Source organism: Qipengyuania proteolytica, assembly GCF_019711565.1.
In the GTDB taxonomy this organism is placed as follows: domain Bacteria; phylum Pseudomonadota; class Alphaproteobacteria; order Sphingomonadales; family Sphingomonadaceae; genus Qipengyuania; species Qipengyuania proteolytica.
Genome location: NZ_JAIGNN010000001.1, coordinates 57672 through 284475 on the forward strand (window position 1 = coordinate 57672; position 226804 = coordinate 284475).

229 protein-coding genes, 1 tRNA gene and 1 pseudogene (2 of these 231 only partly in view) are annotated in these 226804 nt (G+C 64.6%); 106 read left to right on the plus strand and 125 right to left on the minus strand.

The window, feature by feature from the left end; all coding sequences use genetic code 11:
• The 18 genes in view from K3172_RS00190 to K3172_RS00275 are tightly spaced (at most 34 nt apart) and all read right to left on the minus strand, a layout consistent with a single transcriptional unit that may run on beyond the window.
• Window positions 1-1998, minus strand: partial view of a conjugal transfer protein TraG N-terminal domain-containing protein gene (locus K3172_RS00190; RefSeq protein WP_221586481.1) — the 5' portion only. The gene continues 714 nt to the left of window position 1, outside the view; 1998 of the gene's 2712 nt are visible here — the first part of the coding sequence; the start codon lies at window positions 1996-1998; its stop codon lies beyond the left edge, outside the window.
• A gap of 12 nt (window positions 1999-2010) precedes the next feature.
• A complete protein-coding gene (locus tag K3172_RS00195; protein ID WP_221586482.1) occupies window positions 2011-3447 on the minus strand; it encodes a conjugal transfer protein TraH in 1437 nt (478 codons plus the stop codon).
• Window positions 3437-4267, minus strand: coding sequence for a conjugal transfer protein TraF (locus K3172_RS00200; protein ID WP_247717877.1), 831 nt, complete (start codon window positions 4265-4267; stop codon window positions 3437-3439). The genes K3172_RS00195 and K3172_RS00200 overlap by 11 nt, the downstream gene beginning before the upstream one ends.
• Window positions 4264-5994, minus strand: coding sequence for a conjugal transfer protein TraN (locus tag K3172_RS00205; RefSeq protein WP_221586483.1), 1731 nt, complete (start codon window positions 5992-5994; stop codon window positions 4264-4266). Before K3172_RS00205 ends, K3172_RS00200 begins: the two co-directional genes overlap by 4 nt.
• Window positions 5991-6743 (minus strand): type-F conjugative transfer system pilin assembly protein TrbC, encoded by a 753-nt coding sequence (trbC, locus tag K3172_RS00210; RefSeq protein WP_221586484.1) that lies wholly within the window; start codon window positions 6741-6743, stop codon window positions 5991-5993. The genes K3172_RS00205 and trbC overlap by 4 nt, the downstream gene beginning before the upstream one ends.
• Window positions 6740-7753, minus strand: coding sequence for a conjugal transfer pilus assembly protein TraU (traU, locus tag K3172_RS00215; RefSeq protein WP_034921364.1), 1014 nt, complete (start codon window positions 7751-7753; stop codon window positions 6740-6742). The genes trbC and traU overlap by 4 nt, the downstream gene beginning before the upstream one ends.
• Window positions 7750-8388 (minus strand): type-F conjugative transfer system protein TraW, encoded by a 639-nt coding sequence (traW, locus tag K3172_RS00220; RefSeq protein WP_221586485.1) that lies wholly within the window; start codon window positions 8386-8388, stop codon window positions 7750-7752. Before traW ends, traU begins: the two co-directional genes overlap by 4 nt.
• Window positions 8385-8906, minus strand: a complete 522-nt coding sequence (locus K3172_RS00225; RefSeq protein WP_221586486.1) for a S26 family signal peptidase — start codon at window positions 8904-8906, stop codon at window positions 8385-8387. The genes traW and K3172_RS00225 overlap by 4 nt, the downstream gene beginning before the upstream one ends.
• Window positions 8903-9247, minus strand: a complete 345-nt coding sequence (locus K3172_RS00230) for a TrbI F-type domain-containing protein (RefSeq protein WP_345725557.1) — start codon at window positions 9245-9247, stop codon at window positions 8903-8905. Before K3172_RS00230 ends, K3172_RS00225 begins: the two co-directional genes overlap by 4 nt.
• Window positions 9248-9281: 34 nt before the next feature.
• Complete coding sequence (locus K3172_RS00235; protein ID WP_221586487.1) at window positions 9282-9662, minus strand: hypothetical protein; 381 nt, start codon at window positions 9660-9662, stop codon at window positions 9282-9284.
• Window positions 9659-12202, minus strand: a complete 2544-nt coding sequence (traC, locus tag K3172_RS00240; protein ID WP_221586488.1) for a type IV secretion system protein TraC — start codon at window positions 12200-12202, stop codon at window positions 9659-9661. Before traC ends, K3172_RS00235 begins: the two co-directional genes overlap by 4 nt.
• Window positions 12199-12771, minus strand: coding sequence for a hypothetical protein (locus K3172_RS00245; RefSeq protein ID WP_221586489.1), 573 nt, complete (start codon window positions 12769-12771; stop codon window positions 12199-12201). The genes traC and K3172_RS00245 overlap by 4 nt, the downstream gene beginning before the upstream one ends.
• A complete protein-coding gene (locus K3172_RS00250; protein ID WP_221586490.1) occupies window positions 12768-13640 on the minus strand; it encodes a DsbC family protein in 873 nt (290 codons plus the stop codon). Before K3172_RS00250 ends, K3172_RS00245 begins: the two co-directional genes overlap by 4 nt.
• The gene (locus K3172_RS00255) at window positions 13637-14953 is read right to left on the minus strand and encodes a TraB/VirB10 family protein (protein ID WP_221586491.1); all 1317 of its coding nucleotides are present in this window, start codon (window positions 14951-14953) and stop codon (window positions 13637-13639) included. Before K3172_RS00255 ends, K3172_RS00250 begins: the two co-directional genes overlap by 4 nt.
• Complete coding sequence (locus K3172_RS00260; RefSeq protein WP_221586492.1) at window positions 14953-15768, minus strand: type-F conjugative transfer system secretin TraK; 816 nt, start codon at window positions 15766-15768, stop codon at window positions 14953-14955. Before K3172_RS00260 ends, K3172_RS00255 begins: the two co-directional genes overlap by 1 nt.
• The gene (locus K3172_RS00265; RefSeq protein ID WP_221586493.1) at window positions 15765-16334 is read right to left on the minus strand and encodes a type IV conjugative transfer system protein TraE; all 570 of its coding nucleotides are present in this window, start codon (window positions 16332-16334) and stop codon (window positions 15765-15767) included. Before K3172_RS00265 ends, K3172_RS00260 begins: the two co-directional genes overlap by 4 nt.
• 12 nt (window positions 16335-16346) lie before the next feature.
• Entirely contained in the window at window positions 16347-16634 is a 288-nt protein-coding gene (gene traL, locus K3172_RS00270) for a type IV conjugative transfer system protein TraL (protein WP_006834208.1), read from the minus strand.
• Between the two features lie 31 nt (window positions 16635-16665).
• Window positions 16666-16998, minus strand: coding sequence for a hypothetical protein (locus tag K3172_RS00275; RefSeq protein WP_039280257.1), 333 nt, complete (start codon window positions 16996-16998; stop codon window positions 16666-16668).
• A gap of 367 nt (window positions 16999-17365) precedes the next feature.
• Here K3172_RS00275 and K3172_RS00280 point away from each other — a divergent pair, with 367 nt between their 5' ends.
• From K3172_RS00280 to K3172_RS00295, 4 genes are all read left to right on the plus strand, one after another.
• A complete protein-coding gene (locus tag K3172_RS00280; RefSeq protein WP_221586494.1) occupies window positions 17366-17857 on the plus strand; it encodes a hypothetical protein in 492 nt (163 codons plus the stop codon).
• Window positions 17850-18089, plus strand: a complete 240-nt coding sequence (locus K3172_RS00285; protein ID WP_221586495.1) for a helix-turn-helix transcriptional regulator — start codon at window positions 17850-17852, stop codon at window positions 18087-18089. The genes K3172_RS00280 and K3172_RS00285 overlap by 8 nt, the downstream gene beginning before the upstream one ends.
• Window positions 18090-18299: 210 nt before the next feature.
• A complete protein-coding gene (locus K3172_RS15790; protein WP_221586496.1) occupies window positions 18300-18890 on the plus strand; it encodes a helix-turn-helix domain-containing protein in 591 nt (196 codons plus the stop codon).
• Window positions 18891-18955: 65 nt separating this feature from the next.
• Complete coding sequence (locus K3172_RS00295; protein ID WP_247717982.1) at window positions 18956-19807, plus strand: GNAT family N-acetyltransferase; 852 nt, start codon at window positions 18956-18958, stop codon at window positions 19805-19807.
• Between the two features lie 258 nt (window positions 19808-20065).
• Here K3172_RS00295 and K3172_RS00300 read toward each other — a convergent pair whose 3' ends face one another.
• The gene (locus tag K3172_RS00300; RefSeq protein WP_221586498.1) at window positions 20066-20524 is read right to left on the minus strand and encodes an SRPBCC family protein; all 459 of its coding nucleotides are present in this window, start codon (window positions 20522-20524) and stop codon (window positions 20066-20068) included.
• Between the two features lie 135 nt (window positions 20525-20659).
• Here K3172_RS00300 and K3172_RS15795 point away from each other — a divergent pair, with 135 nt between their 5' ends.
• Both K3172_RS15795 and K3172_RS15800 read left to right on the plus strand, forming a co-directional pair.
• Window positions 20660-21364 carry a winged helix-turn-helix transcriptional regulator gene (locus K3172_RS15795; RefSeq protein WP_221586499.1) on the plus strand — a complete coding sequence of 235 codons (705 nt, stop codon included), beginning with the start codon at window positions 20660-20662 and terminating at the stop codon, window positions 21362-21364.
• Window positions 21365-21569: 205 nt separating this feature from the next.
• Window positions 21570-22316, plus strand: a complete 747-nt coding sequence (locus K3172_RS15800; RefSeq protein ID WP_221586500.1) for an ArsR/SmtB family transcription factor — start codon at window positions 21570-21572, stop codon at window positions 22314-22316.
• Window positions 22317-22347: 31 nt separating this feature from the next.
• On the opposite strand, the gene K3172_RS00315 is transcribed toward K3172_RS15800, so the two are convergent.
• From K3172_RS00315 to K3172_RS00325, 3 genes are all read right to left on the minus strand, one after another.
• Window positions 22348-23331 (minus strand): MFS transporter, encoded by a 984-nt coding sequence (locus K3172_RS00315; RefSeq protein WP_221586501.1) that lies wholly within the window; start codon window positions 23329-23331, stop codon window positions 22348-22350.
• A 178-nt stretch (window positions 23332-23509) separates the two neighbouring features.
• Window positions 23510-24616, minus strand: coding sequence for a PLP-dependent cysteine synthase family protein (locus K3172_RS00320; RefSeq protein WP_221586502.1), 1107 nt, complete (start codon window positions 24614-24616; stop codon window positions 23510-23512).
• Window positions 24606-24983 (minus strand): OsmC family protein, encoded by a 378-nt coding sequence (locus K3172_RS00325; RefSeq protein ID WP_221586503.1) that lies wholly within the window; start codon window positions 24981-24983, stop codon window positions 24606-24608. Before K3172_RS00325 ends, K3172_RS00320 begins: the two co-directional genes overlap by 11 nt.
• A gap of 233 nt (window positions 24984-25216) precedes the next feature.
• Here K3172_RS00325 and K3172_RS00330 point away from each other — a divergent pair, with 233 nt between their 5' ends.
• The 7 genes from K3172_RS00330 to K3172_RS15810 all read left to right on the plus strand — a co-directional run bounded on the left by K3172_RS00330 (window position 25217) and on the right by K3172_RS15810 (window position 29022).
• A complete protein-coding gene (locus K3172_RS00330; protein ID WP_221588880.1) occupies window positions 25217-25447 on the plus strand; it encodes a DUF1272 domain-containing protein in 231 nt (76 codons plus the stop codon).
• A 38-nt stretch (window positions 25448-25485) separates the two neighbouring features.
• The gene (locus K3172_RS00335) at window positions 25486-26139 is read left to right on the plus strand and encodes a glutathione S-transferase family protein (protein WP_221586504.1); all 654 of its coding nucleotides are present in this window, start codon (window positions 25486-25488) and stop codon (window positions 26137-26139) included.
• A complete protein-coding gene (locus K3172_RS00340) occupies window positions 26132-26755 on the plus strand; it encodes a glycoside hydrolase family 3 protein (protein ID WP_282098582.1) in 624 nt (207 codons plus the stop codon). Before K3172_RS00335 ends, K3172_RS00340 begins: the two co-directional genes overlap by 8 nt.
• Window positions 26752-27390 (plus strand): TetR/AcrR family transcriptional regulator, encoded by a 639-nt coding sequence (locus K3172_RS00345; RefSeq protein ID WP_221586506.1) that lies wholly within the window; start codon window positions 26752-26754, stop codon window positions 27388-27390. Before K3172_RS00340 ends, K3172_RS00345 begins: the two co-directional genes overlap by 4 nt.
• Before the next feature lie 155 nt (window positions 27391-27545).
• The gene (locus K3172_RS15805) at window positions 27546-27935 is read left to right on the plus strand and encodes a VOC family protein (protein ID WP_425594696.1); all 390 of its coding nucleotides are present in this window, start codon (window positions 27546-27548) and stop codon (window positions 27933-27935) included.
• An 81-nt stretch (window positions 27936-28016) separates the two neighbouring features.
• Window positions 28017-28547: a GyrI-like domain-containing protein gene (locus tag K3172_RS00355; protein ID WP_221586508.1), complete on the plus strand. Its 531-nt coding sequence runs from the start codon at window positions 28017-28019 to the stop codon at window positions 28545-28547.
• A 247-nt stretch (window positions 28548-28794) separates the two neighbouring features.
• A complete protein-coding gene (locus K3172_RS15810; protein WP_221586509.1) occupies window positions 28795-29022 on the plus strand; it encodes a winged helix-turn-helix transcriptional regulator in 228 nt (75 codons plus the stop codon).
• Window positions 29023-29048: 26 nt separating this feature from the next.
• On the opposite strand, the gene K3172_RS00365 is transcribed toward K3172_RS15810, so the two are convergent.
• From K3172_RS00365 to K3172_RS00375, 3 genes are all read right to left on the minus strand, one after another.
• A complete protein-coding gene (locus tag K3172_RS00365; protein WP_221586510.1) occupies window positions 29049-29513 on the minus strand; it encodes a hypothetical protein in 465 nt (154 codons plus the stop codon).
• A gap of 2 nt (window positions 29514-29515) precedes the next feature.
• Complete coding sequence (locus K3172_RS00370; protein WP_221586511.1) at window positions 29516-29785, minus strand: PadR family transcriptional regulator; 270 nt, start codon at window positions 29783-29785, stop codon at window positions 29516-29518.
• A 65-nt stretch (window positions 29786-29850) separates the two neighbouring features.
• Window positions 29851-30885 carry an alpha/beta fold hydrolase gene (locus tag K3172_RS00375; RefSeq protein WP_221586512.1) on the minus strand — a complete coding sequence of 345 codons (1035 nt, stop codon included), beginning with the start codon at window positions 30883-30885 and terminating at the stop codon, window positions 29851-29853.
• Window positions 30886-31190: 305 nt separating this feature from the next.
• Between K3172_RS00375 and K3172_RS00380 the strand changes: the two genes are divergently transcribed.
• Entirely contained in the window at window positions 31191-32213 is a 1023-nt protein-coding gene (locus tag K3172_RS00380) for a LacI family DNA-binding transcriptional regulator (RefSeq protein ID WP_221586513.1), read from the plus strand.
• Between the two features lie 16 nt (window positions 32214-32229).
• Here K3172_RS00380 and K3172_RS00385 read toward each other — a convergent pair whose 3' ends face one another.
• Window positions 32230-33807, minus strand: a complete 1578-nt coding sequence (locus tag K3172_RS00385; RefSeq protein ID WP_221586514.1) for a tryptophan halogenase family protein — start codon at window positions 33805-33807, stop codon at window positions 32230-32232.
• 88 nt (window positions 33808-33895) lie between these two features.
• The gene (locus K3172_RS00390; protein ID WP_221586515.1) at window positions 33896-36823 is read right to left on the minus strand and encodes a TonB-dependent receptor; all 2928 of its coding nucleotides are present in this window, start codon (window positions 36821-36823) and stop codon (window positions 33896-33898) included.
• A 365-nt stretch (window positions 36824-37188) separates the two neighbouring features.
• Between K3172_RS00390 and K3172_RS00395 the strand changes: the two genes are divergently transcribed.
• The 5 genes from K3172_RS00395 to K3172_RS00415 all read left to right on the plus strand — a co-directional run bounded on the left by K3172_RS00395 (window position 37189) and on the right by K3172_RS00415 (window position 42948).
• Window positions 37189-39702, plus strand: coding sequence for a glycoside hydrolase family 3 protein (locus tag K3172_RS00395; protein ID WP_247717880.1), 2514 nt, complete (start codon window positions 37189-37191; stop codon window positions 39700-39702).
• Between the two features lie 95 nt (window positions 39703-39797).
• On the plus strand, window positions 39798-40235 hold the full coding sequence (locus K3172_RS00400; protein ID WP_221586517.1) for a hypothetical protein: 438 nt from the start codon (window positions 39798-39800) through the stop codon (window positions 40233-40235).
• 714 nt (window positions 40236-40949) lie between these two features.
• Window positions 40950-41495 carry a DUF421 domain-containing protein gene (locus tag K3172_RS00405; protein WP_221586518.1) on the plus strand — a complete coding sequence of 182 codons (546 nt, stop codon included), beginning with the start codon at window positions 40950-40952 and terminating at the stop codon, window positions 41493-41495.
• Window positions 41496-41668: 173 nt separating this feature from the next.
• On the plus strand, window positions 41669-42358 hold the full coding sequence (gntA, locus tag K3172_RS00410; RefSeq protein ID WP_221586519.1) for a guanitoxin biosynthesis heme-dependent pre-guanitoxin N-hydroxylase GntA: 690 nt from the start codon (window positions 41669-41671) through the stop codon (window positions 42356-42358).
• Window positions 42319-42948 carry a DUF1989 domain-containing protein gene (locus K3172_RS00415; protein ID WP_221586520.1) on the plus strand — a complete coding sequence of 210 codons (630 nt, stop codon included), beginning with the start codon at window positions 42319-42321 and terminating at the stop codon, window positions 42946-42948. The genes gntA and K3172_RS00415 overlap by 40 nt, the downstream gene beginning before the upstream one ends.
• Window positions 42949-43828: 880 nt before the next feature.
• Here K3172_RS00415 and K3172_RS15705 read toward each other — a convergent pair.
• A pseudogene (locus K3172_RS15705) lies at window positions 43829-43924 on the minus strand (type 1 glutamine amidotransferase domain-containing protein); the annotation flags it as partial.
• A gap of 248 nt (window positions 43925-44172) precedes the next feature.
• Between K3172_RS15705 and K3172_RS00425 the strand changes: the two are divergent.
• The 4 genes from K3172_RS00425 to K3172_RS00440 are packed head-to-tail and all read left to right on the plus strand — an operon-like array spanning window position 44173 to window position 48966.
• Window positions 44173-44802 (plus strand): TetR/AcrR family transcriptional regulator, encoded by a 630-nt coding sequence (locus tag K3172_RS00425; protein WP_221586521.1) that lies wholly within the window; start codon window positions 44173-44175, stop codon window positions 44800-44802.
• Window positions 44799-46484 carry an MFS transporter gene (locus K3172_RS00430; protein WP_345725558.1) on the plus strand — a complete coding sequence of 562 codons (1686 nt, stop codon included), beginning with the start codon at window positions 44799-44801 and terminating at the stop codon, window positions 46482-46484. Before K3172_RS00425 ends, K3172_RS00430 begins: the two co-directional genes overlap by 4 nt.
• Window positions 46481-47596 carry an HlyD family secretion protein gene (locus tag K3172_RS00435; RefSeq protein ID WP_221586522.1) on the plus strand — a complete coding sequence of 372 codons (1116 nt, stop codon included), beginning with the start codon at window positions 46481-46483 and terminating at the stop codon, window positions 47594-47596. Before K3172_RS00430 ends, K3172_RS00435 begins: the two co-directional genes overlap by 4 nt.
• Window positions 47597-47598: 2 nt before the next feature.
• Window positions 47599-48966 carry an efflux transporter outer membrane subunit gene (locus K3172_RS00440; protein ID WP_345725559.1) on the plus strand — a complete coding sequence of 456 codons (1368 nt, stop codon included), beginning with the start codon at window positions 47599-47601 and terminating at the stop codon, window positions 48964-48966.
• Window positions 48967-49252: 286 nt separating this feature from the next.
• Here the strand turns inward: K3172_RS00440 and K3172_RS00445 are convergent, their stop codons facing one another.
• The 6 genes from K3172_RS00445 to K3172_RS00470 all read right to left on the minus strand — a co-directional run bounded on the left by K3172_RS00445 (window position 49253) and on the right by K3172_RS00470 (window position 56623).
• Window positions 49253-52162: a porin family protein gene (locus K3172_RS00445; protein WP_221586523.1), complete on the minus strand. Its 2910-nt coding sequence runs from the start codon at window positions 52160-52162 to the stop codon at window positions 49253-49255.
• A gap of 40 nt (window positions 52163-52202) precedes the next feature.
• Entirely contained in the window at window positions 52203-53207 is a 1005-nt protein-coding gene (locus K3172_RS00450) for an alpha/beta hydrolase family protein (protein ID WP_221586524.1), read from the minus strand.
• Between the two features lie 51 nt (window positions 53208-53258).
• On the minus strand, window positions 53259-53600 hold the full coding sequence (locus tag K3172_RS00455) for a hypothetical protein (RefSeq protein ID WP_221586525.1): 342 nt from the start codon (window positions 53598-53600) through the stop codon (window positions 53259-53261).
• Between the two features lie 779 nt (window positions 53601-54379).
• Window positions 54380-54904, minus strand: coding sequence for a GIY-YIG nuclease family protein (locus K3172_RS00460; protein WP_221586526.1), 525 nt, complete (start codon window positions 54902-54904; stop codon window positions 54380-54382).
• Window positions 54905-54971: 67 nt separating this feature from the next.
• Window positions 54972-56525, minus strand: coding sequence for a DUF6538 domain-containing protein (locus K3172_RS00465; protein WP_345725560.1), 1554 nt, complete (start codon window positions 56523-56525; stop codon window positions 54972-54974).
• Window positions 56526-56536: 11 nt separating this feature from the next.
• A tRNA-Leu gene (locus K3172_RS00470) sits at window positions 56537-56623 on the minus strand.
• 184 nt (window positions 56624-56807) lie between these two features.
• Here K3172_RS00470 and K3172_RS00475 point away from each other — a divergent pair.
• A complete protein-coding gene (locus tag K3172_RS00475; RefSeq protein WP_221586528.1) occupies window positions 56808-57758 on the plus strand; it encodes a complex I NDUFA9 subunit family protein in 951 nt (316 codons plus the stop codon).
• A gap of 3 nt (window positions 57759-57761) precedes the next feature.
• On the opposite strand, the gene K3172_RS00480 is transcribed toward K3172_RS00475, so the two are convergent.
• Window positions 57762-59021 carry a serine hydrolase domain-containing protein gene (locus K3172_RS00480; RefSeq protein WP_345725561.1) on the minus strand — a complete coding sequence of 420 codons (1260 nt, stop codon included), beginning with the start codon at window positions 59019-59021 and terminating at the stop codon, window positions 57762-57764.
• Window positions 59018-59884 carry a dienelactone hydrolase family protein gene (locus K3172_RS00485; protein ID WP_221586529.1) on the minus strand — a complete coding sequence of 289 codons (867 nt, stop codon included), beginning with the start codon at window positions 59882-59884 and terminating at the stop codon, window positions 59018-59020. The genes K3172_RS00480 and K3172_RS00485 overlap by 4 nt, the downstream gene beginning before the upstream one ends.
• Before the next feature lie 125 nt (window positions 59885-60009).
• Here K3172_RS00485 and K3172_RS00490 point away from each other — a divergent pair, with 125 nt between their 5' ends.
• Together K3172_RS00490 and K3172_RS00495 are read left to right on the plus strand one after the other, a co-directional pair.
• Complete coding sequence (locus tag K3172_RS00490) at window positions 60010-62133, plus strand: PQQ-dependent dehydrogenase, methanol/ethanol family (protein ID WP_221586530.1); 2124 nt, start codon at window positions 60010-60012, stop codon at window positions 62131-62133.
• 2 nt (window positions 62134-62135) lie between these two features.
• Complete coding sequence (locus K3172_RS00495) at window positions 62136-62609, plus strand: protein tyrosine phosphatase family protein (RefSeq protein WP_221586531.1); 474 nt, start codon at window positions 62136-62138, stop codon at window positions 62607-62609.
• Here the strand turns inward: K3172_RS00495 and K3172_RS00500 are convergent.
• The 6 genes from K3172_RS00500 to K3172_RS00525 all read right to left on the minus strand — a co-directional run bounded on the left by K3172_RS00500 (window position 62575) and on the right by K3172_RS00525 (window position 68782).
• On the minus strand, window positions 62575-63972 hold the full coding sequence (locus K3172_RS00500) for an alkaline phosphatase PhoX (protein ID WP_221586532.1): 1398 nt from the start codon (window positions 63970-63972) through the stop codon (window positions 62575-62577). The two genes, K3172_RS00495 and K3172_RS00500, sit on opposite strands and share 35 nt — an antisense overlap.
• Before the next feature lie 81 nt (window positions 63973-64053).
• Window positions 64054-64908 (minus strand): formyltetrahydrofolate deformylase, encoded by an 855-nt coding sequence (gene purU / locus K3172_RS00505; RefSeq protein WP_221586533.1) that lies wholly within the window; start codon window positions 64906-64908, stop codon window positions 64054-64056.
• A 58-nt stretch (window positions 64909-64966) separates the two neighbouring features.
• Window positions 64967-65284 carry a hypothetical protein gene (locus K3172_RS00510; RefSeq protein ID WP_221586534.1) on the minus strand — a complete coding sequence of 106 codons (318 nt, stop codon included), beginning with the start codon at window positions 65282-65284 and terminating at the stop codon, window positions 64967-64969.
• Between the two features lies 1 nt (window position 65285).
• Entirely contained in the window at window positions 65286-66296 is a 1011-nt protein-coding gene (locus K3172_RS00515; RefSeq protein ID WP_221586535.1) for an NAD(P)H-dependent flavin oxidoreductase, read from the minus strand.
• Between the two features lie 48 nt (window positions 66297-66344).
• Entirely contained in the window at window positions 66345-67505 is a 1161-nt protein-coding gene (gene purT / locus K3172_RS00520; protein ID WP_221586536.1) for a formate-dependent phosphoribosylglycinamide formyltransferase, read from the minus strand.
• Window positions 67502-68782, minus strand: a complete 1281-nt coding sequence (locus K3172_RS00525) for an aspartate kinase (RefSeq protein WP_425594688.1) — start codon at window positions 68780-68782, stop codon at window positions 67502-67504. Before K3172_RS00525 ends, purT begins: the two co-directional genes overlap by 4 nt.
• A gap of 53 nt (window positions 68783-68835) precedes the next feature.
• Here K3172_RS00525 and ubiG point away from each other — a divergent pair, with 53 nt between their 5' ends.
• The gene (gene ubiG / locus K3172_RS00530) at window positions 68836-69597 is read left to right on the plus strand and encodes a bifunctional 2-polyprenyl-6-hydroxyphenol methylase/3-demethylubiquinol 3-O-methyltransferase UbiG (protein ID WP_221586537.1); all 762 of its coding nucleotides are present in this window, start codon (window positions 68836-68838) and stop codon (window positions 69595-69597) included.
• Here ubiG and K3172_RS00535 read toward each other — a convergent pair.
• The gene (locus K3172_RS00535; RefSeq protein WP_221586538.1) at window positions 69594-70088 is read right to left on the minus strand and encodes a nucleoside deaminase; all 495 of its coding nucleotides are present in this window, start codon (window positions 70086-70088) and stop codon (window positions 69594-69596) included. The two genes, ubiG and K3172_RS00535, sit on opposite strands and share 4 nt — an antisense overlap.
• Window positions 70089-70221: 133 nt before the next feature.
• On the opposite strand from K3172_RS00535, the gene K3172_RS00540 reads away from it, so the two are divergent.
• Entirely contained in the window at window positions 70222-70389 is a 168-nt protein-coding gene (locus tag K3172_RS00540) for a hypothetical protein (RefSeq protein ID WP_221586539.1), read from the plus strand.
• Here the strand turns inward: K3172_RS00540 and K3172_RS00545 are convergent.
• From K3172_RS00545 to K3172_RS00560, 4 genes are read right to left on the minus strand one after another with little or no spacing between them, the layout of a single operon-like run.
• A complete protein-coding gene (locus K3172_RS00545) occupies window positions 70383-70730 on the minus strand; it encodes an arsenate reductase (protein WP_221586540.1) in 348 nt (115 codons plus the stop codon). The two genes, K3172_RS00540 and K3172_RS00545, sit on opposite strands and share 7 nt — an antisense overlap.
• 9 nt (window positions 70731-70739) lie before the next feature.
• Entirely contained in the window at window positions 70740-71213 is a 474-nt protein-coding gene (gene ruvC / locus K3172_RS00550; RefSeq protein ID WP_221586541.1) for a crossover junction endodeoxyribonuclease RuvC, read from the minus strand.
• The gene (locus tag K3172_RS00555; RefSeq protein WP_221586542.1) at window positions 71210-71560 is read right to left on the minus strand and encodes a DUF3147 family protein; all 351 of its coding nucleotides are present in this window, start codon (window positions 71558-71560) and stop codon (window positions 71210-71212) included. The genes ruvC and K3172_RS00555 overlap by 4 nt, the downstream gene beginning before the upstream one ends.
• Window positions 71561-71591: 31 nt before the next feature.
• Window positions 71592-72335, minus strand: a complete 744-nt coding sequence (locus K3172_RS00560; protein WP_221586543.1) for a YebC/PmpR family DNA-binding transcriptional regulator — start codon at window positions 72333-72335, stop codon at window positions 71592-71594.
• 68 nt (window positions 72336-72403) lie between these two features.
• On the opposite strand from K3172_RS00560, the gene K3172_RS00565 reads away from it, so the two are divergent.
• Window positions 72404-73192, plus strand: a complete 789-nt coding sequence (locus K3172_RS00565) for a CPBP family glutamic-type intramembrane protease (RefSeq protein WP_221586544.1) — start codon at window positions 72404-72406, stop codon at window positions 73190-73192.
• Window position 73193: 1 nt separating this feature from the next.
• Here the strand turns inward: K3172_RS00565 and K3172_RS00570 are convergent, their stop codons facing one another.
• Entirely contained in the window at window positions 73194-73541 is a 348-nt protein-coding gene (locus tag K3172_RS00570; RefSeq protein WP_247717882.1) for a heavy metal-binding domain-containing protein, read from the minus strand.
• 289 nt (window positions 73542-73830) lie between these two features.
• Between K3172_RS00570 and K3172_RS00575 the strand changes: the two genes are divergently transcribed.
• From K3172_RS00575 to K3172_RS00585, 3 genes are read left to right on the plus strand one after another with little or no spacing between them, the layout of a single operon-like run.
• Window positions 73831-75315: a TadE/TadG family type IV pilus assembly protein gene (locus K3172_RS00575; RefSeq protein WP_221586545.1), complete on the plus strand. Its 1485-nt coding sequence runs from the start codon at window positions 73831-73833 to the stop codon at window positions 75313-75315.
• Window positions 75312-75935, plus strand: a complete 624-nt coding sequence (locus tag K3172_RS00580) for a TadE/TadG family type IV pilus assembly protein (RefSeq protein ID WP_221586546.1) — start codon at window positions 75312-75314, stop codon at window positions 75933-75935. Before K3172_RS00575 ends, K3172_RS00580 begins: the two co-directional genes overlap by 4 nt.
• Window positions 75932-76567, plus strand: a complete 636-nt coding sequence (locus K3172_RS00585; protein WP_221586547.1) for a TadE/TadG family type IV pilus assembly protein — start codon at window positions 75932-75934, stop codon at window positions 76565-76567. The genes K3172_RS00580 and K3172_RS00585 overlap by 4 nt, the downstream gene beginning before the upstream one ends.
• Before the next feature lie 19 nt (window positions 76568-76586).
• Here the strand turns inward: K3172_RS00585 and K3172_RS00590 are convergent, their stop codons facing one another.
• Entirely contained in the window at window positions 76587-76823 is a 237-nt protein-coding gene (locus K3172_RS00590) for a DUF2312 domain-containing protein (protein WP_221586548.1), read from the minus strand.
• A gap of 91 nt (window positions 76824-76914) precedes the next feature.
• On the minus strand, window positions 76915-77238 hold the full coding sequence (locus K3172_RS00595) for a DUF1244 domain-containing protein (RefSeq protein WP_221586549.1): 324 nt from the start codon (window positions 77236-77238) through the stop codon (window positions 76915-76917).
• Window positions 77239-77287: 49 nt separating this feature from the next.
• Between K3172_RS00595 and pyk the strand changes: the two genes are divergently transcribed.
• Window positions 77288-78757 carry a pyruvate kinase gene (gene pyk / locus K3172_RS00600; RefSeq protein ID WP_221586550.1) on the plus strand — a complete coding sequence of 490 codons (1470 nt, stop codon included), beginning with the start codon at window positions 77288-77290 and terminating at the stop codon, window positions 78755-78757.
• Here the strand turns inward: pyk and K3172_RS00605 are convergent.
• The 5 genes from K3172_RS00605 to rpoB form a co-directional block, all read right to left on the minus strand.
• Complete coding sequence (locus tag K3172_RS00605; protein WP_221586551.1) at window positions 78754-79575, minus strand: hypothetical protein; 822 nt, start codon at window positions 79573-79575, stop codon at window positions 78754-78756. The two genes, pyk and K3172_RS00605, sit on opposite strands and share 4 nt — an antisense overlap.
• Window positions 79576-79659: 84 nt before the next feature.
• Window positions 79660-81006 carry a glutamate--tRNA ligase gene (gene gltX / locus K3172_RS00610; RefSeq protein WP_221586552.1) on the minus strand — a complete coding sequence of 449 codons (1347 nt, stop codon included), beginning with the start codon at window positions 81004-81006 and terminating at the stop codon, window positions 79660-79662.
• A 40-nt stretch (window positions 81007-81046) separates the two neighbouring features.
• On the minus strand, window positions 81047-83383 hold the full coding sequence (locus K3172_RS00615) for a putative bifunctional diguanylate cyclase/phosphodiesterase (RefSeq protein WP_221586553.1): 2337 nt from the start codon (window positions 83381-83383) through the stop codon (window positions 81047-81049).
• A gap of 167 nt (window positions 83384-83550) precedes the next feature.
• Window positions 83551-87879, minus strand: coding sequence for a DNA-directed RNA polymerase subunit beta' (gene rpoC, locus K3172_RS00620; RefSeq protein WP_221586554.1), 4329 nt, complete (start codon window positions 87877-87879; stop codon window positions 83551-83553).
• A gap of 232 nt (window positions 87880-88111) precedes the next feature.
• Window positions 88112-92296 carry a DNA-directed RNA polymerase subunit beta gene (rpoB, locus tag K3172_RS00625; protein WP_221586555.1) on the minus strand — a complete coding sequence of 1395 codons (4185 nt, stop codon included), beginning with the start codon at window positions 92294-92296 and terminating at the stop codon, window positions 88112-88114.
• A 348-nt stretch (window positions 92297-92644) separates the two neighbouring features.
• On the opposite strand from rpoB, the gene K3172_RS00630 reads away from it, so the two are divergent.
• Complete coding sequence (locus tag K3172_RS00630; protein WP_221586556.1) at window positions 92645-93682, plus strand: hypothetical protein; 1038 nt, start codon at window positions 92645-92647, stop codon at window positions 93680-93682.
• Here the strand turns inward: K3172_RS00630 and K3172_RS00635 are convergent.
• Entirely contained in the window at window positions 93679-94347 is a 669-nt protein-coding gene (locus K3172_RS00635) for a DUF4956 domain-containing protein (RefSeq protein WP_221586557.1), read from the minus strand. The two genes, K3172_RS00630 and K3172_RS00635, sit on opposite strands and share 4 nt — an antisense overlap.
• 167 nt (window positions 94348-94514) lie before the next feature.
• Between K3172_RS00635 and K3172_RS15610 the strand changes: the two genes are divergently transcribed.
• From K3172_RS15610 to groL, 10 genes are all read left to right on the plus strand, one after another.
• Window positions 94515-94643, plus strand: a complete 129-nt coding sequence (locus K3172_RS15610) for a hypothetical protein (RefSeq protein ID WP_282098583.1) — start codon at window positions 94515-94517, stop codon at window positions 94641-94643.
• Window positions 94644-94665: 22 nt separating this feature from the next.
• On the plus strand, window positions 94666-95217 hold the full coding sequence (locus tag K3172_RS00640; protein WP_221586558.1) for a DUF2975 domain-containing protein: 552 nt from the start codon (window positions 94666-94668) through the stop codon (window positions 95215-95217).
• Entirely contained in the window at window positions 95217-95441 is a 225-nt protein-coding gene (locus K3172_RS00645; RefSeq protein WP_221586559.1) for a helix-turn-helix domain-containing protein, read from the plus strand. The genes K3172_RS00640 and K3172_RS00645 overlap by 1 nt, the downstream gene beginning before the upstream one ends.
• A gap of 92 nt (window positions 95442-95533) precedes the next feature.
• Window positions 95534-96619 (plus strand): type 1 glutamine amidotransferase domain-containing protein, encoded by a 1086-nt coding sequence (locus K3172_RS00650; RefSeq protein ID WP_221586560.1) that lies wholly within the window; start codon window positions 95534-95536, stop codon window positions 96617-96619.
• A gap of 177 nt (window positions 96620-96796) precedes the next feature.
• Entirely contained in the window at window positions 96797-97036 is a 240-nt protein-coding gene (locus K3172_RS00655) for a hypothetical protein (RefSeq protein WP_221586561.1), read from the plus strand.
• Window positions 97037-97423: 387 nt separating this feature from the next.
• Entirely contained in the window at window positions 97424-97939 is a 516-nt protein-coding gene (rplJ, locus tag K3172_RS00660; RefSeq protein WP_221586562.1) for a 50S ribosomal protein L10, read from the plus strand.
• Between the two features lie 81 nt (window positions 97940-98020).
• A complete protein-coding gene (rplL, locus tag K3172_RS00665) occupies window positions 98021-98398 on the plus strand; it encodes a 50S ribosomal protein L7/L12 (protein ID WP_160608832.1) in 378 nt (125 codons plus the stop codon).
• A gap of 211 nt (window positions 98399-98609) precedes the next feature.
• A complete protein-coding gene (locus tag K3172_RS00670; protein WP_221586563.1) occupies window positions 98610-100025 on the plus strand; it encodes an MATE family efflux transporter in 1416 nt (471 codons plus the stop codon).
• A 148-nt stretch (window positions 100026-100173) separates the two neighbouring features.
• Window positions 100174-100461 carry a co-chaperone GroES gene (groES, locus tag K3172_RS00675; RefSeq protein ID WP_221586564.1) on the plus strand — a complete coding sequence of 96 codons (288 nt, stop codon included), beginning with the start codon at window positions 100174-100176 and terminating at the stop codon, window positions 100459-100461.
• A gap of 53 nt (window positions 100462-100514) precedes the next feature.
• A complete protein-coding gene (gene groL / locus K3172_RS00680) occupies window positions 100515-102161 on the plus strand; it encodes a chaperonin GroEL (RefSeq protein ID WP_221586565.1) in 1647 nt (548 codons plus the stop codon).
• 139 nt (window positions 102162-102300) lie between these two features.
• Here groL and K3172_RS00685 read toward each other — a convergent pair whose 3' ends face one another.
• On the minus strand, window positions 102301-102990 hold the full coding sequence (locus K3172_RS00685) for a helix-turn-helix transcriptional regulator (RefSeq protein ID WP_221586566.1): 690 nt from the start codon (window positions 102988-102990) through the stop codon (window positions 102301-102303).
• 61 nt (window positions 102991-103051) lie between these two features.
• On the opposite strand from K3172_RS00685, the gene K3172_RS00690 reads away from it, so the two are divergent.
• On the plus strand, window positions 103052-103477 hold the full coding sequence (locus K3172_RS00690; RefSeq protein ID WP_221586567.1) for a PaaI family thioesterase: 426 nt from the start codon (window positions 103052-103054) through the stop codon (window positions 103475-103477).
• A 9-nt stretch (window positions 103478-103486) separates the two neighbouring features.
• Here the strand turns inward: K3172_RS00690 and K3172_RS00695 are convergent, their stop codons facing one another.
• A complete protein-coding gene (locus tag K3172_RS00695) occupies window positions 103487-103798 on the minus strand; it encodes a putative quinol monooxygenase (RefSeq protein ID WP_221586568.1) in 312 nt (103 codons plus the stop codon).
• Between the two features lie 167 nt (window positions 103799-103965).
• Between K3172_RS00695 and K3172_RS00700 the strand changes: the two genes are divergently transcribed.
• The gene (locus K3172_RS00700) at window positions 103966-104535 is read left to right on the plus strand and encodes a hypothetical protein (RefSeq protein WP_221586569.1); all 570 of its coding nucleotides are present in this window, start codon (window positions 103966-103968) and stop codon (window positions 104533-104535) included.
• 171 nt (window positions 104536-104706) lie between these two features.
• On the opposite strand, the gene K3172_RS00705 is transcribed toward K3172_RS00700, so the two are convergent.
• The 3 genes from K3172_RS00705 to K3172_RS00715 form a co-directional block, all read right to left on the minus strand.
• Entirely contained in the window at window positions 104707-106914 is a 2208-nt protein-coding gene (locus K3172_RS00705) for a DUF305 domain-containing protein (RefSeq protein WP_221586570.1), read from the minus strand.
• Window positions 106915-107007: 93 nt separating this feature from the next.
• Window positions 107008-108300 (minus strand): acyl-CoA dehydrogenase family protein, encoded by a 1293-nt coding sequence (locus K3172_RS00710; RefSeq protein ID WP_221586571.1) that lies wholly within the window; start codon window positions 108298-108300, stop codon window positions 107008-107010.
• Window positions 108300-109658 carry a phosphotransferase family protein gene (locus K3172_RS00715; protein WP_247717883.1) on the minus strand — a complete coding sequence of 453 codons (1359 nt, stop codon included), beginning with the start codon at window positions 109656-109658 and terminating at the stop codon, window positions 108300-108302. The genes K3172_RS00710 and K3172_RS00715 overlap by 1 nt, the downstream gene beginning before the upstream one ends.
• Before the next feature lie 262 nt (window positions 109659-109920).
• On the opposite strand from K3172_RS00715, the gene K3172_RS00720 reads away from it, so the two are divergent.
• Entirely contained in the window at window positions 109921-110937 is a 1017-nt protein-coding gene (locus K3172_RS00720) for a serine hydrolase (RefSeq protein WP_221586572.1), read from the plus strand.
• A 108-nt stretch (window positions 110938-111045) separates the two neighbouring features.
• Here K3172_RS00720 and K3172_RS00725 read toward each other — a convergent pair whose 3' ends face one another.
• A complete protein-coding gene (locus tag K3172_RS00725; RefSeq protein WP_221586573.1) occupies window positions 111046-111318 on the minus strand; it encodes a hypothetical protein in 273 nt (90 codons plus the stop codon).
• 245 nt (window positions 111319-111563) lie between these two features.
• On the opposite strand from K3172_RS00725, the gene polA reads away from it, so the two are divergent.
• From polA to K3172_RS00740, 3 genes are read left to right on the plus strand one after another with little or no spacing between them, the layout of a single operon-like run.
• A complete protein-coding gene (gene polA, locus K3172_RS00730; protein ID WP_221586574.1) occupies window positions 111564-114398 on the plus strand; it encodes a DNA polymerase I in 2835 nt (944 codons plus the stop codon).
• 20 nt (window positions 114399-114418) lie between these two features.
• Window positions 114419-115675 (plus strand): sensor histidine kinase, encoded by a 1257-nt coding sequence (locus K3172_RS00735; protein WP_221586575.1) that lies wholly within the window; start codon window positions 114419-114421, stop codon window positions 115673-115675.
• Between the two features lie 46 nt (window positions 115676-115721).
• Window positions 115722-116801 (plus strand): mechanosensitive ion channel family protein, encoded by a 1080-nt coding sequence (locus K3172_RS00740; RefSeq protein WP_221586576.1) that lies wholly within the window; start codon window positions 115722-115724, stop codon window positions 116799-116801.
• A 4-nt stretch (window positions 116802-116805) separates the two neighbouring features.
• Here the strand turns inward: K3172_RS00740 and K3172_RS00745 are convergent, their stop codons facing one another.
• A complete protein-coding gene (locus K3172_RS00745; RefSeq protein WP_221586577.1) occupies window positions 116806-119127 on the minus strand; it encodes a CDC48 family AAA ATPase in 2322 nt (773 codons plus the stop codon).
• A gap of 396 nt (window positions 119128-119523) precedes the next feature.
• On the opposite strand from K3172_RS00745, the gene K3172_RS00750 reads away from it, so the two are divergent.
• The 10 genes from K3172_RS00750 to K3172_RS00795 all read left to right on the plus strand — a co-directional run bounded on the left by K3172_RS00750 (window position 119524) and on the right by K3172_RS00795 (window position 126963).
• Window positions 119524-120231, plus strand: coding sequence for a CoA transferase subunit A (locus tag K3172_RS00750; protein ID WP_221586578.1), 708 nt, complete (start codon window positions 119524-119526; stop codon window positions 120229-120231).
• A 1-nt stretch (window position 120232) separates the two neighbouring features.
• Window positions 120233-120685, plus strand: coding sequence for a YybH family protein (locus K3172_RS00755; protein WP_221586579.1), 453 nt, complete (start codon window positions 120233-120235; stop codon window positions 120683-120685).
• A complete protein-coding gene (locus K3172_RS00760; RefSeq protein WP_221586580.1) occupies window positions 120682-121614 on the plus strand; it encodes a 5'-nucleotidase, lipoprotein e(P4) family in 933 nt (310 codons plus the stop codon). The genes K3172_RS00755 and K3172_RS00760 overlap by 4 nt, the downstream gene beginning before the upstream one ends.
• Before the next feature lie 2 nt (window positions 121615-121616).
• Complete coding sequence (locus K3172_RS00765) at window positions 121617-122273, plus strand: CoA transferase subunit B (RefSeq protein ID WP_221586581.1); 657 nt, start codon at window positions 121617-121619, stop codon at window positions 122271-122273.
• Window positions 122274-122338: 65 nt separating this feature from the next.
• The gene (locus K3172_RS00770; protein ID WP_221586582.1) at window positions 122339-123475 is read left to right on the plus strand and encodes a nitronate monooxygenase; all 1137 of its coding nucleotides are present in this window, start codon (window positions 122339-122341) and stop codon (window positions 123473-123475) included.
• A 136-nt stretch (window positions 123476-123611) separates the two neighbouring features.
• Window positions 123612-124184: a ferritin-like domain-containing protein gene (locus K3172_RS00775; RefSeq protein ID WP_247717884.1), complete on the plus strand. Its 573-nt coding sequence runs from the start codon at window positions 123612-123614 to the stop codon at window positions 124182-124184.
• Between the two features lie 39 nt (window positions 124185-124223).
• On the plus strand, window positions 124224-125399 hold the full coding sequence (locus K3172_RS00780) for a CaiB/BaiF CoA transferase family protein (protein ID WP_221586583.1): 1176 nt from the start codon (window positions 124224-124226) through the stop codon (window positions 125397-125399).
• 63 nt (window positions 125400-125462) lie between these two features.
• Window positions 125463-126002, plus strand: coding sequence for a GbsR/MarR family transcriptional regulator (locus K3172_RS00785; RefSeq protein ID WP_221588894.1), 540 nt, complete (start codon window positions 125463-125465; stop codon window positions 126000-126002).
• Window positions 126003-126027: 25 nt separating this feature from the next.
• The gene (locus K3172_RS00790) at window positions 126028-126546 is read left to right on the plus strand and encodes a hypothetical protein (RefSeq protein WP_221586584.1); all 519 of its coding nucleotides are present in this window, start codon (window positions 126028-126030) and stop codon (window positions 126544-126546) included.
• 12 nt (window positions 126547-126558) lie between these two features.
• The gene (locus K3172_RS00795; RefSeq protein WP_221586585.1) at window positions 126559-126963 is read left to right on the plus strand and encodes a hypothetical protein; all 405 of its coding nucleotides are present in this window, start codon (window positions 126559-126561) and stop codon (window positions 126961-126963) included.
• A gap of 51 nt (window positions 126964-127014) precedes the next feature.
• Here the strand turns inward: K3172_RS00795 and metK are convergent, their stop codons facing one another.
• The 6 genes from metK to hisS all read right to left on the minus strand — a co-directional run bounded on the left by metK (window position 127015) and on the right by hisS (window position 134177).
• Window positions 127015-128253: a methionine adenosyltransferase gene (metK, locus tag K3172_RS00800; protein WP_221586586.1), complete on the minus strand. Its 1239-nt coding sequence runs from the start codon at window positions 128251-128253 to the stop codon at window positions 127015-127017.
• A 30-nt stretch (window positions 128254-128283) separates the two neighbouring features.
• Window positions 128284-129879, minus strand: a complete 1596-nt coding sequence (lnt, locus tag K3172_RS00805) for an apolipoprotein N-acyltransferase (protein ID WP_221586587.1) — start codon at window positions 129877-129879, stop codon at window positions 128284-128286.
• Between the two features lie 42 nt (window positions 129880-129921).
• Complete coding sequence (locus K3172_RS00810) at window positions 129922-130590, minus strand: DUF4167 domain-containing protein (RefSeq protein ID WP_247717885.1); 669 nt, start codon at window positions 130588-130590, stop codon at window positions 129922-129924.
• Between the two features lie 234 nt (window positions 130591-130824).
• A complete protein-coding gene (gene prmC / locus K3172_RS00815) occupies window positions 130825-131652 on the minus strand; it encodes a peptide chain release factor N(5)-glutamine methyltransferase (RefSeq protein ID WP_221586589.1) in 828 nt (275 codons plus the stop codon).
• Window positions 131649-132716 (minus strand): peptide chain release factor 1, encoded by a 1068-nt coding sequence (prfA, locus tag K3172_RS00820; protein ID WP_221586590.1) that lies wholly within the window; start codon window positions 132714-132716, stop codon window positions 131649-131651. Before prfA ends, prmC begins: the two co-directional genes overlap by 4 nt.
• Before the next feature lie 213 nt (window positions 132717-132929).
• Window positions 132930-134177 carry a histidine--tRNA ligase gene (hisS, locus tag K3172_RS00825; RefSeq protein WP_221586591.1) on the minus strand — a complete coding sequence of 416 codons (1248 nt, stop codon included), beginning with the start codon at window positions 134175-134177 and terminating at the stop codon, window positions 132930-132932.
• A 134-nt stretch (window positions 134178-134311) separates the two neighbouring features.
• Between hisS and ppa the strand changes: the two genes are divergently transcribed.
• The gene (ppa, locus tag K3172_RS00830) at window positions 134312-134842 is read left to right on the plus strand and encodes an inorganic diphosphatase (protein WP_221586592.1); all 531 of its coding nucleotides are present in this window, start codon (window positions 134312-134314) and stop codon (window positions 134840-134842) included.
• 251 nt (window positions 134843-135093) lie between these two features.
• Here ppa and K3172_RS00835 read toward each other — a convergent pair whose 3' ends face one another.
• The 3 genes from K3172_RS00835 to K3172_RS00845 all read right to left on the minus strand — a co-directional run bounded on the left by K3172_RS00835 (window position 135094) and on the right by K3172_RS00845 (window position 138254).
• Entirely contained in the window at window positions 135094-136467 is a 1374-nt protein-coding gene (locus K3172_RS00835) for a mechanosensitive ion channel family protein (RefSeq protein ID WP_221586593.1), read from the minus strand.
• A complete protein-coding gene (locus K3172_RS00840) occupies window positions 136464-137810 on the minus strand; it encodes a TldD/PmbA family protein (RefSeq protein WP_221586594.1) in 1347 nt (448 codons plus the stop codon). The genes K3172_RS00835 and K3172_RS00840 overlap by 4 nt, the downstream gene beginning before the upstream one ends.
• 75 nt (window positions 137811-137885) lie before the next feature.
• Entirely contained in the window at window positions 137886-138254 is a 369-nt protein-coding gene (locus tag K3172_RS00845) for a hypothetical protein (protein WP_221586595.1), read from the minus strand.
• Window positions 138255-138449: 195 nt separating this feature from the next.
• On the opposite strand from K3172_RS00845, the gene lptB reads away from it, so the two are divergent.
• The 5 genes from lptB to trmB all read left to right on the plus strand — a co-directional run bounded on the left by lptB (window position 138450) and on the right by trmB (window position 144325).
• Window positions 138450-139235: an LPS export ABC transporter ATP-binding protein gene (lptB, locus tag K3172_RS00850; protein WP_221586596.1), complete on the plus strand. Its 786-nt coding sequence runs from the start codon at window positions 138450-138452 to the stop codon at window positions 139233-139235.
• A 125-nt stretch (window positions 139236-139360) separates the two neighbouring features.
• Entirely contained in the window at window positions 139361-140809 is a 1449-nt protein-coding gene (gene rpoN, locus K3172_RS00855) for an RNA polymerase factor sigma-54 (RefSeq protein ID WP_221586597.1), read from the plus strand.
• Between the two features lie 143 nt (window positions 140810-140952).
• Window positions 140953-141648 (plus strand): response regulator transcription factor CtrA, encoded by a 696-nt coding sequence (ctrA, locus tag K3172_RS00860; RefSeq protein ID WP_142787809.1) that lies wholly within the window; start codon window positions 140953-140955, stop codon window positions 141646-141648.
• 160 nt (window positions 141649-141808) lie between these two features.
• Window positions 141809-143605: an SLC13 family permease gene (locus tag K3172_RS00865; RefSeq protein WP_221586598.1), complete on the plus strand. Its 1797-nt coding sequence runs from the start codon at window positions 141809-141811 to the stop codon at window positions 143603-143605.
• An 18-nt stretch (window positions 143606-143623) separates the two neighbouring features.
• Window positions 143624-144325 (plus strand): tRNA (guanine(46)-N(7))-methyltransferase TrmB, encoded by a 702-nt coding sequence (gene trmB / locus K3172_RS00870; protein ID WP_221586599.1) that lies wholly within the window; start codon window positions 143624-143626, stop codon window positions 144323-144325.
• A gap of 48 nt (window positions 144326-144373) precedes the next feature.
• Here trmB and K3172_RS00875 read toward each other — a convergent pair whose 3' ends face one another.
• Window positions 144374-144982, minus strand: a complete 609-nt coding sequence (locus K3172_RS00875) for an outer membrane protein (RefSeq protein ID WP_221586600.1) — start codon at window positions 144980-144982, stop codon at window positions 144374-144376.
• 195 nt (window positions 144983-145177) lie between these two features.
• Here K3172_RS00875 and K3172_RS00880 point away from each other — a divergent pair, with 195 nt between their 5' ends.
• Complete coding sequence (locus K3172_RS00880) at window positions 145178-145852, plus strand: SDR family NAD(P)-dependent oxidoreductase (protein ID WP_221586601.1); 675 nt, start codon at window positions 145178-145180, stop codon at window positions 145850-145852.
• 13 nt (window positions 145853-145865) lie between these two features.
• On the opposite strand, the gene K3172_RS00885 is transcribed toward K3172_RS00880, so the two are convergent.
• Both K3172_RS00885 and K3172_RS00890 read right to left on the minus strand, forming a co-directional pair.
• Window positions 145866-147017, minus strand: coding sequence for a DUF1501 domain-containing protein (locus K3172_RS00885; RefSeq protein WP_221586602.1), 1152 nt, complete (start codon window positions 147015-147017; stop codon window positions 145866-145868).
• A 5-nt stretch (window positions 147018-147022) separates the two neighbouring features.
• Complete coding sequence (locus K3172_RS00890) at window positions 147023-148435, minus strand: DUF1800 domain-containing protein (RefSeq protein WP_221586603.1); 1413 nt, start codon at window positions 148433-148435, stop codon at window positions 147023-147025.
• Between the two features lie 193 nt (window positions 148436-148628).
• Here K3172_RS00890 and K3172_RS00895 point away from each other — a divergent pair, with 193 nt between their 5' ends.
• Complete coding sequence (locus tag K3172_RS00895; RefSeq protein ID WP_221586604.1) at window positions 148629-149333, plus strand: DUF3592 domain-containing protein; 705 nt, start codon at window positions 148629-148631, stop codon at window positions 149331-149333.
• Here the strand turns inward: K3172_RS00895 and K3172_RS00900 are convergent.
• Window positions 149330-150466 carry an aminotransferase class V-fold PLP-dependent enzyme gene (locus K3172_RS00900; protein ID WP_345725563.1) on the minus strand — a complete coding sequence of 379 codons (1137 nt, stop codon included), beginning with the start codon at window positions 150464-150466 and terminating at the stop codon, window positions 149330-149332. The two genes, K3172_RS00895 and K3172_RS00900, sit on opposite strands and share 4 nt — an antisense overlap.
• Before the next feature lie 4 nt (window positions 150467-150470).
• Window positions 150471-152732 (minus strand): NADP-dependent malic enzyme, encoded by a 2262-nt coding sequence (locus K3172_RS00905; RefSeq protein ID WP_221586605.1) that lies wholly within the window; start codon window positions 152730-152732, stop codon window positions 150471-150473.
• A gap of 113 nt (window positions 152733-152845) precedes the next feature.
• On the opposite strand from K3172_RS00905, the gene mutS reads away from it, so the two are divergent.
• Genes mutS through K3172_RS00920 form a run of 3 tightly spaced genes read left to right on the plus strand, consistent with a single transcriptional unit; the run spans window position 152846 to window position 156292 of the window.
• Window positions 152846-155470: a DNA mismatch repair protein MutS gene (mutS, locus tag K3172_RS00910; protein WP_221586606.1), complete on the plus strand. Its 2625-nt coding sequence runs from the start codon at window positions 152846-152848 to the stop codon at window positions 155468-155470.
• 25 nt (window positions 155471-155495) lie between these two features.
• Window positions 155496-155858, plus strand: a complete 363-nt coding sequence (locus K3172_RS00915) for a hypothetical protein (protein ID WP_221586607.1) — start codon at window positions 155496-155498, stop codon at window positions 155856-155858.
• A 35-nt stretch (window positions 155859-155893) separates the two neighbouring features.
• A complete protein-coding gene (locus K3172_RS00920; RefSeq protein ID WP_221586608.1) occupies window positions 155894-156292 on the plus strand; it encodes a YidH family protein in 399 nt (132 codons plus the stop codon).
• Here the strand turns inward: K3172_RS00920 and K3172_RS00925 are convergent.
• Genes K3172_RS00925 through gluQRS form a run of 5 tightly spaced genes read right to left on the minus strand, consistent with a single transcriptional unit; the run spans window position 156289 to window position 159280 of the window.
• On the minus strand, window positions 156289-156630 hold the full coding sequence (locus tag K3172_RS00925; protein ID WP_221586609.1) for a hypothetical protein: 342 nt from the start codon (window positions 156628-156630) through the stop codon (window positions 156289-156291). The genes K3172_RS00920 and K3172_RS00925 overlap by 4 nt on opposite strands.
• Before the next feature lie 48 nt (window positions 156631-156678).
• The gene (locus K3172_RS00930) at window positions 156679-157551 is read right to left on the minus strand and encodes a 3-hydroxyacyl-CoA dehydrogenase NAD-binding domain-containing protein (RefSeq protein ID WP_221586610.1); all 873 of its coding nucleotides are present in this window, start codon (window positions 157549-157551) and stop codon (window positions 156679-156681) included.
• Window positions 157552-157611: 60 nt separating this feature from the next.
• A complete protein-coding gene (locus K3172_RS00935; RefSeq protein WP_221586611.1) occupies window positions 157612-158190 on the minus strand; it encodes a cob(I)yrinic acid a,c-diamide adenosyltransferase in 579 nt (192 codons plus the stop codon).
• Between the two features lie 16 nt (window positions 158191-158206).
• Window positions 158207-158437, minus strand: a complete 231-nt coding sequence (locus K3172_RS00940) for a hypothetical protein (protein ID WP_221586612.1) — start codon at window positions 158435-158437, stop codon at window positions 158207-158209.
• 12 nt (window positions 158438-158449) lie between these two features.
• Entirely contained in the window at window positions 158450-159280 is an 831-nt protein-coding gene (gluQRS, locus tag K3172_RS00945; protein ID WP_221586613.1) for a tRNA glutamyl-Q(34) synthetase GluQRS, read from the minus strand.
• Between the two features lie 101 nt (window positions 159281-159381).
• Between gluQRS and K3172_RS00950 the strand changes: the two genes are divergently transcribed.
• Window positions 159382-159990 carry an HNH endonuclease gene (locus K3172_RS00950; protein WP_221586614.1) on the plus strand — a complete coding sequence of 203 codons (609 nt, stop codon included), beginning with the start codon at window positions 159382-159384 and terminating at the stop codon, window positions 159988-159990.
• Window position 159991: 1 nt separating this feature from the next.
• Here the strand turns inward: K3172_RS00950 and kynU are convergent, their stop codons facing one another.
• The 7 genes from kynU to dksA all read right to left on the minus strand — a co-directional run bounded on the left by kynU (window position 159992) and on the right by dksA (window position 165556).
• Window positions 159992-161209: a kynureninase gene (gene kynU / locus K3172_RS00955; RefSeq protein ID WP_221586615.1), complete on the minus strand. Its 1218-nt coding sequence runs from the start codon at window positions 161207-161209 to the stop codon at window positions 159992-159994.
• The gene (kynB, locus tag K3172_RS00960) at window positions 161202-161852 is read right to left on the minus strand and encodes an arylformamidase (RefSeq protein WP_221586616.1); all 651 of its coding nucleotides are present in this window, start codon (window positions 161850-161852) and stop codon (window positions 161202-161204) included. Before kynB ends, kynU begins: the two co-directional genes overlap by 8 nt.
• The gene (locus K3172_RS00965) at window positions 161849-162640 is read right to left on the minus strand and encodes a tryptophan 2,3-dioxygenase (RefSeq protein WP_221586617.1); all 792 of its coding nucleotides are present in this window, start codon (window positions 162638-162640) and stop codon (window positions 161849-161851) included. The genes kynB and K3172_RS00965 overlap by 4 nt, the downstream gene beginning before the upstream one ends.
• A 36-nt stretch (window positions 162641-162676) precedes the next feature.
• The gene (locus tag K3172_RS00970; RefSeq protein WP_221586618.1) at window positions 162677-163096 is read right to left on the minus strand and encodes a DUF4112 domain-containing protein; all 420 of its coding nucleotides are present in this window, start codon (window positions 163094-163096) and stop codon (window positions 162677-162679) included.
• Window positions 163097-163101: 5 nt separating this feature from the next.
• Entirely contained in the window at window positions 163102-164571 is a 1470-nt protein-coding gene (locus tag K3172_RS00975) for an ABC transporter substrate-binding protein (protein ID WP_247717887.1), read from the minus strand.
• A gap of 46 nt (window positions 164572-164617) precedes the next feature.
• On the minus strand, window positions 164618-164962 hold the full coding sequence (locus tag K3172_RS00980) for a PilZ domain-containing protein (RefSeq protein ID WP_345725564.1): 345 nt from the start codon (window positions 164960-164962) through the stop codon (window positions 164618-164620).
• Window positions 164963-165094: 132 nt separating this feature from the next.
• On the minus strand, window positions 165095-165556 hold the full coding sequence (gene dksA / locus K3172_RS00985; protein ID WP_221586620.1) for an RNA polymerase-binding protein DksA: 462 nt from the start codon (window positions 165554-165556) through the stop codon (window positions 165095-165097).
• Window positions 165557-165840: 284 nt separating this feature from the next.
• Between dksA and K3172_RS00990 the strand changes: the two genes are divergently transcribed.
• Window positions 165841-166170: a hypothetical protein gene (locus K3172_RS00990; protein ID WP_221586621.1), complete on the plus strand. Its 330-nt coding sequence runs from the start codon at window positions 165841-165843 to the stop codon at window positions 166168-166170.
• Between the two features lie 6 nt (window positions 166171-166176).
• Here the strand turns inward: K3172_RS00990 and K3172_RS00995 are convergent, their stop codons facing one another.
• Genes K3172_RS00995 through K3172_RS01010 form a run of 5 tightly spaced genes read right to left on the minus strand, consistent with a single transcriptional unit; the run spans window position 166177 to window position 169423 of the window.
• Window positions 166177-167313 (minus strand): GNAT family N-acetyltransferase, encoded by a 1137-nt coding sequence (locus K3172_RS00995; RefSeq protein WP_345725565.1) that lies wholly within the window; start codon window positions 167311-167313, stop codon window positions 166177-166179.
• Complete coding sequence (locus K3172_RS15420) at window positions 167310-168080, minus strand: glycerophosphodiester phosphodiesterase family protein (RefSeq protein ID WP_247717889.1); 771 nt, start codon at window positions 168078-168080, stop codon at window positions 167310-167312. The genes K3172_RS00995 and K3172_RS15420 overlap by 4 nt, the downstream gene beginning before the upstream one ends.
• Entirely contained in the window at window positions 168055-168510 is a 456-nt protein-coding gene (locus K3172_RS01000; protein ID WP_221586623.1) for a RidA family protein, read from the minus strand. The genes K3172_RS15420 and K3172_RS01000 overlap by 26 nt, the downstream gene beginning before the upstream one ends.
• A complete protein-coding gene (locus K3172_RS01005) occupies window positions 168507-169136 on the minus strand; it encodes an HAD family hydrolase (RefSeq protein WP_221586624.1) in 630 nt (209 codons plus the stop codon). The genes K3172_RS01000 and K3172_RS01005 overlap by 4 nt, the downstream gene beginning before the upstream one ends.
• Window positions 169133-169423 carry a DUF3572 family protein gene (locus K3172_RS01010; protein ID WP_345725566.1) on the minus strand — a complete coding sequence of 97 codons (291 nt, stop codon included), beginning with the start codon at window positions 169421-169423 and terminating at the stop codon, window positions 169133-169135. Before K3172_RS01010 ends, K3172_RS01005 begins: the two co-directional genes overlap by 4 nt.
• A gap of 49 nt (window positions 169424-169472) precedes the next feature.
• Between K3172_RS01010 and K3172_RS01015 the strand changes: the two genes are divergently transcribed.
• The 4 genes from K3172_RS01015 (at window position 169473) to K3172_RS01030 (ending at window position 171945) form a co-directional block, all read left to right on the plus strand.
• Window positions 169473-169841, plus strand: a complete 369-nt coding sequence (locus K3172_RS01015) for a response regulator (protein WP_221586625.1) — start codon at window positions 169473-169475, stop codon at window positions 169839-169841.
• A gap of 121 nt (window positions 169842-169962) precedes the next feature.
• Window positions 169963-170205 carry an acyl carrier protein gene (locus K3172_RS01020; protein WP_221586626.1) on the plus strand — a complete coding sequence of 81 codons (243 nt, stop codon included), beginning with the start codon at window positions 169963-169965 and terminating at the stop codon, window positions 170203-170205.
• Window positions 170205-171455: a serine palmitoyltransferase gene (gene spt, locus K3172_RS01025; RefSeq protein WP_221586627.1), complete on the plus strand. Its 1251-nt coding sequence runs from the start codon at window positions 170205-170207 to the stop codon at window positions 171453-171455. Before K3172_RS01020 ends, spt begins: the two co-directional genes overlap by 1 nt.
• A gap of 58 nt (window positions 171456-171513) precedes the next feature.
• Window positions 171514-171945, plus strand: a complete 432-nt coding sequence (locus K3172_RS01030; RefSeq protein WP_221586628.1) for an OsmC family protein — start codon at window positions 171514-171516, stop codon at window positions 171943-171945.
• 49 nt (window positions 171946-171994) lie between these two features.
• On the opposite strand, the gene K3172_RS01035 is transcribed toward K3172_RS01030, so the two are convergent.
• Window positions 171995-172840 (minus strand): sterol desaturase family protein, encoded by an 846-nt coding sequence (locus K3172_RS01035; protein WP_221586629.1) that lies wholly within the window; start codon window positions 172838-172840, stop codon window positions 171995-171997.
• 59 nt (window positions 172841-172899) lie between these two features.
• Between K3172_RS01035 and K3172_RS01040 the strand changes: the two genes are divergently transcribed.
• Window positions 172900-173586 (plus strand): Crp/Fnr family transcriptional regulator, encoded by a 687-nt coding sequence (locus K3172_RS01040; RefSeq protein ID WP_221586630.1) that lies wholly within the window; start codon window positions 172900-172902, stop codon window positions 173584-173586.
• 1 nt (window position 173587) lies between these two features.
• Here K3172_RS01040 and K3172_RS01045 read toward each other — a convergent pair whose 3' ends face one another.
• Window positions 173588-174244 carry a YqaA family protein gene (locus K3172_RS01045; RefSeq protein ID WP_221586631.1) on the minus strand — a complete coding sequence of 219 codons (657 nt, stop codon included), beginning with the start codon at window positions 174242-174244 and terminating at the stop codon, window positions 173588-173590.
• 225 nt (window positions 174245-174469) lie between these two features.
• On the opposite strand from K3172_RS01045, the gene K3172_RS01050 reads away from it, so the two are divergent.
• Both K3172_RS01050 and K3172_RS01055 read left to right on the plus strand, forming a co-directional pair.
• Entirely contained in the window at window positions 174470-175087 is a 618-nt protein-coding gene (locus K3172_RS01050; protein ID WP_247717890.1) for a hypothetical protein, read from the plus strand.
• On the plus strand, window positions 175084-176418 hold the full coding sequence (locus K3172_RS01055) for a DNA-packaging protein (RefSeq protein ID WP_247717891.1): 1335 nt from the start codon (window positions 175084-175086) through the stop codon (window positions 176416-176418). The genes K3172_RS01050 and K3172_RS01055 overlap by 4 nt, the downstream gene beginning before the upstream one ends.
• A gap of 3 nt (window positions 176419-176421) precedes the next feature.
• On the opposite strand, the gene K3172_RS01060 is transcribed toward K3172_RS01055, so the two are convergent.
• A complete protein-coding gene (locus tag K3172_RS01060; RefSeq protein WP_221586632.1) occupies window positions 176422-176679 on the minus strand; it encodes a hypothetical protein in 258 nt (85 codons plus the stop codon).
• A gap of 110 nt (window positions 176680-176789) precedes the next feature.
• Here K3172_RS01060 and K3172_RS01065 point away from each other — a divergent pair, with 110 nt between their 5' ends.
• The 18 genes from K3172_RS01065 (at window position 176790) to K3172_RS01150 (ending at window position 190873) form a co-directional block, all read left to right on the plus strand.
• Window positions 176790-177944: a phage portal protein gene (locus tag K3172_RS01065; protein ID WP_221586633.1), complete on the plus strand. Its 1155-nt coding sequence runs from the start codon at window positions 176790-176792 to the stop codon at window positions 177942-177944.
• The gene (locus K3172_RS01070) at window positions 177941-178249 is read left to right on the plus strand and encodes a DUF6127 family protein (protein ID WP_221586634.1); all 309 of its coding nucleotides are present in this window, start codon (window positions 177941-177943) and stop codon (window positions 178247-178249) included. Before K3172_RS01065 ends, K3172_RS01070 begins: the two co-directional genes overlap by 4 nt.
• A 5-nt stretch (window positions 178250-178254) precedes the next feature.
• Window positions 178255-178644, plus strand: coding sequence for an HK97 family phage prohead protease (locus K3172_RS01075; protein WP_221588906.1), 390 nt, complete (start codon window positions 178255-178257; stop codon window positions 178642-178644).
• A 72-nt stretch (window positions 178645-178716) separates the two neighbouring features.
• The gene (locus K3172_RS01080; RefSeq protein ID WP_221586635.1) at window positions 178717-179865 is read left to right on the plus strand and encodes a phage major capsid protein; all 1149 of its coding nucleotides are present in this window, start codon (window positions 178717-178719) and stop codon (window positions 179863-179865) included.
• A 79-nt stretch (window positions 179866-179944) separates the two neighbouring features.
• Window positions 179945-180481 carry a head-tail connector protein gene (locus K3172_RS01085; protein ID WP_221586636.1) on the plus strand — a complete coding sequence of 179 codons (537 nt, stop codon included), beginning with the start codon at window positions 179945-179947 and terminating at the stop codon, window positions 180479-180481.
• A complete protein-coding gene (locus K3172_RS01090; protein ID WP_221586637.1) occupies window positions 180478-180624 on the plus strand; it encodes a hypothetical protein in 147 nt (48 codons plus the stop codon). Before K3172_RS01085 ends, K3172_RS01090 begins: the two co-directional genes overlap by 4 nt.
• Window positions 180625-181017, plus strand: a complete 393-nt coding sequence (gene gp17, locus K3172_RS01095) for a tail completion protein gp17 (protein ID WP_221586638.1) — start codon at window positions 180625-180627, stop codon at window positions 181015-181017.
• 6 nt (window positions 181018-181023) lie between these two features.
• Entirely contained in the window at window positions 181024-181431 is a 408-nt protein-coding gene (locus K3172_RS01100) for a phage major tail protein, TP901-1 family (protein WP_221586639.1), read from the plus strand.
• The gene (locus tag K3172_RS01105) at window positions 181428-181736 is read left to right on the plus strand and encodes a gene transfer agent family protein (protein WP_221586640.1); all 309 of its coding nucleotides are present in this window, start codon (window positions 181428-181430) and stop codon (window positions 181734-181736) included. The genes K3172_RS01100 and K3172_RS01105 overlap by 4 nt, the downstream gene beginning before the upstream one ends.
• A complete protein-coding gene (locus tag K3172_RS01110) occupies window positions 181733-181927 on the plus strand; it encodes a phage tail assembly chaperone (RefSeq protein WP_221586641.1) in 195 nt (64 codons plus the stop codon). The genes K3172_RS01105 and K3172_RS01110 overlap by 4 nt, the downstream gene beginning before the upstream one ends.
• The gene (locus K3172_RS01115) at window positions 181920-182495 is read left to right on the plus strand and encodes a tail tape measure protein (RefSeq protein ID WP_221586642.1); all 576 of its coding nucleotides are present in this window, start codon (window positions 181920-181922) and stop codon (window positions 182493-182495) included. The genes K3172_RS01110 and K3172_RS01115 overlap by 8 nt, the downstream gene beginning before the upstream one ends.
• 276 nt (window positions 182496-182771) lie before the next feature.
• Window positions 182772-185081: a DUF2460 domain-containing protein gene (locus tag K3172_RS01120; protein ID WP_221586643.1), complete on the plus strand. Its 2310-nt coding sequence runs from the start codon at window positions 182772-182774 to the stop codon at window positions 185079-185081.
• Window positions 185078-185893, plus strand: a complete 816-nt coding sequence (locus K3172_RS01125; RefSeq protein WP_221586644.1) for a DUF2163 domain-containing protein — start codon at window positions 185078-185080, stop codon at window positions 185891-185893. Before K3172_RS01120 ends, K3172_RS01125 begins: the two co-directional genes overlap by 4 nt.
• Complete coding sequence (locus K3172_RS01130) at window positions 185890-186285, plus strand: NlpC/P60 family protein (RefSeq protein WP_221586645.1); 396 nt, start codon at window positions 185890-185892, stop codon at window positions 186283-186285. Before K3172_RS01125 ends, K3172_RS01130 begins: the two co-directional genes overlap by 4 nt.
• Before the next feature lie 13 nt (window positions 186286-186298).
• Entirely contained in the window at window positions 186299-188473 is a 2175-nt protein-coding gene (locus tag K3172_RS01135; RefSeq protein ID WP_221586646.1) for a phage tail protein, read from the plus strand.
• 12 nt (window positions 188474-188485) lie between these two features.
• Window positions 188486-188938, plus strand: coding sequence for a DUF2793 domain-containing protein (locus K3172_RS01140; RefSeq protein WP_247717892.1), 453 nt, complete (start codon window positions 188486-188488; stop codon window positions 188936-188938).
• Window positions 188939-189135: 197 nt separating this feature from the next.
• Window positions 189136-190248, plus strand: coding sequence for an OmpA family protein (locus tag K3172_RS01145; protein WP_221586647.1), 1113 nt, complete (start codon window positions 189136-189138; stop codon window positions 190246-190248).
• 94 nt (window positions 190249-190342) lie between these two features.
• On the plus strand, window positions 190343-190873 hold the full coding sequence (locus tag K3172_RS01150) for a superoxide dismutase family protein (RefSeq protein ID WP_221586648.1): 531 nt from the start codon (window positions 190343-190345) through the stop codon (window positions 190871-190873).
• A 13-nt stretch (window positions 190874-190886) separates the two neighbouring features.
• Here the strand turns inward: K3172_RS01150 and K3172_RS01155 are convergent, their stop codons facing one another.
• From K3172_RS01155 to K3172_RS15615, 7 genes are all read right to left on the minus strand, one after another.
• Window positions 190887-192497, minus strand: a complete 1611-nt coding sequence (locus K3172_RS01155) for an MFS transporter (protein WP_247717893.1) — start codon at window positions 192495-192497, stop codon at window positions 190887-190889.
• A 4-nt stretch (window positions 192498-192501) separates the two neighbouring features.
• Window positions 192502-193218: a 7-cyano-7-deazaguanine synthase QueC gene (gene queC, locus K3172_RS01160; protein ID WP_221586649.1), complete on the minus strand. Its 717-nt coding sequence runs from the start codon at window positions 193216-193218 to the stop codon at window positions 192502-192504.
• Between the two features lie 39 nt (window positions 193219-193257).
• On the minus strand, window positions 193258-193638 hold the full coding sequence (locus tag K3172_RS01165) for a DUF3617 domain-containing protein (protein ID WP_221586650.1): 381 nt from the start codon (window positions 193636-193638) through the stop codon (window positions 193258-193260).
• Window positions 193639-193753: 115 nt separating this feature from the next.
• Window positions 193754-194659, minus strand: coding sequence for an Hsp33 family molecular chaperone HslO (gene hslO, locus K3172_RS01170; protein WP_221586651.1), 906 nt, complete (start codon window positions 194657-194659; stop codon window positions 193754-193756).
• A gap of 40 nt (window positions 194660-194699) precedes the next feature.
• Entirely contained in the window at window positions 194700-195629 is a 930-nt protein-coding gene (gene argF, locus K3172_RS01175; RefSeq protein ID WP_221586652.1) for an ornithine carbamoyltransferase, read from the minus strand.
• 5 nt (window positions 195630-195634) lie between these two features.
• Window positions 195635-196822: an aspartate aminotransferase family protein gene (locus K3172_RS01180; RefSeq protein WP_221586653.1), complete on the minus strand. Its 1188-nt coding sequence runs from the start codon at window positions 196820-196822 to the stop codon at window positions 195635-195637.
• Between the two features lie 128 nt (window positions 196823-196950).
• On the minus strand, window positions 196951-197742 hold the full coding sequence (locus K3172_RS15615; RefSeq protein ID WP_221586654.1) for a cold-shock protein: 792 nt from the start codon (window positions 197740-197742) through the stop codon (window positions 196951-196953).
• Window positions 197743-197987: 245 nt separating this feature from the next.
• Here K3172_RS15615 and K3172_RS01190 point away from each other — a divergent pair, with 245 nt between their 5' ends.
• Together K3172_RS01190 and K3172_RS01195 are read left to right on the plus strand one after the other, a co-directional pair.
• Entirely contained in the window at window positions 197988-198803 is an 816-nt protein-coding gene (locus K3172_RS01190; RefSeq protein ID WP_221586655.1) for a TerC family protein, read from the plus strand.
• Window positions 198800-199240, plus strand: a complete 441-nt coding sequence (locus K3172_RS01195) for a protein tyrosine phosphatase family protein (RefSeq protein ID WP_221586656.1) — start codon at window positions 198800-198802, stop codon at window positions 199238-199240. Before K3172_RS01190 ends, K3172_RS01195 begins: the two co-directional genes overlap by 4 nt.
• Here K3172_RS01195 and K3172_RS01200 read toward each other — a convergent pair whose 3' ends face one another.
• Window positions 199241-200665 carry an amidohydrolase gene (locus K3172_RS01200; RefSeq protein ID WP_221586657.1) on the minus strand — a complete coding sequence of 475 codons (1425 nt, stop codon included), beginning with the start codon at window positions 200663-200665 and terminating at the stop codon, window positions 199241-199243.
• Window positions 200666-200728: 63 nt separating this feature from the next.
• Here K3172_RS01200 and K3172_RS01205 point away from each other — a divergent pair, with 63 nt between their 5' ends.
• The 4 genes from K3172_RS01205 to K3172_RS01220 are packed head-to-tail and all read left to right on the plus strand — an operon-like array spanning window position 200729 to window position 204046.
• On the plus strand, window positions 200729-201136 hold the full coding sequence (locus K3172_RS01205) for a hypothetical protein (protein ID WP_247717894.1): 408 nt from the start codon (window positions 200729-200731) through the stop codon (window positions 201134-201136).
• 2 nt (window positions 201137-201138) lie between these two features.
• On the plus strand, window positions 201139-202077 hold the full coding sequence (locus tag K3172_RS01210; protein WP_221586658.1) for a sterol desaturase family protein: 939 nt from the start codon (window positions 201139-201141) through the stop codon (window positions 202075-202077).
• 24 nt (window positions 202078-202101) lie between these two features.
• Entirely contained in the window at window positions 202102-203688 is a 1587-nt protein-coding gene (locus K3172_RS01215) for a GMC family oxidoreductase (RefSeq protein ID WP_221586659.1), read from the plus strand.
• Window positions 203678-204046, plus strand: coding sequence for a YkvA family protein (locus tag K3172_RS01220; protein WP_221586660.1), 369 nt, complete (start codon window positions 203678-203680; stop codon window positions 204044-204046). Before K3172_RS01215 ends, K3172_RS01220 begins: the two co-directional genes overlap by 11 nt.
• Before the next feature lie 56 nt (window positions 204047-204102).
• Here K3172_RS01220 and K3172_RS01225 read toward each other — a convergent pair whose 3' ends face one another.
• The 18 genes from K3172_RS01225 to K3172_RS01310 form a co-directional block, all read right to left on the minus strand.
• Complete coding sequence (locus K3172_RS01225; protein ID WP_221588915.1) at window positions 204103-206481, minus strand: TonB-dependent receptor; 2379 nt, start codon at window positions 206479-206481, stop codon at window positions 204103-204105.
• Window positions 206482-206761: 280 nt separating this feature from the next.
• Window positions 206762-208096, minus strand: a complete 1335-nt coding sequence (locus K3172_RS01230; RefSeq protein WP_221586661.1) for an ammonium transporter — start codon at window positions 208094-208096, stop codon at window positions 206762-206764.
• Window positions 208097-208116: 20 nt separating this feature from the next.
• Window positions 208117-208455: a P-II family nitrogen regulator gene (locus K3172_RS01235; RefSeq protein ID WP_221586662.1), complete on the minus strand. Its 339-nt coding sequence runs from the start codon at window positions 208453-208455 to the stop codon at window positions 208117-208119.
• A gap of 143 nt (window positions 208456-208598) precedes the next feature.
• Window positions 208599-209300: an endonuclease/exonuclease/phosphatase family protein gene (locus K3172_RS01240; protein WP_221586663.1), complete on the minus strand. Its 702-nt coding sequence runs from the start codon at window positions 209298-209300 to the stop codon at window positions 208599-208601.
• A 38-nt stretch (window positions 209301-209338) separates the two neighbouring features.
• Window positions 209339-210208, minus strand: coding sequence for an alpha/beta fold hydrolase (locus tag K3172_RS01245; protein ID WP_221586664.1), 870 nt, complete (start codon window positions 210206-210208; stop codon window positions 209339-209341).
• 36 nt (window positions 210209-210244) lie between these two features.
• Window positions 210245-211768, minus strand: coding sequence for a peptide chain release factor 3 (locus tag K3172_RS01250; RefSeq protein WP_221586665.1), 1524 nt, complete (start codon window positions 211766-211768; stop codon window positions 210245-210247).
• Window positions 211769-211775: 7 nt separating this feature from the next.
• Window positions 211776-212519: an SDR family NAD(P)-dependent oxidoreductase gene (locus K3172_RS01255; protein ID WP_221586666.1), complete on the minus strand. Its 744-nt coding sequence runs from the start codon at window positions 212517-212519 to the stop codon at window positions 211776-211778.
• Window positions 212516-212941, minus strand: a complete 426-nt coding sequence (locus K3172_RS01260; protein WP_221586667.1) for a hypothetical protein — start codon at window positions 212939-212941, stop codon at window positions 212516-212518. The genes K3172_RS01255 and K3172_RS01260 overlap by 4 nt, the downstream gene beginning before the upstream one ends.
• The gene (gene pheT, locus K3172_RS01265; RefSeq protein WP_221586668.1) at window positions 212938-215340 is read right to left on the minus strand and encodes a phenylalanine--tRNA ligase subunit beta; all 2403 of its coding nucleotides are present in this window, start codon (window positions 215338-215340) and stop codon (window positions 212938-212940) included. The genes K3172_RS01260 and pheT overlap by 4 nt, the downstream gene beginning before the upstream one ends.
• On the minus strand, window positions 215337-216437 hold the full coding sequence (gene pheS / locus K3172_RS01270; protein WP_221586669.1) for a phenylalanine--tRNA ligase subunit alpha: 1101 nt from the start codon (window positions 216435-216437) through the stop codon (window positions 215337-215339). Before pheS ends, pheT begins: the two co-directional genes overlap by 4 nt.
• Before the next feature lie 79 nt (window positions 216438-216516).
• A complete protein-coding gene (locus K3172_RS01275; protein ID WP_221586670.1) occupies window positions 216517-217428 on the minus strand; it encodes a helix-turn-helix domain-containing protein in 912 nt (303 codons plus the stop codon).
• Between the two features lie 84 nt (window positions 217429-217512).
• Window positions 217513-218412 (minus strand): helix-turn-helix domain-containing protein, encoded by a 900-nt coding sequence (locus tag K3172_RS01280; RefSeq protein WP_221586671.1) that lies wholly within the window; start codon window positions 218410-218412, stop codon window positions 217513-217515.
• A gap of 84 nt (window positions 218413-218496) precedes the next feature.
• Window positions 218497-219342: a helix-turn-helix domain-containing protein gene (locus tag K3172_RS15710; protein WP_345725567.1), complete on the minus strand. Its 846-nt coding sequence runs from the start codon at window positions 219340-219342 to the stop codon at window positions 218497-218499.
• 140 nt (window positions 219343-219482) lie between these two features.
• On the minus strand, window positions 219483-219842 hold the full coding sequence (rplT, locus tag K3172_RS01290) for a 50S ribosomal protein L20 (protein WP_221586672.1): 360 nt from the start codon (window positions 219840-219842) through the stop codon (window positions 219483-219485).
• 29 nt (window positions 219843-219871) lie between these two features.
• Window positions 219872-220075, minus strand: a complete 204-nt coding sequence (rpmI, locus tag K3172_RS01295) for a 50S ribosomal protein L35 (RefSeq protein WP_221586673.1) — start codon at window positions 220073-220075, stop codon at window positions 219872-219874.
• 129 nt (window positions 220076-220204) lie between these two features.
• Window positions 220205-220957, minus strand: coding sequence for an SDR family oxidoreductase (locus K3172_RS01300; RefSeq protein WP_221586674.1), 753 nt, complete (start codon window positions 220955-220957; stop codon window positions 220205-220207).
• 1 nt (window position 220958) lies between these two features.
• Window positions 220959-221717, minus strand: coding sequence for an SDR family NAD(P)-dependent oxidoreductase (locus K3172_RS01305; protein WP_221586675.1), 759 nt, complete (start codon window positions 221715-221717; stop codon window positions 220959-220961).
• Between the two features lie 25 nt (window positions 221718-221742).
• Window positions 221743-222558 carry an inositol monophosphatase family protein gene (locus K3172_RS01310; RefSeq protein ID WP_221586676.1) on the minus strand — a complete coding sequence of 272 codons (816 nt, stop codon included), beginning with the start codon at window positions 222556-222558 and terminating at the stop codon, window positions 221743-221745.
• 261 nt (window positions 222559-222819) lie between these two features.
• Here K3172_RS01310 and K3172_RS01315 point away from each other — a divergent pair, with 261 nt between their 5' ends.
• Window positions 222820-223656: a helix-turn-helix transcriptional regulator gene (locus tag K3172_RS01315; protein ID WP_221586677.1), complete on the plus strand. Its 837-nt coding sequence runs from the start codon at window positions 222820-222822 to the stop codon at window positions 223654-223656.
• Window positions 223653-224636 (plus strand): helix-turn-helix domain-containing protein, encoded by a 984-nt coding sequence (locus tag K3172_RS01320; RefSeq protein ID WP_221586678.1) that lies wholly within the window; start codon window positions 223653-223655, stop codon window positions 224634-224636. The genes K3172_RS01315 and K3172_RS01320 overlap by 4 nt, the downstream gene beginning before the upstream one ends.
• 9 nt (window positions 224637-224645) lie before the next feature.
• On the opposite strand, the gene K3172_RS01325 is transcribed toward K3172_RS01320, so the two are convergent.
• Together K3172_RS01325 and glpX are read right to left on the minus strand one after the other, a co-directional pair.
• The gene (locus tag K3172_RS01325) at window positions 224646-225581 is read right to left on the minus strand and encodes a ribose-phosphate pyrophosphokinase (RefSeq protein WP_221586679.1); all 936 of its coding nucleotides are present in this window, start codon (window positions 225579-225581) and stop codon (window positions 224646-224648) included.
• Window positions 225582-225831: 250 nt separating this feature from the next.
• A protein-coding gene (gene glpX, locus K3172_RS01330) for a class II fructose-bisphosphatase (RefSeq protein ID WP_221586680.1) crosses the window boundary here: on the minus strand, window positions 225832-226804 show its 3' portion. It continues 2 nt past the right edge of the window; the window shows 973 of its 975 coding nt (coding positions 3-975); the start codon is cut by the window's right edge — 1 of its three bases falls inside, at window position 226804; the stop codon is at window positions 225832-225834.

Here is a 226804-nt window from a genome sequence, read left to right on the forward strand (position 1 = left end):
GATATCGCTGTCCGTCCAGCTCTGATTTCGGCCTCCCCTGACGCCAAGTTGAGCAGTGCCAGGGCCTCTTTCTCCCTTGAGACCCAAAGATGCATCGCCGTTGAGAAACCATGAAACCGTGATGTCGTCAGACGCGCGCCGGGACAGGCCGAACTGCTGCTGCAGCGTCCTCGAGGCATTGTCGACTTCGCTGAATGCCGTGCCGATGCTGTCGTTCGTGCCGACGCCGCTGACCGTGTCGGAGCTTTGACCCTGGCTGTAGGCGTTGCGGATCTCGCTGAACCGGGTGAGCGCAGAGCTCGTCGATTGCTGGGCGAGGTTGGCATAGGTCTCGCTCTGCGTCCGGCTCTGGCTCGCCATCGTTCCGAGGCGTCCGGTGAAGTCCTGCCCCAGTGTCGGCGTGAACGGATAGCTTGAATTCGGGACTGCAGCGAACTCGCCATCGGGGAAGCTTGTGGTCTGTGTACCGCTGTCGCTGAAACCACGCGTCTGGGCCGCGCCATAGGCGATGTTGGGGGCAAGATTGCCTTGGGCAAACTGGCGGGAAAACACCGTCGAATTGTCGATGTTCGAATTGCCGAGCGAGACATTGCCGGTGCTCGCTTCGCGCGAGGCTTCCTCCGCCGCGTTCTGGCTCGGGTTCAAGTAGCTCGTCGCCTGCCCCGAAATCGCGAGCGCACCGCGCGCCACCCCGCCGGCAAGGAACGGGATCGAGGCGACGAGATAGCCCGCCAAGATGCCGATATCGCTGTTGACTTCGCTCATGCCGGCAAAGGTCGTGAGGCTGAGGCCTGTGCTGCCGCCAGCGGCGGCGACATCGCCCGCGCCTTTGAACATCAGGATCATGTGCAGGATGACGAAGAGCGGTCCCCACGCCGCAAGGTAGAAGAAGCCGGTGACGTAACCTCTCAATGCAATGGGTCCGGTCCGCGGCATCAGGAACAGTGGAAACAGGACAGGGAACAGCGCGTAGAACACTACCGTCAGCACGACATTGAGGATCGGGACCCATTTCATCGCGTTGTGCGCGATCGAGGAATAGGTCCGCTCGGTCTGAATATCTGCCCGGGTCTGCGCGAAGACGTCGATACTGCCCGTGCCGCTCGCCCCTGCAAAGCCGTGCATGGCCTGGTTCATGGCATTGATCGTCAGCACCTGGCGGAAGATGTCGCTCGCGCTGCGCGAGATGCCGGTGAGATACTGGTAAGCAATCGGGAGATCGGCCATGAGCTTGGCCTTGGCGAGCGCTTCGGTCTGGCGCGGATAGAGCTGGCGTCCAGCGACAAGCGTCATCTCGTCGATAAGGCCCGCCCATTGGCCCGAAAGCGCGGTGTAGGCCTCGCGGCAAGTGATGATCGAGGCCGTCACGCTGTCGTCGGCCTGCCGGGTCAGGAATTTCTGCGCGCGCGCCGCACTACCCGGTGCGATCGTAGCCCAGATGTCATCGCTCTCGGACAGCTCCTTCATCGAGTAGCGGCCGAGCAGCAGATCGTAGAACACGCACTGCCGGACATGCTCGTCGAAGTTCGCAGCAAACTCCGGATCGGAAATGCGCAACGACCGCGTCGATTCAAGCAGCCGTGCGCCATAGATCATGCCGTTTTTCGAGTAGTTGAGGTCGTCCGGCAGGCCGAATACGAGCTCGGCCGAGCGGGTTAGATAGTCCCCCGCCTGGCTGGTGAAACTTGCCATCAGGGCAAGCCCGAGCGGGACATTGGCCACCGTTGCCGGTGCAAGACTGGGATTGACCCGGTCGGTCACATGGACGTCAATGCGCGGCACCATCAGGCACATGTAGATGAGCGTCGCGCCGAGGAACCAGTTGAGCCAAGCGCGCCAGTCCTGGTTGAACGCGACCACGATGACCGCGAGCACCATGCCCATTACCAGCGCGACCTGGATCAGGCTCTTGTAGCCGCCCGCACCGGTCCAGGCGGCAACGGCGTTGAGGACATTGACGATATATTCGCCGCCGCCGACCGTGAAAATCTCGACCATGCTGCCTGACCCTTATGGAACGATGGAGCGGGACTGCATCCCGCGCGACCAGTCGAGCGCGGCGGCCATCGACGGCGACATCGAGGCAGCGAGCATATTCTCGATCATCGCCGTCTTCTCGATGATCTGCATGATCGCAGAGACCCGGGCTTGCCCGGTCGCTTGCCGCTGGGCGAGGCTTGACCGGACCTCGGCGACCTGCGCGCGCCAGATCGCGAGTTTCGCTTCATCGGCCGCAATGAAGCTCGCCATCGAGCGTCCGGCCTCGGCGGTGATGCGTTCGAGGATGGCATAGAGAAGATCGATGCTGGCGATCTCGGCCAGTGTGTCGCGGTCGTCTGTTGCCATCCCGCGTCCATAGGCCGCCTGCACGGTGAGGATCTTGTAGAGCGGCACCGATGCCACCTGGAGCAGCTCCTTCTCCTCGTCGCCAATCGCGGTATCGCTGCGAATGGCCTCCACCATGCTGCCGATGAGCCGGCCAACGCGCGGCCGGATGGCCTTCGCGCTCGTGAGACTCATTTGCTGGAAAGTCGGGTTGAGGCACTGGTCGGGCTCGTCGCACTGGAACACCCGCACCGATTGGCCCTGTGTCCCGTCGAGCAGCGCGGTGACGAGCGTCGAGGAGGCGTCGCCCGCGAAAGGCACGAACTTGCCCGGCTCGTCGTCGCGGGGCGGCACGTAGATCACCGTGCCGATGAGCGTCATCGCATACTCGGCAAGATCGCGGTCGAAGGTGCCACCCGGGTTGAAGAAGGCGCTCTGCTTGAGGACATGCCAGGTGTAGTTGCGCGGCACACCGGGATTGATGTCGGCATAGTCGGCGCCGGCACCCTCGTTGGTCGACGCACGCTGACCGCGCGTTCCGCAACCATGCTTGGCAGCGGCATAGTCGGTGAAGATGCCTTCGGAGTTGCCGATCGCTTCGCAGATCGCCTTGTCGGCGAGATCGCCCTTGGGCCAGACGCCGCCGACCAGCCCCTGCGCCATCTCGCAGGAGTTGATCGAGAGGTTGTTCATGAGCTGCGCCTTCTGGCTGAACTCCTGCATGATCTTCGAGCACTCGGGGCAAACGGTATCGATCGCGAGGCTGAAGGCGAACCCCACCGCATTGTTCGCGACGGCCTTCAAGAGCGCGACCATCTCGCTTGCGTTGATGAAAGAGAAGGATCCGGCGAAGATATCGATACCGCCGCAACCAGCGCGGGCACGCGGAAGCTGGAGATTGGCGATGTTGGTCGTCTTCTGCGGGAAGCGCGTCCAGACATTGCCGAGGCTGTAATAGCCCGCCGACTGTCCTTCGAACGCGCTCGGCCCGGTGACATTGGCCGCCGCGCCCATGTCGTCCATGAAGCGGTCCATGCTGTCGCCGACATTTGCGACGACAGGCGACGCGACCATGCTGGCGGCAGCTATGGTGAGCGCCGCATTGCGGATGCTAGTAATCATGTCCGGCTTCCTTCGAGGTGAGGAGGTAAATGCGGTCCTGCAGCTCGTCGGCCGAGAGCACGCCGTATCCAATCGGGATCGGGCGCCTGGCCACGCTGTCCCACAGCACGAGCGCCGGGGTGATGCCGGGTTCGAGCCCCATGCGCGGCCGCTGACCGCTTTCGACCTTGTAGTCGGGGAAGTGACGGGACGGACCGCCATCGGTCGAGATCGCCCGGACCGTGATATGCCAGCGGTCCGCTACCGAGCGCACGATCGGGCTCATCACTTCGCAGGCGCCGCAGGTCTGGGCGAAGAAGTAGAACAGGCCATAGCGCTCGGAGAGCCTGGCCATCACCGCATCGCGGTCGGCAGCGCGCGCGTCCTGCCATTGCTTCTTGGCGAGCGCGCCGACGGGTCGCTCGAGCGTGTAGTCGAGCTCAGGATCCTGCCAGATCGCGCGCTGCCAGACATCGGAGAACAACGAAGCCCGGTCGAGCTGGACACGCTGGAAGCGGATATAGGCGGTGACGTTTTCCGGCGTCGGATAGAGGATCGCGCGCGCCTTGAGTTCGCGCAGCTCTCCCGTGACCGCGTCGAGTTCTTGCGCGGCGGTAACCTGGACCGGTGGCTGCGCCATCTGCGGCTCGTCTGCGGGCACCGGCTTTACGCAATAGAACCAGTAGCCGAGCCTGCGCTGCTCGCAGTAGAGGCTGTCTGCCGAGGCAGCTGGCTCTGCCTGGCGCGCTTCCTGGGCAACTGCCCGAACGGGAAGCAGTGCAGCGAGACACATGGCCAATACTGGGAGGGCCAGCATCGGCAGTGATTGGCGGCGCGTCATTGGCCACTCCTTGCGTAATAGTCTTCGATTTTCTGCTGGATGAGGATGCTGGTTTCGAGCTCGTCGGGGAGCCGTGCAGCCTCGGTGAACTCGGCATAGACTTCGCTGAAATCCATCTGGCTGAGGTCGAGCCGGGCGAATTCGTCGAGAGTGAACCCCTCGCACTGCTCTTCCTTGGGCTTGTCCCAGGGCTTGGGCAGCTGGCGGCGGCCCTGTTCCTGAAGGACCCGCGAGAGCTTGCTCTCAAAGCAGCAGTAGACCTTCTTCTTCGTCAGGCAGACGCCAAGGAACTTGTCCGAACAATAGGTCCCCACATAAGCGCACAGCCCTTGCGCATCGCGTTCGTGGAGCAGCACCTCCTCGCGGCTGCAGCCAAGCGCGACCAGCAGGCTGATGCCGGGAATGAGCGGGAAGCCCTTGCCTTTACAGCAGTTGAGCACGCCGAAGACCTTCGAGGAGCAGGTGTTACGCGTGCCGCGGAACAGCGTCAGCGTCTCGGGATCAAACTGGCCGCGGACCTCGTCCATCGCATGGAGCGCGGTGACAGCATCCTTGAACTCGTCGTTCGCAGTGCGCTCGATCGTCTCGCAGCTGCCGTCGATGCAATAGACATCGCCGTCGCAGACATACTGGGTGGAGCTGTCGGTACCGGGAAGCGGGCACTCGTAGATGCGCTCCCAAGTCTCGCAGGGGTCTTCGTCGGTAAGGCATTCCTCACGGACAAAGCGGCAGGTTCCCTGGCTTTCGATGTCGGAGCAGTCGGTCGCCGCTTCGCGCGCAATGCAGGTGTAGCTGCGTTGCCATTCCCAGCAGGGGCGTGTGACAGCAACGCCATCGACCACACGGGTCTGCGGATCGCTATCGGTACAGATCTCTGCGTCCAGCGTGCAATCGCTATTGTCCGCAATACCTGTGCACTGGCTTTCGTTGGGTGCGGTCGTGACCGTGACCGCTGTCGTGATCATGTAGGGTGTTTGCCCCGGCACCTGATCATCGCAGGTCAGTTCGGAGATGGGATCTCCCGGTTCGGAACACCAGGGCCGTCCGCCCGACGAACTCCATTGCAGGCAAGTGTCGCGCCGTCCTGTCACGCGGCAGGAATAGCCGTCGAAGCCGGCGCATTCGGGCTCGCCCGAGCCGTTGAAATCGCCGAAGCGGTTGCAAAGGTAATGATACTGCGGTCGCTGGCTGACGGCGGCGACAAGCGGCACCGTGCATTGGCCCACCGACTGATCGATCCGTGTGCCCGTATTGCAGGTCGCGGTATAGGTGCCCGCCGACCCCGAACCAGGCGGCAGCGGAACGCACGATCCCTGGCTGCCCGAAATTGCCATGCCGCTGGTGTAGTCGAGCGGCGTCTCGTTGATCGCGAGGCTGCGGGCAATCACGTCCTCGATCTCGTTCGGCTCGAACCTTGCGCGATTGGCCATGCTGTCGCGGATGGTGCGCATCGGCGTGCTGGTCGTCGCCGCGCTGCGGGCGCGGGCCTCGATCTGGTCGGGATCGCGCGCAAGGTCCTGCAGGTCGCGCGTCGCCTGCGGATCGAAATTGGGAATGCGCGCCGCGTCGGGATTGGTCGTTGCTGCCTCGCGCGCCTCGCCCAGCAGATCGGTGGCAAAGTCCTTGCCGTCGGCCCTGGCTTCGTCGCGGGTCTGAGCGTGAATGGAAGCCGCGCTTGTGAGTGCGACGAGTGCGGCAAGGAGAATGGCGAGGGTTCTGCCGGTCATGGTCGTTCCTCCCTGGAGAGCTGGCGCAGATGGAGGCGAGCAAGCTCGGCGCCCGGACCCTTGCCCGAGGCGAAGGTCTCGAGGACTTCGCCCACGCTGATGTTACCGGCGACGCGGTCGTGCGGCGGCACCTCGCTGGTGCAATCGAACCCGTCGCATGGGCTGAACTCGGTGCTGAGCATGACGAAGCTCGGCGCGGCCTCGATGTTGAATGCGCGAAACAGCCGCGGATCGATGCCGAGCGAACCGGCCGCGTCGCGGCTGTTCCAGATGGCGGCGAGCCGCTTCTTGAACGCCTCGCTGTTTCCTTGCGGGAAACCGCGCAGCACGGTGACGCCTCCCGCCCTGGTCATGTCTTGGACCAGCGCCTTGAGCGCCTCGGGCGGCATCGACAGGCTGGCAAAGGCAATGAAGCGTGGGGTTCCCCCCAGCGATGCCTTCTCTGCGGCGGCTTGCCCCGCGATCATCGCGTCGAAGTCGAGGACGGCGTCGGTCTCGATTGCCTTGATGCTGTCCGCATAGTCCGCGCGATTGGCCCGCGCTTGCGCCTGGATAGCCTGTGCATCCTCGGTCAGTGCCTCGGCGCGTTGGCGGACATTGGTGCTGAGCGCCTGCGCATCCTCGGCGTGTTCGACCGCACGCTCGCGGATCGCTTCGAGGTCGATGCCTTCGGGCGCACTCTGGGCGAGAGCGAGGCCACCGAGGGTGACCGCAAGGCCGACGGGCAAAAGGAGGAGGTGCTTGTTCATAGCGCGCAGCAGTTCCGCTTGCGCCAGACCAAGTATCCCATGTCTTCGCCGATGGCGGGGATGACCTGTCCGGCCGATTGAAAGGTGGTGGAGGCGCCGATGGGCGGGCAGGCGTAACGGCCCGAGGTCGCCGGGTTGGGGTTGGTGGCCTGGAAGCGGTATTGCTGCTTGCGCATCACCGGCATCAGGTACTTGCCGCACAGGCCCTTGGACCCCATCGTCCCCCACGAGACGAGTTCGCGGTGGAGCTTGTAGGCAAAGCGCGAGAGCACGAGCCGCGAGGCCTGGACGTGCCCGATGGAGGCCGAAACGTTGCCGTTCATCGGATACATCGACCCCTGGCAGCCCGCGCACCAGAACATCTCGTCGATCGGCAGCTTTGCGGTCGAGGCGACGCAGTCGGCCGCACAGGCAGCGAGCGCCAGCGGGTTGGCAAACAGCACGGCTTCGGGGTTGATGATGGCGGTGAGCTCGGAATCCTGCCACAGCGGATCGATCTCGGAGATGTAGAGAATGTCGATCGAGCCCGATTCCAGGCACAGGAAATCGGCGACGATCTCCATCCAGTAGATCAGCGGATAGGCATACCAGTGGACATGCCAGCTCGAATAATACTGGCTCGCGCCGCCCACCGCCGATGGACCTGAGATCGAGCGAAAGCCGATATCGAAGCCCGGATCGAGTTTCATGCCGCCAAGGTTCACGAAGCACCACGGCTTCATGCTGACATCGGCAAGCCGCACCGGCTCCCAGAAGCCCATCGCGATCCCTGGCCTCAGACCACACAGGCACACCGGCAGATCGGGGTTATCGGGATCGGGCCGGCTCGACGGCCAGATGTCAAGCCCGCCGATGGAGATCGGGAACAGGCAAGACCAGCAGATGTCGGTGATCGGGTTGACGAAGCTGCCGGTGCAGCGTCCCGGACCGGCATCGGCCATGGCGGGCGTTGCGGTGGCGAGACCAAGTATGGCGGCCAGCACGAGCGCCAGCTTTCTTAAGCGCGTCATTGAGCTGTCCTCCTTTTCGGTGGCAGCGCGATTTCGCTGACCTCGAGCAGGCGGCCCTGCTGGCGCACGCGTGCGGGCACCGACCTGATCCCGAACCTCTCCGTTAGCTTGCCACCCTGGTCGAAATAGAAGCGGCGCTGGCGGGCCTTCATCAGCTCGAGCGGCGCGCCCTTCACCAGGATCAGCTTGGCATTGGCGTCCTGCTTGAGCGCCCAGGTGAGCTGGTCTGAATCGTCGCCGTCGAGGAACAGGAGATCGGCGCGAAGGCCGACGCTGTCGAGCGGATTGACCCTCGTGCCAGCGGCATGGATCAGCTCGCCCTTTGCCCCGCGGATATCGGCAGCGAGCGTAATCGTCGGATTGAATTGCCAGCGCCGCGCTTCGCTGGCCCGGACGATCCCGGCGACGGGGTCGGGCCGGTTCACCCGCGCGATCGTGCGGCGCTTCAGGTCTTCATTGAGCCGCGCGGTCTCGCCCGATCGTTCCATCTGCGTCAGGCGCGAATGGATCTGTTCGAGGAGGTCGCGCTCGATCACGGGAAACACCGTGCCGCGCTGGCCATAGTCGCGCGCCAGCACCTCGGCAGGGCAGAGCAGGACTGCAAGTAGCGCTGCAGGGAGGATGAGCTTGCTCACAGGATCGCCCTCCCGCTGCCGAGGATCTGCCCGCGGCAGACGAAGCCGATCTCGGCGTAGCGGCTGTCGAGGCCGCGGGGATGGCTGGTCCCGGTGTAGAAGCAGCCATCGGGGATCGTGCCTTCGGGGCCTTTGTGAAGCGCAATGCCGAGATGGGTCGCATCGAGCCGCGCGGCGATCTTGCGACCGTTGATGAAGACCTCGTGATCGCGGTGGCTCACGACATCGCCCGGCACGCCCAGCACCCGCTTGCCGAAGAGCTGCGCGCCTTTCCCGAAATGCACTTCGACGAGTCTGCTTGCTGGCGGCTCGAAGAAGATCAGGCTGCCGCGCTCGATCCGCGCATGCTTGTCGAGCCAGAATGCCCAGTTGGGCAGGCTCGGGCTGGCATTGATGAGGAAGGCATGGTCTTTCGCGAAGGCGTCGACCGCGCCCCATCCGAGCGGCACCAACACCAGCGCGGTCAGAACGAGCGGCCGTTTAATCGTGCGCGCAATGCGAGCGGCAAAGTGCGTCACTGACGGCCTCCCTGCCCAAGCTGGCGGGCGATCCGCATGCGCAGTTCGTCGGTGGCATCGGGGGCATCTCCTGCGAGCACCGCTTCGCCGACCAGCACCACGCGGCCATCGGTCCCCATTTCTGCAACGGCACGCTCGGACGCTTGGAGGAAGGCGAGCACGCGCGCCTGACTTGCTTCGGGATCCTGCTGCCCGCGCGCTTCGGCATCGACGAAACCCGCGATGGTCTCGGCAAGCCGGACCGTGACGATCTGCTGGCGCGGCTCGGACAGCTCGCGGCTGACCCAGGCCGCCCAGAGCAGTCCGACCACGAGCGCGAGCACGCCAAGAATTCTGAGCACCAGCGGGCGATTAAAAGATTGTAATCTGCGCGTGTCAGTCACGGTTTGCCTCCCGGGCCGGATGGTTGTCGAGATCGGCCGCGAGCCGCTTCAGGAAGCGGGGCATGCGAAACAGCGTCACAGCGCCCGCGAGGACAAGGAAGCAGCCCTTGAGGTCCTGGCTGAACAGGCTGCGGCGCAGGCCGTCGGCTTCGAGGTAGCGGTCCGACAGATTGGCGAGCTGGGTGAAGAGGCCACCGAGGTCCCAGCCCGCCACGAACAGGAAGAGCGCAAGCGGCAATCCCAGCACGATCAGGAGCGAGGTCGCGGCAAAGCGCGCGGTCTCGATGAGGACGAAGCAGCTCCCTTGCAGGAATGGCAGCAGGCTGCGGAGATTGGCCGGAGGGGTCCGGTCGGCGAGATGCGAGACCATCATTGTCCGCCTCCCGCCACGATGCGGATGGCATCGGCGAGGCTGTGTCCGCGCCGCTCGCAGTCCTGGATCGCGGCATAGGTGTCGGGATCGGAGGAGTAGATCGTCGCCGAGAAGGGATCGAGCACGAGCCGGCCGACCGCTTCGGTCTCGGGGCCCTTGATGAAGACCTCGCTGTACTCGGTCCCCGATCGCTTGAGGCTGCGGATCAGCGTCTCGGTGCGGTCGTCCATGTCGAGCCGCGCATTCGCCCTGAAATCGGCGATCGTCTCGGCCTTCTGCTGAAGCACCAGCATCCAGTCGCTGTTTTCCAGGGCAGCGCGCGCGCCATCGGACTTGTAATAGTCATTGAGGGACTGGGTCGCGGTGGCGAGCGCGCCGCCATATTTGCGCGCAGTGCGGGCATAGGTCTCGACGAACTCGCCCATCGACCCGCCCTTGAGCATGGCCCAGGCCTCGTCGATCAGCAGCAGCTTCTTGGTCGCTCGCGAAGAGCGCGTCATCGCCTGGCTGGTCATGAACATGATCGCCGAAAGGACGACGCTGCGAAGTTCCTCGCGGGACGCGAGATCGCTCATCTCGAAGACGGTAAAATCATCGTCGAGCGCGAAGCTCGCCTTGCCTGCAAAGAACCCGCCGTAGCTGCCGCCGCGGCAGAAGGGCGCGATTGCGGTGGCAAGATCGCGGCCCGCCTCGCTTTCCGATCCATGAAGCACTTGGGCGACATCGTCGATCGACGCGCCGCTGCCGAGTGCCTCCCAGGTCGCAGTCACGGCCCGGTCGATGAGCCCGCGCTCGGTGTCGCTTGGCGCGGTGCCGGGACGGGCCATCTGGCCGACAATCGCCTTGATCATGGCAAAGCAGTCGAGGCGGTAATCCTCGTCTTCGTGCGCACGGGCATCGTCGACCATCGAGAAGGGGTTCAGGGAAAAGCCCGAGGCGAGCTTGAACTCGACGAAGCGTCCGCCCTGCAGTTTGACCGAATGCTCGAAGCTGCGCCCGTCGTCGATCACCACGACCTTGGCGCCTGCGCCGCGCAGGGCGGCGCAGAGTTCCTGCAGCAGCACCGACTTGCCCGAGCCCGACTTGCCGCAGATCGCGATATTGTGATTGCCGGCAGTGTTTTCGAACGGCGACCACCAGAAGGGCTGGCCGCGCCGACCGACGAGCAGGAGGTGCGGGATTACGCCGCCGAGATATTCTCCCTGCATCGGCGCGATATGCGCCGCCGTCGTCGAGAGCATGGTCTTGAGGCGCTTTAGCCGCGCCATGTCGTCGGCGAGGCCGTCGGCGAGGCTCAAGGGAAAGGCAGCGACGAGGCCCTGCAGCTGGAGGAAGCGCTCGTCGGCAAGATCCCAGCCCGCTGCCTTGTAGATCGCCTTGATGATGCGTTCGTGCGCGTCGCCCTGGCCGAGCGGCGAGATGCTGGTCAGCCCGTAGAACAGCTTCACGAGCTTCTTGCCGGCCTGGAGTTCGGCCTGGACGTGGCGCCATTCGGCCGACTGTTCGGCGAGCTTGGGAAGAAAGCGCGCGCTCTTGGTCTGGCTGAGGCTGGTCGTACGCATGAACTTGAAGCCAGCGCGCGCCGAAGCGGCTTCCTGGTCGGGGTAGACCAGGCACAGCATGGTCGCCGTTGGACAGGGGAAGCGCAGTTTGTCGGTAAACATGTCGCCGATGAGCCGCGCGCATTCCCAGGGCGCCCAGCGCTCAGGGGTAGAGCGCACGGCATAGTGGCGCACGTCGAAATGGTCGGGATAGCATTCGCCGACTTCGGGATTGCCTTCCTCGTCGCGGCCGGTCTCGCGAAAGCGCTCGGTCCTGAGGACCAAGCGATCGTCTTCGACTTCGAGCTCGATGTCGCGGCGGATGGCCTGGACATCGAGCGTATCGTGCGGGTTCCACGCATGGATGTCGGTCTCGTGCGCGGTAGTCGGCGAGGTGAGCTCGTCGATCAGCGCCAGAAGCCCGCCCGGACGCAGCTCTTGCGCGAAGAGGCCGAGCGAATGGAGCAAGCCCATCAGCCCTTCGCGGCATTCGGAGAGTTCTGCGTCGGTTACGCTGCCGGGCACCGGCACGCCGAGCGAGACAATCAGTCGGACGTTGCGGGCATGGAAGGGCGCATACGCTGAGCCCGAATTCCAGACGAGATCGTAAAGGCGCCTGGTGCGCGCCCTGGCGATGGCCTCGTAGATTCCGCCCTGCTCGTAGCGCGGAGCGAACCAGGGGCCGACCACGCTGCCGATCCGCGGAGATGCGAAGTTCAGGACCTGGAGGCAGGCGCCCTGCGGCAGGCCTTCGGAGAAGAACTGACCGAGGATCTCGCCGGTCCGTTCGTCGGCCCCGATCAGCGGGGTGACTTCGAGCACGAAGCCTTTGGAGCGGGCGTTGCGGTAGAGCTTCGCCCCCTCGTCATAGACCCGGTAGGGCAGCCAGTCCGAGAGCATATCGAGCCCGAAATGCGCCTGGGGCTTCTCAGGCCGAGCCGTGTCGGCAAACAGGCCCCGCGAGAGTGCGTCGCGCGCGGCAGCAAGGGATAGCGTCACCGGCTCTCTCCTTCGGTCATGTCAGGGTGGGGGACCGGCTCGCGGGGAGGGGAAAACGAGCCAGGTCCCCCGGGTTCCGGCGCGTCAGCGCCGGGCATCGCCGGAACGGGCTGCGAGGGGATGAACAGCTGTTCCGGCAATGTGTCTGTCGGTTGGAATTCAGGTGCGGTGTTGCCTTCGCGCGTCGCGGCAATGGTCGATGCCAGCGAGTGCAGGACTTCGCGGCGGCCCTGTGGGGCGCGCCAGCCTGTCCCTGCCTGTTCGGGCAGCGTCAGGTGAACGACGCGCGCCTCATGGTCGCGGCCCGCCGCGTCACGGTAGGGCGTCAGCACCACCTGCAGGCGGCGAACCGCTTCGCCGGTCGGGGTCACCGTCCGATGCGCGTCAGACGTGTCAGCCTTTTCAATGCCGGTCGCCCCGGCATCGATCGCGGAAGTCGGCGCGCAGGTTCCTTCGGGAGCGCGGCAGGCAAAGCTGCCTTTGACGTTGCCGCCAAGGCTGGCGCAGCCGCTGGCCAGGATGAGCGGCGCAGCGAGCACCGCGGCGCGAAGGATCGGAAGCTGGCTCATTGCGCCTCTCCCCTGCCTTCGGCCACGAAGCGGCGGATCGCTGCGGCGTCGCGGTAGCCATGAAGCACCGCCCCATCACGGGCACGCACGATGACCGGGGTTCCGGCAAACCCGTTGGCCTTCGCGAAGGCTTCGTTGGCATCGAGCGCCTTGGCGTCCTTGCAGGTCTTGCCGGTCGCCGGAGCCTGCCCGTCGTAGGCTGCATGGAGTGCCTTTGCCGGATCCTTGGCGCACAGTACCGCCTCGGAAATCTTGCGGCTTGCCGCGCCGAAGATCGAGATCGGTCGCTCTTCAACATGAACCTTGGCCTTGGCGAGTTCGCCCGCCAGGCGCTGGCAGTACCCGCACTGGAAGTCCGAGAAGACGATCAGGCGTTCGCCCTTGGGGCTGCCCCAGTGGATCGCGCCCGCATCCGGAAGCGACGAGAGGTCGACATGGCTGGCGGCCGCCTGGATCGGCGCTTCGTCGCGACCTGCGGGAGCATCGCTGGCCACACGCGCCGCCCCGGCCGCGAGCAGGTCGGGATTGAGTTCGAGCAGGCGGGCGGCGGTCACGTCGCGCCGCTCTTCCATGTCGTAGAGACGGCCCACGAACAGGTAGCGGGCGGTCTCGTCGATGTAGAACAGCGTGTCGCCCGAGACGACTTCGCACCAGGGGCCCAGCGTGTCGCAGCTGATCGCATCGATCGGGGTCTTGGGCAGCCGCAGTTTCAGTGCCTGCGCGACATCACTCGCCATGCCCGCGGCTCTCGCAGGCATAGCGGTGACGGCAGAGACGCCGAGCGTCAGCACGGCGGCGGCGCTCGAGAGGGCAAGGGCAAGGTGGGCGGCGCGGGCCTTCAGGCCCGGCCGGCGGTCATTGTAGTTCATTTGGAGGGGCTCCTGACGTGGACGCCGTCGAGAAAGACGATCTCGACCTCGATGCCGGTCGGCATCTCGACGACGGGTTGGTATTGTTCGGCGCGTTCGATGAGGTATCGGCTGACGGTGTCGGCGGCTTCGCCGGCACCCTGGCCAAAGCCACCGGCGAGGATGTCGGTCGGCGACAGCGCCTCGCGCTGACCGTTGGCGCCGACAGGCTGCGTGAAGATACCGTTGGCGTTGGCTGAGAATCCGCGGCCGAATCCGCCGACAATCCCGGCGAGCAGTGCCTGGCTGACAAGGCTGCCTTCGCGGCTGACCACGCGGCCACGCACACCCGACTTTCCGGCAAAGGAAATGAACCCCTTGACCTCGCTCACCGCGAAGCGGCCGCCGGGCTGCGCGCAGGTCATGCGCACCAGCTTGACGTAGACCTTCTCGGCCGAGAGATCGCCGCGCGCCGCGCCATTGACGAGGCAGCCGGTGATATCGGTGGTGAGCAGTTTGTTGCCGCGCATGACCGAGCGGGCCGGACCGGTGATCCGGAGCACCACGGGAAGCGGATCGCTCTGGCTGGCAACGCCGGTCGAGGCGTCGACACCCACGATGACCGTTGCCGGTGCGTAGCTGTTAGGCGGCAGGTAATCGCGGCTCGCTTCGAGCAGCAGGGCGGGCGCAGTCTCTGCCACGCGCGGCTTGCCGTCCTTGCCCGGCTCAGCGCTGAAACTCATCAGGCTGAGCTGTCCGCCCTGCGTTTCCGGTGCTCCTTGCGGTGGCTGGACAGCCCCGCCGGTGCCGACGCCGGGACCATAGGCCGGTGGCGGCGGCAGGGGCGGTGCGGTTGCAGGCGCTTTCGCAGCGTCGCTAAGCTGTGACCGTAGATTGGCGTTCTCGGCTGAGATCGCGTCGATCGCCGCCTGGCCGTCGGAGCGCATCTGCGCGTTCTCGCTGCGCAGGGCTTCGAGCTCCTGCTCGATTTCGGGGCGCGGCAGCTGGGCCTGCTGCAGATCCTTGATCGCGCGGCCCTGTGCATCGAGCCGGTTACCGTAGCTCGCGACGAACTCGCGCTGCGAGAGGTTGCGATTGACGAGGCCGCCGGTGTCGATTGTCGTCGCACCATTGGCATCGGCGCCGCCCTCGTCGCCATCGCCGCCGAAGATGAACATCCCGCCGCCGATGAGGGCGATGGCCCCGATCCCGGCGAGCAGCATCTTCTGGCGCTGCGCGATCTGCGAGTTGAGGTTGCGCCGTCCGCTTTCGCGCGCTTCGGGCGAGCCCGGCAGAGGCCTCTTTTCGGCGTCCTTCTGTGTTGCCTCGGCCATCAGTCGAGCCCTCCCTTGGCAAAGACAAGGAAGGCACTGGTCGCTTCACCGGGAGCGAGTGCATCGCGGCCATAGGCGAAGGCGAGCGCGCCTGCGGGACCCTCTCGCTCGGAGCCAAGTGCAAGGCTCTCCTGGCCGAGATTGCGTACAAGAAAGCGCTGTCCGGTAAGTTCATCGCCCTGGTATTCGGCGACCAGCTGGACCTCGATCCCGCCGGTACGGCGCGGAGCGGAGAGTTCAGCGCGGGCAGTGAACCCGGGCAGGACGGCATCGCTCGCCATCGCCTCGATCAGGCGGATCGCAGCGTCCTCCGGCCCGGTCTCGGTCTCCCATTCGGTAGCCGCGGCTTTAGCGAGCGCGGGATTGGTGATGAAGAGCTGGGCCGCTTCCTCGCCGCCGAGGCGGCAGGCGAACTTGTAGACGTAGCCCGCCTTGCTGGTCGCAAAGAAGCTGACCCGGGCAGCGGCAAATTGCGGGGGCACGGAGATATAGATGTCTCCGCGCACTGGCTCGTGCGTCACCTGGAAGTCGTTGTAGGGAAAGCCGCTCGCGATCTTCGAGACATTGGCAAAGCCGTCATCGATTAGCGCAATCCGGGTGAGTTCGCCGCGCGCGAGTTCGCAGTCGATGGTCGCATTGTCGGCCGCTTCGACGAACTGGTCGGCATGCGCCGGGACCGGCGCGAGCGCGAAGGCGAGTACGGCGAGGCCGGTCAGCCTGAGCCCGGGATCGGGGCGCCGTGCCGCGCCGATCGCGAAACAGGCAAGGCCGGTTCCGGCAAGCGCAGCAGCGAAGGGAGATGGGAGAAGGCTCATTGGCCGGGTTCCTCCTTGTCGGTGGGAAGTTGTTCGAAGCCGGCGAGCGCGAGGCTGAGGCCACGCTTCGACCAGCGGAAACGGAAGGAGCGGCGCTGGCTCGCGATCACCTGCGCGCCGACAAAGGTCTTGAGCGTGCCGGTGACGGTCGAGGTCAGGGCCTTGGGGTCGACATGCATTTCCGCGATCACGAAGGCCTGGCTGATGTCCGAGCCGCGCTGTTCCTCGACGATTCTGACGAGCTCGGCCTTGAGGCGGCCGTGCGCGGTGGGATCGGCGAGCTTCAGGATGTTCGCCATCCAGTAGTCGAGGCTTTCGGGTGCCCGGTTGAGGAGCATCAGTGCCGTGTCGCGGGTAACGAGCTCGAGATAGGGCGCGTCGATCCCGCCGCTCGAGACGGTGATCCGCTCGGCGGTGATCGGCACCAGCACCACCTGCTCGTCGCGGGTGACCGCGGCGCCGAGGCTGACCAGCGTGGTTAGTCCCAAAGCACCTGCCAGCACCGCAAAGCGGTTGCGTTGCCGCAGGTAGGTCTGCGCCTGTTCGTGCGCGAATTCTGCTCGCATGGGTCGCCTCCCTCAGCCCGCCAACAGGCGGCAGTGGGAGGGCGGCGTGGCCTTCAACCCGAGAAAGCTCCCGGGCAGGTACCAGTACGCAGCATGCACCAGTGCCGAACCGGCGCCGCGTGCCTTCGCCTTCCGCAAGGCAAGCCAGGCCCCGGCGGCCAGGCCGATACCGATGAAGATATGCTGCGAGAGGATGCCCCAGGCGAAGGGAATGAGAATCCCTGCAAACTCGTCGATGGTCCAGAAGCCGATGAGCTCCGGATCGTCGAGCCGCCGTGGAACAAGGTACCTGTCGGCCATGCCGCCCTCCTGTCGTGACCCGATCCGCTGATCAGATGACCGCGGTCACGACCGAGGTGACGATCGGCACGCCGGTGCCGACACCGATCCCGACGCCGACCGGGACTGCGACCTGGCCGAGTGAAAAGCGCCCTGATGCGAGACCGATCAGACCGCCCGCGAGGCTGAGCACGGTGATGATCTTGCCGCCCGAGCCTTCGAGAAAGTCGGTGAACTTGGTCAGCGCGGGATCGAAGGTGGTGTCGGCGCCGGCAAAGGCGGCACCGGCGCAGGCCAGCGCCACGCAGGCGGGAAGAATGTAGTCGCGGCCACGAACGCGGTTGAGCGTGCGCTGCTGGACCGGAAGGGCAGTCTTGGTGGTCATGGATGGAAACTCCGAGGGATTGAACATCAGCCAGCGATGCGTTCGCTGTATGTTCTTTCCTCTCCCCGGAGCCGGGCTGTAGGAAATCGGGAACTGGATTTTGGGACTGCCGACCAAGCAAAAAGCGACATCGGGAGGTGCGCTGGCCGGGATTCGCGCAGGCTGATCGCGGAGCAGCGCCGACTGTGCCGGCTTCTGAGCGATGCGAGCCGCGATCTGCGCTGGTGCGGACGGAATTCGCGCGAATCATCGAAGGAAGCTGATTCGTCCCTTCCTCTATGTTCTCTAGATGTTCTTTTCGTTTTCCTACAGGCTTCCTTCGCGGTTAGCCGGTGAGTCGATCACATCTTGGGAAAAGGATTCGTCGATGACCAACATGGCGCTCTTTGCCGAACAACAGGTTCGCGCCGACCTCGCCCGGCTGCTTTTGGCAGCTGTCGAAACCAGCGGCCGTGCCCGCTGCGACATCGCGCGCGACGCGCAGATCCATAAGGACGCTTTGCGCCGCGTCCTTGCCGGCGAGCGCTCGGCCAGCCTTGGAGAAGCCTTGCGCATTCTTTCCGCGAGCGGCGTCGCGCCACACGCACATTTGCTCCTCTTCCTCGTCAGCAGCGGCGATCACGCGATTGCGTGGCTGCAATCGGACCTCGCGCAATTCTTCGAGGACTTTTCCGGCGAGCTGCCTTCAGCACTAGAGCGTGTCCTGGGCAACCAGGTTCACGATGTGAAGCCGCGTTGGGCCAAAGGCACCGCGCACCGGGTTGCGCGCCTGCTCTCCGACCACATCGATGAGCTTGAACGAAAGGATGCGCTGCTCGGCGATGCCTTTGCCGGCCTCGAAGGAGGCCATCGTGGGTGAGGAGATCGACAAGGGAACGACCGAAGCCCGTCGGGTCACTCGTCTTATTCGCTTGCCCGAAGTGCAGCACCGCGTCGCGCTTGGCCGTTCGACGATCTATCGCTGGATGAGCGAAGGCAAATTCCCGAAGCCCGTACAATTGGGCGGATACGCGGTTGCATGGTCTGAGGACGAAGTTGAGGACTGGATATCAGCCCGCCTCAGCGAGCCTCGTCGGATCAACTTGAGTTAAATTATGAGCAGAGCTTTTCCTCCCCCGCTGAGGTATAGAAGGTAGCGGAATCGCAAGCAATTTCACGTAGTTTGCTTACTGCCGCTCCATTCCGTTTTCAGAGCTATTATTGTTGATTCCAGGCAACCTCCTCGGTTCTCAACAGCCCGTCTAGCGGGGGGTAATTTGGAATTGATTGACACGCGTGCAGAAATCGAGCATTTCTCGAATATGGGAAATTTGATCGGAAGTGAGAGAGGTGTTTGTTGGGAGAACCTCGAATTAGCGCGCCACTTGGAAACCTTGCGGCATGATCACAACCTATCGCTTGAAGAGGTGGCGAAGAGGTCTGGTGTGAGCCGAGCCACCCTGTCTCGGATCGAGCGCGGAACAACGAGTCCGACTGCGCAGGTTCTGGGTAGGCTGTGCGCAGCCTATGGTTTAACGACCTCGCAATTGTTACTCAATGTCGAGAAAATCGGTCCGTCGATCGTCAAGTGGGCCGAGGCCTTTTGTTGGGAGGATCCCGCTACAAGGTACCGGAGAACTTCCGTATCTCCCCCGCAGCCTGGGTTCCAGATTGAGCTAGTTTACGGCGAATTGCCGGCAGCACAGAGGATAGAGTATCCGCATCCTTCCAGGCATGGCCTGGAGCAGCATATCTTGGTCCTTAAGGGGAAGCTCAGGATCGAATGCCAGGGCGAGACATACGCGGTAGGGGAGCGGGATTGTCTCCGCTTCTTTTTGAACGGCCCTACGGTGTTTGAAACAAATGCAGAGCAGGCCGCGCAATACCTCGTTGCGCTACGGGTGCCCACGTGAGGATTTCTGCCGGGGACCTACGCGATCCGCAGGTACAGAGGCTCTTACTCCTGCATCTGAACGGTATGCGGCAAAACTCGCCGGAAGGCAGCGTTTACGCACTCGATTTAGCAGGCCTCGAGCAGCCGGAGATCAGCTTTTGGGCGGCTTGGGATGAAGGAGATCTTCTCGGGATTGCAGCGTTGAAAGTCCTTCCTGGGGCCGAGGGCGAGATTAAATCTATGCGTACCAGTCCTGAGCATTTGCGGAAAGGCGTAGCCCGCGCGCTGTTAAAGCACATTATCGAAGTGGCGAAGGAGCAAGGTATTTGGCGGCTGAGCTTGGAAACCGGGTCCGGGGCTTCCTTTGAGCCGGCCCTCGCGCTATACCGTTCGTTCGGGTTCAGCAACGGCGCGCCATTCGGCGGCTATCGGGCGTCGGATTTTAATCAGTTCTTGCACTTGGACATGTCTGACGGGCCGACTTCGTTGGACCAAAACAAAGGGCTGTCTACCGAAAGCCCCCATTCTGCCCAAATCGTAGATGACCGTCTTACAGGGAGATGCTTGTGCGGGGCCGTACGATACGAGGTAGCTGACGCCTTTGAGTATAGCCTGAATTGCCACTGCTCGGACTGCCGTCGGGCTACAGGAGCAGCGTTTAAGTCGCTTGCTGGAATTGCGTCATACAAACTTCGTGTACGCTCGGGGGAGGAGTCGATTTTCCGCTATGGAGATAAGGCCGCTCAGGATCTGCACTGTCGAAACTGTGGATCGTTAATCTATTCTCTCGTTCACGACGGCCGAATTGCCCACGTGGCCATGGGTACCTTAGACCAAGCGCCGTCGATTCGACCGTCGAAACATATTTTCGTTGCCTCGAAGGCACCATGGCACGAAATCACCGACGATTTGCCCCAGTTCGATGAGTTCGACTGAGTGCTCTGTCAAAAGCCATTGCGCCAGCTGTGACGCCTTTTGCAGGTCATGGTTCGATAGCCGGGCTTTGACCTTGATTGGTGATTCATGCGGAAGCTCTGCAAGCGGTCGCCACTCGCACGATTCTCATGCGGGCAGGCTCACTTGATCGTCGATCAAGTCGTCAATTTTGGTTTGGCGAAACCGCATCCCGAGGAGGAAGTGAGGCACCGAAGATTTGTCCAACCAGAGCAAGCGATTAAGCTAAATCCGCAACGTTCACATGGATTGGAGGTAAGCTGCCAACTTCTCGAATGAGCCCTCATGTCCCGACTTAATATCCTCAGCCATGTTCTTGCCCGCGAATGACATCACTTGCGCGGTCAGAGCGCACTCTACCTGGCCGCTAGCGCGATCATTGAACACGATCGAATTCTGACTGAGAGCAAGCAGGTTGCCTAGACAACGGATTTCCTCCGTCGCCGCTATAAGCTCATCGCTGACTATGCGGTGATAACGAGTAGCCACCGTGAAGACCGGGTCAGAAACCGGACCACAGCGCACGATGTCGAGCCCCCCCTCACGGAAGTCGGCCGTTTCAATCAAATAGGCTGCCGTGTCACTCGGGGCTGCCCAGCGGGAGCGCTTGGCCGGATCGGCAAACGCGCCGAAGACATCCTGCAGCCGACCGTGCAGTTGAACTGTTACCTCGATCGTATCGTAAATAATTTCCGGCATGCGCGATCCTCACTTCGCATTTTCCAATCCAGTAGGATTGGCTCGAATGCCCAGGTTCCAGCCACCGTAGGACTGGGTCTTTGCATAAGGGCAGGAGTGTGGTTATATTTTGTAACTATGGAGTCAAGTAACATAATGAAGAGCGATGGCGCTCCCGCACTCAGGTCCTATGACGATTCCTGCGGGGCGGCCTACGGACTGTCGCTTGTCGGCGATCGATGGACGCTTCTTGTGGCGCGAGAATTGATGTTGGGCCCCCGGAGATTCAGCGACTTGCGGGCAGGATTGGGGGGCATTAGTGCGAATGTCCTGACCCAGAAGCTGAGGCGAGGGCTCGATGTCGGGATGTTCCAGCGACGCCGGCTCCCCCCGCCCGCGGCAAGCTGGATCTATGAACTCACTGAATGGGGCCTTGCGGCCGAACCCATCCTCCAGGAACTGGGAAGGTGGTCGGTGAGACATCCTGATTACGACCCGTCTGCCCCTTTATCCCCTGTCTCGTTTATGCTCTCTCTTCGCACCCTTTTCGTGAGCGCCAGAGCGCCGGGGCGCGCGATCGCCGTGAATTTCATCTTCGGTGAGGAATGCTATCGTTGCGAACTTTTGCGCAAGGAGATTTCGGTCACGCGGGCCGAAGAACGGGCTGCAGATGTCACGGTGAGAACAGATCCAAACACAGCGGCTTTTCTCGTGCATCACTCGAAGGGACTCCCGAGCGCAGCTGACGTTTCGGATAGTCCAATCGAGGGGAGCATAGCCTGCTTTCGCGAATTTGCTTCCGCATTCGAGATGCCCCAGATTTCCAAGTCATTTAGCGCGTCAGCGAGAATTGCTGAATGACCTGTCGGGGCGGGCGCTCGTCCTCGCCGACGTCAATCCGGCGCGGGGCTATGACTGTGAGCCGCGCATCACATGATACGCACCCGCAGCGAATAAGCTCACCGGGGCAGGCTCGGCCCACTCATGCCGAGGGGTATCGAAATCAGAGTGTATTCAACAGGCATCGGGTTTGCCAGGTGTCCTGCCCGGGAAGGACAAGAATTCCATGGTGACTGTAGCAACGATTGCGCGTATCGGCACGGCCATCGGAGAGCCATCCCGCGCAGCCATGCTTTACGCACTTATGGATGGTCGCGCTCTTACAGCAGGCGAACTGTCCAGGGCTGCGGGCGTCGCACCATCGACAGGCAGTGACCACCTTTCCATCCTCACCGGCCTTGGCCTTGTTGCCTGCGTCCAGCAGGGACGTCATCGATATCACAGGCTTCGCACACCTGAGATAGCGCGCCTGCTCGAGAGCATGATGGTGATCGGCGCCGATGAGATGGCATCTACTTCTTGCCGCCCTGTCCGGACGGGTCCCAGAGACGCAGAAATGCGCTTTTTGCGCACTTGCTATGATCATCTGGCCGGTGGGGTAGCCGTGGCGATGGCCGAGGCGATGGTAAGGCAGAACTTTTTGACACTAACAGAGGAAACCGGCCATCTCTCGTCGGCGGGTATCGAATTTCTGCGCGGCCTTGGCTGGTCGTTTCCTTCTATAGGGCCAAGCGCGCAGCTTAGTTGCGCCGACTATAGCTGCCGCTCTTGTCTCGATTGGAGCGAAAGGCGCCCGCATATCGGAGGGCGCTTCGGAGCGGAGCTTTATAAATTCGCCCTCAAATCGAGGTGGGTTATGAGCGTTCCAGGCTCGCGAGCGCTGCGCCTTACGCCCCGCGGCGCTCGCGTTCTCGAGACGGAATTTGCTATCTCTCCAGCCCGTCTGATGGACGCTGGCAAGGGAGTGCACTAAGCCATCAAAGCCAGGCAAAGAGTCGAAAATCTCAAACTGCGGTGGCACACCTGCTTTTGCTGGATTGTGGGGCGGCTTTCCAACCGGAAACTACGAGGCCGGCGACAACCACACCGATGAATGGTTGTTCCCAGTGTTCGCCGAACGGGGTTCCGCGAAGAAAAAGCACCAGCGCAATGCCCAGAGCAGTTAGCGTGTATCCGAGACCCTGGGCTAATGACGAAGTTATTGCAGGGCAGTGTTCGTCGCGCACGGCAAGAGCAATGAGCAGTAAAGCTAGGCCGATTAGGCCACCTTGGGCCAGGCCCTGCACTATCAGCAGAGATAGCAGCTGCGATTGAGGCACGTAGGGTACCGCAAGCAAAGTTGTGCCGGCAATAACCGCGGTAACTGCAGAAGGCTTTCCGACGTCGGTGGCCCGGACCGCAATTACAGGGATAAGGAGCGCGCCGGGTATCTGGCACAGCATGCTGATCGCGGAGTGGCTGCCAGCCGTCCGCACACCGAGCCCTCGCAATTCCAGGGCGGGGTGAAGGTCCGAAAAAACCAGGTAAGCAAGAATACCCTGAAGACCGGTAAAGCAGGCCAGCGGACCGAAGGTCCTCCAGTGGGGCATGTCGTTCGCTTTGCGGACCGTGAGCATTATCGGTTTGTTCGACCTCGTGGCGAACCACAGGAAAGCGGCAACTCCTGGAAAAACGGCGCTGAAACCCAGCGCAGTGTTCCACGACTCACCCTTTACAAGGATCATGGGCGTCACCTGGGCCCCGATCGCTGCCCCCGCGCAGAGCGCACTCGTATAAACGCCCATGAGCAAGGCTTTCTCGCGAGCTCCGTATGAGCGCACGTAGCTCGGGACGAGTACGTTCGCCATTCCGATGGATAGTCCTGCAATGACACCTGCAGCGCACAGGCCCAATGGTGAGGAGAATCCGCGTGCAAGGGAGGCCAGCGCGAGCACTGCCGTAAGGAAGCCCAAAAGCCGCGCGTTCGATCCGGTTACGAACAGCGCCACAAGGCCGCCCAGACCCATGGCAGCTATTGGTAGTACTATTAGAATTGCGACCTGATGGCCTGACAGGACGTGGGTGTTGGTCAGTGTGGGGGAAACCGCTGCAAAGCTGCTGAAATACGGTCTAAGACACATCCCGCTTACAGCCAGGAGCATCACCTCGGTACGTTTACTTGACCGATTACCCGGCGATTGCATGACGGGATATCCGATCGTAATCGCGAAAGTCGTCCGGAAGTCGCCCCGTCCTAAGAAATTCGACAGTGGCCCGGTTGAATTCCGCGATCTCCAAGCCGTTTGTCTCGCACCATTCGGTCGACAGCGATGTCGTCGTGTAGCGTGCGCCATCATCAGGATTGAGGGTCACGATCGGGCCCGCAACGCAGGGCTCTTCGTGAAAGGAACAGAGAAGAGCGGCTGCCCAAAGGTTCATTCCAGCAGAGCTGCCAAACGGTCGCCCCAGATGCTCGGAGAGCGCCCACGAGGCGCCCACAGCCGCTTCGTCGGAGACCGCTATCGAATGGGACGGCAGCGATGGGCGAAACCCAGGCCTTGGCTCACACGATCCCACCCCATCGATTAGCCATTGGCCCGGCCGATAAGCGCCTTCGTTTCTTCGTGCCAACCAATGGAACAGGGAGCCGTCAGGATCTGCCAGGCAGATCCTGGTGGGGCTATCTGTAAGCACTACTGCGCGCGCGAGCGAGGAGATGGTTCCTCCGGTTCCGCAGCCCGCTATAATCCAGTCTGGTGATCGCTCTAACTGATCATGGATTTCCGAAAAGACAGCGCAAGGCACATCGTGCCCGTATGCATCCGCTGCATTGACGAACTGATCAATGAAGAAGCCGCAATGGCGTTCGGCCAGCCATGAAGCCTTCCTTCGCGCGCCCTCCAGATCGGCCGCGATATGCAGACGGATTCCAGCCCGTTCCAGCAAGCATTTCTTCTCCCGTGAGATTGTCGCGGGCACGACTATCTCAAGCCGCAGGTCCAGCATTCTTGCAAACCATGCTTCGGAAAGAGCCATCGATCCGGAAGAAGCATCGTAAAGGCTCGTGTCGGAACCGATCCGCCCGTCGACGACTGCTCGCCAGAACAATCTCCTAGCCAGCCGATGTTTGATCGATCCCGAGGGAGTGGCACTTTCGTCCTTGAGCCAAATGTGCGCTAAAGTCCCTTCATCAACCAGTTTGATAAGCGGAGTGGGCTTGCAATTGCTTTCATCTGTTAGCTTGCGCAGTGCACTAGCCCTCCAATCGTCCATCGCGGCGGGCTCATTCGGCATCAAATGAAAAATCGGGTTGGCATTGAATGGGGAAACTTACCGAGTTGGCGAGGAAGCACTGATCATGCGCCCTGTGATGAAGGGTTTCGAGAAGATCACGGCTGATCGTGGACGCCCGGGGCACGGTTATTTTAGGAGATAACTGGATCGTCTCAAATGCCATGGACCGTCCGGAGCGCTTCAGGACGCCGGTGGCGTTATCGCAATAAGACGTGACCGCTAAATGCGCCGCGCTTGCAAGCGACAGGAAAAACAGCATGTGGCACGAAGCTATGGCCGCAATGAAGGCCTCTTCTGGGTCCACCGCCTCTTCGTCCGACATGGGGACCGGAACGATCTGGGGGGAAGATGATGCGCGTATGGCCATTCCCCCGTCGAACAACCATTGGTGCGCTCGGCTATATCTCGCCGCCAGAAAGTCAGTTCCACTCTCCAGATGCCATCTTACCGAAGCTGTATGTGTAGCCATTGTCTTCCCTCTAGGACGTAGAGGGCAGATATCCGATGCTCACGTCAGATGTTTCGGTGGAGGCCGAAACGTGGGTTAAAATCAGACTCTATGTTGGCCCGCAACCGAAGCCTAGGATGCGTGAAATCAGTATGCTTTCCCTGAAGCCGGATTGCCAGGTGTGCCAAACCCCCCTCCCGCCAGAATCGAAAGCGGCATGGATATGCTCTTACGAATGCACTTTCTGCGTACAATGCGCCCGCGAACTCGACGGAACCTGCCCGAACTGTCGCGGGGAACTCCAAGTCCGACCATCACGAAAGGTTGCCAAGCCGCCGGTCAGCGTCACGGGACATGACCCGCATCTTTCTATGAACGATTAGCGCAACCCGGCGATCGAAAGAATTTATGGGGAGCTATCATGTCAATTGATAGAAACAGCAGACCAGTCATTACGGGTTTCCGCTGGGTGCCGGACTTTGCCCGCGGTTTCGTCAAGGACCTGCGGGTTCGATGGGCCTGCGAAGAGGTCGGTCGGCCCTATGAGGAGCGTTTAGTAACGGATGATTTCGTTAAGGGAACGGAGTATCGCAAGGAGCAGCCCTTTGGTCAGGTTCCCGTGTATCGAGAGGGGCAGGTTGCCCTGTTCGAAAGCGGCGCTATCGTACTGCATATCGCAAACCAGTCCTCGCAACTGATGCCTTCCAATCCAGTTGATGCGGCTCGCGTGGTCAGCTGGATGTTCGCTGCCATCGCTAGCATCGAACCTTTCGTTTCCAGTCTTGCGGATATCGACCTGTTCCATGCGGACGAAGAGTGGGCGAAATTGCGCCGCACAGCTGCAGTAGAGCAGCTTTCGAAAAGGCTTGACGATCTGTCCGATGCGTTAGGGGGGCGGGACTATCTGGTGGACGAGTTCAGCGGTGCTGATTTGTTAATGGCTTGTGTGCTGAGAGACATCAGCGACCAGTCGACATTCGAGCGCCATCCAAACCTGGTCCACTACCTGGCGCGATGCACAGCAAGGCCTGCGTTCGTAAAAGCTTTGGAGTCGCAGCTCACTTCACTTGAATAGAGGATCTGCCTCCGCCGATCTCTGTACCCTGAATTCTTGGTTCTCCAGCTTTACAACCATGCGCATGGCCACCTCGCTCTGGTCGGGGATCCAACAGGCCGCCAGGGCCACCGGTGGCAGCGCCCAGCTTTCGGAGGACGGGACGTTCATGCAACGGCCCGATGCCGCGATCGTGGTTTTCGGCGAAACGCCCTATGCGGAATTCCAGGGGGACATCACCACGCTTCAATTGCGCCCCGAATTGCGCAGCCCGATCGCCACCATGCGACGGCTTAAGGAGCAGGGCATTCCAGTCATCGCGGTGATGATCACCGGTCGCCCGCTCTATGTGAACGAAGCGCTCAACACTGCCGACGCCTTCGTCACCGCATGGTTGCCCGGTTCGGAAGGTGGCGGCGTCGCCGACATGCTTTTTGCAGGCAGGAATGGTGTGTTCGCGCACGACTTCCAGGGTCTGCTCCCGACCGGATGGCCTGCTACGGCGAAGCACGGCGGCCCCATGCTTTTCCCGTTCGGCTACGGACTGCGCTATGCAGACGGTCCGCACGCTGAAGAACCGGGTGCACCCACGAACAGCTTGACGAGCATACCAACTAGTCGGTACGACGGGTTATGACGAACTTTCATTCTTGTGATCTCTCGCGCAACGACGCGCGTACACGCTTATTGGAAGCCGCGCGGGACCTCATTCGCGCGCAGGGCTTCTGTGCGACGACGGTTGATAATATTTGCAGGAAAGCAGGTGTCACCAAAGGTGCGTTCTTCCATCATTTCGAGAACAAGGAAGCTCTTGGTGTCGCTGCTGTTATTCATTGGTCGGAAACGACATCGGAATTGTTTGCCGATGCATCCTATCATGCTTGTCATGATCCATTAGACCGCTTGCTCGAGTACATTGCGTACAGGAAGAGGATTATAGAGGGCGACCCGGCCGAGTTCAGCTGCCTTGCTGGCGCTCTCGCTCAGGAGGTCTACGGCTCTCACCCCGCCATAAGGGAGTCCTGCGCCGCCAGTATCTTCGCACATGCTGAGACGCTTGAGCCAGATATTGAAGCCGCGATGGCCGCGCACAGGATTTCGTCCAACATGTCACCAGCGGGGGTTGCTGCCCATATTCAAGCGGTGCTGCAGGGCGCCTTCGTCCTCGCCAAGGCTGCCGACGATCCAGAGATCGCGCGCGCCAGCCTCGATCACCTCGCATGCTACATCGAAATGTTGTTCGGTCGCAGTCCTGCGAACGCAATCCAATGACCCAGGAAGAGTGCGCCATCGAGACGGCCGATACTATCGTCAATCCCGAAGCCCGTTGGGGTGCCTCCCACCCGACTTTGGGGGCGCTACGCGACGGACCATCCCGGGCAGTATTCAGGCCAAGCCCCAGCGACGAACAGAAAGGATCACTCAAAATGCCCCGCATCTCTGCGGTCAACCTTAGCATCGATGTGCCCGATCTCGAGGCCGGCATTTTGTTCTACAAGCTGGTCTTCGGTTTTCTCGAAACTTCACGACCATTACCAATTATGGCGGTTCTTGACGCTGGCAACCTTAGCATTTGTCTGCATGAGAAGGCGCAGGGCTCGCACAGCTCAGCGTCCAGCACTGACCTACGGCGATATGACCGGCATTGGACACCCGTTCACTTGGACATTCACCTCGAAGATTTCGAGTCATGCCTCAAGTCGATCAAACGCGCGGGTGGAGCAGTTGAGTCAGTTTATCGAACCCAGGCTCCAAGGTCAGTTGCCTTTTGCAGCGATCCTTTCGGGAACGGTTTTTGTGTATTGGGGCCCGGCTAACCCACCACTTCAACTGGGAAACACTGTTGCTTGGAGAGCGACAGCGATCCGCAGGCAATCGAAACAAGAGGGACTATGCGAATGAAATTCGAGCCAGCTTGGGAGGCGCTCGGCGAAAAGCGCTATATTGGGGTGCGAAGGGTTGTGTCGATGGATCAACTTCCAGCCGTGATCTCCCGCGCTGCCGATGCAGCTGCCGAACTGCTGAGGTCGACAGGAAGAGAATCCCGCGGCGGACTTCTTGTACGCTATCTAACTATCGATATGCCAAGTCGCATTAAGATTGATGTGGGTTTTTGCGTCGAGGAACCTATCAATCTGGACGAGAACGGCATCTTCGGAACCTTGCCTGCGGGTTGCTACGGTACATTGAAATATGTGGACGCGAGCGATGGAGTTGCGGCCAATGCGCGGCTTATCGACTGGATTGGTAGTACCGGAGCAGCGATGCGCGTTAGGCGATCAGAGGATGGAGACGTCTTCGACGGGAGGTTCGAGTTATACAGCGAACCCACCATCGAGGGCAGTGTAACGCTTGTGAAGGCGGGAATTCTCGTGGAGGGAACTTGCTTTAACGACACCAAGCCCTCAGCGCGCGTTGATCCGAAATGATCTCAGATCGGATCAAGCCCACTCAAACAAAGCTAGATTTCAGCTATGAAAGCAGAAGACCATTTCGCGCTGGCGTGAGCTTGTCCCGCTCAGCGTCAGTGCTCGGGGGTTGGCGACACGATAGTCGTCCTGCCACCGATATCGTGCAATGGTACCTTATAGAGCCCAAGTCATATCTTCTTGGCGGCTCACGCGGTCAGATTGACCGGCAAGCCTTGCGACACTGCAGATTGTCCGAGCGCCGATCTTGGAACCGAAGCTGTCCAGAAACCTCAAGGTTGACGTGACTGGCATCATTCTAAAAACAATCGCCGAGCCTCTCAACCAACTGGGAGAGGGAGGTATGCTTGTACGACGTCAATTGCTTCCAGCGGGCGGACCGCATGTTTATCAACTGACTGTCCACGGTCCTGACCTTTTGGGAGTTATCGAAGTCATTGCCTCCTGGGTGATACGCTCACTTCGATTTGCGTGAAGCGAGGCTACCGGTTCCATCCGTAATTATCTGATCTTCCCCCATTGCGAGTAGATCCTCGTCAGCGCAGAAAAAACGAGCGTGACTGATGTGAACGCCAACAAGAAACCCCATGTTGCGCGTCGTCCAGTCTCGACGATCAATCGCCCATGCTTACCTGCTTCCGCATCGATAAAGTCGGGAATGATCAACACAATCTGCGCGAGGATTACGCCAGCCAACGCTATAAACAGAACACGGCGATAGACAGTCATCAAGCCGGAGCTGATCAACGGGAGTTCCATACTGTACCGCGTGGCTACCACAGGTGGTACACCAAATGCGCGGAGAGCCAATTCCTCCTCTTGGGGTGTGAGCTCATGACCTACGCGATCCTCTTCGGCTGCGAGATGCTCATCGATGTCCGCCTCGAGAGCGAGATAAATGTCCTTCTTGCAACGTGAAGGCAGCCAGAACATCACCTTCGCGAGGTATTTCTTGCGATTTTCCATAGTCATCTCATCAGTTGGATAAGGCTGCGGGCGAGCAGGTCCTGTTCGGTTTTCAGCGCACCGAGCACTTCGACACCTCGAGCCGTCGTTGTGTAGAATCGTTTCAAGCGGCCATCATCCAGTCGGCGGTCACTCGACAGCAGACGCTGGCTTTCTAATCGCCTCAGCATCGGATAGAGGGCGCCAGGCTCGATTTCGGTTCCGGCACTCCTGAGCGTCTCGAGACCCTCTGCTCCGAAGCGCTCCGACCTGAATGCGGCGAGCACTGCCATGACCAGTGTGCCTCGGCGAAGCTCGTGGCGCAGAGCCTCGAGAACAGCTGTTTCGTCAGCTATGTTCACTTACGGGCCTCTTGGCCTGCGGCTCTTACGCGCTCCAACGCATCTACTACCTTGCTAGCGAGCATTGGGGGAAATGAATGCCCTAGTCCTGCTATTCCTTCAAAGTGCGCTCCTGGAACTGTCGCTGCGACCGTTTGCCCATGAGCAGGCGAGATGAGAGGATCATCGAGGCCATGAAGAACGACTGTCGGAGCTGACACCTGTTTGAAGAGTCTTCGCAAGTCTCCCGCTGCAAGGATAGCTGCGCCGCTGCGTGCAATTCCGTCCGGATCCCAGTCACGATCGGTAGCGAGAATAGCCTGATGTTGAATTTCCTCTTCGGCGCGTCGAAACTCCGCACCTTCCAGAGCAAGACCGAGAGCAACGCGATAGGCGACTACCTCTTCTGTCGGGGCTTGCGAGGCAGGAGGAGGAGGCACTGTTCCCATCTTTGCCGGGTCTGCTGGGATCGGGATCGTCGGGTCTCCTGACGCTGGCATCAGCAAAACTAACCCAGCTATTCGGTCAGGGCTTTTGGACGAGAGCTCAGCAGCAGTTGCTGTCCCTCCTGACGCCGCCACAATGTAAGCACGGTCGATCGAAAGGGTGTCGAGAATGCGTAGTGCATCAGCGGCCAAATCATTCAGGCTGTAGGGAACCTGCGGTTGTGCACCCGACATAAGGGCCCCGAAAATCTTCCCCCAGTCAGGCGCACCAGCTTTCTCAAGGTGAGTCGAGCAGCCCACATCACGTGGATCATACCGGATCGGCCGGTAGCCCTTCTGCTGCAATTGAAGAATAAGCTGCGCCGGCCATTCAATTATCTGTTGGTCGGTACCGCCGACCAAGAGCACCGGATGGCCGCCAGGTTGCCCGTGGTCAATATAGGCGAGTCGCACTTCACCCTCGACATAGCTGAGTGCCGCAGAGCCACATGAATTGTTGGGTTGCCCAGCCTGAGCGGGCATTGGCAAGCAGGCACTTGCAAGGCAAAGCGCGGCAAAGGCTGGAAACTGCAGACGCATGACGAAAGCCTCCATGATGCGATACACAGTGTGTGACACACAGTCGAAGCTTCGTCAATTGCTTTCCGAGAACGCGCCAGTCGGTAATGAGCGGTGGCGCGGCGCTTGGAATCTTCATGATCATTGCACGGGAAGCACAGACGCTTCCTCGTCGTGTGGGGATGTACGTTAGGTTGATAGAAGAGGAAGATCTAACATTCGAGGCCCGAGAAGAAGGCATTCGTTAAGTGCAATACACGCTATGCGCCGAGGGACTAGTGGCCGCGTTCTGATCCCGCCCAACGTGGCAGTAAGACATTGACAGCGTGGGACAAGGAGGCCACCAAATTGGCATGACACGCGAAGATAGGCCATCGACTATAGTCGATGTTGCAAAGCTGGCTAAAGTCTCGCCCAAGAGTGTTTCGCGTGTATTCAACAATGAGCCGCATATCTCGTCAGCCTTGCGTGCGAAGGTCCTGCGCGCGGCAAAAAACTTGAATTATCAACCTAATGTCATGGCCCAGGGCCTGGTGCGGCGGCAATCTTATCTCATCGGGCTGGTCTACGAGAAACCCAGCCCGAGCTACGTCGTCGAGCTCCAGCGCGGCGCTCTCGAACGGCTGCATGGCGAACGTTATCGCCTGATCGTGCTGCCGGTCGAATCGGTAAATGACAACCCTTCCGAAGTCGTGACGACGATCCGCTCGGCCGCGTTGGACGGGGTGATCCTCGCGCCGCCAGCAGCTGACCACTCCCAGGTCCTCGACGGTCTTATCCAAGCGCACATCCCCTTCGCACGGATAACGCCGCAATCGCGCAAGGACGTAGGTCTGGCGACGACTATGGACGACATCGCCGCGGGGCGGGAGATTGCCCAGCATGTGATTGGATTCGGGCACAAGCGCATTGCGATCATCAAGGGTGACCCCGATCACCCAGTCAGCGAACAGCGGTTGTTTGCCTATCGCGCTGCCTTCGACAATGCCGGGATCGAATTTCTTCCTGAACTGGTCGAGACCGGCGATTTCAGCTTCGAATCCGGATATGAAGCGACCAAGCGGATCCTCTCGCGCAAGCTGCGTCCAACCGCGATACTCGCGCAGAACGACGACATGGCGGTGGGGGCAATGTCCGCCGCGCGCGAACTGGGCTTCGAGGTGCCGGGCGACCTCAGCGTGGTCGGCTTCGACGATTCGGAGATCTCACGCGTGGTCTGGCCACGGCTGACCACGGTCCGCCAGCCCGTGGTCGAGATGGCCCACACTGCTGCCGACATGCTGCTGCGCGAACTCGCAGGGGAAGAACCGGGGCCGACCGTGGTTCATACGCACAGCCTCGTCGAACGGCTGACCGTGGCCCCGCCACCCGCCTGACGATAGGCGAAGTGAGTTAGCGCGTCGCCCAGACGACCCCGGTGCCGAAATGCGGCCGGCGCGTTTCGGACGGGTCGAGCAAGCGCTCGAGGATCGCGTCATGCGTGGGCGCCGCGCTGCGGAAGGCATTCATCGCACCGCTGAGCTGGTCGATCACCTTGCGCACCTCGGCGGAAGGGGCGACGTCGACCAGCGGATCGATCGCCGCGGGCTCCAGCCCCATGCCATGCATGACGTAGAACCAGCTGATGTCGGAGAACAGTTCGCGCTGCTTGGACATGATCCGGCCCGTACGGGTGAACAGCTCGATCTTCTCGGCCAGCGTATCGGGCAGGTCGAGGCCGCGCATGTGGTCCCAGAAAGGTTCGCCCTCGCGCTGGTTGGGCACATAGTGGAGCAGGAGGAAATCGCGGATATGCGCATATTCGCGCCACACGTCGCGATTGTAGGCATCGGCAAGCGCAGGGTCGAAACCGCGATCGGGGAACAGGTCGAGCAACCGGTTCAGCCCCGTGTGGATCAGGTGGATACTGGTTGATTCGAGCGGTTCGAGAAAGCCCGCCGACAGCCCGATCGCAAGGCAGTTGCCGACCCAGGCGCGCTTGCGCAGCCCGGCGGTGAAGCGCAGCACTCGCGCGTCCGCCAGCGGTTCGCCATCGAGCCCGGCCAGCAGTTCCTCATGCGCATCGGCATCGGAGATGAATTCGCTGGCATAGACCAGCCCGTTGCCCGTGCGATGCTGCAGCGGAATGCGCCACTGCCATCCGGCCGAGCGCGCGGTGGCAACGGTATAGGGTGCGCGCTGTTGCTGCGCCGCGGTCGGAGCGGCGATCGCGCTGTCGCAGGGCAGCCAGTGCTTCCAGTCCTCGAAGCCGGCATTCAGCGTTTCTTCCACCAGCAACCCGCGAAAACCCGAGCAGTCGATGTAGAAATCCGCCGCGAGGGTTTCGCCATCGTCGAACTGTACCGCGGCGATCCTTTCGCCTTCGCCGCGCGTCGCGCCGACGATCCGCCGGTCGAGCCGCTCGACACCCGCGGCTTCGGCGTGTTCGCGCAAAAAGGCGGCTACCAGCCCGGCATCGAAATGCAGCGCATAGGCGACCGCGCCGCCCGGCCAGTTGCCATCGGGTGAGGGGAAGGTGAACTTGCCGTCTTCGGCCAGTGCGACCGAGGGACACAGATCGGCCAGGCTCTCGCTGTGTCCCTGCGCGAGGTTGCGGCAGTAATAATGGTGGAAGGGGCGTTGGTTGATCGTTACCCCGAGATTGCCGAAGGGATGCCAATAGGCATGGTCGCGATGCCGCCAGTCGCGAAACTGGATGCCGAGCTTGAAAGTGGCTTGGCAACGGCGGATGAACTCGACCTCGTCGGCACCGATGTTGCGCAGGAAATCGAAAATCGGCGGGATCGTTGCTTCGCCCACACCGACCGTCGGGATGGCGGAGGATTCGACCAGCGTGATGCGGCAGCCGCTGCCGCGCAGCACGCGGGCGAGCAGTGCCGCCGCCGACCACCCTGCGGTGCCCCCGCCGACGATGCAGATCGACCGCAGCGGATTTGCGCCGCTTCCTTCGCCTTGCACTTGCGTCATCATGCCCGTTTCCCCCGCCACCGGACCCTAAAAAAGCGATGGCGGCCTTTGCAAGCAAGGGCCGCCATCCATTTTCGGGAGGGACCGAAAATCAGAAGGTGAACTTGACCCCGCCGTAGATCCGGCGCGAACCGGATTCGAAGCGGAAGGGCAGTTCGGGGAACTGCAGATACACGCTGGTATCTGCTTTGGTGATGTTGATCGCTTCGGCGAAGACTTCGAAATTGTCGGTCAGCTGGTAGCTGATCTGGCCATCGAGCTGGCCGAACGCCTTCTGGTAGATACCCAGCGTGCGCGTGATCGAGCCATCGGCGAAGCCGAAGTTCCCGAGGTACTGCTTCGAGCGCCAGCTGTAGGATGCGCGCGCGGCGAACCCGTAGCGTTCGAAATAGACCTGCCCGTTGGCCGAATGCTTCGACACGCCAGGCAGCGGGAGGTTATCGGTGAAGTCGGTGCTGAAGTCGGTTTCGGTCTCCGAGAAGGTGTAGTTGGCGGTGAAGCCCAGACCGAAGTCGAAGGCATATTGCGCCGCCAGCTCGAAGCCCTTCACGCGGCCGCCCGAACCGTTGGCCGGCTGCGACACGGGGCCAAGCCGTCCGCCCGCCTGGTCGTTGACGAACACCGCCACCGTCTCGTTGACGATGAAGCTGTCGACCTCCTTCCAGAAAAGGCCTGCCGAAAGCAGCCCCTGGTCGCCGAAGTAATGTTCGACACCCAGGTCGAACTGGTAGGCGCGGAAGGGTTCAAGTTCGGCATTGCCGCGTGACCCATTGGTGAATTTGAACAGGTCGTCGGCGGCATCGCGGGTGAAGTTGGTCGCGAAACCCTGTCCCAGCGAAACCAGCGGCTGGCGCGCCACGACCCTTGCGGCCGAGAAACGCACCTTGGTGCCGTCGCTGACGTCGAACACCGCATTCGCGCTGGGCAGGAAGTCGGTGTAGCTGCGCATGATCGTATTGGTGGTGAAATCGCGCAGCACGCCGTTCCAGCTGTCGGTGCCCCAGTAGCTGGGATCGGCATTGGCCGGCTGGTTCTGGTCCACGGTCAGATCGGTGTTGACGATCCGCAGGCCCACATTGACGTGATAGGGATCATCTTCGCCGCCGATGTCGGCCATGATGTAGCCCGACTTGGTTTCTTCCTTCACCCGGTAGGTCTGCAGCGGGTCCTCGAAGAAGGTGAAGGGCGTATCGGGATACAGCGCCTGGATCCACTCGAGCGCATTGGTCATCCGCGAGCGGTCGGCCACCAGCACCGTGTCGCCGATGACCTTGCCGCCACCTGCGAAATTGGCGATCGCCTCGACCCGTTCGGGATTGCTGACGAAGGTTTCGTAGGGCGTGATCAGCGCGGGCGAATTGCCGAAGCGGCTGCAGCCGGCAAAGGCCGCGGGCTTGTTCGCTTCGGGCAGGTCGCAGATCTTGTAGCCGATCGCACCGTCCTGGAAATAGCCATAGGGCGTCCAGTTGTACTGATAGCCGTCGACCCGTTCGGATTCGGGGATCGCGGTGGCATCGAGTTCGCCCTTGCCGCTGAAGTCGGCGAGATAGCGGCCCGAAACGAATTCGACCGTGCGCTGGCCATAGCGGAAGCCCGCGCTCAGCGTGATCGTGTCGGTATAGCTGTCGTCGACGTCATAGGCGAAGTCGGCGCGGATCGAATGGCCGTCGATGTCGGACCGGTCGCCAAACGCCCAGTGCGACTTGAAGAAGCCGTAATCGGGATTGTTGAACAGGTCCTGCGGGCTGGTCGGCGCGAGGCCGAAGCTCGGGAATTCGCCATTGGAATAGATGAAGTCGATCGTCGGCGGGGCCGAAGCGTTCGGAACGAAGCCGGGCTGCGACCCGGAGGTGCCCGGTCCGCGCACGCCATAGGCGGTGTAGCGCACGTCGTTATTGGCGACCTCGCGCTTCATGCTCGAAGTGGCGTAATTCGCCATCACCGAGGCGCGGAAATTGGTGTCGTTGTCCCATTCCAGCCCGAACTGGAGATTGTCCGACTTGATGTTGGACACATCGACGAAGGAAATCGCCTCCGCCGATTGCGCGCGGACCGTCCCGTCGAGCAGCACGCCGTTCTCGTTGATCGTATAGCTGCCGACGAGGCCCTGGGATTCGCCCTGTCCGAAGGGGAATTTGACCGAGGCTTCGCGCGTGTCGATCTTCAGGTCCGAATGGAAATATTGCGCGCTGACCTCGAGATTGTCGGTCGCACGATAGGTGATGCCCAGCGAGGCACCCCAGCGCCGGCGATACTGGTCGCGGTCGGTGACGTAGCGATATTCGGGCGCGTAGTAATTGGTCGGCACGGTCGCGGTGTCGCGGCGCCCTTCGCTGAACGCCCAGTTGCCGCGGTTGTCGCCGCCCAGCACATTGACGTGGTTGTTGGTCTTTTCGTAGCTGAACGAGGCGATCACGCCGAGCCGGTCGTTGAAATTGTAGCCCAGCACGGCCGCGCCGGCAGGCTCCCAGCCCGAAATCTCGCTGCCCTTGCTCATCTTGGCATTGCCCGCGAGCGTCAGGCCTTCATCGAGGTCGAGCGGGTTGCGCGTCTTGAGATTGACGATCCCGCCGAGCCCGCCTTCGAGCAGCGAGGCATTGGGCGATTTGAACACTTCGATGCCGCCGATCAGTTCGGAAGGCACGCCCTCGAGGCTGTCGTTGCGGTTGTAATTTCCTTCGCCGACCTTGTAGACTTCGAGACCGGTGACGAAGAGCTCGCCGTTGAGCAGCGTCACGTTCTGGTCGAGCCCGCGGATGCGGACCTTCGAACCCTGCCCGTTCTCGCGATCGATTTGGATGCCCGGCAGGCGCTGCAGCGATTCCGCCACGTTCTGGTCGGGAAACTTGCCGATGTCTTCGGCGGTGACCGATTCGATAATCAGGTTCGATTCGCGCTTGGCATTGAGCGCATCTTCGAGCGATGCGCGAAAACCGGTGACCACGATGACGTTGTCGTCCTCGACACCCGTCTGCTGGCCTGCCTCGGCTGCGGCCTGCGCCTGTGCAAGGGTGGGCATGCTGCCCGTTCCCACTGCCAATATCGATGCGGCGGCCAGCAACGTCGACCGATTACGCAAAATCCCGCTGTCCATTTCAGTATCCTCCCAAACCGCACCCCCGTGCGGACCTCTCAAGAACGTGAGGCTTGTGCGCGTCCCCGAATCGGAAACGCTATGCCCCTTACGCGACATTACTGGTTGCATATTTCTGTCAACGTTGTCAAACAATGCCGCACATTTGCTGCGAAACAGCCTGTCTCCGCGACATTTATGTCAAGGTTGTCAGGGAAAGGTGGTCGAAACCGAAACACGGGCGACCGAATGGGATGGGGTTTATGCTTTCCAGATTGCTAGTTCTGACCGCCTCGCCGGTCGCCTTGCTCATGGCCACGCAACCGGCGCTTGCTCAAACGGCGCAGACCGATACGGTCGTGGCTGCCGATGCGCCGGGCGATATGCCCGTCGAAGCGAGCGTTCATCCCGAACAATGGCCCGAGATCGCCTTCCCGCGCGTGCTCACCGAAGCAGGCGAGGCGCGCGTCCAGGCGATCCTCGCGCGCATGACGGTAGAACAGAAGGTGGGTCAGATCATCCAGGCCGACATCGCCAGCGTCACGCCCGAGGATGTGCGCCGTTACCGCCTCGGTTCGGTCCTCAACGGGGGCAATTCGGGGCCGGGCGGCGACGATCTGGCTCCGGCGGAGAAATGGCTCGAACTGGCCGACGCTCTTTACGAAGCCTCGATGGATGTCGCGGTGGGCGAGCCCGCGATCCCGATCGTGTGGGGCACCGATGCGGTGCACGGCCACAGCAATATCATCGGCGCCACGATCTTTCCGCATAATGTCGGACTGGGCGCGACGCGCGATCCCGAACTGATCGAGCGCATCGGACAGGTCACCGCGGTCGAGATCCGGGTCACCGGGCAGGAATGGACCTTCGCGCCCACCGTGGCCGTCCCGCAGGATTATCGCTGGGGGCGGGCCTACGAAGGCTATTCCTCCGATCCTTCGCTGGTCGCTGCCTACGTCGGCAGCATGATCCGCGGCCTGCAGGGCCCGCCATCGATCAGTCCGATCCTCGCCGGCCCGCACGTCGCCGCCAGTACCAAGCATTATCTCGCCGACGGCGGGACCACCGATGGCCGGGACCAGGGCGATGCGGCGATTTCCGAACTCGAGCTACGGCTGATCCACGGCGCACCCTATATCCCGGCGATTGAGAACGGTGTCGCCACGATCATGACCAGCTTCTCGAGCTGGAACGGGGTCAAACTTTCCGCGCATCGCGGGCTGATAACCGACGTACTCAAGGGCCGGATGAATTTCGACGGCATGGTGATCACCGACTGGAATGCGCACGGCCAGGTCGCCGGGTGCAGCAACGCCAGCTGCCCCCGGGCGGTCGATGCGGGGATCGACATGTTCATGGCGCCCGACAGCTGGCGCATGTTCTACGACAGCACGCTGGCACAGGTGCGCGACGGCACGATCGCGATGGACCGGCTCGACGACGCGGTTGCGCGCGTCTTGCGGCTGAAGGAACGGCTCGGCCTGTTCGCAATGGGCAAGCCATCGCAGCGCGCGCTGTCGGGCGAGTATGATCTGCTCGGCGCGCCTGACCACCGGGCGGTCGCGCGCGAGGCGGTGCGCAAGTCGATGGTGCTGCTCAAGAACACCGGCGTGCTGCCCTTGCAGCCGGGCGGCCGCATCCTCGTCGCGGGCGACGCGGCGAACGACATCGCGCGCCAGTCGGGTGGCTGGACGCTGAGCTGGCAGGGCACCGGGCTCGAAAACGACCTTTTCCCGGGGGCCACCTCGCTTTGGTCGGGGATCGAACAGGCCGCCAGGGCCACCGGCGGCAGTGCCCAGCTTTCGGAGGACGGGACGTTCATGCAACGGCCCGATGCCGCGATCGTGATCTTCGGCGAAACGCCCTATGCGGAATTCCAGGGGGACATCACCACGCTTCAATTGCGCCCCGAATTGCGCAGCCCGATCGCCACCATGCGACGGCTTAAGGAGCAGGGCATTCCAGTCATCGCGGTGATGATCACCGGTCGCCCGCTCTATGTGAACGAAGCGCTCAACACTGCCGACGCCTTCGTCACCGCATGGTTGCCCGGTTCGGAAGGTGGCGGCGTCGCCGACATGCTTTTTGCAGGCAGGAATGGTGTGTTCGCGCACGACTTCCAGGGCCTGCTGCCGACCGGATGGCCTGCTACGGCGAAGCACGGCGGCCCCATGCTTTTCCCGTTCGGTTACGGACTGCGCTATGCAGACGGTCCGCGCGCCTGGACACCGGTCCCACAGGAAAGCGGCGTCAGCGACGACGGCAGCAATGGGAGTGTCTTCTTCGAGCTTGGCTCCCCCGCCTCATCGTGGTCGCTCATTGTATCTGAGGACGACGGTAGCAATGCGCTTCGCGTGACCACTGTGCCAGTGGATGCGCTACATGGGCGTGTGCGGATTTCGGCTACCGACCACGGCGTGCAGGAAGGCGCACGAAGTTTCACCATCGATTCCCAAGGTGCGGCGATCGAGCTGGCTGCGATGGACCCGATTGACATCTCACGCGAAACGAATGGCGACATGCTGCTGCTCAGCACGGTGCGTCGTGATTCATCCATCACCGACGCACTCTCGATGTCTATGCGTTGCGACGGTAACCCCTGCGATAACTCTGTTCCGATTGCCGAGTTCGGCAGGCTAGCCGAGCGAGAGTGGACCACGCTAGGCATCCCGCTCAAATGCTTTAGGGCCGCCGGTGCCGATATGGGTCGCATCAGCTCGCCCTTTCGGATCACTATCAACCAAGCGGCAGCATTGAGCATTTCCCGCGTCGCCCTCGGAAGTTTGTCGGACGCGGGAGTGATCGCAAATTGCAAGACTGATTAGGCGAACGAGTATCAATTCCGGCTTTAGCTGCCTCCGATGCAGTTCACGTAAAACGTATCCGCTCAGCGCGCGAGTGATGCACGAAAGGCTATCGAATGACCTTTCTTTGGAAAAAGTGGGGCCGCGCAATCCGCCCTTCGGGGATAGCGGATATGAACAAGGGACAGGCAAACGATCCTAGCACGGTGGGCATAGCTAGGGTCTTGGGGCCGACGCTTGTGCTTGTTGCCGCAACGGAGCGAGCCAATTTTGAAATCTGGCAGAGCGCAGATCCAGCGATTGTGTATCTGAACGGATTATTTTTGCTGGTGGGCGGCCTGTTCGTCGTGACCAATCATAACCAATGGCGGCCTAGTCGGAATTTGTCGATTACGTTGGCAGGATGGTTGCTGTGTTTTGGTGGAGCGTTTCGTATGGCGTTTCCGCAAACCCGGCAATTGGGCGAAGGCACTGTGGGAAATGTAGTAATTGGTACGGTTTTTATTCTAGGGGTCGCAATTTGCATGCTCGGGGCAGGGAAGTATAATAAATGATGTGAAACCCCGACCGATACGCGACTCGTTTCGGAAATATTCCTAGCAGACTGAACCGTTTTAAATCTGGCGAGGCAGGGCATGCTGCGGCGCATTTCGGTGCCTGCCGTTCCATTGCGCACCGCAGCTGTCTCAGCGGCGAACAGCTACTAACAAAGCTGCCGACAGGGACGAGCCCGGCAAAATCCGGAAAATAAAAATTAGAGGGCGTCGCTCACCGTGTTCCCGCTGCCAGAAACTATGCTGCTTTGTAATCCGTCGGCGGGGCTGTTTGTGTGAATGGGCCCTAGTGACTTTCAAGTCGGAACACGCAGATGAGTGGCGAATGCCTCTGCAGCAAGATTGAGGCTTTCCGTCCAGCGTTGGCGGCGCACGGTCCGACCTCAGCGCTCACCCAGATCAACCAAGACCTGACTCTCGCGCAGGAGGCGGTGCCAAGAATTTGGACAGCGATAGGAAAACAGTCTTTTGGCTTGCGCCTGTCCAACAACCCAAAGTCGATGATCACCCCCTTCGATTATCCGAGCGCGTTCAAAATCCGACTCTGATTGGTCGATTACAGCATTTCGATAGAAGGCAAGAGCCGATCCCCATCATAAAGCAGCGATTGAAATCAACGGGCCTGCGCCCGCTCCCGTGGCAGCTTATCGGTGAACAAGGAGACTGGATGGAACAAACGCTACCTGTCCTCGTCATACCGGGAGGAGGAGCCTGATGAGTGAGACTGCAGACTGGTTGAAAAATTGGAATGACGTAATCGACACCGCTCTCTCGGCTGTGTTGTTCTACGCCCTGATAGTCGTCCTCGTGCAAGTGTTCGGAAAAAGGTCCACGGCTCAGCTGAACAATTTCGACTGGATCATAAACATCACCGTTGGAAGCTTGGCTGCCTCGGGCATCTTGCTTGATTCAGTTCCAGCCCTCCGTGCCACGGTCGCTATCGTCGTTATCATGATCTTGCAGTTTATTTTGACGTGGGTCGTCCTTCGCTCCAAGTTTGTCGCGCATCTGGTGAAAGCATCCCCCACCCTATTGACCCATAAGGGCCAATATATCGACTCGGCCCTACGCAAGACTCGCATCTCTAGAGAGGAGATCTGCAGCGCATTGCGCGAACATGGCCTAGCCACAAACGATGCGAACTGGGTGGTCCTGGAAACCGATGGTCGCCTTACGGTAATACCGAAACAGGACATTGAATTGGACGAGGCGGATGCCATGGGGAATGTCGAGAGACCGCAGCACCTTCCACCTACCTGATCCCGATCTCAGAACCATTCGACCGTCGTGCCCGGTCTGGGATAGCCCTAGATGAGTGCGGCACTTGTATGAGCTGCCCAATTGGCTCCCAGTGATCCTGAACCCCTTCACCACATTCGGCAACCTGCTGCCCAGCGATGGAACTAGTCATAAGGTGATGAATTTTCATATCCATGCTTATCGATGATGAAACCCGGATCGAGGGGGAAGAAGAGCTTCGCGCCCGAATAGCCGAATCAGACTTTCCCTGCGTGGGAGCAAAATCTGCTCTGGCGAAGGGAACTCTCAAGGTCCTCGTATGCCATAGCCTGGAGAGCGGATGGGACGATGTTCGTATCCATCGCGAACTCATGGAATGGGCTGAGGACTACAAGGCTGATCCCAAAGGTTTGCGGAGCCTCGCGGTTGTATTCTCAGGCCCTGAAAACCTGGATGAAGCCGAGTTCGAAACGCTGATGTGGACGCGCATTCAATCGTTCGCAGATAAGGATCATTGGCTTGGTCAACGCTACGATCATCGCGTCAGCGCCGACCCTTCAGACCCGCACTTTTCTTTGAGCTTCGGCGGCGAAGCGTTCTTTGTGGTAGGACTCCATCCAAGGGCGTCTCGGCCCGCACGTCGTTTTCCAAGGCCCACGCTGGTGTTCAATCTCCACGCTCAATTCGAACAGCTTCGCGAGGAAGGTAGATATGAACGCATGCGCGAACGAATTCTTGAAAGAGACAAGGAGCTAGCCGGCTCTCTCAACCCCATGCTGGCGCGGCACGGCGAAGCGAGCGAAGCCCGCCAATACAGCGGTCGTGTGGTGACCGACGATTGGGAATGCCCCTTTCGCGACAAACGAGCGAGGACCAAAGCTTGACCGAAGTCATTGCCCCCCGCAGCGGGACCGCCTTCGCTCTCGAGTGTGGACAGGTTCTGAAGGTGATCGACCCCGAGGGCACGCAAGTAAGCGACCTGGTCGCGTTTGCTTCACAAGATACGCGCGAAGCTCTCTCCAATGGGCGAACCTTCGACTACGAAGAGACGCTCCAGTTAAGCGAAGGTAATCAGCTGTGGTCCAACCGATCAAAGGCCATGCTGAGTATCATCGAGGATAAGGTCGGCACGCATGATTTTTTGCTGACGCCTTGTAGCGAAGATACCTTCCGGCACTTCTATCCTGACCAGCCCGTTCACCGCGGCTGCTTCGGCAACCTGGCGGAGGCGCTTGCACCCTACGGGATCGAACCCGACCAGATACCATGCGCCTTCAACGTTTTCATGAATGTGCCTGTAGCGCCGGACGGCTCACTGCGTGTCGACCCGCCGATAAGCAAGCCGGGGGACTATATTCGCCTGAGAGCCGAAATGGATCTCGTTATCGGCCTTACAGCTTGTTCCGCATACGCGTCCAACGGCGGCAGCTTTAAACCGATCCACTATGAAATCGAGTGCGAACCAACGCATTGAGATTCAGTACTCGGTTGCTACTGCTAAGCGTCCCCTCCCGTCAATAATAAGAACGTCCCTGTCGTCAAACAAGTAACGGCTTCGCTCGGCGATCCAGCCGTTGAGCATGCTACAACCTGAATTGACCGCAAATCGCAACGGTCTGGTGTTGCTCGGAGGAATGTCTGCATCTGGGAAATCGGCACGGCGGGTCATACGAACGTGATGTGGGCGCGTAGTTGTCCGACCGATCAGGCGCCAAATTGAGCCGATAGCGGGCATCTGGAGGCCCCATGACTGAAATCACGAAGTCTAATTCTTTTCTTCCGACGAGATCCCGAGCTTCGCTCAGTGTGCTGGCATCAGTCACCTGATAACCAAGCACCTCGAGAGAATCGACCAAACTCATCGGGATCAAAGGTTCGTCCTTGACCAGAAGCAATCAGCGCAAGTCTTCCAGCCATATCTAGTCGAAACGCCCTGAGCAGTTCGGCAGGTATTTGGCCGCTAGCTGACCGTACCCTAATGGCCCATTCCGTCGAAAAGCTGCCTGTCCGCTAACGACCCGGAAGCGGACGTTCAACTGGGTCTTGCTTCCGCTCTGGATCTCCAAATACTCGCGTCTCGAGAAGCTGCAGAACGGCACGCTAGCAGTCGACGAGGCTACGAACCTGCGCCGCCCGGGAGGACGGGCAAGGCGCGTTCGAAGCGGGCCGATATGGTGTGGAAAGAGGCCTGCAGGCTCAACTGAAGCGCCTGCCGGCACGGCTCACCCGGCGGCGGCCCGCAATTCGAGGAGCTTTTTGGCGGTCGGCTCGCTCGACGGCGGGTTCTGGCCGGTAATCAGCAGGCCATCCCTGACGACGTGGGGTCCAAATACGCCGCCCTCGGAAAAATCGCCGCCCTGCTGCTTCAGCACGTCCTCGAGCCAGAACCCGGTCTTCTTGCCGGTGTCGCCCAGTTTGTCGTGACTGGTGAGAACCATGAGGATTTTCATGCGCGTAGTCCTTTTTGCCAGCGGGGGGTGTGCGCCGTAACCGGACGGCGCTTCACCATTGAAACACGCCAACCCACATCGGTTTCGAAACGCAATTTTTCGTCGCCCGCGGAACCGTTCGCGAAATCGCGGTTATCCATGGATGACGGGTCGCTCCGCGCAGGGAGCCCCACACCTTGTCGAATTATTCAACAGACGTTGAATATTGAATTGCCGGTCCTTATGTTGCGACGCACAAGGAAGCGCACATGACTGACCGACGCGGGCGCGGACGCCCCAGCGAACCCAATACCGATACCAGCGCGGCGATTGCCAACGCCGCGCTGCAGCGATTTGCCGCGCAGGGTTTCGAAGCGACCTCGCTGCGCGAAATCGCGAAGGATGCGGGTGTCGACGTGGCGCTGATCTCCTACCGTTTCGGCGGCAAGCATGGGCTTTGGAAAGAGATCGTCTCGCAGGCGGCGGTCGACCTTCACGACGCGCTCGATCTTGCCTTGCGCGAGAGGAACGCCGGCACCGCGCAGGACCGCCTGGCCCATTCCTCGCGCGCCTTCCTCGCCTATCTTCTCGATCGCCCCGAGGTCCCGCGCTTGTTGCTGCGCGACATCACCGTCCACAGCGACCGGTCGCAATGGCTGCTCGAAACGCTCTCGCTGCCCCTTCACCAGCATTTCATCGCCTTGGCGCAAGCCGCAACGGAGGAGCGTGACAAGCCGCCGGCGCATCTCGACTTCAGGGTGGCGAATTTCATCTATTCCGCCGCCAGTACCATCGCCCGGCGCGAACGCATCGGCAAGCTTGTCGGCGGCATGGAAGACGATGCCCAATTTGCAGCCGCGCTCGAAGAGGTACTCGTTGAGGGAACGCTGATACAGTGACGGGCCGCAACACCCTCATCGACACGGTGGACGGCTACCGGTTCAAGCCGCACGAGATGCCGATCCTCCCCGGCTCTCCGGCCAATCCCGACCATCCTCCGGCGCGCCGAGCGGCCTATCTCGCCATCGGCATCTTCATGGCCCTGGTGGGCGGCGCGCAAAACGGTTTCCTCCTTGCCAACGCACCGGCACTCCAAGCCGAATTCGCACTGACCCCGGTCGAAACAGGCTGGCTGACCGTGGCCTTCTATTCGACCTACGCGACAATGAGCATGCTATTGTTCCGCGTGCGCCAGGAATTCGGCATCCAGCCCTTCGTGCGCTGGGCCATGGCGGGACTGGTCGCGGCCAATTTCGTACAGATGATCGGGCCCGGCTACTACCCCGAGCTCGCCGCGCGCGCAGTTGCGGGCATTGCCGCCAGCGGCCTCTCCGCACTCGCGATCTATTACCTCATGCAGGGCCTGCCTGCGGCCATGCGTGTTGGCGGACTGGTCATCTCGCTCGGCCTCACGCAGGTCGCCTTCCCGCTGACCCGCGCGCTGTCGCCAGTGCTGCTGGTCGACGGCGAGATCAGCCATATCTTCCAGTTCCAGTTCGCGCTTTCGCTACTGGGCCTGGGAATGGTCTACTGGTTGCGCCTGCCGCCGGGCATCCGCAAGCAGACCTTCGAGAAGCTCGATATCCCGAGCATCGCCCTGTTCGTCGTCGGGGTCGCAGCACTGTGCGCCTTCCTGATCCAGGGCCGCATCCAGTGGTGGGACACGCCATGGCTCGGTTACGCGCTGGCCGCCAGCATCCTCGCGCTTGGCGGCTGCTTCCTGATCGAAGCCAACCGCAAGAGCCCCATGCTCGATCTCAGCTGGCTGTCGAGCCGCGCGATCCTCGCGCTTGCGCTGATCGGGGCGACGGTGCGCATCCTCGTTGCCGAACAGGGGTTCGGGGCGAGCGGGATGCTCGCCGCGCTGGGTTACGGCAACGAGCAGCTGACCGGTTATTTCTGGGTGCTTGCCGGGGCGACGTTTGGCGGCATGGCGCTGTCGGTGGTTCGCCTCGATCCCAAGGACCTCACCCGCCCCGTACTCTTCGCGATCCTCGTCATCTGCATCGCCGCCTTTGCCGATACGCGCACGGGGGTGATGACACGGCCGCAGGACCTATACCTCACGCAGGCCGCGATCGCCTTCGCTGCGGTTTTCGCCATGGGGCCGATCATGATGGAGGGGATGCTGCGCGCGCTTGCGGCGGGCCAGAGCTATGTCATCAGCTTCATCGCGATATTCTCGCTCTCGCAATCGATCGGCGGCCTGGCGGGGATCTCGCTGCTGTCCGCCTTCCACACCGTGCGCCTCAAGACGCATCTCATCGATGCGGGCAGTACGCTCACTCTCGCCAACCAGCAGCTGGGCCAGGCTCTCGGCAATGCCGCTCAGCGCGCAGCGCCGCTCCAGGGCGATCCCGCGCTTCAACAGCAGGCCGCTGCCGCAAGTGTCTCGCAGGAAGTCGGCCGCGAGGCCGCCGTGCTCGCTTTCAACGACGTTTTCTTCCTCATCGGCACGCTGTCGGCAGTGACGTTCGTCGTCGTCTTCGTGCCGTGGCTCCTCAACAAAATTCGCGGGCGTAACCCGCTTGCCAAGGAACTGGCCTTCATGGAGGCCATGCTCGCAAGGACCAGACAATGACCAATTCGCCCCCGGCCGAAACCGAAGCCGAGATCATTCCGGATGAAGCACCCGCTCCCGAACAGGAGATGGGGTGGTCGCCCTATCCCTCGCGCCGCCGCATTGTCGTCGCAGCGATCATAATTGTCCTCGGCATTCTCGGCGCGCTGTTCGCCTGGGGCCTGCCGCCCTTCGCAGGCGGCGATGAAACGACCAACAACGCCTACGTCCGCGGCCGTACCACGGTCGTCAGTCCGCAGGTTGCAGGCTACCTTGTCGAAGTGCCGGTGGCTGACTTCCAGCGCGTCCAAGAGGGCGACCTCCTGGCGCGGATCGACGATGCGCCCTTCCAGCAAAAGCTCCAGCAGGGCGAGGCCAATACGGCAGCACAACAAGCCACGCTCGCCAACAGCGCGCAAAGCCTGCGCTCGGCACAGGCTCAGCTCGAACTGCAGGATGCCGCCGTTGCTGCTGCACGCGCCGGGCTGCAGAAGGCGCAGGCCGACATGAACCGCATTGCCGAGCTGGTCGGCGAAGGCTCGGTTTCGCTACGTGAGCGCGACCAGGCCCGCGCAGCGCTACAGCAGGCGCAGGCAGGCGTCAGGCAGGCGCAGGCGCAGCGCGCGATTGCGGCGGAAAACGTGCGCTCGGTCACTGTCGGGCGCGGCGCGCTCGAAGCGCAGGTGGCGGGCGCCGAGGCGACCGAGGGACTTGCCGAGTTCGAACTGTCGCGCACCGAAATCCGCGCCCCGCGTGCGGGCCGGTTGAGCGAGGTCACCGCGCGTGTCGGCCAGCTGGTCACTGCCGGGACCCAGCTCATGTATATCGTGCCCGACGATCTTTGGGTGGTGGCCAATTTCAAGGAAACGCAGACCGCGAAGATGGCGGTCGGCCAGCGCGCCACGCTCGAAATCGACGCGCTGGGCGGTATCGAACTGACCGGCCGCGTCGAGAGCATTGCGCCTGCGGCCAGCAGCGAATTCAGCCTCGTGAAGCCCGACACCGGCGCAGGCAATTTCGTGAAGGTACCGCAGCGTATCGCCGTGCGCATCGTGCTCGACAAGGGACAGGAGGCGGCAAAGCGGCTCGGTCCGGGCATGTCGGTTGTCGCGACCGTCCATACGGAGGATTGATCGTGAAGCGCAGATCGCTCGCCCTGATGGCCACCACCGCACTCGCCCTCTCTGCCTGCGCACCCGCGCTGCAGCAGGCCCCGATCGGTAGCGCCGTTGCCCCGCCAACCGAATGGCGCACAGACCTCGGTGTGACCGCGCCGGTCGAACAGGCCTGGTGGAACTCGTTCGGCGACCCTCAGCTTTCGTACCTCGTCGAAAAGGCACGGGCCAACAACGCCGACGTGCAGGTCGCCGCTGCCCGTGTCGAGGAGGCGCGCGCGACCGAACTGGGTTCGCGCGGTTACCTCCTGCCTTCTGTCGGCGCTGGCGTGGAGGGCGGCGTCCGGCGCGAGATATCACCCTTCGGTCAGGCGCAGACCTCGGTTGCAGCACAGCCAGCCTTCCGCGCCTCCTACGAAGTCGATCTTTTCGGCAAGAACGCCGCCCGCATTGATGCCGCAGAGGCGGGTGTCGCTGCCAGCGCGGCGGGCGCAGAGGCGGCGCGGCTGTCGGTGAGCGCGGCAACTGCCAGCGGCTATATCACCCTGCTGGCGCTCGACAGCCGGCTTTCCGTGCTCAAGGAAACGCTGGTTGCACGGCAGGAGGCGGTGAAGTTCGCCCGCGACCGGGCCGAGGTCGGCTACACCTCGCAGCTACCTCTCAGGCAGGCCGAAGCCGAATACCAGGCCACCGCGCAACTCGTTCCGCAATTAAAGGCGCAGATCGCGCGTCAGGAAAACGCCCTCTCGGTACTGACCGGCGAATTGCCGGGTGCGATCGAGCGGGGCGGGACGCTGGCCGATCTGCGCCAGCCACCTGCACCTGCTATCCTTCCGTCCGAGCTGCTTCGCCGCCGTCCGGATGTCGCGGCAGCGGAGTACCGCATTGCGGCGGCCGATGCCCAAATGCGCGTGGCCCGCGCCGATTTCATGCCTTCCATCGATCTCGGAGCGGCGGCGGGTGTAGTGCTATCCGACCAGCTTGCCGATCCCGTAAGTGTCTGGTCGCTGGGTGGCAGCATCCTTGCTCCGATCTTCCAGGGCGGGAAGCTCCAGGCACAGCTCGACGGGGCGACAGCGCAACGGGACCAGGCGGCCTGGGCCTACCGCTCGGCCGTCCTCAACGCTTTTCGCGAAGTAGAGGATCGCATGGCGGTTCTGGCCAATCTGGAAGTGCAGAAAGCTGCACTCGAAGCCCAGCAGGTTGCCGTGGCCGATGCACTTCGCCATGCACGCAACCGCTATCGTGCCGGCTACACACCCTACATCGAGCAGGTCGATGCACAGCGTGCCTTGCTAGGCGTTGAGCTGTCGCTGGTGCAAGTAAGGGCCGATGAACTGACCGCGCTGGTCGGGCTCTATCAGGCGGTGGGCGGGGCGCCAGAATGAATAGGCAAGCCCTTCGGGCCTAGGACAGAAGAGCGCTGCTTCCCCCCATAATCGGTCAGAGGGACTCATTGCCGAAGCGCTGGTGACGGTCCGCTTTCACGCGATCTCTATCAAAGCCCGAATGACCGTAATTAGGGCGCTTTGCGGACTGGTAGGAATTGGGCCGCAAGCGGACGGTCCGGACTTCGGGTGTTGCGTGGAAAAGCTGTCACTTCGAAGTTAATCGATTAGCACTGTATTGACCCCCCCCGCGCACGCTTATTTCGCAATACCAACGTTCAGCTCTCTAAAAGAACAGTTTGCGGAAGCTAATCGAAACCGTCCGGCCGGCTGGCTCAAGTAGGGATGGTTGATATGCGAGTGGCGTTATCCCTGCTCCATCGAACACATCTGGCCGGTCGTTGAAGACATTGTCCACGTTCAGCGTTAGCCGCGATCCGCGCAGGAAGGGCACCTCCTCCACCAGGCTACGCTGTTGGTTGAAATCAACATAAAGCCTCAAATCGACTTGCATTTCCGGCTCATAGAAGAGGTCGTCCGGCGATCCAGCCTGGTCGAGCCGGTCTACAAGAACATTCGTCGCAGAGCGCCAAGTGCCCGTCGCGCGCGCCCCAAAACCAGCAAGCGAGAAACCGAGCTGTGCTTCGACTTCGTGACGCGGCGCGCCGCCTCTGCCGCCTGTCGCCGATCCGTCGAGCATGTCGAGTGCGGGTATCTCAGGGCCGATCTCAATCCGGTTTTCCAATGCCCAGGTATGATAAACCGAGAAGCTGAGACGACCGGCACCCCCGCCGCCGCGTCCACTGCCGCCACCACGACCTCCGCTCCCTCCACCGCGCGCCGCACTCTGGCCGCCACCCCGGCGGCGGCTGCTCTGGTTGCTATCCTGTTGTGTTTTGCCGGATTCTGACGCGTCGCTGTTACCAAGCGCGCCGGCAGCTTCGCCGACTGTGCTCTGTGTCCCAGACGAATCTGGTTGAGCGTCGGCGCTGTCAGAGGGCGCTGTGCCGCGACCGGCTCCGCCACCACGTCCTCCGCCTCCGCCACTGTTGCCGCCACGACCTCCGCCACGCGCCACATTCTCAGAGCCAATAGGCACAGACAAGTTTATGCCCCAGCGTAATTGCCGTTCTTCTGACGAAGCGAAATTGATGGGACGCGCGTCAACCGAAATGAGCCTTCCGCCGGCATCGCGGATAAAGCGGTCAGGAAAGGCGCGCTCGATCTCAGCCGTTGCGGTAGGGAAGCTCGCAATTGGGTTGTCGATCCTTGTGTCGGTGTAATTTGCATTTAGCGACAGGTCGAACTCCTCGAACGGGCGGACAGTAGTGCCCAGCTTGAACACGCGCCGTGTATCAGTGCCGAGACCAGTGTTTCCTCCGCTCAGACGGGTAATTTCCACGGTGTCGCTCGTGACGAAATCGATTGTCGCGACATTGGGCGTCTCAATCAGAGGGTCGCCAAGCTGCTGAATCGAGGGCGCGCCTTCTTCCCGCGAAAACGAGGCGATCACTCGGATTTCGGGAATTGGTTCCCAGTTAAGGCCCCCGCCCAAGGTTAAAAGAGTGCCCGCATCTGACAATTCGCTTACTTCACTGTTGAGATTGAGCGACAAGTCGCCCAGCCAGTCTGGGCCTGGTCCGCGATATTCGAGAACTGGCACGTCCAAGCTTGCCTGAGCGCCCAAGGTTGCTCGGTCGAGGACTGCAGCACCCACCGTATTCTGGCGGTAGTATTGACTGTCGATATGCTGATAGCGAGCATTTGTGCGCAAAGAGGCGGTAGCTGATCCTGCAGGAAGCTGGAGCACCGTTCCCCCAAAGGTGGCCTGCGCACTCACATCTTCGGTATTCGAATAGGATCGGTCGCGGCCGGCAGAAACCAGCGCCGATGAAGGGATTTGGGTGAAAGGATTGAGCGCCGGATCGCCTGTCAGGATTTTTTGTTGATAGGCGTCGAGGGCCGGATCCCTATCAGTCAAGGTCTCCCTTTCGCCATGATCGTAACCAAGTCCCGCCGACCAACGCCAACCGCCCAAATCGCCCAAGAAATTTGTCGCCAGCTCGAAATTGCGAGAGCTCGTTTCCCGCTGCAAAGCAGGTGCATCGTCAATCTGGCGCAAGACGCGGACGTCCTGCACAAATGGCGAATTTGGGTTTGTAGCTGGCACAATTACGGCTACTTCAGGTAAACCTAAAAGGCTCGTGCCTTCCTGTGCACTGATGCCAATCGTGCCACTAAAGGTGGTCGTTCCGGCAACAGGGCGCGCCAACGAAACGGAGAGGTCGGCTGTATCGCTCGAACCGCGCAGGCTACGGAACTCCGTATCGTCACTAGGGGCTGGATCATTTGCACCGGCGACGAAATCACGTAGGGATCCAACTTCCGCTGGCAACGCAGCAATCGTGACGGTCTCACCGGCAAGGGCGCTTAATGCAGGATCGATCTCTCCGCCGCTCACCGCAACGACATTGCCAGGAGTACCGAATGCTGCGCCGCGATCGCGGGCCAGAATATCGCGGTCAGCTTCCAACAAGCCGCCATCACGTTTATATTCAAGGTCGACGCTAAGGCGGTTTTCCTGCCTCACCGCAAGATAGTTGACAGATGCGCGCTGGGTACCGCCGCCTCCATCGGTTGTTGTGCCCGCCCTGATTTCGGCGGTGATAGCGTTGAACCGGGGACGCAAAACAAAATTCACGACTTTCTGATTGGCGCTATAGCCATAAGTCAGTGCAACCTCTTCGGGCAGGATGTCGATCCGCACTACCGCTTCAGGCGGATAGCCACGAATTTCGCGGAAACTGCTGATGCGGCGTCCATTAACCAGCACTACCGGGCGCTCACCACCACGGCCTTGCGCGCTTCCGATTTGCGGCGCCAATTCCTCAAGGACTTCTGCGAGGTTTGAAACACCCAGCGCGCGGATCTGGGCTCTGTCGAGTTGAACTTCGGGTTCGATATCACCGTCCACTGCTCCGCGCAGCTTGCGCTCGCCCGATGCGGTAACCACGATGACATTGCCTGAGCCGTCATCAATAAAAGGATCGTCCGCAGAGGCTGCGTCGGTTTGCTCCAAATTCTGGCTCTCGCCAGTTTGCGTTTCTGCAGGAGTGTCGGTCTGCTGCGCCCACGCGGGGTGAGGAATGAGAGCGGCAAGCGAGGCGCTGTAGAACAGGCTATGCCTGGCAATCATGAGTGTATCTTTCAGTTTGGCAAGAAAGGTCGGTGACCAATCAGGGGACAGTTTTATCGATCCAGCCGAGAATCAATTGCGCGATTTCATTGGAGTTGCGGTCCTGCGACATGAGGTGGCTGTTGCCCGCGATGCCCATTGCCGGAAGGTCGATCATTTCCGAGCTGCCGCCGCTATCGTTGATGATGCCGAGCATGGTCTCTACCGCTTCCTTGCGGCCCGACTGCCGGCGCTGGGCGATATAGTCGCCATAAACTCCGAGAGTTGGAATGGTGCGATAAACGCTTTCGACTTTGGCAGCGTCGGTGGGTGCGCCCACAGGTTCCAGTAGAATTAGTCCAGCGACGAGGTCGGGTCTGCGCTCGGCAAGATCAAAACCCGTCGGGCCGGAAGCCGAATGCACGGCCAAGACGCAAGGACATCTATCATCCATCAAGGCTTCGAGATTGGCCGATTTCAAGGCCACCGATGTATCGCCGCCCGATGCACCTCGGCCGCCGTCGCCATAGCTTACGTGGTATGGAAAACTCTCAACCAGCCGGTCAAAATTCTCGACCGGATATTGTGCATCGGGATAGGCCGATCCGTATTCCGGCCCCATTCCCCACGTTGTCCATGCGCGAGACGCGCTCCAGCGCGACGCACCGCTTTCGGGTTCACTCTCGGCATCATAAAGAATGCTTGGATCGTTGTAGACATAGGTGGTGTGACCTGCTGCCGCAAATGCTTGCGCCCAGCTGCTCCTGCCATCAGGTGTCTCGGTAAACATACTAGACGAAAGACCAAGGCCGGGGACGAGCACGATAGGAATACCTTGCTCCGAGCCTTGCGCCTGGAATGCAAACGCAACTCCGCTTCGGCTGCGCGGGTCTGACGCGCCCTCTGGGAGGGCGGACACCGGTGTGATTACATCGATACGTTCGCCGGACTGGTTCACGCGAGGAGTCGCACCGCTCGCAGCAATCCCGGATTGTGGCACACATCCCGAAAGGCCGACGGCTGATATTAAAGCGACGGCGATAGTCTTTGGGGTTTTGCGGAGCATGGACATTTCCTCAGCGGTGGTGGATTGGTCACTTCGAATTCGCGACCAAAGTCATCGGCGCGCGCGATCCCAATCACGTATTTCCAAGCGCAGATTGCGGCGTATAGTATTCACTTCGCGCTGCAATGTTCCCACTTCCTCCCGATCAAGACCCCCGTGTGAATACGAGTTCAGTAATCCGCGCAGACGATCGGCTTGTCGATCAAGCAAAGAAGCGTCCTGAGGCGTAATCGCCCTAGAGCGCGCTGCGCGGGCGATCTGTGACTTGAGTCCGGCGATGTCGCCATGGATCTGGGTTTGAACTGCGCGGCTTGGCTGCCACTGCGAGGCCGCGTAGACGGGCGATGCCGTGGCAAGAACTGCAGCACTGGCGAGAATGATCGAAAACTTCATTATTCTGACCTCCTTGTTGTTGGTTGCAATCCTACCTTTTAATAATGCAATGTCGCAGAAGTTTGCCAGTACGACCGTAATTTGTCGCGCCTTGTAGCAAGGTGCGGATTTGGCTGGGCGTTAGCTCAACATCTCTTGCTTGAGCAGCGAGCACTCTAACACGCAGAGATTGGATCTATTTAGATTCAATAACGATATTTGCGCTTGGATATCGAAAGCCAAGATCACGGTAACTCTTAGCAAGACGTGTCTAACATCCGTATGCCGGATGTTGGGGCGCGTAGTTGCAATCAACCTTAGTCTGAATAAACGGCAGCTTGCGGGTAAAAATCGCGACCACCCGAATGACCGGGATTGGGGCGCAAAGCAGACCAAAATCCACCGCGTCATTCGGAGCCGCAGAATCAATTTCGAGTCCCGAAAAAGGCATCGAACCAATGCATTAGACGGATTTTGCGGGCCTTTTGCGGGCTTTTCGCACAGACCGAGTTTTCTAACTAATTGAAAATACGTGAAAATGAGGGCGAATTTGATGCCTCTTCTGGGACTCGAACTCACCACTACTGAAAACAAACGAGAAAATGACGGCCTGACCGAGGACTCGAACCAACAGGCCATGCTCGCTCCTCTTCTGGGCACCAGCACTTCTCAAATGCTTGAAATATCTCGGGGATCGTCCGAAAAACGGTCCCCAGAGTGCGTTAGCTACGGGAAACTGCTACGGGAAAAAGGCTCATCATCAGGCCGAAAATCCCGGAAAAGCGTGTGCAGTGAATGGCTCATGCTTTTGTTGTTGTAGCTCTCAATCTGCCAAGGTATTTTTCAGTTTCCTCATGTTTGATCTGCGTCCATTCAGCGGCATCTTTGAATTGCATCCACGCGGTATTGTTCTTTGGTCCAATAGCGCGGATCAACAACGCTTCGAGATCACCAATGGTGGTGTGGGTGTTCTCGGTTAGCTCGCCTTGAAAATCGAGTAGGCTCATGGTGCCGTCTGCTTGAGCAGCACCGATATCCTTGAACCCAAACCAAGAAAAGCGATCCCATTTGCCTTCCAGATGATCTGAAAGATGGTCTTTCAGCCGCTTGCCCAGCCCCTGCTGTCGGGTCAGGCCTACATAGCTTGGGCCATAATCGTCATAAAGGATGTAGATGCCTTGTTGGTGCCTAAAATCGGCAATCTGAATCTTTGTTCGGATAGCGCCTATGCGACCTAGGAGTCGAAACGAGTTTTTGATCCCCTGACCGGGAGACCAGTCGATTTCGTCTTCGCGCCAGAATAGACCATAACTGGTGATGCGCATTAAGCCTCTCACTTCCCCTGATATTCAGCATGGTCTTGCTATAGCTGCGCCAGCACACACAAGGGGGCTAAACCAAATGTTGAACATCTACCTGTTCAAACGACAGCCTCCGCACGGCCTCGTCGAGCACATCGACCCGGTAGCCGCTGCCGTAGTTCTCATGGACTGCGCTACGAGATGATCCGGTAGTCCACCCTCCAAGGAGCAGAGCAATATCGTGCTCGATACGCGCGGCGCGTAGCTCATCCCGAAAGTTGTGGCGGAATGAGTGGAACGAGGTGCGGGGGCGCTGCGCTCCGCAAGCGCGGAGGAACTGGGTGAACCACTTGGAAAAGGCGACGGGGCGCGAGCCGGTTGAGCCCGTCTCTATGTCGTCGAATAGCTTCTTTCCCCCCGTATTCCGTTTCGCTTCGGCGAACCTTACAAACCCGCAATCAATGAGCCCCGGGTGGATAGGAATAAGCCTGTCGCTGGCGGTCGTCTTCAACTGCTTGTCGGTGCTTCCGACCAGAGAGCGCTGACTGACGACGAGGCAGTCTACTCCGTCAATCACACGAATATCAGTGGTGTCGAGTTGGCAAATTTCGCCGAGTCGCATCCCCGTGAACAGTGCGATCAGTGGGACCCAGAATCTAGCATTGCGAGGTCGGCAGTCTCCCACCTTGTTGTAGCCCCGCTCTCCATCGACACATCCACGGTAGAGTGGTGCATTGAAGATAGCATGAAGCTGGTCGGGCGCGAACGAAAAGCGTTTGTCGCGCTTACTAACCGGATCAGGCAGTCGAAGTCCACGCGCGGGATTGCGGGTGAGCATTTCCTCATTCACAGCCCAGTTAAGAAAGCTGCTCATGTTCGAAATTAGGTTGTTGGCGTTGGCTGCGCTGATGACCTTGATGCCTTCTCGCCTTCTGGCGTGCTCCGCTGCCTCGCGGGGCGTCAGCTTCGGAAACAACTTCCCCGCGTTGGCTGGCAAAAAGCGGAGAACTTCTAGGAAGTCTCGGCAGTGAGCCCGAGAGATCGAGGCCAGCGGCAAATCTCCACCGATGACTGCGATGGCGAGCTTGCGGCTCGTTTCATACGCCTCCCGCGTGCTGGCGGTCCACGAGCGTGTCGGGTCATCGATGTAGCTGCGATACGCTTCCGCGAGCGTCAGTGGTGGAGCTTCTGCATTCGTCGATGAGCAGCGATCCAAATTGCTCGGAATAGGGGCTTGAAGCTGATCGAGATCGTCGTTTGATGGTCGAAAAAGCGCCGCATCGACGGCCATACCAGCCATCGAACGAGCAAGTTCGATTTGGGATTCGATCTGTGCGACGACACGCGGCAATCGACGCAACGCCACGGAGAGACTGTCCGTCCGCAAGGAGCGCCAGATTTCGATGCGGTTGAGTAGTCGTTGAGCGTCAACCGGCAAGGTGTGCCGATAGTAGAGCTTTCGCCCTCGTTGGAACACGCCTTTAGGCAAATCCCGTAGCAAGTTTCCGTAGCAGCTTCGGGCATCAGGAATGACGCTTTTCCGGGATTTTCGGCCTGATGATGAGCCTTTTTCCCGTAGCAGTTTCCCGTAGCTAACGCACTCTGGGGACCGTTTTTCGGACGATCCCCGAGATATTTCAAGCATTTGAGAAGTGCTGGTGCCCAGAAGAGGACTCGAACCTCCACGCCCTTGCGAGCGCCGCCACCTGAAGACGGTGCGTCTACCAATTCCGCCATCTGGGCACACAATGCTGGTCCGGTCATCCGATGCCGGGCCGCGGGTAGGAGCGCGCCAGTAGCGAAGGGGGGCGATTCTTGTCAACTGCAATCGCGTCGGACGCGCGCACGCCGGAACGCTTGCGGCAGCGCGCGGGTTGGGGCTAGGGGCGCAGCGACGATTCCACAGGCGGAAAGACAGGCGATTTCGATGGCAAAAGGCAGTGCGTTGAACGGCAAGCTCGTGGTGCTGATGGGCGGCAGCGGCTTTATCGGCAACTATGTCGCGCAGGCTCTGCTGGAACGTGGCGCGCGCGTGCGCATCGCCAGCCGCAATCCCGAACGCGCCTTCAAGCTCAAGCCGCTGGCCAATCTCGGCCAGATCCAGTTCGCCCGCTGCGATGCGACGGATCGGCAGAGCGTCGAGCTATGCCTGACCGGTGCCGATGCGGTGGTCAATCTCGTCGGCAGCTTCGAAGGCGACCTCTATCGCCTGATGGGCGAGGCCCCGGGCTGGATGGCGGAGGCCGCCAGGGCGGAAGGGGCGTCGGCCTTCGTCCATGTCAGTGCGATCGCGGCCGAGCCCGACGAGGAGACCGAGATCGCCTACGCCGGCGCCAAGAAGATGGGCGAGGAGCGCGTGCTCGCCGCTTTCCCCGAGGCGACGATCCTGCGCCCCTCGATCCTGTTCGGCAAGGACGACAACTTCCTCAACATGTTCGGCGGGCTGGTCGCGCGCCTGCCGGTGCTCCCGGTGTTCGGTCCCGATGCCCAGCTGCAGCTCGTCTATGTCGACGATGTGGCGGAGGCCTGTGCGCGGGCGCTCGAAAACCCGGACGCGTTCGGGGGCATGATCTTCGAGCTCGGCGGGCCGGAAAGGCTCACCATGATGGAGGTCAACCGGCGGATCGCCGAGGCGCAAGGTCGCAAGCGGACCTTCCTGCCCGTGCCCGACCCGATCTCCGGCGCGTTCGCCGCGCTACCGGGAACGCCGATGTCGCGCGACCAGTGGCTGCTGCTGGCACAGGGCAATGTCGTATCGGGCGAATTACCCGGCTTCGACAAGCTCGGCATGCAGCCCAAGCCGCTCGGCCTGTTCCTCGACAGGTGGATGGTGCGCTACCGCCGCCACGGCCGCTTCACGGACAAGCTGACTGCCTGAGGTTCAGCGCCCGGCGTAGTCCGCGCCGTAGACTGCCGAGCGGATATCGCGGTGGAGCGTGCCGTCGAAGTCGATCTTCTGCGTCGCGAAGATGACGACCATATCCTGCAGCGGATCGACCCAGAACAGCATCGAGGGATAGCCGTCCCAGTAGAATTCGCCAACGCTGCCGCGGAACTCCTCCGGCGTCAGCGGCGGACCGGTGCGGACGAAAAAGTCGAAGCCGAAGCCGCCATTGCCCTTGCCGACCAACCATGAGCGGTCTTCCGGTCCGATCCGCGGATCGAGCTGGTCGGTCGCCATCAGCCGGAGGGTGGCGGGCTTCAGGACCTGCACATCGCCGAGGCTTCCCTCACCCAGCAGCATGCGCGCGAATTTCAGGTAATCGTCGACCGTGGTGACGATGCCCGATCCGCCCATTGTCATCGGCTTGCCTGCGAAATTCGCCTCGAGCCACTGGTCGCGCGACACGGGCGCCAGGGTGCCGTCATCGCTCGCAACATAGATTCGTGCAAGGCGGTCGAGGTCCTCTGCGCTGCGCTTCCAGCCGCTGTCCGCCATGCCCAGCGGAGCGAAGATATGTGCCTGCACATAGTCGGCAAACGCCTCGCCCGAGAGCACTTCGACCAGCCGCGCCTGCACGTCGACGCCGGCGGAATAGTTCCAGTGCGTGCCGGGCTCGTAGAGCAGCGGCACCTGCGCCATCGCCTGCGAGAACTCTGCCAGCGTCTTGTCCGAAGACAGCGGTTGCAACTCCTCCCACACGCGATCGGCCGCGTTCTGCGGATTGCCGCCCGCGCCATAGGTGAAGCCGGCGGTATGGCGCAGCACGTCGCGGACCGTGACCTTGCGCTTTGGCGCCTGCGTGATCGGCGTGCCGTCGGGCTTTTCGCCCACGGCCACCTGCAGGTTGGCGTATTCCGGCAGATGCCATTCGAGCGGATCGTCGAGCCCGAACTTGCCCTGCTCCCACAGTTGCATCAGCGCGACGCCGGTGACGGGCTTGGTCATCGAGAAGACCTGCACCAGGGTGTCGCGTGTGAAAGGTCGCGCTGCTTCGCGATCGGCCTCTCCCGCAGTTTCGAAGCACAGTTCTGCACCATCTTTCCACACCAGCGTCGAAGCGCCGACGGTGCGCCCTTCGGCGACCATGCTTTCGATCATGGCGTCGATCGCGGCGCAATCGGGTGTGAGATTGCTGGCCTCCTGCGCGGCCGCCGGTCCTGCCAGCGCCAACGCCGTCGTCGCGAACAGCGCTCTCACAGGGCTTGGCTATAGAGCGCGAGCAGGCGCGACCACGCGCGCTCGGCCTGCATCTCGTCGTAAGAAGGCGAGTCCGGGACGCACCAGCCGTGATCGGCCGGATAGACTTCGATCTCCGCCGTGGTACCGACGGCGACCGCAGCCTCGCGCAGCGCGGTCTTGTCGCCCGGAGCCTTGGCGTCGTCGTTCTGCGCGATGGCTGCGATGTAATGGGCGTCGGCGCGCAAATTGCGGTGGGGGCTGTCCGGCCCATCGGTCACCAGCCCGCCACCGTGGAAGCTGCCGCCGGCATGGATATGCGTGTCGGCATTCGGCGCCAGAAGGGCGAAGCTGCCGGTCATGCAATAGCCCTGCGCCCCGATGCCACGCTCCTTGTCGACCTCCGCCTGCGCCATCAGCCATACCGCACAGGCACGCGCATCGGTCTGCTTGGTCGCGGTGGTGAATTTCGAGCGCCACGGGGTCACCTTGTCCCAGCCGCCATTGCCCGCAAAATCGGCGAAATCGGCGAACTGCTGGCCCGCGACATCACGGTAATAGGGATTCGCGAGCAGGACGGCGTAGCCCGCCTCTGCGAGACGTTCGGCCATCTGGCGTTTGGCCGGGCGGATCCCGGCGATGTCCGGCCACAAGATCACGCCCGGATGGGTCCCGCCGGCGGCAGAATAGAATTCCCCGTCCATCGTACCGTCGGGGGTGGCAAAGCTGACCTTCCGCATGGTGACACCGCGCGGCTCGGTATCCGCCGGGGTGTTTTCGACCGGCGCGCAGGCCACGGCCGCACCGGCGAGGGCCCCTGCTCCGAACCCGCGTCGGGTGATCGTTGCCCGGGCCCAGCGTTGAAGGTCGTCGCGTTCGCACATGCTTTCAGTCTCCTCTGCCCCGCCCGCCCTGCAACCTAGTCGCGAATGGGCGATGGACAAGCCCGCAATGGCGCGGCAGGATAGGTTGCATAGAGCGACCGAACGTCGCCATTGGGGAGAGGGTGATGCGACATTTCGCGATCGCGGCGCTGGCCGCACTTTCGCTATCCGCGTGCAACATGGGCAGCAGCGAACCGACACTGGCCACCGATGGCGTGACCGATGCAATGCTGGCCGCGGGCAATGGCGAGGAATGGCTCACCTACGGGGGCGATTACGACGAGCGTCGCTTCTCACCGCTGACCCAGATCAACGTCGAGAACGTCGGCGAACTCGGCCTCGCCTGGTCGGCCGATCTCGACACGGCGCGCGGGCAGGAAGCGACCCCGCTGATGCACGACGGCGTCCTCTACATCACCACGGCGTGGAGCAAGGTGAAGGCCTATGACGCGAAGACCGGGGCGCTAAAGTGGGAATACGATCCCGAAGTGCCGCGCTCAAAGCTGGTCGAGGTGTGCTGCGACGCGGTGAACCGCGGCATCGCGCTCTATGGCGACAAGGCCTATGTCGCGACGCTCGACGGCAGGCTCGTCGCGCTGGACCAGAAAACCGGCGCGGTGGTGTGGGACAAGCTTACCATTCCCGAAGGCTCGAAGATGGCGATTACCGGCGCGCCGCGCATCGTCAAAGGTCGCGTGCTGATCGGATCTGCGGGTGCCGAGTATTTCACCCGCGGCTATCTTGCCGCCTTCGACGCACAGACCGGCAACGAATTGTGGCGCTTCCACACCGTGCCCGGGAACCCGGCAGACGGCTTCGAAAACGACGCGATGGAGCAAGCCGCCAAGACCTGGAGCGGCGAATGGTGGAAGCTTGGCGGCGGCGGCACAGTATGGGATTCGATTACCTACGATCCCAGGACCGACCTCGTTTATTTCGGCACCGCCAATGCCGAGCCGTGGAACCCGGCCTATCGCAACACCGACGGTGCGGGCGACAGCCTCTACACCGCCTCGATCGTCGCGGTGAGGCCTGACACGGGCGAATACGTCTGGCACTTCCAGGAAACGCCCGAGGATCGCTGGGACTTCGATTCCAACCAGCAGATCACCGTGACCGACCTGACCATCGACGGCGAGACGCGCCACGTGGTGATGCATGCGCCGAAGAACGGCTTCTTCTACGTGCTCGACGCGGCAACGGGCGAGTTCATATCGGGCAAGCCCTTCGTCGACGGGATAAACTGGGCCAGCGGCCTCGACCCCGTCACCGGCAAACCGAACGTCAATCCGGAAGCGAAATACGAACTCACCGGCCAGCCTTTCGTGGGCGTGCCGGGTGCGGTGGGCGCGCATAGCTGGTCGCCGATGAGCTACAGCCCCGACACGGGCCTCGTCTACATCCCGACCAACAACACGCCGCAATACTACGCCCACGATCCGGACTGGGAGCCGGGCGAAACGGGCTTCCAGCTGGGCATCGACGTCAGCGGCGGGGCGATTCCTGCCGACCAGGCGATCCGCGACGCGACCAAGGCTGCGCTCAATGGCGCGCTGGTCGCCTTCGATCCGGTCGCGGGCGAGGTGCGTTGGAAGGTTCCCCAGAGCAGCCCGACCAATGGCGGGACACTGGCAACGGCCGGCAATCTCGTCTTCCAGGGCACATCGACCGGTCAGTTCAAGGCCTTTACCGCCGATACTGGCCAGGAGCTGTGGTCCTTCGCCACGCAGACCGGCGTGCTCGCCGCGCCGATTACCTATGCCATCGATGGCGAACAGTATGTCGCAGTGCTGGTCGGCTGGGGCGGTGTGTGGGACGTATCTGCCGGTGCTCTCGGGGGTGGCATCACGCCCAACGTCAGCCGGCTGTTGGTGTTCAAGCTGGGGGCGACCGGCGAATTGCCGCCGCTGAAGCCGACGCCGGCGCTGGTACTCGACCCGCCGGCGCCCGAGGGTGCGCCGGAGCAGGTGGCGCTGGGCGCGAAGCTCTATGCCAACAGCTGCAGCGTCTGCCACGGCGTGTCGGCGGTCGCAGGCAGCCTCAACCCCGACCTGAGGCACTCGGCCTCGCTGGGCAAGAAGGACCTGTGGCAGCAGGTCGTCCACGACGGTCTGCTGGCCGAAAACGGCATGGTCGCCTGGAACAAGCAATTCAGCCGCGAGGAAATCGAAGCGATCCGGCTTTATGTCCTCAAGCGCGCCAATGAGGATGTGGCGCTGGAGGCCAAGGCCCGCGTGGCACGACGCTGACGGTGGCGGACCCGGAGGACATCCGCGGCTGGCAGCGGCTGTCCTCCTCGGTCACCACTTCGGGCAAGCTCGATCCGCATGACCCCGCCCGCCTCGCCGCGATCGGCGTACGCCATGTCATCAACCTGGCGCTGGACGACCACCCCGAAGCGCTGGCTGATGAGGAGGCGCTGCTGGCGGCTGAGGGGATTGGCTATACCCATATCCCCATCCCCTTCGACCGGCCCGAAGCGCATCATTACGACAGCTTCCGGCAAGCGCTGGACCAGGCAGACGGCCCGGTCCACGTCCACTGCATCATGAACTATCGGGTGTCAGCGTTCTTCTACCTGCTCCACATCGCTCAGGGCATGGAAACAGGCGAAGCCCGCGCGCTGATGGGCCGCCAGTGGGACCCGCTGGGCGGCACAGACCAACGCTCCGCACCCTGGGCGGCACTGATCAACCAGCTCGCAGGCTCTCCCACGGTCCCGTGATGGCATAGGTGAAACCGGGCACCTGCACATTGACGAACAGCGTTGACCCGTCGGGCGAGAAGCAGGCCCCGCAGAACTCGGACTTGCCCTCATGGGCGTTGCGGGCGAAATCGTAGACCGCCCCGTCGGGCGTGAGGCCGCGCAAGTAATTGTCACCGCGACCGTCTTCGCAGATGATGAGATCGCCCCACGGCGAAACCGCCAGATTGTCGCACAGGTCGAGCGTGTCCGCCCCGCCGCTTTCGTAGATCAGGGTCAGCATATCGCTCGCCCCGCCCTCGCCCGGCTCGAGCTGCCAGACCTGGCCGGTCATGTTCGCCCCGCCTTCGGTGCAGTTGAAGAAGTGTGCCTTCTTGCCATCGCCGCGGCTGCCGTAGGCGAGGCCTTCCCCGCGGCAGAACAGGGCCGCGCCTGCGCGCATCCCGCGAAGGGCAAGATCAACATTGGGAGACTCGACATCGTCTAGGTCGATCCAGCGGACGGCCATGCGCTCCCCGACCGGGATCTTGCGCGCGCCAGCGAGGCTCCAGTCGGTCGCATAATTGCGCGTATCGGCCGTGTTCCACCCATCGATCGCCAGCGCCTGCAGCTTGCCGCCCTCGGCAAGTTGGCCGGGAACCGTCGGGATGAAGCGGTAGAACAGCCCGCTGCGGCTATCCTCGGTCATGTAGACGATGCCGCTTGCGGGATCGACCGAGCAGGCCTCGTGCGCAAAGCGTCCCATGGCCTTGAGCGGCACGGGATCGACAGGACCGGTGGCGCCGGCAGGCACTTCGTAGACATAGCCGTGCTCCCGCGCCGCACCGCTCTCGCCGACCTTGAGCGGTTCCTCCTCGCAAGTCAGCCAGCTGCCCCAGGGGGTCGCACCGCCCGCGCAATTGCCGACCGTGCCGATCAGCGAGAGGTTGTCGCGCACGACTTCGCCGCTCGCCACGTCGATCACCAGGTTCGACGTACCGCCGAAGAACGGGTTGGTCCCTTCGCGGGGGTCATAGATCCGCGAGGTATCGAGCTGTCCGAGCAGCACATCGCTTTCGCCGAACGGCTTGCCATCGGTGACGTTCGAGAAATTCTCGTGATTGCGCACGAGTACGATCCGCCCGGCCTCGGTCGGATGCGGAAAGCAGGCCATGCCATCTGGGCGGCCCGGGGTCATGAAGCCATCGCTCATCGGCTTGCCGGTCTTCGAGAGCATCCGGTAGGAAAAGCCTTCCGGCAGGTCGAGCAGGCCGGCAGGATCTGCCACCAGCGCCTTGCCGGAATTCGCACTATAGGCTCGCGTCAGGCTGCCGCTTGCCAAGGCAGTGAATGCGATGAATGCGGCGCCGCCCGATTTGAGGGCTGTGCGGCGGTCGATGCTCATATGTCTTTCGGCTCCGGAATGATCCTGCACGCCAGAGCATGCCTTTGCGGCAGCCTTGTGACAAGCGCGCCGGGTGCGCGCCTAGCCGCGGAAGACGACCGTGCGCTTCCCGTTGAGCAGAACGCGCTCCTCGAGGTGGAGGCGAACAGCCTCGGCCAGCACGCGGTTCTCGATTTCGCGGCCCTTACGCACCAGTTCCTCTGGCGTGTCGGCATGGCTTATCGGCTCGGCGTCCTGATGGATGATCGGCCCTTCGTCGAGATCGGCGGTGACGTAATGCGCGGTCGCCCCGATCATCTTGACCCCCCGATCATGCGCCTGGTGGTAAGGCTTTGCACCTTTGAAGCCCGGCAGGAAGCTGTGGTGGATGTTGATGCAGCGCCCGGCAAAATGCGCCGCCTGCTCGTCCGATAGGATCTGCATATAGCGTGCGAGCACTACCAGTTCCGCGCCGGTCTCCTCTGCAATGGCCCGCACCTGCGTCTCCTGCCCGGCCTTGCTTTCGCGCGTGAGCGCCAGGTGGTGGAATGGGATATCGCCGATATCGGTATGCTCGATCGCTGCACGCGGATGGTTGGACACGATGGCCACCGGCTCCATCGCCAGTTCGCCGATCCGCCAGCGATAGAGCAGGTCGGCAAGGCAGTGGTCGAACTTGCTGACCATGATAAGCACGCGGCGCGGGCGGTCGCGGGTGACGATCTTCCAGTCCATTCCGAAGTCACCGGCGAGGCCCGCGAAATCCACGCGCAGCGCATCCGCCGTTTGCTCCCCCGGGTCGAAGTCGACGCGCATGAAGAACGCGTCGGAGGTGCGGTCGTTGAACTGCTGTGCTTCGAGGATATTGCCGCCGCGCTCGAACAGGAACGAGGTCACGCGTGCGGTGATGCCGGGGCGGTCGGCGCAGGACAGCGTGAGGACAAGAGGCTCGGACATGGCGCAGCGCTCTGCCGCGCGGCGCGAACGAGGGCAACCGCAATCGGCCTATCGGCGGCTATAGTTCGAACACGATCTCGCGCATGCCCGCCTCGCGCAGCGCATCGGCCACGATCTCGCGCTGGCTGGGGGAGAGCGGCAGCTCGGTCGATACGACATGCGCCACCGGGCTTTTGAGCGAGAACCCGCCCTGAAGGATTTGGCGGATCGCGCGGACGATCGTGTCTTCCAGAAAGCGTGGATGGGCGATGAGGTTTGTCCCTTCCGAAAAGGGATAGTCCGCCCGCTGGTCGGCAAAGGCGCCGGTCGAACGATCGGTGACCTGCACCCGGTCGCGGTAGATCGCGACATCGAGATCCAGCGACCGGATGCTCATGTCAGCGGCGCGTCAGCGCCTCTTCGCTCTGCGCCATCAGCTTGTCGATGATGACAGCAACGGGTTCCTCTTCCTTGAGCATGCCGACCGACTGGCCGGCCATCAGGCTACCGTTCTCGACATCGCCGTCGATCACCGCGCGGCGCAGTGCGCCCGCCCAGTAATGCTCGATCTGCAACTGCGCCTCGTCCATCGCGATTTCCTCGCGATCGAGCACCGCCGCGACCTCGCGCTGCTTGGCGGTGAACTCTTCGGTGCCCTTGTTCTTGAGCGCGCGAACGGGGATCACCGGCAGGCGCGGATCGACCTGCACGCTGGCCACGGCATCTCGGGCGCTGGCGCGGAAGAAAGCCTTCTTGAAGTCGGGATGGGCGATGCTCTCGATCGAGCAGGCGAAACGCGTGCCGAGCTGCACCCCCGCCGCGCCCATCTCGAGATAGCCCGCGATGGCCTGCCCGCGGCCGATCCCGCCGGCGACGAAGATCAGGTGGTCCTCGGCCAGTTCGGGCAGCATCTCCTGCGCGAGCACGCTGGTCGAGACAGGACCGATATGACCGCCCGCTTCCATGCCCTCGATCACCAGCGCGTCGGCGCCGGAGCGCAGCAGCTTCTTCGCCAGTGCGAGTGTCGGGGCGAAGCAGATCACCTTCGCACTATGCGCCTTGATCGCCTCGACGCTGCCCTTGGGCGGGATACCGCCTGCGAGGACGACATGGCCCACGCCATGCTTGCCGCAGACCTCGATCAGTTCGAACAGCTGCGGGTGCATGGTGATGAGGTTCACGCCGAAGGGCTTGTCGGTCAGCGCCTTGGTCGCCGCGATTTCCGTGTCGAGCAGGCCGGGGTCCATCGCCCCGCAGGCGATCACGCCGAAACCGCCCGCGTTGGAGATGGCCGAGACCAGATTGCGTTCGGAAACCCAGCTCATCGCGCCGCACAGGATGGCCGTTTCGCTGCCGAGGAAGTCTGCGCCGCGCTGCATCAGCCGGGCGGTCTTGGGATAGGTAGTCATCCGCAGGGCGATTAGTGCGGCCTCGCCGTTACGGCAAGCGGGGATGCGTCAGTCGCCGTAACGGATGTGGACCTTGTGCGCCGCCTCGCGGGCCTTGCGTCGCGCTTCATCGGTATCGCCCGCAGTCGCCAGTGCGACGCCCATGCGGCGATAGGGGCGGCTCGTCGGCTTGCCGAAGATACGGATGTCGGCGCCGTCGGCCATCGCGTCGGCGAGCCCCTCATAGGACAGGCTGGCGCTGTCGCGATCGGCGAGGATCACTGCGCTGGCTGCCGGACGCGCGCGCATATCTGCGGGGATCGGCAGGCCCATTACCGCGCGGGCATGGAGGTCGAACTCGGTGAGGTTCTGGCTCACGAGCGTCACCATGCCGGTATCGTGCGGGCGTGGCGAGACTTCGGAGAAGATCACCTCCTCGCCCTTCACGAAGAACTCGACCCCGAAGAGGCCGTAGCCGCCGAGGTCGTCGACAACCTTCGTCGCCATCTCCTGTGCCTTGGTGATGGCGGCGTCCGACATGGGTGTCGGCTGCCAGCTTTCCTGGTAGTCGCCGCGCTCCTGCCGGTGGCCGATGGGCGGGCAGAAGGTGACGCCGCCTGCATGGCGCACGGTCAGCAGCGTTATCTCGTAGTCGAAATCGACGAATTGCTCGACGATCACCCGCTGCCGGTCGCCGCGCATATTGGCGACGGCATAGTCCCACGCAGCCTCCAGCCCGTCCGCATCGCGCACGGTCGTCTGCCCCTTGCCGCTCGAGGACATGACCGGCTTGATCACGCAGGGAAAGCCGGAGTGCTCGGCTGCCGCGCGAACTTCGTCGAGGTTCTTGGCGTAGCGATAGCGTGACGTGACGAGACCAAGTTCGTTCGCCGCAAGGTCTCGGATCGCGTCCCGGTTCATCGTCATCTGCGTTGCGCGGGCGGAGGGGGCGACGGTGAAGCCTTCCTCCTCCAGCTCGGCCAGCACCTCGGTGCGGATCGCCTCGATCTCGGGCACGATGTAATCGGGGCGGTGCTGCTCGACGACGGCACGCAGCCGCTCGCCATCGAGCATGGAGAAAACTTCGCGGGCATCGGCCAGCTGCATCGCCGGCGCATGGTCATAGGCGTCGCAGGCGATGACACAGGCGCCGAGCCGCTTGGCGGAGATCACGAATTCCCGCCCGAGCTCGCCCGAGCCCAGCAGCAGGATCTTCGCGGTGTGGCTCACGCAGCCTCGTCCGTCGCATCCAGCCCGTAGGCCGTGTGCAGCACGCGCACCGCGAGTTCGGTTTCGTCCTCGTCGATCATGACGCTGATCTTGATCTCGCTGGTCGAGATCGCCTGGATGTTGATCCCGCGATCGGACAGGGCGCGGAACATGGTGCTGGCGACGCCCGCGTGGCTCTTCATGCCGACGCCCACGACGCTGATCTTGGCGATCTTGCTGTCGGTGATGAGGCGGTTGTAGCCGATCTCGTCGCGCTTGTCCTCGAGCAGCGCCTGCGCGCGGGCAAGGTCGGTCTGCGGCACGGTGAAGGTCACGTCGGTCTCGCCCTTGTCGCGGCCGACGTTCTGGATGATCATGTCGACGTTGATCGAGGCGGCGGCGAGCGGCTCGAAGATATGGGCCACCGCGCCGGGCTTGTCGGGCACGCGGGTGAGGATCACCTTGGCCTCGTTCTTGTCATGCGCGATGCCGGTCACGTGCTGGCGTTCCATGTCGCCCTTCTCCACCAGTTCGTTCATTTCATCTTCCGAGACGATCATCGTGCCCGGAAGCTCGTCGGCGGGGATCGCATCCTCGCCGACGAAGCTGGAGAGGACCTGCACCCGCACGCCCTCCTTCATGGCCAAGCCCACCGAGCGCGTCTGGAGCACCTTGGCCCCCACGCTCGCGAGCTCGAGCATTTCCTCGTAGGTCACCGCCTTCTGCTTCTTCGCCTTGGCGACGATGCGCGGATCGGTGGTGTAGACGCCGTCGACGTCGGTATAGATGTCGCAGCGGTCGGCCTTGACCGCCGCCGCCACGGCGACTGCCGAGGTGTCGGAACCGCCGCGGCCGAGCGTGGTCACGCGATTGTCTTCGGAGAGGCCCTGGAAACCGGGGATCACCGCGATCTCGCCGCGTTCCATGCTGGCGATCAGGGCATCGGCATCGATACTCTCGATCCGCGCCTTGGCATGCGCTTCGATCGTGTTGATCGGCAATTGCCAGCCGAGCCAGCTGCGCGCCTTGCAGCCGAGCGATTGCAGCGTCAGCGCGAGGAGACCGCTGGTCACCTGCTCGCCGCTCGCCACCACCACGTCGTATTCGGCCGGGTCGTAGAGCGCGTTCGCTTCGCGGCAGAAATTCACCAGCCGGTCGGTCTCGCCCGCCATCGCGCTGACCACCACCGCGACCTCGTGCCCGCGCGCCTGTTGTTTGCGCACGATATTGGCGACGCGGCGGATGCGTTCGGTCCCCGCCATGGAGGTGCCGCCGAATTTCATCACGATACGAGCCAAGCGAGGAGGTCTCCGTGCTGGAATAGCTGGGATATGGCTGCTAGCCAGAGCGCATGAGCGATGCAACCATGCAGCAGCGTAGCAATACTTCAGGCGGCCAAACGATCCGACCGGAGGAAGCGGCGCATTTCGGCCGGCTGGCGAAGGACTGGTGGGACCCCAAGGGCTCCTCGGCCATGCTCCACCGCCTCAACCCCGTGCGGCTGAAGTTCCTGCGCGAGGCGATCGACCTGCACTGGGCGGGCGATATCGAGGCGCGCCGTCCGCTGGCAGGCAAGAGCGCGCTCGACGTCGGCTGCGGCGCGGGCCTGCTGTGCGAACCGCTGGCGCGGCTGGGTGCGGATGTCACCGGCGTCGATGCCGCGCCCGAGAATGTCGCCGCCGCCGCTGTCCATGCCGAAGGTGCAGGGCTCGATATCCGCTACATGGCGGGCGAGATCGGATCGCTCGACGTCGGCAAATTCAACCTCGTCACCGCGATGGAAGTGATCGAGCATGTCGCGGACAAGCGCGCTTTCCTCGGCGAGCTGGCAGCGCGGCTTGCACCCGGCGGGCTGATGGTCCTTTCCACCCCCAACCGCACCCCGCAATCGCGGCTGGTGATGATCGGAGCGGCGGAAGGGATCGGGCTGATCCCGAAGGGCACGCACCACTGGGACGACTTCGTCACGCCCGAAGAGCTGGGCGAACTGCTGGCGGAGGCCGGGCTCGAGACAGGCGAGCCGACCGGCATCGCCTATCGCCCCGACAAGGGGCTGCATCTGTCGCACGACCTCTCGCTAAACTATCTCGTCTCGGCGCGCCGCGCGGCCTAGTCGTTGGCCTGCATTTCCTCCGGAACGTCGTCGCCGGGCCGGAAATAAAGGTCGGCGCACGCCTCTGCCAGAACGCCGCCGACAAGCTCGAGATCGTCCTTGTAGGCGTCGGCGATGAAATCGAGCGTCGAGAGGTGGCGGTCCTCGAAATACATCTCGTGCACATCGTCGCGCCCGGCGCCATAGACGATGCGGCTCACGCCCGCCCAGATACTGGCGAAGGTGCACATTCCGCAAGGCTGCAGCGTGGAATAGAGTGTCGCGCCTTCGATGCGCATGTCGCCAAAAGCCGCGCCGCCGGCGCGCAAGGTCACGATCTCCGCATGGGCTGTGGCATCGCAGCATTCTGCGGTGTGATTGACCCCGCGCGCGATCTCCTCGCCGTCGAGCACGAGTATGGCCGCGATCGGCGTATTGGCCGGATCGGTGCCCTTCTCCGCGATCGCATGGTCACGGGCGGTGCTCATCCACTCGATGTCGTCGCGCTGCATGAGAAGCCAACGCCGCAACCCCGCATCTTATCCCGACCCCATCGTGTCCCACTGTTATGATGCTCCGGCTGACAGGCGCGCTGGGAGGCGCGTTAACGCGATCTTGACGATCCCGGCCGTATAATCGCGTACCATGTTCAAGAAGCTCCTCATCGCGACCGCCGTGGTGCTCGGCCTGATCTACGGGTCGGGCCACGATATCGCGTCGGTCAAGCGCATGGTGAAAGGCGCCGCGAACGAGAACGCGCGCAGCTTCACCAACGGCTCGAACGACGGCTGGGGTGCCAATAGCGGCTACTGAAGCGCCGCAGCCCACTCCGTCTCATCGAACCCGACCAGCAGGCCGCCCGCATGTTCCACCACGGGCCGCTTGATCATGCTCGGGTTGTCCTGAAGCAGCGCGATGGCTTTCGCGGCATCGATATCCGCCTTCTGCTCGTCGCTGAGCTTGCGGAAGGTCGTGCCGCGACGGTTGAGCACAGTGTCGACGCTCTCCCCCTCGATCCACGCAGCCAGCTTGGCCGGATCGGCGCCTTCCTTCTTGTAGTCGTGGAACGTGTAGCCGATGCCGTGCCTGTCCAGCCACGTCCGCGCCTTCTTGACCGTATCGCAATTGGGAATGCCGTAAAGGTGGATGGCCATGCCGGTTCCTTAGCTTCTGGGTGAGAGATGTGCGTCGGCAATCGCAACCGCGAGCGCATCGGCCGCGTCCGCCCCGGTGATCGGCGCGCCGGGCAGGAGCACCTTGAGCATCGCCTGCACCTGCGCCTTCTCCGCCCCGCCCGTGCCGACGACCGCCTTCTTGACCAGCCGCGCGGCGTGTTCGTTCACCGTCAGTCCCGCCGCCCCGCAGGCCGCCAGCACCGCGCCGCGCGCCTGCGCCAGCTTGAGCGTCGATTGCGGGTTCTTGTTGACGAAGACCTCTTCCGCCGCGGCGCGATCAGGGCGGTGGGTGGCAATTACCTCCGCAAGGGCCGCCTGCAGAGCTGCCAGCCGCTCGGGCATGGACGCCTTCGCATCGGTGGGCACCTGCCCATTGGCGATGTGGGCAATGCGAGAGCCCTCGGCACGGATCACCCCCCAGCCCGTGCAGCTGAGCGAAGGGTCGAGGCCGAGGATGATCACAGGTCGATGCCGATGCGCGAACCCGCCTTCAGCATGCCGGCATAGAGCACGGCGGTCAGCGCGCAGCCGATCGCCAGCGAGAGCCAGAAACTCATGCCCTGGCGCAGCAGGACGGGGATCAGCAGGAACATCGGCAGGCTCGGCAATACGAACCAGAAAGTCGCCTGCGCGTGCTGCGCCATGTTCTCCGCGTCGGGGCGCGCGAACCAGAGGAAGATCATCCCGAGGATCGAGACAAGCGGCAGCGAGGCGATCAGCGCCGCCGCCGCCGGCAAGCGCCGGCCGACTTCCGCAATCGCCGCGATCATGACGCCGGCCAGCAGCGCCTTCGCGACGAAGGCGAACATCAGCCCACCGTCCCGCTTGCCGGGCCGGCCATCAGCCCAGCTTCTCCATGATCTCGTCCGAAATCTCGTAATTGCCCCAGACGGTCTGGACGTCGTCGTCGTCGTCGAGCGCGTCGACGAGCTTGAGCAGCGTGTTGGCCGCGCCTTCGTCCATCTCGACCGTGAGGTTAGGCTTCCAGGCCAGTTTGACCGTCTCCGCCTCGCCGAGCGATTTCTCCAGATCGCCCGCGACCTGGTGCAGGTCTTCGGGGGCGGTCCAGATCGTGTGCCCGTCGGCGGAGCTTTCGATGTCCTGCGCGCCCGCTTCCATCGCGGCCTCGAGGACCTTTTCCTCGTCGCCCACGCTGGCGGGATATTCGATCAGGCCGAGGCGCTCGAACCCGTGGCTGACCGAACCTTCGCTGCCGAGGTTGCCGCCGTTCTTGCTGAAGGCGGTGCGCACATTGGTGGCGGTCCGGTTGCGGTTATCGGTCAACGCTTCGACGATGATCGCGCTGCCGCCCGGGCCATAGCCTTCGTAGCGGACCTCTTCGTAGTTCTCGCCGTCATTGGCGGACGCCTTGTCGATCGCACGCTGGATGTTGTCCTTGGGCATCGACTGCGCCTTGGCGGCGTTGACCGCGAGGCGCAGGCGCGGGTTCATGTCCGGATCGGGCATGCCCATCTTGGCCGCGACGGTGATTTCGCGGGAAAGCTTGGAAAACATCGCGCTCCGCTTCTTGTCCTGCGCACCCTTGCGATGCATGATGTTCTTGAATTTGGAATGGCCTGCCATGGTTTCGCTTTTCGCGTTGCTGCTGGTGGGTACCCACCTCGGTGGAATCAGGGGGCCGCCTTAGCCGCATGGATGCAGTGACGACAAGTGGCGAGAACGCACTCGCGCCCGCCGATACGCTCCGCGGGGAATGGGCGCGTTTCGGAGCCTTCCTGAAATGGCCGAAGCTGCCCGACCGGGCACCCATGCCGCGCGTGTCGAGCCTGGTGGCGGTGATGCGCATGCTGCTGCTGGATTTCACCTTCATGGCGATCCTGCTGGGCATCGCCGGGATCGCCATGGCTGTCGGGACGGAACTGCCGCAAACGGCGCTTTCCGGGATGGAGATGACGCCGCTGATCATCTTCGCTGCGGTCGTCGCCGCGCCCCTGCTGGAAGAGATCGCGTTCAGAGGCTGGCTTTCGGGCCGGCCCGGTCATGTGCTCGGCTGGCTGCTGCTGGGTGGCGCCGTGGTCGGTGTGGGAGTTGCCGGGCTCGCAGGCGGCGCACCGAGCGGCGCTGCAAAGACGGGGATTGCGTTCGCCGGCCTAGGGGTCCTGGTGGCGATCGTCGCCGCGATCCTCGCCATAGTCCTGCTGCGCAAGCGCGACGCGATGCGCTGGTTCCAGCGTATCTTCCCGCTGTTCTTCTGGCTGAGCACGCTCGCCTTTTCGATCGTCCACATCTTCAATTTCCCGCCCGACCAGATGGTCATGGCGCTGCCGCTGGTCCTGCCGCAGTTCGCTACCGGGATGATCCTCGGTTACCTGCGTGTGAACTACGGCTTGTGGGCGAGCATTCTGCTCCACTTCCTGCACAATGCCGCCTTCATCGGCATGGTCGTGCTGGCGAGTGGGGCCGGCAAGGCGGCAAGTTAGGTCAGATCTTCACCGCCGTGCCGCTGGCGCTGACCATCAGCATCGAGCCCGTGTCGCCGATCACCTCGTAATCGAGATCGATCCCGACAACGGCATTGCCGCCGCGCGCACCGCATTCGGCCTGCAGTTCCTGGATCGCCTGTTCGCGCGCTTCGGCAAGGATCCGTTCGTAGCTGCCGGAGCGCCCGCCCACGATATCGCGGATATTGGCGAAGAGATCGCGGAAGATATTGGCGCCGACGATGACCTCGCCCGTCACGATGCCGAGGTATTCCTGGATCGGACTACCCTCGATCGTGGGCGTGGTGGTCACGGTGATCCCACGGGCGTCTTTCCAGTGCGGCGGCATGGCTCGGGCTCCTTCATGGCAAGGTGTATTAGTCATGTAGGGCGCGCGGGCGGGATTTCAACTCGCCCGGCCAAATGGCGAACGAATTTACAAGGATCGCATAATGACCCGGCGGAAACCAATTGGTAACGTTCACCCTCCTAGGAAATCCATGCCGAACGATCGCTGCGCGCCCAGCGCAGATTTTACGATTGGTTAGCCATGCCTTTTCTGACGGTCTTAACCCTGCTCGTCATCCGTTGATTATGTCTGAGCCCCTAGGTGTTTTTCCGCAACCAGGGGAAACACGATGGGACAGTCCTTCCTAAGCCGCCTGTATCGCGACGAGACGGGCAACGTATTGCCGCTCTTCGCGGCCGGCATCCTGCCGCTGATCGCGCTCGTCGGCGGAGCGATGGACATCAGCGTCGCCTATATGGCGCGCTCGAAGCTCCAGAAGGCCTGCGACTCCGCGGCATTGGCCGGACGGCAGGCCATGGACGGGACGAGCTTCAAGGAAGCGCACAAGAAGGAAGCGGAGAAATTCTTCGACTTCAACTACCCCGCCGGCCTCTATCGTGCGGCCAGCCTAAAGTTCAACATCAAGCAGAACGGTGCCGACAACACCGAATTGCTCGCCGATGCGTCGGCGAAGATCCCGACCAGCCTGATGCGGATCTTCGGGTTCACCGAAATCCCGGTCGCCGTCACGTGCAACGCCAAGAAGGACATCGGGCATAACGACATCGTCATGGTGCTCGACGTTACCGGTTCGATGAACGACAGCCCGTCGACCGGCGGCGGCTCCAAGATCGCCGCGTTGCGGGACGGTGCTTCCGGCCTCTATCGCGCGCTCGAGAATGCGGCAGGCTCGACTACGCGCTACGGCATCGTGCCCTATTCGCACACGGTCAACGTGGGCCGTTCGCTCCAGAACCGCGATATCGTCGTCAACCAGCAATATGTCGACGGCAACTGGTACAAGGCCAACAACGGTTATTGGTATTTCAACCACACCGGCCTGCGGACCGTCCATATCAGCAACTCGACCTGGAACGGCTCGAACACGGCGAACGGCAACCGGCAGGGCTTCCGCACCAGCGGCGACGCCTGCATCGAGGAACGCGCCTCGATCGGCTACAGCTCGAACCCGATCCAGTATGCCAACTCGGTGAGCCTTGCGGACGTCAACACCATGGCGGCCAACGGCAACGACAGCGCCCTGCAGTTCGGACGCTACGATCCGGGCGTCCAGCGCGGCCAGAGCCAGAACGGCTGCCCCTCGGAAGCGACCACATTGCGGGAGTATGCCAGCGAGACGAGCTTCAACAACGCCGTCACCGCGGCGACGGCTCGCGTGACGGGCGGCACCTATCACGACATCGGCATGCTCTGGGGCCTGCGCTACATTTCGCGCAACGGCTTTTTCGCCGCCGACAATCCGGACGACCTTGCCGGCATCCCGGTCAACCAGCACATCGTGTTCATGACCGACGGCAAGCTCGATACCGGCGGCACGCTGTACTCGGCCTTCGGCGTCGATAGCTACACCAACCGGATGCAGGGCACGGGCTCGCGAACCGACAAGCACATCTCGCGCTTCAAATCGATCTGCAACCTCGCCAAGTCGATGAAGGTGACCGTCTGGGTGATTGCGCTCGACGTCACCGATACTAGCGAGATCAAGCAGTGCGCCACCAGCGAAACGCACTTCAAGACCAGCGATGGAAGCGATCTCGAGCAGGTCTTCGCCGATATCGGTCGCGGCATCGGCAATCTGAGGCTGACCCAGTGATCGGGCGCCGGCACAGACGCCTAGCCCGCGACGAGCAGGGCGTTACCGCGGTCGAGTTCGGCCTGCTGCTCACGCCCTTCCTCGTCATGCTGATGGGCGGCATGGACCTCGGCCACCAGTTCTACATGCGCGGCGTTGCGCAGGGTGCGCTCGATGACGTCAGCCGCCGGGCCTCGGTGGAAGAACCGAAGTTCGTCGCGTCGGGCAACACGCTCGAGGAGCGGATCGAGAACACGCTCAAGGCGCAGATCGGCAATATCGCGCCCAATGCTACCTACACGATCACGCAGACCAACTTCTTCGACTTCAAGGGCATCGGCAATCCCGAACGGCTCGTCACCGACGTCAACGGCAACGGCAAGTTCGACAATGTCGACAGCGACTGCTGGGAAGACCTCAACGAGAACGGAGTATACGACCTCGATTCCGGGCGCACCGGGGTGGGCGGCGCCAACGACGTCGTCTTCTATTCGGTCAGGGTGCAGCTGCCGCGCCTGTTCCCGACTGCCGAACTGATCGGCTTTTCGCCCAATATCGATTTCACCGTGGAAACTGCGGTGCGCAACCAGCCCTACGCCAACCAGGCGACGCCGCCGGTGCTGTGTGGAGACGGAACATGATCGCAGCCAGCAAGTCGCTGAAACGCCGCCTTGCCGAGGACACCGCAGGCGTCGCCATGGTCGAATTCGCCATGGTCGCGCCGGTCATGGCCATGCTGATCGTCGGCGGGCTGGAGCTTGCCAATTTCGCAGTAACGCACATGCGCGTGAGCGAGATCGCCAATACCGTGTCGGACAATGCCGGACGCGTAACCAACGGCATGGACGAGGCCAATGTCTACGAGATTTTCGCGGGTGCCGGCGTGCTCGGCAAGCCGATCGATTTCGAGGCGAACGGCCGCGTGGTCCTGTCCTCGCTGCAGGACAACGGTCAGAGCGGCAATGCCAAGGGCCAGAAGATCGAATGGCAGCGCTGCTGGGGAGACCAGGCGATCGCGTCCAGCTATGGCACCGAAGGCAAGGGCAAGAACGACAAGTCGCTCGAAGACGGCATGGGCAAGTCCGGCCGCCGGATCAAATCCGAGTACGGCAATGCGGTCATGTTCGCCGAGGTTTCCTACAACTACTCGCCGCTATTCCTGAACGGGTTCATCCAGCCGCAGACCATCCGTTACGAGACCGCGTTCAACGTCCGCGATTCCGAAAACCGGAAAATCTCAAACGCGCAGGGTCTCGCGAAGATGGCCTGCTGAGGGGCGCGCCGGCGCCCCGTCACGCCATGCCGAGCGCGGCCTTGTAGGTGTCGAGGATCGTTTCCTGTTCGCTGCGCTCGTCGGGCTTCATCTTCCGCAAGCGGATGATCTGGCGCATGATCTTGGTATCGTAACCCACCGCCTTGGCCTCGGCATAAACGTCGCGGATGTCGTCGGCGATGCCCTTCTTCTCTTCCTCGAGGCGTTCGATACGCTCGATCAGGAGGCGCAGGCGGTCGTCGGTGGCTTCGGCCATGGGAAATCAGCTCCAATGCTATGAGAATCGCCGCGAAGGCGTGTGGCGGGTGCGATAGCCAGACTGCCGCGCCGGGTGAAGGGCGCGAATCCTATTCCTGTGCGTGACCCTGTGCATTCTTCGCCACGCTCGCCTCCATCCGGGCGAGTTGTTCGGGCGTGGCGGGAGTCTGGCGCGTCGCCTTCCATTCTTCCTGCGGCATGCCGTGGATCAGTTCGCGCGCCGCGGCCTTGTCGCCTTCGTAGCCGGCATCGCGGATCCAGTCGGCCAGGCAATTGCGGCAAAAGCCGGCCAGCCCCATCAGCTCGATGTTCTGCGCATCGTGGCGATGGCGCAGGTGGCGGACCAGCCGGCGAAAGGCCTGTGCGGCGACTGCATCGTCGAGCTCCTCGAGCGGGTCTGTATTCGTATCCATGGCACACTTGTCCTTGAGTTGCGCCAAGCCTGTGCCATAGCGATCAGCCATGGCAAAGCCCCCTGCTCCCAAGCTCGATCCGCGCGGCCGCAAGGTCAAGATCCTCGCCACCGTCGGTCCCGCCAGCCGCTCGCCCGAAATGCTCGCCCGCCTGTTCAAGGCCGGCGTCGATGCCTTCCGCGTCAACATGAGCCATGGCGAGCATGCCGACCACGCGGAGACGATCAAGTCGATCCGCGATCTCGAGAAGCAGTTCATGCGCCCGATCGCCATCCTCGCGGACCTGCAGGGGCCGAAGCTGCGTGTCGGCAAGTTCAGGGACGGGCAGGCGGTGATCCGCCATTCGGGCCACTTCACGCTCGACCGCGACCCAACGCCTGGCGACGAGACGCGGGTCGAACTGCCCCATCCCGAACTCTTCGGCCTGCTCGAAAAGGGCCAGCGCCTGCTCATCAACGATGGCAAGATCCGCCTCAGGGTGATCAGCGCGGACGCTGACAAGATCCACTGCTCGGCAGAGGTCGGCGGGGTCATTTCGGATCGCAAGGGCGTGAACGTGCCCGATGCCGAAGTGCCGATCCCCGCACTGACCGAAAAGGACCGCCGGGACCTCGCCTTCGCGATCCAGCAAGGCGTCGACTGGATTGGCCTCAGTTTCGTCCAGCGCCCCGAAGACCTTGCCGAAGCGCGCAAGCTCATGGGCGGCTACGGCGCGCTGTGCGCCAAGATCGAAAAGCCCATGGCGGTGCGGCGCTTGAGCGAAATCATCGAGATGAGCGACGGGATCATGGTCGCGCGCGGCGACCTCGGCGTCGAGCTCGAGCCGCAGGAAGTCCCGCCGCTGCAGAAGAAGATCGTCAACGAGACGCGCCTGCGCGGCAAGCCCGTGATCGTGGCGACACAGATGCTCGAGAGCATGATCGAAAGCCCCGCCCCGACCCGCGCCGAAGTCTCCGACGTGGCGAATGCGGTCTATGACGGCGCCGATGCGGTGATGCTGAGCGCGGAAACCGCCGCGGGCGACTGGCCCGAGGAAGCGGTCACCATCATGCACAAGATCGCCCGCCAGGTGGAGCGCGACGAAAGCTATCTCGAGCGTGTGCGGCTGCTCGACACCCCGCCCGACGCCACCACCGCCGACGCGCTGGCGCATGCCTGCATGACCGTGGCGGATACCGTGTCGATCAGCGCAATCACCGTCTTCACCGGTTCGGGCAGCACCGCCCGCCGCGTGGCGCGCGAACGGCCCAGCGTGCCGATGCTGGTGCTCACCCCCAGCATGAAGACCGCGCGCCGCCTGGGCCTGCTATGGGGCGCCCATGCCGTCGCCACCAAGGACATCGGCAGCTTCGAGGAGATGATCGCCAAGGGCAAGCGCATGGCGCTGCGCCACGGCTTCGGCGAAGCGGGGAGCAAGCTGATCGCGCTCGCCGGCGTGCCCTTCGGAACACCGGGTTCGACCAACCTCATGCATGTCGTCACCGTCAGCGGCGACGAGCTGCAAAAGCACGGGGGCTAGCCCGGCACGCCGATAAGCCGGCCACCCATCCTTAGCCACCATTCGCTGTCCCACAGCAAGTGGACCACGATCGCCGAGGGCACCATCACGGCCGCATATATCCAGTAGGCCCGGTGGATGGTCTTCTGGCGATAGAGGTCCCAGACCAGCATCGGTGCGAGCGCGATCAGCGGCCAGAGGTCCATCGTCAGCGGCGAGTCCGGCAAGGAGTGCGGCAGGAAAGTCATCCGGTCGAACGCGGCGGGCAGAGGAGCGATGGTCGCGAGGACGATGAGCCGTTTGTGCAGCTGGGAGTCGGTTTTCCGGCTCCTGAGCGCAATCGCCACGAGCAGCAGGAAGCACACCGCGATGCGCAGCTGCGCCAGCGCGATGTTGGTCATGAAGTGCATGAAGCCGGCCACCTGCTCCTGCACCTCGGGAGGCGCCCCGGCGGAAAACTCGGTCATCACGCGGATGTTGGTTGGCACCAGCACCAGTCCCGCCAGGACCAGCGCCGGGGCCAGCAGCGCCCCCGCAACGCCGAGCTGCATGTGCATGGATTTGCGTCCGGTCGCCATGAGTGTCGTCTGCGCCAGCAGGAGCAGCAGCCAGCATCCCATGAGCACAGCATGCACGTGCATCGCCACCGGAAACGCGGGGCGCTGCCCCTCGCGCACCGCATCGATTTTCGCCAGCGAGTCGGGCACGAACCCGACGAGCACGATGGCGATCAGGAAGACCGCCATGAAAACATAGATCCAACGATCGATGATGGCGGTAATGTTGCTGCCTGCATCGGCTTTGCCGGTCCGCAGCATATGTTCGGCGTGGGTCGCCATGGCCCCCTCCCTTGAGAACCGCGACCCGCCGGTCGATATTACGCGATATTCGACCGGAAAGGTAGCCTATCGGTATCGGCCCGATCAGGCCGATGCCGCCAAAAGCCGCCGCCGCGCCGCCTCTTCCCCGATCAGCGGCAACAGCTCGCCCATATCGGGGCCATGGTCCATGCCCGTCAACGCCTGCCGCAGCGGCAGGAAGAGCGGCTTGCCCTTGCGGCCCGTACTGGTTTTCAGCGCACTGGTCAGCGCATGCCAGGGATCGTTGTCCCATGCGAGCAGGCGCGCCGCTTCGGCGAGATAGGCGCGGTCCTCGTCCGAAAACGCGGGCTGGTCGATCGGACCGGTCACGAGCCGCCACCAGTCACCGGCCTCGCTTATGTGGCCGAGGTTCGGGCGGATCGCGTGCCAGCCGGCCTCGTCCATGCCTTCGGGCAGCCGGTCGGCGACTTCGGCGAACTCCATCTGGTGGACCAGCGCGGCGTTGATCCGTTCGAGCTCGGCATCGTCGAATTTCGCCGGGGCACGCCCGAAGGTCGAGAGGTCGAAGGTCTCGATCAGCACGGCCCGGTCGGCAATGGGTTCGACCGGCTGCGAGGTGCCGAGCCGGGCCAGCAGCGCGATCAGCGCTTGCGGCTCGATGCCCTGTTCGCGGAACGCGTCGCAGCCCAGCGACCCGAGCCGCTTCGACAGCTTGCCCTCGCGCCCTACCAGCAGCGCCTCATGCGCGAAGGACGGCATTCTTGCTGCGGGATATTGCGCAGCAATCAGCGCGGTAAACATCTGGATCTGCACTGCCGTGTTGCTGACGTGGTCCTCGCCGCGCAGCACGTCGGTCACGCCCATGTCGAGATCGTCGACCGCGCTCGGCAGCATGTAGAGCCAGCTGCCGTCGGCGCGGCGGATCACCGGGTCGGAAAGCTGCGAGGGATCGAATTTCTGCGTCCCGCGCACCCCGTCGTTCCATGCGATCGGTTCATCATGGTCGAGCTTGAAACGCCAGTGCGGCGCCACTCCCTCGGCCTCCTTCGCCGCGCGCTCTGCATCGGTCAGCGAAAGCGCCGCGCGGTCGTAGATCGGCGGCAAGCCGCGCCCGAGCCGGATCTTGCGCTTGAGTTCGAGTTCCTGCGCGGTCTCGTAGGCCGGATAAACCCGCCCCGCAGCCTTCAGCGCTGCGAACGCCGCTTCGTAAAGCTCCAGCCGCTGCGATTGCCGTTCCTCGCCATCGGGCTGCAGGCCGAGCCAGGCCAGATCCGCGCGGATCGCCTCGACATATTCTTCGCGGCTGCGCTCGGCATCGGTGTCGTCGATCCGCAGAAGGAAGCGACCGCCCTGCTTCTTCGCCAGCATCCAGTTGTGGAGCGCGGTGCGGATATTGCCGACATGGAGCCGCCCGGTGGGCGAGGGCGCGAAACGGGTGGTGGTGGTCATGCGCGAGCCGATAGCCGAGCGCGCGCCTGAATGCGAGCGGTCAGGCGACCTCGCCGTCGCGGCGCCTGAGCGCGGCCTCGCGGGCCTTGCGATAGTCGAGCACGTCGGGACCGTGATCGATCATCGCGGCCTCCGCTGCTTCGGGTGTGGCGAAGGTTTCGGCCGGGGCAGGCTCGCAGATCAGGAAGCCCTGCGCCTCGTTGCAACCGAGCTTGCGCAGAAGGTCGAGCTGGCGGCGCGTCTCGATGCCCTCGGCCGTGGTCTGCATGCCGAGCGCGTCGGCCAGCCGGGTGATGCTCGACACGATCGCCTGGCTGTCGGTATCCTCGACGATGTGCTCGACGAACTTGCGGTCGATCTTGATGCGATCGAACGGGAAGCGCCGCAGATAGCTGAGCGAGCTGTAACCGGTGCCGAAATCGTCGAGCGCGATCCGGGTGCCGAGTTCGCGCAGTCGGTCGAGGGCCGCCGGGACGACGTCGCCTTCCTGCATCAGCACGTGCTCGGTTATCTCGAACTCGACCCGCTCGGCGGGCATGCCGCTCGCATGGATTGCCTGTGCGACCAGCGACACGAGGTACGGGCTGCGCACCTGCGTCGGCGAGAGGTTGATCGCGATGCGGAAATCGCCCGCCCACCCGGCGGTTTCGGCGAGCGCCTGGCGGATGACCCATTCGCCGATCGGGACGATGAGGCCGGTTTCCTCCGCAATCGGCAGGAAGTCCGCCGGGGGGATGAGGCCGCGCCGCGGATGGTGCCAGCGCAGCAGCGCCTCGTAACCCGTCGTTGCGCCGCTATCGAGGTCGATGACCGGCTGGTAGTGGACGCGCAGTTCGCTGCGGGCGACCGCATCGCGCAAATCGGTCTCGAGATCGCGACGCTCGCGCGCTTCTCGGTCGAGCGCAGGCTCGAAGATCGCAAGCGTATCGCGGCCTTTCCGCTTGGCGGCAAACAACGCGAGATCGGCGCGGCGCATCAGTTCCTGCGCATCGCATTCGCCCTCGCTGCAGCGCGCCACGCCGACGCTGGTGGAGACCCGGTAAAGCTGGCCGTCGATCTCGACCGGTTCGCGCACCGCGGACAGGAAACGGTGCGCGCGCTCGATCAACATGCCGACGCCGGCGCGGGTCTCGATCAGGATCGCGAATTCGTCGCCGCCGAGGCGCGCGACGAGATCTTCGGGGCGCACTTCCTGCTCGAGCCGGTTGGCGACTTCCCGCAGCAGCCGGTCGCCCACCAGGTGCCCGCGGGTATCGTTGACCGCCTTGAAATCGTCGAGATCGAGGTAGAACAGCGCAAGATTGCTGCCCCGTGCGCCGCGCGCGGTGAGCGCGGTCGCGAGGCGGTCGTTGAAGAGGTAGCGGTTGGCGAGCCCGGTCAGGCTGTCGAAATGCGCCATGAAGGCAACCCGCTCTTCGCTCAGGCGGTCATCGGTCACGTCGCGGGCGACGCCGCTGATCCGGCCGTCGCTGCGCGGATGCGCGGTCAGCCGCCAGTAACGCGTCTCGCCTTCGATGCGCAGCCTGACCAGGAGATCGCGGAAAGGGGTGAGTTCGGCGAGATGGCGCTCGAGCGCCGCATAGTCGTCACCCGGCTCGAACAGGGAGAGCAGCGAACGGCCTTCGAGACTATCCACATCGGTGCCCAGCGCCGCCGCGAAGCGCGGCACGACGTCGCGCAAATTGCCCTGCGGTCCGGTGCACCAGAGCCAGTCGGTCGAATGCTCCTCGTAATCGTGGAGCAGCATGGCGACCGTTTCCGCCGCCTCGCGGCTCTCGATCTCGGCGGCGATGCCAGACACGAACTGGCGGTCATTGCGTCCGACCGCAGCCCACAGGGTCACGGCGTAGATGACTATCAGGGCAAGCATCGGCCAGGCCGCCGTTCCGCCGACGAGAATCACGGCAGCGGCGAGCCCCGCGGCCATCGTGGCGATGTGGAAATAGCCCGCAGCCGGGATCGTCCGGTGGATCAGGAGCACGCCTGCAAACATGGCCGCGCCCACTGCCGACAGCGCGGGCAAGGCCCACGCCTCCCCGACCAGGGCGAGGAGGGGGAAGATCGCGCTCCACACGAGGCTGACCGCCATGATCACGCCGGTGACCATGCTCAGCCTTTGCCGCAGGTAGTCTTCCACCGTCACCTCGACATTGGTGATCCGCAACAGGACCAGGCGCGCAACCAGCAGGCAGGCGAGTGCCGCGGCCCAGCCGAACACCAGCGGATGGCCGAGCGCGTGGCGGAAAATCCCAAGCAGGACCATCGCCGAGGCGAAGCTGGACAGCACGGCAAAGGGGGCCCCCGCCGACACGGCCTTGAGCCTGCGGGAGAGTATCTGGAGACGTAACTCGTCGTTCTGCGATACCGTGTCGAACATTGCCCCTCGAGCGGCGAGTATAGCGGCGACGCGTTAAAGAATAAATATGTCTTGCACCGCCGGGTTCGCGCAATGGATTTGCGGCTCGATTTAGGTGGCGCCGGAAACGAAAAGGCCCCGCGGATCGCTCCGCGGGGCCCTTCTTGTCGGGGTGGGAAAAGAGCGGCTTATTCGCCGTCCTTCGCCTCCTCGTTCAGGTAGTCGCCGGCATCGGCATCGGTGCCATGGGTTTCGCCTTCCATGACCGCCAGCGGATCGTCTCCGATCGCCGCTTCGGGGCCTTGGGCGAGTTCCGCCGCGTGCTCTTCCTCGGCCGAGTTGGCAGCGATGATCGCTTCCTGCGCCTTCTTCCACTGCGCGCGCAGCGCAGCGTCGCGGCTGGAGGCGGTGATGCGCATGCGGTTCATGCCCGCGCCGGTACCGGCGGGGATGAGACGGCCGACGATCACGTTTTCCTTCAGGCCGATCAGCGTGTCCTTCTTCCCTTCGACCGCCGCCTGCGTCAGCACGCGGGTGGTTTCCTGGAACGAAGCCGCCGAGATGAACGAGCGGGTCTGCAGCGATGCCTTGGTGATGCCGAGCAGGATCGGCGTGCCGGTCGCGGGCTGCTTGCCCTTGGCCAGCTTGGCGTTCTCTTCCGCGAGCTCCTCGGCATCGACCTGTTCGCCCGGGAGCAGAACGGTGTCGCCGCCATCGGTGATCTCGACCTTCTGCAGCATCTGGCGAACGATCACCTCGATGTGCTTGTCGTTGATCTTCACGCCCTGCAGTCGGTAGACTTCCTGGATCTCGTTGACGAGATATTCGGCCAGCGCCTCGACGCCCAGCACCTCGAGGATGTCGTGCGGGTTGGGCGAACCGGAAATCAGGGTATCACCCTTCTTCACGAAGTCGCCTTCCTGCACGTCGATCACCTTGGTCTTGGGGATCAGGTACTCGACTGCATCACCTTCCTCCGGAACGATCGCGATCTTGCGCTTGGCCTTGTACTCGCGGACGAATTCGATCTTGCCCGAAATCTTGGCGATGATCGCATTGTCCTTGGGCAGGCGGGCTTCGAAGAGCTCGGCAACACGCGGCAGACCGCCGGTGATGTCGCGGGTCTTCGCCGCTTCGCGCGAGGCACGGGCAAGGATGTCGCCCGCTTCGACCTGCTGGTTGTCCTCGACCGACAGCACGGTGCCCGGCGCCAGCATGTAGCGCGCGGCCTCGCTCTCGTCGCCCGCTTCGTTGAACAGGGTCAGGCGCGGACGCAGATCCTCGTTCTTCTTGCGGCCCGAGGTCTTCAGGTCGGTGACCACGCGCTGGGCGATACCGGTGGCATCGTCGACGCGCTCTTCCATGGTCACGGTGTCGACCAGGTCCTGGTACTTCACCACGCCCGAGGTTTCGGTGATGATCGGCAGCGAGAACGGATCCCATTCCGCCAGGCGATCGCCTTCCTTCACCTTGCCGCCATCCTTGTGCATCAGCACGGTACCGTAAGGCACCTTGTGGATTTCGCGTTCGCGGCCTTCGGCGTCGATCACGGCCAGTTCGCCGTTGCGAGCGAGCGAGAGGATCCGGCCCTTCTTGTCGACGATGGTCGGCATGTCGCGATAGACGACCTTACCGTCCGAGATCGCCTCGAGGTGGCTCGTTTCGTTGAGCTGCGCGGCCCCGCCGATGTGGAAGGTACGCATGGTCAGCTGCGTGCCGGGCTCACCGATCGACTGCGCGGCGATGACGCCGACAGCTTCACCGATGTTGACCGGCGTACCGCGCGCAAGGTCACGGCCGTAGCAGGTGGCGCAGACGCCCTGCTGGGCTTCGCAGACCAGCGGCGAGCGGATCTTGGCGACCTGAACTTCGGCGGCCTCGATTTCCTTCACCATCGGCTCGTCGATCAGCGTGCCGGCCTTGACGATCACTTCGTCGGTCGCGGCATTGACGATGTCCTCTGCCGTGGTGCGGCCGAGGATACGCTCGCCGAGCGAGGCGATCACCGAACCGCCCTGAACGATGGCGCGCATTTCCAGCGCGTTCTCGGTCTTGCAGTCCTCTTCGACGATGACGCAGTCCTGCGACACGTCGACGAGGCGGCGGGTCAGGTAACCCGAGTTCGCCGTCTTCAGTGCCGTATCCGCGAGGCCCTTGCGGGCGCCGTGGGTCGAGTTGAAGTACTCGAGGACGTTGAGGCCTTCCTTGAAGTTCGAGATGATCGGGTTCTCGATGATCTCGCCCGACGGCTTGGCCATCAGGCCGCGCATGCCGGCCAGCTGCTTCATCTGGGCCGGGCTACCACGCGCACCGGAGTGCGACATCATGTAGATCGAGTTGATCTCGGCCTGGACGCCGTCCTTGCCGATCGGGCGGGCCTTGATCTTTTCCATCATGGCGTCGGCCACCTGGTCGCCGCAACGGCTCCAGGCGTCGATCACCTTGTTGTACTTTTCCTGCTGGGTGATCAGGCCGTCCTGATACTGCTGCTCGTAATCGGCGACCATGTTCTTGGTCGCCTCGACCAGTTCCACCTTCTCTTCGGGGATGATCATGTCATCCTTGCCGAAGGAGATGCCGGCCTTGAACGCGTGGCGGAAACCGAGCGACATGATCGCGTCGGCGAACAGCACCGTGTCCTTCTGGCCGGTGTGGCGATAGACCTCGTCGATCACGTCGGCGATGTCCTTCTTCGTCAGCAGGCGGTTGACGATGTCGAACGGAACCTTGTGGTTCTTCGGCAGGCATTCACCGATCAGCATGCGCCCGGCGGTCGTTTCGAACCGCTTCATGGCGATGTTGCCGTCCTCGTCCGCCTGCGGGACGCGGGCGAGGATCTTGGTGTGGAGCGAAACCTGCTTGGTTTCGAGCGCCTGGTGGACTTCGGCCATGTCGCTGAACATCTGCAGCTTCTCGACCTTCTCGCCCTTGTCGTTCTCGACGAATTCGGGGGTCTTCTCCTGGCGTTCCATCGACAGGTAGTAGAGGCCGAGGACCATGTCCTGCGAAGGCACGATGATCGGCTTGCCGTTGGCGGGCGAGAGGATGTTGTTGGTCGACATCATCAGGACGCGCGCTTCCAGCTGCGCCTCGAGGCTGAGCGGGACGTGAACGGCCATCTGGTCACCGTCGAAGTCGGCGTTGAACGCGGCGCAGACCAGCGGGTGCAGCTGGATCGCCTTGCCTTCGATCAGCACCGGCTCGAACGCCTGGATGCCGAGGCGGTGGAGCGTCGGTGCGCGGTTGAGGAGGACCGGGTGCTCGCGAATGACTTCGTCGAGGATGTCCCAGACTTCCTTGCGCTCCTTCTCGACCCACTTCTTCGCCTGCTTCAGGGTCATCGAGAGACCCTTGGCGTCGAGGCGGGCGTAGATGAACGGCTTGAACAGTTCGAGCGCCATCTTCTTCGGCAGGCCGCACTGGTGCAGCTTGAGCTCCGGGCCGGTCACGATGACCGAACGGCCCGAATAGTCGACGCGCTTGCCGAGCAGGTTCTGGCGGAAGCGGCCCTGCTTGCCCTTGAGCATGTCGGAGAGCGACTTCAGCGGACGCTTGTTGGCGCCGGTGATGACGCGGCCGCGGCGGCCGTTGTCGAACAGCGCATCGACCGCTTCCTGCAGCATGCGCTTTTCGTTGCGGACGATGATGTCCGGGGCGCGCAGCTCCATGAGACGCTTGAGGCGGTTGTTACGGTTGATCACGCGGCGGTAGAGGTCGTTCAAGTCCGACGTCGCGAAGCGGCCGCCGTCGAGCGGGACCAGCGGGCGCAGTTCGGGCGGGATGACCGGGATCACTTCGAGGATCATCCATTCGGGACGGTTGCCCGATTCGATGAAGCTTTCCACGACCTTGAGGCGCTTGATGATCTTGGCGGGCTTGAGCTTCGACTTGGTGGTCGCGAGCTCTTCCAGCAGGTCTTCCTTTTCCTGCTCGAGATCGAGATCCATCAGCATGGTCTTGACCGCTTCGGCGCCGATCGCGGCCGAGAAGGCGTCTTCGCCATACTCGTCCTGCGCTTCCATCAGCTCGTCTTCGGTCAGCAGCTGGAACTTCTCCAGCGGCGTCAGGCCGGGTTCGGTGACGATGTAGCTCTCGAAGTACAGCACGCGCTCGAGCTGCTTGAGCTGCATGTCGAGCAGCAGGCCGATGCGCGAGGGCAGCGACTTCAGGAACCAGATGTGCGCGACCGGCGCGGCCAGTTCGATGTGGCCCATGCGCTCGCGGCGGACCTTGGTCACGGTCACTTCGACGCCGCACTTTTCGCAGACGACGCCCTTGTACTTCATACGCTTGTACTTGCCGCACAGGCATTCGTAGTCCTTCACCGGACCGAAGATGCGCGCGCAGAACAGGCCGTCACGTTCGGGCTTGAACGTGCGGTAGTTGATCGTTTCCGGCTTCTTGATTTCGCCGAAGGACCACGAGCGGATGCGCTCGGGGCTGGCGATGCCGATCTGGATCTCGTCGAAAGTCTCGGGCTTCGCGAGCTGGTTGGTGAATTTGGTCAGTTCGTTCATTTTTCAATTCCCAAGTCGGGTTGAATTCGATCGGAGGCGAGAAGAGCGTTTCTCACATCCCTGAAAGCCTTAAATGTCCATGCAAATCCCAAGACGAAGCCGAAGTAAGTTAGCCAACCCGGACCCAAGTTCGGAGAATTGAACCAGAGGGTCGGGATGACCCACCAGACAATCGCATTGGCCACGCTCCACAATGCCTCAGTCTTGGAAGTCCGCTTGGACACCACTCAAATTACTCCGCCGCGATCGCGAAGGGGTTGTCGTCGTCGTCCTCGTCGCCATGCGACTTGAGTTCGACGTTGAGACCCAACGAGCGCATTTCCTTGACGAGCACGTTGAAGCTCTCGGGAATGCCGGCCTCGAAGGTATCGTCGCCCTTGACGATCGCTTCGTAGACCTTGGTACGCCCGATCACGTCGTCCGACTTCACGGTGAGGATTTCCTGCAGCGTGTAGGCCGCACCGTAGGCCTGGAGTGCCCAGACCTCCATTTCCCCGAAGCGCTGGCCGCCGAACTGCGCCTTACCGCCCAGCGGCTGCTGGGTGACGAGGCTGTAGGGGCCGATCGAACGCGCGTGGATCTTGTCGTCGACCAGGTGGTGCAGCTTGAGCATGTAGATGATGCCCACGGTCACCTTGCGGTCGAACGCGTCGCCGGTGCGGCCGTCGTACAGGACCGACTGGCCCGAGCTGTCGAGACCGGCGCGGCCGAGTTCCACGGTCACATCGCCTTCGCGCGCCCCGTCGAACACCGGCGTGCCCATCGGGACGCCCGCCTTGAGGTTGGTCGCCAGTTCGACGATTTCCTCGGTCGAGCGGCTGTCGATGGCGCTGTGGTACTGCTCGCCATAGACGTCCTTCAGGCGCTCGATGACGGCTTCCGGCGGCTTGGCCTTCGCATAGTCCTCGGCGGCATTCGGGTTCGCGGCCTTCCACTCTTCGAGCTGCTGGCCGATCTGGTGGCCCAGGTTGCGGGCCGCCATGCCGAGGTGCGTTTCGAAGATCTGCCCGACGTTCATGCGCGACGGCACGCCCAGCGGGTTGAGCACGATGTCGACCGGGGTACCGTCTTCGAGGAACGGCATGTCCTCGACCGGCAGGATGCGCGAAATCACACCCTTGTTCCCGTGGCGGCCGGCCATCTTGTCGCCCGGCTGCAGCTTGCGCTTCACCGCGACGAAGACCTTGACCATCTTGAGCACGCCCGGGGCGAGTTCGTCACCGCGCTCGAGCTTCTCCTTGCGGTCCTCGAACTTCTCTTCGATCAGCTTGACCGCCGCATCGTACTGCGACTTGACCGCTTCGAGCTGCTGCTGGCGGTTGTCGTCCGCCACGGCGAACTTGAACCATTCGTGCCGGTCGACGCCGTCGAGCACCTCTTCGGTGATCTCGCTGCCCTTCTTGAGGCCCTTGGGCGCAGCCGAAGCGGTCTGGCCGGTGAGCATGTCGCGCAGGCGGTTGTAGGTCGCGCGGTTGAGGATGGCGCGTTCGTCGTTCGCGTCCTTGCGGAGGCGTTCGATTTCCTCGTTCTGGATCGCGCGCGTACGGTCGTCGATCTCGATGCCGTGGCGGTTGAAGACGCGGACTTCGACGACGGTCCCGGCCACGCCCGGCGGCAGGCGGAGCGAGGTGTCGCGCACGTCGCTGGCCTTTTCGCCGAAGATGGCGCGCAGGAGCTTTTCTTCCGGCGTCATCGGGCTTTCGCCCTTGGGCGTGATCTTGCCGCACAGGATATCGCCCGGGTGCACTTCGGCGCCGATGTAGACGATGCCCGCCTCGTCGAGGTTGCGCAGGGCTTCCTCGCCGACGTTCGGGATGTCGCGGGTGATGTCCTCGGGCCCGAGCTTGGTGTCGCGGGCCATGACTTCGAATTCCTCGATGTGGATCGAGGTGAAGACGTCGTCCTTCACGATGCGTTCGGAGATGAGGATCGAGTCTTCGTAGTTGTAGCCGTTCCAGGGCATGAAGGCGACGAGGCTGTTGCGGCCCAGTGCCAGTTCGCCGAGGTCGGTCGAAGGCCCGTCGGCGATGACGTCGCCGGCCTCGACCGTTTCACCGACCTTCACCAGCGGGCGCTGGTTGATGCAGGTGTCCTGGTTCGAACGCTGGAACTTCTGCAGCGTGTAGATATCCACGCCCGACTGGCCGGGTTCGACATCGCCGATCGCGCGGATCACGATACGCGTCGCGTCGACCTGGTCGACGATGCCGCCGCGGGTCGCGGTGATCGCCGCGCCCGAATCGCGCGCCACGGTTTCTTCCATGCCGGTGCCGACCCAGGGCGCTTCCGCCTTGACGAGCGGCACGGCCTGGCGCTGCATGTTGGCACCCATCAGCGCGCGGTTGGCGTCGTCGTTTTCCAGGAACGGAATGAGCGATGCACCCACCGAGACGAGCTGCTTGGGGCTGACGTCCATCAGCGTGATGGTTTCGCGCGGCGCCATCAGGTTGTCGCCGTCGTGACGGGCCGAGACCAGCTCTTCCACGAACGAACCGTCGGCGGTGAGTTCGGCCGAAGCCTGCGCGACGGTGTGCTTCTGCTCTTCCATGGCGGAGAGATAGATCACCTCGTCGGTCACCTTGCCGTCCACGACCTTGCGGTACGGCGTTTCGATGAAGCCGTACTTGTTGACGCGGGCGAAGGTCGACAGCGAGTTGATCAGGCCGATGTTCGGGCCTTCCGGCGTTTCGATCGGGCAGATGCGGCCATAGTGCGTCGGGTGGACGTCGCGCACCTCGAAGCCGGCGCGCTCGCGGGTGAGACCGCCCGGGCCGAGCGCCGAGACGCGGCGCTTGTGGGTGACTTCCGAGAGCGGGTTGGTCTGGTCCATGAACTGCGAGAGCTGGCTGGAGCCGAAGAACTCGCGCACCGCGGCCACGGCAGGCTTCGCGTTGATGAGGTCGTTCGGCATCACGGTCGACACGTCGACCGAGCTCATGCGCTCCTTGACCGCGCGTTCCATGCGCAGCAAGCCGACGCGGTACTGGTTTTCGAGCAGTTCGCCGACCGAACGGACACGGCGGTTACCGAGATTGTCGATGTCGTCGACCTCGCCCTTGCCGTCCTTGAGGTCGACCAGTTCCTTGACCACGGCGAGGATGTCTTCCTTGCGCAGCGTGGTCACGGTGTCCTCGGCATCGAGTTCCAGACGCATGTTGAGCTTGACGCGACCGACGGCCGACAGGTCGTAGCGTTCGCTGTCGAAGAACAGGCCTTCGAACAGCGCCTCGGCGGTTTCCTTGGTCGGCGGTTCGCCGGGGCGCATGACCTTGTAGATCGCTTCGAGACCCTCGTCGCGGTTTTCGGCCTTGTCGACCTTCAGCGTGTTGCGGATCCACGGGCCGGTGTTGACGTGATCGATGTCGAGCAGGTCCATGGCATCGATGCCCGCGGCGTCGAGCGCCTCGAGGTTCTCGGCGGCGACTTCGTCACCCGCTTCGATGTAGATGCGGCCGGTCTTCTCGTCGATCATGTCGCGCGCGGCGTAGCGGCCGAAGATTTCCTCGGTCGGCAGCAGCAGCTTCTCGAGACCGTCCTTGCCGGCCTTGTTGGCGGCACGCGGGCTGATCTTCTGACCGGCGGGGAACACTTCCTCGCCCGTCTTGGCATCGACCAGCGGGAAGGCCGGCTTCTGGCCGCGCCACTGTTCGGCGACGAAGGGGATTTCCCAGCCGTCCTTGGCGCGCTTCCACGACACGATATTGTAGAAATGGTGAAGGATGTCCTCGGCATCGAGGCCGAGCGCGTAGAGCAGCGCGGTGACCGGCAGCTTGCGCTTGCGGTCGATACGCACGTTGACGATGTCCTTGGCGTCGAATTCGAAGTCGAGCCAGCTACCGCGGTACGGAATGATTCGGGCGGCGAAGAGGAGCTTGCCCGAGCTGTGGGTCTTGCCGCGGTCATGGTCGAACAGCACACCCGGCGAACGGTGCATCTGCGACACGATGACGCGCTCGGTACCGTTGACGATGAAGGTGCCGTTGTCCGTCATCAGCGGCATGTCGCCCATGTAGACGTCCTGCTCCTTGATATCGAGCACGGAGCGGGTCTCGGTTTCCTGGTCGACTTCGAAGACGATCAGGCGCAGCGTGACCTTCATCGGGGCCGAATAGGTGATGCCGCGCTGGCGGCATTCCACGATGTCGTACTTGGGCGGTTCGAGTTCGTAATGGACGAAGTCGAGTTCGGCGGTGCCGGCGAAGTCACGCAGCGGGAAGACCGAACGCAGCGTCTTCTCGAGGCCCGAGACATGGCCGGTGGCCTTGTCGGAGCGCAGGAACTGTTCGTAACTCTCGCGCTGCACCTCGATCAGGTTGGGCATGTCGACGACTTCGTGGATGTCGCCGAAGATCTTGCGGATGCGCCGCTTCGCGGTGCCCGACGCCGTGTTGCGGGGTGCCTTCGCCTTGGTAGCCATAAGGGGTGTATACCTCTTCTCGTGTGCTGTACTCCCGCGCGGACAGGAGTGTAATTCGTGTCTCATGCGCGTGAGAACCATGACCGGGACGCGAAGAGGCCGCAGCGTAGGGCACACCCCTCGGGGCGGCGGCTGCAGCTCATTCAAAGCGTCGCGATATGGAAACGCCGCTTCCATCCTGTGTCCGAAACCCGCGCATGAATCGGACTCGCTCGAAGCGTGCGGTCGAGGGGGCATGTAGGAGCCACGCAGGGCTCTGTCAAACCCGTCATGGCGCGGCCCCTGCACGCATTACCGCCGCCGGGCCCTTTGTGATAAGCTTCGCGTCCGAAAGGCAGGGAGACGGCGATGCGGTGGCTCTGGTACCTGGCCCTGGTCTGCGTGATTGGGACGATGCCGCTGCGCGCCGAGGAGCGCGATGGCGAGGCGACCGCGCTGTTTGCGGATGATTCGATCCTCGAGGTCACGCTCACCGGCCCGATCGGCAGGATCGCGAGCCGGGCGCAACGCTCCACCGAGCCCCATCCCGCGACGCTGGCCATCGCGGGCGAGACCCACGCGATCGAACTGTCGGCACGCGGCGTCTCGCGACGCAAGCGCGAGAACTGCCAGTTCCCGCCGCTCCGCATCCGCACCGCGGAGAAGGCACCCGAAGGCTCGATCATGCACCGGCAGGGCAGCGTCAAGCTGGTCACCCACTGCCGCGATACCGACAAGCTGGAGCAGACCCTGCTGCGCGAATACACCGCCTACCGGCTCTACAATCTCGTCACGCCCGAGAGCCTCAGGGTGCGGCTTGCCCGCGTGACCTATCTCGATGGCGACAAGGTCGTCGCCGAGCGTCTGGCCTTCTTTATCGAGGATGCCGACGATGCGTCGCGGCGGCTCGGCCTGAAGGAGGTCGATCTCGGCAACATCCGCGTGGCCGCGCTCGACCGCAATGATGCGGCGCGGCTCGCGCTGTTCCAGTACATGATCGGCAACACCGACTGGGCGATGATCTTCGCGGCCGAAGGCGCGACTTGCTGCCACAACACCAAGCTGCTGGGCGCGGACAAGGATGCGACCGGGGGTCTCACGCCCGTGCCCTATGATTTCGACGGCGCCGGGCTGGTCGATGCGGAATACGCGCGGCCCAACGCGGCGCTCGGCACGGTCTCGGTCAGGACGCGCGTCTACCGCGGCTTCTGCGCCGTCAACGACTTGATCCCGGCGGAGGCCGAGCAGCTGTGGCGGCTGCTCCCCGCGCTCGAGGCGGAAATTGGCGCAACGCCACTCGCCGATGCGAAGACGCGCGAGGAGATGCTGGATTACCTCGCGGGTTTCTTCCGCGACATCGCCGACGATGCGTCGCTTGAGCGCAAGCTGCTGAAGGCCTGCCGCTAGCGCGTCCCGATCCCCTCGCCCGACTGGTCGTGCAGGTCTTCCGGCTCGGCCGCATCCTGCGGGCGCAGGTAGCGGTGGGTGCCGTCCTTCGCGCCGTAATCGACCGACCACAGCAGTGCGAAGGCGTAGTTGAACATCACCGTCATCACGAGCGCGATCTCGAGCGCGCCGATTCCCGCGGCCAGCCCGATCCCGATCGCGAGCAGGATATAGATCGCATCGCCCGAACTCTTGAGCGTGTTGCGAAACCGCACCCCGCCGACGATCCCCGCCAGCGAGAACGCCAGAGCGAGCGAATTGTGGACCATCACCACGATCGCGGTCACGGCGATCGGCAGGACGATGATCGTCTCGACCAGCGCCTGGTCGTATTCCGCCCGGTTGCGGCTCGCCATGTAGGTCCAGGTGACCGGCAAGGTGGTGCACAGCGCGCCGCCCACCGCGATGAACAGCCACAGGATCGAACTGCCGAGATTGGCCACCCGCCGCGCCCCGATACCGACGCCTTCGAGCGGGTTGCCGTCGGGCGCGGCGATCAGCGTCTGCGCGCCGCCGATGGGCAGGAAGTCGCCGAGTTCGGGCCGCAGCGTCACCGCCGCGGCGACCAGCCCGGTGACGAGCGCATAGAACACGGTCAGGCGTAGAAACAGGCTGCGGACGATCATGGGCCCTCCCTCCCGATGCGGCAGTTGCCCCAACCATACCCCGAAAGCCAGATCCGGCCAATCGACAGGGTTCTCGGTAACCCATATCGAAATTCGATATTATCGATTGACGATAAGGCCGAATCGCTTTATTGATTATCGATATCGGACCACAAGGAGATCGATAAATGCCCCGCTTCCCCGCCCAATGCGCCGCGGCCGTCGCCGCGATCCTCATGACGCTCGTGTCGATACAGGCGATCGTCGCCGTGCCGCCCTATCGCGCCGCCGTCGCCCAGCCCCTGCTGCTGGCCTGATCCGCACGAGAGGGAGATAGAAATGACCACCGCTCAGCACTTCCGCGATCCGCTGCTCCTGGCGGGACAGGCCCTGACGGTCCTGCTGCAAATCCTGATGACGATCGCCGGAATCGGCTTCCTCGTCGCCATCCCGGCCCTTGTCCTGTTCCACGACCGGATCGTCGCGGAACTCGCCAACAACCTGGGGCCCCAGGCAGCCGACCTGCCGGTTTACCCCATGGTTGGCGTCATGGCCCTCGCGCTGGTCGCGGTGATCCTGATCTTCCTGTTCTTCGAGAACCTGCGGCGGATCATCGGCACCGTCGGGGCCGGCGATCCTTTCGCGCCGGACAACGCCGCCAGGCTCGGCGTGATGGCGTGGCTGCTGCTCGCAGTCCAGCTCATCGACATACCGATCGCCGCCATCGGTGCCTCGGTATCCGACTGGGTAGCCGATCTGGGCGAAGGGAGCCTTATCTTCACCTCGGATGTCGACTTCACCGGCTTCCTGATGGTCATCGTGCTCTTCATCCTTGCCCGCGTGTTCAAGCTCGGCGCCGCGATGCGCGACGATCTCGAAGGGACCGTGTGATGCCGGCAGATGAAGGAACCGCAATCATGGTCAAGCTCGACGACCTGCTCCACGCGCGCCGGATGACGCTGACCGAACTGGCGGATCGCGTCGGCCTGACGCTCGCCAACCTGTCGATCCTCAAGACCGGCAAGGCCAAGGCGATCCGCTTCTCCACGCTCGAGGCCATCTGCCGTGAGCTGGAATGCCAGCCGGGCGACCTGCTCGCCTACCGGCCGGACTGACCCGGCAAGCCTGATTTCCAGAAACGGTCAGGAATCCACGCCACCCTAGAGGCGGCGGCGGGTGACCTGCGCCCATCGCAAAGGACTAAGACATGCTTCGCAAGATCTCTCTCGCCCTGGCCTCTGCCGGCCTCCTGCTCGCACCCGCCGCCATGGCTGCCGCAACCCCGCCCGCTCCCGCCGAGGCCGTCGCCGCCCTGCCGCAGCGCGTCCTGCTCGTGGTCAGCAGCCACGGGCGGGGCACGGGCGGGGAGGCGGGGCAGAGCCAGCCCGGCTTCGAGATGGACGAGCTCGCGCAGGCCTGGCTGATCCTGAAGGCCAATGGCCTCGCGGTCGACATTGCCAGTCCGGCCGGCGGACCGGTCGAGGCCGACGGTTTCGATCCGGCCAAGGCCTACAACGCGGCGTTCCTCGCCGACGCGGAGGCGAGTGCGAAGCTGGCGCAGACCCTGCGGCTCGATCCGGGCATGGCGGAGGCCTATGGCGCGATCATGGTGATCGGCGGCAAGGGCGCCATGTTCGACCTGCCCTTCTCGCAGGTCCTGCACGGGTTGCTCGCCACCCTCGAAAACCGCGGCGGCGTGATTGCGGCGGTATGCCACGGACCGGCGGTGTTTGCGCGCATGCTGCGCGAGGACGGCACGCCGTGGGCCGCAGGTCGCCAGCTTGCCGGCTTCACCGACGAGGAAGAGGCCCTGTTCGGCAAGCGCTGGGTCAAGCAATTCCCCTTCCTGCTGGAAAGCGAACTGCGCGCGAGCGGCGCCCGCTTCGGCGAAGCGCCCATGATGCTGCCGCATGTGGAGATCGATGACCGGCTCGTCACGGGCCAGAACCCGTTCTCGGTCGGCAGGGCGAGCGAGGCGGTGGTGCGCGTGATGGGCAAGGCCCCGGTCTCCCGCGAGCCCTGGGCGGACGAGCGCAGCGTGATGCTGGTCGCCCGCGCGCTGGAGGGCGACGAGGGACCGCTGGTGGCCGCCCTTGCCGACAAGGGTGCGGACATCGATGTACCGCTGGTCGCGATCTGGGGCTATTACCGCGCGCTCGAGGCGGGGGAGAATCGGGCGATGCTGGCACCGGCGCTGCGCATCATGGAACTGGCGCTGCCTCATTTCCCCGAGCCGCAACTCCAGGCGGCGATCGCCGATGCGCGCGCCCGACTCGTCGCCAACGGGCAGTGACAGGGGCGGCGGCAAGACCGCGGTTCGACGGAGGAGAACGCCTGGCGCCAACGCGCAAGGTGCTGGTGCAGGGGCGTTCCGCAATTTTTTTCGCCGCGATGCAAAATGTGTCTTTTCGCGGGCGAAAATAAGGCTATTTTATGTCCACGCCAATCATGGCGCCAGGAACATATACCCATGAAGAAGATCGCCCTCGTTGCCGCACTTCCGTTCGCGCTGACCCTCGCCGCTTGCGGTGAACAGGCTGCCGAAGAAGCTCCGGCCGAAGACACCGCAGCGATGGAAGCTCCGGTCGTTGAAGAAACCGCTCCGGCTGTCGACCCGATGGCAACCGAAACCCCGGCTGCTGAAGCTGGCATGGAAGCCGCTCCGGCTGACGAAGCCGCTCCGGCTGAAGAAGCTCCGGCTGCTGAATAATCCCTTTTAGGTCCGGCGCTCCGGCGTCGGCCAGACGGATTGTCGAGAGGCTCGTCCCTGCGGGGGCGGGCCTCTTTCGTTTCCGGGTTTCGCCGCCCGAGCTTGACTCCGCGGCGAAACCGGCTATATGCGCGCCCGACCGCTCCGGCGGTCATCCGTCCGAGACAGTTGGTGACCGGGATCTGCCGGTCTTAATTTCCAGCCTAGACGGGGAACAGAGATTTTCCGGCCGGCCGCAAGCCTGCCAGCTTCGCGCCGGTTCCCATTTCCGATGGTGGCGCACCTCCTTCCCCCTCAACGGACCCGCCCGTGTCGATTGTTCGGCATGGACAAACGTAGCCGGCCGCTCGGGAGCCATCCCGTCCGGCCATTGTGAAGGAGTATGGCATGGATCGTTCGCAGAAAGCCGATTCGGTCGCCCAGCTCAGCGAAGTCTTCAACCAGGCTGGCGTGGTCGTCGTGACCCGCAACCTGGGCCTTACGGTCGCCCAGTCGACCGAATTGCGGACGAAGATGCGTGAAGCCGGTGCGTCCTACCAGGTTGCGAAGAACCGTCTCGCCAAGCTCGCTCTCGACGGTACCGACTACACCGGTATCGCCGACCACCTGACGGGCCCGACCGGCCTCGCATACAGCGAAGACCCGGTTGCGGCAGCCAAGGTGGCAGTGGATTTCGCCAAGACGAACGACAAGCTCGAAATCGTCGGCGGCTCCATGGGAGCGACCGTGCTCGACGAAGCAGGGGTCAAGGCACTCGCCTCGATGCCCAGCCTCGACGAACTGCGTGGCAAGATCGTGGGCCTCGTCAACGCGCCGGCAACCAAGGTTGTCCAGCTCGTCAACGCACCCGCAAGCAAGCTCGCTCGTGTCTTCGGCGCATATGCCGCCACGGAAGCCGCGTAAGAGCTGGTTCTCGCACAGAACACATATTCATCGGGGCAGAGCCTTTCCGGCACCCCGGCCTATTATTTGGAGTGAAACATCATGGCCGATATCGCCAAGCTTGTTGAAGAACTGTCGAAGCTGACCGTCATGGAAGCCGCTGAGCTTGCCAAGGCGCTCGAAGAAGAGTGGGGCGTCAGCGCCGCCGCTGCTGTTGCCGTTGCTGCGCCTGCCGGCGGTGGCGACGCTGGTGCCGCTGCTGAAGAGAAGGACGAATTCGACGTCATTCTCACCGGCGACGGTGGCAAGAAGATCCAGGTCATCAAGGAAGTCCGCGCCATCACCGGCCTGGGCCTGACCGAAGCCAAGGCTCTCGTCGAAGGCGCCCCGAAGGCGCTCAAGGAAGGCGTGAACAAGGCCGAAGCCGAAGAAGTCAAGGCGAAGATCGAAGCAGCCGGCGGTACCGTCGAACTGAAGTAAGCGCATGTCCTCGCGCAAGCGGGGATCAGCTTACGCTTCGAACAGCTTTTGCTGATCACGAAAGGGCGGTGCCGCGAGGCGCCGCCCTTTTTGCGTCAGGCGAGCCCGCTCCCGGTGTGACGCGCAGGGCGCAGGTGCCGCATAATCTTGCCGGCACCGGCGCATAGCGTTTGAGCGCCGCCGGCACCGCGCCTATCCGGGCCGGCTTGCCATGACGCATGACCACGCCCCGGAGCCCCTGCCCCTCGGCAGCGACGGCTGGCGCGACGAAATCGCCGCGACCTTCAGGCTCGCCTGGCCGCTGGCGCTCGCCAACCTTTTGCAGATGCTGGTCCATGCGGTCGACGTGGTGTTCGTCGCCCGGCTGGGCGAGCGCGAGCTCGCCGCCTCGGCGCTCGGAATCGCGCTGTTCGGACTGCTGCTCTGGGCCTTTTCGGGCCTCACCGGCATGGTCGCCGCGCTGATCGCAGAGGAACTGGGGCGCAGGCGCCACGCGGTGCGCGAAGTGCGCCGCTCGGTGCGCATGGGCCTGTGGCTGGCAGTACTCACCGGCCTGGTCGGCATGGCCCTGTGCTGGCAGGGTGAGCAGATCATGCTGGCCACCGGGCAGGAACCCGAACTGGCACGCCGGGCGGGCGATTTCCTGCGGATCATCATGTGGGCCATGGTCCCGATGATCGCCTCGGCCGTGCTGCGCAATTTCGTCTCGGCACTGGGCCGGCCGGTCTTCGCCACCGCCATCACCGGCGTGGCGCTGGCTGCCAGCCTGCTGGGCAATTACGCTTTCGTCTTCGGCAATCTCGGTGCGCCCGCGCTGGGCCTCGAAGGTTCGGCGCTGGCGAGCGTGCTGACCGCACTGGTCCAGCTCGCTAGCTATGTCGTCGCGATCCTGTGGGACCGGCGCCTGCGCCGCTATCGCATCTTCGGCAACTGGTGGCGGCCCGAATGGGACCGTTTCCGCGAGCTCGTGCGGCTGGGCACGCCGGTCATGGTGATCATTATCGCCGAGGCCGGGCTATTCAGTGCCGCCGCCTTGCTGATGGGCAATATCGGTGCCTCCGAACTGGCGGGCCACACGGTCGCGCTGCAGGTGGCCTCGCTCGCCTTCCAGATTCCCTTCGGCGTCGGGCAGGCCGCGACGATCCGCGTCGGCTATCATTATGGCGCGGGCAATGTTGGCGCGATCGCGCGCGCAGGCTGGGCGGGCATCGTGATGGGCGCGAGCTTCATGTGCCTCACCGCCGCGCTGATGATCCTCGCCCCGACGCTGCTGCTGCGCATCTATGTCGACCCGGCGGCGCCGGAGAATGCCGCCATGGTCGGCTTTGCGGTGCAGTACATGGTCGTCGCGGCGGCGTTCCAGCTGTTCGACGGGGTGCAGGCGGTGGCGGCAGGCGCCTTGCGCGGATTGCAGGATACGCGCGTGCCGATGCTCATCGCGGTCTTCAGCTACTGGGTCCCGGGCCTCGGTACCTCGCTCTGGCTCGGCTTCCATACGCCGCTCGAAGGGACCGGCGTGTGGATCGGGCTCGCCACCGGGCTCGTGTTCTCGGCCTTCCTGCTGACCTGGCGCTGGTCACGCCGCGACCGGCTGGCGCTGACGGGCGCGCATCGCGCCGTCCAGTAAGCGCCACGCCTCACCGAAAGCCGCGCAATTTTTTCCCGCCCGACCCGTTGACTCGGGAAAGGCGCACCCCCAAATGCGCCGCGCTGGCACTCTCACCGAGTGAGTGCCAACACCTGTTTCACACTCTATGCAAGAGAGAGGTCACACCATGGCATTTCGTCCACTGCACGACCGCGTTCTGGTCCGTCGCATCGAAGCCGAAGAAAAGACCGCCGGCGGGATCATCATTCCCGACAGCGCCAAGGAAAAGCCGAGCGAGGGCGAGATCGTCGCCGTCGGTAACGGCGCCAAGGCCGAAGACGGCAGCGTCACCCCGCTCGACGTCAAGGCGGGCGACCGCGTGTTGTTCGGCAAGTGGTCGGGCACCGAAGTGAAGATCGACGGCGAAGACCTGCTGATCATGAAGGAAAGCGACATCATGGGGATCATCGGCTGAGCCGGATCCGCATCGCTTCCAGACACTAGAAACCTATTTCAGGAGAAACACCCATGGCAGCCAAGGACGTAAAGTTCGGCCGCGACGCGCGCGAAGGCATCCTGCGCGGCGTCGACATCCTCGCCAATGCCGTCAAGGTCACGCTGGGCCCCAAGGGCCGCAACGTCGTGATCGACAAGAGCTTCGGCGCACCCCGCATCACCAAGGACGGCGTCAGCGTCGCCAAGGAAATCGAACTGAAGGACAAGTTCGAGAACATGGGCGCGCAGATGATCAAGGAAGTCGCATCGAAGGCGAACGACGCCGCTGGTGACGGCACCACCACCGCCACCGTGCTCGCCCAGTCGATCGTGACCGAAGGCATGAAGTCGGTCGCAGCGGGCATGAACCCGATGGACCTCAAGCGCGGCATCGACCTCGCCGTGACCAAGGTCGTCGAAGACCTCAAGGCGCGTTCGAAGGACGTGTCGGGCAGCCAGGAGATCGCCCAGGTCGGCATCATCTCGGCCAATGGCGACCGTGAAGTCGGCGAGAAGATCGCCGAAGCCATGGACAAGGTCGGCAAGGAAGGCGTGATTACCGTCGACGAGAGCAAGGGCCTCGAATTCGAGCTCGAAACCGTCGAAGGCATGCAGTTCGACCGCGGCTACCTCAGCCCCTACTTCATCACCAACCCGGAAAAGATGACGGTCGAACTCGAAAACCCGTACATCCTGATCCACGAGAAGAAGCTGTCGAACCTGCAGGCGATGCTGCCGGTGCTCGAAGCGGCTGTCCAGTCGGGCCGTCCGCTGCTGATCATCGCGGAAGACATCGAAGGCGAAGCGCTGGCCACCCTCGTGGTCAACAAGCTGCGCGGCGGCCTCAAGGTCGCAGCGGTCAAGGCTCCGGGCTTCGGCGATCGCCGCAAGGCCATGCTGCAGGACATCGCGATCCTGACCAAGGGCGAGATGATCAGCGAAGACCTCGGCATCAAGCTCGAGAACGTCACGCTGGGCATGCTCGGCCAGGCCAAGCGCGTCACCATCGACAAGGACAACACCACGATCGTCGACGGTGCCGGTGACGAGGGCGACATCAAGGCCCGCGTTTCGGAAATCCGCACGCAGATCGACAACACCTCGTCGGACTACGACCGTGAAAAGCTGCAGGAACGCCTGGCGAAGCTCGCCGGCGGTGTTGCCGTGATCAAGGTCGGCGGTGCGACCGAAGTCGAAGTCAAGGAGCGCAAGGATCGCGTCGACGACGCGCTGCACGCTACCCGCGCAGCCGTCGAAGAAGGCATCGTCCCGGGCGGCGGTACCGCCCTGCTCTACGCCACCAAGGCCCTCAACGGCCTCGAAGGCGCGAACGACGACCAGACCCGCGGCATCGACATCGTCCGCCGTGCTCTGCAGGCACCTGTCCGCCAGATCGCGATCAACGCGGGCCATGACGGCGCCGTGGTTGCCGGCAAGCTGATCGATGCGAATGACGACACGCTTGGCTTCAATGCCCAGACCGACACCTACGAAAACCTCGTGGCTGCCGGCGTGATCGACCCGACCAAGGTCGTGCGCACCGCGCTGCAGGACGCCGCATCGGTGGCCGGCCTGCTGATCACCACCGAAGCCGCCATCGTCGACAAGCCGGAAGACAAGCCGGCCGCCGGCATGCCCGACATGGGTGGCATGGGCGGTATGGGCGGCATGGGATTCTAAGCCCTACCGACCAGCCGACAGCCACACGCAAAGAGGCCCGGCGGGAGCGATCCTGCCGGGCCTTTCTTATGTCCGATGCGGGCGTGGAGAGGAGTTGCCGGCACGGGCGCTGGCCTGACCCTGCCGCCATCGCGCGGGCCTAGGCTCGACGCCCTCCGACGAGAATCCTGTCCCGCAAATAGGCTTCCAGGTTTCGGCCGGGCTCCTCTTCGAAGCGATTGCCTGTCGGTTCGAGCGACGCGATCCTGTCGAGGCGGAAGGCGCGGAAGTCGCGGCGCATTTCGCACCAGCCGGCGAAGAGCCAGCCATCGGTGAAGGCCCAGATCGCCAGTGGCCTGACGGTGCGTTCGGACAACGCACCCTCGGCATCGCGATACGCGATGCGCACGATGGCCCGGTCGCGGATGGCGCGGCGGACGGTGCCCGCCATGAGCGGCGCCCGGCCCTCGCGGCGGCTCGCGAAGATCGGAGCCTTGCCCAGTCGGCGGTCGGCGGGATCGGGCAGCGAAGCCTCGATCTTGGCGCGCACGTCCCTGGCGGCGTCGGCCAGCGCCGTATCCCCGGCGGCTTCCACGAAAGACAGGCCGAGCGCCAGTGCATCGATCTGGTCGAAGGTGAAGGTCATGGCCGGCAGGTCGAAACCCGGTCGCAGCATATATCCCACCCCGGCCTCGCCCTCGATCGGGAGCCCTGAACCCTGCAGGTGGCCGATATCGCGATAGACCGTCCGGACGCTGATCTCGAAATGGTCGGCCAGATCCTGCGCCCGGCACACACCGCGCGATCGCAATTCACTGACCAGACGGAACAGGCGTTCGGCGCGGCGCATGCGATTCTACTGACACCAAGCTGTCAGGAGCGCCAGCCTATCCAGGCACGAAGGAGAGACCATGGCCATCGCGAGCGTTCTTGATCGATTTCCCTCCCCGCCCTGCGCGCGTCATCTCGGCTTCGAACTTCTCGATGCAGACCCTGCCGCGGGGGAGGTCAGGATCGCATTCGCGGCGCGGCCCGAGTTCTGCAATCCGGCAGGATACGTCCAGGGCGGGTTCCTCGCCGCCATGCTCGACGATTGCATGGGACCGGCGGTGATGATCCTGACCGACGCCGCCGTCTTTCCGACGACCATCGATCTGCACGTCCAGTTCCTCGCACCGGCACGTCCCGGCGCGATCGTGGGCGTGGGGCGCGTGGTCAAGCTGGGCAAGGCCGTCGGGTTCATCGAAGGAATACTCACCGATGGCGATGGCGAACCCGTCGCGCGCGCCAACGCCAGCGTCCGGCTCGCGCCCATCGAGAAGGTCATCACCCAATGACTCGCCGCCCTAGCCTGCAATCCGGCGCAAGGCGGTGAAGCTGGGTTGGCCCGCAAGGTAGGACATCAAGGTGGTCAGGTCGCCGCGTTCGATGCGCCACGCCATATAGGCCTGCTGGGCTTCGACCGTTTCCCAGACCTCGTAAAACGTGACCTCGTCCGGTCGTGATTCATCGATCAGGATATCGAAGGCGATATTTCCCGCCGCCGAACGGCTGATGGCCAGATTTTCGACCGTGTAGGCGAGAAAGGCGTCTCGCTTGCCCGGCTTTAGTACCATCCGCGCCAGCATGATCAGCTGGCTGTCCAAAGTGTGCGTCATGCGTTTCTCCCTGTGAATGAAAGGCGGTGTACTTCGACACTCCTGACACCCTTCTGTCAGGAGTGCGGGCGCCACCGATATCTAGCCATGCCGATACAGGGAGGCCCTGATGCCGGTTCGTTTCAGGGCCCCTTTCCTACAACCCCATAGCGTGCTTATGAACCTATATGGCACACAATATCCCCCAGAGCGAACCGCTCATCCTCACTCCTACCGTCCCCACCCGCGCCGCGCGGTACGATGGCTGGACCACCGAAAAGCAGGTCGATTTCCTGCGCATGCTTGCGACCACCCAGAATGTCGCGGCGGCGGCGCGCAGTGTCGGGATGGGGCGGCAATCGGCCTACAAGCTGCGCGCACGGCTCGACGACCAGCCGTTCGGCGCGGCGTGGCGGCTGGCGCTGCGCAATGCGCGCAACACGGTGCTCGATGCGGCGATCGAGCGGGCGGTCAACGGCGTCGAAGTGCCGCATTACTGGAAGGGCGAACTGATCGGCACATCGCGCAAGTTCGACGAGCGGCTGACCACCGCCCTGCTAGCTACCGGCGCGCTGCAACGTTCGACCGCGCACATCCACGGCCCGGAGCGCGAGTTTGCCGAGCGCGGCCTGCCCCGCCTGCTCGACCGGATCGCCAATGGCCCAGCCGAATGGTGCGACCTCGAGGACGAGCGCGATTTCGCCTGGGGCGATCCGGAACCGGGCGAGGATGACGGCGACTCCGGCACCGCCGAATGAGCAGCGCGACGCACCACTCGGGCGGCCGCGCCGGATTTTTTCGCAGAACCGGCCCGAGTGTCGCCTTCACGCCTCCGGCCGGAAATTTCCCTTACATTACCATAGACTTATAGGTCACAAGGTAAAGGCGACACCGAGTCGCCTTTGTCGCCTTGTCGCCCTCGCAGCGGGTCAGCCGCCCTTGCGGCTGTTCTCCGCCGCGGCGACCACTTCGGCAGGCCAGGTCACCTGCGACTGGGTCTGCGGGTTGAACACGTCGCCCGGGTAGATCGCGGCTTCGGCCGCTGCGATCTCTTCTGCTGTGAGGAACTCGCTCGGCTCGAGCGCGAAGACGTCGAGCCCGCGGCTGATCTCGGTCGCGTAGATGCGGCCCTTGTACCAGTAGGCCGACCAGTAGCCGCCGGTGACCAGCTGGTCCTTGTCGATCGGGCCGCGGTCGAAATAGGCGATCTCGAACGGCTTGGTCGCATCGGTGAAGTCGATCACGCTGATGCCGCCTTGGTACCAGGCCTGGACGAAGATATCGCGGCCCGGGACGGGGATGATCGAGCCGTTGTGGGCGACGCAGTTCTCCTTGTCGCCCTGCGGTGCGGGCAGCTTGTACATGCCGCGGTACTGCAGCTTGCCGTCGACGATGGCGTAGAAGGCGTTGGCGCCCCAGTTCATCGGGTCGCCCGCCTGGCAGCGCGGCCGCCCGCCGCCGCCCCATTCGTCGGTGAACAGCACCTTGGTGCCGTCGTTGTTGAAGGTCGCCGAGTGCCAGTAGGCGAAGCCCTTGTCGGTCACGTCGTCGATGCGGACCGGCTTCATCGGGTCGCTGATGTCGAGGATGATGCCATTGCCCGAACAGGCCCCGGCGGCGATCTTCTTCGAGGGGAAGACGGTGATGTCGTGGCACATGTCGGTCACTTCGGTGTCCTGCGTGCCCTCGCCATGGTCGCCGCCGCGCCACAGGCCCGCGATCTCGCCGTCCTTGGCGAAGACGCGAGGGCGGTCGACGATGCGGGCCTTCGACGCATCGGCCAGCGGGATCTCGATCACGTCGATGCTGAACAGGGCGGTGTTGTCCCCGCCCACGTTGTAGCAGCCGGCCAGCTCGTCCTCGTCGCGGACGTAGCTGGTGCCCGAATTGTAGACGATCAGCCGGTCGGCATCGGCGCTGACGATCGAGTGCGTGTGGCTCCCGCGGCAGGTCTGGACCTGGCCGATCTGGCGCGGGCGGGTGATGTCGGAGATGTCGAAGATGCGGATGCCGCGGAAGCGGTCCTCGCTGACCCGGCCGTTGACGCCCTGCAGGCCGCAGTCGATCCGCGCGCGGCTGTCCTGCACGCTCATGACGAGGATATTGCCCGCGATCGAAACGTCGCCCTGCCCGCCGGGGCAGACGGTCGAGCTGACCAGCGACGGCACGCCGTCCGCGCCGAGGCGGTAGGCGTTGAAGCCGTGGTAATTGCCCGCCACCATCAGGTCGCCCGAGAAGGCGATGTCGGTGTTGGCGAAATCGAGCAGCGAGCCGCGTTCGCCAAATTCGGGCTTGGCCTCCTCGCCCTCCTCGCCCTTCTTGTCGGCGCCCTTCTTGTCGGCCTCGTCCTTGTCCTTCTGCTCCTTCACGGGCTGCAATTGCGCCGGATTGGCCGGATCGTAGAAGCCCGCGGGCTTGCCCATGGTGGTGACGAGGCGGAGGTTGGCGATGGCCTCTCCGGCATCGCGGAAGCCCGCAGCCAGCGTGGCGCGCGGATCGGTCGAGAGACGGGCGGCGACGGAGTTCATGCGGTCGATCTCGGCCTTCTGCTCGGTCACCACCTCGTTGGTGAATTCGAACATCACCGGCTCGTAGGCGCTGCCCGGCACCTTGTGCAGGTCGTCCACCATATCGACCGCGCCGAGGTGGTGGGCGGTCATCAGCTTGAGGAACAGCCGGTCGAACTCGGTGCCGTTGGCCGCGGCCAGCGCGTCCATCTGGCTCGGCGTCGCCATGCCCTTCATCAGGCTGTGCGCGCCGTGGCCCATGTGCATGGCATGATCGCCCTCCAGCTTCTCGCCGCGATCCTCGAGCCACTTCGTCATGAAGCCGATCTCGTCCTTCTGGCTCGCATCGATCCGCTCGGCGATCTTGACGATCGCGTCGTTATTCGTGCGCCCCTCGACGAGGTCGGCCATCGCGACCGCCTGGCGGTGGTGGACGATCATGCCTTGCATGAAGGCCACGTCGGCGGGCGAGTAGGCGGTGTTCGACAGCGCAATCGCCGCGTCCCGGTCGATCACGCGGGGCGCCTCGCCCGGCGCGCCCGGCAGCACGATCGGCGCCTCCTGGGCGATGGCGAGCGAAGAGGTCGAAAGGAGGAAACCGGCGCAGAGCGCCCGCAGCGTGTTCGTCATTGTGTGCAGTCCCCGATAGTGCAGTGGGCGCATAAGCCGCCGCGCGAAGCGAACAGTCAAGCAATCCTTCTGCGAACCGCCAACCGGCCCGGATCAACCGGCGGCGAACTTGCCCCGCCGCGGGCCGAGATAGCCGAACAGATAGGCACCGACCTTGCGCATCTGGATCTCTTCCGCCCCCTCGGTGATCCGGTAGCGTCGGTGGTGGCGATAGATGTGCTCGAACGGCTTGTGCCGCGAATAGCCGATCCCGCCATGCACCTGCATCGCGCGGTCGGCGGCCTGGCAGACGAGGCGGTTCGCCCAATAGTTGCACATGCTGACCTTGTCGGAGATCGTCTTCTCGATCTCTTCATGCGGCATGTTGTCCATCTCCCAGGCGGTCTTGTAGATCAGCAGGCGCAGCATCTCGCACTGGGTGGCGAGCTCCACGAGCGGGAACTGGATGCCCTGGTTGCGCGCCAGTTCCTCGCCGAAAGGCTTGCGTTCGCGAGCGTACGTTACGCTCTCCTCGACACAGTATTGCGCCGCACCGAGGCTGCTTGCCGCCTGCCGGATGCGGTTCTGGTGGACGAAGCTCTGCGCCAGCGCGAGGCCCCTGCCCTCGACCCCGAGAATGGCGCTGTCAGGGACCCAGACGTTGTTGACGCTGAGCCGCGGATGGTCGGTCGGCATGTTGAAGGTCCACATCCACTCCTCGATCTCGAGGCCCGGCGTGGGATTGGGAACGAGAAAGCAGGTGATCCCGCTGGCGTCGCCGACCTTGCCGCCGGTGCGGGCGAACATGGCGCAATGGGTCGCGACATGCATGCCGGTGATCCACATCTTCTCGCCGTCGATCCGCCAGCCGTCCACGCCATCGCGAGTCTCGCGCACCGCCTTGGTCTCCATGAAGGTCGCGTCCGAGCCATGGTGCGGTTCGGTCAGCCCGAAGGCGACGCGGCGCGTGCCCTCGAACCCGCCGAGGATGAATTCCTGCTTCTGCTCCTCGGTCCCGAAGGTCTCGAACATGGCGACGAAGGGGAAGTTGCCGACGATCGAGTGTTCGTTCTGCAGGTCGTTGTGCAGTCCCAGCCCGCGCTGGGCGAAGCGATCGCGGATCACCGCCATCCAGAGGTTGGAGCCGTCCTTGCCGCCATACTTCTTCGGGGCGGAGAAGCGCCAGTGACCCGCCTCGTCGGCCAGCTTGCGAGACCGGCGCAGGAGGTCCTCCCACTCGTGGCGCGGAAGGCCGCCGTTCTCGAAGTCGGTCCGGGCCCATTCGCGGCGGTGGTCGAAGAAGCGGATGTTGTCGTCCTGCCGTTCGAGCGGGATGATTTCGGCTTCGATGAACCTTACCAGCTCCTCGTAATAGGCCTTGAGGTCGGCCGGTATCGCGAAGTCCATCAGTCTTCTCCCATCCACTTGGCCCGAGCCAGTTCGAGCATCGGGTATTTCGGCACGTCCGCTGCGAGCTTGTCGAGCGCCGAGCGCCGCAGCATGGCGAGCAGGCCCGGGGTCGCCAGCGACCGGTCGCCATCGAGCAGTTCCTGCGCCAGGAACTCGTCCGCAAACTCGCCTGCCAGTTCCTCGCCCCGCGCGATCATGCCGAGCGCATTGCGCGCGACCGCCAGCTGGAAGCGGTCGTGACCCTCCATCCGGTCCTTGATCGTCGCCAGCCATTCCGAGATTGCCGTGGCGATCTCGCCGACGCTGGCCTCGCCCTGCGGTTCCGGGGCAAGGTCGGGGGGCGGGAGCGGGCGTGCCTGCTCCTCCTCCGGCGAGCCGTCTTCGAGCAGCAGGAGCAGGTCGAGTTCCTGCTCGCTCGTGCGGCGCGAAATGACCACGCGCTCGAGCATGCGGTCCTCGCCGGTCCGCCAGAAATCCGCCATCCGGATGCAGCCGAGCGCCCACCAGACCGTGCGATACACCAGCCAGAAGCGGAACCGGCCGGCGTCGAGCGCCACGCCGCTCTCGGCCTCGTAGGCGGCGACGTAGTCTTCGAGCGATCCGAGCCCGAGCGCCGGGCGGTCGACCCGCGCGAACCGCCAGACGGCCATGCAGCCGAAGGCGAGGTCTTCGTGCCGATCACCGAAATGCGCCAGCTCCCAATCGAGCACCCCGGTCAGGTGCGAGTCTTCCGCGAGCAGGTTCCCGAGCCGGTAGTCGCCATGATTGAGCACCGGTTCGACCCGCTCGGGCAAATTGTCGCGCAGCCACTTCAGCCCGAGCGCGATGATCGGCCGATCGGCCCCGGCGTCCTCATACTGGTCGACCAGCCCTTCGACTGCCTCGCCGTAATCCATGTCGGGTATGTTACCCGGAAGCGTGGCGGGATCGAGCGAGTGGATGCGGGCCAGATCGCGGGCGACTTCGCCGAGCAGCTGGCCGGGTTGGTCCATCGCGAGAATAGCGCGGGGATCGGGGGTACCTGCCAGCGCGCGCATGACGAATCCGCTGCCGATCCCGTCATCCGGATCGAGTTCCAGCACCACCTCGGGCGCGGTGACGCCTGCGCCGTGGGCCGCACGGATGATCGCGGCTTCGGTATCGTGGCCGTAAGGCCGCCCGTCCATGAATTCGAGCGAGGGCGCGCGCCGCAACACGAAGGGCTCCCCGCCGCTGACGAACAGCCAGCTTTCCATCGTTGCCCCGCCGGTGAGCCGCCTGAGCTGTTCCGGCGCGGGCATCCCGCAGCGGGCCAGTGCCCGTGCCAATCCGTCGACGATGCTGGTCGCGCTGTGCTCTTCTCCCATGCGCGCCATGCTTGCAGGCATTCGGGGAGTCACTCAAGCCCCGTTGATGGGGCGATGGTCCTCCACGGACTGAAGAGCGATTTGGTGGGCGTCTTCGCGTACCCGCGACACGCGTTCGCGAAGATCGATTGCGCAGCCTCAACCGCACTGATCTTTCTGGCGCGCGGAAGTCCCTGTCGCCAGGCGGACACTTTTCGTCGCAATCTTGCTTGCCCGGAAGAATTTACATAGCTTAAGCAAGCATAAACCACGCTCTTGGTAAGTGGATCGAATGCGGACAAGATTTCTCGAGAAGATCATTGCGGCAGGCGCGCTGTTGCTGGCGACGCCGGCCCTGGCGAACACCGACGCACAACGCTTCGAGGCGGCGTTCGACCAGACGCTCGGTACCGAGGTTCGCGAACCGCAGACATACAATGCCGTTTACGGCACCGCACTCGAGCAACAGCTGGCCCAACTCGCCGAAGGCTCGAAGGGCCGCATCGGCGTCTACGCTATCGACCTTGCCAGCGGCCGCGAAGTGGGCGTCCTGCAGGACCAGCGCTTTCCCCTTGCCAGTACCAGCAAAGTGGCCATCGCCGCCACCTATCTCGCCGGCGTGGACGCGGGCCGCTGGAGCCTGACGAGCGAATATCGCCTGCCGCGGGCCGGTGGCTCCTATATGCCGGCGCATCGCCACATCAGCCTGATGATCAGCAAGAGCTGCAACGACTGTACCGATGCCATTCTCGATGCGGTCGGCGGCCCTGCCGCGGTCAACGCATGGATGCGCAAGGCCGGCATCTCGGAATTCCAGCTGTCGCGGGATATCAGGACGCTCATTCGCGAAGATGGCCAGGTCGATCCCGCCTCGCGGATCGACGTGAAGGATAGCGCGACGCCGCGGGCCATGGGACAGTTGCTGGCCGGGATCTACAAGGGCCGCTGGCTCAGCGAGACTTCGCGCCGCTTCCTGCTCGATGCGATGGAGGAAACGACGACCGGAAAGCAGCGGATGCGGGCCGGCATGCCGATGAGCGCCAATCTGGCCCACAAGACCGGCACGCTCAGCCGGACAGCAAGCGATATCGGTATCTTCCACACGCGCGACGGGCGGGCCGTTGCGGCAGCGATCTATGTGACCGGCCAGAGCCCTTCGATGGCAGCCGAGAACGGCGACCGGTCCCTGAAGCTCGAGGCGCGTCGCCAGCGCGATTGGCGCATCGCGCAGATCGCCGGCGCGCTGTATGCGGGCTTCGCAGGCGATGACGGTCGCAACTGGACCGGTGCGGATTACGGCGGCGAGTAAGCCTTACCCGTTATACGGAGTCGCGTCTGCCGAAGGAAAAGGGCGGCGCCTCGCGGCACCGCCCTTTCCTGTTTCGAAACGTAAACCGTTGCGAAAGCGAAGGTCTGATTAATCGACCTGAGCTTCAGCGGTGGTTTCGTCCTGCACGTCGGCTTCGACTTCTGCAGCAGCAGCGTCGGCTTCAGCAGCGACTTCGCCAGCTTCAGCAGCAACTTCATCACCGGTTGCTTCGACGGCGTCGCCAGCAGCTTCCATGTTGGCTTCAGCGTCGGCAGCAGCGGCGTCGACGGTTTCGCCAGCGGCGTCTTCGGTGGCTTCCGAGCAAGCGGCGAGCGAGAGAGCAGCAGCCGAAGCGGCAGCGACAAGAGCGATCTTACGCATAAGTCTAAATTCCTTAGTCAGCGAGTTGCATGCGGTTACACTCCCGACCGGAAGCTCCCCGCGCGAAGCCCTGATTTGGACCTCACAGTGGCTAAATAATGGCGCGATTATGGCCACGCAAGCAATTTCGACAAAATTTTGCCCTATTTTCGCCATAATTGACCGTTCTCGCCTGATTTCCGCCCCATTTCCGCCACGAAGCGAAACCGCTCCCAAAGCATCGAAGGCGCTGCTAAGCCCCCGTCATGGCCGAAAAATCGCATCTCTACCTGGTCGACGGGTCAGCCTATATCTTCCGGGCCTATCACCGCCTGCCGCCGCTCACCGATCCCGAGGGGACGCCGGTCGGGGCAGTGTACGGCTACACGACCATGCTGTGGAAGCTGGCGGACGATCTCGACAAGGCCGACGGCCCGACGCACCTCGCAGTCGTGCTCGACAAGTCGAGTCAGTCCTTCCGCAACGAGATCTACGACCAGTACAAGGCGAACCGGCCCGATCCGCCTGAAGACCTCGTCCCGCAGTTCCCGCTGATCCGCGATGCGACGCGCGCCTTCAGCCTGCCCTGCATCGAGGAGCCCGATGTCGAAGCGGACGACATGATCGCCTCCTATGCCCGCGCCGCACAGGCCCAGGGGTGGGACGTGACGATCGTGTCTTCCGACAAGGACCTGATGCAGCTCGTCGGCGAGAAGGACGGCGCGCGGATCGACATGCTCGACACGATGAAGAGCGCGCGTATCTATATCGAGGAGGTGGAGGAGAAGTTCGGCGTACCGCCGGAGAAGGTCGGCGACGTCCTCGCGCTGATGGGCGATTCGGTCGACAACATCCCGGGCATCTTCGGCGTCGGCCCCAAGACCGCCAGCAAGCTGATCGCCGAGCATGGTGACCTGACGGCCGCGCTCGATTCGGCCGAAGACATGAAAAAATCGAAGCTGAAGGAACGGTTGATCGAGCACCGCGCCGATGCCGAACTCAGCCGCGTGCTCGTTACTCTCAAGGAAGATTGCGCCCTGCCCGTCGCGCTCGAAGACATGAAGCTCGACGGGGTGCCGCCGGAGCCGCTTGCAGCCTTTCTCCAGAAGCATGGTTTTACCAGCCTGCTCAAGCGGCTCGAAGCGGGCACCGGCAGTCCGACCCGCGCGACCGACCTCAACCCTGCGAAGCAGGGCACCGCGAGTGCGCCAGCCAATGCCGAGGGCAATCGGCAACCGCTGCCGGAGATGCCGGAGATCGATCGCTCGGCCTATGAATGTGTCCAGTCGATGGAGCGGCTCGAGCAATGGATCGCACGGGCGTACGCGGCCCGGCTGGTCGCGGTCGATACCGAAACCGACAGCCTCGATGCGATCCGCGCCGGACTTGTCGGCGTCAGCCTCGCGCTGGGCGCGAACGACGCCTGCTACATCCCGCTGGGCCACGGCGGGAGCGACATGTTCGCCGAGAAACCCGCGCAGGTCGAGCTTGAGGCGGCCCTCGCAGCGCTGAAGCCGCTGCTCGAAAGCGACGCGGTGCTCAAGGTCTTCCACAACGGCAAGTACGACCTCAACGTGCTTGCCCGATGTGGAATCATGGTCGCGCCGATCGACGACACCATGGTTATCAGCTTCGATCTCGACGCGGGCCGCGCGCTCGACGGGATCGGTGGCGGGCACGGCATGGACGAACTCGCCGAGCGCCACCTCGGCCATACGTGCATCGCTTTCAAGGACGTCTGCGGCACGGGCAAGAAGGCGATACCCTTCGGCGAGGTCCCGCTCGACAAGGCGACCGAATACGCGGCCGAGGATGCCGACGTCACCTGGCGGCTGCACCAGTATCTCAAGCCGCGCCTGGCGAGCGAAGGCGGAACAACGGTCTACGAACGCGTCGACCGCCCGCTGGTGCCGGTTGTCGCCCAGATGGAGCGTCACGGGATCAAGGTCGATCGCGCAGCGCTCGCGGGACTCTCGCAGGAATTCGCCAAGGAGATCGGTCGGCTCGAAGGCGAAATCCACGAGCTTGCAGGAACGGAGTTTACCGTCGGCAGCCCGAAGCAGCTCGGCGAGGTGCTGTTCGACACGCTTGGCTACAAGGGCGGCAAGAAGGGCAAGAGCGGCCAGTACTCGACCGATCAGAGCGTGCTGGAGCGCCTGTCGGGCGAAGGGGCCGCGATTGCCGACAAGGTGCTCGAATGGCGCCAGCTGGCGAAGCTGAAGTCGACCTACACCGATGCCCTGCAGGAAGCGATCAATCCGGATACCGGCCGCGTCCACACGAGTTACAGCCTGGTCGGGGCGCAGACCGGACGCCTGTCCTCAACCGATCCGAACCTGCAGAACATCCCGATCCGCACGGAGATCGGCCGCCAGATCCGCGATGCCTTCGTCGCCGAAGAGGGCAATGTCCTGCTCGCCGCGGACTATTCGCAGATCGAGCTGCGGCTTGCCGCGCACATGGCCGATGTCCCGAGCCTCAAGGAAGCCTTCGCCAATGGCGAGGATATCCATGCGCGCACCGCGATGGAGATGTTCGGCGAGGTCAACCGCGACACGCGCGGACGCGCGAAAACGATCAACTTTGCAATCCTTTACGGTATATCGCGCTGGGGACTCGCGGGACGACTCGGGGTCCAGCCGGACGAGGCGCAGGACATGATCGATACGTATTTCCAGCGCTTTCCGGGCATCCAGCGCTACATCCTCGAGACGACCGAGCAGGTCCGCGAGTGCGGCTATTCGGAAACGCTCTTCGGGCGCAAGACCTGGTTTCCGCGGATCAATTCCAAGAACCCCAACGAACGCCAGGGTAGCGAGCGCGCCGCCATCAATGCCCCGATCCAGGGTACCAGCGCCGACATCATAAAGCGGGCCATGGCCCGCATGATGCCCGCGCTGGACGAGGCTGGTCTGGGGCATGTCCGCATGCTGCTGCAGGTGCACGATGAACTGGTCTTCGAACTCCCCGAAGGCGACGTTGCAAAGGCTGCAGAGGTGATCGAACAGGTGATGGCGCGCGCTGCGCGCCCTGCCGTGGAGCTGAGCGTGCCGCTAGGGGTCGAGATCGGGACCGGCCAGAGCTGGGGAGCGGCGCACTGAAGCGGACCCTGGCCTTTGCCATGCGCGACAAGCGCTTTCGCTGGGTGAACTTCGCCCTGCTGGCGGTCATCGGAGCGGCGATGGCGGCACTGATCTATCTTGTCTACGCGACGGTGGAAGCGGAGCGGGCCCAGCGCGACCAGGTCGAGAAGACCGCCGCGATCCTTGATGACCTGCGCCTCATCGGTCGCTCGGCTATCGAGGGCGAAACCGGACAGCGCGGCTATCTGATCACGCTCGACCGGCGGTATCTCGAACCCTTCCAGGCGGGACGCGAGCGGATCGGTCCGGCACTCGACCGGTTGCGCAACCGGATCGGCGACGCGGCGACGATGCGCCAGTCCGAACTGATCGACGAGATCGACATGCTCGCCCGTGCCAAGTTCGACGAGATGGAGAACAATGTCGCGCTGCTCGAAGACGGGCGGCTGCTCGATGCGCGGCGCGAAGTGCTGACCGACGAGGGCGTCGAGACGATGGAGCGGCTCGCGCGCGCCATCCGCGAGATGGAAGCCATCGAGAACGAAATCCTCAATCAGGCGATCACCGAAGCGGCCCGTGCGGAAGCCCGGGTCCTGCCCCTGCTCGGCGGGCTGCTGTTCATGCTCATCCTGGCGATGATTGCCGGCGTGCAGCTGGTCGGCAGGACCGCCCGCGCCGAAGCCGAAGCCGCCCAGGCTGCCGCCCTCGGCGAGGCGCGGGACCGCGCCGACCTTCTCGCGCGCGAGCTGAACCACCGGGTCAAGAACCTCTTCGCCGTCGTGCTCGCCATCGTCCAGATGAGCGCGCGCGACAAGCCCGAGGCGAAGGAAGTGACCGAGAGTATCGCGCAGCGCATCCGCGCGTTGCTGACCGCCCACGAGGTCAGCCAGGGCGAGCTCGAGCGTCCAGTCGCTTCGCTATCCCAGTTGATCGAGACGTCCCTCGCCCCGTACCGTTCCTCGAAGCAGGTTGCGGAGATCGAGGGGCCGGAAGTGATGCTGCCGGCCAAGCGCGTCACCCCACTCGGCCTCGTTCTCCACGAACTGACGACCAACGCCGTCAAATATGGCTCATGGAAGGAGGCGGGAACCGTGAGGGTTACGTGGGATGTTCGCGATGGCCGCGTCTTTCTGACTTGGCGCGAAATGGGCGCAGCGATCGATACGCCTCCCGAACGCAAGGGCTTCGGCAGCCTGCTGATGAACAGCGCTGCGCGCCAGTTCGGCGGTTCGCTGGAGCGGGACTTCACGCCAGACGGGCTGGTTGTGACCATCGACCTGCCGGCCGTCGACTGAAGACTTGCCTTGAAAGCCCGCCGCTTGGCTCATAGGTCCGCGCGCAATGCTTGACCGTCTCGATCCCCGCAACTGGCCCATCTCCTACGAGGCTGCCCTCGAAGTCCTGATCGTCCTGGGCGGTGCCATTCTCGCTGCCCTGGTCCTGCATTGGATCGCCTTCCGTGTCTTGCGCGCGATCGTTCGCCGGTCCGATAGCCAGATCGACGACATCGTTTTCGAGACGATCAAACAGCCGCTGCGCTGGGCCATGGTCGGCTTCGCGATTTCCGTCTCGGCCGAGAACGATGCCCTGGTCGGGCGTGGCTGGGACATCTTCGCCAGTTTCCTCGTCCCCGCGCTGATCGGCTGGCTGGCCTTCGCGACAGTCAAGGGGATTGCGCTCGGCTACGAAGCGCAGCTGCAAGGATCGGAAGATCCGGTCGCCCAGCGCGGCCGGATGACGCGGATTGCGATCCTGACCCGAACTGCGCGGGTGGCGATCGTTATCATCACCATCTCGCTGATCATGCTCAACATCCCCGGCGTGCGCGATGTCGGCACGACGATGCTCGCCTCCGCCGGCCTCGCCGCGCTAGCCGTGGGTGCTGCGGCGCAACCGGCGCTCAAGTCGCTGATCGCAGGCCTGCAGATGGCGCTGACCCAACCGTTGCGCATCGGAGACCTCGTCAAGGTCGACGGGCAAGCGGGCCGGGTCGAGGAAATTCGCATGAGCTTCGTGACCGTGCGGACGTGGGACGAGCGCGTGCTGGTGGTGCCCACGAGCCGCTTCCTCGACCAGAGCTTCGAGAACTGGTCGCGGGTAAACGAAAAGCTGACCGGTCCGGTCATGCTGCATCTCGACCCCGCTGCCGAGATCGAGCCGATCCGCGAGGAATTCGAACGCTTCGTGAAGGAACAGCCGCTGTGGGACGGGCGCAATCTCGCGCTCTTAATGACCGAGGCCTACCCTGAAAGCATCGAGCTGCGCCTGTCGATGAGCGCGGATACCATCGGCGACCTGTTCACCCTGCGCTGTGCAGTGCGCGAACACATGCTGGCCTGGCTGCGCAAGGAACAACCCGGCGCGCTGATTCGCCACCGCCTCGAAGTCGAGACAGCGAACCAGCGCGCGATGGGCGGCTGAGCGCTCAGGCTTTCGTTTCTTCCCCGTGTTTGCGGTCGCGCGTCGGCTCGATCATGCCTTCGTGGATGAAACCGATCGGCTGAACCTCGGCGGCGCGTTTCTTCAATTCGCCGCGCATTTTCTTGTATTCGGTTTCCATCTGTTCGGTCACCGTCGCACGACTGTCCTCGAGCGCCGCCGCGAAGTCCGCAGCGGTGACTTCCTGTACGTCCCCGCCTGCGCGCTGCAGCGCATTTAGGCCGGCACGCCGCACAACGTCCTCCAGATCGGCACCGGTGAACCGCACCGTCTTACCCGCGACATCTGCAAGGCTGACGTCACCTGCAAGCGGCGTGTTGGCCGTATGGATGCCGAGGATCTGCTCGCGGCCCGCCTTGTCGGGCGTCCCAACGTAAACCAGCTCGTCGAAGCGGCCGGGACGGAGCAGCGCGGGGTCGACCAGCGTCGGGCGGTTGGTCGCACCGATGACCACGACCGACTGCAACTCTTCCAGACCGTCCATCTCGGCGAGGATCGTGTTCACGACACGGCCGGTGACCTGCGGTTCGCCCTGACCGCTGCCGCGCGCCGGAACGAGGCTGTCGATCTCGTCGATGAAGATCACGCAGGGCGCGACCGAGCGGGCACGCTTGAACATGCGCGCGATCTGCTGCTCGCTTTCGCCATACCACTTGCTCAGCAGGTCGCTCGATTTCATCGAGATGAAGTTCGCTTCTGCCTCCTTGGCGACGGCCTTGGCGAGGAGCGTCTTGCCCGTCCCCGGCGGCCCATAGAGCAGGAAGCCCTTCGCCGGACGGATGCCCAGCCGGTGGAAAGCGTCCGGGTTCTTCATCGGCAGCTCGATGCCTTCCTTGAGCTTGCCGATCGCATCGCCCACGCCGCCGATATCGTCCCAGCCGACATTGGGCACCTGCACCATGACCTCGCGCATGGCGGAGGGCTGGATGCGCTTGAGTGCCGAGAGAAAGTCCTCGCGCCCCACATACAGCTCGTCGAGTACCTCGGGCGGGATGGTTCGCTCGTCGAGATCGATCTTGGGCATGATGCGGCGGACCGCGTCGATGGCGGCCTCGCGTGCCAGTGCGGCGATATCTGCACCCACGAAGCCATAAGTGCCCTTCGCCAGCTCGTTGAGATCGACCTTGTCGCCGAGCGGCATCCCGCGAGTATGGATACCGAGGATTTCGCGGCGCCCCTTCTCGTCCGGCACGCCGATCACGATCTCGCGATCGAAGCGGCCGGGACGACGCAACGCCTCGTCGATCGCATCGGGGCGGTTCGTCGCCGCGATGACCACGAGGTTGGAACGCGCTTCCAGGCCATCCATCAGTGTGAGCAGCTGTGCGACGAGCCGCTTCTCGGCCTCGCCCGGCACACGGTCGCGTTTGGGAGCGATGGAATCGATCTCGTCGATGAAGACAATCGCAGGCGCAGACTTGGTCGCCTGCTCGAAGACTTCGCGCAGCGCCTTTTCGCTCTCGCCATAGCCCGAGCCCATGATTTCAGGACCGTTGATGATGAAGAAGTTCGCATCGCTCTCGTTGGCGACCGCCTGCGCAAGGCGGGTCTTGCCGGTCCCCGGCGGGCCGTGGAGCAGCACGCCCTTGGGCGGATCGACACCCAGGCGCGTGAAGAGCTCGGGATAGCGCAGCGGCAATTCGACCATTTCGCGCAGCGCCTGGATCGTCTCGCCCATCCCGCCCACGTCGTCGTAATTGACCACCGCGCGGGCATCGCGCGGCGGCTCGAACTCGGCGCGCAACTCGACCTCGGTGTTCTCGTCGATGTGGACGATGCCCTTGGGCGTGGTCGAGACGACGCTGAGCCGGATCTGGGTGAGCGCATAGGCCGGCGCATTGAACATGCGGCGCACTTCGGGCGGCATGTTCTGCACCGGCTGCTGTCCGGTCGTGGCGACAAGGTCGCCCGCAACGATCGGCTTGCGGAAGAAATTGCGCTTGAGCGCCTGCGCGGGGCCCTGCAGCCGCATCTCGCGCTGGGCCGGCGCGAACACCACACGGGTCGCCGGGCGCGACTCCGCCACAGCCACCTTCACATGCTCCCCCGAGCCGACTTCGGCGTTGCCGCGCTGCAGACCGTCGAGGCGAATCACGTCGAGGCTCTGGTCCTCATCATAAGCAGCCATGGCAACAGCAGCAGTCGAGCGCTTGCCGGTGATCTCGACCACGTCGCCCTCGGTTATGCCGAGCGCCTGGAAGGCGGAGCGCGGCATACGGGCAATGCCCTGCCCGCTCTCTTCCTGTCGCGCGGCTGCCACCTGCAGCCTGACCGTCTTTTCCGCTAGCGCCGCGTCAGCATCAGCCATGGGGGCAATTTCCCTTCGTCCATTTTCTCGTTGCGCCCTAGCTGGGGACTGGGCCGCATGGATGCAATGAACGAGCCCCCGCGCAAGGTCCGCCTGGACAAGAAAAAAGCCCGGCTGGCGAACCAACCGGGCTTGGAAAGTCTTGGGAGAGGATGCCTAAAAGGCAGGTGGAGATATGCTTGTGCGGCGCAGCATTCGCAAGTGCGAAAAGAACAAGCTCGATTGCATGAGACGCAACTCAGGCGGCGAGTTACCGGGCAATGCATTGAAAATCCTGAGCATGTTTCTCTATCGCCATATTCGTCCCTGCTGCAACGCAGCGAAACTGGCGGCTAATCCGGTGACGCTACGGCACACGCGTGACAGACTCGCACGGAGCGGTTAAGCGCACCAGCCATGAACAAGCTCTACCCCGATGCCGCCGCTGCCCTCGACGGGCTGCTCAAGGACGACATGCTTATCGCGAGCGGGGGTTTCGGCCTCTGCGGCATCCCCGAGAGACTGCTTGAAGCGATCCGGGACTCGGGTGTGAAGGGCCTGACCTTCGCCAGCAACAATGCCGGGATCGACAACGAGGGCATCGGCATGCTGCTGCGCACGCGGCAGGTGAAAAAGATGATCTCGAGCTATGTCGGCGAGAACAAGGAGTTCGAGCGGCAATTTCTCTCGGGCGAGCTCGAGGTCGAGTTCTGCCCGCAGGGTACGCTTGCCGAACGGATGCGCGCGGGCGGCGCCGGCATTCCCGGCTTCTATACCAAGACCGGCGTCGGCACGCAGGTGGCCGAGGGCAAGGAAACCAAGACGTTCGGTGGCGAGGAATACATCCTCGAACGCGGGATCTTCGCCGACCTAGCCATCGTCAAGGCGTGGAAGGCCGACGAAACCGGCAACCTCGTGTTCCGCAAGACTGCCCGCAACTTCAACTTCCCCGCAGCGACTTGCGGCAAGGTCTGCGTGGTGGAAGTCGAAGAAATCGTGCCGACCGGCACCCTCGACCCCGACTGCATCCATCTGCCGGGCATCTACGTCCAGCGCATGATCGTGGGCGCGCCCTACGACAGGAAGATCGAATTCGTCACCACCCGCCCGCGCGAGACCGCGTAAGGTGGCCGCGAAGCACGCCGATCACGCAAGCATCGAGCGCACGGTCGACGCCGTCTATGCGGCGATCTCCGGCCCCGCAGGGGTCGAGCGCGACTGGGATGCGATGCGCGCACTGTACTTGCCGCAGGCGCGCCTGACCGCGATTCGCGCCGACGGAATCGAGAGTGGGACGCTGGAGGAGTACATCGCGTCGAAGCGCGACTTCCTCGTCGCCAACGGCTTCTGCGAAGGCACGCTGGTCAACCGCATCCTGGTCTACGGCGACATCGCGCATGTCTGGTCTTCCTATTCGGGCGACTGGACCGAGCCCGACGGCAAGAAGGGCGCAACGCGCGGCATCAACTCTTTCCAGTTGATGCGTCAGACCGACGATAGCTGGCGCGTCCTCTCGATCCTCTGGCAGGTCGAAATGCCTGGCCTGCCCCTGCCCGCCGATATGGAGACGGCTGCATGAGAACCCTTGCCTTCACCACGCTCGCCCTGGCCCTTGCCGGATGCGCCACGGCCCAGGCGCCCGAAGTCGCCGGCACCCCGTCTGCGCCCGTTTCCCCAGGAGAACAGGCCGCGCCTGACGGCATGCGCTGGCTCTATGGTTCGGGCGAAGCGGCCGGAGCGTCGATCCAGGCATGGCGCCAGCTCGCCGACTACGCCGTTGCAGTCAGCCGGATGCGCAAGATGCCCGAATCCGTGCCCATGGGCGTGCCGGATGCCGAAGGTGGGATCGGATCGCCGTCCTGCGTTGCCGACGACGGGAAGGTGAAGCCTTTCGCCGCCGTGTTCGATGTCGACGAGACGGTCCTCCTCAACAACGGCTACGAATATTGGGCCGCCTATTCCGGCAAGCCCTTTGTCGCCGAGGAGTGGGCGCAGTGGGCCAACGGCGGTGCCGGCATCGCCGCGCCGGTTCCGGGTGCGGTCACCGGCCTGCGCCGCCTCCGCGAGGCCGGCATCACGGTGGTCTTCAACACCAATCGCAATACCGAGAATGCCGCCGGAACCGCTGCTGCGATCGAGGCGGTCGGCGCAGGGCCGGCAATCCATCTCGACAATCTGTTCCTGCGCGGAGACGATGCCATGGGTGGCCGCAAGGATGGTCGCCGCTCCATGATTGCCGAGCGCTATTGCGTGATCGTACTGGCGGGCGACAATCTCGGCGACTTTGCCGATGTCTTCAACGCCAATGAAGACGCAATCCAGGCCCGCCGCGCCATGGTCGCACGCGGTGAATACGCACAGTTGTGGGGCAATGGCTGGTTCCTCATTCCGAACCCCGTCTACGGCGCGTGGCAGAAGGGCAAACTGGACGAGGTCTTTCCGCCGGAAGCGCGCTGGATGCCCTCCGATGCGACCGATGCACCGAACACGATGAACGAGAGCGAATGACGATGAACGACACCGCAGAAAAGATCGGCTGGGACCGCAACCAGATGGCCGCCCGCGCGGCCAAGGAGCTGGAAGACGGTTACTACGTCAATCTCGGTATCGGCATCCCCACGCTGGTCGCCAATCACATTCCCGAAGGCATGCATGTGACGCTGCAGAGCGAGAACGGCATGCTGGGCATCGGCCCCTTCCCTTATGAAGGCGAGGAAGACGCGGACCTCATCAACGCGGGCAAGCAGACCATCAGCGAACTGCCGCACAGCGCCTATTTCGACAGCGCGGCGAGCTTCGCCATGATCCGTGGCGGCCATATCGACCTGACCGTACTTGGCGCGATGGAAGTCGCCCAGAACGGGGACATCGCCAATTGGATGATTCCCGGCAAGATGATCAAGGGCATGGGCGGCGCGATGGACCTCGTCGCCGGCGTGAAGAAGATCATCGTGGTGATGGAACACACGGCCAAGGACGGCAGCCCGAAGTTCATCCCCGAATGTACCTTGCCGCTGACCGGCAAGAACGTGGTCGACATGATCATCACCGACCTCGCCGTCTTCCAGCGGCCGGAACATGATAGCCCGTTCCGGCTGATCGAGCTCGCGCCGGGGGTGACGGCGGAGGATATCGCGGCGAAGACCACGGCGAATTACGTTTCCTAACGCAACGGGCCTTGCCTCCGGGCGCGGGTTTCAGCACTCTCCGGTTGGAGCAGGGAGAGCTTGACATGCCGATGAACCGCGTTTGCGAGATGACCGGGGCGGAATTTCCGCTGTTTGCCTTCAGCCACTGCCGCGATGTCGTGGCGGCGGTGAGCAAGGCGGGCGGCTTTGGCGTGCTCGGCGCGACGCGGTTCAGCCCGGACCAGTTGGAAGAGGAGCTCGCCTGGATCGACTCGCATGTCGACGGTGCGCCCTATGGTGTCGACGTGCTCGTGCCCGAGGTGATCGACCCGCGGGTGCGCGAATTGGGCGACAACAGGAGCCGCGCGGCCGCCATCGATCCCGCCTACCAGGGCTTCGTCAACGAGGTGCTCGGCCATTACGGCATCGCGCCGGAGCCCGAAATGCCGATCCTGCGCGAGCGCATGGGCATCACCCCCGAGAACGGCCTTGCCTTGATGGAGGTCGCCTTCCGCCATCCGATCCGCCTCATCGCCAATGCGCTCGGTATCGCGCCGTCGGCGATGATCGAGGAGGGCAAGAAGCGCGGCGTGCCGGTCGCCGCGCTGGTCGGCGCCAAGGAGCACGCGATCCGGCAGGCCGAGGCGGGGGTCGACATCATCGTTGCGCAGGGCACCGAGGCGGGCGGGCATTGCGGCGAGGTGTCAACGCTGGTGCTGATCCCCGAAGTCGTCCGCGAACTCGCGCGCGCCGGTCACAAGATCCCGGTGCTTGCTGCGGGCGGAATCATGACCGGCGGTCAGATGGCCGGGATGATGGCTGCAGGCGCGCAAGGCGCGTGGACCGGATCGATCTGGCTGGCGACGCCCGAGGCAGAGACGAGCGAGGCGTTTCGCGAGAAGATGGTGGCCGCGCGCAGCCGCGACACGGTCCGCTCGCGCAGTCGTACCGGCAAGCCCGCGCGCCAGCTCAAGACCGCATGGCACGATGCGTGGGACTCCGCAGATGGCCCGGGCACGCTGCCGATGCCGCTTATGGGAATGGTGTCCGAACCCGCCTTCGCCCGGATCGAGCGCGAGGCGGCAGCCGGCAACGCAGAGGCGCGCGAGCTGGTGAGCTATTTTGTCGGCCAGGGCGTGGGCCTTGTCGAGCAGGTCAGATCGAGTCGGCAGGTGGTCCAGGATTTCCGCGAGGAGTTCATAGAAGCGGTGAGCGGCCTTGCCGGGCTACTGAACGAATAGGACCCTCGCCAGACCCGCAAAGCTGTGAGATAACCGCATCATCGGTTTGCACAACGCCTTCCGGAACCGATTCCTCAATGTGCTCGGGTCGATCTACATTTACAACGAACAATGAGGCTACACCTCGCTCAATCGCGTGCTCGAAGCGGTGCGCGCCCGCTGCCCGGACGATGCCGCGTTCATCGCCGCCGTCGAGAAACACCGGGCGGACGAGGAAAAGCACTATCGCATGTTCCGTCGATGGTTCGAGTTGCGCGGGCAGATGCCGCTCAAGGTCGACCGGACCTGCGGCCATATCGATCATTTCATCGAGACGGTCTTCGGCTGCACGATCGACGAACTCGATACCCAGGCGATCGTGGCCGATGGCGATGAATTCGAGAAGCTGTGCCGTGTCATCATGATCACCGAACAACGCGGAATGGACCAGGTCGAGGTGCTGCTGAAGAATTCCCATATCCGCTCCGACAAGGCGATGAAGCGTATCTTCGAGGTCGTGGAGAAGGACGAACCGAGCCATTGGAGGCCGTATGACACATGGCTCCGCACGCATGGTCGCCGCCCGAAGCCACGCTGGCGCGAGCGCTGGACCGACTACTGGATCCATAAATCGCTGATGCTGGCAAAGCTTCCCGCGGTGTTCGTCAATCGCAAGAGTCCGCGACTGTCGAGCTGGCCAGATGAAGACCCCGACGCTTACGCCATCTGACACTTGACCGCATGCCGTGGCTGGCCCAGCAGCACGCTCATGTGGCTCGACAAACCTCGCAATCCGAATGCCCCGCTCGCCGGGCTCAAGGTCCTGGAACTTGCCCGCGTATTGGCGGGACCATGGGCCGGCCAGATCCTCGCGGATCTCGGCGCGGACGTGATCAAGGTCGAGAGCCCCGAAGGCGACAACACCCGCATCTGGGGCCCGCCCTGGGTCGAGCATGGCGGGGAGCGGACCGCCGCCTATTACCACGCCTGCAATCGCGGAAAGCGCGGGATCGTGGCGGATTTCCGCGACGAGCATGACCTCGCGGGGGTCGCCGAGCTGGCAGCGAGTGCCGATGTCGTGCTCGAGAATTTCAAGCCGGGTGCGCTCGCCAAGTTCGGGCTCGACTATGCCACGGTTGCCGCTGCGAGTCCCGCAGTCGTCTATTGCTCGATCACGGGCTTCGGCCAGGATGGGCCACGCCGCAACGAGCCGGGCTACGACTTCGTCATCCAGGCGATGAGCGGCTTCATGGCACTGACAGGCGAGCCCGAGGGCGAGCCGATGAAGATGGGCGTCTCGATCAGCGACTTATCGACCGGGCTATGGGCCGCCAACGCCGTGCAGGCAGCCTTGCTGATGCGTCACCGCACCGGCAAGGGGCAGTGGATCGACATGAGCCTGCTCGATTGCTCGGTCGGCCTGCTGGCCAACCAGGCGATGAACTATTTCGCAAGCGGGCAAACGCCTCCGCGGATGGGCAATGCACATGCGCAGGTGAGCGCCTATGGCGTTTTTCCGACCCAGGACGGGCCTGTCGTGCTCGCACCCGCGAACGATGCGCTGTTCCGCAAACTGCTCAAGGTGCTGGAGCGCAACGATCTCGTCGCCGACGAGCGGTTCGCGAGCAATGAGGGCCGCATCACCCATCGCGCAGAAATCGACCGGGAGATCGCGCGCTCGACGCAGGACTGGGTTCGCGCCGCCCTACTGACCGCTTGTGCCGAAGCTGGCGTGCCTGCCGGACCGATCAACGATCTCGACGAGGTCTTCGCCGATCCGCAGGTCATCGCGCGGGGTCTGAAGATCGAGCTCGACGGCATGCCGGGCGTCCGCAGCCCCTTCCGTTTTTCCGACGCCGAGCTTGCGCTCGATGCGCCCTCGCCCGTCAAGGGCCAGCACGGGTGGAGCCGCGGCCAAGCCGCTTGGCAGCGCACGCCCCATTGACCTCCGCCATTAATTTCTGTAATTACAGAAATACAGAAACGGAGCCGAGTCGTGGCCGAGATCATGGACATCCCCGAAGCCCGCGCCTTCATCCTGCATTGGGGGGAGATGGGCAGCCAATGGGGCGTCAACCGCTCGGTCGCGCAGATCCACGCGCTGCTCTATCTCAGCGACCGCCCGCGGCATGCGGAAGATATCTGCGAGAAGCTCGGCCTCGCCCGCTCGAATGTCTCGAACGGTCTCAAGGAATTGCAGTCCTACCAGATCGTCCGGCGCGTGCATGTGGAGGGCGACCGGCGCGACCATTTCACCGCCGATACCGACCTGTGGGACCTGCTCATGAAGATCACCGCCGAGCGCAAGCGGCGCGAGATCGACCCCACGATCCAGCTGCTCGGCGAGCTTGCCGAAAGCCTCGACGGTCGCGCCGATGTGCCCGCCCATGTGAAGGAGCGCATCGGGCGGATGCATGACTTCATCGGCACGCTGGCGAACTGGTACGCCGACGTCCGCCGCCTGCCCAAGTCGACCCTTGTCACGCTGATGAAGCTCGGCGGCAAGGTCGCTCGCCTGCTGCCGGGCGGCAGCAAGACCCCCGCCTGACCCGCAAGCAAAGGAAGTCCGCCTCATGGACCATAAACCGCAAAACCAGATTTCTCAAATTCCAGAAACTTCAGACAAACCGTGGCTTTCCTTCTTGCGCCACTTTGTCGGGGCTTGGGGCTGGGGGATGCTGTCCGGTCTCGCGGCACTGGTTGTCGGGACACCTTTCATTAGCCCCGCAACTTGGAATCTCTATGAGGTCGCCATGTTTACTTTCTCAATGGGGGTATTCGTCGGCATCTTCGCACTCGGTGGCATGCTGATGATCGGCCTGCCCCTCACCGTCCTCTTGCGGGCAATCGGGAAAGAAAATGCGGCCGTCTATGCGGCTCTTGGTTTCATCGCGGGCTTCCTCATCATAGCGATCATTTCGGACTTCCCGCGACACTCCAACCGAGAAGACCTGCTCTTCCTTGCAGCAGGCACAATCGCCGGTCTTGCCGCAGCCTTGCGTTGGGGCCGCTGGCGGCAAAGCCGCTCCGCGGCACGCCACCGACCGATGCCAGAGAAACGCACCAATCCCATCCACGACCTGATCCACTGAAGGAGACCTGCAATGATCGAGATTAGCTATGCCCTCTACCTGCTCCTCAGCCTCGGGCTCACGGTCTGGGTTGCCCGCACGCTGTCGAAGAACGGGATCGTGTTCCTGATCGAATGTTTCGGCCATGACGAGGTTCTCGCGCGCAGTACCAACCACTTGCTCGTGGTCGGCTTCTACCTCGTCAACCTCGGGTGGATCCTGCTGACGCTGCAGTTCGGGAGCGAGCCGCAAACGGTCGCGGACATGTTCCGCTTCCTCAGCACGAAGCTCGGGATCGTGGTGGTCGTGCTGGGCGCCATGCACTTCTTCAACATGAACGCCATCGCCAAGTTCGGTCGCAAGGTCGGCCAGTGGCTGCGCGAGGACAGCTTCGGCAATCCTGTCGAGCCGAAGGCGGAGGGCGTCGTGCTGCGCTGAACCGCCGGCCTGAAGGAGAAAGGGCGGCTCCCGCGAGCCGCCCTTTTCGTGTCAGCCGATGGCGGCCTTGAGGTCGTCCACCAGATCGGTGCGCTCCCACGGGAAGCGGTCTTCATCCGCCTTGCGCCCGAAGTGCCCGTAAGCCGCGCTGATCCGGTAGATCGGTTTGTTGAGCCCCAGATGCATGCGAATCCCGCGCGGGGTCAGTCCCCCGAGTTTCTCGATCGAGGCGATCGCATCCTCGAGGCCTTCGTCGGTCACCCCCTCTGCGCCCGTGCCGTGCGTATCGACATAGAGCGAGAGCGGCTTCGACACGCCGATGGCATAGCTCAGCTGGATCGTGCAGCGCTTGGCCAGCCCCGCCGCGACGATGTTCTTCGCGAGGTAACGCGTGATGTAGGCCGCCGAGCGGTCGACCTTCGTCGGGTCCTTCCCGCTGAACGCGCCGCCGCCATGCGGCGCCGCCCCGCCATAGGTGTCGACAATGATCTTGCGACCCGTCAGGCCCGCATCGCCGTCCGGGCCGCCGATCTCGAAGGCGCCGGTCGGATTGATGTGCCATTCGGTCTGATCGGTGATCCAGCCGTCGGGCAGGATGTCCGTGACGACACCCTTAACATAGGCCTTGAGTTCGGCTTCTTTCTCGCCCTGGTGATAGCCCTTGGCATGCTGGGTCGAGACGACGACGGCCGTGCATTCGACCGGCCGCCCGTTCTCGTAGCGCAGGGTCAGCTGGCTCTTGGCATCGGGTTCGAGAAAGGGGGCGGCGCCGCTCTTGCGATCGGCCGCGAGGCGTTCGAGGATCTTGTGGCTGTAGTCGAGCGTCGCAGGCATCAGGTCGGGCGTTTCGTCGCAGGCGAAACCGAACATGATGCCTTGGTCGCCCGCGCCTTCGTCCTTGTTTCCGCTCGCATCGACGCCCTGTGCAATCTCGGACGACTGGCCGTGGAGGTGATTTTCGAACGTCAGCGTCTTCCAGTGGAACCCCGCCTGCTCGTAGCCGATCTCTCGCACGGTCCGGCGAACGGCCTTCTCGATCTCTTCCTTGGCGCCTGGAGCCCAGCCGCCGTTCTCGGCCCAGTCTGGGTTCTTGGCATCGTACATCGGCGCGCAGCGAATCTCGCCCGACAGGATGACGCGCTGCGTCGTCGTCATGGTCTCGCAGGCAACGCGCGCCTCAGGGTCCTTGGCCAGCATCAGGTCGACAATCGCATCCGAAATCTGGTCCGAAACCTTGTCGGGATGGCCTTCCGAAACGCTTTCGGAGGTGAAGAGGTAATTGGTGCGCATACCGCCGAATATCCCGATATAAAGATGTCTTTATGTGTGAGACGTGGCGTAGCCGCCCCGGCGTCTCATTACAACCAGCGATCCGGCTAATAAGGCGATCCCCCAAACGAGCGTAAGCCAGTGTCCCAGCTTGGCAAAAAGGGTAGGCGCAGCCGCGGGTGGCACGAGCGTGTCGATCCGGCCCGCGACATGCCGGCCTAGGTGTTCGCGCACCACCCCGCGTGCATCGACGACAGCGCTGATGCCGGTTGTTGTCGAGCGCAAAACTGGCAGGCCCTCCTCCGCCGCGCGCATTCGCGATTGCCCCAGGTGCTGCGGCGGACCCCAGCTTCCGAACCAGCCGTCGTTCGAGGGGTTGAAGATGTAGTCGGGCCGGTTGGCAGGGTCGACCACCTCACCCGAGAAGATGATTTCGTAGCAGATCTGCATTCCCGCCTTGCCGAACAGGCCGAGGTCCTGCGTGCGCGGTCCGGGGCCGGGGATGAAGTCGATCGTGCCTGCCACGAGCCTAGACGCCCCCAGCGGCTCGAGCAGCCAGCGCAGCGCGAGGTATTCGCCATAGGGCACGAGATGCGCCTTGGCGTAGCGCCGGCCCAGATTGCCCTGCGGGTCGATCGAGGTGATCGCATTGTAAGCGCCGACGGCCCGCAGTCGCCCATCCTCGATCCCTATCTCGAGATCGACCAGCCCTGTTAGCAGCAGCGCATCGCGGCCGATCACGCTGCCGATCCGCTTGCGCGCGAAGACCGGGTCGCCGCCGGCGGTCATCTGGTCGTAATAGCGCTGCGGATAGCCGTCGCGCAGGTAGTCCGGCACGCCGCTTTCGGGCCAAAGCACGAGACGGCGCTCGAGCCGCTGCAACGGCATGGAAAGCTTTGCAAGGGTCTGGAACTGGTCTTCGAACTTGCTCGGATCGTCGATCTCTTCCTGCCGCAGGTTGGGCTGGACCAGGGTGAGGGGGAGGTCGCCCTCCTCACCCTTGCCCGCTGGCCAGTAGATCCCTGCGGCGAGGACCGCGGCGCTCATTGCCAGCACCAGCCAGCGCCGGCCGAGAGCCAGCCAGGCCAGCAGCACCGACACGGCGACCGCGATTCCCGACAGCGCATAGGTGCCGGTAAACGGGAGCAGGAACCCCAGACCGGTGCGATCCATCGGCCCCATCAGCGCGAGCGAGAACGGGCCCCAGGCATAGCCGGTGAAGACCCAGCTGCGCAGCCATTCGGCGAGCACCCAGCTGGCACCAAGCGCCAGGGCGAACGCCGGAAGCCTGGCGTCGCGAACGATGGCCTTGGCCAGCAGCGCAGCAAGCCCGGGATAGACCGCGAGGTAAAGCGAGAGGAGCGGCACCGCGACCCACCCGAGCACCGCAGGCATCTCCGCCTGATAGGTGAAAGCGGTCGCGATCCAGTTGTTGGTGACGGTGAAATGCGCGACGCCGAACAGCCAGCCGAGCCGGAAGGCGGCCTTGCGGGTGGAGCTGTGGGCGACCAGCAAAGCAAAACCGCCCATCGCAGCCAGCGCCAGCGGCCAGAGCTGCAAAGGCTGGAAACCCAGCGCGGCAAGCGCGCCGAGCAGGAGGGCGACCCAGTTCGGGTGGCGGCGGGCGAAACCGGGGAGCGTATCCATCGGTTTCGCCTCTATTCGATCAGCCGGGCCGATCAAGCGCGATCAGGCCGCGCTCGCCTCTTCGTCCGCATCCTTCTTGCGGCGACGGCGCGGCGCGGGCTTGGCATCGCCATCGTCGTCGTTCGAGCCGATCGAGGGCGGCAGTACCGCCGCGTCAATTTCGCCTTCGCTGCCGGCCTGGCCGTCGTCGCTCTTCTTCGCCTTGCGCGGGGCGCGGCGCTTCTTGGGCTCGTCCTCTTCGCGGCGGGTGAAGGGGTTCTCTTCGGGCTCGAATTCGCTGTCGCCATCGTCACGCTTGCGCGAGCGCTTGCCGCGATTGTCCCGGCTGTCGCGATTGTCGCGGCCTTCGCCATCGTTCTGGTCGTCGCGGCGACCGCGCTGGCGACGGTTGTCCGCGCGGCGGTCGTCCTGATCGTCGCCATCGTCGTCGTCCGACTGGTCGCGCTCGTTCGGGCGGCCGCCCTTGGCTTCGTCCTGGCGCGCCTTGTTGTCGGCGATCACGCGGAAGTAATGGTCTGCGAACTGCAGGTAGTATTCGGCCTGCACGCGGTCGCCATTGTGCTGGGCGTCCTGCGCGAGCTTCTTGTACTTGTCGAGCAGCTGGGGGGCATTGCCCCGGGCGCGGCTGTCGATCCGGTTGGCATTGTTGCCGCCGCCCTGGTTCCGGTTGTTGCCGCGACCGCGACGACGGTTATTCCGATTGTTGTTCAAGGAACTCTGATCCTCATTCATGGCGCGGCGCGGACCCCCGGTCCGGCTATGGCCGCCTTGCCCCTTGCGCGCCCGCGCTTGTCGCATGGCACGTGCTCCGTTTCGTGCATGGTATGCAGGGCCGTGGCCATGCACCGTAGCTGCAGATGTCGGAGCTTCGACCGGTGGGACGGACATGCCGCGCACCACTGGCCTGCGGCCAGAGGTAGAGGGTCGAATCGGCTTTGCCAAGCCTTATCTGAGAATCAGTGCCCGGGGGCGTCCCGCAAGGTCGCGTCGAAGCTCTACCGAGAACCCCGAGTCGCGGGCAATCCCGCCCACGCTATCCGCTTGAGTCGAGCCGATTTCGAGTATCGCTACCCCGCCAGGCAGAAGAAGCTTGCCAAGCTGAGGGACGATCGCCCGATAGTCGTCAAGCCCTTGCGGTCCGGCGAACAGGGCCGAAGCCGGTTCGTAGTCGCGGACGTCGGGATCGAGCGCGGCATCGTCCTCGACATAGGGCGGGTTGCACAGGATCAGGTCGAACTGGCCGAGGTCGTCCGACCAGCCTTCGTTCGTCCAGTCGCGCAAGGCGAATTTGGCCTGCTTGCGACCAAGACCAAGGATCTGCGCGTTGTTTTCCGCGACATACAGCGCGGCCTGAGAAGCGTCGATGGCGATGCCCGAGGACCCTTCGATCTCCAGCAGCGCAGTCACGAACAGTGCGCCCGAGCCCGTACCGAGGTCCAGCACTCGCTTCGCGCCGCCCGCCACGTCCTTTGCGGCATAGATCAGGGTCTCGCTGTCCGAACGCGGGATCAGGACGTCTGGCGTAACCCTGAACGTTCGCCCGAAGAACTCCTGGTTTCCGAGGATATACGCCAGGGGTTCGCGCGCAAGGCGGCGCTCGATCAGTGCATCGAACCCGTCCGGCACTGAGGCACCATCGATATCGAGCCGCCAGAGGTCGGTCCGGGGGAATTTCGATGCGAGCGACATGAGGTATTCCGCGTCGAGACGCGGCGTGTCGCTGACGTCCGCAAGACGCTCGGCTGCCAGGCGGATCGCGTCGCCGACCCTCACTCTTCCATCGCCGCCAGCCGCTTGGCCTCGTCCTCGGCGATCAGCGCGTCGACCAGTTCACCGAGGCCCGGCCCGGCGATGATCTGCGGGAGCTTCTGCAAGGTCAGGCCGATGCGGTGGTCGGTGACGCGGCCCTGCGGGTAATTATAGGTGCGGATGCGCTCCGACCGGTCGCCCGAGCCGACCATGGCCTTGCGCGCCTCGGCCTCGGCCCCGTGCGCCGCGTCGCGCTGCTGTTCGTAGAGCCGCGCGCGCAGCACCTGCATCGCCTTCTCGCGGTTCTTGTGCTGGCTGCGCCCGTCCTGGCAGGTCACCACTAGACCGGTCGGCAAGTGCGTGATGCGGATTGCGCTGTCGGTGGTGTTGACGTGCTGGCCGCCCGCCCCGCTGGCGCGATAGGTGTCGATCTTGAGGTCCTTCTCCTCGACCTGCACATCGACCTCGTCGGGCTCGGGCAGCACGGCGACGGTTGCCGCCGAGGTGTGGATGCGCCCGCCGCTTTCGGTCTCGGGCACGCGCTGGACGCGATGGACGCCGCTCTCGAACTTGAGTTTCGCGAAAACGCCGGTGCCGGTGACGTTGGCGACGATTTCCTTGAAGCCGCCCACTTCGGACGCGCTCATGCTGACCGGCTCGACCTTCCAGCCCTGTTCGGCGGCGAAGCGTTCGTACATGCGGTAGAGGTCGCCGGCGAACAGTGCCGCCTCGTCGCCGCCCGTGCCGGCGCGGATTTCGAGCATGGCGGGCTTGGCATCGGCGCTGTCGCGCGGGAGCATGGCGAGGGAGAGCTCGCGCTCGGCCTCGGGCAAGCGCTTCCTGAGCGTCGCCAGCTCCTCTTCGGCCATGGCCTTCATCTCAGGATCTGCGAGCATTGCCTCGAGGCTCGCAATCTCCTCGCGCGCGGCCTTCACTTCGGCGGCGACCCTGGCCACCGGCTCCAGCTCGGCATAGTCGCGGCTCGCCTTGACGAATTCATCGCCCTCGAGCTGGCCCGAGGCCATGCGCGCTTCGAGCTCGGCGAAGCGGTGGGCGATCTGGTCGAGGCGTTCGGCGGGGATGGTCATGGGGTCGAAGGCGACAAAGGCGACTCGGTGTCGCCTTTGCAAGGGATTTCCAGGCTATTGAAACACAATGCTTTTTTCGCGCCCTGAGCGGTTAAGGCGACACAAGGGCCGTTTTTTCGCCCCCCCCTTTGCCCAAACCGCACCGACGGAAGGCCCCGCGCAATAGCGAAACGGGGGCGGAGTAGGAAAGGGTTTCTGGCAGTGAGCCCGGTATCATGTCCGGGGCGACGGCTCTCGATTACTCAGTACTGCGACTATCTTGCTGCTATCGCCTTCTCCGGAAATCCCGTGATAGCCCCTCTCATCGACACGCAGAATATGCTGCGGATCTTGCTTGACGGCCTTGTCGTAGCGCTTCTTCGGAGAGCCAGTGGCCATGATGTCAGCAATCACACCGCCTGCGCGAAGTTCGGCGAGGAGTTTGATCGCCTCAGCCATGCCAGCGTCGTCTTCAACCAGTACCATCGCTTCGAGGCGCTCTGGCATTTTCTCCCCCACCAGCATCGCCAGCCGCTCGATCCCCGCGGCCCAGCCCACCGCGGGCGTGGGCGCGCCGCCGAGGCTTTCCATCAGCCCGTCGTAGCGCCCGCCGCCGAGGATCGTGCTTTGCGAGCCGAGCTTTCCGGCCGCCTCGCTGCCCTCGTCGGGGATGAACTCAAACGCCGTGTGGCGATAATAGTCGAGCCCGCGCACGAGGCTTTCCGCCCGCGTCCACTTCACGCCCGCCGCGTCGAGCCCGCTCGTCACCGCATCGAAGAACGCGCGCGCATCGTCCGAGAGGAACTGGTCGATCTTCGGCGCATCCGCCACGAAACGCTGGTCGCGGCGGTCCTTGCTGTCGAGGATGCGGAGCGGGTTCTTCTCGAGCCGCTCCTGCGAATCTTCGCTCAACTCGTCCTTTACCGCGCGGAAATGCTCGACCAGTGCGGCGCGCCAGGCTTCGCGGCTGTCGCCGTCGCCCAGCGTGTTGAGATGCAACGTCACGCCTGTGATCCCGAGCTCCTTGAGCAGCTGGTCGGCCATCGCGAGCAGTTCCACATCCGCCTGCGGCTCGGCCGCGCCGATGATCTCCGCGTCGATCTGGTGGAACTGGCGATAGCGGCCCTTCTGCGGGCGCTCGTAGCGGAACAGCGGCCCATGCGTCGCGACCTTCAGCGGCGCGTGCTGCTGCCAGCCGTTCGACAGATAGGCGCGCGCGATCCCGGCGGTGAACTCGGGCCGCAGGGTCAGGCTGTCGCCGCCGCGATCCTCGAAGCTGTACATTTCCTTGGAGACCACATCGGTCGTCTCGCCGATGGCGCGGCTGAACACCTCGGTCTTCTCGAACACCGGCATCTCGACCCGCCGGAAGCGGTAGAGCTTGCGCACGCGTTCGAAGGTTTCGACGACGAAGGCGAAGGCCTCGGCGTCGGGCCCGAAAATGTCCTGCGTTCCGCGAATGGCTTGGGGGGTTTTCGACATGGCAGGCGCGATTAGGACTATCGTCCCCCTTCCGCAATGCTTCGCGAGCCGCTAGGGCGCGCCGCGAAGTCTTTCTGGGGAGAGGGGCGTTTCAGTTTCCGCCTCGCGGCGCAACCTACAAAGAGTGAGCGACAATGCGCATCGACATGATCCCCGTGGGCGAAAACCCGCCCGAGAGCCTCAACGTCATCATCGAAGTGCCGACGGGCGGCGAGCCGGTGAAGTACGAGTTCGACAAGGATTCCGGCGCCCTATTCGTCGACCGCATCCTGCACACCCCGATGCGCTATCCGGCGAACTACGGTTTCATCCCGCACACGCTCAGCCCCGATGGCGACCCGCTCGACGCGCTGGTCATCGCGCGTTCGCCCTTCATCCCGGGCTGCGTGGTGCGCTCGCGCCCGATCGGCGTGCTCAATCTCGAAGACGAGCATGGCGGCGACGAGAAGCTGATCTGCGTGCCGGTCGACACGACCTTCCCCTATTACTCGGACGTCGGCGAGACCAAGGACCTGCCCTCGATCATCTTCCAGCAGATCGAGCACTTCTTCACCCACTACAAGGATCTCGAGGCCGAGAAGTGGGTCCGCGTCGGCGCCTGGGGCGATGCCGCCGAAGCGCGCAAGATCGTGCGCGAGGCGATCGAGCGTTATCAGCGAAGCTGATCTTTTTGGCCTTTCGCTCGCACATCCGTGCGAGCGTCCTCGGGGCGATCCCTCCGCTGCGCTACGGGCCCCTGCGGGCGGGCAGTCGCCCTGGCCGGGCCTCCGCCGGCCCGGTTTCAGCGCCAAGCTCTAGCCTCCAAGAGCACCGAACGAAGTGAGGCAAGCGTGACCACGCGCCCGCAGCGGGCGCAGCTTGCTGCGCGTCTAGCGAGGACGCACCCGCGGAGGCGGGTGCGAGACACCTACGGAATTCATTCCACCGGGCGGGCGTGGTCGAGGAGGTCCTTCTCCTGCCCGCCGCCCGACTGGCGCCGCTCCTGCTCCACCATTTCGACGATCTCGTCGGCCGGGCGGACGTCCTCGTCGGTTTCGGTGACGGTGACCTGCCGCACGGTCTTCTTCGGTTCCGGAAGCAGTGCCGCTCCGTCCTGGGCGAAGGGAATGCTGGCCGAGCGCGGATCGAAGCGGAGGCGGTAAATCGGCTCCGGCAGGCCGAACCCGGCATCCTCGAGCGCGGTCTTCACCGCCGGGATCGCCTGGCTCTGCGCCTTCCACCAATCGGTCTCGCGCTGGTCGATCCAGCCGAGGAAGCGGATCACCACGTTCGAATCTCCGACCTGCATGATGCGCCCCTCGGGCGGCGGGTCGGCAAGCACGAAGTCGAGCCCCGCCAGCGTATCGCGGCCCAGCTGGCGGGCGGCGCGTGCATCGTCGTCGGCATCGACGCCCAGTTCGAATTCGAAGCGCCGCTGCGGGTTGCGAGTGTAGTTGAGGATCACCGCGCGAAAGACCTGTCCGTTGGGAATGCGCAGGTGGTTTCCATCGAGCGTCATCAGGATCGTCGCGCGGCTGGTGAGGCGGATCACCCGCCCTTCGCGGTCGTCGATCTTGACCCAGTCGTTGGCGCGGAACGGCTGGCGCAGGCTAAGCATCAGCGACGCGACGTAGTTCTCGATCGTGTCGCGCATCGCGAAACCGAGCGCGATGCCGACCACGCCCGCGCCGCCGAGCACCGCGCCGAGCAGCGCGGTCGCCCCGATCATGTCGAGCGCGACGACGAGGCCGCCGACGATGGCGATGAAGCGGATCGCGCTGGCGATCAGGTCGGCAAGGAAACTGTTGGGCGCAATGCGATGCCAGAGCGCACCGAGGCCTGCGATGAGGTAGCCGATGAGGACGATACCCGCCCATACGAGCAGCGCGATGCCGATCAGCGGGAGCATCCGCACCAGTCCGGCCCAGCGATCGGCAAGGCTCGACAGGCCCGCGGTCCCGGCGCTGAGCGACACGTCGCGCTCCAGCCCGTTCTCCACCGTGACGACGCCCGAAACGCGCGAGGCGATTTCTTCCGCGCGCGCGACATCGCCTTCCGCAGGCACGGTGCCGGACAGCGTGACCACGCCCTCGCGAACCTCGACCGTAACTTGGCCAAATGCGGGAAGCGCGGCGAAGATGCCGGTAATCCGTTCGGCGATCCGCTCGTCCGCGCCGTCATCCTGCGTCGATGCGATTGTCTGGCCCGGCGTGGGCGCCGCGGCCGGTTCGGCGGGCGCGGCTTCGGGCAACTGCGCGGAGAGCGGTGCGGCCAGAAACAGGAGCGCTGCGAGGACCAGCCGCGCGATCATTCGCCGGCCACCGACATGCCGTCGATCCGGAAGGTCGGCACATCGATGCCGTATTTGAATTCGAGGTCGTTGGCGGGCACCAGCGCCCGGAACATCTCGGGCAGCGTGCCCGCAATGGTAATTTCCGACACCGGTCCGGCGATCTCCCCGCCGATAATACGGAAACCGCTCGCACCCCGGCTGTAATCGCCGGTGACGAGGTTGACGCCCTGCCCGAACAGGCCGGTGACGTAGAGCCCGTCCTCGATATCGGCGATAAGCTCTGCGACGCTGGCGGTGCCCGGTTCCATCATGACATTACTCACGGAAACGCCGGGCGATCCCCCGCCGCCCCGGCTCGCATGGCCGGTGAGGCCCAGCCCGAGCTGGCTGGCCGAGGCGACATTGGTGAGCCAGCCGAAAATCCGTCCCCCCTCGACCAGCGCCCGCGCGGTGGCCTGCACGCCCTCGCCATCGAACACGCGCGAGCGCAAGCCGCGCTTGCGGTGCGGGTCCTCGACCACGCGGATCGCGTTGTCGAACAGCGCCTCGTCCTCGCGCCCGAGCAGGAAGCTCGCCTTGCGCGCGATCGCCGGCGCACCCATCGCGCCGAGCAGATGGCCGAGCACGCCGTTGCCGACCCGCGGATCGAACACCACCGGCATCCGCTTCGACGGCAGCGAGCCCGGGCCGAGCTTGCGCACCACGCGCTCGCCCGCTTCGGTGCCGATGCTCGCCGCATCGGGCAGGTCCGCGCGGAAGCGCTTCGTCGCATAGGCGTAGTCGGTCTCCATCCCGCTGCTGTCGCCCGCGACCACGCTGGCCGAGATCGAATGCGAGCCGCTGGTGTGGCCACGCGCAAAACCGTTGGAGGTGGCAAGGCCGAAAACGCCGCGCGAGGCGCTGGCGCTGCCGCCGTTGGAATTGGTCACGCCCGCCACCGCTCGGCCTGCATCCTCCGCTGCCAGCGCCGCTTCGCGCAGCTCCTGCGGACTCGGCTCGGCGGGATCGAACAGTTCGAGATCGGGGTAGTCGCCCGTGAACAGGCGCTCTTCCGGCACCAGCCCGGCGTAGGGGTCTTCCGGCGCCAGACGCGCCATTTCCACCGCACGCTGCGCCAGCATCGCGAGTCCCTCGGGTGCGAAATCGCTGGTGTTGATCGAGGATGAGCGCCGGCCAACAAAGACGCGCAGGCTGATCTCCTCGCTCTCCGAACGTTCGACCTCTTCCAGTTCGCCCAACCGCACCGAGACACTTTCGGAGGCGCTGGCCCGGCAGGCCGCATCGGCGGCATCCGCACCATGCTTGCGCGCGAGTTCGACGAGGTCCTGGCAGCGCGCGACTGCCGCATCGCTGGAGATCATTGCGAGGGATTTCCGCCATTTGTCATGACGGTGGAGGTAGGGCCGGCGGCTGCCCGTGGCAACCGCGCGAACGCCTTATGCGAAGAGGACGCGGAAAATGCCCGTCAGCACCAGCGGCGTCGCGATGGCCAGGGCCCAGAGCGCGATCTGGTCACGGCGGAAGGCACCGGCCAACGCGGGATCATGCGCCTGCTCGTCATTCAGATGGGTCCAGCGGCTCTCGTACTTGCGGCAGAATGGGATGATTGCGACCACCAGCACGATGAGCGCAAAATAGGGGGCGATCCTCATCGAACCGCCCATGGCACCCTTCATCGCCTGGACCGTCACGAAGATCTGCAGGGCGGTGTAGACCAGCAGCGCGATCGCGACATTGTCGCTCATCGCCTTGCGCCAGTCGCGCGTTTCGCCGGCTGTCTTGCTCTCGTGAAGCGCCTTGGTCACAGCACTCTCCCCGTTTTTATCAACCCGAGTCGTATTGTTTCAAATTTGCGGCACACTGGCAAGCGCGCGCATGGATGTTGCGCGGGACTGTCCCGCAACGGGCGTAACACCGTCCATGCACGAATCCTGCCAGTTTCGTCGATCAATCGCCCGCGCGGGGTTTTCAGCCGCGTCGCACCTGCCTATGTCGCGGCCATGGCAGACATCGACCAAACCACGGTAGCCGACCCGGTTTACGACGCCGCACCGCCGATCCCGCAGGGCGGGCTCGAAGTCATTTCGATCGCCAAGAGCTACGACAAGCGGGCGGTGTTGACCGATATCTCGCTCAGCGTCGGCAAGGGCGAGGTGCTCGGCCTGCTCGGCCCGAACGGGGCGGGCAAAACGACCTGCTTCTATTCGATCATGGGCCTCGTGCGGCCGGATGCCGGGCGTATCCTGATGGACGGGCAGGATGTCACCAATTTGCCGATGTACCGCCGTGCGATCCTCGGCCTCGGTTACTTGCCGCAGGAAACCAGCATCTTCCGCGGCATGACCGTGGAGCAGAACATCAATTGCGTGCTCGAGATGGTCGAGCCGGACGACGACACCCGCGCCGCCGAGCTCGAGCGCCTGCTCGACGAATTCGGCCTGACGCGCCTGCGCGCCAGCCCCGCGATGGCGCTGTCGGGCGGCGAACGCCGCCGCTGCGAAATCGCCCGCGCGCTGGCTGCCAAGCCGTCGATCATGCTGCTCGACGAACCCTTCGCCGGGATCGACCCGCTGTCGATCAGCGACATCCGCGACCTTGTGAAGGATCTCAAGACGCGCGGCATCGGCGTGCTGATCACCGATCACAATGTGCGCGAGACGCTCGAGATCGTCGACCGCGCCTGCATCATTTATGGCGGCCAAGTGCTGTTCGCGGGCACCCCGCAAGCCCTGGTGGCGGACGAAAACGTGAAGCGCCTGTATCTCGGTGAGAATTTCTCGCTGTGAGTTTGGCAGGACCAGCGCGTGTGCTTCGACAGGCTCAGCATGAGCGGGTGTGGCACCTCAAGGCCGCGAAAAACCCGCTCGGCCTGAGCCTGTCGAAGGCCACGCGCTGACCTGAGCATTTCCCGATGGCGCTGACCCCCCGCCTGGACCTCCGGCAAACCCAGTCGCTGGTAATGACGCCGCAGCTGCAGCAGGCGATCAAGCTGCTGGCGCTGTCCAATCTCGAGATCGAAACCTTCGTCGGCGAGGCGCTCGAATCCAATCCGTTGCTCGAAATGGGCGAAGTGCGCCGCGAGGCGGGCGAAGATGCACCGCCCGAGCCGGGCGAGCACGACAGCGCTCCCGACTTCGACGGCAATGAAGCATTGGACGTCGCGAGCCACGCGCTCGATCCCGAAGCGGCGCCGGGGGACATGGGCGACTGGGGCCGTGCGGCGTCATCGGGCGGACTCGGCGACGAACTGCCCGATCTCGAAAACCGTTCGAGCGACGGGCCGACACTGGCGGAGCACCTGCTCGACCAGGTCGGCGCGGCGTCCTACTCGCAGGGCGAGGCGCTGATCGCCGCGCGCATAATCGGCGAGCTCGACGAGGCGGGCTATCTCCACACCGACCTGCGCAGCATTGCCGCGGACCTCGGCGCTTCGCTCGACGAGGTCGAGGACGCGCTGCTGCTCGTCCAGTCGCTGGACCCCACCGGCGTGGGCGCGCGCGACCTTGCCGAATGCCTGATGCTGCAGGCCAAGGAAGCCGACCGCTACGATCCCTGCATGGCGCGGCTGATCGAGAACCTCGACCTCGTCGTGAAGGGCGAGGTCGCGCGGCTCAAGCGGCTGTGCCAGGTCGACGACGAGGATTTCGCCGACATGCTGGCGGAGCTCCGGCAGTACGATCCCAAGCCCGGCTGCCGCTATGGCGGGGACCGCGAGGCGGCGATCGTGCCCGACGTGCTGGTCGGCGCGAAAGCCGATGGCTGGGACATCCGCCTAAACGAGGCGAGCCTGCCGCGGCTGGTGGTGAACCGCGAATATTATGTCGAGCTGAAGGCCGGCGCGCGCGACAAGGCCTCGCTCGCCTGGCTCAACGAACAGCTGGGCGAAGCCGACTGGCTCATCCGCGCGCTTGACCAGCGCCAGCGCACCATCCTCAAGACCGCCGCCGAAATCGTTAAGCGGCAGGAGGGCTTTTTCCGCCAAGGGGTTACCGCGATGCGCCCCCTGACCTTGCGCGAAGTGGCCGAAGCGATCGAGATGCACGAAAGCACCGTCAGCCGGGTGACCAGCAACAAGTATCTCGCGTGTCCCCGCGGCACGTTCGAGCTGAAGTACTTCTTCTCCAGCGGGGTCGCCGCGGCCGATGGCGAAGGCGCCTCGAGTGAAGCTATCAAGGCCCGCATCCGCGCCCTGTGCGAGGGGGAGGACCCCAAGAAGGTCTTGTCCGACGAGGCGCTGGCAGGCCTGCTCAAGCAAGAGGGCTATGATCTCGCCCGCCGGACCGTCGCCAAATACCGCGAGGCGATCGGCATCGGCTCGAGCGCAGAAAGACGCCGCGCCAAGAAGCTGAAGAATTTGTGAGTCCGATCTGCAACACGTAAAAAAGTTAACGCGCTTTACCTCACGTTAACCTTTTCCGTTCAGACCTGCTGTGGTTAATTCATGGGAACACCTCTTAGCGAGGGGTTACCAAGGGGCACTAGGGACCAAACGGGGGACATCCCATGCGTGTACTGCTGATCGAAGACGAACCGACGACCGCCAAGGCGATCGAGCTGATGCTCACGACCGAAGGCTTCAATGTCTACTCGACCGATCTGGGCGAAGAAGGCCTCGATCTCGGCAAGCTGTATGATTACGATATCATTCTGCTCGACCTGAACCTGCCCGACATGCATGGTTACGACGTGCTCAAGAAGCTGCGCGTCGCCAAGGTGCAGACCCCGGTCCTGATCCTCTCGGGCATCGCCGAGATGGACAGCAAGATCCGCTCGTTCGGCTTCGGCGCCGACGATTACGTGACCAAGCCCTTCCACCGCGAGGAACTGGTCGCCCGCATCCACGCCGTAGTGCGCCGCTCTAAGGGCCACAGCCAGTCGATCATCCGCACCGGCAAGCTGGCCGTGAACCTCGACGCGAAGACCGTCGAAGTCGACGGCGCCCGCGTCCACCTGACCGGCAAGGAATATGCCATGCTGGAGCTGCTTTCGCTCCGCAAGGGCACCACGCTGACCAAGGAAATGTTCCTCAACCACCTCTACGGCGGCATGGACGAGCCCGAACTCAAGATCATCGACGTGTTCATCTGCAAGCTGCGCAAGAAATTGAGCCACGCCTGCGGCGGCGAGAACTACATCGAGACCGTATGGGGCCGCGGCTACGTGCTGCGCGATCCGAACGAAGAGGCGGAAGCCGCCTGATAACGAATACTCCTGGACGGGATTAGCGAGGACGCCCGGAGCTTTCGAGCCCCGGGCGTTTTCGTATTTTCATTCCGCAGCCGCAAAGCCGAATTTGCTTGGAAGCATTTGGGCAATCTGCGATTTCCCGCGCGATAGTGTGACAGGCTGAACGGGTTCCATGGCGATTCTCTCGGACTATTCGGCCCAGATCGGCCTTGCCCTGCTGGTCCTCACCTTTATCGGCTTCCTGTTGGAACGGCTTCCGCCGGTAACGATTGCCGTCGTTTCAGGCGTGCTGATGATGGCGCTGGGCTATCTTTCGCCGAAGGACATGCTGGGGACCTTCGCCAATTCCGCGCCGATCACCATCGCGGCCATGTTCATCCTTTCCGGCGCGCTGCTGCGGACCGGCGCGCTCGAAGGCGTATCCGGCTGGGTCGTGCGCCGCACGCTGCGCAAGCCGCGCCTCGCGGTGGCGGAGATCGGTGCGGGGACGCTGGCGGCGTCCGCCTTCATGAACAACACGCCCGTCGTGATCGTGATGATCCCGGTGGTGAAGCGCCTCGCCCGCGTGCTGCGCGTCGCCACGACCAAGCTGCTCATCCCGCTGTCCTATCTCACCATCCTGGGCGGCACGCTTACGCTGATCGGCACCTCGACCAATCTGCTGGTAGACGGCGTGGCGCAGGAACAGGGCCAGCAGCCCTTCGGCATTTTCGAGATCACCGGCGTGGGCATAGTGGCCATGCTCGCCGGGGTCGCGGTCCTCATCCTCCTCGGCCCAACACTCCTGCCCGACCGCCGTCCAAGGATCGAGGACGAGGAGCCGGACGGCGACCTCTTCCTAACCCACCTCACCCTCAATCCCCACAGCCGCTATGTCGGCCAGCGCATCGCCGACGCCGGCTTCGCCCTGCGCCCCGGCCTGACCGTGCAGGGCATCATGCGGAGCGGGAAACTGGTGCGCAAGAATTTCGGCGACGAAATCCTGGCGGGCGGCGACCAGCTGGTGGTGGCGGCCAGTCCCGAGGAGATCACCTCACTCGCCGAAGCACCCGATTTCCGGACCGGTCTCGTCGGCGTCGGCGGCGGGGTGGCGACCGCCTTTCCCGAGCGCCCGCGCGACCTCCGCATCGTCGAAGCGGTCGTCTCCTCCTCGCATCCGGTGGTCGGCGAACGGCTGGCCGAAATTCCGCTGCTCTCGCGCTTGAGGGTGCGCGTGCTGGGCCTCTCGCGCCCGCGCCACCTCGCCGGGCCGACCCTTGCCGAAGTGCGCGTGCGCCCGGGCGACCGGCTGCTCGTCGCGGCAGGCAGCGATGCGGTCCAGTCGCTGCAGGGCAACATGCAATTCGTCGACGTCGGGGAAACCTCCGCGCGCTCGTTCCGGCGCAGCAAGGCCCCGATCGCGATCGCCACGCTGGCTGCCGTCGTCCTGGGCGCGGCGTTCTTCGGCCTGCCGATCGAAGCCCTTGCCGTAAGCGGCGTTGCCTTCGTGCTGTTGACCCGCTGTATCGAACCGAGCGATGCGTGGGAGAGCCTCGACGGCAATACCCTGGTGCTGATCTTCGGGATGCTGGCGTTCGGCAAGGGTCTCGACAATGCCGGGACGATCCAGCTGATCGTCGCCGCGATCGAACCCTATATCGCCGCGAGCTCGCCGCTGCTGCTGATATTCGTGATCTACGGCGTGACGAGCGTGATGACCGAAGCGGTGACCAACAATGCCATCGCGGTCATCATGACGCCGCTGGCGATCGGGCTGGCCGAGGCGGCGGGGATGGATGCCCGCCCGCTGATCGTCGCGGTGATGTTCGGGGCCAGCGCCAGCTTCGCCACCCCCATCGGCTACCAGACCAACACGCTGGTCTATGGCGCGGCGAATTATCGCTTTGCCGATTTCGTGAAGATCGGCGTGCCGATGAACATCGGTGTCGGCATCGCGACCTCGCTAGCAATCTGGATGTTCTTCGCCTGAGCCGCTAACGGGCGCGCCATGAGTGCATACAAGGAAGGCGACCCGACCACCCTCAACCGGCTTTACGGCCGCAGCCAGGGCAAGCCGCTGCGTGCTTCGCAGCAGGAGCTGGTCGACCGGCTGCTGCCGCAGATCGCGGCGCCCGCCGAAGGCCCGGTAACGGCCGAAACCCTGTTCGGCTTCGACCGGCCGCTGCATTTCGAGATCGGCTTCGGCGGCGGCGAGCACATGGCGGAACGCGCCGACATGCTGCCCGATCACGGCTTCATCGGGGCCGAGCCCTTCGTCAACGGCGTGGCGCAGGCGCTGACCCATGTGCGCGACCGCACGCTCGCGAATGTCCGCATCCATCACGGCGATGCGCTGGAGGTGCTGCGGCGCGTGCCCGATGGCGCGCTGACCATGCTCTACCTGCTGCATCCCGACCCCTGGCCCAAGGCCAAGCATGCCAAGCGGCGGATGATGAACGACGGGCCGGTGCGGATGATCGCGGACAAGCTCAAGCCCGGCGGCGAGTTCCGCTTCGGCACCGACCACGCAATCTACCTGCGCCACGCGTTGATGGTGATGCGCCGCTTCACCGACGAATTCGAATGGGTGGTCGAAGGCCCCGCCAGCTGGCGGAACCGTCCCTCCGGCTGGCCCGAGACGCGCTACGAGCACAAGGCGCGCACGGTCTACGGCCACGAGGTCTGGTACTTCCGCTTCCGGCGCAAATAGCGAGGGCCGCCCCGGCGGGACGGCCCTGCTCCAGACATCGCAAGAGGATCAGAAGCGCAGGCCGACGCCTGCCACGATCTGGTCGGTTTTCGCATCGCCGAAATCGGCATCCGCGATGTTATTGTATTGCGAGCGCCGGTATTCGATCCGCCCTTCGAGCGGTCCCGGCAGCTGCACCTGCAGGCCGCCGCCGAAGCGCAGGCCGTCGGCATTTTCCTCGAGGTCCGAGAGCGACCCGGCCGAGGTGAAGGCGCGGGTGTCGAGTGCGGTATAGCCGACCTTGCCATAGGCCGCGATGCCGGGCGTCAGGGCGACACCGGCACGAGCACCGATGTAATACTGGCCATCGGCGTCGAGGCCGTCGCGCGCCCCGGCGAAGCTGTCGGGAAACTCGGTCGATCCACCGCTCTTGGAGAGCTCGCCCTCGACGCCGACGAAGGCACTGCCGAGCGACAGGTCGTATCCGGCGGTGATGCCGTAGACGGCGGAATCGGCGTCGGCGCTGATGCTGTCATCGCTCGATTCGACGTTCAGCCCCTCGTAGCCGGCCAATACGCCGACATAGAGCCCGCCGGGCGCCGTGTTCTGGTCCTGGGCCATCGCCGGGGCTGCGACCATCCCACCAGCGATGATGGCGAGTGCGACTGTCTTTTTCATTGGTAATCCTTTCAGATGCTGTTCGTGGCACCGGCAGGCGATTCCGCCCGGCGCGCTTGCGGCTGGATGAACCGCTCGACAGTCCGACGGGAGAATGCGACGAGGGGCGCGGCAATTCGACCAACCGTTGCCAGACGCACACGGAACGCCGACGCGGCTCGAACGCTTTGGCAAGGTCAGGCAAGGGAGCGACACATGGCAAACAAGACGGTTTTCATATTCGGCGCATCGCGCGGCATCGGGCTGGGCCTGGTCAAGGAATTCGCGAGCCGCGGCTGGCACGTGGTGGCGAGCGAGCGCAGCCGGAGCGACGATCTCCACGCGCTTGAGGGCGACAGTCTGCGCATAGTCACCGCCGACGTGACCGAGCCCGGCAGTTATGCCGACCTCGGCCTTGCCGATGGCGGGCTCGACGCGATCATTCTCAACGCCGGGATCACCGGTGCCAGCCACCAGTCGGCGCAGCAGGCGACGTCAGACGAGGTGGCCGAGGTCATGATGACCAACGCGTTCGGCCCGACCCGCGCGGCCAAGGCGCTGCTGCCCAAGCTGAAGGACGGCGGCACGCTGGCCGTCATGTCATCGCTAATGGGCTCGATCGCCGACAGCTCGGGCGGCTACGAGCTTTACCGCACGAGCAAGACCGCGCTCAACATGCTGGCCAAGGGCGTGGCCGAACAGGACGCCGCGGCGCGCGACATCGAGGTGCTCTCGCTCCACCCGGGCTGGGTGCAGACCGACATGGGCGGGCCGAATGCGACGCTGACCGTGGAGGAGAGCGTCAAGGGCCTCGCCGACGTGGTCGAGGGCGCGGGCGGCGGCGGCGGCTTCCGCTATGTCGATTACAGCGGGAAGACGCTTCCCTTCTGATCAGGCCTTCTGATCAGGCGACCAGCCCATCCACCGTGGCGGGCGTGCCGAACAGCGTCTTCCCGGTCCTTTCGGGATCCAGCCCGAATGTCTGCGCCGCTGCACTGGCGATCAGGTTTTCGAGCGACATGGTCGGGCGCAGGTCGCGCGCCTCCAGCAGGTCCTGCTGGCGAAGGCCCGGCCAGTCGGACACGATCCTGCCGCCGCGGACCGCGCCGCCGAGCAGCAGCGCCACCGAGCCGGTGCCGTGATCGGTCCCCGCTGTGCCGTTGAACGCGGCGGTTCGGCCGAATTCCGTCGCCACGACGACCACGGTGTCGTTCCACACCGTGCCCAGCCCTTCCTGCAGGCCCGCGATCATCCGGTCGAGCTGGGTCAGCTTGCCACCAAGGCGCGGTGCCTGTGCAAGGTGCGTGTCCCAGCCGTCGATCTCCAGCATGGCGATGCGCGGCCCGTCGGCCTTGGCGAGGAACCCGGCGGCAATCTTGCCGAGCGCGGCGGGGCCGTCCTTTTCGTTGCCGTCGGGCACGAGATCCTGCGTCGCCATCGCCGCCTGCCATGCCGCTGCCAGCGCGGGATCGGAGGCGTAAAGCTCGCCGGCCCGCGCAATCACGTCTGAGCTGCCGATATGAAGATAGGATGGCGCAAAGCTAGTCGCGCTCGCCGGACCGCGCAGGGCCAGCGGCATCACCGGCGCGATCGCGACGCCGCCCGGACCGGTTGCGGGGATCATACCGACCAGCCGGTTGAGCCAGCCGTCGTCGCGAGCGTAAGGTTCGCTCGCCCCGTTCTCGAGCAGGTTCTGCGCATCGAAATGCGACCGTTCGCGATAGCGCGAAGCGACCGCGTGGACGAAACTTGCCTCACCCTTCCGGTAAAGCGCAGCGACATTTGCCAGCGAGGGATGGAGCGCGAAGGTGCCATCGAGCTTCACCAAGCCATCGGGCATCGCCGCATCGCGTCCGCGCAACTGGACGAGCGCGGGATCACCGAAGGGGATCAGCGTATTCAACCCGTCCGCGGCGCCGCGCTGGATGATGAAGACGAAGCGACGTTGCATATCGGTTTCCGCGAACAGCTGCCCCGCCGGGAAGGCGAGAGTAGCGGCGAGACCGCCGCCGATGGCCAGGACGCTCCTGCGCCGGATGGGTATCGAAGCGGGCATGGCTACTACCTCCGCATGAATTCGGGCGACACGAGCAGGAGCGCCAGCGAGGAGGCGAGGCTCTCCGCGCGTTCGAGCTGCAGCGTCGTTTCGGGTTTGAGCGATGCCGGGAGGAGCTGTCCCGCCAGCGCGACCGTATCGCCCTTGTCGGGCTGGCTGTCGGCGAGCCTCTGCGCTACACCGATCCGCCGCATCAGCGCGTCGGCGCCGATCCATTGCGCAGCCTGGTCGCTCCAGCCGGCAGGCGACTTGGGCCGCCAGACGGCCTGCCCCAGCTCGTCGAATACCTGCGCGAAGGCGATACCTTCGATCTTTTCGCGGTCGAGCGCGCGCATCGCGGACAGGGTCCATTCCCAAGGGGGCTTGAATTTCAGCGGCTGCGGCGCCCAGCACTCTTCGCTTTCCGCGAGCACGCGATAGAGCGCGGGCAGGCGGCCACCGGACTCGAGGAACTTCGCTTCCAGCCGCTCGACCAGCGCCGGCGGCGGCTCGTCCCCGGCGAAGTGGCGCGCGAGCTTGGTCGCGACGAAACGCGCAGTAGCGGGGTGCGCGGCAAAATCGGAAAGGATCGCAGCGGCCTGCTCCTCGCCTGCGGCGCGATAGGTCTTGCCCATGATCCGGCGGTCGCCCGGCTCGTGCTGGCCGTCACGAAACGCAAAGGCGAGGCGGGCGCCGCCCTTGCCCCGCGCATCGAGGCCGCCGGCGGTCCAGCCGGTCAGCGCCTTGGCGAACTCGGTGACGTCGGCCTGCGAATAGCCCGAGCGCACGCCGAGCGTGTGCAGTTCCATGATCTCGCGTGCGAGGTTTTCGTTGAGGCCGCGATCGCGGTCCTCGTCGCGGTTCCGCGCGCGCTTTGCCGCAAGGCTATTCGGCCCGATCGAGCGGTCCTGGTTGAGATAGATCAGCATCGCCGGGTGGCGCGCCACCGCGAACAGCATGTCTTCGAACCGGCCCATCACATGCGGGCGGATCGCCTCGTTCTCGTAAGGCAGCGCCAGCGCGGACAGCACGCCGTCGTCGGCCGAAATGCAAAAATGGTTGGACCAGAAATGGACGATCCGCTCGAGAAAGGGCGTTTCAGTGACAAGCGCAGTGCGCACGCGCGCGTCGACCGCGTCGCGATAGGCGGCGTAGGCCTCTTCCCCGAAGTCGCGGCGCACGGCGCGCTTGGCTTCGACGATGGCGCTGCGTTTGGCATCGGGCATCTCGGCGCCCACTTCCGCCAGCCGCACGCGGGATTCCGCGACCAGCCGATTGCCTTCGGCATGCACATTGGCCTCAGCGGGAAGCGTTTCGTAGCGTTCGAGCTGGTCGAGCACCCAGGCCATCGGGCGATCGGGCGCCTGATCGCCCGGGCGCGCGCCGAGGCCGAAGCGGTTGAGCGCGATTGCCGGGCGGGAATATTCAAGCTGGGCCATGCGGTACTCCTATGGCTCACAACCTGCACGCAGGATGACCGGTTCCTTCAGCCAGCCGCGATCTTGGGTCCTGTCGCAGATTCCTTCACGGGCGCCCGGACGCTCGCTTTGGCGATTGCCACCCGAGACCGGCACGTTAGTCAATTGTGAAGCGATCTTGTGGCACCTAAGCCTCTGAGCCGGAAGGGATTCCATGTCCAAGTTCGTGTTCCGGGCAGGACTGTTCTTCGCGGTGGCGGGGGCGTTGGCACTCGCCCTGGGCCTTTTCATCCTCCGCGATCAGCTGCTGTTCGGCCGAGAGGCGATCCATACATACGGCAAGGTGGTCGGCTATGTGGAGCGCGAAGGGGACAAGGGACCGGTGCTCACCCCGCAGATCGCATGGAAGGATGCAAACGGCGTCACCCATCGATTTACCGCGCAGATCGCCAGCCGCACGCCGATCTACGCCGTCGGGCAACCGGTGGAAATCGCCTACCGGACGGCCGAACCGGGCAAGGCACGGCTGACGTCCTTCTGGCCACGCTGGTCTGGCAGCTTCATTACGATGACGCTGGGTCTCACCTTCCTGGCAACCGGATGCATGCTGATGTGGATTTATCGATCACACAGGCGCCGCATCGCCCATTTCTTGCAGAACGGGGTACCGATCGAGGCCCGGTTTCTCTACGCCCTGACCGACCGCTCGATCCGCAGCGGCGGCGAGCACCCTTGGCGGATCGTCTGCACCGCCCCTGATCCAGCCACGGGCGGAAAGCGAAACTTCAAGAGCGAGCCGGTCTGGACGCATCCCTCGACGCTCGAACAGGCACGGTTCCGCGTGCTGCTGGATCCTGCAAACTCGCGCCTCTATCAGGTCGACCTGTCGCAGCTCATTCCTGCGGAAGACTGCGTCTAACCCAAGCACTCCGACAGTGTGGCGAGAAGCGCGTCGCTGTCTTCCGGCGTATTGTAGAGGTGCGGCGTCACCCTGAGCGACGCGCCGCGCAGCGAGACATGCACCTGGCGCGCGGCGAGCCGATCGGTCAGGTCGGCAGGCCGATCGTCGGGCAGGTCGAGCGAAAGGAAATGCGCCGCCCGCGTGCCGATGGGTGCCGAGCTGAGCCCGAAAGCCGCCGCCCCGTCCGCAATCGCCTGCGTTTTTCCGGCGAGCGTTTCGGCGATCGCCTCCATGCCGAATTCGAGCAGGAAATCGAATGCCGCGACCGCCCCGTTGAGCAAGGGCGCGTTGGACTTTTCGCCCATGTCGAAGCGCCGCGCGCCGGGCTGGAAATCGCTGCGGTAATCGACCAGCCGCGAAAAATCTTCCGAGCCTGCGCGGTTGATCCAATTGTGTTCGAGCGGCTGGCCATGGTGATGCTTCGGATCGACATAGAGCATGCCGATCCCGTACGGCCCCATCAGCCATTTGTAGCAGGCGGCGACCGCGAAGTCGGGGCGCACGGCGGCGAAATCGACCGGCATCGCGCCGAGCGATTGCGTCAAGTCGAGCACCAGCGCCGCGCCCACCTGGCGGCATTTCTCGCCGACCGCGACCAGATCCACCACGCGTCCGTCGGCCCAATGGCAATTGGGCACAGCGACGATGGCGGTATCGGGGCCGATCGCGTCGAGTACCGCCTCGCTCCAGCAGCTTTGCGAAGGGCGCCGCACGGCGATGACCTCGCCGCCGTTGCGGGCTGCCAGCTCCTGCCAGGCATAGACGTTGGACGGGAACTGATCCGCCAGCGTCACGATCCGCTGCCCCTTGCCGAGCGGCAGGTTCGCAGCCGCGATTGCCAGAGCGTAGCTCACCGAGGGGACCACCGCGAGGCTATCGGCCGCGACACCGGCGAGTTGCGCCGCGCGGCTGCGGAACGCCTCGACCGACGTGAAGAAGTCCGCCGGGCGATAGGCCCACGGCCGCTCTTTCAGCCGAGCACCCCCCACCATCGCCGCGCTCACGCTATCCGCCAGCGGCGCCATGTAGGCGCAGTTGAGGTAATGCACCTCCTCCGGGATCGTGAAGCGATGGCGTTGCGACAAGATCACCGCGTCAGCCCACCACCCCGGCACTCGCCAGCACTGCCAGCGTCAGGATATCCGGCGCGATCGAGGTCATCGGGGCAATCTGCACCGGCTTTTCCATCCCGATCATCATCGGCCCGACCATGGTTTCGCCCGCCAGCTCGCGGAGAAGCTTGGCCGACAGGTTGGCCGATTGCAGGCCGGGCATGATCAGCACATTCGCCGGGCCGGAGAGGCGGCTGAAGGGATAGAGCTTCATCACGGTCGGGTTGAGGGCGGCATCGGGCGCCATTTCACCTTCGTATTCGAAGCCCGGCTCCTCTGCATCGAGGATCGCCACCGCATCGCGAATATTGTCGAGCCACTGGCCCGACGGGTTGCCGAACGTCGAATAGGACAGGAACGCGACCCGCGGCTCGTGCCCCATGCGCCGAGCGACGGCGGCGCTCTCCTTGGCGATATGTGCCAGCTGCTCGGATGTCGGGCGCTCGTTGATCGTCGTGTCGGCGAGGAAGACCGTGCTGTTCTTGCCGATCATCATGTGCATGCCGAAGGGCACCGCGCCGGGCTTCGGATCGAGCACACGGCCGACCTCGCGTGCAGTCTGAGCGAAAGTCCGCGTCAACCCGGAAATCATCGCATCGCCATGGCCCAGCGCCACCAGCAGGGCGGCAAAGACGTTGCGCTCCTGGTTGACCATGCGGCCCACGTCACGCTCGGTATAGCCGCGCCGCTGCAGGCGCTTGTAGAGATAGTCGACCATGCCCGGCACCTTGTCCGACACGGCAGAGTTCTCGATGATCCAGTCGTCGGGGTCGTCCACCGCCAGTTCGACCAGCTTCTCGCGCACCTTTTCGGTCCGGCCGACGAGGATCGGCTCGCCATAGCCGAATTCGCGGTACTGGATCGCCGCGCGCAGGGCGACGTCCTCCTCGGCTTCGGCGAAGACCATGCGCTTGGGATTGGCCTTGGCCTGCTCGTAGATATTGGTGAGCGCGCCGGTCGTCGGGTTCAGCCGCGCTTTCAGCTGATGGCGATAGGCCTCGAAATCCTCGATCGGCGCCTGCGCGACACCACTGTCCATCGCCGCCTTGGCGACCGCACTCGACACGACTTCCATCAGGCGCGGGTCGAACGGTGCGGGAATGATGTATTCCTCACCGAACTGGTGGGTCACGCCGTAGGCCGCCGCCACTTCCTCGGGCACGCGTTCGCGGGCGAGCTCGGCAATGGCGCGGGCGGCGGCGACCTTCATTTCCTCGTTGATCGCGGTTGCCTGCACGTCCAGCGCCCCGCGGAAGATAAAGGGGAAGCCGAGGACGTTGTTGACTTGGTTCGGATAATCCGAGCGGCCGGTGGCGATGATCGCATCCGGGCGCACCGCCTTGGCGTCTTCGGGCATGATCTCGGGCACGGGGTTGGCCATGGCGAAAATGATCGGCTTGTCCGCCATCTTCGCGACCCATTCGGGCTTGAGCGCGCCGGCCGCCGACAGGCCGAGAAAGACGTCCGCGCCTTCGAGCGCCTCTTCGAGGCTGCGCGCCTTCGTCTCCACGGCGTGCGCGCTCTTCCACTGGTCGACGCCCTCGCGGCCGGGATAGATCGGGCCGGAACGGTCGCAGACGATCACGTTCTCGTGTCGCACGCCGACCGACTTGATCAGCGCGGTGCAGGCCAGCGCCGAAGCGCCGGCGCCGTTGACCACCATCTTGACGTCCTTGAGGTTGCGCCCGGTCAGGTGGCAGGCGTTGATCAGGCCGGCGGCAGAGATGATCGCTGTGCCGTGCTGGTCGTCATGCATGACCGGGATGTTCATGCGTTCGCGCAGGGCCTGCTCGATGATGAAGCACTCGGGCGCGGCAATGTCCTCGAGATTGATACCGCCGAAGCTCGGCTCCATCAGCGCGACCGCTTCGATGAACTTGTCCGGGTCTTCGGTGTCGAGCTCGAGGTCGATGGAATCCACGTCGGCGAAGCGCTTGAACAGCACCGCCTTGCCTTCCATCACCGGCTTCGAAGCGAGCGCACCGAGGTTGCCGAGGCCAAGGATGGCCGTCCCGTTCGAAATCACCGCAACGAGGTTGGACCGGGCGGTATAGCGCGCCGCATCCTTGGGGTTTTCCGCAATCGCTTCGACCGGGGCCGCAACGCCGGGCGAGTAAGCGAGGCTGAGATCGCGCTGGGTCGCCATGGGCTTCGACGCGATGATCTCGATCTTACCGGGACGGATCGTCTCGTGGTAGAACAGCGCCTCGCGCCGCTTGAATGCGTTGGTTTCGTCTTCTGACATGCAGACCTCGTTGCAGATTGCGCCCGCCCTAACGCGCTTGTCGGCGGAGCGGTAGGGGAAACCTGCGGCCAGCCGCTTCCCGAATCGGAACCCGCACCGCTACGGCAGTGGCGATGTCCGGCAAGCCTACCCCGATGATGCAGCAGTATCTCGCGCTCAAGCGCGAGGCGGGTGATGCCTTGCTGTTCTATCGCATGGGCGATTTCTTCGAGCTGTTCTTCGACGATGCGAAGATCGCGGCAGGCGTGCTCGACATCGCGCTCACCAGCCGGGGCGAGCATGGCGGCGAGCCCGTGCCGATGTGCGGTGTGCCGGTGCATGCGGCAGAAGGCTATCTCGCGCGGCTGATCAAGGCGGGTTGCCGGGTCGCGATAGCCGAGCAGACTGAAACGCCCGACGAAGCCAAGGCGCGGGCGAAACGTGAAGGTACCCCTTCGTCCAAGGCGCTGGTTGCGCGCGATATCGTGCGTTTCGTGACCGCGGGCACGCTGACCGAAGAGGCACTGCTCGAGCCGCGCCGCGCAAACCTGCTGGTGGCGGTCGCGCCGGTGCGCGACGGCGTGGGGCTGGCGGCCTGCGACATTTCCACCGGACGGATGGAGCTGGAGGAATGCGATCCCGCTGCGCTCGATGCTGCATTGGCCAGACTTGGCGCAAGCGAGGTGGTGGCGCCTGAGGATTGGGACGGCGCAGGCGACGAGATGATCCTCCGCCCGCGCCCCGACTTCCGCAGCGAAGAGGGCGAAGCGCGGCTCAAGGCGATCCACGGCGTGGCGACGCTCGACGGACTGGGCGATTTTTCGCGTCCGATGCTCGCCGCAGCGGGAGGGCTGATCGCCTATCTCGACCACGCCGGACGTGGCAAGTTGCCCTTCCTCCTGCCGCCGGTGGCGCGCGGGTCGGGCGCGCATCTCGCAATGGATGCGGCGACGCGGGCGAGCCTCGAAATCATCGAAGCGCAGGGCGGCGGGCGCGCGGGCAGCCTGATCGCCTGCATCGACCGCTGCGTGACCGGGGCGGGTGCGCGGCAGCTGGCGGAAGATCTCTCGGCGCCCCTCGCCGATCATGGCGCGATCGAGGCGCGGCTGGCCGCGGTGCATCACTTCCATCGCGACCCGCTACTGCGCGCCGATTTGCGCAGCGTGCTGCGGCAAGCACCCGACATCGGACGCGCGCTCGGCCGGCTCGTCGCCGGACGCGGGTCCCCTCGCGATCTTGGCCAGATCCGCGACGGCCTGTCGGAAGCGCGACGCGTGCGCGACATGCTCGCCGCCAGCGCCGACCTGCCCGAATTGCTCGACCGGATGGCTGGCGCGCTCGGCGGCCATGCGGCGCTGGTCGACCACCTCGCCCGCGCGCTAGTCCCATCACCGCCGACCGAGCGCCAGCAGGGCGGCTTCATCGCCAGCGGGTACGACCACGCGCTCGACGCGCTGCGCGAGACCAGCGGGAATGCGCGCAAGGCGATTGCTGCGCTCGAAGCGAAGTATCGCGCCGAGACCGAAACCCCCTCGCTCAAGATCAAGCACAACAAGGTGCTCGGCTATTTCATCGAGGTGCCCGCAAAGCACGGCGACAAGCTGATGGCGGCAGACAGCGGCTTCACCCATCGCCAGACGATGGCGGGCGCGGTGCGCTTCAATTCGCTGGGTCTGCACGAGGAGGCGACGCGGATCGCCGAAGCCGGGGCGCATGCGCTCGCCGCCGAAGAGGCGCATTTCGAGGAGCTGGTGGGCGAGGTCTTCGCCGCGCGCGAGGCGATTGCCGCCACCGCTGCCGCGCTCGCCCGGATCGACGTTTCGGCTGCGCTGGCAGAGCGTGCGGTCGAGGGCGACTGGGCGCGGCCGGAGGTCCTCGACGAGCCCTGCCTCGAGGTGAGCGGCGGGCGGCATCCGGTGGTCGAACAGGCGCTCGCCAAGGCGGGCGAGCGGTTCGTGGCCAACGACTGCTCGCTCGGCCCCGACGACCGGCTGTGGCTGATCGGCGGCCCTAACATGGGCGGCAAGTCGACCTTCCTGCGCCAGAATGCGCTGATCCTGCTGCTGGCACAGGCGGGCAGCTATGTCCCGGCGAGCAGCGCGCGGATCGGCCTGGCGGATCGCCTGTTCAGCCGCGTGGGCGCATCGGACAACCTCGCGCGCGGCCGCTCCACCTTCATGGTCGAAATGGTCGAGACCGCCGCGATCCTCAGCCAAGCGACGGACCGCAGCTTCGTCATCCTCGACGAAGTCGGGCGCGGCACCTCGACCTACGACGGTATGGCGCTCGCCTGGGCCGTGGTCGAGGCGGTTCACGAACAGCTTGGCTGTCGCTGCCTCTTCGCGACGCATTATCACGAGCTCAGCCGGCTCGCCGATACCTGCGACGCGCTGAGCCTGCATCACGTGCGCGCCCGCGAATGGAAGGGCGACCTTGTCCTGCTTCACGAACTGGCCAGCGGTGCAGCGGACCGCAGCTACGGTCTCGACGTGGCGCGGTTGGCGGGCGTACCCAAGCCGGTGCTCAAGCGCGCGAAAGCGGTGCTCGACAAGCTCGAAAAGGGCCGGGCGGAAACGGGCGGTCTGGCCGCGGGACTCGGCGAACTGCCGCTCTTCGCCGCCAGCATCCAGCACGAAGACGTAAAGCCGGATGGTTTACGGGCCGCGCTCGAAAATCTCGATATCGACACCCTTTCTCCCCGCGAAGCGCTTGAAAAATTGTATGAATTGAAGGCCGACGCGACTTCAACGAAGCATTAACCCGCGGGCCGGTAGAATTGCCGGCATGGAAGACGGTCTGTTCACGAAGCAGGGCAAGAAGCTGCTGATGGTCGGGATTTTCCTCGTCGTCGTGGCATCACTTGTCGGTGGCGAGGATAATCCGGGCCTGCTGGCCGAGGTGAGCGAGCAAGAGGCGGGTCTCGATCAGCCGCCGCCCGCCTATCAGGTGCCGCCCGCGGGCCAGATGGCGGTGAGCCAGTCGCCCGTTTCGAGCCCCCGCCCACAGGTACGCCAGGACGATAGCGCGCTCGACGCGTGGTACGCATCGGCCGCTCCGGTCGAGCCGCTGGACCCGCAGCCGGTCGACGAGAGCCACCTGATCGACGACACCCAGCCGTTCGTCAGCGCGGAACCCGAGGTCCGCTAACGGAACAAGCGGATGGTCCGGCCCATTGTCTGGGCATGGCACAGGACGATCCACCGGCGAATCCCGACAAGAGCACAGAATGGGCCGAGCTCCGCACGGACCTTGCCGAGGATCGCAGCATCATGGCGATGGAGCGGACCTTCGCAGGCTGGATGCGCACCGCATTCGCGGCGATCGGCATCGGTCTGGGCTTCAGGGCGCTCTTCGGGGAATGGGATCCAACCTGGCTTCCGAAACTGATCGCCACCATCTTCATACTCGGCGGCGGTTGGCTGGCAGTCACCGCCCAGAGACGCGCCTGCGCAACGCTCGCGCGGTTGGACCCGCATAAGTTCGAAGCCATTTCCACGCCGAACTTCAAAGTTATGGCCTATGCCGTGGCGACCGGGGCGATCGTCCTCAGCATAGGCCTCTGGGTGCTGACCGAAAGCTAGCTGTCGTCGCCGTCGAACTCAGTGTCATGGCCTTCGCCATATTTGCCGGCGTTGTCGTCATGGTTCGGTTCACCGCGAAAGGCGTCCATGTCGATCCGGCCCGAACTCTCCATGTCGCGCATGTGGTCGATGGTGTCCTGGGTGGAATCGCCCATAAGTCCGGAGCTGTTGTCGCTCTTGACGCTTTCGGTCGGTGATCCGGTTTCGCGAGTCAGCGATTGCGCCTGCTCGGCGACTTCCTGCGCCTGGCTGCGGTGATCGTCCTGCTCGTCGTTATGGGTTTCGGGGGCGAGTCCGGCCTGGCGCTGTTCCTGGCTTTCAACCTTGCTGTCGGTCATGCAAAAATCTCCTTTGCCTGACCAACGGTCGGAAAGCCGAACGCGTTCCTAGCGGGTAGGCACAGGGGCCTCGCCCGAATAGTCGTAGAATCCGCGACCGGTCTTGCGGCCGAGCCAGCCGGCCTCGACATATTTCACCAGCAGCGGTGCGGGTCGATACTTGGCGTCACGGGTGGTCTTGTAGAGCACCATGATGATGTCGAGACAGGTGTCGAGCCCGACGAAGTCGGCAAGCTGCAGCGGCCCCATCGGGTGGTTGAGGCCGAGGCGGCAGCCCTTGTCGATATCCTCGATTCCCGCGGTCGACTGGCCGAGGACGAAGATCGCCTCGTTGATCATCGGCAGCAGGATGCGGTTGACGACGAAGCCGGGCTCGTCCTGCGACAACACCACTTCCTTGCCTAGCCCTTCCGCGAAGGCGACGGTCCGTTCGGTGGTCGTCTCCGCGGTGGCGAGGCCGGGGATGACCTCGATCAGGCCCATCACCGGGACCGGATTGAAGAAGTGCAGGCCGATGAAGCGCGCCGGATCGGGCGAATAGTTCGCCATGCGCGTGATCGGGATCGAGCTGGTGTTCGAGGCCATGATCGCATCGGCGGCAAGCACTTCGCCCGCCTTGCCGAAGATCGCCTTCTTGATCTCCTCCTTCTCGGTCGCCGCCTCGATGATGAGCCCTGCGTCCTTCATCGGCGAATAGTCGGCCACCGGGGTGATGCGCTTCAGCGTGGCTTCGGCATCGGCAATCTCGATCTTGCCCTTACCGACCAGCTTGCCGAGCGCCTTATCGATGCCGGCATGGGCCTTTTGCGCAACTTCGAGGTTCACGTCCGCCAGCATCACGTCCATGCCGTTGGCGGCGACGGTCTGGGCAATGCCCGAACCCATCTGGCCCGCGCCGATGATGGCGACCGTGTTGTTCATCGAAAGATCCCTTCGCAAGTGCAGCAAAGCGCGCTGCCTAGCGAGCGGGCGGGCCGCTGGCTAGCGGTTTGCGCCGGGAATCCACTTCACGTCGCCTGCCCCGCCGTCATTGGCGATGCGGGCGAGGACGAAGAGATAGTCCGAGAGGCGGTTGATATAGGCCAGCGCCTGCGGGTTGGTCGGCGTGTCGGTGGCCATCGCGACCATTGCGCGTTCAGCGCGGCGGGTAGCGGCGCGGGCGACATGCAGGCGAGCGGCGGCTTCGCTGCCGCCGGGCAGCACGAAGCTGGTGAGGGGTGCAAGGGTCTCGTTCGCAGCATCGATCGCCTGTTCGAGCCACACGACTTGCGAAGCGACGATGCGCAAGACCATCTCGGACGGCGCGAAGTCCTCGCCCTCGCCCGCCGGCGTTGCAAGATCGGCGCCGAGATCGAAAAGGTCGTTCTGGATGCGGAAAATCGCCTCGGCATGCACCGTGCCCTCGAGCGCCACCGCGGCGAGCCCCAGCGCACTGTTCGCCTCGTCCACCGCGCCAATCGCTTCCATGCGTGGGGCATGCTTGGCGAGGCGCGATCCGTCGACGAGGCCGGTGCTGCCGTCATCACCCGTGCGGGTGTAGATCTTGGTGAGCTTGACCATGCCCCCGGCTGGCCGGTCAGTTGGCGATTGCGAGGATGATCGCGACCACGACGATCGCCAGCGCCTGGTACTTCACGCGGGCGAACATCGCCCGGTTCTGCGCCAGCTGCATCTCGGTCGCGTCGACCTGTTCGCCACTTTCGAGATCGATCTTGGTGCTCTTCAGGAAGGCGACGATGCCGCGCACAAGGCTGACCACCACCATGATCATGATGATGATGAGGACGATTGAGAGGAATGTGTTCATGGTGACCCTGACTTAGGCATTGACCAGCGAAATACCAGACGGAAATCGGTGCAACCGGAGTTGCTCCGCAAGCAACACGCCGTCCTCACCGGCTTGCCGCCGGTGAGCGAGCGAGGCGGAATGGCGGCGTTTCGCGAGCTTCTGCCCGGTCGGGTCGAACAGCAGGCCGTGGTGATGCCAGGTCGGCACGGGCAGGCCGAGCAGTGCCTGCAACACACGATGGACATGCGTTGCGGGAAAAAGATCCTGCCCGCGCGTCACCAGCGTGACCCCGTCGGCCGCATCGTCGAGCGTGGCGGCAAGGTGATAGCTTGCCGGAGCGTCCTTGCGCACGATCACCACGTCGCCGCCCTCGCGAAGATTTGCCACCAATCGCCCGGCCAGCTCGTCCTCCCAGAACAGTTTACCGACCCGGGCCATGGCCTGATCGACGTCGAGCCGGAGGGCCGCTGACTTTTCCGGGTCTACCTGCATGCCGCGGCAGGTACCCGGGTAGATCATCCCCTCGGGCCCCATTCGCGGCTCCAGCGCCTCGATCTCGGCGCGGGTGCAGGTGCAGGGATAGAGCAGTTCGGCATGGAGCAGCTCGCGCGCCGCCTCCTCGTAGCTTTCGAGCCGGGTCGACTGCGCAGGCACCTCCTCCCATTCGAGTCCCAACCATTCGAGGTCGCGGCGGAACTCGTCCGCGAGTTCGGGCCGCGAGCGGGCACCGTCGATATCCTCGATCCGCAGCAGGAACCGCCCTCCACGCTTCCGCGCAATGTCATGCGCGGTGATCGCGGCGAAGGCGTGGCCGAGATGCAGCGAACCATTGGGACTGGGCGCGAAGCGGGTGACGGTCAAACGGGGTCTCGCGGGATAAGCTTGTGGATAGCCTGTCTGTAACAGTCTTGACCCTTTTGTTTGCAAGTGCATTTTCGAGCTTATCGGGGAGGAACGCTATCGTGTTCAGGGCCGAACTGCTGGAACGGGCCGCAAGGTTCCGAAGTACTGCCGAGGATCCGACGCGCAATTTGCAGTCGTGTCCGTCCCTTGTCCTGAATGCCGACTACACCCCGCTATCCTATTACCCGCTCAGCCTGTGGCCTTGGCAGACGGCGATCAAGGCGATCTTCCTCGACCGGGTGGACGTGATCGCCACCTACGACCGCGAGGTCCACTCGCCCTCCCTCGACATGAAGATCCCCAGCGTGATCGCGCTGAAGCAATATGTGCGCCCAAGCGAATTTCCGGCCTTCACCCGCTTCAACGTGTTCCTGCGCGATCGTTTCAGCTGCCAGTTCTGCGGCGACATGGCGAACCTCACCTTCGACCACGTCGTGCCGCGCAGGCTGGGCGGGAAGACGACATGGGAGAACATCGCCACCGCCTGCGCACCGTGCAACCTCAAGAAGGGTGGGCGCACGCCCAAGCAGGCGGGGATGCATCTCTACAGCCAGCCCATCCGCCCGACCCACTGGCAACTGCAACAGCACGGCAAGATGTTCCCACCGAACTACCTCCACGAGACATGGCGCGACTGGCTCTATTGGGACATCGAGCTGGAGGAGTGATTCAGGTCACCGCCGCCCTCTGGCGGAATTCTTCGCGCTGCCATTCGCCGGTCTCGAGTACTTCGGCGACGTGCCGCGCGGCTTCCGCCATGTCCTCGAAGCGCAAATAGGCGGAGGCGAAGCCGAAGCGGAGGATGTCGGGGTCGCGAAAGTCGCCGATGACGCCGCGGGCGATCAGCGCCTGGCAGATGGCGTAGGCCTCTGTGTGGCGGAAGGAGAGCTGGCTGCCGCGCTGCGCGGGGTCGGTCGGGCTGACGAGCTCCAGTTCGACGCCGCTTTCCGAGAGGCACTGGCGGAAAAATTCGGAGAGCGCCTGCGACTTCGCGTGGAGCCGCTCGACCCCGATCTCGGCGATGAGGTCCACGCCGACCTCCAGCGCCGCGAGACCTAGGATGCCGGGCGTTCCGCACAGCAGCCGGTCGACGCCCGGCGCGGGCGCATAATCGTCGCTGAAGGCGAAGGGTCTCGCATGGCCCATCCAGCCGGACAGCGGCTGTGCGACCTCCGCCTGCAGGCGCCCGGCAACGAAGGCATAGGCGGGCGCGCCGGGACCACCGTTCAGATATTTGTAGCCGCAGCCGACCGCAAAATCGGCGTTGCAGTCACTGAGGTCGACCGGCAGCGCGCCGCCCGAATGCGACAGGTCCCACAGCACCAGCGCGCCTGCGTCATGCGCCGCGCGGGTCAGCTCGACCATGTCGAACAGCTCGCCGGTCTTGTAATGCGCATGGGTAAGCAGCAGCAGCGCGACATCCTCGTCCAGTGCCTCGAACAGTCGCTCGCGCGGAGCCAGCCGCCGCTCGGCAAGCCCCTGCTTTTCCAGCCCTTCGATCATGTAGACGTCGGTCGGAAAGTTGCCCGGCTCGCTCAGGACGGTCTTGCGACCGGGGCGCATCGGCAGCGCCGCCGAGATCAGCTTGTAGAGGTTCACCGACACGCTGTCGCAGGCGATCACCTCATGTGGCTGCGCCCCGATCAGCGGCGCGATCTTCGCGCCGACGCGCTGTGGCAGGGTGATCCAGTCGGCGGAATTCCAGCTGCGGATCAGCCCCTCGCCCCACTCGCCCTGCACCACCTCGGCCAGCCGATGCGGCGTCGCCTTCGGCAGGCAGCCGAGCGAATTGCCGTCGAGGTAGATCACGCCCTCGGGCACGAGGAACCGCTCGCGAAAGCCCTTCAGCGGATCGCCTTCGTCGAGGATGCGCGCGCGCTCAAGCATCGGGCAGCTCCCGTAGGATCGCGCGGCACAGCCCGGCATCGCCGCCTGCGATCTTGAGCGGCAGCGCAATGAGCTCGTAGCGTCCCTCCGGCACGCCATCGAGCACCAGCCCTTCGAGGATGCGCATGTCGTGTTCCAGCACCGCCTTGTGCGCGTCCATGGTCTTGGACTCCTGCGGATCGACCGAGGGGGCGTCGGTGCCGACCAGCTTCACACCCTGCAGCGCGAGCCATTCGATCGTTTCGGCGTCGATGGCGGTGAAGCTGATGTCCCACTGGTCATGCGGGAACGCCTCGAAGGTGCGGAACAACACCCGGTCGGCGCTGTCGATATGCGGCAGGTCGCCCACACCGATGCGCCCCCCGCTGACCCCCGTGGCATCCACGACAAGGCACTCGCCGATGTAAGGATCGAGCGCCACACTAGCGATATCCGGCGCAGTCGCCGAATAGTGCAGCGGTGCATCGCCATGCGTGCCCGAATGCGTGCTCATGGTCATCCGCCCGACATTGACCGGCGAGCCGTCCTCCATCTTCCACGTGCGCTCGAAGGCGAATTCGGTATCGCCCGGCCACACGGGCAGCCCGGGACGCAGGGTCTGGGAAATGTCCCAGATCCGCCGCTCGCTGTGCCACGAGCTCATATCGCGGTCCTCACGCTGAGGAGTTCGGGGAAGAATGCCTGTTTCAGCACGCCCGCGAAATAGGGCACGCCCGGCGTGCCGCCGGTGCCGGTCTTGAAGCCGATGATCCGCTCGACCGTCTTCAGGTGACCGAAACGCCAGCGCTGGAAATGGTATTCGAGGTCGACCAACTTCTCCGCCAGCTCGTAAAGGTCCCAATGCTCCTTCGGGTCGCGGTAGCTTTCCGCCCAGGCCGCCTCGACCTCCGGGGAATGCGCCCATGCTTCGCCGACCGGGCGATCGAGCACCTCCTGCGGGATCGCGAAGCCGCGCCGCGCCAGCAGCGCCACCGCCTCCGCATAGATGCTCTTACGGGTCAGTTCGGCGCGCAGCTCCTCCGCCACCGATGGCGTGACTTCATGCATCCGGACCATCTCGGGCTTCCGCCCGCCGAGCAGGAATTCCATCATCCGGTATTGCGCGCTCTGGAACCCGCTCGACTTGCCCAGATGCGGGCGGATGGTCGAGTAGTCGTGCGGGGTCATGGTGCTGAGCACGTCCCAGCTCTGGATCAGCTGCCCCTGCGCGCGCGCAACTCGGGCGAGCATCTTGAAGGCTGGCCGCAAGCGGTCCTCGACGATGCATTCACGCGCCGCCAGCAGTTCGTGAATGCACAGCTTGAGCCAAAGCTCGGAGGCCTGGTGGACGATGATGAACAGCATCTCGTCATGCGCATCCGAAGTCGGGTGCTGCGCCGCGAGGATGCGGTCGAGATCGAGATAGGACCCGTAGGTAACATCTTGCGCCATGCCCGTGGCACTAGCGCGGATCGGTTGCGAACGAAACTACCCCTCGATCACCATCGTCTGGGGATGATGCTTGTCGAGGTGCTTCTTCACGATGCGCAGGTTCTTGCTGTTCGACTTGTAGAACAGGTCGAAGGCGTCGCCCGCCACCGGAATGGCACCGACCGCGCTGTCGAAAGCGATGTTGCCGATCATGCGCCACAGCTTCCAGCGCGGGATGCCGAGGTTCTTCGCTTCCCACACGATGTAGCCGGCCAGCGCCGCCGTCACCGCATCGCCCACCACCGGGATCAGGCCGATGATCGAATCGAGGCCGACGGGGTAACGCGTACCGGGGATGACGAAACTGCGCTCGAGCAATTGCTCCATCGCTTCGATCCGGCGGCGGATCGAATGCGGATCGGTCCCGGTCGGGATTTCGATGCCCATCGGGCGCAGGCGGGTAGGCCGTTCGGTCATGGGCGTTAGATGGGAGCGCGCGTGAGGGGGAACAAGGGATGGACGTTCCAGCGGTTTTCGAGGAAGCCGGTGATGTCCCCGCGCACCAGCGACCAGCGGATCGGCGCGCCCAGCGGGATGTAGATGTTGGCGGCGGTGAGGCTGGCTTCCGCTTCCGAAAGATAGGACGCCTCTTCGGCCAGGTCGCGCGCATCGACGGCGAGGCCGACGAGGTAGTCGACATCTTCCGAACAGACCCGCGGCGAAACCTTGCAATTGAACTGGTTGAGGAACCAGCGCGCGGCGCCATAGCGTGCGATCCGGTCGCGCTGGACCAGATCGGCGTCGGCGCGCGCGTCAGCCCTGATCGCAGCGACGCCGATCGTCGCAAAATCGCGCGCGAGCGCATCGAACAACAGGTCCGAGCCGGGGCCTTCGGGCAGGCCGATCGTGACGGAGGGGGAGCTGCCATTCGCGCTCCGCCACCGCGCTACACGGGCGGAGGCAGTCGCCCGGCGATCGGCAATCGACAGGTCGCTCCACCGTTCTCCGATCGAGCCGTCGTCCCCCGGCAGGCCGGGCGCTACGATCCGTGTCGTCGCGATCCAGCCGCCGATATTGAAGGCCTGCAAGAGGTTCGCCCGGTCGATCGCCATCGCCAGGGCTTCGCGGTTTTCCGGGGTGCCGAGAAATCCGGTCCTGCGGTTGACGTCGAGACCGAACAGACCAAGCGCGGCGTCGAGGCGGATCGTCCCGCGCGACAAGGGGCCGGTATCTGCGAGCGGGAGATATGCGAGCTTGCCGCCGAGGACGAGTTCGTAACGGCCATCGGCAAAGCCCTTCGTCGCAGCCATTGCATCGACCACATCGACGTGCACGGACGCAATCTCATCGTCCCAGCCCGGCTGGAGGGGCAGGCCACGCGCTTCCGGCGGCATCGCATCGAAGACCCGCGCATCGCTCTCCTCATCCTGTGCGCGCAGGGTCATCGGGCCGGTGGGAGACTCGCCGAGGACCAGGCCGAGCTCGGGCTGGGCCAGCAGCTGCAGCAGGTCGGGCATCGGGCTCGACAGGCGGATTTCGATCACGCGGCCCGTCATGGCGCGGATTTCACGGATTTTGGCAAGGTCAAGGCCGAGCGACGTTCCGTCGAGCCGTCGCACCGTCCGCGCGAGATTGTCGCGAACCGCCTGCGCGGTCAGCCGCGACCCGTCGGTAAGGTCGAATTCGCGAATGCGGAAGATGTAGCTCGAACCGTCGTCGGTCACGATCCAGCGTTCGGCGATAGCCGGTAGCACGGAGCCGTCAGCGCCCAGCTTAACGAGGCCCTGCGCCTGCGCTGCGCGAAGGTGCTGGCCGGCGTAATCGAGCCGCAGCCCGGAGGTCGCGACTTCGCCTTCCGGAGCGATGAACGCCACGTCGATCACCCCGTCATCGACGCTGCCTGAACAGGCCGCGAGACCAGCGATGGCAGCGATAAGGGCGAGGATCCGCATGCGGATCGCCTAGCAGCGCGAAACGCGCGCGTCAGCCGTCAGTTTGTCAGATCGCGCGGACGGCGCCGTCACCATGCAAGGAGCCGGTCAGGGCAGCGCGCGCATAGCGGGGCGTTTCATGCTCTCCCTGGGAAACCGGAGCCCGGGCAATGCGCGGGTCGATTTCCTCGTCGAAGGCGATCCCGAAGCGGTTGCCCTGGACCCAGGCGACCGATCCCTTCACATCGCCGATGTTTCGCAGCTTGATCGTCAGGCGCTCGCCCCGGCCGGTGGTCGGGCCGCCTTCCGCCATCATCCCGCCTGCAGACAGGTTGCGGACCTTCACCCGGCTCGTTCCGGGCTGTCCGTCGAACTCGAGCTCGGCGAACAGAAACAGGCTATCTCGCGTCACATTCCTGGTTTCTACCGAAGACATCGTGTGCGCAAACCTCATCCTGGTGCGATGGGCTAGCCACCATGGCAACCCACCGGCGCAAACTAGGCCGCCAGGGGTTAACAGGTCGGTAAATGGCGAGGGTTAATTTCAGTCGTCGCGGGAGATTTTTTCGCGCCGTTCGTGCGCTTCCTGCGCCTCGACGGTCATCGTGGCAACGGGCCGCGCGATCAGGCGCTTCAGCCCGATAGGATCGCCCGTAACCTCGCAATATCCATACTCTCCCGCGTCGATCCGGCGAAGGGCGGAATCGATCTTGGAGATCAGTTTGCGCTGGCGATCGCGGGTCCGCAATTCGATGCCCCAGTCGGTTTCCGACGAAGCACGATCATTAAGATCCGGTTCGCGTATGGGGCCGTCCTGCAACGACTGCAGGGTCTGCCCGGCCGCATTGTGGATCGATTTCTTCCAGTCGAGCAGGAGCACGCGAAAATAGTCGAGCTGGCGCTCGTTCATGTACTCTTCGTCTTCACCGGGAGTGTAGTCGTCGCCAATGGCGGCGCGCGCCTTGGCAAGCCTTTGTTCCGTGTCGCCCTTAGCCTGTGAGGCCATTCGCTATCTCGCCCAAATAATATCCGCTCGGATCGCCGTCGCCCTGCGAGCCCGGATTTTTCCGGTACCCCGACGTTCCGATGGGCGCGGCCTATAAGCAAGCGCCCAAGAGGGCACAAGCGGCAATCCGGTGAGCTGCCAGTTTCCCCACCAAACGTTGCGATCTCGTCGCTTTACCGGGCAAAGCCGCAACTATTTTTGCCGGCGTTAACCTTTTATTGACCATAAAACGCGACCTCTCGGATGTCCGGCAAGGGGAGCCGGCAGCAAACGGGGGAATGACAATGGCACTCACCGGTATCCAGGGTGGCGCTGGCAAGATTATCCAGGGCGAAGCCGCCGCGAAGCTCGTCGCAGACTGTCTCGCGGCCTATGCCAAGGGCAGCATCGAGGCGCTTTACGACCTCGGAGTCGCTTTTTCGACGGGCAGCCACGGCTGCACCGCCGATATGATCGAGGCGCACAAGTGGTTCAACATCGCCGCATCGAAGGGGCACGAGGAAGCCGCATGGTGCCGCGCCGATATTTCCGACGAAATGACCGCCCGCGAAATCGCCGAAGCCCAGCGCCGCGCGCGCGAATGGCTTGCCGAAGGCCAGCGCAAGGCGGCCTGATCCGCCCTACCCCTTCTTGAACGGGGTCCGGGCCTGCAGATAATTCCGGTCGCTCGCAACGCCGGCGCGTTCGCGTTCGAGGAATTCGGCGACCGCTTGGCGGAAACCGGGGTCGGCGATCCAGTGGGCGGAAACGGTTTCGACGGGTTCGTAGCCGCGGGCGAGCTTGTGGCCGCCCTGCGCTCCCGCCTCGACCCGCGAAAGGCCCAGGTCGATCGCCGCGTCGATCGCCTGGTAGTAGCACAGCTCGAAATGCAGGAAGCGGATGTCGCGCGTGCAGCCCCAGTAGCGGCCGTAGAGCGCATTGCCGCCGATGAAATTGAGCGCGCCCGCCACCGGCACACCATGCTGTAGCGCCAAGACCAGCAGCAGCTTCTCTCCCATCCGCTCGCCGAACAGGTCGAAGGCTTCGCGGGTGAGATAGGGCCGCCCCCATTTCCGCGCGCCGGTATCCTGGTAGAAATGCCAGAAGGCGTCCCAATGCTCGGGCCGGATATCGTCGGCGCGCAGCCGCACGATGTCGACCTCGGCCTGCGCCGCCGCACGTTCCTTGCGCAGGTCCTTGCGCTTGCGCGAGGCGAGCGTGGCGAGGAAGTCGTCGAAATTCGCGAAACCGCGATTGTACCAGTGGAACTGGATGTCGGAGCGCAGCATCCAGCCCGCATCCTCGAACAGGCTCTGCTGCTCCGGCTCGATGAAGGTCGCGTGCGCCGAGGAAAACCCGTTCTGCAGGCACAACTGCTCGGCAGCCGACAGCAGGGGCGCGGCGAAGGCGTCGTCCGCAAGCAGCAGGCGCGGCCCGGTCGCGGGTGTGAAGGGCGCGGCGATCTGGAGCTTGGGATAGTAGCGCCCGCCCGCGCGCTCATAGGCATCGGCCCAGCTGTGGTCGAAGACATATTCGCCCTGGCTGTGGCTCTTGAGCCAGGCCGGCATCGCTGCCAGCAGCGGCCCGTCCTCATCGCTGATCACCAGCGGTGCGGCCTGCCAGCCTGTGCCCGGCCCGACACTGCCCGAATCTTCGAGCGCGGTCAGAAATTCGTGCGAAACGAAAGGATTGCCGGAGCCTGCCAGCGCGTTCCACTGGTCCCGGTCGAACGCCCCGACCGAGCCGCCGACCCTTGCCGCGAGGCCGCCATCACTCACGGGATCCCCGCCCCTTCCCAGATCGGCGCATCGGCATGCTCGCGCGCCCGCGCCAGCAGTTCGGGCGAGTTCACCGTCCAAGTGGGCACCGGCATGCCGCTCGCTCGCAAGGCTGCAACCATGGGATTGGGCAGGGCATGGATATGGTAGGCGAGGAAATCGGGGCGCGCGATCCATAACGCGAGATGCCGCTGCCACGCCGCCTGCGTGTAACCCTTGTCGTCCTCGCGCATCACGAGGCCGCGCACCGTCTGCGGTGAATGCCGCCGCAGCCAGCGCGAGACGCGCGGGTCGAAACTCATCACCGCGTGCAGGCCGGCATAGCCATCTAGCGCCGACAGCACCGCCTCGCAGCTGCGCTCGACATCGTAGCCGCGCCGTGACTTGATCTCGATCATCAGCGGCACCTTGCCGGCCACCAGTTCGAGCAAATCGGCGAGCGCGATCGGCGCGTCCTCGCCCTCGAGATAGCTCAGCTTGCGCCACTCGGCTGCGGTCAGGCTGGCGGATTTCTCCGGCCTGCCGATCAGCCGCGCGAAATCCCAGTCGTGGAACACCATCGGCACATCGTCGGCGCTGCGCTGGATATCGCATTCGATGCCCATGCCCGCCTCGATAGCGGCACGGAACGCGCTGGCGGAATTCTCGACCCGCCCGGCGCCATGCAGCCCGCGATGCGCGTAGCTCCACTCGCGCAGCCAGCCGACCCGCTCCGGATCGGGCGGCGGCGCGAGGTAGGAATCAAGCCTTGAGAGCAACGATCGCATCGACCTCGACCGCCGCATTCAGCGGCAAGGCAGGCACGCCGACCGCGCTGCGGGCATGTTTCCCGGCATCGCCGAGCACGTGGAAGAGCAGGTCGGACGCCCCGTTCACCACCTTGGGCTGGTCGGTGAAATCGGGCGTCGAGGCGACGAAACCGCCGAGCTTCACGAAATGCGCGATCCGCTCGATGAGGTGCGCCGCTTCCAGCTGCGCGAGGATCATGAGCGCGCAGGCCCGCGCCGCTTCCTGCCCCTGCTCGAGCGAAACATCCGCCCCCAGCTTGCCCGTGACGAGCTGCCCGTCGACGAAGGGCAGCTGGCCCGAGACATAGGCGGTGTGGCCGTCGACCACCACCGGCACATAGCTGGCGACGGGCGCGGCGGCCTTGGGCAGTTCGAGGCCCAGTTCCCTCAATCGTTCGTGAACGCTCATGCGGTTTCCTTTTCAAGCTGGTCCATCAGCCACGGCAGCGCGTGCTCCCACGTGTCTATCCGCGCGTCGGCATGGCCGGACTGGTGCGCGCAATCGATATGCGGGGCGATCATCGGCTCGCCGCACAGATGGAGGGTCGTGATCGTGCCGATCGTCTCCCGCGCCGACCGGTGGTGCTGCGCGAGATCGTCGATGAAGATGGCCTTCGAGGGGTTGTATTCCGCGAGGATCGACTGGAGCGCCGGTCCTTTCGGCCCTTGGTTGGTGAAGACGCGGGCATGGAGGCCGTGGTCGGCGAGCTGCTCCCGGCGCATTTCCTGTCGCTTGTCGACGAGATTGGTCAGGACCACGACATCGGCATGTTCGGCCAGCGTGTTGATGCCCTCGATCGCGCCGGGGATCGGGGTCTGGCGGTGCATCTCGGTATCGAAGAATCCGCCGAGCTTGCGCCAGATTTCCTCGGGCGCGAGGACCTCGCCGCTGTCCTGCCAGCGCAGCGCACTGGAAAAGTCGTTCCCCTCCATGCGAAACTCGACGTTCTGCGTTTCGGCCAGCCAGTCGCGGAAGGGCGAAACCATGTAGAGCAGGACTTCGTCGCAGTCGGAGATGATCAGCGGGCGGCTCATGCGGCAAGCTCCCGATGGGCGGCGACCAGCGCTGCGGGCGTCGTGCACAGCGCGTCGGCGGCGAGCACGAGGTCGGGCTCGTGATTGGCGAGGAATTCGAGCACGGCGGCGTGCACGCCGCGATCCTCGATTCCGTGACGCAGCCGCTCTGGCGTGAGGCCGGTCAGCAATAGCAGGCGCTCGGCGCGCCGTTCGTCGGCGAGCGCCCAGCCAAGCGCCTCGAGCGCCAGCACCTCGGGCGCGCGGTGTTCGGCGGCGGATTTCGAAGACTCGCGAATAATTGTCACTTCCGATCGTTTTCCATATGGCGCCGGTTGAGCGCAAGGAGAGCCGCACGTGGCAAACAGAATACTCGTTGTCGAGGATAACGATCTCAACCGAAAACTGTTCTGCGACGTGCTGAAGGCCAACGGCTACGAGGTAGTGCCTGTGGCCGACGGTCTCAATGTGCTGGCGACGGCGAAAAAGTTCGCGCCGCATCTCGTCATCATGGATATCCAGTTGCCGAACGTCAGCGGAATCGACCTGATCGCCCAGCTCAAGGCCGATGCGGCGATGGCCGATGTGCCCGTGCTGGCCGTAACCGCCTATGCCGGCAAGGGCGACGAGGAGCGCATCCGCGACGCGGGGGCCGCCGATTACCTCGCCAAGCCGGTTTCCATCGGGCCGTTCATGGCGGCGGTGCGCGCCCTTCTGCCGGGCTGATCGCGCGACGCGCCCGCTCGCGAAAACCTTGACAAAGGCGAGCGGAAACCGCTTTGCCGACCCATTCGTTTTGATCCGCCAACACGCGGGTCGCACCGCATTTGCAGAACTGGACCCATTCATGGACCGTGCCGACGTCGACACCAAGATCCGCTCGCTGATCGAACCCTTCAACAAGAAGGGCATCGAGGTGAAGGAGGAGACGACTTTCCAGAACGATCTCGAGTTCGACAGCCTGACCGTCATGGATTTCGTCGCCGAGATCGAGGACGAGTTCGACATCATCATCTCGATGAACCAGCAGGCCGAGATCGAGAATTACGGCCAGCTGGTCGACACCGTCACCAAGCTGCAGGCCGACTGATGAGCGAAGGCATCATCCAGCCGGACCAGCCGGAAGTTCTTGAAGGCGAAGGCCGCGACCTGTTCTCCAAGTTCGACGACATCATCGCGCTGCGCGAAGGGCTGCTCGCGAGCGGGCAGGAAGACCCGTTCAACCTGGTGATGGAGAAGGTCCTGTCGCCGACCCGCGCGATCTGCAACGGGCGCGACACGATCCTGCTCGGCACCTACAATTACATGGGCATGACCTTCGACCCCGACGTGGTCGAGGCGGGCAAGCAGGCGCTGGCCGATTTCGGTTCGGGCACCACCGGCAGCCGCGTGCTCAACGGCACCTACCAGGGCCACAAGGAAGTCGAGCAGGCGCTCATGGACTTCTACGACATGGACCACGCGATGGTCTTCTCGACCGGCTACCAGGCCAATCTCGGGATCATCAGCACCATCGCCGGCAAGGGCGATTACATCGTCCTCGACATCGATAGCCATGCCAGCATCTGGGACGGCTGCGCGATGGGCCAGGCCGAGGTCGTGCCGTTCAAGCACAACGATATCGAGGCGATGGAAAAGCGCCTCAAGCGCATTCCCGAAGGCGCGGGCAAGCTGGTCGTGCTCGAAGGCGTCTACTCGATGCTCGGCGACGTCGCGCCATTGAAGGAAATGGTCGCGGTCGCCAAGAAATACGGCGCCATGGTGCTGGTCGACGAAGCGCATTCGATGGGCTTCATCGGCGCAAACGGTCGCGGCGTGGTGGAAGATGCGGGCGTCATCGACGATGTCGATTTCATCATCGGCACCTTCTCCAAGAGCGTCGGCACGGTGGGCGGCTTCTGCGTGTCGAACCATCCCAAGTTCGAGATCATGCGGCTCGTCTGCCGCCCCTACGTCTTCACCGCCTCGCTCCCGCCCAGCGTAGTGGCGACGGCCGAAACCTCGATCCGCAAGCTGATGCACGGCTCGAACAAGCGCGCGCATCTGTGGGAGAATTCCAAAGCGCTGCACAAGGGCCTCAAGGATCTCGGCTTCAAGCTCGGGACCGAGGAACCGCAGAGCGCGATCATCGCGGTGATCATGCCCGGCCTCGAAAAGGGCGCGGCGATGTGGGAGGCGCTGATCAAGGGCGGGCTCTACGTGAACCTGGCGCGCCCGCCGGCAACCCCTGCCAACATGACCCTGCTGCGCTGCTCGCTCTGCGCGGAGCATAGCGAAGAGGAAGTCGGCCAGATCCTCTCGATCTTCGAGCAGGCGGGCAAGGCGGTCGGGATCATCTGATCCGGAACACCCGCGCGGCTTCATCGTCTATCTCCCGCAACCAAGGAGATAGATGGCAATGGCAATCGTTAAATCGGGCAGTGCGCGCTACGAAGGACTGGGCAAGGGCGGCAAGGGCCATGTAAGCACCCAGTCGGGCGCGCTGGTCGACCAGCCCTACGGCTTCCAGACCCGGTTCGAGGACAAGCCCGGGACCAATCCGGAAGAACTGATCGCGGCCGCGCATGCGAGCTGCTTCACCATGGCGCTCTCGTTCAAGCTGGCCGAGGCCGGGCACGAGGACGGCACGGTCGAGACCACTGCGAAGGTCAGCCTCGAGAAAGAGGATGGCGGGTTCTCCGTGACCAGGTCGGCGCTGTCGACCAAGGGCACCGTGCCCGGCATGGATCGCGCGAAGTTCGAGGAGCTGGCGGCGGACGCCAAGGCCAATTGCCCGATCTCGAAACTGCTCGATTGCGAGATCACGCTCGAGACGGAATTCGCGGGCTGAGCGGATAAGAAGGCCGGCCGGAGGGTCGCAGAACCGGCCGGCCTTCCCGTCAGGCGACCTTTGCGGTCGTCTCCTCTCCAACCTGGACTTCCGGCGCCTTGTTCTCCGGGAAAATCGGCCACAGCAGCTGCTGGCCGAGCGTCGCCGGAGCAAGGTTCTCAACCCCGTAGCTTTGCGGATAGGTGCGCGTGATCTTCGCAGTGCCGAACAGCACGTCCCAGAAGAACAGCAGGTTCCCGTAATTGCCCTTGTAGTGGACTGCCGGATCGTCGGCATGGCGGCCATGGTGCGCGTGATGCGTCGCCGGCGTCGAGATCGTGCGTTCGATCACCCACATGACCGGCGAGAGCCACTTGATCGCGTACAGCGGCTTGTCCCAGGCAACGTCCGAATGCGCGCCGGTGATCACCAGCAGCTTCACCACGATATAGCCCGCATAGACCCAGCCGAGGCCGAGCCAGATCAGCACGCCCGACATCCACAGGCTCGGCATCATCGCGTAGTAGATGATGTTGTTCCGGTAGACGAGGCGGACGCTCATGTACCGCGCATTATGGTGCGCGCGGTGGAGGTTGTAGAGCCACGGGGTCGAGTGGCTCGCGCGGTGCCACCAGTACTGGAGCATGTCGTCGAGCACCAGGAACAGCGCAATCGCGGCGAAGACGTTCAGTCCGGCAAGCGCCCCGGCGTATTGCGGCGCCACCATGTTGGCGAGCGCACCCGCCGCGAGTAGCACCGTCGGCTGGGTCACGGCGAGGAGCACGGTCATGCTGATCGCCTCCACGATACCGTCGTCCCGCGTCTGCTCCGCCTTGCCGAACAGGTTCGAGCGCCACAGCTCCAGCGCGGCATATCCGAAGTAGATCGCGATGATGGCAAGGGTCGAAGTCGGCACGGTCACTCTCTCCCGAGATACTTGTCGATCCGGGGTCTAGCGTTTACCCCGATGAAAGAATGTCAAATTCTATACATTCCCTCCCGACTCGGCGATCGCTGGGTACGCCGATGCTGTTCGAGGCGCTCGACCCGGCGTTGCGCGTCCACCTGCTGCGCGGCGCCCGGCTGCGCGAATTCGGCGACGGGCAGATCATCCAGCAACGCGGCACGGCGGCCGACGGGTTCTGGCTGATCGAAGAAGGCGCCGTCATGGTTGGCCAGTTCCTGCCCGAGGGCGAGTTCCGCGCGGTGGCACTGCTGGGCCCGGGCGACAGCTATGGCGAGCTGGCGGTATTCTCGGGTCGGCCGCGCATCGTCGATGCCGTGTCGCGCGGGCCGAGCCGGGTGCGCTTCATCGCCGCACGGCCCTTCCTTGACGCGCTGGGAAATTACCCCGCCTCGACCCGCGCGCTGCTCGGCGCGCTGTCGGAGCAATTGCAGGACACACTCGGCCAGCTTGCCGGCCTGCGCCGCGGGACCAGCGCCGCGCGCCTTGCCGGCATCCTCGCCAACATGGCCGATACCGCACCGGGCATGGCGGAGGTGCGCATCACGCAGCAAGAGCTTGCCGAGTTGCTCGGCGTCACCCGCGCCACCGCCAATGCCGCGCTGCGCGATCTGGAGAAGCGGCGGCTCGTGAAGCGCGGCTACGGCAGCATCGCGATCCCCGACGTGCCGCGCCTGACGCTGTTCGCGCTGGAGTAGCCTATTCCGCTGCCGGATTGACCGCGGTCACATTCGCGCACGGCCCGCCCGCCTCGTCCTCGCTGCCGCCGAGCTGGGTCAGCACCAGGATCCCGCCGACCACCAGCACCACGAACACCGTGGTCACCGTGCCGAGATACTTGTCGATCACCTGCTTGATCGGCGCGCCGAAGACGCGGAACAGGAAGCCCACGGTCATGAAGATCAGCGCGCGGGCGAACAGGCTGGACAGCACGAAGGTGACGAGGTTCATGCCGACGAAGCCGGCGGTGATCGTCAGCAGCTTGAACGGCACCGGCGTCGCGCCGGCGATCAGGATCGCCTCGAAGTCGTATTCGCGCAAATGGCAGGCGGCGACGGGGAAGGCTTCGCTGAGCCCCAGCGACGAGATCAGCCACACGCCGACCGTATCGTAGAGCCCCCAGCCGATCGCATAGCCGAGCAGCGCGCCCGCGACCGAGGCCAGCGTGGCCACGGTAGCGAACTTCACCGCCTTCTTCGGTTCGGCCAGGCACATCAGGCCCAGCAGCGGGTGCGGCGGGATCGGGAAGAAGCTCGATTCGATGAAGCAGAAGAAGGCCAGCCACCACACCGCATGCGGGTGCGAGGCCTTGTCCAGGGTCCATTCGTACAGACCGCGCAACGGTTTCATGAGCATGATGAGAGGAGATATCCCGGAGTAAACCTACAGCGCGGGATTAGGCGAGCCTCCGCCTGTTGGCAACGCTCTCCGAACGAACCTATTTGGCACTTTGCGATTGACATCGTCACGCTGTTTGGGTACATATCAGGAACATCGCGATAGTGTGATTCGAACGGGCGGCCCGCTGGCGGGACCGCCCGTTGGCGTTTTCGCTATCGGCCAGACCTCGGGAGGGACACGATGACACAGCAAACATCGGGCGATCGCCCCTGGTGGGAGGAGACTTTCATCGAAGGGCTCAAGCAATTCGGCAAGGTGACCGCCGCCGCCGAAGCGGCAGGGATCACCACCAAGGGGCCTTACGACCGCCGGAAGACCTGCGCGTCGTTCCGGCTGGCGTGGGCAGAGGCCCTCGAGATCTTCGCGCTGAGCGGCCGCAAGGCTGCCAACCAGAGCGCCGCCCGGCGCAAGGAGGAGAAGTGGCGGAAGGTCTTCCTCGAAGAACTCGCCGCGACTTCGAATGTGAGCGCTTCGGCAGCCATAGCGAAGGTCAAGCCAGGAGAGGTCTATCGCACCCGCCGCGCGGACCGCAATTTTGCCGCCCAGTGGCGCGCCGCCCTGTTCGAAGGCTATGCCAACCTCGAGATGGAGGTGCTGGGCTATCTGCGCGATCCTGCCCCCGAACGAAAGATGGACGTGGCGGTGGCGCTGCGCCTGCTCGCCGCGCACAAGGAAACGGTCGCGAAAGAGGGCGCGCAGCGGGCCAACGTCAGCGCCGCGCAGGTCCGCGAAACGATCGAACGCAAGGTGGAGGAACTCCGCAAGAAGGTCGCGGGCCGGGACATCCCTCCGGCATGAGCACGCCCCTGTCGCGGCCCGGTGTCTGGGCCCGCCTCACCCCGGCAGAGCGCGAAGCCTTCGTGCACAGCCTGACGCAGGAAGAGCTCGACGCCTTCATGGTCGACTTCCGCAATTATGCGCATGAAGGCCAGCTGCCGTCGGACAATGGCTGGTTCCTCTGGCTGATCATGGCGGGTCGCGGCTTCGGCAAGACCCGTGCGGGCGCGGAATGGGTTCGTTTCACGGCGGAAAAGCTGCCCGATGCGCGCATTGCGCTGGTCGCGGCCAATCTCGGCGAGGGGCGCGCGGTGATGGTCGAAGGCGAAAGCGGCATCCTGGCGTGCTGCCCGGCGGGAAACAGGCCCGATTTCGAACCGTCGCTGCGCCGCCTGACGTGGCCCAATGGGGCACAGGCGACACTCTATTCCGCGGCCGAGCCGGAGAGCCTGCGCGGTCCGCAACACAGCCATGCCTGGTGCGACGAGATCGCCAAATGGCCTGGCAGCAACGAACGGGCTGCGCGTGCCTGGGACAATCTCATGATGGGCCTGCGCCTCGGCGAGGATCCGCGCATCATGGCGACCACCACGCCGCGTGCGGTCCCGCTGATGCGCCGCCTGCTCGATCCCGAGCAGACGCAGGGTCTGGAGCTGACCCGCGGCACCACGCGCGACAATGCCGCCAACCTGCCGGCCAAATTCCTCGCCGCGATGGATGCGCATTATGGGGAGACCGCGCTGGGCCGGCAGGAGCTCGAGGGCGAGCTGCTGCAGGATATCGAAGGCGCGCTCTGGTCGCGCTCGCTGCTCGAGCGGTGCCGCGACGACGCCTTCGGCGACCCGCCGCTGCGCGTGGTGATCGGCGTCGATCCGCCCGCGAGCAGCGGGGGCGACGAATGCGGCATCGTGGTCTGCGGCCTGGGCGCGAGCGGGATCGGGCAGGTGCTGGCCGATTGCTCGGTCGCGAAGGCCTCGCCCGAACGCTGGGCGCGCGCCGTGGCCGAAGCGGCGAGCGCGTGGAATGCCGACCGCGTGGTGGCAGAGGCGAACCAGGGCGGCCAGATGGTCGGCAGCGTCTTGCGCGCCGCCGACTTCGCCCTGCCGCTGACACTGGTCCACGCCAGCCGCGGCAAGGTCGCCCGCGCCGAACCGATCGCCGCGCTCTACGAAAGCGGAAAGGTGCGGCACGCAGGGCTATTCGCGGCGCTGGAGGACCAGCTGTGCGGCCTGATGACCGGTGGCGGCTACGAAGGCCCGGGGCGCTCGCCCGACCGGGCGGACGCGTTAGTCTGGGCGCTGAGCGAACTGATGCTGGGCAAGCGAGGGCAGCCGCGGGTGCAGGTGATATGAAGCCTAGAGCCTGCCCCGCAGCGCATCGAACACCTTGCGCACGAGGGCGGAGGGCCGGGATCCCGCCAGGCCGGCTTCGTTGCGCTTCAGCTGGTTCGCCCGGTGTTCGTGCCGGACGGCGATTTCGCGCAGCCGGCGGGCCACGTCGGCGTCGGCATGGCCCGATGCCATCTTGCGGGCCTGCCGCGCCAGCTGGCGATAATAGATCGCATCGCGCGGGGCGCCATCCTCCTCGGGAGTTGAGGGCGGTCGCTCACGCATAAGTCTGTCACTCCGAATCGTGTCGGCCTCGGTCGGCCGGCGCATGACGTAACAGCTTCGAACAACACGAGGCCACCGGAAATCCGGCACTACCCCTTCGGGAGAATTCCATGTCCTTGCTCACCAGTATCGCCTCCGCCTTCAAGGGCGGCGGCCAATCGCGCGCGCCTGTTTCGCGCGGGTTCGTCTCGCCCTGGGCGACCGCCTTCGATGGCGGCTCCGGGCGTGCGCCGTTCGATTACCGGACCGCGGTCGAAGAGGCCTATCTCGCCAACCCGATCGCGCAACGCTCCGTCCGGATCGTGGCCGAAGGGGTCGGCGGCGCGCCCATCGCATGCGCGGACGCGCGGCTGGCGAAACTGATCGCCTGTTCCTGCGGGTCGCAGCCGCTGCTCGAGGCATTGGCGGCGCAGCTGGTGCTGCACGGCAATGCTTTCGTCCAGATCGTCAAGGACGGGGCAGGCGCACCCGTGGAGCTCTACCCCCTGCGGCCCGAGCGGGTGCAGGTCGTGGCGGGCGAGGATGGGTGGCCTGCCGCCTATCGCCATGTCCTTGCGGACCGCACGCTCACACTTCCGATGGAGGATGCAGACGGGTGGCCCAACGTGATCCACCTCAAGGGCTTCCATCCGGCGGACGACCATTACGGCGCGGGCTGTCTTGCCGCCGCTGCGCCCGCCGTGGCGATCCACAATGCGGCGTCGGAATGGAACCGCGCGCTGCTCGCCAATGCGGCGCGGCCCTCGGGCGCGCTGGTCTATGACGGCGGCGACGCGGCGGGGCTAACGAGCGAGCAGTTCGACCGGCTCAAGGCCGAATTGCAGAGCGCCTTTCAGGGTGGCGGCAATGCGGGCCGTCCGATGCTGCTCGAGGGCGGGCTCGACTGGAAGGCGATGAGCCTCTCGCCCGCCGACATGGATTTTGCGACCTTGAAGGCTGCAGCGGCGCGCGACATCGCGCTCGCCTTCGGGGTGCCGCCGATGCTGCTCGGCCTGCCGGGCGACAACACCTACGCCAATTACCGCGAGGCGAGCCGCGCGCTGTGGCGCCTCACCCTGCTGCCGCTGGCGGGCAAGATCCTAACCGGCCTTCAGGCCGGGATGAGCGACTGGTTCGCGTCGGCACCGACCATCGACCTCGACCGCGTCCCCGCGCTCGCGGAGGACCGCGAGACGCTGTGGACGCAGGTAAGCGCAGCCGATTTCCTCACCCCCGAAGAAAAGCGCGCGATGCTGGGCATTGCGCCGCAGGAGACAAGCCGATGACCAGGGAAGACATGCTCGCCCGCCTGATCGCGCAGGCCGCGACCGAAGGGGGCGAGCTGATCACGCTGCGCGCCATCGTGGAGGAGGCGAGCGAGCTTGGCGCGAACCGCGTGCTCGACCGGCTCGGCCTCGCCGATCCTTCGGCGCAGGACGATATCGACGAGCTGCGCGAGCTGCTTTCGGCCTGGCGCGATGCCAAGGCCAGCGCCTGGAAGGCGGCGATCGACTGGCTGGTGCGCGGCGCGCTCGCGCTGCTGCTGGTGGGGATCGCAGTGCGGCTCGGCGTCGGGGAGATGCTCTCGTGAGGCGCCTGCGCATCGCCGGCTACGCCGCGCTGTTCGACGTGGCCGACGGCGCGCGCGACACGATCCGGCCCGGGGCCTTCACGCGCACCCTCGCAGAACGCAGGGGCCCCTACCCGCTCTACTGGCAGCATCGGCCCGACCAGCGCATCGGCTGGGTCGAAACCGCCGGCGAGGACGCAAGCGGCCTGCGCATTATCGCGCAGATCGACAACCCCGATGGCCGCGCCGCCAAGCTGCTGCGTGACCGCGCCGTGAGCGGCCTCAGCTTCGGCTACCGCGCTCGGGCCTATCGCCACACCGAGGCTGGTCGTGAGCTGGCCGACATCGAGCTGTTCGAGGTCAGCGTCGTCACGCACCCGCTGCAACGGAATGCGCGGATCCACCTCACGACCTGAGACCGACCGAAGCCCGTTCCCCTCGCCGCCTTCCGGGCGGCTTTTTTGTGCCCTGAAGAAAGAGGACCTTCCATGGATAATGCTACCCCTACTACCGACGCCGCCGAAGCGAGCTTCGACATCGTCGCCCGCCAGGACAAGACCGAGGCTGAAGTCGCAGCCCTGCGCAGTGACGTCGACGAGGTGAAGGCCCGCGTCGACAAGATCGCCCAAGCCGCAACCCGCGCTGCCCGCCCGGTTATCGGCGGTACCGATGACGCCGCCCCCGAAGTGAAGGGCTTCGTCGACGGCTATTTGCGCCGCGGCTCCACGGTCGAGCTCAAGTCGATCAGCGGCGCGGTGCCCTCCGATGGCGGCTACGCCGTGCCGCGCCAGATCGACGCGATGATCGCCCGCGAGCTGACCGAAATCAGCCCGATCCGCGCCATCGCGCAGGTCGTGCAGACTGGCAGCGCGGGCTATCGCAAGCTCGTCACCACCGGCGGCACCGCCTCGGGCTGGGTCAGCGAGGTTGCGGGTCGCCCGGCCACCGCCACGCCGAACTTCGCCGAAATCGCCCCGCCGACCGGCGAGCTCTACGCCAATCCCGCCGCCAGCCAGGCGATGCTCGACGATGCGGGCTTCGATCTCGAAAGCTGGCTCGCCAGCGAGATCGCGATGGAATTCGCCCGGGCCGAAGGCGCAGCCTTCGTCGGCGGTAGCGGCACCAACCAGCCCAAGGGCTTCCTGTCGGCACCCAAGGGCACGGCCGAAGACGGCACGCGGGCCTTCGGGACCTTGCAGTACGTCGGCTCCGGCAATGCCGACGGCTTCGACGCCAACCCCGATGCGAAGCTGATCGACCTCGTCCACACGCTGAAGGCCGGCCATCGCCAGGGCGCCAGCTTCGTGATGAATTCCGCAACGTTGGCCGAGGTGCGCAAGCTCAAGACCGCCGACGGGGCCTTCCTGTGGCAACCGGGCCTGGTCGAGGGCCAGCCCGACCGCCTGCTCGGCTACCCGGTGGTCGAGGCCGAGGATATGCCCGACATCGCGGCCGGCAAGTTCCCGATCGCCTTCGGCAACTTCCGCCACGGCTACCTGATTGCCGAACGCAGCGCCACGCAGGTGCTGCGCGATCCCTTCACCAACAAGCCCTTCGTCCACTTCTACGCCACCAAGCGCGTGGGCGGGCAGGTGCTCGACAGCAACGCGATCAAGCTCCTGAAGATCGAGCTTTAATTGCTTGTAGGCGGGGTCTGCCCCCTTGGCCCCGCCTGCATTCCCCTCTTCCCTTCCCCGAACACAGGAGAACCGCGCCATGCGGCAACTCGTGACGCAAGCGAGCTTTACCGCCGAGCCGCTGGCCGAGCTCAAGACCTGGCTCGCGATCAGCGGCACGCGCGACGATGCGGTGCTGCTCGACCTGCTCGCCGCAGCGACCCTCGTCTGCGAAAGCTTCACCGGCCTCGTGCCGCTGAAATCGACCGTGACCGAAACCCTGCCCGCGACGGGCGAATGGCAGGCGCTTCACACGCGCCCCTTCGTCGGGCCGGGCATCGCCGAGGGCATCGCCGCGGACGGCACGCGCCGCATGCTCGATCCCGCCGATTACGCGGTCGAGCTCTGCAGCGACGGTGGCCGCTTCCGGCTCACCGCCAGCATTCCCGTACCGCAAGTGGCAGTGACGTTCGACCTCGGGCTCGCCGAAGACTGGGCCGCGCTCGATTCGGGGCTGCGTCACGGCATCGTGCGCTGCGCCGCGCACCAGTATCGCGAGCGCGATCGGGGCGGCGATACCGCTCTCCCCGCCGCTGTCGCGGCCTTGTGGCGGCCCTGGCGCCGGCTGCGCCTGTGAGTTTTGCCGACCTCGCGCGCCAGCTGACTGCGCGCGCCGCCACCATCGCCGAGGCGCGCACTGCGCTCGCCCGGCGCACCGATCCGCAGCGCTGGCGCGATGCGCGCCTGCTGTGGCCCGATTTCACCCGCAGGAGGGGATAGATGGAAAGCGCTTTCCGCAGCGTGCTGGCCGAGTGGCTGCGCGCCGACACCGCCCTTTCCGGCATGGTCAATGCGATCGAGGAAGAGGGGCCGGTCGCGGCCAGCCCGCCTTCGCTCAGCATCGTCGCCAGTGCGGCCGCCGACCGCAGCCACAAGACCGGCGCAGGCCGCGAGGTCCGCCTCGCGCTCGAGCTCATCGACCGCAGCGACCAGCCTTCCGCCACCGCGGCCATTGCCGACCGGATCGAGCAGCGCATCGCCACGCTCGGCCCGGCGCAGCACGGCTTCCGCGTCGTCGCCACTCAGTTCCTGCGCAGCCGCGTCGAGCGCCGCGAACGCGCGATGCGCGCGGTGCTGCTCGAATACCGCTTCATCCTGATTGCAACGGAGTAACCGACCATGACAGCCCAGAAAGGCGCCGCCTTCCTCCTCAAGATCGGCGATGGAGGCGCGCCGCAGACCTACGAGACCGTCGCCGGTCTCCGCACCACGCAGATGTCGATCAACGGCGACACCGTCGTCGTGACCAGCAAGGCCAGCGGCGGCTGGCGCGAACTTCTGTCGGGTGCGGGAACGCGCTCGGTCTCGGTTTCGGCCAGCGGCATCTTCCTCGGTTCCGATGCCGAGGACCGCGTGCGCGCCAATGCCCTGGCCGGAACACTCGATGCCTATGAACTCTCGTTCGAGGACGGCGCGAAGATGCGCGGCAGTTTCCTCGTGCAGCGGCTCGACTATGCCGGGGATTTCAACGGCGAACGGACCTATGCGCTGCAGCTCGAAAGCTCGGGCGAAGTGGTGCCGGCATGACCGCGAACAGTCCACGCGGCGAAGCGTCGCTCGTCATCGACGGTCGCACGCACCTGCTGCGCCCGACCTTCGACGCGCTGGTGCGGGCCGAGGAAGACCTCGGCCCGCTGTTCGCGCTGGTCGAGCGTGCTGGCGAGGGCAAGCTCCGCCTCGCCGAAATCGCGACGCTGTTCTGGCACTGCCTCGCCCAGCGCGAGGCGCTGACCCGCGAGCAGGTGGGCCAGGCGGTGCTCGACCACGGTCTCGCCGCCAGCGCGAAACCGCTGCGCGCGCTGCTCGGCGAAATCCTCAAGGGATCGGGATGAGCGAGCGGTTCGCGGACACGGCGCTGCGCTGTGCGGGCCTCGCCGCGCAGGTGCTGCGCTGGCCGCCGGACACGTTCTGGAATGCCACGCCCTCGGAGCTCCTCGCCAGTATCGCGCCGCCCGCGAGCGCCGACACCCCGCCCTCGCGCGACGAGATCGCCCGCATGATCGAAAGGGACACGAATGACTGACGACATCGACGAACTGGTCGTCTCGGTGCGCGCCGATACGCAGGCCTTTGCCGCCGACATGCAGCAGATGCGCGGGAGTTTCGACGGTACGCTGCTCGAAGGGTTCGAGAAGGCTGGTACCGTTCTCGAACGCGGGTTGCTGAGCGCCATCCGCAAGGGCAGCCTCGGCTTCGACGACCTCAAGCGCATCGCCACCTCCGTGCTCGACCAGATCGCCGCGCAGGCGCTGCAAATGGGCCTCGACGCGCTGCTGGGTGGCAAGGACGGATCGGGCGGCGGCATGGGAGGGCTATTCAACGGGGCGCTGGGTGCGCTGTTCGGCCTGCCCGGCCGCGCGACCGGCGGGATCGTCGCGCCGGACAAGCCGTACCTCGTCGGTGAGCGTGGCCCCGAGCTTTTCGTGCCCACCAGCGCCGGCCGGGTCGAGGCGAACGGCGCAGGCGCTGCCCGCAAGGACGTCCGCGTCGCGATCAACCTCTCCGCCCCACGTGGCACCAGCGCCCCCGTCGCCATGCAGCGCAGCTCGCGCCAGGTGGCCGCGGCAGTCCGCCGCGCGTTATCTTCTTAGCCTCAAGCGCCGGCGGGCCCGTCCGGGCCCTTAGGCTATCCTCACTCCCTGCGGTGGCTGAGGGCGCGCAGTCGCGCTTGCCTCGCATCCGCTCGTACTCTGGGAGTGGCAAGGTAGGCGGTGGAACCGGGCCGAAGGAGGCCCGGCGAAGCGAAGCTGAACTGCCAAAGGCTGTTCAACGCCGACCGGCCGCCCGCAGGGGCCCGAAGCGTAGCGAAGGAATAGCCCCGAGGACGAACCCGCGGAGGCGGGTTCGAAACACAAAGGAACTCACTCATGGCATTCTGGCTCGCCCGCGAACGGCGCGGACAGCACAGCGACTGGATCCAGCGCTTCGATCCGCGCTTCTGGACGGTCAACTTCCCGCGCCCGATGATGGCGAGCGTCGTCACGACCTCGCACGATGCGCTGCGGGTGGATTGCGAGTTCCTGCAGGACGGCAATCTGGCAGGGCTGATCTGGGACAGCGAAGACACGCTCGACCACCCCCTGCTCGCCTACACCACGCAGCGCGACTATGCGCACTGTTCGCTCGCGTTTCGCTGGAAGTCCTCCGGTATCGTCGCGCTCGACCGGCCGCACGGGCCGACGCTGACGATCGAGGGCCGCGATTCGAGCGGGGCGCAGCGCAGCTGGTACGTGCGCCTGTGGAACTATGCCACCGGCAGCCCGACCGATGCGCGGATCGTGCTGCCGTTCTCCGACCTGCGGGACGGCTACGCGCCCGGCGGTGCGCCGGTCCATCCCTCGGCCATCGACCGCATGTTCATTTCGCTCGCGCCGCAGGGCTATGTCGAAGGCGGCAGCACCGCTTTCGCCAGCCGCGTCACCGCCTGGGCCGAGATGAGCGAGATCCGCTGCGAGGGCGAGCGCGCCATGCTGTCCATCGGCGACGTGATGGTGCCGCCACATGGCGAGTGCATCGCCACCGCCTATGACGACAGCTACAACCAGACGCCCGCACGCCTGCTGCGCAGCGTCGCCGCCCTCGGCTACCGCGGCGAGATCGTCCATTATGTCGGGATGAGCCATTATTACCGGCTCTGGAAATTCGGCTCGGGCTTCCATGCGGCTTATAACGGCGCGCTGTGCCAGCCGGCGATTGCCTGGCACGCGGCCTATTTCGCCGAGGCCCGTGCGCGAGGCTTTGCGCCCATCGCCTCGCTCTCCTACGAATTGCTGGCGCAGAACTGCCCGGCGTGGATGCACCAGAAGGCGCATGACGGCACCCAGGCACTGACCGGCTGGGTGCCGCCCTCGACCTTGCTGTCGCCGACCAGTGCCGATGCCAATGCCTTCCTGCAGGCGGTTGCGCGCAATTTCGTCGACCTGCTCGAAGGCGCCGGTTGCGCGGTCAAGTTCCAGATCGGGGAGCCGTGGTGGTGGGTCCAGCCGCAGACGGGCGCGCCGTGCATCTACGATTCCAGCGCAAAACAGGCATTCGGCAGCAGCGCCCCGGCGATCGCGGACATGCGCGCGCCGATGAACGATACGCAGCGCGCCCTGCTCGACCAGGCGGGGGCAGCGCTCGCGCAATCGACCGCCGCGCTCGCGAACGCCGTCCGCGCCGCCGCAACGGGCCCTGCGGAACTGCGCCTGCTGGTGTTCACGCCGACGATCTTCGATCCGGCTACGCCCGAAATGCCGCGGCTCAACATGCCGACCGGGTGGGCCGCGCCGGCGTTCGACCGGTTGCAGGTGGAGGATTACGACTGGCTCACCGCCGGGCGCGATGGTGCGCGCAAGTCCGCCTACGCCCTGGTCGAAGAGCGGCTCGGCTACGAGCCTGACGCCACCGACTATTTCTCCGGCTTCGTGCTCGACGGAGCGGACGCCGACACGCTCTGGCCGCGGATCGACGCGGCGCTCGACGAGGCGCGCAGGCGCGGGATCGCCCGCCGCTTCGTCTGGGCGCTGCCGCAGGTCGCGCGCGACGGATACACCCGCCTGCCCCCGATGGAGGATGATGTGCAACCCTTCGACGATGTACCCTACCCGCTCGCGCTCGGTCGCGATGCGGCGGTCAGCCCCGAATTCTCGACCACGGTCGCGGTTACCGCTTCGGGCCACGAACGCCGCAATGCGCTGTGGAGCAATGCCCGCATGCGCTACGATGTCGGCCCCGGCATCCGCTCGGAGGACGAGCTCGGCACGCTCCTCGCCTTCTTCCGCGCCCGCCACGGCCCGGCCCGCGGCTTCCGCTTCCGCGATCCCTACGACAACAGCTCGAACGGCATGACCGGCGTACCCGGTCCGGCAGACCAGCTGATCGGCAAGGGCGATGGCGGCACCACGCGCTTCCGCCTCGCCAAGACCTATCACGAGCAGGTGCGCGCGATCAGTCGGCCCGATGTTGCGACGATTCGCGTGAGCGTTAACGGCATCGAGACGGGCGCTTGGACCTATGACGAGGGCGGCTGGATCGTCCTCGACGAGGCGCCGGTCGCGGGCAGTGAAATCCGCGCGGGCTTCCTGTTCGACGTCCCCGTCCGCTTCGCCGAGGACCGCCTCGACGTGAGCGGTTTCGCCTTCGCAGCGGGCGAGGCCCCGTCCGTCCCGCTGATCGAAATCCGCGAGGACGCATGAGCCGGGTCTTCTTCGCCACCTCGCTCGATACCGCAGCGGCCTGGTGGCGCGTCTATCGCGCCGACGGGATCGCGCTGGGCTTCACCACGCATGACCGCGACCTGTGGTTCGGCGGCCTGCTCCACCGCGCCGCCCCCGGCATGCTGCCGAGCGCCATCCGCCGCACCGCCGGTTTCGAGGACGACGAGAGCGAGGTCGAAGGCGCGCTCACCCATTCGGCGATCCGAGCCGAGGACCTGGCGAGCGGCCTCTACGACGAAGCGCGCGTCGAGAGCGGCATCGTCGACTGGCAGACGCTCGAGAGCGCCGCTCTCTACAGCGGGATGATCGGTACCGTCTCACAGGAAGCCGGCGGTTTCGGCGCGCAGCTGCGGTCGGCCAAGGCGCTGCTCGAGACCGACCCCGTGCCCCTCTCCAGCCCGACCTGCCGCGCCCGGTTCTGCGGGCAAGGCTGCGCGCTCAGCCCGGCCGCGTTCGAGACGATCGCAACCGTCACCGGAGGGGATGCCGCGCGCAACCTCGTGACGCTCGACCTGGCCGACCACGGCCCCTACGCGCTCGGCGAAGCGCGCTTCATGGAAGGTCCGCTGTGCGGCCTTGCCATGCATGTGCTCGCGGCCTCGGCAGAAGGGCTGGTGCTGGATCGCCCGGTCGACCCCGACACCGCGACCGGCCTCCAGGTGCGCGTGCGGCAGGGCTGCGACAAGATGATCGCAACCTGCGCGACGCGCTTTGGCAATGCCGCCAATTTCCGCGGCGAACCCTTCCTGCCGGGCAACGACCTGCTCGCCCAATATCCGATGCCGCGATGACCTTAGCCGATGCTGCCGAGACGCTGGTCGGCACGCCTTTCCGCCTCCACGGTCGCTCGCCGGTGCACGGCGTCGACTGTGTCGGCCTGGTCGCTTGCGCGCTCACGCTTTGCGGGCGCGAGCCACGGCCGCCAAGCGGCTACCAGCTGCGGAACTGCGACATCGCCGCGCACCTCGATTTCGCACACCGCAACGGCTTCGAGCCGGTGGCGGGGCGAACCGTCAGGGGCGACTTGTTGCTGGTCACGCCCGGTCCGGCCCAACACCACCTGCTGGTGTCGCTGGGCACAAGCGATTTCATCCACGCCCACGCGGGCCTCAGGCGAGTGGTCCGCACAATCGGCACGCCGCAGTGGCCGATCCTGAACCACTGGCGCCTGGCGCCGAACTGACGGGAAACTGACAATGGCAACGCTTATCCTCGGCGGCCTCGGCGCAATGGCCGGCGGCCCCTTCGGCGGCGCGATCGGCGCGCTCGTCGGTCGCCAGCTCGACGGCGCAATTCTCGGCACGCCGAAGCGAGACGGGCCGCGACTGAAGGAACTTGCGGTTTCCACCTCCAGCTACGGACAACCGATCGGCCGGCAGTTCGGACGGGTCCGCGCCGCCGGAACCGTGATCTGGGCTACTGACCTCAAGGAAACGAGCGAGACCAGCGGCGGCAAGGGCAAGCCCAAGACCACCGAGTATGCGTACAGCGTATCTTTCGCCGTCGCGCTGTCCAGCCGCCCGATCGACTCCGTCGGCCGGATCTGGGCCGACGGCAACCTGCTGCGTGGCGCTTCCGGCGAGCTCAAGAGCGGTGGCACCCTGCGGGTCTATCGCGGCCATGCGAACCAGCCGCTCGATCCCTTGTTGGCCGCCGCGCTGGGCCGCGAATGCCCGGCGCACCGGGGCTGCGCCTATGTCGTCTTCGAGGACCTGCAGCTCGCGGATTTCGGCAATCGCATCCCTGCGCTCAGCTTCGAAATCTTCGCCGGTCCCGGTGCGGCCCTCGTCGACGGACTGATCGAAGACCTGCCCGACGCGACGGGGTTCGGAAATCTCGCCGGGATCGAGGGCTTCACGCATGAAGGCGGCACGCACGCGCAGGTGTTGGCGCTGATCGACCGCCTCGAACCCATCGATCCGATCGTTTCCGGCAAAACGCTGGGCCTGGAGCGGTCGCGGTCCAGCGTCGCACCCGTTGCCGACCTGCCGGACCCCGCCGTCTGGTCGGATGGCGATTTCGGGCGCGAGGATGGTGTGGCCCGCGCGCGACGCCCGCAGGGCGCGCGCGCGCTGTCGGCGCTGCGCTATTACGATCCGGCGCGCGATTACCAACCCGGCCTCCAGCGGGCCGATACCGGTGGCGAAACGATGGAGTTCCCCGGCGTCGTGACTGCCGGGGCAGCGCGATCCCTGCTTCACGACGCAGCCGCCCGCGAACGGATCGCACAGGAGACGGTGTCCTGGCGCATGGCCGAACTCGACCCCGCACTGCAGCCGGGGCGAAAGGTCCGCGTACCGGGACTTGCCGGCCAGTGGAAAGTCGCGAGTTGGGAGTGGCGCGAAGGCGGGATCGAGCTGCAGCTCGTCCGCAATCTCGAACTGGCTCCTCCGGCGATACCGGCGTCGCCGGGCGGCGGCTGGCTCCCGCACGATCGCGATCCGCAACCAACCCGCTTGCGCGCGTTCGAATTGCCTTGGGACGGGTCGGGTTCGCCCGGTGCGGTTCACGCCTATGTTGCCGCCAGTGCCCCGGCGGGTCCGTGGTCCGGTGCCGCGCTCTATGCAGCGCAGGACGGCGGGCTGCTTCCGATCGGCGACGTCGGGAGTGCGGCGGCCATCGGCGGCGCTCTGAGCGCCCCCTTGCCGGGCGGACAATCCTTCCGCTTCTCTGCCGCTGCGGACCTTCACCTGTCGCTCGACAATGCCGATGCCGAGCTTCACGGTGCGACACCCGAAGCGATTGCGCGGGGATCCAACCGGCTGCTCGTCGGCAGGGAAATTCTTCAGTTCGCCACAGCGGAGCCGCAAGGGCAGGGCCTCTGGCGCCTCTCCGGGCTGCTGCGCGGCCGCGCCGGCACGGAGGATGCCGCACTGGCCGGGCACGCGGCGGGAACTGCCGTTACCCTGCTTGATGCGCGGCTCACAGATCTTGCCGACGCGCAGCTCGCCCAGGCCGACGAAGGGATGCTGGCGGCTATCGGCATAGGCGATCGAGACCCGGCCTATGCCGTTCTCGAGAACGTCGGTGCCAGCCGGAGGCCGCCGTTTCCGTGCCACGCGCGCTGCATGATCGCGGCCGACGGTTCGCTTGTTCTGTCATGGACCCGCCGCGCACGGGGCGGCTGGGCCTGGCTCGACGATGTCGAACAGCCGCTGGTCGAGCAAACCGAGACCTACGAACTCGGCGTTGGCCCCTTGGCGACGCCGATACTGGTGCGAACCGTCGGCGAGAACCGGGCGGTGCTCGACGCTGCGACCGTCGCCTCGCTCGCCGCAACCGAACGCGCGGCCGCCATCTGGGTGCGCCAGCGCGGCACCTATGCCAGATCCAAGGCCCTCTTGCTGGGCACGCTTCCCTCACCGAGCTGACCGGAGACACCCATGTCCGATCCCATTACCTTCGCTTCGACGTCGCCGCGCCTGGCCTTTCCCTATCTCGTCGCAGGGCAGGCGCAGAAGGAAGTCTTCGTCAACGAGAGCCTGACGCGACTCGACGCTCTCCTGCATCCCGTCATTTCGGGCTCCGCATCGATGCCGCCGGCCAATCCGGCCGCGGGCGAATGCTGGATCATCGAAGGCGCGGCGACCGGCGCCTGGGCCGGTAAAGAGGAATGGCTCGCAACCTGGGACGATGCCGAATGGAGCTTCGCCAGCCCCGTCGCCGGGATGAAGGCTTGGGACGCAACGAATGCCTCGTATCGAATTTACAATGGTGGCTGGCAGATGGCCAAGTCGGTGGCCGAACCAGCCGGAGGGGCCACGGTCGACAGTGAGGCGCGATCGACGATTATCGCCCTCCTCGATGCCCTTCGCGGGATCGGGCTAATTTCCTGATTCTGGCCCGGAACCCAATCCAATTCCCGGCGTTGGGCGCCATCGAGGGGCGACATCTTCTCACATTGGCAATGCTGCAGTTCGTAAGAGCGGCATAATTGCAACAGTTGGCGGGGAATGCCCGCTTGCCTCTTATGGGGTGTAAAGTTAGATATATTCCACTCGGTGGCTCTTATTCGCAAAAAGGGGAAACTATAATGCGGAAACTCGTCATAGGCATGGCGATGGCCTCTACGGCCCTTGCATCGCCGACCCTCGCCAAGGACGACACGTGGTATGTCGGTCTCGGCGGTGGTCCGATGATCGTCCAGGATGCCGACTTCGATCGTACCGACGGTACGGCTGAAGACGTTCTTTCGATCGACTACAAGCCCGGCTACGACTTCGGTGGCGTCGTCGGTTACGACTTCGGCCCGTTCCGCGCAGAAGCGGAAGTCAGCTATCGCGAAGCTGATGTCGATTTCGTCACGCCCGGCAGCCTCGGCCTGCTGGCCAGCAATGGCAACACCCTCGGCGCCGGCGTGTACCCGACCAGCGGTTCGACCAGCATGCTCTCGTTCATGCTGAACGGCCTTGTCGACTTCGGTCCCGATGACGGCCTTCAGGGCTTCGTCGGTGGCGGTGTCGGCGTCGCCCGCACCAGCGTCGACGTTTCGGGCAACGGCGTTACCGCGCTCGACGATTCGGACAGCGGCCTCGCATGGCAGGCTCTCGCCGGCGTTCGCGCTCCGCTGACCGACAACTGGGACGTTGGCCTGAAGTATCGCTTCTTCAACGCGACCGGCGTCGGCCTCGTCGACCTGGCCGGCAACACCCTGGACGAAACGGTTCGCAGCCACTCGATCCTCGGTACGCTGACCTACAACTTCGGCTCGGCTCCGCCGCCGCCGCCTCCGCCGCCGCCGCCGCCGCCGCCGCCTCCCCCGCCGCCTCCGCCCCCGCCGCCGCCGGCGCCGGTCTGCGAGACGGGTCCGTACATCGTCTTCTTCAACTGGGACGAATCGGACATCACTCCGGAAGCAGCGACGATTCTCGACAACGCGGTTTCGGCATACGCCAACTGCGGCACGGCCTCGGTCATGCTCGCTGGCCACACCGACACCTCGGGTTCGACCACCTACAACATGGGTCTGGCCGAACGTCGTAACTCGTCGGTTCGCAGCTACCTGACCAGCCGCGGCATCCCCGACGGCCGGATCAGCAGCGAAGCCTTCGGCGAAAGCCAGCTCCGCGTACCGACCGCCGACGGCGTTCGCGAACTGCAGAACCGTCGTGTGGAAGTTACCTACGGTCCGGGTTCGGGCATGTAAGGTTCGCTTCCAAGGCGAAAAAGAACGAGGGGCCGGAGCAATCCGGCCCCTTTTTCGTTGGGCCAGGGAGACATCACCCTACGGGAGCCTTCCTATGACCCTTCGCGCCGCCGCCGTTTCGCTTTCAGCCCTTTGCCTCGTCGCCGCATGCACCACGATCGATGACCTGCCGGAAGAGCGGGTCGGTGCCGCAACCCTGCGCACGGCTTCGGGCCTCCCGGCGGGCACAGCACAGCTCCTGCGCAACGGCGACACGATATCGGTCGCAATCGCAGCGGTCGGCCTCACACCCGGGGAGCATGGTTTCCACCTGCACACCACCGGCAACTGCACGGCGCCAGACTTCACCAGCGCCGGCGGGCACCTCAATCCCGGCAACCGGACCCATGGCTCGCTCTCGCCCGGGGGCAAGCACCTGGGCGATCTTCCCAATCTGGTCGTCGGTGCCAACCGGACTGCGTCGACCCAAGTGGACCTTACGGGCTCGGCCACCGATATCCTTGCGGACATTTTCGATGCGGACGGCACGGCAATCGTCATCCATGCCGGCCCCGACGACTATGCCAGCGATCCTGCTGGCGACGCAGGCGCGAGGGTCGCCTGCGGGGTCGTGGAGGCGGCCTGACGCAGGCCCCGATCTAGCCGATCTCTTCCCCTGCCGCGCGCGCGCGTTCGAGAACGCTCGCGCTTGCTTCCGGCACGAGTTTGAGCGCGAGGAGTAGCAGGACGAAGCCGAACGGCGCCGCCACGAGCGTCGAGAGCATGCCGGTGCTGAGCCCACCCTCGCTCACCGCCGAAACATAGCCGGCGAGGAACGGTCCGATACCGAGCCCGATCAGGGTGGTTGCGAGGAAAAAGATGGCGGTCGCCATGCCACGCATTCGCGGCAGGACGAGCGCCTGGCTGCTCGCTGCCGCGGCACCAAGCGACGAGGCCGACGTCATCTGGGCGATGAAGCTCCCGATGTAGAACACCAGCAGGCTGTCGGTCGTATAGGCGACGATGATCGGCGGGATCGACGCGACAAGTCCGAACAGGATCACCATGACCCTGCCATTGGCGACGCGCTCGAGCAGATAGTCTGCCATCCGCCCGCCGAGGATCACGCCCATGAAGCCGGCGAGGGCCGCGGGCATGCCGAGGAACCAGCCGAGGTCGGTCTTGTCCGCCCCGAGGACCCGTTCCGCATAGGGCGCGCCCCAATAGGACGCGGCGTAGGCCATGAAGGAAACCGTGCCGTATCCGAGGATCACGGTGAGGAATGCCGGCGAGCCCCAGGTCAGCTTGAAAGTCGGCAGATCGCGCGACCTGAGCGCGACCGCCCAGCTGAACACGGCGTAGTAACCGACCCCGAGGAACAGCCATTGGTCGGCAATGCCCGGCAGGATCGACGAGGTGGCGCCTGCAGTGAGGCGCGACAGGCCGACAGCCAGACCCGCGAACACAGCGGCACCGGTGAGGTTCACCAGCAGACCAGCCGCACCGCGCCGTGCTGCGCCGATGAGCGTGAACGGCGGGATGACCTCGACCAGCTCCTCGAAGAAACCCTTGAAGGGGCGCGGGTTCTCCGGTGTCACGAGACCGTCGATCGCCCCGCGGATCGGCTCCTTGAGCGTCAGCACCCACAGAGCGAGGATCAGGCCGGGGATACCGACCGACAGGAACGCGGCCTGCCAGCCGACCAATCCGAAAGGCCCGCCGTCGGGATAGGCCTGATTCCAGTTCTCGACCACCAGTGCGCCGATCCAGATCGAGATGCCGCCGCCGATGTAGAGACCCGAGGAATAGATCGCCAACGCCGTCGCCCTGAGGCGCGCGGGAAACCAGTCCGAAATCAGCGAGTATGCCGAGGGGCTGGCGGTCGCCTCACCCACGCCCACGCCGATCCGCGCCGCAGTCAGCGCGGTGGCGTTCTTGGCGAAACCCGATAGCGCCGTCATCGCCGACCACAGCGTGAGGCCCACCGCCATGAGTCGGACGCGCTTCCAGCTATCGGCCAGCTTGCCGAGCGGAATGCCGAACAGGGCATAAAACACCGCAAAGGCCGTCCCGTAGAGGAAGCCGAGGTAATCGTCCTCGACCCCAAGGTCAGCCTTGATATCGTTGGCGAGGATCGAGAGGATCTGCCGGTCGATGAAGTTCAGGATGTAGATCAGGACGAGGACGCCGAGCGCGTACCAGCTGTACGCAGGCACCTTGTCTTTCGCAGCGGTGGCCCCTGTTTCCGTCGTCGCGGTCGTATCCGTCAAAATCCTACTCCGTCAGCGAGGGTGCTCCCTCTGCATAGAGGGTCGTATCGACAAGCCCGGCTTCGTCAAACCCCTTTCGCCGCAAACGACAGGAATCGCAGGCTCCGCACGCCGTCCCCTCGGGCGTCGGATCGTAGCACGACCAGCTCCACGCCGGGTCCAGGCCGAGCCGATGACACTCGCGGGCGATGTCCGCCTTTGACATGTGCTGGAGCGGGGCGTGGATCGTGAAGGGCTCCCCCTCCACACCCTGCTTCGTGCCTAGGCGCGCGGTCTCGGCGAAGCTGGCGATGAATTCCGGCCGGCAGTCGGGATAGCCCGAATAGTCCAGCGCATTCACCCCGATGTAGATGTCGCGCGAAGCGGAAGTCTCGGCGAAGGCGGTCGTCAACGCCAGAAACACCAGATTGCGCGCGGGGACATAAGTGACCGGGATGTCATCGCCGACCCCGGTCTTGGGAACGTCGATATCGTCGGTGAGCGCAGAGCCGCCAAAGCGCCGCAGGTCGAGGGGAAGCTCGACATGGCGTTCCACCCCGAGTTTCGCGGCGATGGCCTTTGCCGATTGCAGCTCGCGCACGTGGCGCTGGCCATAGTCGATGGTCAGCGCATGGAGCGTGTGACCCCGTTCGCGCGCGATCGCGGCGGTGACCATGGAATCGAGTCCCCCCGAAAGGAGGATCACGGCCGGTCCCGCAGGCGGTTTTTCAGTCGATACCATGGCCCGATCCGCTAGGCCGGATCGCGCGACGCGACAAGATCAGTTGCAGGCGCCCGTGCGCCGACCTTCGGCGGAGAACTGGAACGGCTTGCCATCGGCAATGCCCTGCGTATCGATCTGGACGAGCGCACCTGTTTCCTTGCGGATGCTGGTGCGGCCATAGCCGTTGCCGCGGCAGGTATATTGCACGGTGACTTCGCTGCTGCCGTCCTCGACGACGAAGCGGTTACAGCCGCTGTCGGTGTGGCGGAGCTGGATCAGCTCGCGGCCGGTCTTCACGCACACCTTCTTGGTGCCGCTACCGTCGCGATAGCGCACTTCCCAGCCGCCTTTGTCGAGCGTGTCGAGCATGGCCAGCGAAGCCTGCGCGAGCGCCGGCACCGCCAGCACCATGAACGGTGCAGCCGCGAGAGCCAGCATTCGAGTGTTCTTCAGCATTTCCAACCTTTCGCCTGCCGTTCGGTCAAGACGCGCCCGTGATTCGTCCCTAATACACCATATCAGCGCTTAACCGTTGTATAACATCGACAGACGGTTAATCGGCGATGGCGAACTGCTTCGAGCAGAATGCGCAGTCGACCAGAATGATCCCTTCGTCATTGCGCATTTCGCGGCGGTCTTCGGAGGGAAAGCGCGCCAGAACCTGTTCGTAGTGCTCGATAGAGCAGCGGCAACCGCGCGCGATGGTTTCGCCGCGCTGGATGCGGACCTCCTCCTCCTCGTGGAACAGCCGCCAGACAAGTGCATCGAGCGACAGCTCGGGATCGAGCAATTCGTCGTGCCGGATCGATCCGGCAAGCACGGCGATGTGCTCCCACTCGGGATGATCGAGCCTGGCATGCAGGCGCTCCCTGCCCTCCTCGCCGTCGGGCAGGTGCTGCACCAGCAGGCCCGCCGCAACACAGGTGTCGCCGTCGCTCCGCACCGCACAGCGGATCAGGGTCGGCACCTGTTCGGACTGGAAGAAATAGTTCTCGCAGGCCTGCGCCAGGCTGTCGCCCTCCAGTGGGACAATGCCCTGATAGCGGCCCTTGCCACCCGCCATGTCGAACGTAATCGCGAGATAGCCCTTGCCGAACAGCGCGAAGAGCGACGGGTTGGCGCCCAGTTCGGCCAGCTTCGCCTCGTCGAAATCGACATAGCCGCGCAGCTCGCCGCCCTTGAAGTCGCAGACCAGCAGCTTGACGGCGCCCGCTTCGGTCTGCGCCTGCATGGTCACCTGCGAACCGTCGTCCTTGAGCAGGCCGCCCATGAGGCTCGCCAGCACGAGCGCCTCCGCCAGCAGGTGCGTGATGGGCGCCGGATAGGCGTGTGCCGACAGGATCTCGTCGAGGGTCGAATCGAGGCGCACCATGCGCCCGCGGACATTGCGCGAGGGGATGGTGAAGCCGAGCAGCTGTCCGGCGTAGGTCTCTTCCGGTTTCTGGGGTGTCTGGTCCATCGCGGCCATATGGGGGCGGCGCGCCGGATTAACAGGGGCGTCAGAGCTTGCCGAAGCACCACAGCAGGATGGATTTCTGCGCGTGGATGCGGTTTTCCGCCTCGTCGAACACGATCGACTGATCGCTTTCGAAAACCTCCGCGCTCACCTCGTCGCCGATGTGGGCAGGGAGGCAATGCAGGAAGCGCGCATCGGGCTTTGCGCGCGCCATCAGCTTCGCGTCGACCCGGAACGGCGCCATCGCCGCGAGCTTGTTGTGGACGTGCTCCTGCCCCATCGAGACCCAGGTGTCGGTCACGACGATATCGGCACCGGCCGCAGCTTCGGCGGCATCCTGCGTCAGCGTAACCTGCGCGCCATTGGCTCGCGCCATCGCGACGAATTCGGGGTCGGGCTCGTAGCCCTGCGGCGTCCCCACCCGGACGTTGAACTTGAAGATGCCAGCCGCCTCGAGGATCGAGTGCAGCACATTGTTGCCGTCGCCCAGCCAGGCAACCTCAAGGCCGGGCAGCGCCTTGCCGTGTTCGACCATGGTCAGCAGGTCGGCGACGATCTGGCAGGGGTGCGAGCGGTCGGTCAGCCCGTTGATGACCGGGACATGCGCGTGGTGCGCCAGTTCCTCGGCCTTGGCGTGATCGTCGGTGCGGATCATGATCGCATCGACCATCCGGCTGAGTACCCGGGCGGTATCGGCGATGCTCTCGCCGCGCCCGAGCTGGCTGGTGCCCGAGTCGAGGATCAGCGAGGTGCCGCCCAGCTGGCGCATGCCGATATCGAAACTGACCCGCGTGCGGGTCGAATTCTTCTCGAAGATCATGCCGAGCACATGGCCGGCAAGCGGCGCGTCGGCGTCGGCCTTGCCCTTGGGCCAGCCGAGCCGCGCCGCCTTGCGGTCCTGCGCATCGGCGAGCATGGCGGCGATCGCATCCCCGCCTGCATCCGACAGATCGAGGAAGTGCTTCGCCGCCATCGCGCTCAGGCCTCCGGGTCGAAGCTCGCCGCGCCGGCGGAGAGCTTTTCGAAGAATTCATCGAACTCGGCCTCGCCTGCTACGAGCGGCGGCAGGACGCGCAGCGTGTTGTCGCCCGCAGCCACGGTCAGAAGCTGGTGATTATCCCGCAGGTGGACGAAGAAGGGTCGGCTCTCGACCTTCATCTTGAGGCCCAGCATCAGGCCCTTGCCGCGCACCAGTTCGAACAGGTCGGGATAATTGCCGATGAACTGTTCCAGCCGGGCGCGCAGGCGTTCGCCCTTTTCGGTCACTTCGGCGAGGAATTCTTCGTTCGCGACCGCATCCATCACGGCCATGCCGGCCGCCATGGCGAGCGGATTGCCGCCATAGGTCGAGCCATGCGTGCCGAAGCCCATGCCGCGCGCCGCCTTCTCGGTTGCGAGGCAGGCGCCGAGCGGGAAGCCGCCGCCGATGCCCTTTGCGGTGGCCATGATGTCGGGCTCGATGCCGTAGTGTTCATAGGCATAGAGCTTGCCGGTGCGCGCGACGCCGCACTGGACCTCGTCGAAGACCAGCATCAGGTCGTTCTCGTCGGCCAGCTGGCGCAGGCCGCGGATGAACGCGTCGCTACCGGGCCGGATACCGCCCTCGCCCTGGATCGGTTCGACCAGGAAGCCCGCGGTCTTGTCGCTCATCAGCGCCTTGGCGCTCTCGAGATTGTCGAACTCCGCATACTGGAACCCGGCCAGCATCGGGTAGAAGCCCTTGTGCATCTTCTCCTGGTTCGAGGCGCTGATCGTCGCCATCGTCCGGCCGTGGAAGGCGTTGGTGAAGGTGATCAGCTCGGTCCGGTTGGCGTCGCCACCTTCGTGCTGGTGATAGGCACGCGCGGTCTTGATCGCGCATTCCACGGCTTCGGCACCCGAGTTGGTGAAGAACACCGTGTCGGCAAAGGTCTTGTCGACCAGCCGCTGCGCCAGCGCCTCGCCCTGCGGGCTGCCGTAGAGGTTGGAGACATGCATCAGCGTCTCGGCCTGCTTCTGGATCGCGCCGATCAGGCCCTTGTGGCTGTGGCCGAGCAGGTTCACCGCGATGCCGCTGGCGAAGTCGAGATAGCGCGTGCCGTCTTCGTCGATCAGATGGCAATGCTCACCCCTGACCGGGCGGACCCCGCAGCGGGGATAGACGGGCATAAGCGGCGTAATCGACATGGGAACTCCGGTTCTGTCTCTCGGGTCAAAGACAAATGGCGGTCCCCGGAAGGAACCGCCATCTGCGTGTTTGTCAGCGATCTATTGCCTTGCGCGTCCCGGGTCAAACCGGATCGCGGAGAGCGCCCTCACTCCTGAACAGGAACGAGGTTGACCGCCGAGTATTTGCCGCGTCGGTCGACTTCGAGGTCGAACTCGAAGCGCTGGCCTTCGTCGATGCCCGACAGGCCCGAACGCTCGACCGCGCTGATGTGCACGAAGGCATCAGGCTGGCCGTCGTCGCGGGTCAGGAAGCCGAAACCCTTCATCGAGTTGAAGAACTTCACCGTGCCGGTGGCCTTTTCGCCGGTCAGCTCGCGACGCGGAGCGGCTTCGCGATCGCCGCCACGCGACTGAACCGGGATCACGTCGCCGACAACCTGGAGATCCTGCGCGGAGACCTTGCCGCCGCGATCGACGAGGTTGAACTCGAGCTCCTGCCCTTCGGCAAGGCCTTCGAGGCCGGCGCGTTCGACCGCGCTGATGTGGACGAATACGTCCTCACCGCCGGTATCCTGCTGGATGAAACCGAAGCCCTTCTGGCCGTTGAAGAACTTCACCGTGCCCTTGCCGGTGCCGACGACCTGCGCGGGCATGCGGTTGAAACCGCCGCCACCACCGCCGCCACCGCCGCCGCGCGGGCCGCCGAAGCCGCCACCGCCGCCGCGATTGCCGCCGCCGAAGCGGTCACCGCCGCCACCGCCGCCACCGCCGCCGCCGTAGCGATCGCCACCGCCGAAACGGTCGCCGCCACCGCGGTTGTCGCGGAAAGAATCGTGCGGAGCAAAGTCCGCCGGCGGACCGCCGAACGGATCGAAGCTATCCTCCCCAAAACCGTCGCGCTTATCCCGTCCGCGACGGCGCCCTTTATCGTAACCCATAACTCGAACAGTACCTTCGTGCAGTCCGTGTTCCTCATGAACCTGATGCGTGGACTGCCTTCGCGCACCGGCCGCAGGAGCAGAAGGACTCCCACAATTTGCTGACTGCATAGCGCGAAACAACGCGGCATGCGAATGATTTAGCTAACCTGCCGTGACTTGCCGATGATTGTGACATTTCCGCATGATGTCGGACCGCTACGTTTCGCTTGCGCGGCAGGTCGGCGCTTGGCAATGCCGGCGTCATGGAAATCATGGCCTTGCTCTCCGATCCTGCCGCCTGGCTGGCTCTGCTCACTCTGATCGCGCTCGAAGTCGTCCTCGGGGTCGACAACCTTATCTTCATCGCGATTCTGTCGAACAAGTTACCCGAACACCAGCAGCAGCGTGCGCGGCGGATCGGGTTGTCGCTCGCCCTCATCATGCGCATCGGCCTGCTGATGCTAATCGGCTGGCTGGTCACGCTCCAGACGCCGCTGTTCGATCTCGGCCTCACGGGAGCACCGAACCAGTATGGCGAGCCGAGTTTCGAAACTGCGTTCTCGGGCCGCGACCTCATCCTGCTGGCGGGCGGTTTCTTCCTGTTGTGGAAGGCCACCAAGGAAATCCACCATTCGATGGAGCCCGAGGATGATTCGGGCGATCTCCTAGACAAGACGCCGGGCACGGCCGAAGCGGTCAAGGCGACCTTCGGTGCCGTCATCGCGCAGATCGTGGCGATCGACCTCGTCTTCTCGGTCGATTCGATCCTCACCGCCGTCGGCATGACCGACGAGATTCCGATCATGGTCACCGCCGTCGTCATCACCGTCGGCATCATGATGGTCGCCGCCGATCCGCTGGCGAAGTTCATCGAGAAGAACCCGACGCTGGTGATGCTGGCGCTCGCTTTCCTCGTGATGATCGGCCTTGTCCTGATCGCGGACGGCTTCGGCTTCCACGTACCGAAGGGTTATATCTACGCGGCCATGGGCTTTTCGGTCGGCGTGGAAATCCTCAATATCGTCCAGCGGCGGCGGCGTATGGCCAAGCGCCGTGTCGCACAGGGAGAGACTGCATGAGCGCGTTCCGCAAGCTGACCGACACGTTCTACGCCAGCCCGCAGATCTCTGTCGCGGACGTTTCGCAGGCCGCGGCGATGGGGATCGCACTGATCGTCAACAATCGCCCGGACGATGAAGCGCCCGACCAGCCCGCAGGAAGCGAGATCGAGGCCGCGGCGCGGGCGGCAGGGCTTGCCTATGTCGCTATTCCGGTGACCCAGGCGGGCTTCAGCATGCCGCAGGTCGATGCGCTCGCCGAAGCGCTCGCCAAGGCCGAAGGTCCGGCGCTCGGCTTCTGCCGCTCGGGCACCCGCTCGACATTGCTGTGGGCGCTGGCCGAGGCCAAGCGCGGCGGCAACCCCGACGAGATCGAGGCCTGTGCCGAAGGCGCGGGCTATTCGATCGCGCCGGTGCGCCCGACGGTCGACATGCTCGCCGGGCAGGCCTCGGACTGATCAGCGGCGATAGTCGAGCGGCGGCGCGCGGTCGCCGAGCAGCGATTCGTAAACGTAATCCTCGCCCCGCGCTGCGATGAACTCGGCCTTCGCCGTCTCGCGCAATTGCGGGTTGGTGTAGAGTTCCACCGCCGCCAGGACCATCGCCTTCGCCGCCTGCTGGGTACCCTTGGCCCCATAGCTGTGCCCGCTGGCGGCAACCGCCTGCCAGCTATGCGCGGAGGTTCCCGGCACCCAGGTGGCGGTGCGCACGCTGACCGTCGGCACCGCGCGCGAGACATCGCCGACATCGGTCGAGCCATAGCCGGTCTCGACCTCGTAATCCTGGACCAGGGCTGCTTCCGCCAACGCGGGTGCGTCCTCGCCTAGCGTTTCGCGGATGCTGGCCGCCCATTTCAGCTCTTCGGGCGTGTACTGGACCGGCGGCAGCTGCTTCAGCTTTTCCGTCATCATCAACTGGAGCGACTCGACAGGCAGCGTCGGGTTGTTGCCGTGGATGATCTCCCAGTCGACCTCGGTGCCCGTCCCCATGGCAGCGCCCTTCGCCGCAGCCTCGAGCCGCGGCCATAACGCGCGGACCTCGTCCGCATCGGAATGGCGCACGTAGTAGAAGGCCTCGGCGAAATCGGGCACGACATTGGGCGCTTTCCCGCCTTCGGTGATGACATAATGAATGCGCGTATCCATCGAGGTATGCTCGCGCATCATGTTGACCATCATGTTCATCGCCTCGACCCCGTCGAGTGCACTGCGCCCCCGCTCCGGCGCACCCGCGGCATGGGCCGAGATGCCGCGAAATCGGAACTTGCCCGAGCGGTTGGCGAGGCTCATGCGCGAGGCGGCTGAGTTCTGGTCCGCCGGGTGCCAGTCGATCACGAAATCGGCATCGTCGAACAGGCCGGCGCGCGCCATGTAGACCTTGCCCGAGCCGCCTTCTTCCGCCGGCGTGCCGTAGAGACGAACCCGGCCGGGCGTGCCCGTCGCCTTGAGCCAGTTCTTGATCGCAATGGCAGCGGTGAGCGATCCGGCACCGAACAAATTGTGCCCGCACGCGTGCCCGGCGATCTTGCCGTCGATCGGATCGCGGGTGGGCGAATCGGACTGGTTGATCCCGGGCAGCGCATCGAATTCGGCGAGGAGGCCGATCACCGGCCCGCCCTCGCCCCACTCGGCCACAAAAGCGGTCGGGATGCCCGCCACGCCCGGCCTGATCGCGAAGCCTTCCTGCTGCAACTCATCCACTAGCAGCCCGCTCGAGCGCGTTTCGAGATAGCCGAGCTCCGCCAGCTCCCAGATCTCCCGCGCAACGCGCGACGTGCGTTCCTTTTCCGCTTCGACCGCGGCGATCGGATCGACCTGCTGGGCTGCAGCGGGCACGGCCAGCGCAGCGGTGGAAAGCGTGGCGAGAAGGACGGTCCATTTCATTGCAGCATTCTCCCTTGTCGCAGCCTGCTTGCCGCAAATGGCGCGCCATGCCAATCGGCTTGGATGGACCTGCCGCCCGCCCTCATCCAGTTTCTCGGCTCGCTGTTCGCAATCCTCGCGCTCGCCGCACTGGCAAGATGGCTCAAGCTCGGGCCGGAGCCGCGTCTCGAAAGCGACGAGGCCGCGCGTGAGGCAGCGGATGAGGCAATCAGCGGGTTCGTGCCGCTCAGGATCGGGCGTGACCGCGACGGGCGCGGGGCGCTGCTCTCGGATTCGACCGGGCGCGTTCTCCTGCTCAGGCCTCACGGCACGATGTTCGCAGGCCGCCTGCTAACGGCCAGGGCCAGCGCGCATATCGAGCTCGATGTGCTGGTCATCGACACCGCGGAAAGGCGCTTCGGCACTGCGCGGCTTACCCTCGACGACCCTTCAGCTTGGATGCAGGCCATCGCTGCGATAAAGCACGCCTGACCATGCCCGATTTTTCGCCCACAGAACTTGCCGTGCCCGGCTTCGTCGCGCTGGTCCTGATCGAGATGGTCTGGGCCTGGCGCAAGCGCCCCGAGAGCTACGAGCCGCGCGATACCCTCACCAGCCTTGCCTTCGGGCTGGGCAGCACGGTGTCCGGCCTACTCTTCGGCGGGCTGTTCTTCGCGCTGTTCCTGTGGGTATGGCAGTTCCGCCTGTTCGATATCGGCTGGAGCTGGTGGGCCTTCGCGTTGTGCTTCGTGCTCGACGACCTCAAGTATTACTGGGTCCACCGCTTCGGCCACCGCGTCCGCTGGTTCTGGGCGAGCCATGTGAACCACCATTCGAGCCAGCACTACAATCTCTCGACCGCGCTCAGGCAGACCTGGACCGGTTTCATGACGCTGGGTTTCGCCTTCGCATTGCCGCTTGTCCTGCTCGGTTTCCATCCCGGGATGATCGCGCTCGCCGGCGGGTTCAACCTGATCTACCAGTTCTGGATCCATACCGAGGCGATCGACCGGATGCCGCGCTGGTTCGAAGCGGTCATGAACACGCCCAGCCACCACCGGGTCCACCACGCGACCAACCCGCGCTATCTCGACCGCAATTACGCAGGCGTGTTCATCGTGTGGGACAAGCTGTTCGGCACCTTCGAGCCCGAAGTGAAGGGCGAGAAAATCCGCTACGGGATCGTCAAGCAGCTGGGCAGCTTCAACCTCTTGTGGGCTGTCTTCCACGAATGGATCGGGATCGCGCAGGACATGTGGCGCGCGCCGTGGAAGCACAAGCTGTCCTACCTGCTGCGCGAGCCCGGCTGGACGCATGACGGCAGTCGCGAGACCTCCGACCAGATCCGCGCGAGCTGGCTCGAACGACAGGCGACGGGTGAAAAGCCCGTTTCATCCGAAAACCCGATTGCGGGCGGAGCGGAGCCTGCCTAACCTCTCGAATCGAGAGGAGAGATCATGGACGAATTCGACGTCATCGTCGTTGGCGGGGGCAGCGCCGGCAGCGCCATCGCAGGGCGCCTGACCGAAGCCGGCAAGAGCGTGTGCCTGCTTGAAGCGGGGCCACGCAACGACACCTTCCTGATCAAGACACCGGGCTTCATGCCCTTCCTGACCGACAAGTCGAACTACCGTTACGAGACGGTGCCGCAGAAGGGCCTCAACGGGCGGATCGGTTACCAGCCGCGCGGTCGCGGGCTCGGCGGGTCGTCCGCGATCAACGCGATGGTCTATATCCGCGGCAACAGCTGGGATTACGACAACTGGGCGTCACTCGGTTGCACCGGCTGGAGCTATGACGACGTGCTGCCCTATTTCAAACGCGCCGAGCACAACGTGCGGGGGGCGGACGAGTATCACAGCGCCAGCGGACCGCTCTGGGTGAGCGACCAGAAATGGCCGAACCCGGGCAGTCTCGCCTTCGTCGAGGCCGCGGCGCAGCTGCAATTGCCGCGCAACGCCGACTTCAACGGGGCGAAGCAGGAAGGTTTCGGGCTCTATCAGGTGACCCAGAAGGACGGCGAGCGCTGGTCCGCCGCGCGCGCCTATGTCGAGCCGCGGCGCAAGGCGAAGAACCTCGACATCCGTATCGGCGTCACCGTCCAGCGGCTCGAGATCGACGAGGGACGCGTTACCGGCGTGACCTACTCGGTCGGCGGGAAGGAGCGCACGGTCAAGGCGCGCGGTGCGGTCGTGCTGTCCGCAGGGGCGTTCAATTCGCCGCAGGTTCTCATGCTCTCCGGCATCGGCCCGGCTGCGCACCTGCGCGAGCATGGGATCGAAGTCGTGCTCGACAAGCCCGCCGTCGGATCGGACCTCCAAGATCACATCGACTACGTTTCCAGCTGGGAAACGAAGAGCAAGGACTTCATCGGCGACAGCCTCGCCGGCACCGTTCGCATGGCCAAGGCGATCGTCGAACACCGGCGGAAGCGCACCGGCATTATGACCACGCCCTATGCCGAAGCGGGCGGGTTCTGGACAGTGATGCCCGACGCGCCCGCCCCCGATGTGCAATGGCACTTCGTTCCCGCGATGCTCGAGGATCACGGCCGCGAGAAAGTGAAAGGCCATGGCTTCTCGCTCCATGCCTGCGTGCTCAGGCCCGAAAGCCGCGGCACGGTGCGGCTCGACAGTCGCGATGCCGGCCATGCGCCGCGGATCGATCCGAACTTCCTCGACGACGAGCGTGATATGGCGACGATGCGGGCGGGCGTCCGCCTGTCGCACCGGATCGCCTCCTCTCCCAGTCTCGCGAAATACGATCCGCAGGACCGCTACCCGATCGACCTCGACGATGATGCCCAACTCGACGAACTCATCCGCAATCGTGCCGATACCGTCTATCACCCCGTCGGCACCTGCCGGATGGGCGCGGACGCGGACGCGGTGGTAGATCCGACGCTGAAGGCGCAGGGGATCGACGGACTTTACGTCGCGGATGCCAGCATCATGCCGCGCCTGGTCTCGGGCAATACGAACGCGCCGAGCATCATGATCGGCGAACGTTGCGCCGATTTCGTGAAGGCGGCGCTTGCTGCCTGAAATCAAGGCCTGGGCGCGTGCGCTGAAACGTGACGTGCTCGCGCTCTACCTTGCGGCAAGGGATCCGCGAACGCCCTGGGCGGCACGAATCGCGGCTCTTCTCGTCGCGGGCTACGCGTTGAGTCCAATCGACCTGATCCCCGATTTCATCCCGGTGATCGGTCTGCTAGACGATCTGCTGCTGGTGCCGGCAGGGATCTGGCTGGTGCTGCGCCTCGTCCCGCCCGACCTGATGCAATCCTATCGCGCCGAGGCGGAATTGCTCGCGCACCGCCCGAGATCACTGGCAGCAGCCGCTGTCGTGATCGCCTTGTGGATCGTCGCCATCGCATTGGCGGCCGCTTGGCTGGACCTGTAAGAAAGGGGCCGGAGCTTGCGCCCCGGCCCCTTCATTTTTTTGCGGCGACTGCGGGCTCAGAAGGCCTGGCGAGCCGTCACGCCGATCGTTCTCGGCGTGCTGACGCTATAGCCGAGCCGCGCACGCCCGCCGCGCTCGCGGTCGAAGCTGAGCAAGGCGTTCTCGTCGAGAAGGTTGTTCACATAGACTTGCAGCGAGAAGCCGCTGTCGAAGTCCACGCCCGCGCTCATGTTCACGACATCGTAGGACGGAAGCAGCAGGTCGACTGTCGTCGAGGCCGATGCGGGCGCGCCGCCGAACGGAAGGCCATGGACGAAGGTCCGCGGGTTGTTCTCCTGATCGGCCGGCTGGGTGTAGCGATTGCCGACGTGGCTCCACGATCCAGAGATATACGCGTCAGCACTGCTCGATACCGGGAATTCGTAGCTGCCCGAAACGGTCATCTGGAATTTCGGCACAGACGGCAGGCGGTTGCCTTCGCGAATGCCGGTCGCAGTCGCGAGCGGTTCGGGCAGGGTGGAATCGAATTCGGCTTCGATCACGCTGCCCGACAGCACGAAGTCGAGGCCGGGCGTCGGCGAGAAGCCGATCTCGGCTTCCGCACCCATCGAGTGCGCGTCGGGAACGTTGAACACGATCCGCGACGAACAGCTGCCGGCATCGAGCGTCACCTGCAGATTGCTGATGTCGTTGTAGAAGCCGGCCACGTTGGCATAGAAGCCGCGCCCCTGCGCCTTCGCGCCGATTTCGTAGTTCCACAAGGATTCGTCCTCGTAGCTCTGGAACGCGCCGAACAGGGCGGCATCGTTCGGCGAGCACAGCGTCACGTTGAGCGGATCGTTCACCCCGCCCAGACGGAAGCCCTTCGAGGCCTGTGCGTTCAGCGTGAGCACGTCGCTGACGTCGTAACTCACCAGCAGGCGTGGGCTCACGCCGTCAGACTTGGTTTCGTCGGCGACATTGTCGCCGTTGGCGAACAGGCCACCCGAGATGAACTGGCGGCTTTCCTCGAAGTCGTAATAGCGGGCGCCGACCGTCACATCGAGCGCATCGGTGATCGAATACGTCGCCTCACCGAAAATTGCGATCTGCTCGAGATCATAGGGCAGGTCGGCATTGTAGGGCGAATCGAGGTTCGGGAAGCCGTTGGCCACCGCTGCGGACGTGCCTGCACCCAGCGTCGCGTCCGTCGCCGCCGCATACCCCGGAGTCGGGAGGCGTTGGCGGTAAAAGCGATCGGTCTGCGAGTAGAACCCGCCGACGACCCACTGGAAAGGACCGCTGCCGTTGGATGCGAAGCGCAGTTCCTGGGTTATGGCGTTCACATCGGTCGTGTCGCGAAGGTTGGACGCCAATCGTACATCCGCCGGCTCGTAGCCGAGATCGACCGAGACCGATCCGGTGAGTGCACTGGCATCGCGGCTCACGAGAATGTCGCGATTGGTGTAGCTGCTGACCGAAGTCATCGTGACCGGGCCGAGTTCCGCCTCGACCACCAGGTCGGCGATCAGCGTCTCGTCCTCGAAAGCTTCGCGCAGTTTCAGGAACTGCTCGCGCTCGCCAAAGGTAACCGGCGGGCGACCCGTGGTGTAGGGGTTGGCGTAGAGGTTGTAGATTTCCTGGCGGTTGAACCCGTCGGCCGAGACCTTCTGGTAGATGAAGCGCGGGGTGATGGAGAACCCTTCGCCGCTGTCGATAGTCAGCGCCAGACGACCGCCGTAGCGCTCGCCGCCGTTCACGTTCTCGCCGCCAGCCGGGCCGATTGCGTCGATAAAACCGCCGTATTGCGTATAATAGCCGACAGCGCGCAGCGCGGCACGCTCGCCGAGCGGCAGGTTGACCATGCCCTTGAGGTGCCCACCCCAGTCGTCGCCATCGACGAGGTTCACGTTACCTTCGAACAGGCCTTCGCTGACGCCGAGGAGCGGCTGGTTGGTGATGTAGCGGATCGTCCCGCCGACGCTGCCCGATCCGAACAGCGTGCCTTGCGGGCCACGCAGCGTCTCGACCCGGTTGAGGTCGAACAGGTCGAGGTCGGGGGTGAAAAGCGACAGCGAGATGACGCTTTCGTCGAGATAGACGCCAACCTGCTCCTTCACGCCCGGCTGGTCGCGCACGATCTGGCCGGCCGACACACCGCGAACCGAGACCTGGCTCTGGCCTGGCCCGAGGTTCTGGACCGAAAGACCCGCCACATTGCGCGAGAGGTCTTCGAGCGTCGCCGCACCCGACTTCTGGATGTCTTCCTGGGTCTGGGCATTGATCGAAAAGGGCACGTCCTGAATGGTCGAATCGCGCTTGGTCGCGGTCACGATGATGACGTCTTCGTCGCCTGCGACCTGCTCGGCCTCCTGGGCGATGCCCGGGGTGGCGATCGCTGCGAGCCCGCACCCTGCGAGAAGCGCAGCCGCGCGGCCGACGCCGCGATAGGTCATAGTTTTCATGATCTCTCTCCTCCACTTTTAGTCACTCGGGACCAATCCGTAACATTCGAGATGAATCGACCGACTTGTCTTGGCAATAGTGTCGACTGCGCGGCGCGTACTTCGCGGCGCTGGCGTAGCGTTCGAGTCACACACCTGCGTGCCAAAAAAAGGGGCCGGGGAAAGCCCCGGCCCTTGGTAGTCGTATGTTCGCAGGAGGAACATCGGTTGACGGGGGCACCTCCGCGAGAGAGAGGAGAGAGAACGGCGGCGCCCCCGCCAAACTTGGTGATCAGTTGTAGGCGCGCTCCCCGTGTTCGCCGATGTCGAGACCGTCGACTTCGGTTTCTTCCGAGACCCGCAGGCCGATGAGTGCCTTGACGATTCCGCCGGCGATCAGCGTGCCGAGACCGGCCCAGGCGATCGTGACGACGACCGAGAAGACCTGCACGCCCAGCTGCGCGCCGAGAGCGGTCGATCCGTCGCCAGGCCCGCCGAGGAACGGCTGGTAGACGACGGCGGTACCGATGGCTCCGACGATCCCACCGACACCGTGAATGCCGAACGCGTCGAGGGAGTCGTCGTAGCCGAACTTGGACTTCGCCTTGGCGACCGCGAAGTAGCAGACGGCCGAAGCAAGCATGCCGAGAAGGATCGCGCCGAACGGGCCGCTATTGCCGGCCGCCGGGGTCACGGCGACAAGGCCGGCGATCACGCCCGAACAGAAGCCGAGGGCCGAACCCTTGTGACCGGCCATGCGCTCGATCACCATCCAGGTCAGGGCACCGGCAGCGGTGGCAACGAAGGTGTTGATCATGGCGAGGCCAGCCGAACCGTCCGCTTCGAGTGCGGAGCCGGCGTTGAAGCCGAACCAACCCACCCACAGCAGGCCGGTGCCGACCATGGTCAGCGTCAGGCTGTGCGGCGGCATCGGCTCTGCCGGATAGCCGCGACGCTTGCCGAGCAGGTAGGCGAGCGCCAGGCCCGAGACACCGGCGTTGATGTGCACCACGGTGCCGCCGGCGAAGTCGAGCGCGCCGTCTTCGAACAGCAGTCCGCCGCCCGCCCAGACCATGTGCGCGATCGGGAAATAGACGATCGTCAGCCAGATGGGCACGAACAGCATGACGGCGTTGAACTTCATGCGCTCTGCCGTCGCGCCGAGGATCAGCGCGGCGGTAATCGCGGCGAAGGTCATCTGGAAGCTGATGAAGACATATTTGCTGATGACTTCATCGGTGAAAGTCGCCGCCGTGCTGCTGGCGTCGGTGCCGGCGAGGAAATAGCTCCCGCCGCTGACGAACAGGCCGAGCGTGCCTTCGTAAGTGGTGTCGCCGAATGCCAGCGAATAGCCCCACATGACCCAGATGATCATGGCGAGCGAGGCGGTCGCGCCGACCTGCGTCATGGTCGAAAGCATGTTCTTCGAACGCGTCAGGCCGCCGTAGAACAGCGCAAGGCCCGGCAGGATCATGAGCATGACCAGCACGGTGGCGGTCATCATCCAGGCGTTGTTGCCAGGGTTGGGGACGGGCGCGGCAGCCTCTGCGGCTTCCTGCGCGAATGCCGCAACGGGCGTGAGCAGCGCGGCAGCCATGGCGCCGGCGCGGGTAAGGGTGCGAAGCATGGTGGTGTCCTTCATCGTCTTCACAGGGCGGTGTCGCCGGTTTCGCCGGTGCGGATGCGGGTGGCGCTGGCGAGATCGAGGACGAAGATCTTCCCGTCGCCGATTGCCTCGCTGCTGGCAGTCTGCTGGATCGTCTCGACCACCTGCGGGGCGAGGTCGTCGCTGGCTGCGATCTCCAGCTTCACCTTGGGCAGCATGTTGGTCGAGTATTCGGCGCCGCGGTAAATCTCGGTCTGCCCCTTCTGACGCCCGAAGCCCTTGACTTCGGACACGGTCATCCCGGCCACACCGATCGCGCCGAGGGCTTCGCGCACCTCGTCGAGCTTGTATGGCTTGATGACTGCGATGATGAATTTCACGCGCTCACCCCCTTGGCTGTCCGCCGGTCCCAGCGCCGGCTTCGCACCTGCAGCATGAAGCGTGCCAAACGCCGAAAGGCCGCGTCAGCAGCCCGCACGCGGCGCCCCGGCTTGTCTGAGCTGCCCAATACTTGGGCTGGTGGTTATTTTTTGTGCAGATGGAGCCGGGCGACGACCGGCAAATGGTCGGAAGCGACGGCAGCCAGCGGAGTGTGGTGCACCTCCGCCGCCATGCACTGCCACTGGTGCGACGCGACGATACGGTCGAGCATGGCGAGCGGCTGGGTGCTGGGATAGCTCCGCCCCGGCGTCACCAACTGCCAGCCGTCGCTGAATTCTCGCATCGCCCCGGTCTGCCGTCCCCACTGGTTGAAATCGCCGAGAATGACCGTCGGCAGGTTACGCCGACAGGCGCCGACATGATCCAGCAACGAGCGGATCTGGTCGCGCCGCCGGAGACCCGAGAGGTCGAGATGCGTACCGATTATGCGAAGCACATGGCCGTCGACGCGGATCTCGCCGCAGGCCGCTCCGCGCGGCTCGAGCGTTGGCAGATCGAGCGCTTCTCCGTGGACGATCTCGAATTCCCTCCGCACCAGCAGGGCATTGCCGTGCCAGCCGATGCTCCGCGGCCGCCGGGCTACTTCCACGACCCTCCAGTGCGTGTCGTCGATCGCCGCGCGCGGTATCACCGTCGCCCGGTCGCCTATTCTCCGGTCGACCTCCTGCAAGGCGACGACGTCGGCATCGATTTCGTGGATCACGCGCAGAATACGCTCGGGATCGCGCCGCCGGTCGGTCCCGACGGCCTTGTGGATATTATAGCTGGCGAAAGTGAGCTCCACGCTCCGTCAACGCATCCGCCGACTGGAACGTGCCGCAATCACAGGAAATCCTTCAGCGTCTGCATGAAACGGTCGAACTGGTCGTGGTGCAGCCAGTGGCCGGCATTGGCGAATTCGATCACCTCGGCATTGGCGAAATGATCGAGCCGCCCGTCGCCTTCGGGGTTCGAAGCCCAGCTGTCGGCGCCATAGAGCAGCAGGGTCGGCGCGGTGATCGCGGCCCAGGTCTGGTGCAGGAACTCGTCCGCGATGTCCTCGACCGGCCAGACATTGAGGTGCGGATCGAATTTCCAGCTGTAGGTGCCGTCCTCGTTGCGGTTCACGCCGTGGATCGTCAGGTGCCGCGCCTGTTCCTCGGTGAGGTAGCTGTTCTCCTCGATCATCCGCGCAAAGGCCGCTTCGATGCTTTCATACTTGCGCGGGATGCGGCCCGAGGCAGAGCGCTTCTTGCCGATCCATTCGTTGAGACGTTCGGGATAGGGCTTGCTGCGCATCTCCTCCTGCCGCTTGGGGCTGGGGCCGAGGCCTTCGATGGCGACGATCTTCGTCACCATGTCGGGGAAGGTCCCGGCGTAGCGCAGCGAGACATTGCCACCCATCGAGTGGCTGACGATCGTGACCGGGCCGACGCCGAGCTGGTGGATCAACTGGGCGAGGTCGTAGACCATGTCGCTGGCGGAGTAATTGCCGTCGGAAACCCAATCGGAGTCGCCATGCCCGCGGTGGTCCATGGCGACGACGTGCCAGTCCCGGCAAAGCTCTTCGGCCACCCAGTCCCAGCTGCGCGCGTGGTCGCGTCCGCCATGAACGAGGACCAGCGGCGGCTTCCCGCGATTGCCCCAGTCGAGATAGTTGAGCCGCAGGCGCTGCGAAATGAAGGTTTGGGAAGTAGGGCCGGGAATGGTCATTGGGAGCCTTTGCAACGGCTCCACAATTGATTCAACCTACCGTTCCTTCGTTGCCGAGAAGGTCAGGTCCGGATTCTTCTCTTCCTGATAGCCGACATCCCACGGGCTCTTGGCCATGAACACGAGATCGCCGTCGCGGTCCTTGGCGAGGTTCGCGCGGTTGAACTTCTCGAATTCGTCGAGCGCCTTCTGCTCACCCTTGACCCAGCGGGCGGTGGCGAAGGGCGAGGCCTCCAGATTGGCCGCAACCTTGTATTCCGCCTCGAGCCGCGAGATCAGCACTTCGAGCTGGAGCTGGCCGACGACGCCGACGATCCACTGCGCGCCGATCTCGGGATAGAAGACCTGGATCACGCCCTCCTCGCTGAGGTCGTCCAGCGCCTTCCTCAATTGCTTGGTCTTGGTCGGATCGACCAGCGCGATGCGGCGCAGGATTTCGGGCGCGAAGTTCGGCAGGCCGGTGAAGCGGACCTGGTTCTTTTCCGAAAGCGTATCGCCGACACGCAGCGTGCCGTGGTTGGGAATGCCGATGATGTCGCCTGCCTCGGCCGTGTCGGCGAGTTCGCGGTCCTGCGCGAAGAACAGGATCGGCGAGTGGATCGCAATCGGCTTGCCGAGGCCCGAGGGCGTCAGCTTCATGCCGCGTTTGAAGGTGCCGGAAACCTGCCGCATGAAAGCGATGCGGTCGCGGTGGTTGGGGTCCATATTGGCCTGCACCTTGAAGATGAAGCCGGTGACCTCGTCGCGTTCCGGGCTGACCTGCTCCTCGCCCGCAGGCTGCGGGCGCGGCGGCGGGGCCCACTTCGCGATCGCGTCGATCAGCTCCTCGACGCCGAAATTCTTGAGCGCCGAGCCGAAGAACACCGGCGTCAGGTCGCCATTGCGATAGGCGTCGAGGTCGAACTCGGGATAGCCGATCTTGGTCAGCTCGATCTCTTCCTCGAACTCTTCGGGCAAGGCCCCGAGCGGTTCGCGCTTGCCGAGATATTCCTTGCTCCCGCCCTCGGGCCGGGTGACCGTATCGCTGGCGAAATCGAGGATGCCGGTGAAGAGGCCGCCCATGCCGAGCGGCGCGTTCTGTGGGCTGACGTCGAGCGCCAGCGCATCGGCGACCTCGTCGAGAATCTCGAACAGCGGGCGCCCTTCGCGGTCGACCTTGTTGACGAAGGTGATGATCGGCACGTTGCGCAGGCGGCAGACCTCGAACAGCTTGCGCGTCTGGCTCTCGATCCCCTTGGCGACGTCGATCACCATGATGGCGGAATCGACCGCGGTCAGCGTGCGATAGGTGTCTTCGGAGAAGTCCTCGTGGCCCGGCGTATCGAGCAGGTTGAAGGTGATCCCGTTCTTCTCGAAGGTCATCACGCTGGAGGTCACCGAGATGCCGCGCTGCTGCTCGATCTTCATCCAGTCGGAGCGCGCCCGCCGCGCCGCCCCGCGCGCCTTGACCTCGCCAGCCAGGTGGATCGCCCCGCCCTGCAGCAGCAGCTTTTCGGTGAGCGTGGTCTTGCCTGCGTCGGGGTGCGAGATGATCGCGAAAGTACGGCGGTTGGAGGTCATGGAAAACTCAGTCGCGAGCGACGCGGAAGCCGGCGAAGTTCTGGCTCACGGGCATCAGCTCGATACGGTTGATATTGAGGTGCGGGGGCAGCTCGGCCACCCACAGGATGGTGTTGGCGATGTCCTCGCCCGTCATCGGGTCGGCACCGCGGTAAAGCTTGTCCGAGGCTTCCTGGCTGCCGGTGCGGACCAGCGTGAATTCGGTTTCGACCATGCCCGGCTCGATGCTGGTCACGCGCACGCCGGTGCCGTGGAGGTCGGCGCGCAGGGCCAGCGTGAAGTGGTTGGCGAAGGCCTTGGACCCCGCATAGACGTTGCCGCCCGGATAAATGTAGCTGCCCGCGACCGAGCCGATGGCGATGATCGCGCCCTTGCGCGCGATCAGCACGGGCAGCAGCTTGCGCGTCAGCTTGACCATGGCCGTCACATTGGTGTCGATCATGGTCTGCCAGTCGTCGAGGTTCGCCTCCTGCGCGGGCGAGAGGCCCTGCGCGAGACCGGCATTGTTCACCAGCAGGTCGATCCCTGCGAAGTCTCCGGGCAGGTCGGCGATCGCCGCATCCATCGCGGCCTCGTCACGCACGTCGAAGACGCAGGGATGGACCTTGTCGGCACCCAGCTCGGCGACCAGCGCATCGAGCCGTTCCTTGCGGCGACCTGTCGCAACGCAGCGCCAGCCGCTCGCGACCAGCGCGCGCACGGTGGCCTCGCCGATCCCTGCGGTGGCTCCCGTGACGAAAGCGGTCTTCATGGTTTCTCGCCTACAAAGGAGATGAATTCCAGCGATAGCCGTGGCGATACGTGGTCGGTGAGCGGAAGCTTGTATTCGTTCATCGCTACTCGCGCGCGAAAAATTGAATCGCCTGCCGGTTCGCCGAATTCGTCATTGGTGTTCCGAAGCAGCGTCTTCATCGCTTCAGCATCTGACTTATCGCGAAGCACGACCCAAATGTACTCTCGGGGACATTGTTCAGCAGACGCAAACATCCCATGCTGACTTCGTTCAATGTACCCTTCGATTAGAATTTCCTGATCAAGCAGCGCTTCGCGATTGGTTTGCACCTCGCAGACCGACACAGCGCCATGTCCCCGGACCGCTTCGGCTGGTGTCGTGGCGCAGCCGACACTGGCAAAAGCGATGATCGCAACTCCGGTGACGAAAGCGGTCTTCATCCGCGCAGCTCCGCGCCCTGCCTGGTGGCAGCAGCGACAATGCTGTCCGAGATCGCCTTGATCTCGGCATCGGTGAAGCTCTTCTCGCCCGGCTGGAGGACGATCTCGACCGCGACCGATTTCTTGCCTTCGGGGACGCCCTGTCCGGCGAAGACGTCGAACACGCGGGCCGAAACGATGGCCTGCTTGTCCGCGCCCTTCACCGCGCGCACGAGGTCGGCAGCGGCGAGATCGGCGGGGACGAGGAAGGCGAAGTCGCGGGTGATCGCCTGCAGCGCGGGCGGCGTGTAGGTCGGGCGAGCGAAGCTGCCGCCGCCCTTGCGCGCCGGGATCGCGTCGAGGAAGATCTCCACCGCGACCACCGGACCGTCGACATCGAACACCTTGAGCGTGCGCGGATGCAGCGCGCCGAAGCGCGCGAGCACGTTCTTGGGACCAAGCCGCAGCGTGGCCGACTGGCCGGGGTGGAACTGGTCGCCCGCCTCACCCATCACCATGAGATTGTCGACCGGCGCACCGGCGGCTTCGAGCAGCGCGAGTGCTTCGGCCTTGGCGTCGAACGGGTCGAACCGGGTCGCTTTGCCTTGCGACCAGCCGCGGGGCGTCTTCTCGCCCGCGAGCACCACGCAAAGCGTCGGCTTCTCGTCGCTCGCACCGCCCTTGCCGCGGAAATAGCGCCGCCCGATCTCGAACAGGCGCGTACCCGGCGCGCCGCGATCGGCATTGCGCTTGGCCGCGGCGAGCAGGCCGGGAATGAGCGAGGGGCGCATCGCCTTCATGTCCTCGCTGATCGGGTTCTCGAGCACCCAGAGCTGCGCGCCATCGGCAAAATGTTCGGCGTGGGCGGTGGGAAGGAAGGACCAGGTCACCGCCTCGTTGAGGCCGCGTCCGGCAGCCGCGCGGCGAAGTTTCCGCTCCATCTGCTGCAGCGAAGTGGCAGTCGGGCGAGCGACGCCGTCCGCACGCGGGAGGGCGACGCTGGCGACATTGTCGAGACCGTGAATCCGAACGATTTCTTCGACCAGGTCGGCCGCGCCCTCGATGTCATGCCGGCGCGGCGGGCAGGTGACCTGCCAGTCGCTGCCGACGGTGAAATCGAGCGCGGTAAGGATCCGGCGCTGCTCGGCCTCGCCCACATCGATACCGCCGAGGCGCGCGGTGAGGCCCGGATCGAAAGCGATGACTTTCGGCTCGACCGGCGGCTGACCTGCGCGCACGACCTCGCTCGCCTCGCCGCCGCAGATGCGCTGGATCAGCGAGGTGAGCAGCGCGAGGCCATCGTTTAGGAACGCCGGGTCGACACCGCGCTCGAAGCGCGTGCGCGCGTCCGAGGCGAGGCCGAGCTTGCGGCCCGTCACACCGATGCGCTCCGGATCGAAATAGGCGATCTCGAGCAGCACGTCGGTGGTCCCCTCGGTCACGCCCGAATGCTCGCCGCCCATGATGCCCGCAACGTCGTGCACGCCGTTATCATCGGCGATCACGGTCATGGTCTCGTCGAGCGTGTAGGTCTTCTCGTTCAAGGCCAGTACCTGCTCGCCGTTCTGCGCGCGCCGCGCGACGACCGCGCCGCTCAGCTTGGCGAGGTCATAGGCGTGGGCCGGACGCCCGAAGGCGAGCATGAGGTAATTGGTGATGTCGACCACGGCCGAGATGGGGCGCTGGCCCGCAGCCTTCAGGCGACGCTGCATCCAGTCGGGGCTCGCGCCGTTGACAACGCCCTTGATGACGCGGCCAAAGAAGGCCGGGCAGCCTTCGGGATCGTCGGTGCGGATCTCCACCGGGCAGGCGCCCTTGGTCTCGATCGCGGGAATGTCGATCGGCTTGAACGTGCCGAGGCCCGCCGCCGCTAGATCGCGGGCGATGCCGTAGACGCCCATGCAGTCGGGCCGGTTGGGCGTGATCGCCACGTCGAACACCGGCGAGGCATCGCTATAGTCGGCGAAGCTGGTGCCGACCGGGGCATCCTCGGGCAGTTCGATGATGCCGTCGTGCTCGTCGCCGAGTTCGAGTTCGCGCACCGAGCACATCATGCCGTTGCTTTCGACGCCGCGGATCGCGCTCTTGCGGAGCTCCATGCCATTGGCCGGGACGACCGCGCCGGGCAGGCCAAGCACGCCCTTCATGCCCGCACGCGCGTTGGGCGCGCCGCAGACGACCTGCAGCGGGTCGCCGCCATTGATCTCTGGGCCCGTATCGACCGTGAGGACCTGCAGCTTGTCGGCATCCGGGTGCGGCGCGGCGGTGAGCACATGCGCGACGCGGAAACCGGCGAGCTTGTTCGCCGGGTCCTCGATCCCTTCGACCTCGTGGCCGATCCGGTTCAGCGCAGCCGCGATCTCCGCCGCGCTCGCGTCGGTTTCGAGGAAGTATTTCAGCCATTCGAGCGAGAACTTCATGCCTTCGCTCCTACGCCGGCGGACAGGGTGGGCTGGTCGAAGGGCGAGAAGCCGTAATGCGACAGCCAGCGATTATCGCCGTCGAAGAAGGCGCGCAGATCGTCCATCCCGTATTTGAGCATGGCGAGCCGGTCGACGCCGAGGCCCCAGGCGAAACCCGAGTAGACGTCGGGATCGACGCCGGCGAATTCGAGCACGCGCCGGTTGACCATACCGCTGCCGAGCAGCTCCATCCAGCCGTGACCCGGCGCATCGCCGTCTCCGCCGAGCACGCGGCGACCATCGACATCCTGCCAGCCGACATCAACCTCGACCGAAGGCTCGGTGAAGGGGAAGTAGGAGGGACGCAGGCGCAGCACGATGTCCTCGCGTTCGAAGAAGGCCTTGAGGAAGGTCTCCAGCGTCCACTTGAGGTGGCCGAGGTGAATGCCCTTGTCGATCACCAGGCCTTCTACCTGGTGGAACATCGGCGTGTGCGTCGCGTCGCTGTCGGAACGGTAGACGCGGCCCGGCGCGATGATGCGGATCGGCGCGCCCTGCTCCACCATGCTGCGGATCTGCACCGGCGAGGTGTGCGTGCGCAGCAACATGCGGTGCCCCTCGGCATCGACGTCCGGGAAATAGAACGTGTCGTGCATCGCGCGCGCCGGGTGCGTTTCGGCCATGTTGAGCGCGGTGAAATTGTGCCAGTCGTCCTCGATCTCGGGACCGGTGGCGACCGAGAAGCCGAGGTCGGCGAAGATTTCCGCCAGTTCGTCCATCACCTGGCTGACCGGGTGGACCGATCCCTTGGGCGCCTGCGGCGCAGGCAGTGTCAGGTCGACCACTTCGCGCGCCAGCCGCGCTTCCAGCTCCGCTTCCTCGAGCTGCGCCTTCTTCGCCTCGAGCGCATCGGCGACATCGCCGCGCAGGCCCTGGATCTTCGGCGCCTCGGTCTGACGTTCCTCGGGCGGCATCTTGCCGAGCGTCTTCATCAGCCCCGAGATCGAGCCCTGCTTTCCGAGGAACTCCACCCGCAGGGTTTCAAGCGCTGCGGCATCCTGCGCGGCGTCGATCTGCGCGAGCGCGCCGGATTTGAGGGTATCGAGATCGGTCATGGGCGGTCTTGTGGGTCTTGGCTGAAGAAGTGAACGCGCCCCCTAGCGCCTTCGGGCGGCGTTCCCAAGTCCCGATTGCTCAGCGCGGCGCGCGGCCTCCCGGCGTATGGAGCGCCTGCATCGCCACGCCCGCCGCCTTGTTGGTGACGCGGACCGCCATGCTTGTGACCGGGTGGGGCCGTTCCGCATATTCGCCCGGCGTCATGCCCATCACGTTGCGGAAGTCGCGGATGAAATGCGCTTGGTCGGTATAATGGCTGTCGAGGCTCTCGATCCATTTCATCGAAGGGTCGAGCATGAAGCGCCCCAAGCTGCGCAGGAAACGCTGGCGGCGCTGCAACGCGGCAGGCGGGAAACCGAAGTGGCGTTTGCAGAACCGCTCGAACGTGCGCACGTTCATGCCCGCCATGCTCGCAAGCTGCTCGGTCGGCATCGCGCGGCCCGATCCGATCGCGAGATGGACGGCGTGGATCGCCCCTTCGCGCTCGATGCGTTCGCCCAGCAGCGCGCGGAAGGTCCGGTCGAACAGGCGAATGACGTCGCGATCGGACAGCGATCCGGAGATCACCTCCTCGAACATCGCGTGCAGCGCGCCAAGCTCGGGATATTTCGCCAGATCGTCGAACCGGTTGGCGAAATCGCTAGCCTGCATGCCGATGAACCGCGCCCAGCCCGCGGGCGTCAGTCCGATGCCCCAGTATTCGCCCCTGGAGACCTGCGCATAGGTCCCGCGGTCGGTCGGACCGCTGAGGATGAAGCGCGGTACCGACTCCGGCTCCCCCGGTCCGATCCTGGCCGCATAATGCGGCGCGACACCGCTCCGCAGGTTCGCCTCTTCGGGCGGCATCCACTCTTCCAGCACCCCATCGGCATGGATCCGGGTGCAGTAATAGCCCGAAAGGTAAGGCATGAGATCGGGCGGCGGATCGGCCACGAACATGGTGACCTGTTCGGACGTGACCTCGGTTATCGTCGGCGATCTGTTGGGCATGGCGACCTCTCGGGGCCATCGCCTGCCAAGAAATCCCTTATCCGGCAAGTGTTTGTGAAATCCCCCCCGGTTTCGGGGGGGCGCTCAGGCCTCGCCCGGGGGCCGGTGGAGGACCTGCATCGCTTCGCCCGCGATCGCCTTGCGGGTGCGGGTTGCAGCACCCAGCACCGGATGCGGCAGCTTGGCATAAGTGCTCGGGCTCATCCCCATGAAGCGCTTGAAATCGCGTACGAAATGCGCCTGGTCGTGATAATGGCTGTCGAGCGCATCGATCCATTTGAGGGACGGATCGAGCATGAACAGCGCGAGACTGCGCAGGAAACGCTGGCGCCGGAGCAGCAGCTGCGGCGGGAAACCGAAGACCGCATTGCTCAGACGCTCGAGCGAACGCAGGCTCATGCCCGCCTTTTCCGCGAGATCCGCGACGGTATGGATCTTGGGGTCGACCAGCGCATGCTCGAGTGCGACGATCTCCTCCTCGCGCGGCTCCCGCCCCGACACGATCTTGCGCAAGGCGGCGACGATCGAGTCTCGCACCGCAGCCGGATCGCCGGCCGAGCGCTCGACACTCTCGCGCAGCGGGGCCAGCCGATTGGCGAGCGGCCCGCGCGCCATGTCGAAGAAGCTGTCGGCATGTTCGCTGGCCGGCAGGTCGATAATCCGCGCCCACCCCAGGGGCAGCAGGCCGACTCCCCAGGTCCGCGCGGCCTGGGTGCGGAAGCGCGTGGCCTTGCTCGTCGGGCCAACGACGACGGCCGCGGGAACCGGCTCGAGCGGGCCTCCGCCCACGGCGGCCTCCATCGTGCCGCCGGTAAACAGCCGCAGATTGCCCCATTCGGGATGCAGCCGGTCTTCGATCGGGGTGCCATCGTCGGACCGGAAATCGAGCTGGTAGATCGTCGTCACCAGAGGCTGCAGGTCCTCCGGCGGCAGGTAGAAGCGCAATCGAACCGCTTCCGTTTCGGCATCGGTTTGCCGCGTCATTGTGATGTCGCCCCCGGCTTACAAACAAACGGTGAAGTGCGACCCCCTGTGAACCGTAGCAAAAGAAAATCGAATTGCGAACCGCTACCTCGGCTTGTCCAGGGTCTGCACGGGCGAACCCCACACCCGCTGCCGTTCGGCCATGAAGGCGCCAAGGATGGGATGGGGCATGGCTGCATATTCGCTCGGGCTCATGCCCATGAAGGCCTGGAACTCGTGCACGAAGTGGGCCTGGTCGTGATAGTGGCGATCGATCACCGAGGTCCAGCTGCCGCCCTCCAGCATGAAGGCGGCGAGGGTCCGCATCAGGCGCTGGCGACGCAACAGCAGCCGCGGCGAGAATCCGAAATGCCGGTGGCAGAGCCGCTCGAGCGTACGCTTTGAAAAGCCGGTGCGCGCGGCGAAATCCTCGACCTGCAAGAGGTACGGATCAAACATCACTTCATGGATGGCCAGGATCTTCTCGGCGTCGCGCGGCGGTTCGGCCAGCTTGCGGAAGAATGCCACGAGCTGTTGGAACTGATCGTCATCGTCCCCATCCTCGACGCACAGGATATCGCACAGGGGGACGAAGGGGGCGAACAGTTCGGATTGCTCGCCATCGAAACCGAGGTTGACGTGATCGCCCGCCACCGCGCCGACGAACCGTGCCCAGCCGAGCGGCATGAAGCCGATACCCCAGGTCCGGGTCTTGCCGATTTCGAACCGCGAGGGGCGCGAACTGGGCCCGGTCGCCTGGAACCGCCGCGGCCCGATCAGCGGCCCGCCCGCCACGCTGGCGTTGGGAGGGTTGCTGGCGAAATACCGCAGATTGGCCCACTCGGGCTGGAGGTAATCGACCACCGTCTCGCCCTCGGGCAAGTCGATCTCGAGGCGGTAGAAACTCGTGAAGCAGGGGGCAATGTCCGCCGGCGGGGCGAAAAACCGCACGTCTATCCGGCATTCGACAGCCAACCGACTCCTCCCACGAGGGTAAGTCTATCAACTTGTAGGTTCGCGACAAGTTAACAAAAGAGAAGGGCGCCTCCCGGATGGGGAGACGCCCTTTCTTCTGTCGCATTTCGAAAGGCTTAGGCGGGAAGCGCCTTCTTGGCCTGTTCGATGATCGCCTTGAAGGCCACGCCTTCGTTCATGGCGAGATCGGCCATTACCTTGCGGTCCAGTTCGATGCCGGCGAGCTTGGTGCCGTGCATGAACTGCGAATAGGTCAGGCCTTCGGCGCGAACCGCGGCGTTGATGCGCTGAATCCACAGGGCGCGGAAGTTGCGCTTCTTAACCTTGCGGTCGCGATAGGCATACTGGCCGGCCTTTTCGACGGCCTGGCGCGCGATGCGGATGGTGTTCTTGCGGCGACCGCGATAGCCCTTGGCCTGGTCGAGAATCCGCTTGTGCTTCTGGCGGGTGGTCGTGCCGCGCTTGATACGGGACATAGCTTTGTACTCCTAAACTCGAAACGGGCTCAGTCGAGGCCGTAGGGGGCCCACTTCTTCACTGCCTTCCAGTCCGATTCGGACAGGACAGTGGTGCCGCGGTTCTGACGGATGTACTTGGCGTTGTGGCTGATCAGGCGGTGGCGCTTGCCGGCGACACCATGCTTGACCTTGCCCGTGGCGGTGAGCTTGAAGCGCTTCTTGACGCCGCTCTTGGTCTTCAGCTTGGGCATTTTCATCTCCTTGACAGAGACACGTCCGACCAGCCCTGGCAGCCCTTGTGGCCAGACCGGCGGTGAATCACGTGTCGGTGAAGGGCGCGCAAATAGCGGTTTCGCGCGAGAATGCAACCCTGCTTCGGGCTAGAAGTGCGTCACGTAGCCACCGTCGACGATCAGCGTATGGCCGGTCACATAGGATCCGTCGTCCGAGGCGAGGAAGGCCACCGCCCCGGCAATCTCCCGCGGCTCCGCCCAGCGCCCCAGCGACGTACGCCGCGCGAGGTGTTCGGCAATGTCAGGGGTGTCGGTGAACCACTCCTCGTTCGCTTCGGTCAGGACGAAGCCCGGGGCAACCGCGTTCACGGTAATGCCATACGGCCCGAGTTCGGCGGCGAGCGAGCGGGTCACGCCGTCGAGGCCGGCCTTGCTCGCGGTGTAGGACGCATCGCCGCGGGCGATCTCGCTCGCGATCGAGGTGACGTTGACGATCCGCCCATAGCCGCGCGCGCGCATCAGCGGCACGGACCTGCGCGCCAGATCGAACGGCGCGACCAGATTGATGCGCAGCAAGCGCTCCATATCCGCGCGTTCGAGTTGGTCGAAACTGCGGCGGTCGCGGTCGCCCGCATTGTTGACGAGGATGTCGAGCCCGGTTTCGGCAGCGATCCGGTCGAGCGCCGCAATGCACGCCGCTTCGTCCGCGAGGTCGAAGGCGAGCGGACGGACATCGCCCCCCATTTCCGCAGCCGCTTCGGCAAGGGCCGCTTCCTCGCGCCCGCCGATCCAGACGATCGCGCCCTCCGCCGCCAGGCGGCGCGCGATCTCGCGTCCCATGCCTCGCGCCGCGCCGGTGACCAGCGCGACCTTTCCGTGAAACCGTTCCCCCCGGGTCATGTCAGTCCTCGTAGATCATCGTCACCGTCATGCCACCGTCGACGTTGAGGTGCTGGCCGGTCACGAAGCCGGCACGATGGAGGTATTCGACCGCCTCGGCAATGTCCTGCGGCGTACCGATCCGCCCGGCGGGATGCTGCGCGCGGTCCTTCTCGCGATGGTCGGGGTCATGCCGCTCCCCCTGTTTCTGCCAGGGACCGGTCTCGATCCAGCCGGGGCGGATCGCGTTGACCCGGATGTCCGGCCCGAGCGACACCGCCATGGCATGGGTCAGTGCATCGACACCGCCCTTGGCTGCGGCGTAGGCGAAACAGTCCGGCTCGCTCATCACCGCGCGGGTCGAGGAGACGTTGACGATGCTCGCTCCGCCCTCGGCCCCACGCAGCAGCTGCACGGCGGCGCGGCTGCACAGGAAGGCCGATGTCAGGCTGGCATCGATCCAGCCCTGCCATTCCTGCAGGGACAAATTCTCCAGCGGGCCGCCATAGGGATCGGCAATCCCGGCATTGTTGACGAGGCAGTCGAGCGGCGCCCCATCCAGCCAGTCTGCGATCCGGGCGAAGGCGCGCTTGACCTCGCCCTCCTTGCCGACATCGCAGGTCAGCAGCAAGGCCTCACCGGTCGGAAGGGCCTGCCGCAATTCGGCCAGGGCCTCGGCATCCTTGTCGAGCCCGATCACGCGCCAGCCGAGGCCGTGAAAATGAAGGAGGATGGCGCGGCCGATCCCCGCCCCTGCCCCGGTTACGCATATCGTGGTCATGGCCGCTCAACGGCGCAGGCGCGGCTCAGTGCCCGTGGTCGTGATGCAGGCCATGCCCGCTCATTGCCTCGAGGACATCCTCGAGGCGTGCCGGATCGCCGAGTGCCAGCACCGAGCCATCGCTGCCTGCGTCAAGCGGGTTGCCTTGCCAATCTGACATCGTCCCGCCCGCTCCCTCGACGATGGGGACGAGGGCGGCGTAATCGTGCAGCTTGAGGCCGGCTTCGCAGACGATGTCGAGATGGCCGCCCGCCAGCAGGCCATAGTTGTAGCAATCCCCGCCATAGACGATCATGCCCTGGCGCTTGTTGCGCCCGACCGCCTGCGCCAGCGCCATGTAGGGTTCTGCCTCCTCGGCGCTGAAATAGTGGGGGCTGCTGGTCGCCAGAACGGCGTCCGCCAGTTCGCGGCAACTACGGGTCCGCACGACCTGGCCATTGAGCGTCGTCGGCTCGCCGATCCGCCCGACCCAGCGTTCGCCCGAGATCGGCTGGTCGATCACTCCCAAGACGGGCCAGCCATCCTGGACGAGCGCGATGAGCGATCCGAAGATCGGGCGCCCTGCCATGAAACTGATCGTGCCGTCGATGGGATCGAGCACCCATTGGCGTCCAGCACCCTCGCGGATTGCGCCGTATTCCTCTCCGAAGATGCCGTCTGCCGGACACTCGGCTTCCAGGATAGCGCGCATGGCGGCCTCGGCAGCGCGATCCGCTTCGGTGACCGGGCTGGCATCGCCCTTGCGCTCGTCGGCCCAACTGCCCCGGAACAGCGGACGGATCGCATCCCCGGCAGCATCTGCGAGGCGATTGGCGAGGGCGATATCGAAACTGTGGACCATGGATTGCATTTGACATGTGTAACACGGGGGTCAAGAACCCCCGCGCAAACACTGCTCTGCCCTTCGCGTCGCACCGAAACGGGGAGCAAAACAATAACAGACGATGCAGCCAGGTACCGCGCTGACGGTCCCGGGTCCGATGGCCGGACGGGACTGGTCTCGCTCACCGGTTGCACACCCGACGGCAAGCCGCTGGCCTACAGCCGGGCCCCCGCTCCCGACATCGCCCCTTGGGTCCATTCGCTGGCGGTAGCCGACATCGTGGCGCACAAGGGCAGCGGGCAGACCTGCGCCTTCTTTCTCGAAAACGCGGCGATCCGCGTCCTGCTCAAGGGCAAATGGCGGCTCGAAGCGGCCGACGGCACCCATCAGTTCGACGCTGACAAGAAGAGCCGGATCCTCTTTTTCGGACCGCAGACCCGCATCATGCCGATTGCGGTCGAAGGCCCGTTCCGCTTCATCCAGATGCAGTTCCACCCCGGCGCCAACGGCTCGCACGGCGAACTTTCGGCCACGGCGACACTCGACCGGATCGTCGATTTCGATCACGTGATCCCGCCCGACCGGCACGGGAAATACTTCAACGAGGACGACAGCAGGGGCCACTGGCTCGACATCTTCGAAAACGTCGCCCGCAACGTCCTCAATGCGCTCGCCGATGCGACCCCCTCGCCGCTCGTGATCGATTTCGAACGCCGTGTGCTGACCGACCATACCCTCGATCTCGACGCATTCGCCGATGAACACGCGATCAGCCGCCGTACGCTCGAGCGTGCCGTCCACAACGCCTATGGGATCAGCCCCAAGGCGGTACTGCGCCGCGCCCGCGTGCTCGACATGGCGGCAGCACTGCTCGGCGTCGCCATTCCCGAGGAAGAGGCGGAGTTCCGCCTGCGTTTCTTCGACCAGGCGCATATGACCAAGCAGATCAGGAAGTATTTCGGGATGTCGCCCGGCATGCTCGCCGCCTGCGAAGCGCATCTGCTGCGGATCGACCTCGAAATCCGGCAGATGCGCCGCGTCGCGGCGATGAAAGCCCTTGGAATGGCCGATGTGCCGTGGCGATCGCCGGACGAGCATCCGGCCTCCGACAGATGAAGTCCATGCCCCCGATCCGTTCGAAGACCGGCTCTACGCGGGACGGCGCGCCACTCTCCCTGGCGCGCGAACCGTCAGCGGATATCGCGCCCTGGTTTTACTGGATCGCGATCTCCGAGGGTGAACTTCCGGCCGACCTCACCGTGAATTGCGGCATGCTGGGCGACCAGGCCTGCATCCGGCTGCTCTGGGGCGGCACCTGGACTGCCGAAACTCTCGACGGGCATCAGGTGTTCGAAGCCGGGGAGGCCGGCACCACGCTCTATTTCGGCCCGCAGACGCGGTACATGCCGATCAGCGTGACCGGGTCCTACAAGGCGATCACGGTCCACCTGCGGACCGGAGCGCCGCCAAAGCTGGGCGGGCCCTCGCAGACAGTCTTGAGGGACCGCATCGTCGTACACGAGGATATCGTCGGGCACGGGAAGCTGACGAGCAAAATTCCGATCGATGCCGACTACGAGAGCTGGTTTATCGCCGTCGAGCACCAGCTCCGCAAATTTCTCGATACCACTGCACGGCGCCTCCCAGACCCCGTCTCGGCGGCCTTCGAGCGTGAATGCCTCGCCTCGCCCGACTTCGCGATCGGCGATTTCGCCCAGGCGCACGGCCTGATGCCGCGGACACTCGAACGGACGATCAAACGCGATTTCGGAATGTCCGCCAAGCTCGTCCAACGCCGCGCCCGGGCGCTCGACATGGCGGCGACCTTGCTCGGTGTGGCGCCGGCAGACGATGAGCCCGAAGCGCGCCTGCGCTATTTCGACCAGTCGCACCTGATCCGCGAGATGCACAAGTTCTTCGGCATGCGGCCCAGCGAGCTGCTGAGCGGCGCGCATCCCTTCCTGCGGCTCAACATCGAATCGCGCGAGCGGCGCAAGCTCAAGGCGCTCGAAGAACTGGAACAACTCGAAGCTGACGGCGTCGCCCCGTGGCGCGATCCTGCTGCCGAACCGGTCTGGACCTTGCCGCCGGCCTAGCCGCAGCCGTCAGTCGAACAGCGAGCTGACCGAGCTTTCGTCGGCGATGCGGCGCACCGCCTCGCCGATCAGCGGGGCGATGGTGAGGATGCGGATGCGCTGCGAATCCTGCGCCGCGTCGGTCGCGCGGATGGTGTCGGTGATCACCAGTTCCTTCAGCGCAGAGCCGTCGACACGCGCCACCGCGCCGCCCGAAAGTACCCCGTGAGTTATATAGGCGGCCACCGAAGTTGCGCCCTGGTCGAGCAAGGCCTGCGCGGCGTTGCAGAGCGTGCCGCCCGAATCGATGATGTCGTCGATCAGGATGCAGTGGCGGCCCTTCACATCGCCGATGATGTTCATCACCTCGCTTTCGCCCGGGCGGTCGCGACGCTTGTCGACGATCGCCAGCGGGGCATTGTCGAGCCGCTTGGCGAGCGCGCGGGCCCGGACCACGCCGCCGACGTCGGGCGAGACCACCATCAAATCCTCGTCGCCATAGCGGGCCTGAATATCGGCAGCCATGACCGGCGCGGCGTAAAGGTTGTCGGTCGGGATATCGAAGAAGCCCTGGATCTGGCCGGCGTGGAGGTCCACCGCCAGCACGCGGTCCGCACCTGCTTCGGTAATCAGATTGGCGACCAGCTTGGCCGAGATCGGCGTCCGGGGGCCGGGTTTGCGGTCCTGCCGGGCGTAACCGAAATAGGGCACCACCGCCGTGATCCGCTTGGCCGAGGCGCGGCGCAGCGCATCGATGCAGATCAGCAGCTCCATGAGGTTGTCATTCGCGGGATAGCTGGTCGACTGGACCACGAAGACATCCTCGCCGCGCACGTTCTCGTGGATCTCGACGAAGATTTCCTCGTCGGCGAAGCGGCGCACCTGCGCATCCACCAGCGGCATCTCGAGATAGGCCGCGATCGCGCGGGCGAGCGGCAGGTTCGAGTTGGCGGCCATGATCTTCATGTGCGAATCCCCGTTAGCGGCAGTGCGACCCGCCTAGCGACACGTCATCGAAACGCAACATGGAAGGGCGGGTTTTGAAGAGGAGTTTTCTTTGTTGCGTACGGTCAGGACATCCGTCCTGACCTTGCTGTTCCGTCCCACTCCCCCACCCGGCCACCCACGGCACTATACTGTTTGGGTGGCCGGGTGGGGGAGTGGGACGGAACAGCCGCAAGCCTTCGACGGATGTCGAAGGCGCACCCGACAAAAACTACCTGCTTCGATGCTCGCCCCTGATCCAGCGGACGGTGCCGCTGCTGGCGCGCATCACCACGCTTTCGGTCGTCATGCGGCCGTCGCGGCGGTACTTCACGCCTTCGAGCAGCGAGCCCGAAGTCACGCCGGTGGCGGCGAAGATGCAGTCGCCCTTCACCAGGTCGTCGCGCGTGTAGATGCGGTCGAGATCGTCGATGCCCCACTTGCGGGCGCGGGCCTTCTCGTCGTCGTTGCGGAATACCAGGCGGCCATTGAACTGGCCGCCGACGCAGCGCAGCGCGGCTGCCGCGAGCACGCCTTCGGGGGCGCCGCCCTGGCCCATGTACATATCGATCGTGGTGTCCTCGTCGGTGGTCGCGATCACGCCCGCAACGTCGCCGTCGCCGATCAGCACCACGCCGCAACCGATGCCGCGCAGTTCAGCGATCAGGTCCGCATGGCGCGGCCGGTCGAGCACGCAGACGATGATGTCGGCGGGCTCCACGCCCTTGGCCTTGGCCACCGCCGCGACATTCTCGGTCGGCGTCTTGGCAAGGTCGATAATGCCTTCGGGATAGCCCGGGCCGACCGCCAGCTTGTCCATGTAGACGTCGGGCGCGTTGAGCAGGCAGCCTTCTTCCGCCGCCGCCAGCACCGCCAGCGCATTGGGGCCGGCCTTGGCGGTGATCGTGGTGCCTTCGAGCGGGTCGAGCGCGATGTCGATCTTCGGGCCCTTGCCCGGCGCGCCGCCGACCTTCTCGCCGATATAGAGCATCGGCGCCTCGTCGCGCTCGCCTTCTCCGATGACGACGGTGCCGTCCATGTAGAGCGTGTCGAAGGTCTTGCGCATCGCCTCGACCGCCGCCGCATCGGCCGCCTTCTCGTCGCCGCGCCCGATCAGCTTGGAAGCCGCGATCGCGGCCGCTTCGGTCACACGGACCATTTCGAGCACCAGCACGCGGTCGAGCGGATTTTCGGCAGGCGAGTTC

Coding starts and splice junctions, on each gene's coding strand:
- K3172_RS00195 (WP_221586482.1), bottom strand. CDS start 3,447: ATGATTACTAGCATCCGCAATGCGGCGCTCACCATAGCTGCCGCCAGC.
- K3172_RS00200 (WP_247717877.1), bottom strand. CDS start 4,267: ATGACGCGCCGCCAATCACTGCCGATGCTGGCCCTCCCAGTATTGGCC.
- K3172_RS00205 (WP_221586483.1), bottom strand. CDS start 5,994: ATGACCGGCAGAACCCTCGCCATTCTCCTTGCCGCACTCGTCGCACTC.
- trbC (WP_221586484.1), bottom strand. CDS start 6,743: ATGAACAAGCACCTCCTCCTTTTGCCCGTCGGCCTTGCGGTCACCCTC.
- traU (WP_034921364.1), bottom strand. CDS start 7,753: ATGACGCGCTTAAGAAAGCTGGCGCTCGTGCTGGCCGCCATACTTGGT.
- K3172_RS00235 (WP_221586487.1), bottom strand. CDS start 9,662: ATGATGGTCTCGCATCTCGCCGACCGGACCCCTCCGGCCAATCTCCGC.
- K3172_RS00245 (WP_221586489.1), bottom strand. CDS start 12,771: ATGAGCCAGCTTCCGATCCTTCGCGCCGCGGTGCTCGCTGCGCCGCTC.
- K3172_RS00250 (WP_221586490.1), bottom strand. CDS start 13,640: ATGAACTACAATGACCGCCGGCCGGGCCTGAAGGCCCGCGCCGCCCAC.
- K3172_RS00255 (WP_221586491.1), bottom strand. CDS start 14,953: ATGGCCGAGGCAACACAGAAGGACGCCGAAAAGAGGCCTCTGCCGGGC.
- K3172_RS00260 (WP_221586492.1), bottom strand. CDS start 15,768: ATGAGCCTTCTCCCATCTCCCTTCGCTGCTGCGCTTGCCGGAACCGGC.
- K3172_RS00265 (WP_221586493.1), bottom strand. CDS start 16,334: ATGCGAGCAGAATTCGCGCACGAACAGGCGCAGACCTACCTGCGGCAA.
- traL (WP_006834208.1), bottom strand. CDS start 16,634: ATGGCCGACAGGTACCTTGTTCCACGGCGGCTCGACGATCCGGAGCTC.
- K3172_RS00275 (WP_039280257.1), bottom strand. CDS start 16,998: ATGACCACCAAGACTGCCCTTCCGGTCCAGCAGCGCACGCTCAACCGC.
- K3172_RS00280 (WP_221586494.1), top strand. CDS start 17,366: ATGACCAACATGGCGCTCTTTGCCGAACAACAGGTTCGCGCCGACCTC.
- K3172_RS15790 (WP_221586496.1), top strand. CDS start 18,300: ATGGGAAATTTGATCGGAAGTGAGAGAGGTGTTTGTTGGGAGAACCTC.
- K3172_RS00295 (WP_247717982.1), top strand. CDS start 18,956: ATGCGGCAAAACTCGCCGGAAGGCAGCGTTTACGCACTCGATTTAGCA.
- K3172_RS00300 (WP_221586498.1), bottom strand. CDS start 20,524: ATGCCGGAAATTATTTACGATACGATCGAGGTAACAGTTCAACTGCAC.
- K3172_RS15795 (WP_221586499.1), top strand. CDS start 20,660: ATGAAGAGCGATGGCGCTCCCGCACTCAGGTCCTATGACGATTCCTGC.
- K3172_RS15800 (WP_221586500.1), top strand. CDS start 21,570: ATGGTGACTGTAGCAACGATTGCGCGTATCGGCACGGCCATCGGAGAG.
- K3172_RS00320 (WP_221586502.1), bottom strand. CDS start 24,616: ATGCCGAATGAGCCCGCCGCGATGGACGATTGGAGGGCTAGTGCACTG.
- K3172_RS00325 (WP_221586503.1), bottom strand. CDS start 24,983: ATGGCCATACGCGCATCATCTTCCCCCCAGATCGTTCCGGTCCCCATG.
- K3172_RS00330 (WP_221588880.1), top strand. CDS start 25,217: ATGCTTTCCCTGAAGCCGGATTGCCAGGTGTGCCAAACCCCCCTCCCG.
- K3172_RS00335 (WP_221586504.1), top strand. CDS start 25,486: ATGTCAATTGATAGAAACAGCAGACCAGTCATTACGGGTTTCCGCTGG.
- K3172_RS00345 (WP_221586506.1), top strand. CDS start 26,752: ATGACGAACTTTCATTCTTGTGATCTCTCGCGCAACGACGCGCGTACA.
- K3172_RS15805 (WP_425594696.1), top strand. CDS start 27,546: ATGCCCCGCATCTCTGCGGTCAACCTTAGCATCGATGTGCCCGATCTC.
- K3172_RS00355 (WP_221586508.1), top strand. CDS start 28,017: ATGAAATTCGAGCCAGCTTGGGAGGCGCTCGGCGAAAAGCGCTATATT.
- K3172_RS00365 (WP_221586510.1), bottom strand. CDS start 29,513: ATGGAAAATCGCAAGAAATACCTCGCGAAGGTGATGTTCTGGCTGCCT.
- K3172_RS00370 (WP_221586511.1), bottom strand. CDS start 29,785: ATGGCAGTGCTCGCCGCATTCAGGTCGGAGCGCTTCGGAGCAGAGGGT.
- K3172_RS00380 (WP_221586513.1), top strand. CDS start 31,191: ATGACACGCGAAGATAGGCCATCGACTATAGTCGATGTTGCAAAGCTG.
- K3172_RS00385 (WP_221586514.1), bottom strand. CDS start 33,807: ATGATGACGCAAGTGCAAGGCGAAGGAAGCGGCGCAAATCCGCTGCGG.
- K3172_RS00390 (WP_221586515.1), bottom strand. CDS start 36,823: ATGCCCACCCTTGCACAGGCGCAGGCCGCAGCCGAGGCAGGCCAGCAG.
- K3172_RS00395 (WP_247717880.1), top strand. CDS start 37,189: ATGGCCACGCAACCGGCGCTTGCTCAAACGGCGCAGACCGATACGGTC.
- K3172_RS00400 (WP_221586517.1), top strand. CDS start 39,798: ATGACCTTTCTTTGGAAAAAGTGGGGCCGCGCAATCCGCCCTTCGGGG.
- K3172_RS00405 (WP_221586518.1), top strand. CDS start 40,950: ATGAGTGAGACTGCAGACTGGTTGAAAAATTGGAATGACGTAATCGAC.
- gntA (WP_221586519.1), top strand. CDS start 41,669: ATGCTTATCGATGATGAAACCCGGATCGAGGGGGAAGAAGAGCTTCGC.
- K3172_RS00415 (WP_221586520.1), top strand. CDS start 42,319: ATGCCCCTTTCGCGACAAACGAGCGAGGACCAAAGCTTGACCGAAGTC.
- K3172_RS00425 (WP_221586521.1), top strand. CDS start 44,173: ATGACTGACCGACGCGGGCGCGGACGCCCCAGCGAACCCAATACCGAT.
- K3172_RS00435 (WP_221586522.1), top strand. CDS start 46,481: ATGACCAATTCGCCCCCGGCCGAAACCGAAGCCGAGATCATTCCGGAT.
- K3172_RS00445 (WP_221586523.1), bottom strand. CDS start 52,162: ATGATTGCCAGGCATAGCCTGTTCTACAGCGCCTCGCTTGCCGCTCTC.
- K3172_RS00450 (WP_221586524.1), bottom strand. CDS start 53,207: ATGCTCCGCAAAACCCCAAAGACTATCGCCGTCGCTTTAATATCAGCC.
- K3172_RS00455 (WP_221586525.1), bottom strand. CDS start 53,600: ATGAAGTTTTCGATCATTCTCGCCAGTGCTGCAGTTCTTGCCACGGCA.
- K3172_RS00460 (WP_221586526.1), bottom strand. CDS start 54,904: ATGCGCATCACCAGTTATGGTCTATTCTGGCGCGAAGACGAAATCGAC.
- K3172_RS00465 (WP_345725560.1), bottom strand. CDS start 56,525: ATGCTTGAAATATCTCGGGGATCGTCCGAAAAACGGTCCCCAGAGTGC.
- K3172_RS00475 (WP_221586528.1), top strand. CDS start 56,808: ATGGCAAAAGGCAGTGCGTTGAACGGCAAGCTCGTGGTGCTGATGGGC.
- K3172_RS00485 (WP_221586529.1), bottom strand. CDS start 59,884: ATGTGCGAACGCGACGACCTTCAACGCTGGGCCCGGGCAACGATCACC.
- K3172_RS00490 (WP_221586530.1), top strand. CDS start 60,010: ATGCGACATTTCGCGATCGCGGCGCTGGCCGCACTTTCGCTATCCGCG.
- K3172_RS00500 (WP_221586532.1), bottom strand. CDS start 63,972: ATGAGCATCGACCGCCGCACAGCCCTCAAATCGGGCGGCGCCGCATTC.
- purU (WP_221586533.1), bottom strand. CDS start 64,908: ATGTCCGAGCCTCTTGTCCTCACGCTGTCCTGCGCCGACCGCCCCGGC.
- K3172_RS00510 (WP_221586534.1), bottom strand. CDS start 65,284: ATGAGCATCCGGTCGCTGGATCTCGATGTCGCGATCTACCGCGACCGG.
- K3172_RS00515 (WP_221586535.1), bottom strand. CDS start 66,296: ATGACTACCTATCCCAAGACCGCCCGGCTGATGCAGCGCGGCGCAGAC.
- ubiG (WP_221586537.1), top strand. CDS start 68,836: ATGAGCGATGCAACCATGCAGCAGCGTAGCAATACTTCAGGCGGCCAA.
- K3172_RS00535 (WP_221586538.1), bottom strand. CDS start 70,088: ATGCAGCGCGACGACATCGAGTGGATGAGCACCGCCCGTGACCATGCG.
- K3172_RS00540 (WP_221586539.1), top strand. CDS start 70,222: ATGTTCAAGAAGCTCCTCATCGCGACCGCCGTGGTGCTCGGCCTGATC.
- K3172_RS00545 (WP_221586540.1), bottom strand. CDS start 70,730: ATGGCCATCCACCTTTACGGCATTCCCAATTGCGATACGGTCAAGAAG.
- K3172_RS00555 (WP_221586542.1), bottom strand. CDS start 71,560: ATGTTCGCCTTCGTCGCGAAGGCGCTGCTGGCCGGCGTCATGATCGCG.
- K3172_RS00560 (WP_221586543.1), bottom strand. CDS start 72,335: ATGGCAGGCCATTCCAAATTCAAGAACATCATGCATCGCAAGGGTGCG.
- K3172_RS00565 (WP_221586544.1), top strand. CDS start 72,404: ATGGATGCAGTGACGACAAGTGGCGAGAACGCACTCGCGCCCGCCGAT.
- K3172_RS00570 (WP_247717882.1), bottom strand. CDS start 73,541: ATGCCGCCGCACTGGAAAGACGCCCGTGGGATCACCGTGACCACCACG.
- K3172_RS00575 (WP_221586545.1), top strand. CDS start 73,831: ATGGGACAGTCCTTCCTAAGCCGCCTGTATCGCGACGAGACGGGCAAC.
- K3172_RS00585 (WP_221586547.1), top strand. CDS start 75,932: ATGATCGCAGCCAGCAAGTCGCTGAAACGCCGCCTTGCCGAGGACACC.
- K3172_RS00590 (WP_221586548.1), bottom strand. CDS start 76,823: ATGGCCGAAGCCACCGACGACCGCCTGCGCCTCCTGATCGAGCGTATC.
- K3172_RS00595 (WP_221586549.1), bottom strand. CDS start 77,238: ATGGATACGAATACAGACCCGCTCGAGGAGCTCGACGATGCAGTCGCC.
- pyk (WP_221586550.1), top strand. CDS start 77,288: ATGGCAAAGCCCCCTGCTCCCAAGCTCGATCCGCGCGGCCGCAAGGTC.
- K3172_RS00605 (WP_221586551.1), bottom strand. CDS start 79,575: ATGGCGACCCACGCCGAACATATGCTGCGGACCGGCAAAGCCGATGCA.
- gltX (WP_221586552.1), bottom strand. CDS start 81,006: ATGACCACCACCACCCGTTTCGCGCCCTCGCCCACCGGGCGGCTCCAT.
- K3172_RS00615 (WP_221586553.1), bottom strand. CDS start 83,383: ATGTTCGACACGGTATCGCAGAACGACGAGTTACGTCTCCAGATACTC.
- rpoC (WP_221586554.1), bottom strand. CDS start 87,879: ATGAACGAACTGACCAAATTCACCAACCAGCTCGCGAAGCCCGAGACT.
- rpoB (WP_221586555.1), bottom strand. CDS start 92,296: ATGGCTACCAAGGCGAAGGCACCCCGCAACACGGCGTCGGGCACCGCG.
- K3172_RS00630 (WP_221586556.1), top strand. CDS start 92,645: ATGCGGTGGCTCTGGTACCTGGCCCTGGTCTGCGTGATTGGGACGATG.
- K3172_RS00635 (WP_221586557.1), bottom strand. CDS start 94,347: ATGATCGTCCGCAGCCTGTTTCTACGCCTGACCGTGTTCTATGCGCTC.
- K3172_RS15610 (WP_282098583.1), top strand. CDS start 94,515: ATGCCCCGCTTCCCCGCCCAATGCGCCGCGGCCGTCGCCGCGATCCTC.
- K3172_RS00640 (WP_221586558.1), top strand. CDS start 94,666: ATGACCACCGCTCAGCACTTCCGCGATCCGCTGCTCCTGGCGGGACAG.
- K3172_RS00645 (WP_221586559.1), top strand. CDS start 95,217: ATGCCGGCAGATGAAGGAACCGCAATCATGGTCAAGCTCGACGACCTG.
- K3172_RS00650 (WP_221586560.1), top strand. CDS start 95,534: ATGCTTCGCAAGATCTCTCTCGCCCTGGCCTCTGCCGGCCTCCTGCTC.
- K3172_RS00655 (WP_221586561.1), top strand. CDS start 96,797: ATGAAGAAGATCGCCCTCGTTGCCGCACTTCCGTTCGCGCTGACCCTC.
- rplJ (WP_221586562.1), top strand. CDS start 97,424: ATGGATCGTTCGCAGAAAGCCGATTCGGTCGCCCAGCTCAGCGAAGTC.
- rplL (WP_160608832.1), top strand. CDS start 98,021: ATGGCCGATATCGCCAAGCTTGTTGAAGAACTGTCGAAGCTGACCGTC.
- K3172_RS00670 (WP_221586563.1), top strand. CDS start 98,610: ATGACGCATGACCACGCCCCGGAGCCCCTGCCCCTCGGCAGCGACGGC.
- groES (WP_221586564.1), top strand. CDS start 100,174: ATGGCATTTCGTCCACTGCACGACCGCGTTCTGGTCCGTCGCATCGAA.
- groL (WP_221586565.1), top strand. CDS start 100,515: ATGGCAGCCAAGGACGTAAAGTTCGGCCGCGACGCGCGCGAAGGCATC.
- K3172_RS00685 (WP_221586566.1), bottom strand. CDS start 102,990: ATGCGCCGCGCCGAACGCCTGTTCCGTCTGGTCAGTGAATTGCGATCG.
- K3172_RS00690 (WP_221586567.1), top strand. CDS start 103,052: ATGGCCATCGCGAGCGTTCTTGATCGATTTCCCTCCCCGCCCTGCGCG.
- K3172_RS00695 (WP_221586568.1), bottom strand. CDS start 103,798: ATGACGCACACTTTGGACAGCCAGCTGATCATGCTGGCGCGGATGGTA.
- K3172_RS00700 (WP_221586569.1), top strand. CDS start 103,966: ATGGCACACAATATCCCCCAGAGCGAACCGCTCATCCTCACTCCTACC.
- K3172_RS00705 (WP_221586570.1), bottom strand. CDS start 106,914: ATGACGAACACGCTGCGGGCGCTCTGCGCCGGTTTCCTCCTTTCGACC.
- K3172_RS00710 (WP_221586571.1), bottom strand. CDS start 108,300: ATGGACTTCGCGATACCGGCCGACCTCAAGGCCTATTACGAGGAGCTG.
- K3172_RS00715 (WP_247717883.1), bottom strand. CDS start 109,658: ATGGCGCGCATGGGAGAAGAGCACAGCGCGACCAGCATCGTCGACGGA.
- K3172_RS00720 (WP_221586572.1), top strand. CDS start 109,921: ATGCGGACAAGATTTCTCGAGAAGATCATTGCGGCAGGCGCGCTGTTG.
- K3172_RS00725 (WP_221586573.1), bottom strand. CDS start 111,318: ATGCGTAAGATCGCTCTTGTCGCTGCCGCTTCGGCTGCTGCTCTCTCG.
- polA (WP_221586574.1), top strand. CDS start 111,564: ATGGCCGAAAAATCGCATCTCTACCTGGTCGACGGGTCAGCCTATATC.
- K3172_RS00735 (WP_221586575.1), top strand. CDS start 114,419: ATGCGCGACAAGCGCTTTCGCTGGGTGAACTTCGCCCTGCTGGCGGTC.
- K3172_RS00740 (WP_221586576.1), top strand. CDS start 115,722: ATGCTTGACCGTCTCGATCCCCGCAACTGGCCCATCTCCTACGAGGCT.
- K3172_RS00745 (WP_221586577.1), bottom strand. CDS start 119,127: ATGGCTGATGCTGACGCGGCGCTAGCGGAAAAGACGGTCAGGCTGCAG.
- K3172_RS00750 (WP_221586578.1), top strand. CDS start 119,524: ATGAACAAGCTCTACCCCGATGCCGCCGCTGCCCTCGACGGGCTGCTC.
- K3172_RS00760 (WP_221586580.1), top strand. CDS start 120,682: ATGAGAACCCTTGCCTTCACCACGCTCGCCCTGGCCCTTGCCGGATGC.
- K3172_RS00765 (WP_221586581.1), top strand. CDS start 121,617: ATGAACGACACCGCAGAAAAGATCGGCTGGGACCGCAACCAGATGGCC.
- K3172_RS00770 (WP_221586582.1), top strand. CDS start 122,339: ATGCCGATGAACCGCGTTTGCGAGATGACCGGGGCGGAATTTCCGCTG.
- K3172_RS00780 (WP_221586583.1), top strand. CDS start 124,224: ATGTGGCTCGACAAACCTCGCAATCCGAATGCCCCGCTCGCCGGGCTC.
- K3172_RS00785 (WP_221588894.1), top strand. CDS start 125,463: ATGGACATCCCCGAAGCCCGCGCCTTCATCCTGCATTGGGGGGAGATG.
- K3172_RS00790 (WP_221586584.1), top strand. CDS start 126,028: ATGGACCATAAACCGCAAAACCAGATTTCTCAAATTCCAGAAACTTCA.
- K3172_RS00795 (WP_221586585.1), top strand. CDS start 126,559: ATGATCGAGATTAGCTATGCCCTCTACCTGCTCCTCAGCCTCGGGCTC.
- metK (WP_221586586.1), bottom strand. CDS start 128,253: ATGCGCACCAATTACCTCTTCACCTCCGAAAGCGTTTCGGAAGGCCAT.
- lnt (WP_221586587.1), bottom strand. CDS start 129,879: ATGGATACGCTCCCCGGTTTCGCCCGCCGCCACCCGAACTGGGTCGCC.
- prfA (WP_221586590.1), bottom strand. CDS start 132,716: ATGACCATCCCCGCCGAACGCCTCGACCAGATCGCCCACCGCTTCGCC.
- hisS (WP_221586591.1), bottom strand. CDS start 134,177: ATGTCGAAAACCCCCCAAGCCATTCGCGGAACGCAGGACATTTTCGGG.
- ppa (WP_221586592.1), top strand. CDS start 134,312: ATGCGCATCGACATGATCCCCGTGGGCGAAAACCCGCCCGAGAGCCTC.
- K3172_RS00835 (WP_221586593.1), bottom strand. CDS start 136,467: ATGATCGCGCGGCTGGTCCTCGCAGCGCTCCTGTTTCTGGCCGCACCG.
- K3172_RS00840 (WP_221586594.1), bottom strand. CDS start 137,810: ATGATCTCCAGCGATGCGGCAGTCGCGCGCTGCCAGGACCTCGTCGAA.
- lptB (WP_221586596.1), top strand. CDS start 138,450: ATGGCAGACATCGACCAAACCACGGTAGCCGACCCGGTTTACGACGCC.
- rpoN (WP_221586597.1), top strand. CDS start 139,361: ATGGCGCTGACCCCCCGCCTGGACCTCCGGCAAACCCAGTCGCTGGTA.
- ctrA (WP_142787809.1), top strand. CDS start 140,953: ATGCGTGTACTGCTGATCGAAGACGAACCGACGACCGCCAAGGCGATC.
- K3172_RS00865 (WP_221586598.1), top strand. CDS start 141,809: ATGGCGATTCTCTCGGACTATTCGGCCCAGATCGGCCTTGCCCTGCTG.
- trmB (WP_221586599.1), top strand. CDS start 143,624: ATGAGTGCATACAAGGAAGGCGACCCGACCACCCTCAACCGGCTTTAC.
- K3172_RS00875 (WP_221586600.1), bottom strand. CDS start 144,982: ATGAAAAAGACAGTCGCACTCGCCATCATCGCTGGTGGGATGGTCGCA.
- K3172_RS00880 (WP_221586601.1), top strand. CDS start 145,178: ATGGCAAACAAGACGGTTTTCATATTCGGCGCATCGCGCGGCATCGGG.
- K3172_RS00885 (WP_221586602.1), bottom strand. CDS start 147,017: ATGCCCGCTTCGATACCCATCCGGCGCAGGAGCGTCCTGGCCATCGGC.
- K3172_RS00890 (WP_221586603.1), bottom strand. CDS start 148,435: ATGGCCCAGCTTGAATATTCCCGCCCGGCAATCGCGCTCAACCGCTTC.
- K3172_RS00895 (WP_221586604.1), top strand. CDS start 148,629: ATGTCCAAGTTCGTGTTCCGGGCAGGACTGTTCTTCGCGGTGGCGGGG.
- K3172_RS00905 (WP_221586605.1), bottom strand. CDS start 152,732: ATGTCAGAAGACGAAACCAACGCATTCAAGCGGCGCGAGGCGCTGTTC.
- mutS (WP_221586606.1), top strand. CDS start 152,846: ATGTCCGGCAAGCCTACCCCGATGATGCAGCAGTATCTCGCGCTCAAG.
- K3172_RS00915 (WP_221586607.1), top strand. CDS start 155,496: ATGGAAGACGGTCTGTTCACGAAGCAGGGCAAGAAGCTGCTGATGGTC.
- K3172_RS00920 (WP_221586608.1), top strand. CDS start 155,894: ATGGCACAGGACGATCCACCGGCGAATCCCGACAAGAGCACAGAATGG.
- K3172_RS00925 (WP_221586609.1), bottom strand. CDS start 156,630: ATGACCGACAGCAAGGTTGAAAGCCAGGAACAGCGCCAGGCCGGACTC.
- K3172_RS00930 (WP_221586610.1), bottom strand. CDS start 157,551: ATGAACAACACGGTCGCCATCATCGGCGCGGGCCAGATGGGTTCGGGC.
- K3172_RS00935 (WP_221586611.1), bottom strand. CDS start 158,190: ATGGTCAAGCTCACCAAGATCTACACCCGCACGGGTGATGACGGCAGC.
- K3172_RS00940 (WP_221586612.1), bottom strand. CDS start 158,437: ATGAACACATTCCTCTCAATCGTCCTCATCATCATCATGATCATGGTG.
- kynU (WP_221586615.1), bottom strand. CDS start 161,209: ATGCTTGAGCGCGCGCGCATCCTCGACGAAGGCGATCCGCTGAAGGGC.
- kynB (WP_221586616.1), bottom strand. CDS start 161,852: ATGAGCTCGTGGCACAGCGAGCGGCGGATCTGGGACATTTCCCAGACC.
- K3172_RS00965 (WP_221586617.1), bottom strand. CDS start 162,640: ATGGCGCAAGATGTTACCTACGGGTCCTATCTCGATCTCGACCGCATC.
- K3172_RS00970 (WP_221586618.1), bottom strand. CDS start 163,096: ATGACCGAACGGCCTACCCGCCTGCGCCCGATGGGCATCGAAATCCCG.
- K3172_RS00975 (WP_247717887.1), bottom strand. CDS start 164,571: ATGCGGATCCTCGCCCTTATCGCTGCCATCGCTGGTCTCGCGGCCTGT.
- dksA (WP_221586620.1), bottom strand. CDS start 165,556: ATGGCCTCACAGGCTAAGGGCGACACGGAACAAAGGCTTGCCAAGGCG.
- K3172_RS00990 (WP_221586621.1), top strand. CDS start 165,841: ATGGCACTCACCGGTATCCAGGGTGGCGCTGGCAAGATTATCCAGGGC.
- K3172_RS15420 (WP_247717889.1), bottom strand. CDS start 168,080: ATGCGATCGTTGCTCTCAAGGCTTGATTCCTACCTCGCGCCGCCGCCC.
- K3172_RS01000 (WP_221586623.1), bottom strand. CDS start 168,510: ATGAGCGTTCACGAACGATTGAGGGAACTGGGCCTCGAACTGCCCAAG.
- K3172_RS01005 (WP_221586624.1), bottom strand. CDS start 169,136: ATGAGCCGCCCGCTGATCATCTCCGACTGCGACGAAGTCCTGCTCTAC.
- K3172_RS01020 (WP_221586626.1), top strand. CDS start 169,963: ATGGACCGTGCCGACGTCGACACCAAGATCCGCTCGCTGATCGAACCC.
- spt (WP_221586627.1), top strand. CDS start 170,205: ATGAGCGAAGGCATCATCCAGCCGGACCAGCCGGAAGTTCTTGAAGGC.
- K3172_RS01030 (WP_221586628.1), top strand. CDS start 171,514: ATGGCAATCGTTAAATCGGGCAGTGCGCGCTACGAAGGACTGGGCAAG.
- K3172_RS01040 (WP_221586630.1), top strand. CDS start 172,900: ATGTCAAATTCTATACATTCCCTCCCGACTCGGCGATCGCTGGGTACG.
- K3172_RS01045 (WP_221586631.1), bottom strand. CDS start 174,244: ATGCTCATGAAACCGTTGCGCGGTCTGTACGAATGGACCCTGGACAAG.
- K3172_RS01050 (WP_247717890.1), top strand. CDS start 174,470: ATGACACAGCAAACATCGGGCGATCGCCCCTGGTGGGAGGAGACTTTC.
- K3172_RS01055 (WP_247717891.1), top strand. CDS start 175,084: ATGAGCACGCCCCTGTCGCGGCCCGGTGTCTGGGCCCGCCTCACCCCG.
- K3172_RS01060 (WP_221586632.1), bottom strand. CDS start 176,679: ATGCGTGAGCGACCGCCCTCAACTCCCGAGGAGGATGGCGCCCCGCGC.
- K3172_RS01065 (WP_221586633.1), top strand. CDS start 176,790: ATGTCCTTGCTCACCAGTATCGCCTCCGCCTTCAAGGGCGGCGGCCAA.
- K3172_RS01070 (WP_221586634.1), top strand. CDS start 177,941: ATGACCAGGGAAGACATGCTCGCCCGCCTGATCGCGCAGGCCGCGACC.
- K3172_RS01080 (WP_221586635.1), top strand. CDS start 178,717: ATGGATAATGCTACCCCTACTACCGACGCCGCCGAAGCGAGCTTCGAC.
- K3172_RS01085 (WP_221586636.1), top strand. CDS start 179,945: ATGCGGCAACTCGTGACGCAAGCGAGCTTTACCGCCGAGCCGCTGGCC.
- gp17 (WP_221586638.1), top strand. CDS start 180,625: ATGGAAAGCGCTTTCCGCAGCGTGCTGGCCGAGTGGCTGCGCGCCGAC.
- K3172_RS01100 (WP_221586639.1), top strand. CDS start 181,024: ATGACAGCCCAGAAAGGCGCCGCCTTCCTCCTCAAGATCGGCGATGGA.
- K3172_RS01105 (WP_221586640.1), top strand. CDS start 181,428: ATGACCGCGAACAGTCCACGCGGCGAAGCGTCGCTCGTCATCGACGGT.
- K3172_RS01110 (WP_221586641.1), top strand. CDS start 181,733: ATGAGCGAGCGGTTCGCGGACACGGCGCTGCGCTGTGCGGGCCTCGCC.
- K3172_RS01115 (WP_221586642.1), top strand. CDS start 181,920: ATGACTGACGACATCGACGAACTGGTCGTCTCGGTGCGCGCCGATACG.
- K3172_RS01120 (WP_221586643.1), top strand. CDS start 182,772: ATGGCATTCTGGCTCGCCCGCGAACGGCGCGGACAGCACAGCGACTGG.
- K3172_RS01125 (WP_221586644.1), top strand. CDS start 185,078: ATGAGCCGGGTCTTCTTCGCCACCTCGCTCGATACCGCAGCGGCCTGG.
- K3172_RS01130 (WP_221586645.1), top strand. CDS start 185,890: ATGACCTTAGCCGATGCTGCCGAGACGCTGGTCGGCACGCCTTTCCGC.
- K3172_RS01135 (WP_221586646.1), top strand. CDS start 186,299: ATGGCAACGCTTATCCTCGGCGGCCTCGGCGCAATGGCCGGCGGCCCC.
- K3172_RS01140 (WP_247717892.1), top strand. CDS start 188,486: ATGTCCGATCCCATTACCTTCGCTTCGACGTCGCCGCGCCTGGCCTTT.
- K3172_RS01145 (WP_221586647.1), top strand. CDS start 189,136: ATGCGGAAACTCGTCATAGGCATGGCGATGGCCTCTACGGCCCTTGCA.
- K3172_RS01150 (WP_221586648.1), top strand. CDS start 190,343: ATGACCCTTCGCGCCGCCGCCGTTTCGCTTTCAGCCCTTTGCCTCGTC.
- queC (WP_221586649.1), bottom strand. CDS start 193,218: ATGGTATCGACTGAAAAACCGCCTGCGGGACCGGCCGTGATCCTCCTT.
- K3172_RS01165 (WP_221586650.1), bottom strand. CDS start 193,638: ATGCTGGCTCTCGCGGCTGCACCGTTCATGGTGCTGGCGGTGCCGGCG.
- hslO (WP_221586651.1), bottom strand. CDS start 194,659: ATGGACCAGACACCCCAGAAACCGGAAGAGACCTACGCCGGACAGCTG.
- argF (WP_221586652.1), bottom strand. CDS start 195,629: ATGGCGGCGAAGCACTTCCTCGATCTGTCGGATGCAGGCGGGGATGCG.
- K3172_RS01180 (WP_221586653.1), bottom strand. CDS start 196,822: ATGTCGATTACGCCGCTTATGCCCGTCTATCCCCGCTGCGGGGTCCGC.
- K3172_RS15615 (WP_221586654.1), bottom strand. CDS start 197,742: ATGGGTTACGATAAAGGGCGCCGTCGCGGACGGGATAAGCGCGACGGT.
- K3172_RS01190 (WP_221586655.1), top strand. CDS start 197,988: ATGGAAATCATGGCCTTGCTCTCCGATCCTGCCGCCTGGCTGGCTCTG.
- K3172_RS01195 (WP_221586656.1), top strand. CDS start 198,800: ATGAGCGCGTTCCGCAAGCTGACCGACACGTTCTACGCCAGCCCGCAG.
- K3172_RS01200 (WP_221586657.1), bottom strand. CDS start 200,665: ATGAAATGGACCGTCCTTCTCGCCACGCTTTCCACCGCTGCGCTGGCC.
- K3172_RS01205 (WP_247717894.1), top strand. CDS start 200,729: ATGGACCTGCCGCCCGCCCTCATCCAGTTTCTCGGCTCGCTGTTCGCA.
- K3172_RS01210 (WP_221586658.1), top strand. CDS start 201,139: ATGCCCGATTTTTCGCCCACAGAACTTGCCGTGCCCGGCTTCGTCGCG.
- K3172_RS01215 (WP_221586659.1), top strand. CDS start 202,102: ATGGACGAATTCGACGTCATCGTCGTTGGCGGGGGCAGCGCCGGCAGC.
- K3172_RS01225 (WP_221588915.1), bottom strand. CDS start 206,481: ATGACCTATCGCGGCGTCGGCCGCGCGGCTGCGCTTCTCGCAGGGTGC.
- K3172_RS01230 (WP_221586661.1), bottom strand. CDS start 208,096: ATGCTTCGCACCCTTACCCGCGCCGGCGCCATGGCTGCCGCGCTGCTC.
- K3172_RS01245 (WP_221586664.1), bottom strand. CDS start 210,208: ATGACCATTCCCGGCCCTACTTCCCAAACCTTCATTTCGCAGCGCCTG.
- K3172_RS01250 (WP_221586665.1), bottom strand. CDS start 211,768: ATGACCTCCAACCGCCGTACTTTCGCGATCATCTCGCACCCCGACGCA.
- K3172_RS01255 (WP_221586666.1), bottom strand. CDS start 212,519: ATGAAGACCGCTTTCGTCACGGGAGCCACCGCAGGGATCGGCGAGGCC.
- K3172_RS01260 (WP_221586667.1), bottom strand. CDS start 212,941: ATGAAGACCGCTTTCGTCACCGGAGTTGCGATCATCGCTTTTGCCAGT.
- pheT (WP_221586668.1), bottom strand. CDS start 215,340: ATGAAGTTCTCGCTCGAATGGCTGAAATACTTCCTCGAAACCGACGCG.
- pheS (WP_221586669.1), bottom strand. CDS start 216,437: ATGACCGATCTCGATACCCTCAAATCCGGCGCGCTCGCGCAGATCGAC.
- K3172_RS01275 (WP_221586670.1), bottom strand. CDS start 217,428: ATGCCCAACAGATCGCCGACGATAACCGAGGTCACGTCCGAACAGGTC.
- K3172_RS01280 (WP_221586671.1), bottom strand. CDS start 218,412: ATGACGCGGCAAACCGATGCCGAAACGGAAGCGGTTCGATTGCGCTTC.
- rplT (WP_221586672.1), bottom strand. CDS start 219,842: ATGTCCCGTATCAAGCGCGGCACGACCACCCGCCAGAAGCACAAGCGG.
- rpmI (WP_221586673.1), bottom strand. CDS start 220,075: ATGCCCAAGCTGAAGACCAAGAGCGGCGTCAAGAAGCGCTTCAAGCTC.
- K3172_RS01300 (WP_221586674.1), bottom strand. CDS start 220,957: ATGACCCGGGGGGAACGGTTTCACGGAAAGGTCGCGCTGGTCACCGGC.
- K3172_RS01305 (WP_221586675.1), bottom strand. CDS start 221,717: ATGACCACGATATGCGTAACCGGGGCAGGGGCGGGGATCGGCCGCGCC.
- K3172_RS01310 (WP_221586676.1), bottom strand. CDS start 222,558: ATGGTCCACAGTTTCGATATCGCCCTCGCCAATCGCCTCGCAGATGCT.
- K3172_RS01320 (WP_221586678.1), top strand. CDS start 223,653: ATGAAGTCCATGCCCCCGATCCGTTCGAAGACCGGCTCTACGCGGGAC.
- K3172_RS01325 (WP_221586679.1), bottom strand. CDS start 225,581: ATGAAGATCATGGCCGCCAACTCGAACCTGCCGCTCGCCCGCGCGATC.